This window comes from Allobosea sp. MMO-172, from assembly GCF_037147855.1.
In the GTDB taxonomy this organism is placed as follows: domain Bacteria; phylum Pseudomonadota; class Alphaproteobacteria; order Rhizobiales; family Beijerinckiaceae; genus Allobosea.
This window is the reverse complement of record NZ_JBBCUM010000002.1, coordinates 112,355-340,918: the sequence shown is the minus strand read 5'-3', so window position 1 is coordinate 340,918 and position 228,564 is coordinate 112,355. Positions and strand designations below refer to the sequence as shown.

206 protein-coding genes and 2 tRNA genes (2 of these 208 only partly in view) are annotated in these 228,564 nt (G+C 67.0%); 108 read left to right on the top strand and 100 right to left on the bottom strand.

Annotation, left to right across the window (positions count from 1 at the left end):
* The 8 genes from WFK61_RS04810 to WFK61_RS04775 all read right to left on the bottom strand — a co-directional run.
* Positions 1-279, bottom strand: the 5' portion of a protein-coding gene (locus WFK61_RS04810) for a response regulator transcription factor (RefSeq protein WP_336810388.1). 405 nt of this gene lie to the left of the window's left edge; 279 of the gene's 684 nt are visible here — the first part of the coding sequence; its start codon is at positions 277-279; its stop codon lies beyond the left edge, outside the window.
* 167 nt (positions 280-446) lie between these two features.
* Complete coding sequence (locus tag WFK61_RS04805) at positions 447-1,088, bottom strand: outer membrane protein (RefSeq protein WP_336810387.1); 642 nt, start codon at positions 1,086-1,088, stop codon at positions 447-449.
* Between the two features lie 197 nt (positions 1,089-1,285).
* Entirely contained in the window at positions 1,286-2,161 is an 876-nt protein-coding gene (locus WFK61_RS04800) for an alpha/beta hydrolase (protein ID WP_336810386.1), read from the bottom strand.
* A gap of 54 nt (positions 2,162-2,215) precedes the next feature.
* Positions 2,216-3,280, bottom strand: a complete 1,065-nt coding sequence (locus WFK61_RS04795; protein ID WP_336810385.1) for an ABC transporter ATP-binding protein — start codon at positions 3,278-3,280, stop codon at positions 2,216-2,218.
* Positions 3,277-4,269: an ABC transporter ATP-binding protein gene (locus WFK61_RS04790; RefSeq protein ID WP_336810384.1), complete on the bottom strand. Its 993-nt coding sequence runs from the start codon at positions 4,267-4,269 to the stop codon at positions 3,277-3,279. The genes WFK61_RS04795 and WFK61_RS04790 overlap by 4 nt, the downstream gene beginning before the upstream one ends.
* Positions 4,266-5,174, bottom strand: a complete 909-nt coding sequence (locus WFK61_RS04785) for an ABC transporter permease (protein WP_336810383.1) — start codon at positions 5,172-5,174, stop codon at positions 4,266-4,268. The genes WFK61_RS04790 and WFK61_RS04785 overlap by 4 nt, the downstream gene beginning before the upstream one ends.
* A complete protein-coding gene (locus WFK61_RS04780; protein ID WP_336810382.1) occupies positions 5,171-6,148 on the bottom strand; it encodes an ABC transporter permease in 978 nt (325 codons plus the stop codon). The genes WFK61_RS04785 and WFK61_RS04780 overlap by 4 nt, the downstream gene beginning before the upstream one ends.
* A gap of 83 nt (positions 6,149-6,231) precedes the next feature.
* Entirely contained in the window at positions 6,232-7,845 is a 1,614-nt protein-coding gene (locus WFK61_RS04775; RefSeq protein ID WP_336810381.1) for an ABC transporter substrate-binding protein, read from the bottom strand.
* 96 nt (positions 7,846-7,941) lie between these two features.
* On the opposite strand from WFK61_RS04775, the gene WFK61_RS04770 reads away from it, so the two are divergent.
* Complete coding sequence (locus tag WFK61_RS04770) at positions 7,942-8,814, top strand: MurR/RpiR family transcriptional regulator (RefSeq protein WP_336810380.1); 873 nt, start codon at positions 7,942-7,944, stop codon at positions 8,812-8,814.
* A gap of 13 nt (positions 8,815-8,827) precedes the next feature.
* On the opposite strand, the gene WFK61_RS04765 is transcribed toward WFK61_RS04770, so the two are convergent.
* From WFK61_RS04765 to WFK61_RS04745, 5 genes are all read right to left on the bottom strand, one after another.
* The gene (locus WFK61_RS04765) at positions 8,828-9,814 is read right to left on the bottom strand and encodes a MurR/RpiR family transcriptional regulator (RefSeq protein ID WP_336810379.1); all 987 of its coding nucleotides are present in this window, start codon (positions 9,812-9,814) and stop codon (positions 8,828-8,830) included.
* A 78-nt stretch (positions 9,815-9,892) separates the two neighbouring features.
* The gene (locus tag WFK61_RS04760; protein ID WP_336810378.1) at positions 9,893-10,738 is read right to left on the bottom strand and encodes an ABC transporter permease; all 846 of its coding nucleotides are present in this window, start codon (positions 10,736-10,738) and stop codon (positions 9,893-9,895) included.
* A 10-nt stretch (positions 10,739-10,748) separates the two neighbouring features.
* Positions 10,749-11,690 carry an ABC transporter permease gene (locus tag WFK61_RS04755; RefSeq protein WP_336810377.1) on the bottom strand — a complete coding sequence of 314 codons (942 nt, stop codon included), beginning with the start codon at positions 11,688-11,690 and terminating at the stop codon, positions 10,749-10,751.
* Positions 11,691-11,791: 101 nt separating this feature from the next.
* Positions 11,792-13,357 carry an ABC transporter substrate-binding protein gene (locus WFK61_RS04750; RefSeq protein ID WP_336810376.1) on the bottom strand — a complete coding sequence of 522 codons (1,566 nt, stop codon included), beginning with the start codon at positions 13,355-13,357 and terminating at the stop codon, positions 11,792-11,794.
* 247 nt (positions 13,358-13,604) lie between these two features.
* Positions 13,605-14,492 (bottom strand): LysR family transcriptional regulator, encoded by an 888-nt coding sequence (locus WFK61_RS04745; protein WP_336810375.1) that lies wholly within the window; start codon positions 14,490-14,492, stop codon positions 13,605-13,607.
* 94 nt (positions 14,493-14,586) lie between these two features.
* On the opposite strand from WFK61_RS04745, the gene WFK61_RS04740 reads away from it, so the two are divergent.
* The 5 genes from WFK61_RS04740 to pcaDC all read left to right on the top strand — a co-directional run bounded on the left by WFK61_RS04740 (position 14,587) and on the right by pcaDC (position 18,905).
* Complete coding sequence (locus WFK61_RS04740) at positions 14,587-15,021, top strand: PACE efflux transporter (RefSeq protein ID WP_336810496.1); 435 nt, start codon at positions 14,587-14,589, stop codon at positions 15,019-15,021.
* A gap of 182 nt (positions 15,022-15,203) precedes the next feature.
* A complete protein-coding gene (locus WFK61_RS04735) occupies positions 15,204-15,914 on the top strand; it encodes a CoA transferase subunit A (protein ID WP_336810374.1) in 711 nt (236 codons plus the stop codon).
* Positions 15,914-16,576, top strand: a complete 663-nt coding sequence (locus WFK61_RS04730; protein ID WP_336810373.1) for a 3-oxoacid CoA-transferase subunit B — start codon at positions 15,914-15,916, stop codon at positions 16,574-16,576. The genes WFK61_RS04735 and WFK61_RS04730 overlap by 1 nt, the downstream gene beginning before the upstream one ends.
* A gap of 38 nt (positions 16,577-16,614) precedes the next feature.
* Positions 16,615-17,712, top strand: a complete 1,098-nt coding sequence (locus WFK61_RS04725) for a lyase family protein (RefSeq protein WP_336810372.1) — start codon at positions 16,615-16,617, stop codon at positions 17,710-17,712.
* Positions 17,713-17,723: 11 nt separating this feature from the next.
* Positions 17,724-18,905: a bifunctional 3-oxoadipate enol-lactonase/4-carboxymuconolactone decarboxylase PcaDC gene (pcaDC, locus tag WFK61_RS04720; RefSeq protein ID WP_336810371.1), complete on the top strand. Its 1,182-nt coding sequence runs from the start codon at positions 17,724-17,726 to the stop codon at positions 18,903-18,905.
* 6 nt (positions 18,906-18,911) lie between these two features.
* Here pcaDC and WFK61_RS04715 read toward each other — a convergent pair whose 3' ends face one another.
* The gene (locus WFK61_RS04715; protein ID WP_336810370.1) at positions 18,912-19,787 is read right to left on the bottom strand and encodes a helix-turn-helix domain-containing protein; all 876 of its coding nucleotides are present in this window, start codon (positions 19,785-19,787) and stop codon (positions 18,912-18,914) included.
* 131 nt (positions 19,788-19,918) lie between these two features.
* Here WFK61_RS04715 and pobA point away from each other — a divergent pair, with 131 nt between their 5' ends.
* The 6 genes from pobA to WFK61_RS04685 all read left to right on the top strand — a co-directional run bounded on the left by pobA (position 19,919) and on the right by WFK61_RS04685 (position 25,928).
* The gene (gene pobA, locus WFK61_RS04710; protein ID WP_336810369.1) at positions 19,919-21,091 is read left to right on the top strand and encodes a 4-hydroxybenzoate 3-monooxygenase; all 1,173 of its coding nucleotides are present in this window, start codon (positions 19,919-19,921) and stop codon (positions 21,089-21,091) included.
* Between the two features lie 139 nt (positions 21,092-21,230).
* Positions 21,231-22,424, top strand: coding sequence for an ABC transporter substrate-binding protein (locus WFK61_RS04705; protein ID WP_336810368.1), 1,194 nt, complete (start codon positions 21,231-21,233; stop codon positions 22,422-22,424).
* A 173-nt stretch (positions 22,425-22,597) separates the two neighbouring features.
* Complete coding sequence (locus WFK61_RS04700; protein WP_336810495.1) at positions 22,598-23,461, top strand: branched-chain amino acid ABC transporter permease; 864 nt, start codon at positions 22,598-22,600, stop codon at positions 23,459-23,461.
* Between the two features lies 1 nt (position 23,462).
* Positions 23,463-24,470 (top strand): branched-chain amino acid ABC transporter permease, encoded by a 1,008-nt coding sequence (locus WFK61_RS04695; protein ID WP_336810367.1) that lies wholly within the window; start codon positions 23,463-23,465, stop codon positions 24,468-24,470.
* Positions 24,467-25,225 carry an ABC transporter ATP-binding protein gene (locus WFK61_RS04690; RefSeq protein ID WP_336810366.1) on the top strand — a complete coding sequence of 253 codons (759 nt, stop codon included), beginning with the start codon at positions 24,467-24,469 and terminating at the stop codon, positions 25,223-25,225. The genes WFK61_RS04695 and WFK61_RS04690 overlap by 4 nt, the downstream gene beginning before the upstream one ends.
* Positions 25,212-25,928, top strand: coding sequence for an ABC transporter ATP-binding protein (locus tag WFK61_RS04685; RefSeq protein WP_336810365.1), 717 nt, complete (start codon positions 25,212-25,214; stop codon positions 25,926-25,928). The genes WFK61_RS04690 and WFK61_RS04685 overlap by 14 nt, the downstream gene beginning before the upstream one ends.
* 154 nt (positions 25,929-26,082) lie before the next feature.
* On the opposite strand, the gene WFK61_RS04680 is transcribed toward WFK61_RS04685, so the two are convergent.
* Genes WFK61_RS04680 through WFK61_RS04630 form a run of 11 tightly spaced genes read right to left on the bottom strand, consistent with a single transcriptional unit; the run spans position 26,083 to position 37,419 of the window.
* The gene (locus WFK61_RS04680; protein ID WP_336810364.1) at positions 26,083-27,048 is read right to left on the bottom strand and encodes a 2-hydroxyacid dehydrogenase; all 966 of its coding nucleotides are present in this window, start codon (positions 27,046-27,048) and stop codon (positions 26,083-26,085) included.
* Positions 27,049-27,074: 26 nt separating this feature from the next.
* A complete protein-coding gene (locus tag WFK61_RS04675; RefSeq protein ID WP_336810363.1) occupies positions 27,075-28,751 on the bottom strand; it encodes a cephalosporin acylase I in 1,677 nt (558 codons plus the stop codon).
* Positions 28,752-28,762: 11 nt separating this feature from the next.
* Complete coding sequence (locus WFK61_RS04670; RefSeq protein WP_257735225.1) at positions 28,763-29,443, bottom strand: RraA family protein; 681 nt, start codon at positions 29,441-29,443, stop codon at positions 28,763-28,765.
* A gap of 9 nt (positions 29,444-29,452) precedes the next feature.
* A complete protein-coding gene (locus WFK61_RS04665; RefSeq protein WP_336810362.1) occupies positions 29,453-30,241 on the bottom strand; it encodes an ABC transporter permease in 789 nt (262 codons plus the stop codon).
* The gene (locus WFK61_RS04660; protein WP_336810361.1) at positions 30,238-31,080 is read right to left on the bottom strand and encodes an ABC transporter permease; all 843 of its coding nucleotides are present in this window, start codon (positions 31,078-31,080) and stop codon (positions 30,238-30,240) included. Before WFK61_RS04660 ends, WFK61_RS04665 begins: the two co-directional genes overlap by 4 nt.
* Positions 31,077-32,126 carry an ABC transporter ATP-binding protein gene (locus WFK61_RS04655; protein WP_336810360.1) on the bottom strand — a complete coding sequence of 350 codons (1,050 nt, stop codon included), beginning with the start codon at positions 32,124-32,126 and terminating at the stop codon, positions 31,077-31,079. The genes WFK61_RS04660 and WFK61_RS04655 overlap by 4 nt, the downstream gene beginning before the upstream one ends.
* Before the next feature lie 10 nt (positions 32,127-32,136).
* Entirely contained in the window at positions 32,137-33,192 is a 1,056-nt protein-coding gene (locus tag WFK61_RS04650; protein ID WP_336810359.1) for an extracellular solute-binding protein, read from the bottom strand.
* A gap of 53 nt (positions 33,193-33,245) precedes the next feature.
* Positions 33,246-34,070 (bottom strand): creatininase family protein, encoded by an 825-nt coding sequence (locus WFK61_RS04645; RefSeq protein ID WP_336810358.1) that lies wholly within the window; start codon positions 34,068-34,070, stop codon positions 33,246-33,248.
* A 31-nt stretch (positions 34,071-34,101) separates the two neighbouring features.
* Positions 34,102-34,920: an ABC transporter permease gene (locus tag WFK61_RS04640; RefSeq protein WP_336810357.1), complete on the bottom strand. Its 819-nt coding sequence runs from the start codon at positions 34,918-34,920 to the stop codon at positions 34,102-34,104.
* Positions 34,921-34,933: 13 nt separating this feature from the next.
* On the bottom strand, positions 34,934-35,890 hold the full coding sequence (locus WFK61_RS04635) for an ABC transporter permease (RefSeq protein WP_336810356.1): 957 nt from the start codon (positions 35,888-35,890) through the stop codon (positions 34,934-34,936).
* Positions 35,887-37,419 carry an ABC transporter substrate-binding protein gene (locus WFK61_RS04630; protein ID WP_336810355.1) on the bottom strand — a complete coding sequence of 511 codons (1,533 nt, stop codon included), beginning with the start codon at positions 37,417-37,419 and terminating at the stop codon, positions 35,887-35,889. The genes WFK61_RS04635 and WFK61_RS04630 overlap by 4 nt, the downstream gene beginning before the upstream one ends.
* Before the next feature lie 322 nt (positions 37,420-37,741).
* Between WFK61_RS04630 and WFK61_RS04625 the strand changes: the two genes are divergently transcribed.
* Complete coding sequence (locus WFK61_RS04625; RefSeq protein ID WP_336810354.1) at positions 37,742-38,425, top strand: GntR family transcriptional regulator; 684 nt, start codon at positions 37,742-37,744, stop codon at positions 38,423-38,425.
* 4 nt (positions 38,426-38,429) lie between these two features.
* Here WFK61_RS04625 and WFK61_RS04620 read toward each other — a convergent pair whose 3' ends face one another.
* Entirely contained in the window at positions 38,430-39,881 is a 1,452-nt protein-coding gene (locus WFK61_RS04620; RefSeq protein WP_336810353.1) for an aromatic amino acid ammonia-lyase, read from the bottom strand.
* A 235-nt stretch (positions 39,882-40,116) separates the two neighbouring features.
* Between WFK61_RS04620 and WFK61_RS04615 the strand changes: the two genes are divergently transcribed.
* From WFK61_RS04615 to WFK61_RS04595, 5 genes are all read left to right on the top strand, one after another.
* A complete protein-coding gene (locus tag WFK61_RS04615) occupies positions 40,117-40,986 on the top strand; it encodes a fumarate hydratase (RefSeq protein WP_336810352.1) in 870 nt (289 codons plus the stop codon).
* A complete protein-coding gene (locus WFK61_RS04610) occupies positions 40,983-41,624 on the top strand; it encodes a fumarate hydratase C-terminal domain-containing protein (RefSeq protein ID WP_336810351.1) in 642 nt (213 codons plus the stop codon). Before WFK61_RS04615 ends, WFK61_RS04610 begins: the two co-directional genes overlap by 4 nt.
* Positions 41,621-42,604 (top strand): NAD(P)H-quinone oxidoreductase, encoded by a 984-nt coding sequence (locus WFK61_RS04605; RefSeq protein WP_336810350.1) that lies wholly within the window; start codon positions 41,621-41,623, stop codon positions 42,602-42,604. Before WFK61_RS04610 ends, WFK61_RS04605 begins: the two co-directional genes overlap by 4 nt.
* 87 nt (positions 42,605-42,691) lie before the next feature.
* The gene (locus WFK61_RS04600; protein ID WP_336810349.1) at positions 42,692-43,495 is read left to right on the top strand and encodes a DNA-binding transcriptional regulator; all 804 of its coding nucleotides are present in this window, start codon (positions 42,692-42,694) and stop codon (positions 43,493-43,495) included.
* A gap of 114 nt (positions 43,496-43,609) precedes the next feature.
* On the top strand, positions 43,610-44,566 hold the full coding sequence (locus WFK61_RS04595) for a Bug family tripartite tricarboxylate transporter substrate binding protein (protein WP_336810348.1): 957 nt from the start codon (positions 43,610-43,612) through the stop codon (positions 44,564-44,566).
* Between the two features lie 65 nt (positions 44,567-44,631).
* Here the strand turns inward: WFK61_RS04595 and WFK61_RS04590 are convergent, their stop codons facing one another.
* The 3 genes from WFK61_RS04590 to WFK61_RS04580 are packed head-to-tail and all read right to left on the bottom strand — an operon-like array spanning position 44,632 to position 47,307.
* Positions 44,632-45,564, bottom strand: a complete 933-nt coding sequence (locus WFK61_RS04590; protein WP_336810347.1) for a DUF6282 family protein — start codon at positions 45,562-45,564, stop codon at positions 44,632-44,634.
* Between the two features lie 11 nt (positions 45,565-45,575).
* A complete protein-coding gene (locus WFK61_RS04585; RefSeq protein ID WP_336810346.1) occupies positions 45,576-46,499 on the bottom strand; it encodes a cupin domain-containing protein in 924 nt (307 codons plus the stop codon).
* 10 nt (positions 46,500-46,509) lie between these two features.
* The gene (locus WFK61_RS04580) at positions 46,510-47,307 is read right to left on the bottom strand and encodes an HpcH/HpaI aldolase family protein (RefSeq protein WP_336810345.1); all 798 of its coding nucleotides are present in this window, start codon (positions 47,305-47,307) and stop codon (positions 46,510-46,512) included.
* 184 nt (positions 47,308-47,491) lie between these two features.
* Between WFK61_RS04580 and WFK61_RS04575 the strand changes: the two genes are divergently transcribed.
* Entirely contained in the window at positions 47,492-48,502 is a 1,011-nt protein-coding gene (locus tag WFK61_RS04575) for an amino acid ABC transporter substrate-binding protein (protein ID WP_336810344.1), read from the top strand.
* A gap of 71 nt (positions 48,503-48,573) precedes the next feature.
* Positions 48,574-49,635 carry an Ldh family oxidoreductase gene (locus WFK61_RS04570; RefSeq protein WP_336810343.1) on the top strand — a complete coding sequence of 354 codons (1,062 nt, stop codon included), beginning with the start codon at positions 48,574-48,576 and terminating at the stop codon, positions 49,633-49,635.
* A 3-nt stretch (positions 49,636-49,638) separates the two neighbouring features.
* On the opposite strand, the gene WFK61_RS04565 is transcribed toward WFK61_RS04570, so the two are convergent.
* From WFK61_RS04565 to putA, 5 genes are all read right to left on the bottom strand, one after another.
* The gene (locus tag WFK61_RS04565) at positions 49,639-51,030 is read right to left on the bottom strand and encodes an amidase (protein WP_336810342.1); all 1,392 of its coding nucleotides are present in this window, start codon (positions 51,028-51,030) and stop codon (positions 49,639-49,641) included.
* A 55-nt stretch (positions 51,031-51,085) separates the two neighbouring features.
* Entirely contained in the window at positions 51,086-52,525 is a 1,440-nt protein-coding gene (locus WFK61_RS04560; protein ID WP_336810341.1) for an aldehyde dehydrogenase family protein, read from the bottom strand.
* A gap of 1 nt (position 52,526) precedes the next feature.
* Positions 52,527-53,210 (bottom strand): GntR family transcriptional regulator, encoded by a 684-nt coding sequence (locus WFK61_RS04555; protein ID WP_336810340.1) that lies wholly within the window; start codon positions 53,208-53,210, stop codon positions 52,527-52,529.
* 142 nt (positions 53,211-53,352) lie between these two features.
* Positions 53,353-54,360 (bottom strand): trans-3-hydroxy-L-proline dehydratase, encoded by a 1,008-nt coding sequence (gene lhpH, locus WFK61_RS04550; protein WP_336810339.1) that lies wholly within the window; start codon positions 54,358-54,360, stop codon positions 53,353-53,355.
* A gap of 89 nt (positions 54,361-54,449) precedes the next feature.
* A complete protein-coding gene (gene putA, locus WFK61_RS04545) occupies positions 54,450-58,151 on the bottom strand; it encodes a trifunctional transcriptional regulator/proline dehydrogenase/L-glutamate gamma-semialdehyde dehydrogenase (protein WP_336810338.1) in 3,702 nt (1,233 codons plus the stop codon).
* A 148-nt stretch (positions 58,152-58,299) separates the two neighbouring features.
* Between putA and WFK61_RS04540 the strand changes: the two genes are divergently transcribed.
* From WFK61_RS04540 to WFK61_RS04530, 3 genes are all read left to right on the top strand, one after another.
* The gene (locus WFK61_RS04540; protein WP_336810337.1) at positions 58,300-58,776 is read left to right on the top strand and encodes an Lrp/AsnC family transcriptional regulator; all 477 of its coding nucleotides are present in this window, start codon (positions 58,300-58,302) and stop codon (positions 58,774-58,776) included.
* 86 nt (positions 58,777-58,862) lie between these two features.
* Positions 58,863-59,720 (top strand): LysR family transcriptional regulator, encoded by an 858-nt coding sequence (locus tag WFK61_RS04535; protein ID WP_336810336.1) that lies wholly within the window; start codon positions 58,863-58,865, stop codon positions 59,718-59,720.
* A gap of 107 nt (positions 59,721-59,827) precedes the next feature.
* Positions 59,828-61,237, top strand: coding sequence for an amidohydrolase family protein (locus tag WFK61_RS04530; protein WP_336810335.1), 1,410 nt, complete (start codon positions 59,828-59,830; stop codon positions 61,235-61,237).
* A 262-nt stretch (positions 61,238-61,499) separates the two neighbouring features.
* Here the strand turns inward: WFK61_RS04530 and WFK61_RS04525 are convergent.
* Positions 61,500-61,575 (bottom strand) — tRNA-Ala (locus WFK61_RS04525).
* Positions 61,576-61,694: 119 nt separating this feature from the next.
* Here WFK61_RS04525 and WFK61_RS04520 point away from each other — a divergent pair.
* Entirely contained in the window at positions 61,695-61,985 is a 291-nt protein-coding gene (locus WFK61_RS04520; RefSeq protein ID WP_336810334.1) for a YggT family protein, read from the top strand.
* Between the two features lie 374 nt (positions 61,986-62,359).
* The gene (locus WFK61_RS04515; RefSeq protein ID WP_336810333.1) at positions 62,360-63,955 is read left to right on the top strand and encodes a gamma-glutamyltransferase; all 1,596 of its coding nucleotides are present in this window, start codon (positions 62,360-62,362) and stop codon (positions 63,953-63,955) included.
* A gap of 51 nt (positions 63,956-64,006) precedes the next feature.
* On the opposite strand, the gene WFK61_RS04510 is transcribed toward WFK61_RS04515, so the two are convergent.
* On the bottom strand, positions 64,007-65,590 hold the full coding sequence (locus WFK61_RS04510) for an ABC transporter substrate-binding protein (protein WP_336810332.1): 1,584 nt from the start codon (positions 65,588-65,590) through the stop codon (positions 64,007-64,009).
* Between the two features lie 44 nt (positions 65,591-65,634).
* Positions 65,635-67,128: an amidase gene (locus WFK61_RS04505; RefSeq protein WP_336810331.1), complete on the bottom strand. Its 1,494-nt coding sequence runs from the start codon at positions 67,126-67,128 to the stop codon at positions 65,635-65,637.
* 251 nt (positions 67,129-67,379) lie between these two features.
* On the opposite strand from WFK61_RS04505, the gene WFK61_RS04500 reads away from it, so the two are divergent.
* Positions 67,380-68,078 carry a carbonic anhydrase gene (locus tag WFK61_RS04500; RefSeq protein ID WP_257733626.1) on the top strand — a complete coding sequence of 233 codons (699 nt, stop codon included), beginning with the start codon at positions 67,380-67,382 and terminating at the stop codon, positions 68,076-68,078.
* A gap of 20 nt (positions 68,079-68,098) precedes the next feature.
* Here WFK61_RS04500 and WFK61_RS04495 read toward each other — a convergent pair whose 3' ends face one another.
* Positions 68,099-69,028 carry a site-specific tyrosine recombinase XerD gene (locus WFK61_RS04495; protein WP_336810330.1) on the bottom strand — a complete coding sequence of 310 codons (930 nt, stop codon included), beginning with the start codon at positions 69,026-69,028 and terminating at the stop codon, positions 68,099-68,101.
* 256 nt (positions 69,029-69,284) lie between these two features.
* Entirely contained in the window at positions 69,285-69,437 is a 153-nt protein-coding gene (locus WFK61_RS04490) for a histidine kinase (RefSeq protein ID WP_336810329.1), read from the bottom strand.
* A gap of 189 nt (positions 69,438-69,626) precedes the next feature.
* Between WFK61_RS04490 and WFK61_RS04485 the strand changes: the two genes are divergently transcribed.
* Together WFK61_RS04485 and aroB are read left to right on the top strand one after the other, a co-directional pair.
* The gene (locus WFK61_RS04485; RefSeq protein WP_336810328.1) at positions 69,627-70,226 is read left to right on the top strand and encodes a shikimate kinase; all 600 of its coding nucleotides are present in this window, start codon (positions 69,627-69,629) and stop codon (positions 70,224-70,226) included.
* Positions 70,223-71,368: a 3-dehydroquinate synthase gene (gene aroB / locus WFK61_RS04480; RefSeq protein WP_336810327.1), complete on the top strand. Its 1,146-nt coding sequence runs from the start codon at positions 70,223-70,225 to the stop codon at positions 71,366-71,368. The genes WFK61_RS04485 and aroB overlap by 4 nt, the downstream gene beginning before the upstream one ends.
* A 6-nt stretch (positions 71,369-71,374) precedes the next feature.
* Here the strand turns inward: aroB and WFK61_RS04475 are convergent, their stop codons facing one another.
* From WFK61_RS04475 to WFK61_RS04425, 11 genes are all read right to left on the bottom strand, one after another.
* Positions 71,375-71,710: a DUF1330 domain-containing protein gene (locus WFK61_RS04475; protein ID WP_336810326.1), complete on the bottom strand. Its 336-nt coding sequence runs from the start codon at positions 71,708-71,710 to the stop codon at positions 71,375-71,377.
* 101 nt (positions 71,711-71,811) lie between these two features.
* Positions 71,812-72,921, bottom strand: a complete 1,110-nt coding sequence (locus WFK61_RS04470) for a calcium:cation antiporter (protein ID WP_336810325.1) — start codon at positions 72,919-72,921, stop codon at positions 71,812-71,814.
* Positions 72,922-73,042: 121 nt separating this feature from the next.
* Positions 73,043-74,857, bottom strand: a complete 1,815-nt coding sequence (locus WFK61_RS04465) for a glucan ABC transporter ATP-binding protein/ permease (protein ID WP_336810494.1) — start codon at positions 74,855-74,857, stop codon at positions 73,043-73,045.
* A gap of 112 nt (positions 74,858-74,969) precedes the next feature.
* On the bottom strand, positions 74,970-75,257 hold the full coding sequence (locus WFK61_RS04460; RefSeq protein WP_336810324.1) for a hypothetical protein: 288 nt from the start codon (positions 75,255-75,257) through the stop codon (positions 74,970-74,972).
* 5 nt (positions 75,258-75,262) lie between these two features.
* Positions 75,263-76,273 carry a WD40 repeat domain-containing protein gene (locus tag WFK61_RS04455; RefSeq protein WP_336810323.1) on the bottom strand — a complete coding sequence of 337 codons (1,011 nt, stop codon included), beginning with the start codon at positions 76,271-76,273 and terminating at the stop codon, positions 75,263-75,265.
* A 14-nt stretch (positions 76,274-76,287) separates the two neighbouring features.
* Positions 76,288-77,250: a CobW family GTP-binding protein gene (locus WFK61_RS04450; RefSeq protein ID WP_142114002.1), complete on the bottom strand. Its 963-nt coding sequence runs from the start codon at positions 77,248-77,250 to the stop codon at positions 76,288-76,290.
* A gap of 43 nt (positions 77,251-77,293) precedes the next feature.
* The gene (locus WFK61_RS04445; RefSeq protein WP_336810322.1) at positions 77,294-78,235 is read right to left on the bottom strand and encodes a metal ABC transporter substrate-binding protein; all 942 of its coding nucleotides are present in this window, start codon (positions 78,233-78,235) and stop codon (positions 77,294-77,296) included.
* Between the two features lie 34 nt (positions 78,236-78,269).
* Complete coding sequence (locus WFK61_RS04440) at positions 78,270-79,145, bottom strand: metal ABC transporter permease (protein ID WP_336810321.1); 876 nt, start codon at positions 79,143-79,145, stop codon at positions 78,270-78,272.
* Between the two features lie 22 nt (positions 79,146-79,167).
* Complete coding sequence (aztA, locus tag WFK61_RS04435; RefSeq protein ID WP_336810320.1) at positions 79,168-79,902, bottom strand: zinc ABC transporter ATP-binding protein AztA; 735 nt, start codon at positions 79,900-79,902, stop codon at positions 79,168-79,170.
* 11 nt (positions 79,903-79,913) lie between these two features.
* Complete coding sequence (locus WFK61_RS04430; protein WP_336810319.1) at positions 79,914-80,063, bottom strand: hypothetical protein; 150 nt, start codon at positions 80,061-80,063, stop codon at positions 79,914-79,916.
* A 214-nt stretch (positions 80,064-80,277) separates the two neighbouring features.
* Positions 80,278-81,912, bottom strand: a complete 1,635-nt coding sequence (locus WFK61_RS04425) for an OpgD/OpgG family glucan biosynthesis protein (protein WP_336810318.1) — start codon at positions 81,910-81,912, stop codon at positions 80,278-80,280.
* Between the two features lie 222 nt (positions 81,913-82,134).
* Between WFK61_RS04425 and WFK61_RS04420 the strand changes: the two genes are divergently transcribed.
* The 3 genes from WFK61_RS04420 (at position 82,135) to WFK61_RS04410 (ending at position 85,877) form a co-directional block, all read left to right on the top strand.
* Positions 82,135-83,103, top strand: a complete 969-nt coding sequence (locus WFK61_RS04420; protein WP_336810317.1) for a TAXI family TRAP transporter solute-binding subunit — start codon at positions 82,135-82,137, stop codon at positions 83,101-83,103.
* A gap of 99 nt (positions 83,104-83,202) precedes the next feature.
* The gene (locus WFK61_RS04415; RefSeq protein WP_336810316.1) at positions 83,203-85,515 is read left to right on the top strand and encodes a TRAP transporter permease; all 2,313 of its coding nucleotides are present in this window, start codon (positions 83,203-83,205) and stop codon (positions 85,513-85,515) included.
* On the top strand, positions 85,512-85,877 hold the full coding sequence (locus tag WFK61_RS04410) for a DUF1850 domain-containing protein (protein ID WP_336810315.1): 366 nt from the start codon (positions 85,512-85,514) through the stop codon (positions 85,875-85,877). Before WFK61_RS04415 ends, WFK61_RS04410 begins: the two co-directional genes overlap by 4 nt.
* Before the next feature lie 18 nt (positions 85,878-85,895).
* Here WFK61_RS04410 and WFK61_RS04405 read toward each other — a convergent pair whose 3' ends face one another.
* On the bottom strand, positions 85,896-86,135 hold the full coding sequence (locus WFK61_RS04405; RefSeq protein WP_257733610.1) for a hypothetical protein: 240 nt from the start codon (positions 86,133-86,135) through the stop codon (positions 85,896-85,898).
* 399 nt (positions 86,136-86,534) lie between these two features.
* Between WFK61_RS04405 and WFK61_RS04400 the strand changes: the two genes are divergently transcribed.
* Genes WFK61_RS04400 through WFK61_RS04380 form a run of 5 tightly spaced genes read left to right on the top strand, consistent with a single transcriptional unit; the run spans position 86,535 to position 90,998 of the window.
* Complete coding sequence (locus WFK61_RS04400) at positions 86,535-88,124, top strand: gamma-glutamyltransferase family protein (RefSeq protein ID WP_336810314.1); 1,590 nt, start codon at positions 86,535-86,537, stop codon at positions 88,122-88,124.
* Between the two features lie 6 nt (positions 88,125-88,130).
* Positions 88,131-89,327 (top strand): amidase, encoded by a 1,197-nt coding sequence (locus WFK61_RS04395; protein ID WP_336810313.1) that lies wholly within the window; start codon positions 88,131-88,133, stop codon positions 89,325-89,327.
* Between the two features lie 12 nt (positions 89,328-89,339).
* Positions 89,340-89,969 (top strand): nitrile hydratase subunit alpha, encoded by a 630-nt coding sequence (gene nthA, locus WFK61_RS04390; protein WP_336810312.1) that lies wholly within the window; start codon positions 89,340-89,342, stop codon positions 89,967-89,969.
* A complete protein-coding gene (gene nthB, locus WFK61_RS04385) occupies positions 89,966-90,625 on the top strand; it encodes a nitrile hydratase subunit beta (RefSeq protein WP_336810311.1) in 660 nt (219 codons plus the stop codon). Before nthA ends, nthB begins: the two co-directional genes overlap by 4 nt.
* Positions 90,612-90,998 carry a nitrile hydratase accessory protein gene (locus WFK61_RS04380; protein ID WP_336810310.1) on the top strand — a complete coding sequence of 129 codons (387 nt, stop codon included), beginning with the start codon at positions 90,612-90,614 and terminating at the stop codon, positions 90,996-90,998. Before nthB ends, WFK61_RS04380 begins: the two co-directional genes overlap by 14 nt.
* A 3-nt stretch (positions 90,999-91,001) precedes the next feature.
* Here the strand turns inward: WFK61_RS04380 and WFK61_RS04375 are convergent, their stop codons facing one another.
* Positions 91,002-92,024, bottom strand: coding sequence for a nickel/cobalt transporter (locus WFK61_RS04375; protein ID WP_336810309.1), 1,023 nt, complete (start codon positions 92,022-92,024; stop codon positions 91,002-91,004).
* A complete protein-coding gene (locus tag WFK61_RS04370) occupies positions 92,015-92,659 on the bottom strand; it encodes a DUF1007 family protein (RefSeq protein ID WP_336810308.1) in 645 nt (214 codons plus the stop codon). Before WFK61_RS04370 ends, WFK61_RS04375 begins: the two co-directional genes overlap by 10 nt.
* Before the next feature lie 310 nt (positions 92,660-92,969).
* On the opposite strand from WFK61_RS04370, the gene WFK61_RS04365 reads away from it, so the two are divergent.
* From WFK61_RS04365 to WFK61_RS04350, 4 genes are all read left to right on the top strand, one after another.
* Positions 92,970-96,512 carry an indolepyruvate ferredoxin oxidoreductase family protein gene (locus WFK61_RS04365; RefSeq protein WP_336810307.1) on the top strand — a complete coding sequence of 1,181 codons (3,543 nt, stop codon included), beginning with the start codon at positions 92,970-92,972 and terminating at the stop codon, positions 96,510-96,512.
* Between the two features lie 246 nt (positions 96,513-96,758).
* Positions 96,759-97,433, top strand: coding sequence for a Crp/Fnr family transcriptional regulator (locus tag WFK61_RS04360; protein ID WP_336810306.1), 675 nt, complete (start codon positions 96,759-96,761; stop codon positions 97,431-97,433).
* A gap of 77 nt (positions 97,434-97,510) precedes the next feature.
* Complete coding sequence (locus tag WFK61_RS04355) at positions 97,511-97,717, top strand: hypothetical protein (RefSeq protein ID WP_336810305.1); 207 nt, start codon at positions 97,511-97,513, stop codon at positions 97,715-97,717.
* 79 nt (positions 97,718-97,796) lie between these two features.
* Positions 97,797-98,087, top strand: a complete 291-nt coding sequence (locus WFK61_RS04350) for a hypothetical protein (protein WP_336810304.1) — start codon at positions 97,797-97,799, stop codon at positions 98,085-98,087.
* Positions 98,088-98,281: 194 nt separating this feature from the next.
* On the opposite strand, the gene WFK61_RS04345 is transcribed toward WFK61_RS04350, so the two are convergent.
* On the bottom strand, positions 98,282-98,680 hold the full coding sequence (locus WFK61_RS04345; RefSeq protein WP_336810303.1) for a VOC family protein: 399 nt from the start codon (positions 98,678-98,680) through the stop codon (positions 98,282-98,284).
* Positions 98,681-98,951: 271 nt separating this feature from the next.
* Between WFK61_RS04345 and WFK61_RS04340 the strand changes: the two genes are divergently transcribed.
* From WFK61_RS04340 to WFK61_RS04310, 7 genes are all read left to right on the top strand, one after another.
* Positions 98,952-100,937, top strand: coding sequence for an AMP-dependent synthetase/ligase (locus WFK61_RS04340; RefSeq protein ID WP_442896263.1), 1,986 nt, complete (start codon positions 98,952-98,954; stop codon positions 100,935-100,937).
* Positions 100,934-101,749, top strand: coding sequence for an ABC transporter ATP-binding protein (locus WFK61_RS04335; protein WP_257733597.1), 816 nt, complete (start codon positions 100,934-100,936; stop codon positions 101,747-101,749). The genes WFK61_RS04340 and WFK61_RS04335 overlap by 4 nt, the downstream gene beginning before the upstream one ends.
* Before the next feature lie 172 nt (positions 101,750-101,921).
* A complete protein-coding gene (locus tag WFK61_RS04330; protein WP_336810493.1) occupies positions 101,922-102,836 on the top strand; it encodes a branched-chain amino acid ABC transporter permease in 915 nt (304 codons plus the stop codon).
* Positions 102,837-102,849: 13 nt separating this feature from the next.
* The gene (locus WFK61_RS04325) at positions 102,850-103,929 is read left to right on the top strand and encodes a branched-chain amino acid ABC transporter permease (RefSeq protein ID WP_336810301.1); all 1,080 of its coding nucleotides are present in this window, start codon (positions 102,850-102,852) and stop codon (positions 103,927-103,929) included.
* Positions 103,930-104,033: 104 nt separating this feature from the next.
* Positions 104,034-105,362, top strand: a complete 1,329-nt coding sequence (locus WFK61_RS04320; RefSeq protein WP_336810300.1) for an ABC transporter substrate-binding protein — start codon at positions 104,034-104,036, stop codon at positions 105,360-105,362.
* 164 nt (positions 105,363-105,526) lie between these two features.
* On the top strand, positions 105,527-106,372 hold the full coding sequence (locus WFK61_RS04315; protein WP_336810299.1) for an ABC transporter ATP-binding protein: 846 nt from the start codon (positions 105,527-105,529) through the stop codon (positions 106,370-106,372).
* Between the two features lie 44 nt (positions 106,373-106,416).
* Positions 106,417-107,649: a phenylacetate--CoA ligase family protein gene (locus WFK61_RS04310; RefSeq protein ID WP_336810298.1), complete on the top strand. Its 1,233-nt coding sequence runs from the start codon at positions 106,417-106,419 to the stop codon at positions 107,647-107,649.
* 128 nt (positions 107,650-107,777) lie between these two features.
* Here WFK61_RS04310 and ung read toward each other — a convergent pair whose 3' ends face one another.
* Entirely contained in the window at positions 107,778-108,476 is a 699-nt protein-coding gene (ung, locus tag WFK61_RS04305) for a uracil-DNA glycosylase (protein WP_336810297.1), read from the bottom strand.
* Positions 108,473-109,993, bottom strand: coding sequence for a bifunctional metallophosphatase/5'-nucleotidase (locus tag WFK61_RS04300; RefSeq protein WP_336810296.1), 1,521 nt, complete (start codon positions 109,991-109,993; stop codon positions 108,473-108,475). The genes ung and WFK61_RS04300 overlap by 4 nt, the downstream gene beginning before the upstream one ends.
* A 283-nt stretch (positions 109,994-110,276) precedes the next feature.
* On the opposite strand from WFK61_RS04300, the gene hemH reads away from it, so the two are divergent.
* Complete coding sequence (gene hemH, locus WFK61_RS04295) at positions 110,277-111,341, top strand: ferrochelatase (protein ID WP_336810295.1); 1,065 nt, start codon at positions 110,277-110,279, stop codon at positions 111,339-111,341.
* 157 nt (positions 111,342-111,498) lie between these two features.
* Here the strand turns inward: hemH and WFK61_RS04290 are convergent, their stop codons facing one another.
* Entirely contained in the window at positions 111,499-112,386 is an 888-nt protein-coding gene (locus tag WFK61_RS04290; RefSeq protein WP_336810294.1) for an alpha/beta fold hydrolase, read from the bottom strand.
* A 45-nt stretch (positions 112,387-112,431) separates the two neighbouring features.
* On the opposite strand from WFK61_RS04290, the gene WFK61_RS04285 reads away from it, so the two are divergent.
* Complete coding sequence (locus WFK61_RS04285; protein ID WP_336810293.1) at positions 112,432-112,935, top strand: MarR family winged helix-turn-helix transcriptional regulator; 504 nt, start codon at positions 112,432-112,434, stop codon at positions 112,933-112,935.
* A gap of 12 nt (positions 112,936-112,947) precedes the next feature.
* On the opposite strand, the gene WFK61_RS04280 is transcribed toward WFK61_RS04285, so the two are convergent.
* Positions 112,948-113,487 (bottom strand): TIGR00725 family protein, encoded by a 540-nt coding sequence (locus WFK61_RS04280; RefSeq protein ID WP_336810292.1) that lies wholly within the window; start codon positions 113,485-113,487, stop codon positions 112,948-112,950.
* Positions 113,488-113,586: 99 nt separating this feature from the next.
* Positions 113,587-114,300: an orotate phosphoribosyltransferase gene (locus WFK61_RS04275; RefSeq protein ID WP_257733587.1), complete on the bottom strand. Its 714-nt coding sequence runs from the start codon at positions 114,298-114,300 to the stop codon at positions 113,587-113,589.
* A gap of 378 nt (positions 114,301-114,678) precedes the next feature.
* Here WFK61_RS04275 and WFK61_RS04270 point away from each other — a divergent pair, with 378 nt between their 5' ends.
* From WFK61_RS04270 to WFK61_RS04250, 5 genes are all read left to right on the top strand, one after another.
* Entirely contained in the window at positions 114,679-115,914 is a 1,236-nt protein-coding gene (locus tag WFK61_RS04270; RefSeq protein WP_336810291.1) for an MFS transporter, read from the top strand.
* Between the two features lie 281 nt (positions 115,915-116,195).
* Entirely contained in the window at positions 116,196-116,615 is a 420-nt protein-coding gene (locus tag WFK61_RS04265) for an SxtJ family membrane protein (RefSeq protein ID WP_336810290.1), read from the top strand.
* Positions 116,616-116,632: 17 nt separating this feature from the next.
* Positions 116,633-116,782, top strand: a complete 150-nt coding sequence (locus WFK61_RS04260; RefSeq protein ID WP_176168560.1) for a DUF5989 family protein — start codon at positions 116,633-116,635, stop codon at positions 116,780-116,782.
* An 8-nt stretch (positions 116,783-116,790) separates the two neighbouring features.
* Positions 116,791-118,623: a carbamoyltransferase family protein gene (locus tag WFK61_RS04255; protein WP_336810289.1), complete on the top strand. Its 1,833-nt coding sequence runs from the start codon at positions 116,791-116,793 to the stop codon at positions 118,621-118,623.
* 5 nt (positions 118,624-118,628) lie between these two features.
* Positions 118,629-119,744: an alginate O-acetyltransferase AlgX-related protein gene (locus WFK61_RS04250; RefSeq protein ID WP_336810288.1), complete on the top strand. Its 1,116-nt coding sequence runs from the start codon at positions 118,629-118,631 to the stop codon at positions 119,742-119,744.
* Between the two features lie 345 nt (positions 119,745-120,089).
* On the opposite strand, the gene WFK61_RS04245 is transcribed toward WFK61_RS04250, so the two are convergent.
* Positions 120,090-120,164 (bottom strand) — tRNA-Gly (locus WFK61_RS04245).
* 237 nt (positions 120,165-120,401) lie between these two features.
* On the opposite strand from WFK61_RS04245, the gene WFK61_RS04240 reads away from it, so the two are divergent.
* From WFK61_RS04240 to WFK61_RS04225, 4 genes are all read left to right on the top strand, one after another.
* Entirely contained in the window at positions 120,402-120,926 is a 525-nt protein-coding gene (locus WFK61_RS04240; protein ID WP_336810287.1) for a prolyl-tRNA synthetase associated domain-containing protein, read from the top strand.
* Positions 120,927-121,007: 81 nt separating this feature from the next.
* Positions 121,008-121,907 carry a thioredoxin gene (trxA, locus tag WFK61_RS04235; protein ID WP_336810286.1) on the top strand — a complete coding sequence of 300 codons (900 nt, stop codon included), beginning with the start codon at positions 121,008-121,010 and terminating at the stop codon, positions 121,905-121,907.
* 23 nt (positions 121,908-121,930) lie between these two features.
* Positions 121,931-122,602: an LON peptidase substrate-binding domain-containing protein gene (locus WFK61_RS04230; protein ID WP_336810285.1), complete on the top strand. Its 672-nt coding sequence runs from the start codon at positions 121,931-121,933 to the stop codon at positions 122,600-122,602.
* Positions 122,599-123,993 (top strand): MFS transporter, encoded by a 1,395-nt coding sequence (locus WFK61_RS04225; RefSeq protein WP_336810284.1) that lies wholly within the window; start codon positions 122,599-122,601, stop codon positions 123,991-123,993. The genes WFK61_RS04230 and WFK61_RS04225 overlap by 4 nt, the downstream gene beginning before the upstream one ends.
* 193 nt (positions 123,994-124,186) lie before the next feature.
* Here the strand turns inward: WFK61_RS04225 and WFK61_RS04220 are convergent, their stop codons facing one another.
* The 3 genes from WFK61_RS04220 to WFK61_RS04210 form a co-directional block, all read right to left on the bottom strand.
* Entirely contained in the window at positions 124,187-125,620 is a 1,434-nt protein-coding gene (locus WFK61_RS04220; RefSeq protein WP_336810283.1) for a homospermidine synthase, read from the bottom strand.
* 150 nt (positions 125,621-125,770) lie between these two features.
* Positions 125,771-126,307 carry a GNAT family N-acetyltransferase gene (locus WFK61_RS04215; RefSeq protein WP_336810282.1) on the bottom strand — a complete coding sequence of 179 codons (537 nt, stop codon included), beginning with the start codon at positions 126,305-126,307 and terminating at the stop codon, positions 125,771-125,773.
* Positions 126,308-126,636: 329 nt separating this feature from the next.
* On the bottom strand, positions 126,637-127,782 hold the full coding sequence (locus WFK61_RS04210; protein ID WP_336810281.1) for a type III PLP-dependent enzyme: 1,146 nt from the start codon (positions 127,780-127,782) through the stop codon (positions 126,637-126,639).
* 776 nt (positions 127,783-128,558) lie between these two features.
* On the opposite strand from WFK61_RS04210, the gene WFK61_RS04205 reads away from it, so the two are divergent.
* Both WFK61_RS04205 and WFK61_RS04200 read left to right on the top strand, forming a co-directional pair.
* Entirely contained in the window at positions 128,559-130,178 is a 1,620-nt protein-coding gene (locus WFK61_RS04205) for an OpgD/OpgG family glucan biosynthesis protein (RefSeq protein ID WP_336810280.1), read from the top strand.
* A 31-nt stretch (positions 130,179-130,209) separates the two neighbouring features.
* A complete protein-coding gene (locus WFK61_RS04200) occupies positions 130,210-130,482 on the top strand; it encodes a GNAT family N-acetyltransferase (RefSeq protein ID WP_336810279.1) in 273 nt (90 codons plus the stop codon).
* A 9-nt stretch (positions 130,483-130,491) separates the two neighbouring features.
* On the opposite strand, the gene WFK61_RS04195 is transcribed toward WFK61_RS04200, so the two are convergent.
* A complete protein-coding gene (locus tag WFK61_RS04195; protein WP_336810278.1) occupies positions 130,492-130,947 on the bottom strand; it encodes a Fur family transcriptional regulator in 456 nt (151 codons plus the stop codon).
* A 136-nt stretch (positions 130,948-131,083) separates the two neighbouring features.
* Complete coding sequence (locus WFK61_RS04190; RefSeq protein WP_336810277.1) at positions 131,084-132,076, bottom strand: LLM class flavin-dependent oxidoreductase; 993 nt, start codon at positions 132,074-132,076, stop codon at positions 131,084-131,086.
* 190 nt (positions 132,077-132,266) lie between these two features.
* Here WFK61_RS04190 and WFK61_RS04185 point away from each other — a divergent pair, with 190 nt between their 5' ends.
* Positions 132,267-132,455 carry a hypothetical protein gene (locus WFK61_RS04185; protein WP_336810276.1) on the top strand — a complete coding sequence of 63 codons (189 nt, stop codon included), beginning with the start codon at positions 132,267-132,269 and terminating at the stop codon, positions 132,453-132,455.
* Positions 132,456-132,458: 3 nt separating this feature from the next.
* Here WFK61_RS04185 and serA read toward each other — a convergent pair whose 3' ends face one another.
* The 5 genes from serA to secA form a co-directional block, all read right to left on the bottom strand.
* Positions 132,459-133,718: a phosphoglycerate dehydrogenase gene (gene serA, locus WFK61_RS04180; RefSeq protein WP_336810275.1), complete on the bottom strand. Its 1,260-nt coding sequence runs from the start codon at positions 133,716-133,718 to the stop codon at positions 132,459-132,461.
* 118 nt (positions 133,719-133,836) lie between these two features.
* On the bottom strand, positions 133,837-134,283 hold the full coding sequence (locus WFK61_RS04175; protein WP_336810274.1) for an NfeD family protein: 447 nt from the start codon (positions 134,281-134,283) through the stop codon (positions 133,837-133,839).
* A 12-nt stretch (positions 134,284-134,295) separates the two neighbouring features.
* A complete protein-coding gene (locus WFK61_RS04170; RefSeq protein WP_336810273.1) occupies positions 134,296-135,279 on the bottom strand; it encodes an SPFH domain-containing protein in 984 nt (327 codons plus the stop codon).
* Between the two features lie 130 nt (positions 135,280-135,409).
* On the bottom strand, positions 135,410-135,925 hold the full coding sequence (locus WFK61_RS04165; RefSeq protein WP_336810272.1) for an invasion associated locus B family protein: 516 nt from the start codon (positions 135,923-135,925) through the stop codon (positions 135,410-135,412).
* Between the two features lie 1,475 nt (positions 135,926-137,400).
* Entirely contained in the window at positions 137,401-140,175 is a 2,775-nt protein-coding gene (gene secA, locus WFK61_RS04160) for a preprotein translocase subunit SecA (protein WP_336810271.1), read from the bottom strand.
* 362 nt (positions 140,176-140,537) lie between these two features.
* On the opposite strand from secA, the gene WFK61_RS04155 reads away from it, so the two are divergent.
* The 5 genes from WFK61_RS04155 to WFK61_RS04135 all read left to right on the top strand — a co-directional run bounded on the left by WFK61_RS04155 (position 140,538) and on the right by WFK61_RS04135 (position 144,624).
* Positions 140,538-141,377 carry a peptidylprolyl isomerase gene (locus WFK61_RS04155; protein ID WP_336810270.1) on the top strand — a complete coding sequence of 280 codons (840 nt, stop codon included), beginning with the start codon at positions 140,538-140,540 and terminating at the stop codon, positions 141,375-141,377.
* Positions 141,378-141,538: 161 nt separating this feature from the next.
* Positions 141,539-142,789, top strand: coding sequence for a bifunctional glutamate N-acetyltransferase/amino-acid acetyltransferase ArgJ (gene argJ / locus WFK61_RS04150; protein WP_336810269.1), 1,251 nt, complete (start codon positions 141,539-141,541; stop codon positions 142,787-142,789).
* The gene (locus WFK61_RS04145; RefSeq protein ID WP_336810268.1) at positions 142,770-143,699 is read left to right on the top strand and encodes a DMT family transporter; all 930 of its coding nucleotides are present in this window, start codon (positions 142,770-142,772) and stop codon (positions 143,697-143,699) included. Before argJ ends, WFK61_RS04145 begins: the two co-directional genes overlap by 20 nt.
* Positions 143,696-144,211 carry a carboxypeptidase regulatory-like domain-containing protein gene (locus WFK61_RS04140; RefSeq protein WP_336810267.1) on the top strand — a complete coding sequence of 172 codons (516 nt, stop codon included), beginning with the start codon at positions 143,696-143,698 and terminating at the stop codon, positions 144,209-144,211. Before WFK61_RS04145 ends, WFK61_RS04140 begins: the two co-directional genes overlap by 4 nt.
* The gene (locus WFK61_RS04135) at positions 144,208-144,624 is read left to right on the top strand and encodes a (deoxy)nucleoside triphosphate pyrophosphohydrolase (RefSeq protein WP_336810492.1); all 417 of its coding nucleotides are present in this window, start codon (positions 144,208-144,210) and stop codon (positions 144,622-144,624) included. Before WFK61_RS04140 ends, WFK61_RS04135 begins: the two co-directional genes overlap by 4 nt.
* Positions 144,625-144,626: 2 nt before the next feature.
* Here WFK61_RS04135 and WFK61_RS04130 read toward each other — a convergent pair whose 3' ends face one another.
* The 6 genes from WFK61_RS04130 to WFK61_RS04105 form a co-directional block, all read right to left on the bottom strand.
* Positions 144,627-145,337, bottom strand: coding sequence for a DUF930 domain-containing protein (locus tag WFK61_RS04130; protein WP_336810266.1), 711 nt, complete (start codon positions 145,335-145,337; stop codon positions 144,627-144,629).
* A gap of 99 nt (positions 145,338-145,436) precedes the next feature.
* Positions 145,437-146,639, bottom strand: a complete 1,203-nt coding sequence (locus WFK61_RS04125; RefSeq protein ID WP_336810265.1) for a winged helix-turn-helix domain-containing protein — start codon at positions 146,637-146,639, stop codon at positions 145,437-145,439.
* A gap of 112 nt (positions 146,640-146,751) precedes the next feature.
* Entirely contained in the window at positions 146,752-147,903 is a 1,152-nt protein-coding gene (locus WFK61_RS04120; RefSeq protein ID WP_336810264.1) for a hypothetical protein, read from the bottom strand.
* A 161-nt stretch (positions 147,904-148,064) separates the two neighbouring features.
* Positions 148,065-148,589 carry a CAP domain-containing protein gene (locus WFK61_RS04115; protein WP_336810263.1) on the bottom strand — a complete coding sequence of 175 codons (525 nt, stop codon included), beginning with the start codon at positions 148,587-148,589 and terminating at the stop codon, positions 148,065-148,067.
* Between the two features lie 4 nt (positions 148,590-148,593).
* Positions 148,594-151,215 carry a DUF3772 domain-containing protein gene (locus WFK61_RS04110; RefSeq protein WP_336810262.1) on the bottom strand — a complete coding sequence of 874 codons (2,622 nt, stop codon included), beginning with the start codon at positions 151,213-151,215 and terminating at the stop codon, positions 148,594-148,596.
* A 212-nt stretch (positions 151,216-151,427) separates the two neighbouring features.
* The gene (locus WFK61_RS04105) at positions 151,428-152,522 is read right to left on the bottom strand and encodes an ROK family protein (RefSeq protein WP_336810261.1); all 1,095 of its coding nucleotides are present in this window, start codon (positions 152,520-152,522) and stop codon (positions 151,428-151,430) included.
* A 156-nt stretch (positions 152,523-152,678) separates the two neighbouring features.
* Here WFK61_RS04105 and WFK61_RS04100 point away from each other — a divergent pair, with 156 nt between their 5' ends.
* On the top strand, positions 152,679-153,176 hold the full coding sequence (locus WFK61_RS04100; RefSeq protein ID WP_442896259.1) for a DUF2938 domain-containing protein: 498 nt from the start codon (positions 152,679-152,681) through the stop codon (positions 153,174-153,176).
* Positions 153,177-153,182: 6 nt separating this feature from the next.
* On the opposite strand, the gene WFK61_RS04095 is transcribed toward WFK61_RS04100, so the two are convergent.
* The 3 genes from WFK61_RS04095 to gloB are packed head-to-tail and all read right to left on the bottom strand — an operon-like array spanning position 153,183 to position 155,171.
* Positions 153,183-153,941 carry a GNAT family N-acetyltransferase gene (locus WFK61_RS04095; protein ID WP_336810259.1) on the bottom strand — a complete coding sequence of 253 codons (759 nt, stop codon included), beginning with the start codon at positions 153,939-153,941 and terminating at the stop codon, positions 153,183-153,185.
* Position 153,942: 1 nt separating this feature from the next.
* On the bottom strand, positions 153,943-154,398 hold the full coding sequence (locus tag WFK61_RS04090; protein ID WP_442896262.1) for a cupin domain-containing protein: 456 nt from the start codon (positions 154,396-154,398) through the stop codon (positions 153,943-153,945).
* Positions 154,399-154,406: 8 nt separating this feature from the next.
* The gene (gene gloB, locus WFK61_RS04085; protein ID WP_336810491.1) at positions 154,407-155,171 is read right to left on the bottom strand and encodes a hydroxyacylglutathione hydrolase; all 765 of its coding nucleotides are present in this window, start codon (positions 155,169-155,171) and stop codon (positions 154,407-154,409) included.
* Between the two features lie 139 nt (positions 155,172-155,310).
* On the opposite strand from gloB, the gene WFK61_RS04080 reads away from it, so the two are divergent.
* From WFK61_RS04080 to WFK61_RS04065, 4 genes are all read left to right on the top strand, one after another.
* Entirely contained in the window at positions 155,311-156,078 is a 768-nt protein-coding gene (locus tag WFK61_RS04080; RefSeq protein WP_336810257.1) for a class I SAM-dependent methyltransferase, read from the top strand.
* Positions 156,079-156,181: 103 nt separating this feature from the next.
* Positions 156,182-157,135 (top strand): acetyl-CoA carboxylase carboxyltransferase subunit alpha, encoded by a 954-nt coding sequence (locus WFK61_RS04075; RefSeq protein ID WP_336810256.1) that lies wholly within the window; start codon positions 156,182-156,184, stop codon positions 157,133-157,135.
* Between the two features lie 198 nt (positions 157,136-157,333).
* A complete protein-coding gene (locus tag WFK61_RS04070; RefSeq protein WP_336810255.1) occupies positions 157,334-158,764 on the top strand; it encodes a murein L,D-transpeptidase family protein in 1,431 nt (476 codons plus the stop codon).
* 213 nt (positions 158,765-158,977) lie between these two features.
* Positions 158,978-159,883, top strand: a complete 906-nt coding sequence (locus WFK61_RS04065; RefSeq protein WP_336810254.1) for a TorF family putative porin — start codon at positions 158,978-158,980, stop codon at positions 159,881-159,883.
* A 68-nt stretch (positions 159,884-159,951) separates the two neighbouring features.
* Here WFK61_RS04065 and WFK61_RS04060 read toward each other — a convergent pair whose 3' ends face one another.
* From WFK61_RS04060 to WFK61_RS04045, 4 genes are all read right to left on the bottom strand, one after another.
* Positions 159,952-160,623 carry an AroM family protein gene (locus WFK61_RS04060; RefSeq protein ID WP_336810253.1) on the bottom strand — a complete coding sequence of 224 codons (672 nt, stop codon included), beginning with the start codon at positions 160,621-160,623 and terminating at the stop codon, positions 159,952-159,954.
* A gap of 61 nt (positions 160,624-160,684) precedes the next feature.
* Positions 160,685-162,355: an OPT/YSL family transporter gene (locus tag WFK61_RS04055; RefSeq protein WP_336810252.1), complete on the bottom strand. Its 1,671-nt coding sequence runs from the start codon at positions 162,353-162,355 to the stop codon at positions 160,685-160,687.
* A 54-nt stretch (positions 162,356-162,409) separates the two neighbouring features.
* Entirely contained in the window at positions 162,410-166,258 is a 3,849-nt protein-coding gene (locus tag WFK61_RS04050; protein ID WP_336810251.1) for a hydantoinase B/oxoprolinase family protein, read from the bottom strand.
* Positions 166,255-167,040 (bottom strand): IclR family transcriptional regulator, encoded by a 786-nt coding sequence (locus WFK61_RS04045; RefSeq protein WP_336810250.1) that lies wholly within the window; start codon positions 167,038-167,040, stop codon positions 166,255-166,257. The genes WFK61_RS04050 and WFK61_RS04045 overlap by 4 nt, the downstream gene beginning before the upstream one ends.
* Before the next feature lie 205 nt (positions 167,041-167,245).
* Between WFK61_RS04045 and WFK61_RS04040 the strand changes: the two genes are divergently transcribed.
* Both WFK61_RS04040 and WFK61_RS04035 read left to right on the top strand, forming a co-directional pair.
* Positions 167,246-168,214: a hypothetical protein gene (locus WFK61_RS04040; protein ID WP_336810249.1), complete on the top strand. Its 969-nt coding sequence runs from the start codon at positions 167,246-167,248 to the stop codon at positions 168,212-168,214.
* Positions 168,215-168,300: 86 nt separating this feature from the next.
* Positions 168,301-169,338 (top strand): DmpA family aminopeptidase, encoded by a 1,038-nt coding sequence (locus WFK61_RS04035; RefSeq protein ID WP_336810248.1) that lies wholly within the window; start codon positions 168,301-168,303, stop codon positions 169,336-169,338.
* A 15-nt stretch (positions 169,339-169,353) separates the two neighbouring features.
* On the opposite strand, the gene WFK61_RS04030 is transcribed toward WFK61_RS04035, so the two are convergent.
* Both WFK61_RS04030 and WFK61_RS04025 read right to left on the bottom strand, forming a co-directional pair.
* Positions 169,354-170,604 carry an aminopeptidase gene (locus WFK61_RS04030; RefSeq protein WP_336810247.1) on the bottom strand — a complete coding sequence of 417 codons (1,251 nt, stop codon included), beginning with the start codon at positions 170,602-170,604 and terminating at the stop codon, positions 169,354-169,356.
* 108 nt (positions 170,605-170,712) lie between these two features.
* Positions 170,713-171,603: a GntR family transcriptional regulator gene (locus tag WFK61_RS04025; protein WP_336810246.1), complete on the bottom strand. Its 891-nt coding sequence runs from the start codon at positions 171,601-171,603 to the stop codon at positions 170,713-170,715.
* Positions 171,604-171,687: 84 nt separating this feature from the next.
* On the opposite strand from WFK61_RS04025, the gene WFK61_RS04020 reads away from it, so the two are divergent.
* From WFK61_RS04020 to WFK61_RS04010, 3 genes are all read left to right on the top strand, one after another.
* Positions 171,688-172,830: a C45 family peptidase gene (locus tag WFK61_RS04020; protein ID WP_336810245.1), complete on the top strand. Its 1,143-nt coding sequence runs from the start codon at positions 171,688-171,690 to the stop codon at positions 172,828-172,830.
* 45 nt (positions 172,831-172,875) lie between these two features.
* Positions 172,876-174,432 (top strand): ABC transporter substrate-binding protein, encoded by a 1,557-nt coding sequence (locus tag WFK61_RS04015; RefSeq protein WP_336810244.1) that lies wholly within the window; start codon positions 172,876-172,878, stop codon positions 174,430-174,432.
* A gap of 85 nt (positions 174,433-174,517) precedes the next feature.
* On the top strand, positions 174,518-176,059 hold the full coding sequence (locus WFK61_RS04010; protein WP_336810243.1) for an ABC transporter substrate-binding protein: 1,542 nt from the start codon (positions 174,518-174,520) through the stop codon (positions 176,057-176,059).
* A gap of 9 nt (positions 176,060-176,068) precedes the next feature.
* Here the strand turns inward: WFK61_RS04010 and WFK61_RS04005 are convergent, their stop codons facing one another.
* Complete coding sequence (locus tag WFK61_RS04005) at positions 176,069-176,734, bottom strand: GntR family transcriptional regulator (RefSeq protein ID WP_336810242.1); 666 nt, start codon at positions 176,732-176,734, stop codon at positions 176,069-176,071.
* 170 nt (positions 176,735-176,904) lie between these two features.
* Between WFK61_RS04005 and WFK61_RS04000 the strand changes: the two genes are divergently transcribed.
* The 5 genes from WFK61_RS04000 to WFK61_RS03980 are packed head-to-tail and all read left to right on the top strand — an operon-like array spanning position 176,905 to position 182,891.
* Positions 176,905-177,789, top strand: coding sequence for an alpha/beta hydrolase family protein (locus WFK61_RS04000; protein WP_336810241.1), 885 nt, complete (start codon positions 176,905-176,907; stop codon positions 177,787-177,789).
* A gap of 29 nt (positions 177,790-177,818) precedes the next feature.
* On the top strand, positions 177,819-179,360 hold the full coding sequence (locus WFK61_RS03995) for an ABC transporter substrate-binding protein (RefSeq protein ID WP_336810240.1): 1,542 nt from the start codon (positions 177,819-177,821) through the stop codon (positions 179,358-179,360).
* 59 nt (positions 179,361-179,419) lie between these two features.
* Positions 179,420-180,364: an ABC transporter permease gene (locus tag WFK61_RS03990; protein ID WP_336810239.1), complete on the top strand. Its 945-nt coding sequence runs from the start codon at positions 179,420-179,422 to the stop codon at positions 180,362-180,364.
* A gap of 50 nt (positions 180,365-180,414) precedes the next feature.
* The gene (locus WFK61_RS03985; RefSeq protein WP_336810238.1) at positions 180,415-181,233 is read left to right on the top strand and encodes an ABC transporter permease; all 819 of its coding nucleotides are present in this window, start codon (positions 180,415-180,417) and stop codon (positions 181,231-181,233) included.
* Positions 181,230-182,891, top strand: a complete 1,662-nt coding sequence (locus WFK61_RS03980; RefSeq protein ID WP_336810237.1) for an ABC transporter ATP-binding protein — start codon at positions 181,230-181,232, stop codon at positions 182,889-182,891. The genes WFK61_RS03985 and WFK61_RS03980 overlap by 4 nt, the downstream gene beginning before the upstream one ends.
* A gap of 260 nt (positions 182,892-183,151) precedes the next feature.
* On the opposite strand, the gene WFK61_RS03975 is transcribed toward WFK61_RS03980, so the two are convergent.
* From WFK61_RS03975 to WFK61_RS03965, 3 genes are read right to left on the bottom strand one after another with little or no spacing between them, the layout of a single operon-like run.
* Positions 183,152-184,345, bottom strand: a complete 1,194-nt coding sequence (locus tag WFK61_RS03975; protein WP_336810236.1) for an extracellular solute-binding protein — start codon at positions 184,343-184,345, stop codon at positions 183,152-183,154.
* 32 nt (positions 184,346-184,377) lie between these two features.
* On the bottom strand, positions 184,378-185,412 hold the full coding sequence (locus WFK61_RS03970; RefSeq protein ID WP_336810235.1) for an N-acetylglucosamine-6-phosphate deacetylase: 1,035 nt from the start codon (positions 185,410-185,412) through the stop codon (positions 184,378-184,380).
* Between the two features lie 2 nt (positions 185,413-185,414).
* Complete coding sequence (locus WFK61_RS03965; RefSeq protein WP_336810234.1) at positions 185,415-186,161, bottom strand: glucosamine-6-phosphate deaminase; 747 nt, start codon at positions 186,159-186,161, stop codon at positions 185,415-185,417.
* A 116-nt stretch (positions 186,162-186,277) separates the two neighbouring features.
* On the opposite strand from WFK61_RS03965, the gene WFK61_RS03960 reads away from it, so the two are divergent.
* From WFK61_RS03960 to WFK61_RS03915, 10 genes are all read left to right on the top strand, one after another.
* Entirely contained in the window at positions 186,278-187,462 is a 1,185-nt protein-coding gene (locus WFK61_RS03960) for an ROK family protein (protein ID WP_336810233.1), read from the top strand.
* Between the two features lie 147 nt (positions 187,463-187,609).
* Complete coding sequence (locus WFK61_RS03955) at positions 187,610-188,785, top strand: extracellular solute-binding protein (protein WP_336810232.1); 1,176 nt, start codon at positions 187,610-187,612, stop codon at positions 188,783-188,785.
* A gap of 2 nt (positions 188,786-188,787) precedes the next feature.
* A complete protein-coding gene (locus tag WFK61_RS03950) occupies positions 188,788-189,807 on the top strand; it encodes a Gfo/Idh/MocA family protein (RefSeq protein ID WP_336810231.1) in 1,020 nt (339 codons plus the stop codon).
* A gap of 154 nt (positions 189,808-189,961) precedes the next feature.
* The gene (locus WFK61_RS03945) at positions 189,962-190,972 is read left to right on the top strand and encodes a Gfo/Idh/MocA family protein (RefSeq protein ID WP_336810230.1); all 1,011 of its coding nucleotides are present in this window, start codon (positions 189,962-189,964) and stop codon (positions 190,970-190,972) included.
* A gap of 118 nt (positions 190,973-191,090) precedes the next feature.
* A complete protein-coding gene (locus WFK61_RS03940) occupies positions 191,091-192,608 on the top strand; it encodes a xylulokinase (protein ID WP_336810229.1) in 1,518 nt (505 codons plus the stop codon).
* A gap of 69 nt (positions 192,609-192,677) precedes the next feature.
* Entirely contained in the window at positions 192,678-193,634 is a 957-nt protein-coding gene (locus tag WFK61_RS03935) for an ABC transporter permease (RefSeq protein ID WP_336810228.1), read from the top strand.
* A 38-nt stretch (positions 193,635-193,672) separates the two neighbouring features.
* A complete protein-coding gene (locus WFK61_RS03930; protein ID WP_336810227.1) occupies positions 193,673-194,617 on the top strand; it encodes a sugar ABC transporter substrate-binding protein in 945 nt (314 codons plus the stop codon).
* Positions 194,614-195,381 (top strand): ATP-binding cassette domain-containing protein, encoded by a 768-nt coding sequence (locus WFK61_RS03925; protein ID WP_336810226.1) that lies wholly within the window; start codon positions 194,614-194,616, stop codon positions 195,379-195,381. The genes WFK61_RS03930 and WFK61_RS03925 overlap by 4 nt, the downstream gene beginning before the upstream one ends.
* A 1-nt stretch (position 195,382) precedes the next feature.
* Complete coding sequence (locus WFK61_RS03920; protein ID WP_336810225.1) at positions 195,383-196,312, top strand: nucleoside hydrolase; 930 nt, start codon at positions 195,383-195,385, stop codon at positions 196,310-196,312.
* An 11-nt stretch (positions 196,313-196,323) separates the two neighbouring features.
* Positions 196,324-196,845, top strand: coding sequence for a hypothetical protein (locus tag WFK61_RS03915; RefSeq protein WP_336810224.1), 522 nt, complete (start codon positions 196,324-196,326; stop codon positions 196,843-196,845).
* A gap of 165 nt (positions 196,846-197,010) precedes the next feature.
* Here WFK61_RS03915 and WFK61_RS03910 read toward each other — a convergent pair whose 3' ends face one another.
* Positions 197,011-197,367, bottom strand: coding sequence for a hypothetical protein (locus WFK61_RS03910; protein ID WP_257733518.1), 357 nt, complete (start codon positions 197,365-197,367; stop codon positions 197,011-197,013).
* On the bottom strand, positions 197,357-198,376 hold the full coding sequence (locus WFK61_RS03905) for a sugar-binding transcriptional regulator (RefSeq protein ID WP_336810223.1): 1,020 nt from the start codon (positions 198,374-198,376) through the stop codon (positions 197,357-197,359). The genes WFK61_RS03910 and WFK61_RS03905 overlap by 11 nt, the downstream gene beginning before the upstream one ends.
* 158 nt (positions 198,377-198,534) lie before the next feature.
* Between WFK61_RS03905 and WFK61_RS03900 the strand changes: the two genes are divergently transcribed.
* The 9 genes from WFK61_RS03900 (at position 198,535) to surE (ending at position 209,027) form a co-directional block, all read left to right on the top strand.
* The gene (locus WFK61_RS03900; protein ID WP_336810222.1) at positions 198,535-199,896 is read left to right on the top strand and encodes an NAD(P)H-dependent oxidoreductase; all 1,362 of its coding nucleotides are present in this window, start codon (positions 198,535-198,537) and stop codon (positions 199,894-199,896) included.
* The gene (locus WFK61_RS03895; RefSeq protein ID WP_442896258.1) at positions 199,893-200,909 is read left to right on the top strand and encodes a thiamine pyrophosphate-dependent dehydrogenase E1 component subunit alpha; all 1,017 of its coding nucleotides are present in this window, start codon (positions 199,893-199,895) and stop codon (positions 200,907-200,909) included. The genes WFK61_RS03900 and WFK61_RS03895 overlap by 4 nt, the downstream gene beginning before the upstream one ends.
* Complete coding sequence (locus tag WFK61_RS03890) at positions 200,899-201,921, top strand: alpha-ketoacid dehydrogenase subunit beta (RefSeq protein WP_336810221.1); 1,023 nt, start codon at positions 200,899-200,901, stop codon at positions 201,919-201,921. The genes WFK61_RS03895 and WFK61_RS03890 overlap by 11 nt, the downstream gene beginning before the upstream one ends.
* Positions 201,921-203,156 carry a dihydrolipoamide acetyltransferase family protein gene (locus WFK61_RS03885; RefSeq protein WP_336810220.1) on the top strand — a complete coding sequence of 412 codons (1,236 nt, stop codon included), beginning with the start codon at positions 201,921-201,923 and terminating at the stop codon, positions 203,154-203,156. The genes WFK61_RS03890 and WFK61_RS03885 overlap by 1 nt, the downstream gene beginning before the upstream one ends.
* 131 nt (positions 203,157-203,287) lie before the next feature.
* Entirely contained in the window at positions 203,288-204,295 is a 1,008-nt protein-coding gene (locus WFK61_RS03880; protein WP_442896257.1) for an ABC transporter substrate-binding protein, read from the top strand.
* 17 nt (positions 204,296-204,312) lie between these two features.
* Entirely contained in the window at positions 204,313-206,025 is a 1,713-nt protein-coding gene (locus tag WFK61_RS03875) for an ABC transporter permease (protein ID WP_336810219.1), read from the top strand.
* The gene (locus tag WFK61_RS03870; RefSeq protein ID WP_336810218.1) at positions 206,013-207,104 is read left to right on the top strand and encodes an ABC transporter ATP-binding protein; all 1,092 of its coding nucleotides are present in this window, start codon (positions 206,013-206,015) and stop codon (positions 207,102-207,104) included. Before WFK61_RS03875 ends, WFK61_RS03870 begins: the two co-directional genes overlap by 13 nt.
* 10 nt (positions 207,105-207,114) lie before the next feature.
* Positions 207,115-208,260: an MBL fold metallo-hydrolase gene (locus WFK61_RS03865; protein WP_336810217.1), complete on the top strand. Its 1,146-nt coding sequence runs from the start codon at positions 207,115-207,117 to the stop codon at positions 208,258-208,260.
* Between the two features lie 2 nt (positions 208,261-208,262).
* A complete protein-coding gene (surE, locus tag WFK61_RS03860; protein WP_336810216.1) occupies positions 208,263-209,027 on the top strand; it encodes a 5'/3'-nucleotidase SurE in 765 nt (254 codons plus the stop codon).
* A 152-nt stretch (positions 209,028-209,179) separates the two neighbouring features.
* Here surE and WFK61_RS03855 read toward each other — a convergent pair whose 3' ends face one another.
* Positions 209,180-211,000: an ABC transporter ATP-binding protein gene (locus WFK61_RS03855; RefSeq protein WP_336810215.1), complete on the bottom strand. Its 1,821-nt coding sequence runs from the start codon at positions 210,998-211,000 to the stop codon at positions 209,180-209,182.
* 120 nt (positions 211,001-211,120) lie between these two features.
* Here WFK61_RS03855 and WFK61_RS03850 point away from each other — a divergent pair, with 120 nt between their 5' ends.
* Positions 211,121-212,257, top strand: coding sequence for a DSD1 family PLP-dependent enzyme (locus WFK61_RS03850; RefSeq protein WP_336810214.1), 1,137 nt, complete (start codon positions 211,121-211,123; stop codon positions 212,255-212,257).
* 226 nt (positions 212,258-212,483) lie between these two features.
* On the opposite strand, the gene obgE is transcribed toward WFK61_RS03850, so the two are convergent.
* On the bottom strand, positions 212,484-213,527 hold the full coding sequence (gene obgE, locus WFK61_RS03845; RefSeq protein WP_336810213.1) for a GTPase ObgE: 1,044 nt from the start codon (positions 213,525-213,527) through the stop codon (positions 212,484-212,486).
* A gap of 202 nt (positions 213,528-213,729) precedes the next feature.
* Complete coding sequence (locus tag WFK61_RS03840) at positions 213,730-214,596, bottom strand: LysR family transcriptional regulator (RefSeq protein WP_336810212.1); 867 nt, start codon at positions 214,594-214,596, stop codon at positions 213,730-213,732.
* Positions 214,597-214,762: 166 nt separating this feature from the next.
* Between WFK61_RS03840 and WFK61_RS03835 the strand changes: the two genes are divergently transcribed.
* A complete protein-coding gene (locus WFK61_RS03835; protein WP_336810211.1) occupies positions 214,763-215,665 on the top strand; it encodes a DMT family transporter in 903 nt (300 codons plus the stop codon).
* Positions 215,666-215,675: 10 nt separating this feature from the next.
* Here WFK61_RS03835 and WFK61_RS03830 read toward each other — a convergent pair whose 3' ends face one another.
* Positions 215,676-216,236, bottom strand: a complete 561-nt coding sequence (locus WFK61_RS03830; protein ID WP_336810210.1) for a dihydrofolate reductase family protein — start codon at positions 216,234-216,236, stop codon at positions 215,676-215,678.
* A gap of 100 nt (positions 216,237-216,336) precedes the next feature.
* Between WFK61_RS03830 and WFK61_RS03825 the strand changes: the two genes are divergently transcribed.
* The 3 genes from WFK61_RS03825 to WFK61_RS03815 all read left to right on the top strand — a co-directional run bounded on the left by WFK61_RS03825 (position 216,337) and on the right by WFK61_RS03815 (position 218,731).
* Positions 216,337-216,840, top strand: a complete 504-nt coding sequence (locus tag WFK61_RS03825; RefSeq protein WP_336810209.1) for a winged helix-turn-helix transcriptional regulator — start codon at positions 216,337-216,339, stop codon at positions 216,838-216,840.
* A 68-nt stretch (positions 216,841-216,908) separates the two neighbouring features.
* On the top strand, positions 216,909-218,039 hold the full coding sequence (locus tag WFK61_RS03820) for a hypothetical protein (RefSeq protein WP_336810208.1): 1,131 nt from the start codon (positions 216,909-216,911) through the stop codon (positions 218,037-218,039).
* On the top strand, positions 218,036-218,731 hold the full coding sequence (locus WFK61_RS03815; RefSeq protein ID WP_336810207.1) for a hypothetical protein: 696 nt from the start codon (positions 218,036-218,038) through the stop codon (positions 218,729-218,731). Before WFK61_RS03820 ends, WFK61_RS03815 begins: the two co-directional genes overlap by 4 nt.
* Positions 218,732-218,735: 4 nt before the next feature.
* Here the strand turns inward: WFK61_RS03815 and WFK61_RS03810 are convergent, their stop codons facing one another.
* The 3 genes from WFK61_RS03810 to WFK61_RS03800 form a co-directional block, all read right to left on the bottom strand.
* Positions 218,736-221,957, bottom strand: coding sequence for an efflux RND transporter permease subunit (locus WFK61_RS03810; protein ID WP_336810206.1), 3,222 nt, complete (start codon positions 221,955-221,957; stop codon positions 218,736-218,738).
* 11 nt (positions 221,958-221,968) lie between these two features.
* Positions 221,969-223,150 (bottom strand): efflux RND transporter periplasmic adaptor subunit, encoded by a 1,182-nt coding sequence (locus WFK61_RS03805; protein ID WP_336810205.1) that lies wholly within the window; start codon positions 223,148-223,150, stop codon positions 221,969-221,971.
* 65 nt (positions 223,151-223,215) lie between these two features.
* Positions 223,216-223,815, bottom strand: a complete 600-nt coding sequence (locus WFK61_RS03800) for a TetR/AcrR family transcriptional regulator (RefSeq protein WP_336810204.1) — start codon at positions 223,813-223,815, stop codon at positions 223,216-223,218.
* A 63-nt stretch (positions 223,816-223,878) separates the two neighbouring features.
* Here WFK61_RS03800 and WFK61_RS03795 point away from each other — a divergent pair, with 63 nt between their 5' ends.
* Genes WFK61_RS03795 through WFK61_RS03785 form a run of 3 tightly spaced genes read left to right on the top strand, consistent with a single transcriptional unit; the run spans position 223,879 to position 226,144 of the window.
* Entirely contained in the window at positions 223,879-224,094 is a 216-nt protein-coding gene (locus WFK61_RS03795; protein WP_336810203.1) for a hypothetical protein, read from the top strand.
* An 8-nt stretch (positions 224,095-224,102) separates the two neighbouring features.
* Positions 224,103-224,906 carry a glutamine amidotransferase gene (locus tag WFK61_RS03790; RefSeq protein ID WP_336810202.1) on the top strand — a complete coding sequence of 268 codons (804 nt, stop codon included), beginning with the start codon at positions 224,103-224,105 and terminating at the stop codon, positions 224,904-224,906.
* Complete coding sequence (locus tag WFK61_RS03785; protein WP_336810201.1) at positions 224,903-226,144, top strand: NAD(P)/FAD-dependent oxidoreductase; 1,242 nt, start codon at positions 224,903-224,905, stop codon at positions 226,142-226,144. The genes WFK61_RS03790 and WFK61_RS03785 overlap by 4 nt, the downstream gene beginning before the upstream one ends.
* Before the next feature lie 273 nt (positions 226,145-226,417).
* Here WFK61_RS03785 and WFK61_RS03780 read toward each other — a convergent pair whose 3' ends face one another.
* Together WFK61_RS03780 and sdhA are read right to left on the bottom strand one after the other, a co-directional pair.
* Positions 226,418-227,203 carry a succinate dehydrogenase iron-sulfur subunit gene (locus WFK61_RS03780; protein WP_336810200.1) on the bottom strand — a complete coding sequence of 262 codons (786 nt, stop codon included), beginning with the start codon at positions 227,201-227,203 and terminating at the stop codon, positions 226,418-226,420.
* Between the two features lie 9 nt (positions 227,204-227,212).
* Positions 227,213-228,564, bottom strand: partial view of a succinate dehydrogenase flavoprotein subunit gene (gene sdhA / locus WFK61_RS03775; RefSeq protein ID WP_336810199.1) — the 3' portion only. Its footprint extends 481 nt past the window's final position; the window shows 1,352 of its 1,833 coding nt (coding positions 482-1,833); its start codon lies off the right edge, out of view — the gene reads right to left on this strand; its stop codon occupies positions 227,213-227,215.

Here is a 228,564-nt window from a genome sequence, read left to right as displayed (position 1 = left end):
GCCGTTCAGACCCTCGATCACGTCGGGCTTGGCGTCGCGTGCGGTCAGCATCAGAAAAGCCGGGCGGTTCTCCGCCGTGGCCATGGCCTTCACGATCGACAGGCCGTCACCATCGGGCAGGCGCCGGTCGACCACGGCGATGTCGAAGGGTGCTGTCCGCAGGGCCGCGAGCGCGGTCTCCACGCTGTCCGTGCGGTCCACGACCAGCCCCGCATTGCCGAGCAGCAGCGAGAGATAGGACATGAGCTCCGGCTCGTCCTCGACAATCAAAGCGCGCATGTCACGTCCGTGGTGATGCATGGATGGAACGTCATGTCGGAGAAGGGGCGACAAATCCAGACATGACGCTCCACCCATGACCGGTTGCGGCCGGCGCGACAGCGACGCACGCGCGATACCGCAACCCGAACCGGGCCGGCTGACGGGCCGGCCCGGACCCTTTGCAATCAGAACCGGTAGTTCAGGCCGGCCTTGACCAGATGCTCGGTGACGCCGACCCGCGTGCGGCTGTTGCCGAGCTGGAAGTTGTCCTTGCCGAGCGAGACGTAGTTGTACTCGACCTTGGCGGAGAGGTTGTCGGTGATGCCGTATTCGGCACCGGCGCCGACGACGTAGCCGGTCTTGCCGCGCGTCTTGGAGAGCAGGCCGTCGCTGGCCTTGATGCTGCCATAGGCGAGACCACCGGTTCCGTAGACGAGCAGCCGGTCGAAGGTGACGCCGGCGCGCGCCTTCAGCGTTCCGACATAGCGCATGTCGGCACTGGTGCCGCCGCCGCGCTTCGAGCCCTTGCCGAAGCCGTTCATCGACAGGTCGCTTTCGACGCCGAAGAGCATCGTGCCCATCTGAACGTTGTAGCCGACCTGTCCACCGAACAGCACTTCATTGCGGCTCTTCTTGCTGACGCCGTTGAAGCGGTCGAAAGCGCCGCCGGCATGGGCGCCGACATAGAGGCCGTTCCAGTTATAGGCGCGCGGCGCCGAATAGGTCGGCCATTCCTGGGGCCGCGGCCGTGCCCGGTCGGCCGCCTCGGCGGGCAACGCAAACAGGGCCATCAGGCCGAGGGCGGCCATCGGAAGGATACGAGACATCGATTACTCCTTGCGGCGCCTGTCGCCGCCGACACATCTGCCAGCCGATTCGGCTCCGTGGATCGGAGCGGGCCGGCATGCGCAGATTGCGGGCGAAGATTACGGCAAGGTTGCCCATTCCGGCGGCAATCGCGGCCGGGGCGGAGCGATGTCGAAAAAGGCCTCGCCCGGGGCGGGCGAGGCCTGATGGAGGCTGGTCAGAGAACCGGAGCGGCCTGCTTGCCAAGCTCCTCGGCCGGGGGAATCCGGCCGCCCTCGAACCAGTATGACGCGGCAGCGCGCGACATGGCTGCCCCGTCATGGCCGATGCCGGCCACCGTGAGCAATTGCCAGTTGCAGGGCACGCCGAGGCGCGCGGCTTCCGCCTTGCCGAAATCGAGCATGAAATGGGCGCGGCCATAGCGGTGCGGCCCCTGCGCCAGCGCCTCGGCCTGCGCCGGCAGGTTCGGGTCATCGGTCGCGATGTCGCGATCCCCCGCGAAGAGGATCATCGGATAGGCGAGCCAGCGCGTCAGCGCCGCCTTGTCGAGCCCGAGCCCGCCGAGCCCTTCTGGAAAGTTCCGCTCCGGCGTCGGCAAGGTGTACCAGCCGGGATTGGAGGCCATCGCGGCCTGGAACAGCGCGCCGCCTTCCGTCGCCAGCATGCGGTGCACGAACTGGCCGCCGGCCGAATGGCCGAAGAGACGGATGACCGGCTTATCGATCACGCCCGCAGCGCGCAGTGCATCGAGCACGCGGCCGGGCACGGCATAGAGCCACTCGGTGCGCGGCGCGATCGTGCCCTCGCCGGAGACGACAAGGCCATTATTATAGCCCTCGGCCTTCGGGAAAGGCTCGTTCGGGAAGGTCGGCGCGACGATTAGCAGGTTGTGCTGCTCGGCCGCATCGATCCAGAAATCGCGGTACTCGTCGCCATTGCGCAGCATGCCGTGCTGCACGACGATCACGGGATCGTTCGGCTGGTGCCGCGCCGGACGGTAGACATTCACCTCCAGCGGCTTGTCCGGATGGCTCGCGTCGATAAAGGGCAGCGTGCTGCGCCCGACCGGCGGATTCAGGGTCTTGGTGGTCATGCGGCCTCCGGAGCCTAGATCATCGCGCGTCCGATCGGACGCGGCAACGATGATCTATTCTATTGGAATCGCATCGGATTTTTCCGAAAAGTGGATTCCACTTTTCGGTCCGATGCTGGTGTGCAGATGGCAGGCGGCGCTGCGGCCGGGCGCGATCTCGGTGAGGACCGGCCGGACCTCGCGGCAGACCGGCATCGCCTGCTCGCAGCGCGGATGGAACGGGCAGCCCGGCGGCGGCGCCAGGGGCGAAGGCAATTCGCCCTTGAGCGGTTGGAAGGCGCGCTTGCGCCGCGCAGCCGAAGGAATCGCCGCGATCAGCGCCGCGCTATAGGGATGCGCCGGCTCGGCGAAGATCTCCGCCGCCGTGCCGACCTCGACGATGCGGCCGAGATACATGATCGCGACGCGGTCGCTGATATGGCGGACGAGGCCGAGATCGTGGCTGACGAAAAGATAGGTCAGGCCATGGCGTTCGCGCACATCCATGAACAGGTTGATGACCTGCGCCTGGATCGAGACGTCGAGCGCCGAGACCGGTTCGTCGCAGACTAGGAAATCCGGCTTGACGGCAAGCGCCCGCGCGATGCCGATGCGCTGACGCTGCCCGCCGGAGAACTGGTGCGGATAGCGCTCGCGATAGGCCAGATCGAGCCCGACCTCGCTAAGCGCCTGATCGACCGCCCCATCGATCTCGGCCTTGGGCAGGAGCTTGTGCACGCTGAGCGCCTCGCCGACGATGCGGCTGACCTTCATGCGCGGATCAAGCGAGGCGTAGGGGTCCTGGAAGATCATCTGGACCTTCAGCAGGAAATCGAGCCGCTCCTTGCCCTTCAGGCCGGCCACCGGCCGCTGCTCGTAGACCACTTCGCCGGTCGTCGGCTTCAGGATGCCGGTGACGACGCGGGCCAGCGTAGACTTGCCGCAACCGGATTCGCCGACGAGGCCCAGCACCTCGCCACGCTTGACGCTGAGATCGATGCCGTCGACGGCGCGCAGCACCGGCGGCGCCTTGCCCCGCCCGGTCGCCATCAGGATGCGCTCGGCCAAAGTCGGCTTGCGGCGGAAATGCTTGGTGATGCCCTTGAGTTCGATGATCGGGGCGCTGGTCGGGGCACTCATACGGCTTCTCCCGCCGGCACCGGATTATGGCAACGGAAGCTGCGGGCGCCTTCGCTCACGGCTTGAGGATCACGCTCGGCGCAGACCGGCTGGACACGCGGGCAGCGCGGGCGGAACGGGCAGCCGCTCGGGCGGGCATCGATGCGCGGGGCGACGCCGTCGATCTGGTTCAGGCGCTCGCCCGGCGCCACATTGGCGGCCGAGGAATTGAGCAGGCCGAGCGTGTAGGGATGGCGCGGTGCATCGAGCACCTCGTCGACCGGCCCGATCTCCACGACGCGGCCGGCATACATCACCGCCACCCGGTCGGCGAGCTCGGCGACCACCGCGAGGTCATGCGTGATCCAGAGCACGGCCGTACCGGTCTCGCGGGCGAGCTTCTGCACCTCGAACAGGATCTGGCTCTGGATGGTGACGTCGAGCGCCGTCGTCGGCTCGTCGGCGATGATCAGGTCGGGCGCATTGAGCAAGGCGGTCGCGATCGCGACGCGCTGGCGCATGCCGCCGGAGAACTCGTGCGGGAACTGCTTCAGCCGCGCTTCCGGCGAGGAGATGCCGACCCGGGCCAGCGCCTTGGCGGCCTCATTGAGCGCCTCCTCGCGACTGCAGTCGCGATGCTCCAGGATCGCCTCGCTCATCTGCTCGCCGATGCTGAGCACCGGGTTCAGCGTCATCAGCGGGTCCTGGAAGATCATAGCGATGCGGTCGCCGCGCAGGCTGCGCAGGCGCTCCTCGGTCGCAGCGCGCAGGTCTTCGCCGCCGAAACTCACGGTACCCGCGACGATCTCGCCGGGCGGATCGATCAGGCGCACCAGCGAGAAACCGGTCACCGACTTGCCGGAGCCGGATTCGCCGACGAGCCCCAGGACCTCGCCGCGCGAGACGCTGAGATCGACACCGTCGACGGCGGGCCAGGCGCCATCCAGCGCGTGGAAGACGGTCCTGAGACCACGGACCTCGAGCAAGGGGGCAGTCGCGAGATCGGTCATGAGCGCACGTTGAAGCTGCGGCGCAGCCGGTCGCCGACGAGGTTGAGCGAGCCGATCAGCAGCACCAGCGCGATGCCGGGGAAGACCGCGATCCAGTATTCGCCGGAGAGCAGGAACTCGAAGCCGTTGGCGATCAGCAGGCCGAGGGAGGGCTGCGTCACCGGCACGCCGACGCCGAGGAAGGAGAGCGTCGCCTCCAGCGTGATCGCGCCGGCAATGCTGATCGAGGCGACGACCAGCACCGAGCCGACCGAGTTCGGCAGCAGATGCGCGATCATGATGTGCCGGGTCGGCAGGCCGAAATTGAGCGCGGCCTCGATATATTCCTTGCGCCGCTCGACCAGCGCCGAAGCGCGCATCAACCGGGCATATTGCGCCCATTGCACCAGCACGATGGCGAGGATGACCTTGTCGACCCCGCGCCCGATCGAGGCGAGCAGCACGAGCGCGATCAGGATTGAGGGGAAGCCGAGCATGAAGTCGACGACGCGCATGATCACGGCATCGACCACGCCGCCGAACTGCGCCGCGACGAGCCCGGCCGAGATGCCGATGAAGAGCGCACCCAGCGTCGCGGTGAGCCCGACCATCAGGCTGGTGCGCAGGCCGTAGAGGATCGCGCTCAGCATGTCGCGGCCCTGCGAATCCGTGCCGAGCCAGTAGGTCATGCCGCTCATCGCGGTCTCGCCCGGCGGCAGGCGGTTATCCATCACGCTGAGCGAAGCGAGATCATGCGGGTTCTGCGGCGCGATGAAGGGCGCCAGCAGCGCCAGCGCGACCATGATGCCGAGCAGGATCGCCGCACCGCGCGTCGTTGGCCGGTTGCGGATGCGGCGCAGTACCTTCTCGCGGAGCGGCGTGTCGGCATAGTCAGGGATGGCCGGAGCCTTCGCTGGGGCGCTCATGCCATATCTCCCGTCAGCTTCACGCGCGGGTCGAGCGCGGCATAGAGGATATCGACGAGGAAATTCACGGTGACGAAGAGCAAGGTCGCCAGCAGCACATAGGCGACGACCACCGGCCGATCGAGCTGATAGACCGAGTCGATCAGCAGCTTGCCCATGCCCGGCCAAGCGAAGACCGTCTCGGTGATCGTCGAGAAGGCGACGAGGCTGCCGAACTCGATGCCGACGACGGTGACGACCGGGATCAGGATGTTGCGCAGCACGTGCCGGCCGACGACACGACGCGGCTTCACGCCCTTGGCACGGGCGTATTTCACGTAATCCTGCGTCATCGCCTCGGTCGTGCCGGCAGCAACGAGCCGGATCATCAATGCGATCTGGGGGATGGCGAGATTGATCGCCGGCAGGGCGAGATGGCTGAGCCCGTCCCGGGTCAGCAGGCTGGTCTGGATGCCGAGGACGGAGACCGTCTCGCCGCGCCCGGCCGTCGGCAGCCAGCCGAGCACGACCGCGAAGAGCAGGATCAGCATCATGCCCTTCCAGAAGCTCGGCAGCGAGAAGCCGAGGATGGTTGAGCCCATGATGATGCGCGAGGGGCGACTGTCCGGATCGAGCCCGGCATAGAGCCCGAGCGGCACGCCGGTGACGATGGCGAGCGTCATCGAGAGCAGAACGAGTTCGAAGGTCGCCGGCAGGCGGCCGAGGATGAGCTCGATCGCCGGCACGCCATGCACGAAGGAGCGGCCGAGGTCGCCCTTCAAGGCATTGCCCATGAAGACGAAATATTGCTGCCAGACCGGCAGGTCGAGGCCCAGCCTCCGGACCAGCGCCTCGCGCTCGGCCGCGCTGGCGGAGGGCGAGACGAGCAATTCGATGGGATCGCCGATGCCGTAGACGGCGAAGAACACCACGACCGAGACCGCGAGCAGCACGAGCACGCTCTGGATCAGTCGCTGCAGGACATAGGCGGTCATGATGCTCGACCGGCTCCGCTCAATGGTTCACGGGCCGCCTTTCGAAGGGCGGCCCGGCTTGTTTTTGGCTTGGTGCCGGCGGCTTACTTGGCTTTCGGCTTCACCGACATCGCCAGCATGAACTGGTCGGCGCGGCCCTTGACGTCGAGATCGGACTTGAAGGCCCAGATGCCGCTCTCGAAGTGCAGCGGGATGAAGGCGTAGTCGTCGATGACGATCTTGCCGGCTTCCTGCAGCAGCGACGCGCGCTTGTTGTCGTCGAGGGTGGTCACGGCCTCGCGGATGATCTTGTCGAACTGGTCGTTCTTGTAGCCGCCATAGTTCGAGCCGCCGAGGGTCTTGGCCTCATTCGGGGTCGGCGGCCACTGGCGCAGGAACGACGCAGCCTCGCCGGTGCCGGAGCCCCAGCCGCCGATCGCCACCGAGAATTCCTTCTTGGCGCGGCGCGGGAAGTAGATCGCGCGGGTCATCGCGTCGACCTCGGCCTTGATGCCGACCTGGGTCAGGTACTGCGCGACGGCCTGGGTGATCTGGCTGTCGTTGATGTAGCGGTCGTTGGTGGTCGAGAGCGTGACCTGGAAGCCCTTGGGATAACCGGCTTCGGCCAGGAGCTTCTTCGCCTGCGCCGGATCATAGGCCAGCTTCGGCGGGTTCGCCCGCGTGCCGAACATGCCGGTCGGCAGGTACTGGTAGGCCGGCTCCGCCGCACCGTCCATGAGGCGCTTGACGATGGCGTCGCGGTCGATGGCGAGCGACATCGCCTTGCGGACGCGCAGGTCCTTCAGCGGATTCTTGCCGTCCTCCGCCTTGACGAAGGGGCTCTGGTCGCGGGCGACGTCGAGCTGGAAATAGACCACGCGGGTCGAGGGCGTGATGACATGGCCGAAGCGCTTGTCGTCCTTGATGCGGCCGAGATCGCGCGCCGCCGGGTTCTCGATCACGTCATAGTCGCCGGCGAGCAGGCCGGCGAGGCGCGGACCGGCATTGGTCACGGGCAGCAGGCGAACGGTCGCCCAGGGCTCGGCCTTGCCCCAGTAGGTCGGGTTGCGCTCGAGCTCGATCGCCGAGCCGCGCACATAGGACTTGAGCTTGTAAGGACCGGTGCCGATGGCGAGCGTGCCGTCGTTGAAGCCGGTCACGGTCGGCCACGGGCCGGTGACGCCGCAGTTCTTGGCGATGTCGTAGCTGATCGGGCCGTGCTCGGCGATCGATGCCGAGAGAATGGGGAGCGACGACAGCAGGTTCGGCAGGAGCGGCTCGGGCTCCTTCGTGTTGATCACCAGCGTCTGCGCGTCCGGCATTTCGACCGAGGCGAAATTGCCGGTCACGTCGGCGAAGGAATCGGAGACCTTGGTCTCGTTCTTCAGCGTGCGGCAGAAGGTGAAGACCACATCCTCGGCCGTGAAGGGCTTGCCATTGGTGAACTTCACGCCGTCGCGCAGCTTGAAGGTCCAGCGGTTCTTGCCGTCATTCTCCCACGAGGTCGCGAGGCTGGGGTGCAGCTTCTGCTGCTCGTCCTGCCGCACCAGCGAGTCGAAGATGTGCTGGGCCAGCGCGTTGTTCGGGGTGAGGTCATGGTAATGTGGATCGACCGCCGTCGGCTCCGAAGCCAGGGCGATGCGCAAGGTCTGCGCCGAGACAGCCGTGCCGGCGAGGCAGGCGGCCGCGAAAGCCGCGAGGAATAGGGGTTTACGCATGATCAGGTCCGCTCCCGGTTGAGACCGTTTTTGACAGTTTTATTTTCGTCTAGTAGCAAACATGAAAATTTTCGAACGTCAATCGGGTAGCCGCGCATGTCACAGGGCCTGAAGCCGACGACGGATCTCTCCAATCGGATCGCCCAGATCTATCCGTCGCTGAGCAACGGCCACCGCCGCGCCGCCGACTTCGTCCTGCAGCATCCGCTCGACGTCGCGACCATGACGATCGAGGGCCTGGCCGAGGGCAGCGGCACCTCCAACGCGACGGTCACGCGCTTCGTCCGGGCGCTCGGCTATGGCAGCTATGGCGAGTTCCGCAGCGGGCTTTCCGCCGCCCTGAAATTCGCCCATGACCCGGTCGACAGCTTCGCCGGTGCTCGCTCCGCCGCCGGCTCGATCTTCGCGACCTTCACCGCCGCGCTCGCCGACCAGAACGCCAATCTCCAGGCCTCCCGCGACGGGCTCGACGAGGCCTCCGTGACGAAGGCCGTCGAATTATTGCTGAAGGCACCGCGCGTCTTCATCGCCGCCTCCGGGGCGAGCCACCATGTCGCCTCCTTCCTGGAGGACGGGCTTGCGCTCTATCTCGATGCCGATGTGATCTTCGCGTCATCGCGCACCGGCCCGGAGCGCGCCATCCGGCACATGATGTCGGCACGGCCGGATGACCTCGTCGTCGCGATCTCCGTGCCGCGCTATTCCCGCGCCACGCTGGACCTCGCGAGTTTCGCCAAGAAGCGCGGCGCCTCGCTGCTCGCCCTGACCGACAGCCCGACCTCGCCGCTCGCCCCCGTCGCCGATGTCACGCTCTTCGCCCCGGCCCGCAGCCGCTTGCTGCCGAACTCGCCGACAGCGGTCTTCGCGCTGGCGGATGCGCTCATCGCCGCCGTCGCGCGCGAACGGCCGGATGCGGTCGAGGCGCTCAAGGAGCTCAGCGAAAGCCTGCTCTGGACCTTCCACCAGTAGCCAACGAACAGGATCATTCGGCGTCGGGCGTGGCGTCCGCAGGTTCCAGCATCTGCCGCCAGCCGGCATGCAGCACGGACGGGTCCTCGCGATCGACGCCATAGGTGTTGAGGACGTGCTGGAGATCGTTCATCCGCGCGATCAGCCCCGGGCCCTGCCGCAGGCCGACGAGGATCATCAGCACCTCGATCGCGATGAGCTGCACGACATAGGCATCGGTGCCGACCAGCATGGTCGTGTCGCGCGGCACGTCGATCGGCAGCACGATATGGCCGAGCTCCGCCAGCGGCGTGCCGGTCTGCGTCAGCACGATCACGGTCGCGCCGCGCTCCCGCCCGACCTCGACGGCGCGCAAGAGCGCCGGCATCCGCCCGACGAAGGAAATTGCGACCAGCACATCGGCGGAGGTCAGCGTCGCCGCGGCGACGAGCTGGAAATGCGCGTCCGAGAAGGCATTCGCGGTCAGCCCGAGGCGGAACAGACGCGCCTGCAGGTCCTGCGCCAGGAAATGCGAGGTCGCGCCGGTGCCCAGGCAATCGATCCGGCGCGCCCGCTTGATCGCCGCCGCCGCGCGGTCGAGCTCGCCCGGGTCGAGCCGGCGCTGCCATTCGGCGATGACCGTGGTGACGCTGCCGGTAACGTTGCGCACGACATCGTTGGCGGTCTCGCCGACATGCACCGAGCGGTGCAGGAACGGCGCGCCCAGCGCCAATGCGCCGGCGAGCTTCAGCTTGAGGTCCTTGAGGCCCTCGCAGCCCGCCGCTCGGGCGAAGCGGACGATGGTCGGCGCGCTGACGCCGGCCCTAGCCGCGATATCCTCGACATTGGCCTTCACCGCCCAGTCGGGGTCGTCGAGGATCAATCGCCCGACGCGCCGCTGGCTCTCGGACATCGTCTCGAGCCCGGCCCGGATCGCGCTGAGGATGTCGGACGCGCCGACGGTATCCTCGGACCCGGCAATCCGGCCGTTGATGTCGGTGGCTTCGGATCCGCGCGTCATGCCGCAAGCCTTCGGTTGGAGACGATCAAGCAGGCCGGCCAGGGCCGACCTGCGCATGTTGTGCCGGCCGGCGGGCCATCACAGCGCCTTTCTGAGCCGCGGGTCCAGCATGTCGCGCAAGCCATCACCGACAATCTGCAAGGACAGGGCGACGAACACGATGGCCAGCCCCGGAAAGGCGACGAGCCAGAAGGCGTCATCCGCGAATTGCTGGCCCGACGCGATCATCGTGCCCCAGGTCGGCACCTCCGGCGGCACGCCCGCGCCGAGGAAGGACAGCCCGGCCTCGGCCAGCACCGCATAAGCGAAGATGAAGGTGGCCTGCACCAGCACCGGCGAGGCGATGTTGGGCAGGAGATGGATCGACAGGATGCGCGCGGTCGAGGCGCCGATCGAGCGGGCGGATTCCACGAAGGGCATCTCGCGCACCACCAGCGTCGAGGCGCGGATGACGCGGACGACGCGTGGCGTGTAGACGATCGACAGGGCCAGTACGACATTACCGGCCGAGGCGCCGAGCACCGCGACGAGGAAGATCGCCAGCAGGATGTCCGGCAGCGACATCAGCGCATCGACCAGCCGCATGATCGGGCCGTCGAGCCGCTTGAAATAGCCGGCGAGCAATCCGAGCGCCGCCCCCAGCGTGATCGAGATCACGACGACCGAGAAGCCGATACCGAGCGAGGCGCGCGCGCCCCAGACGACACGCGAGAAGATGTCGCGGCCGAGCTCGTCGGTGCCGAACCAGTTGACCTCGCTCGGCGGGCGCAGGCGCCTGACCACGCGCATCGCGCCGGGGTCGAAAGGCGAGAGCCAGGGCGCGAACACGGCGAGCACGAAGGCGATCAGGAGCACGAGCGTCGCGACGAGCACCAGCTTGCGCCGGAACAGGGCACGGCAGAAGGCGAGGACAGGTGAGTTCATCGTCGCCCCCTCAGTAACGGACGCGCGGATCGACCAGCGTGTAGATCAGGTCGATGAGGAGATTGATCAGGACATAGATCGCGGCGACCGCGAGCAGCGCGCCCTGGATCACCGGATAGTCGCGCCGCAGCACCGCCGAGACCACGAGATTGCCGACGCCCGGCAGCCCGAACACGGTCTCGGTGACGATCGCGCCGCCGATCAGCAGCGCCAGCGTCAGGCCGAGCACGGTGATAACCGGCACGAGGATGTTGCGGAAGGCATGTTCCAGCAGCACGCGCCGCTCGGACAGGCCTTTCGCCCGCGCGGTGCGCAGGAAATCGGCGCTGAGGATGTCGAGCATGCTGGCGCGGGTGAAGCGCGTGATCAGCGCCGAATTGACCACGCCGAGCACGGCCGAGGGCAGGAGCAGGTGCTGGAGCCGCTCGGCGAGGCTGGCCTCCGGCGAGCCGTATCCCGCGACCGGGAACCAGCCGAGCTTGACCGCGAAGAGCTGGATGAAGATCAGTCCGAGCCAGAAGCTCGGAATATTCGCCGCGAGCATCGCCAGCCCGCTGACCGCCTGGTCGACCGGGCGCCCGCGCCAGACCGCCGAGGCGATGCCGGCCGGCACGCCGATCGCGGCCGCAATGGCGAGCGAGAACATCGCCAGAAAGAAGGTCGGCTCGGCGCGCTCGAGCAGGGCCTGCGTCACCGGCCGTTGCAGGAAGATCGAATGGCCGAGATTGCCGCTCGCGACCTCCTTCAGCCAGAGCACGAACTGCACCACCAGCGGCTTGTCGAGCCCATAGGCGGCGCGCAGCTTGGCGATGTCCTCGGCTGTCGCCTGGTCGCCGAGCATCAGCGCCGCGGGGTCGCCGGGGGCCAGCCGCGTCAGGAAGAAGACCAGTGCGGCGACGATGAAAAGCACGAGCAGCAGGCCGGCGAACCGGCGTCCGAGATGCACGAGCATCGGATACGCTCCGTTGGCTGGAGGCAGGCGTTTCGGGATGAATAAACGGCGCGGCCATGGCCGCGCCGGGGATCAGTCAGCTCGGTCGATGACCAGCCGGATCACTTGCCCAGTTCGACGTTCCAGAAGGACGGCCACGGCATCGCCGCGAAATCCTTCATCTTGGCCGAGGCGCCGGAGAGCGCGGCGAAATTGCCGGCGCGGATATAGGGCACTTCGTCATAGACGACCTGCTGGACCTTGGCCCAGAGCGCGCCGCGCTTGGCCGGATCGGGCTCGGCGTTGAAGGCGGTGAGCGCGGCTTCCTTGGCCGGGCTCGACCACCAGCCGGGCGCACCTTCGCCGAGCTGCGGCGGGGAGAGCATCGGCTCCGGCAGGAAGGCCGAATGGGTGATGTAGATATCCCAGAGCGCGGCATCGCCGCGGCGCTGGATCAGCGTTGCCCAGTCGACGACGTCGAGCTGCACCTTGAAGCCGGCCGCCTTCATCTGCTCGGCCATGACCAGCGCCATGCGGTGATGGAAGTCGTACTGCTTGGAATTCAGGATACGGATCGGCGTGCCGTCATACTTGGCCTCGGCGAGCAGCTTCTTGGCGCCGGCGGCATCGGCCTTGCTGTACTTGTCCTTGCCGGCCTCCGAGAAGAAAGGCGAGCCCTTCGGGAAATGCTCGGGCGCCAGCGCGAAGAATTTCGGGTCGCCGAAGCCCGCCATCAGCACCTCTTCGAGGTCGAGCGCCATCTGGAAGGCCTGGCGGACCTTCACATCGGCCATCGGCCCCTGCTTGGTGTTGGTCGGGAAATAAGGGAAGCCGAAGGGCATGGTCAGCACGGCACGGGCAGCGCTGGCGCCGGACAGCTTCTTGAAGGCCTCGACCGGCAGCTGGTCGGAGAACTGGTACTGGCCGGCGATCACGCCCTCGACGCGGGTATTGGCGTTCGGCACGGGAATGAAGCGCAATTCGTCGATCTTGGCTTCGCGCTTGCCGGCATAGCCGGAGGCCGGCTCGCTGCGCGAGGCGTAGGTATCATGCTTGACGAGGACGACGAACTGGTCGGGCCTGCGCTCGCGGAACTTGTAGGGGCCGGTGCCGACGAATTCGGTGAGCGGATTGGCGATCGATTCCTTCGCCATGATCGCAGCGAAGCCGGACGGCAGGGCGAGATGCGCCAGCAGCGCCGGCTCGACCTTGCTGAGCACGATCTCGACGCTCGACGGGCCCTTGGCGGCCAGGCTGGCGACGCTCTTGGCCAGCCCCTTGCCGCGCGGCGTCATCTCCAGCCAGCGCTTCAGCGAAGCGACCACGTCCTCGGCATCGAGCTCGCGGCCGTTATGGAGTTTCACGCCCTTGCGCAGTTCGATCGCATAGGTCTTGCCGTCGGCCGAGACGGTCGGCTGGGCCGACGCCAGCATCGGCTGGATCGCCCAGTTGGCGTCGAAGGTGAACAGCGGCTCGTAGACATGCTGCATGATCGTGCCGACGAGATCGGCGGTCGAAGCCATCGGATCGAGCGACTGCGGCTCGCCGACCATGGCGAGGTTCGCGCTCGTAGCGCCCTGCGCCAGGGCACCCGCAGGCGCCAGCATCGTCGAGGCCGCGAGGCCGGCGGCAAGGCCGCCGAGGCCACGGCGCGTCAGGCCGGCACGAGACAGGACATCGTTCTGCATGATCACTCCCCGTAGAAGCCGCTATTTGCGGCGTTATGAAATTTTATTACGCATCACTTACCTCAGCGGAGGATGAAAGGCAATCGGATTTCGTCGACAAACCCTTTGCAAGCGCGGATTAATCCTGCCTCGCCCGGCAATCACTCCGGGGTATTGAGGCTGACAATGTAATTTAATTCCTGATTTTGAGCAGCTGAACGGGGAGTCACCGCACTGGGGATGGGGCTTCCCGGCCTGACCGGATCTCTCAGGCCGCTCCGATGCGCGCCGCGGCAAAGCGCTCGCGCAGCCAGCGCGCCGCCGGCCCACAGGGGCGCTGCTTGTGCCAGACCATCTCCAGCGCCACGGGCAGGTCGAAATCGTCGAACTGGAGATCGGGCGTGACGAGATCGGCGGTCACCGGCGAGTTCGCGATGACATAGCTGGAGACGAAGGCCCAGCCGATGCCCTGCTTGACCAGTTGCAGGATCACCCAGTGACTCTCGACCCACCAGACCTCGGCCGCGACGCGCAGGCGCTGCTTCTCCGGCCCGTCTCCGCGCGCCGCCACGAGGATCTGGCGATGACGCTTCAGCTCCTCCCAGTCGACGCGCGTACCGGCGAGCGGATGGCCCTTGCCGCAGACGAGCTTGATCGGCACCCAGCCAACCGTCTGGAAGCCGAGTTCTGGCGGCAGCGCCTCCTGACGCCACATCACGCCGATATCGGCCTGCCCGGCCAGGACGAGCTGGCTGACATCCTCCATCAGCGGAAACAGCAATTCCAGTTCGACATGCGGGAAATGCCGCGCGAAATCGGCGAAAAGTGCGCCCAACAGATGCTCGGGATAAAGCTCGTCGATGGCGACGACGAGCCGCGTCTCGACAAGGCTCTCGAAACTGCTGGCAACACCGATCAGATGCGCGCGACGGTCCAGGATGACCTTCGCCTCGCGCAGCAGGCGCTCGCCCGCCGCCGTCAGCACGGGATTGCGCCCGGCCCGGCTGAACAACGCGACGCCGAGATCCTCCTCCAGATTGGCGACCTGCGTGCTCACCGCCGACTGCGCCTTGCGCAGCGCCCGCCCCGCCGCCGAGAAGGAGCCATGCTCGGCCGCCGCGACGAAGGCCTCCAGTTGCTCGAAGGAGAGATTCATCTATCTGATATCCAGATATAGCCTAACTTGAGATTGCAAGAATTGGCGATAGAAGGCACCGCGTCAACGAGAACGACAGGTGTTTTAGATGTCCATGCGCTCCTTCCCCGATCGGGTTCGCCACACGATGATGTTCGAGATCATCGGGCTGGCGCTGGTGATCCCCGGCGGCGCCATGCTCTTCAATCTGCCGGCGACGCATATGGGCGTGATCGGCGTCGGCTCGGCCACCGTCGCGACGCTCTGGAACTTCGTCTACAATCTCGGCTTCGACCACGCGATGCTTCGCTTCGCCGGCCATACCCGCAAGAGCCTGCAGCTGCGCGTGCTGCATGCGCTGCTGTTCGAAGGCGGATTGCTGGTCCTGCTGCTGCCGCCGATGGCCTGGTATCTCGGCATGGGCCTGTGGGAGACATTCGTGATGGACCTCGCCATCGTGGTTTTCTACGTGGTCTACGCCTTCCTCTTCAATCTGGCCTATGACCGGGTCTTCCCCGTCCCGGTGCAGCCGCGCTTGGCCGTCGCCTGAGCCTTACGCCGGCCTGACGCGGCCGCAGCGCTTAGGCCCTCCCAGCCTGCCGGCGATCTATGCTACGGCAGCCATGGACATTCGCGGGCGATCGTATTCTGATCGCCCGGAGCCTCCGGGGCGGCCTGCCCGTCCCGGCGCGAATGCATGTCGCGGCAGGAGGCCGCGCCCTGGGAGGAACGATGACAGGCAAGATCTATGACGGCCCGGCGGCTGCGCTGGAGGGGCTGCTCTTCGACGGAATGACGATCATGTCGGGCGGCTTCGGCCTGTCGGGCAACCCGGAGAGCCTGATCCCGCAGATCCGCGATTCCGGAGTGAAGAACATCACCGTGATCTCGAACAATGCCGGCGCCGACGGCTTCGGCCTGTGGATGCTGCTGCAGAGCCGCCAGATCAGGAAGATGATCGCGTCCTATGTCGGCGAGAACAAGCTGTTCGAGCAGCAGTACCTCGCCGGCGAGCTGGAGCTGGAACTGAACCCGCAGGGCACGCTGGCCGAGCGCATCCGCGCCGGCGGCGCCGGCATCCCGGCCTTCTACACCAAGACCGGCGTCGGCACCGTCGTCGCCGAGGGCAAGCCGGTCGAGGAGTTCGAGGGACAGCTCTATGTCCGCGAGACCTGGCTGCGCGCCGATGTCGCCATCGTCAAGGCCTGGAAGGCCGATACCGCCGGCAATCTCGTCTATCGGAAGACCGCGCGGAACTTCAATCCGAACATGGCGACCGCCGGCAAGGTGACCGTCGCCGAGGTCGAGGAGATCGTCCCGGTCGGCTCGCTCGATCCGGAAGGCATCCATACGCCCGGCATCTATGTCGACCGCGTCATCAAGAGCACGATCAACGAGAAGCGCATCGAGAAGCTGACCGAGCGCAAGAGGGAGGCAGCCTGATGGCCTGGACCCGCGAAGAGGTCGCCGCGCGCGCGGCCAAGGAGCTCAAGGACGGCTTCTACGTCAATCTCGGCATCGGCATCCCGACGCTCGTGGCGAACTACATCCCCGAGGGCGTCGACGTCACCTTGCAGTCCGAGAACGGCCTGCTCGGCATCGGCCCCTTCCCTTATGAGGGCGAGGCCGATCCCGACCTGATCAATGCCGGCAAGCAGACGATCACGGTGCTGCCGAGCTCGAGCTTCTTCTCCTCAGCCGATTCCTTCGCGATGATCCGCGGCGGCCATATCGACCTGACCATCCTCGGCGCCATGGAAGTGGCGGCCAATGGCGACATCGCCAACTGGACCATCCCCGGCAAGATGGTGAAGGGCATGGGCGGCGCGATGGATCTCGTCGCCGGCGTCAAGAAGGTCATCGTCGTGATGGATCACGCCAACAAGGCCGGCGAATCCAAGGTGCTGGAGCGCTGCTCGCTGCCGCTGACCGGCGCGGGCGTGGTCGACATGATCATCACCGATCTCTGCGTGATGACCTGCGACAAGGCCAATGGCGGCGGCTTGACCCTGGTCGAGCTTGCCCCCGGCGTCAGCCTCGACGAGGTCAAGGCCAAGACAGAGGCCGCCTTCACTGTTGCGCCAAGCCTCGCAAAGGCCGCGTGAGCGGCTTCCTTCGCGCAAGGCCGGCGACGACCCCAGCCATGCTGGCCGCGTTCTCGGACGCGGCCACGTTGCGCCATGCCCTCGCCTTCGAGGCGGAGCTGGCCCGCGCCGAGGCGGCCGAGAGCCTGATCGGCACGGAAGCGGCCGAGACCATCGCCGCGCTCTGCGCTTCGATCACGATCGACCCCGCCGAACTGGCGGAGGAAGCGGCGCTCGCCGGCACGCTGGCGATCCCGCTGGTGGCGCGTCTGCGTGCCGCCCTGAGCGGTGACGCCGCAAAAGCCCTGCACAAGGGCGCCACCAGCCAGGATGTCGCCGACACCATCCTGGTCTGCCAGATCCGCGCCGCGAGCGGCCTGCTCGACGCGGACCTGACCCGCATCACGACGGCGCTCGCTGCCCTCGCCCGGCGCCATGCTGCGACACCGGCGATCGGCCGCACGCTGCTGCAAGACGCTCTCCCAATCGGGTTTGGCCTGCGCATCGCGCATTGGCAGGCCGGCATCGCGGAAGCAACAACCCGCCTGCGCCATGAAGTCGAGGCGGGAGCCGCCCTGCAATTCGGCGGCGCGGCCGGCTCCCGTGCCGGCCTCGACGGCAAGGCCGCTGCCGTCTCCGCCCGCCTTGCCGCCGCGCTTGGCCTCCCCGACGCACCGCCCTGGCATGCGCGCCGCGGCGGCATCGCCGGCATCGCGACAGCGATCGCCATCGCCATCGGCACGCTCGGCAAGATGGCGCGCGACGTCTCGCTTCTGGCCCAGAACGGCATCGCCGAGGCCCGCGAGCCCGCCATTCCCGGCCGCGGCGGTTCCTCCGCCATGGCCCATAAGCGCAACCCCACGGGCTGCCAGGTCGCGCTCTCCGCCAGCCTGCGCGCACCGGGCCTTGTCGCCGGCATCCTCGCCGGCCTTCCTGCGGAGCAGGAGCGCGGCCTCGGCGGCTGGCAGGCGGAAGGCCCGGCGCTGGCCGAGCTGTTCCTGCTTGCGGCCGGCGCGGCCGATGCCATGGCGACGGTCGCGGAAGGGCTGGAGATCGACGAGGCCGCCATCGCCCGCAATCTCGCAGCAGCCGGGCTCGGCAACGATATCGGCGAGAGCGCAGCCCTGGTTGCCGCTCTGCTCGCCCAGCACGACTGAGGAACGCAACCATGCCCTTCGCAGCGAGCAACGGCGCCCGCATCTACTGGAAGCTCGAGGGTACCGACGACAAGCCGGCGCTCGTCCTGCTCAACTCGATCGGCACCGATCTCGGCTTGTGGGACGCGGCCATGCCGGCCCTGCTCGGGGCCTTCCGCGTGCTGCGTCTCGACACGCGCGGTCACGGCGCCTCCGACGCACCGGATGGCGACTACACCCTCACCATGCTGGCAGGCGATGTCGCCGCCGTCATGGACGCGGCCGGCATCGCGCAGGCGGCCGTGGCCGGCGTCTCGCTCGGCGGCATGATCGCGATGGAACTCGCTCTCTCCCGGCCGGAGCGTGTTTCGGCGCTGGCGCTGATCTGCACCTCAGCCACCATGGACAAGGCGGCGTGGCAGGACCGGATCACAAAAGTCCGCGCCGGCGGCACGGCCGCAATCGCCGACCTTGCCATGCAGCGTTTCCTGTCGCCGGCCTTCACCGCAGGGCAACCGGCCGTGGCCGAGAGCGTCCGCCGGAGCCTCATCGCCATGGCCGGCGAGGGCTATGCCGGGGCCGGCGCCGCGATCCGCGACATGGAACTGATCGGCCGCATCCCCGCCCTCGCCTGCCCGACGCTGGTCGTCGTCGGCGAGCGCGACGCCTCGACCCCCTTCGTCGGCCATGGCGAGAACATCGTCGCTGCCATCCCCGGCGCCGCGCTGGAACGGCTCGATTGCGGCCACCTCGCCCCGCTCGAAGCCCCCGCGGCGCTGGCCGGCGCCTTGCGCTCCTTCCTCGCACCCGGCCCGGATACGCAGGACGCGGCGGAGGCCCTGTTCGAAGCCGGCCTCAAGAACCGGCGCCGCGTGCTCGGCGATGCCTGGGTCGACCGTTCGCTCGCCAATCGCACGCCGTTCAACGCCGAATTCCAGGCGATGATCACCCGCATCGCCTGGCAGGAGATCTGGAGCCGGCCCGGCCTCGACGACCGCACGCGTCGCCTGCTCGTGCTGGCGATCACCGCGAGCCTCGGCCGCTGGGAGGAGTTCCGCCTGCATGTCCGCGCCGGCCTGACCCGCGGCGGCTTCACGCAGGACGATCTCAAGGAAGTGCTGATGCAGACGGCGATCTATGCCGGCGTCCCCGCCGGCAACACCGCCTTTGCCGAAGCCGCCGCGGTGATGAAGGAGATCGAGGCAGCCGGCTAAGCCGCCTCAGGCCTTCGCCCGGTAATCCGAGGGCGACACGCCTGCCCGCTTGGCGAAGAAGCGCGAGAAATAGGCGGGATCGGCAAAACCCAGCCGGAACGATATCCGCGAGATCGACATCGACGTGTAGACGAGGTCGCGCCGCGCCTCGATCATCAATCGGTCCTGGATCACCCGCGCGGCGGAGCGGCCGAGCAGCTCCCGGCAGGAGCGTGAGAGATGCGGCACCGAGGTGCCGAGCGTGCGCGCATAATCCGTCAACGCGTCATGATGCTGGAAGCGCGTCTCGACCTGCTCGACGAAGCGGCGCACGAGTTCGGCCCGTGCATCCCGCGCCGGCTCCGCGACCGCCCGCGCCCCACGCATCGCCCGCACGAACCAGGCCGCGATCAGGTCGGCATAGGCGCCGAGCGAGAATTCCCGCGCCGGCCGGTTGGCGGCGAATTCGCTCATCGCCAGCCGAAGCGTGGCATCGAGCCCGGCATATTGCCCCCCTCCCGCCGGCACATGCAGCACCGCCGCGCTGCCGAGCAGCGCGCGCGCCTCCGGTTCGCTGGCGAAGAGGCGCTTCAAGGAGGTCGCGGCCGCGCTGGCGACGAAGCCGTCGGTATCGTCGAGGAAGGCGAATTCATGGATCGTCGAGGGCGGCAGCAGCAGCACCGAGCCCGGCGACAGGGCGTGCTCGCGCCCATCCACGCGCGTGCGCCCTCCCCCCGCCGTGACCAGGAAGAACTGGAAGAGATCGTGATGCATATGCGGCTGGATGGTCCAGCCATGCAGGGAGCTGCGCGCCACGATCGGTTCGATGTGCAGCGCGTCAGGAAAGCGCTCCGTCAGGCGTTCGCCATAGAGCCAGTAGGCGGGGACGCTGCTGCCGGGCATGTCGCGCTCACGATCGATTTGTCCAAGACAATGCGCGAATCCTCCATTCCGTCAACGGCAGCGAGCGCGTTAGCATCGACCCGCGGATCGAACGGTGCAAACCGTGGAGCCGCGGGAGGCAAAGAAGAACAATGCGGACGCAGGTCGCCATCATCGGCGCCGGGCCCGCGGGACTGCTGCTCGGGCAGCTCCTGTCGCGCGCCGGCATCGACAACGTCATCCTCGAACGGCGCAGCGCCGACTATGTGCTGTCGCGCATCCGTGCCGGTGTGCTCGAGCAGGGCATGGTCGATCTCCTGCACGAAGCCGACGTCGGCGTGCGGCTCGATCACGAGGGCCTCGTCCATGACGGCTTCTCGCTCGCTTTCGGCGGCGCGCTCCATCGCCTCGATCTGAGAGACCTGAGCGGCGGCAGGACGGTCACCGTCTACGGCCAGACCGAAGTGACGCGCGACCTGATCGAGGCTCGCCAGGCCCTCGGTCGCCCGACGATCTACGGGGCCGAGGACGTCGCGCTGCATGATTTCGACGGCGCCGCACCGCGCGTGACCTTCCGGGCGAACGGGCTGGAGCAGGAGCTGCATTGCGATTTCATCGCCGGCTGCGACGGCTATCACGGCGTCTCGCGTGCCTCCGTCCCGGCGAGATCGCTGCAGACCTTCGAGCGCGTCTACCCCTTCGGCTGGCTCGGCCTGCTGGTCGACAAGCCGCCGGCGGCCCATGAGCTGGTCTATGCCAATCACGAGCGCGGCTTCGCGCTTTGCTCGATGCGCTCGGCCGAGCGCAGCCGCTACTATGTCCAGGTCCCGCTGGAGGAAAAGGCCGGGAACTGGTCCGACGACGCCTTCTTCGACGAATTGCGCCGCCGCCTGCCGGCGGAGGTCGCCGAGGCCGTGCAGACCGGTTTTTCGCTGGAGAAGAGCATCGCGCCGCTGCGCTCCTTCGTCGCCGAGCCGATGCGCTTCGGCCGGCTCTTCCTCGCGGGCGATGCCGCCCATATCGTGCCGCCGACCGGCGCCAAAGGCTTGAACCTCGCCGCCAGCGACATCCGCTATCTCTTCGACGCCTTCCGCGAGCACTATCGCGACGGCTCGAATGCCGGGCTCGACGGCTATTCCGCCCGCGCGCTCGCCCGCGTCTGGAAGGCCGAGCGCTTCTCCTGGTGGATGACCAACCTGCTGCATCGCTTCCCGGAGCGCGACGGTTTCGACCAGCGCATCCAGCAGGCGGAGTTCGACTATCTCGTCCATTCCCGCGCGGCGGCGACCGCCGTCGCCGAGAACTATGTCGGCTTGCCCTATTGAGGGCATTGCCCTCGCGGCAGAAAATTGCGTTGGTGACAACAAGAGGCACGGCGCCATGGCGGCGACCGGCCCGAGCAGCTAGAGCTTCGACCCACGCAAGGCATTTGCGGGATCGCAGGCAGGATCGGGAGGAGATGGAATGACCAAGGGTTTCCTGAACAGGTTGCTGCCGGCCGGAGCGCTGGCGCTGGCCGGAGCGCTCGCGCTCGGTGCCTCCGCCATGGCTGACACGATCAAGATCGGCATCATCGGGCCGTTTTCCGGCCCCTTCGCCCTGCAGGGCAAGAACTTCCAGGCCGGTGCCGAAGCCTGGCTGGCCCAGAACGGCAAGACCGTCGCCGGTCACGATATCGAGCTGGTCTATCGCGACCTGCCGACGGCCAATCCGCAGCAGGCCCGCGCGCTGGCGCAGGAGCTGATCGTGCGCGACAAGGTGCAGTATCTCGGCGGCGTCTATTTCACCCCGGACGCGATGGCGATCACCCCGCTCCTGAAGCAGGGCAATGTCCCGCTGGTGATCTTCAACGCCGCGACCTCGGCGATCATGAATTCGTCGCCGCTGGTGGTGCGCACTTCCTTCACCCTGTCCCAGACCACGACGCCGCTCGGCAAGGCGGCGGTGGAGCGCGGCGTCAAGAAATTCGTCTCGATCGTCAGCGATTACGGCCCGGGCGTCGATGCCGAGGGCGCTTTCAAGAAGGCGATCGAGGCGGCCGGCGGCGAGGTCAAGGAAGCCATCCGCATTCCGCTCAACACCACCGAGTTCAGCCCGATCATGCAGCGCATCCGCGATGCCGGAGCCGAGGGCGTCTTCGCCTTCCTGCCGTCGGGCCCGCCGACGCTCGGCTTCGTCAAGGCCTTCAGCGATACCGGCCTGAAGAAGGCGGGCGTCAAGCTCTTCGCGCCAGGCGACCTGACCCAGGAATCGGACCTGCCGGCCCTGGGCGAGGCGGCCGCCGGCCTGATCACCTCGTTCCACTACGCGGTTTCGCATGATTCCGAGATCAACAAGCGCTTCATCGCCGCCGCCGAAAAGGCGATCGGCGCGCCCGATCTCGTCTCCTTCCCGGCCGTTGGCGCCTATGACGGCCTATTCGTGATCTCGAAGATGATCGCGGCCACCGCCGGCAAGCAGGACGCCGAGAAGGCCGTCGAGGCGGTGAAGGGGTTGGGTTGGGAAAGCCCGCGCGGCCCGGTCAAGATCGATCCCGAGACCCGCCACATCACGCAGACGATCTATCTGCGCGAAGTCGCGAAGGATGCGCAGGGCCGCTGGATCAACAAGGAGATCGCCAGCGTGCCGGAGCAGAAGGATTCCGGCCTGACGAAGTAACGGCATCGTTTCCCCCCGGAAACACGCCGTCATTCCGGGCTTGCCCCGGAATCCATCATAGAGCGTAACGCCCTTCGATGGATTCCGGATCGACGCGGCTTCGCCGCTTGTCCGGAATGACGGTGGTGGTTCCCTCCGCATACGACACGCCTGAGCAGCAGAAGGCCCGCAGCATGCAGACCGCGCTGAGCATCGCCATGGACGCGCTGGCTTATGGCATGGCGCTGTTCATCATCTGCATCGGCCTGTCGCTGACCATGGGCCTAATGCGGGTGGTGAACCTCGCTCATGGCGCCTTCGCCATGATCGGCGGCTACATCGCCTCCTATGCGGCGCGCGACCTCGGCCTCGGCTACGGCTTCGGCATCGTTCTGGCCATGATCGGCACGGTCCTCATTGCCGTGCCACTGGAGCGGCTGCTCTATCGCCGTATCTACGACCGCAGCGAACTCTCGCAGGTGCTGATGACGATTGGCATCACCTTCTGCGTGATCGGCATCACCAACTATTTCTTCGGCCCGACGCTGAAGACCATTCCCTTGCCGGCGGAATTGGCCCGCTCGGTCGATCTCGGCTTCCGCAGCATCGCCGGCCACCGGCTCTTCGTCATCGCGAGCGGCCTCGTCGTCGCCGGCGGCCTGTGGTTTCTGATCGAGCGCACCGGCTTCGGCATCAATCTGCGCGCCGCCGTCGAGAACGCGCCGATGGCGCGCACGCTCGGCATCCGCACCGAGATCATCTATGCCGCAAGCTTCGCGCTGGCGATCGGGCTCGCGGCCTTCGGCGGCGTGGTCGGGGCCGAGTTCCTGCCGATCGAGCCCTATTACGCGCTGCGCTACATGGTGACCTTCCTCGTCGTCGTCTCGGTCGGCGGCGCGGGCTCGATTCCAGGCGCGCTCGCCGCCTGCCTGCTGCTCGGCGCCATCGACGTCACCGGCCGCTATCTCGTGCCGGATTTCGGCAATTTCTTCTTCTACCTCGCGGTGATCCTGGTGGTCTGCGCCTTCCCGCGCGGCCTGATGGGGCGGGCTCAGTAGCATGGCGAGCGCAACGACCATGCCCGCGACCCCAGCCGCCGGCCGCACGCTCGGCCGCGATCTTCTCGGCCTCGCCCTGATCGCGCTGGTCGGCCTCGCCGGCTACTGGCTCTTTCCCGACAACCTCGCCTTCCTGACCCGCGTGATCTCGGTCGCGCTGCTCGTGCTCTCGCTCGACCTGATCGTCGGCTATTGCGGCGTCGCCTCGCTCGGCCAGGGCGCGCTTTATGGCGCGGGCGCCTATGCCGCCGGCATCGCCTGCGTCCACGGTGTCACGGACCCAGTCCTGCTGATCCTGATCGGTGCGGCAGCCGGCGCGATCATGGGGCTCCTGATGGGCGCGGTGATGCTGCGGGCCCATGGCCTGCCGCAGCTCGTGCTCTCGATCGCGATCGTCCAGCTGCTGCACGAGGGCGCCAACAAGGCGTCTTCGATCACCGGCGGCAGCGACGGCCTCTCCGGCATGAGCCCGGCCCCGCTCTTCGGCCTGTTCGCGTTCGATCTCTGGGGCCGCAGCGCCTATCTCTTCGGCCTCGGCCTACTCCTCATCGTCTTCGCCGTTCTGCGTTTCGTCACCCGTTCCCCCTTCGGCATGGTCTGCCGCGGGCTGAAGGAGGACCCGCTCAGGATCAGCGCGCTCGGCATCTACGCCTTCCCGGTCCTGCTCAAGATGTTCGTCATCTCCGGTAGCGTGGCCGGCATGGGCGGCGCGCTCGCGGCCATCGCGACGCAGGTCGTCGGACTCGACAGCGTGAGCTTCGAGATTTCGGCCAATGCGCTGGTCATGCTGGTGCTCGGCGGCATCGGCCATCTCTATGGGGCGCTGATCGGCACGGTGATCTTCATGGCGCTTGAGCACATCGTCGCCGCGATCAACCCGTTCCACTGGATGACGCTGGTCGGCGCCGTGCTGATCGCCATCGTGCTCTTCGCCCCGCGCGGCCTCTCCGGCACGCTCGACGAACTCGCCCGGCTGCTGACCCGCGATCGCTGGGGGGCCGGCCGATGAGTGCGGTCTTCGAAGTCTCGCATCTCTCAAAGGAGTTTGGCGGCCTCAAGGTCAGCCGCGACATCTCGCTTGCGATGAACGAGGGCGAGCGCCTCGCCCTGATCGGCCCGAACGGCGCCGGCAAGACCACCTTCGTCAATCTCGTCACCGGCCGCATCCCGCCCAGCGCAGGGACCGTCCATCTCGCGGGCGAGGACATCACCGCACTCGGCGCCGTCAAGCGCGTGCGCCGCGGCCTCGTCCGCACCTTCCAGGTCACGCGCCTCTTCCCGGACATGACGCCGGAAGAGCATGTCGTGATGACCATCCTGCAGCGGCTCGGCCGGGCGACGCGCATCTTCGCCCGCTTTCATGGCGACTCCGAAGCACGTGACGAAGCGGCCGAAATCCTTGCCACGCTCGGCCTGACCGAGGTCGCGCGCCGTAAGGTCGCGACCATCGCCTATGGCCAGCAGCGCCTGCTGGAAATCGCGATCGCGCTGGCGCAGCGCCCCAAGGTGCTGCTGCTCGATGAACCCGCTGCCGGCGTGCCCTCCAGCGATACGCCACGTATCGAGGAAGCCTTGGCCCGCTTGCCTGCCTCGCTGGCCGTTCTGATGATCGAGCACGACATGGACCTCGTCTTCCGCTTCGCGAAGCGGGTCGTGGTGCTGGCGGCAGGCGAGCTGATCTTCCAGGGCCTGCCGGCCGAGGTCGCCAAGGACCCCAAGGTCCGCGAAGCCTATCTCGGGAGCTATGCCCATGCCGGCAGCTGAGCTCGACGTCCGCAATCTGAGCGCCGGCTACGGCCAGACCCATGTGCTGGAGGATGTCTCCTTCGCGGTCCCGGCCGGCGGGCGCCTCTCCATCCTCGGTCGCAACGGCATGGGCAAGACCACGCTGATGGCGAGCCTGATGGGCCTGACCCGTCGCTATGCCGGCAGCATCAGTCTTGGCGGGCAGGACGTCATCGCGCTCGGCACGGCGGCCCGCGCCCATGGCGGTATCGGCCTCGTCCCGCAGACCCGCGAAATCTTCAAAGGGCTGACGGTGGAGGAGAACCTCTTCGCGGGGCTGAAAGGCCGGCCGCGCAGCGCGATCGAGGAAGCCTATGCGCTCTTTCCCCGTCTGGGCGAGCGCCGCCGCAATCTCGGCTCCCAGCTCTCCGGCGGCGAGCAGCAGATGCTGGCGACGGCTCGCACCATCCTCGGCCAACCCTCCGTGCTGCTGCTCGACGAGCCGTTGGAGGGCCTGGCACCAGTCATCTGCGACATGCTGATGGAGGCTTTCGGCCGGCTCGCCGCCAGCGGCGCGATGACCATCCTCTTCGTCGAGCAGCGATTGGAAAGCGCACTCGCCTTCGCCGACGACGTCATCATCCTCGAACGCGGCCGGATCGTCTGGTCCGGCAAGCCCGACGCGCTGCGGGCCGATGCCGCGGTGCTCGAACGCTATATCGGCGTCGGCGGACTGCACTGAATCTGCCGCACTTGGAAACGCGGGTCATCCCGGCCGGAGCGAAGCGCAGAGCCGGGATCCATGCCTGAACTCCGGCCGGAAGCGCTCCGGAATGGATCCCGGGTCAAGCCCGGGATGACGGCGTGTTTCCTTGCAAAATGACGAAGCGTAGGCCTTACACTACCAGATCGAGCGGCGGCACCGGCTCGCCGCGCGAGACGTGCTGCATGTTCGCGAACATGCGCTTCACCACCGGCGCGAAATTATCGGCCGCCATCGCGGCGAGATGCGGCGTGGTCACAAGGTTGTCGAGCGTGAGCAGCTGGCTGTCCGCCGGCAGCGGCTCGATCTCGTAGACGTCCATCGCCGCGCCCGCGATTTCCTTGGCCCGGAGCGCCGTAACGAGATCGGTCTCGTTGACCACGCCACCGCGCGCGCAATTGATCAGCACCGCCGTCTTCTTCATCTTTTTCAACGCCGCGAGGTCGATCAGGTCCTTGGTCTCAGGCGTCAGCGGGCAATGCAGCGAGACGACGTCGGCCTGGGTCAGGATCTCGTCGATCGAGGCATGCTTGACGCCGAGGTCTGCTTCCTCCGCGGCACCGAGCGGGGTGCGCTTGCTATAGAGAATGGTGCAACCGAAGCCTTTCAGCAGCTTGGCGAAATTCTTGCCGATCGCGCCGAAGCCGACGACGCCGACCGTCTTGCCGGAGAGCGTATAGGTATCGGACGGCAACTGACCGGTGCGCCAGTTGCCCTTCTTCAGTTCGGCATTGCCATAGGCAATCAGGCGCAGCGTCGAGATCGTCAGGCCGAGCGCGAATTCGGAGACGGCAACCGCGTTGGAACCGGTCGTGCGCGCGACCTTGATGCCGAGCTCCTTGGCAGTGGCGATGTCGATATTGTCGTAGCCGACGCCCCATTTGTGCAGGAGCTTCAGCTTCTTCGCCGCCCGCAGCACCTCGCCCGAGACGCCGACCTGGCCGGAGATCGCATAATCGGCCTCGGCGATGATCTCCTTCATATGCTCGTCGCCGCGGGCGGTGCCATGGGTCAGCACGAAGCCCTCCGGCAGGAATTCGCGCAGGCGGTCGGCCCGCTCGGGCGTGGTCATGTCGAGGAGGCAGATGGTCTCGGGCATGGGATGGTCCAGTCGAAAAGAACGGGTCAGATGGTGAAGCGGGCACCGGCGCGGGCGAGCCCGCCGGAGATGGCCACGGGCGTGCCGTCGGCGCGCCAGCAGGCGGCGCCGGTCAAGGTGCCGTCCGCATTGAAGGCGATGGCATTCATGCCGCCGGCGACGCGCGGCGAGCGCACGACCTTGTGGCCGCGCGCGATCAGCGCCTGCGCCACGGCCTCGGGAATCGCTTCCTCGAGCTCGAGTACGCCGCCTTCGGTCCAGACGCGCGGCGCCTCGACGGCCTCCTGCAGGCTCATGCGGTGATCGATCAGATTGACGATCGCCTGCAGGGCAGAGGGGAAGATGCGCAAGGCGCCGGGCAGACCGAGCGCGAAGGCAAGCCGCCCGTCCTTCACCGCCATCATCGGCGCCATCGAGGTGAAGACCCGCTTGCCCGGCGCGATCGAGAGCGCCCGGCCGGGATGCGGATCGAAGTTGAACATGTAGTTATTGGCGATCATCCCCGTGCCGGGGATCTGCACGCAGGCGCCGAACAGCCCGTTGATGGTCTGCGTCGCGCTGACGACATTGCCCATGGCATCCGCGACGGTGACATGGGTGGTATCGGCGGATTCGCCGCCGGAGAGCCCGGCCGTCCAGCTCTTCGCCTGCTCCATCGCGATCAGGGCGCGGCGCTCGTCGGCATAGGCCTTGTCGATCAGCCTCGCGACGGGAACCTTGACGAAGGCCGGGTCGGCTGTCGCGACGGCGCGGTCGGCGAAGGCGATCTTCAAGGCCTCGGCCAGCAGATGCACGGCATCGGTGGAGCCGAAACCGAGCGAGCCGATATCGTAGCCTTCGAGGATGTTGAGCATCTGCGTGATATGCACGCCGGATGACGAGGGCGGCGGCGGGCCGATGATCTCGTAGCCGCGATAGGAGCCCCGGATCGGCTCGCGCAATTCGATGCGGTAGTTGGCGAGATCGGCCTGATCGATCAGCCCGCCATTGGCGGCCATGTAGTCGGTCAGCGCTCGCCCGAGCTTGCCGCCATAGAGCGCTTCCGGCCCTTCCGCCGCGATCAGCTTCAGGCTCGCGGCATAGTCAGCTTGCACGAGCCGCATGCCCGGCTGGAGCGGCTGCCCACCCGGCAGCAGCATCGCCGCAAGGCCGGGATCGCGGGCGAGATCGGCGGCATTGTCGGTGATGCAGTTGGAAAGATAGGGCGTGACGACGAAGCCGCGCTCCGCCAGTCCGATCGCCGGTTGCAGCACCTCGGCCAGCGGCAACGTGCCGAAGCGGGCGAGCGCCTCACACCAGCCCTTGAGCGCGCCGGGCACCGCCACGGCCTTGGCGCCGACCACGTTCTCGCGGTCGCGCGTGTCGCGCTGCTTGCCGATCTCGTCGGAGAGGCAGTCATACATGTCGGCCGTCGCCTTGCCCGGCGCGGTCGAGAGATTGTCGATCACGACATGGCGCCCATCGGCGAGCCGGATATGGCTCAGGCCGCCACCGAGGATGCCGACCATCATCGGTTCGGCCACCGTCAGCGCGAAGAGCGAGGCAACGGCCGCATCGATGGCATTGCCGCCGGCCAGCAGCATCTGGGCGCCCGCAGCCGAGGCGAGCGGGTGGTTGGTTACGACCATGCCGCGCGAGCCGGTCGCAGGCTTCTTCTCGCAGGCGAAATCGGCAACGCGCGGGACGGATACGGGAGCGTTCATGATCGGCCTCGTCAACCCTTCGCCGCCGCGATGGCATCGAGCACCATCTTGGTCGCACCCGAGATGTCGCCGAGCTTTTCACCTGCTTTCACCCGGCCCTGGTTGCGCTCGCCGCGCTCCTGCCGGGCGATGGCGGCGTCGGCGATCGCCTCGGCCTCGGCGCGGGGCAGCACCAGCACGCCGGATTCGTCGGCGAGGATGACGTCACCAGCCTTGACCGGGACATTGCCGCAGGAAATCGGCAGGTTGAGCGTGCCGCCGAGATTGTAGAGCCGCGTGGTGATCGGCGACATGCCGCGGCACCACATCGGGAAATCGGAATCCTCGATCTCGGCAAGATCGGTACAGGGCCCGTCGACGATGCCGCCGACCGCGCCGGCCGCCTTCGCCGCGACCGTGACGCCGCCGCCCCAGCAGGCATGCTTGTCGTCGCCGAGCCGGTCGACGACGAGGATGTCGCCGGGGCGCAGCAGGCCGAGCGTGTGGTGCAGCAGGGTCGAATCCTGTCCGGGGATCGCCAGCGTCACGGCCGCCGCGGCGATGCGCTTGCCGCGCAGCAGCGGCTGGATGCCGCGATCCATGAAGCCCCAGTGCTGGGAATGGCCGATGGTCGCGGTCTCGACCTTCTGCAGCTTCTCGACCAGCGCCGCCGGCAGCTGCTCGGGCATGGCTTCGATGCGGTAATCGGGCATTTCTCTCTCCTACTTTCCGACAGCACGGGCGACGCCGACGAGGCGTTCGACCACGAGAACGACGGCAAGCGTCGCGACGATGAGCACCACGGACAGGGCCGCGATGAGCGGATCGGTTCGCCCTTCGACATAGCGCACCATCTCGACCGGCAGGGTCGAGGCGCGCGGGCCGGCGATGAACAGCGAGATCACCGTCTCGTCGAAGGAGAGCAGGAAGGACAGGCAGGCGCAGGCGATGAGGCCGGGCGTCGCCAGAGGCAGCGTCACCCGCCGCACCACCCGCCAGGGCGTGGCGCCGAGCGTGGCGGCGGCCGCCTCGATATCGTCAGGCAGGTTGGCCAACGCCGTCGCCATCATCCGGATCACGAAGGGCACGGTCACAATCATATGGCCGAGCACGAGTCCGGGCAGCGTCGCGGTGAGCCGGAGCGGCGAGAAGAACAGCAGCAGCGCGAGACCGGTAATCAGCGTGGGCAGCAGGAGCGGCGCCAGGAAGAAGCTGGTCAGTGCATCCTTGCCGGGAAAACGCCCCTTCGCCAGGGCGAGCGCCGCGGGCACGCCGATCGCGAGCGACAGCACGGTCACGACCGACGCGATCTGGACGCTGAGCCAGAGCGCCGCCAGCAGAGGGCCGTTGCCGGCAAGCTGCCTGAACCAGCGCAGTGAATAGCCCGAAGGCGGGAACAGGATGAAGTTGTCCGCCGAGAAGGACAGCATGACCACGACGACGATCGGCGCCAGGATCAGCACATAGACCAGCGCCGCGAAGCTGGAGAGAACGCGCCCCGCCCCGGTCATCGCTGCAGCCTCCTCGCCACCAGATTGGAGACGACGAGCAGGGCAAGCAGCAGCACGAGCGTGTAGATCGCCAGCACAGCCGCGACCGGCCAGTTCGTGTTGGTCGTCGCCTGCTCGAAGATTTCGGTCGCGAGGACGAAGACGCGCCCGCCGCCCAGCAGCTTGGGCGTGATATAGGCGGACATCGACAGAACGAAGCCGAGCCCCGCCGCCAGCGCGATCGCCGGCAGGCTGAGCGGCAGCGTGACGCGCCGGAAGGTGCGGAACGGCGAGGCGCCGAGCGAACGCGCCGCCTCCTCCAGCGTGCGGTCGAGCCGGCCGAAGCCGGCGAGCAGCGCCAGAATCATATAGGGCATGATGCTTTCGGCGAGGCCGATGGTGACGCCGGTCCAGTTGAAGACGAGCTTCAGCGGTGTCGAGATCAGGCCGAGCGATTGCAGCGTCGTGTTGACCAGTCCGCGATCGCCGAGAATGGCAAGCCAGCCGAAGACGCGCACCACGCCGGAGACCAGCATGGGCATGATCGCGACGACCGCGAGCAGCCCCCGGAAGCGGGAATCCGTGCGGAACAGGAAGAGCGAGACGGGATAGGCCAGGCACAAGGCGATCAGCATCGACACCGCCGAAAGCCAGAGCGAGTTCAGCGTGAGTTCGAAGGTGAAGCTGTCATGGAAGGTCGCGCGCGCGGTCTCCAGCGACCAGGCCTCGACCATCGCGCCGGTCGGCCCGACCTCGTTGAAGGCGTTGCGGAAGAGCCCGAGCGACGGCCAGACATAGACGACGATGAGGAACAGCGTCGCCGGGATCAGCAGCAGCGGCAGGCGGCGCGAGGCGGTCATGCTGCCTCGCGCGCGAAGACACGGCTTTCACCGCGCGGCCAGACGACGGCGACGTCGGTGCCTTCGGCCGGCGCCGCCGAGCCCGATGGCATCTCGACCGTGAGCTGGCCCCCGGCGCCCTCCACCAGCACCTCGACATGGTCGCCGACGAAGACGCTGCGCAGCACGCGCCCGATCAGCCGCGCCGTATCGCCGCTTGCCGGCTCGGAGAGCGGCACGATCCGCATGCGCTGCGGCCGGACGAAGAGATCGGCATCATCAGCCGCCTCGACCGGCACCGCCTGCCCCCAGACGGTCGCCCGGCCCTGCGCGTCGCGCGACAGCGGCAGCACATTCGCCCGCCCGACGAACTCCGCCACGAAGCGCGTCGCCGGTCGGTCATAGATATCCTCGGCATTGCCGATCTGGGCGATGCGGCCGCGATGCATCACCGCGATCCGGTCGCACATCGTCAGCGCCTCGACCTGATCATGCGTGACGAAAAGCGTGGTGATGCCGAGCGTGCGCTGGATCGAGCGGATCTCGTGACGCATCGCGTCGCGCAGCTTGGCGTCGAGATTGGACAGGGATTCGTCGAGCAGCAGCACGGAGGGCTGGATCACCAGCGCGCGGGCCAGGGCAACGCGCTGCTGCTGGCCGCCCGAGAGTTCCTTGGGACGGCGCTGCGCCAGACCGCTGAGCCGGACCAACGCCAACCCTTCCTCGACACGTTTCGCGATCTCGCCGCGGGAGACGCCGCGCTCCTCCAGGCCGAAGGCGATGTTGCGGCCGACCGAGAGATGCGGAAACAGCGCGTAGGACTGGAAGACATAGCCCATGTTGCGCTTATGGGCCGGCAGCTTGGTGATCTCGCTGCCGTCGAGCGTCATCGTGCCCTTGTTCGGCTCGATCAGCCCGGCGAGCATGCGCAGGGTCGTGGTCTTGCCGCAGCCGGAAGGGCCGAGCAGCGCGACGGACTCGCCCTGCTCCACCGAGAGCGAGACATCGTCGACCGCGACGGAGTTGCCGTAGCGCTTCTGCAGCCCGGCGAGTTCGAGATAGCTCATCGCCTGCCGCTCAACGTGCCGCCGAGATGACCTCGCGGCGCCAGCGGTTATTCCACTGGTCGCGCACCTTCAGGACCTCGTTCCAGTCGACCGGGATCATGCGCGCGCGGTTCTCCGGCGAGGCGGCGGTGCGCGCCAGCGCCTTGGCGTCGATCTGCGCCTTGGCATTGGTCGGCGCATAGAACATCCGCTCGGTGAACGCCTTCTGCGCGCCCTGCGACAGCGCATGCGCGACGAAGGCGGCGGCCGCGGCGCGGTTCTTCGAGCCGGCCGTCAGGTTGATGGTGTTGACCTGGAAGACCGAGCCTTCCGGCGGCAGCAGCACGTTGATCTTGCCGTTGGTCTGGTCGGAATAGAGCTGGGCGCGGGCGTTCCAGCCGGTCGCGACTTTCGCCACGCCATTCAGGATCAGCGAATAGCCGTCCGGGTTGGGGTCGAAGGTGTTCACGCCGGGCGCGAGCTCCTTCAGCCGCTTCATCGCGGCATCGATCGACTTGCGGTAGTCGCCGCCCTCCATCTTCTCGGCCATCGCCGTCAGCGCCAGGCCCTGGATGTTCGGCGGGGCGGCGAGCGCGATATGGCCCTTGAGATCAGGGCGCCAGAGATCGGCGAGCTTGGCGAGCTGGGGATTGAGCGCCGCATCCTGAACGATGACGAGATGGTCGAAGGTCACGGCCGGGCCGAACTCCCCGCCGGCCGCGCGCGCTTCCGGCAGAAGCTCATTCAGCACCGGGAACTCGGAGGGGCTGAGCTTCTCGAACAGCCCTTCGAGATTGCCGATGCTGGAGGTGGTGACGTCCATGATCACCACGTCGGTCTGCGGATCGGCCTTCTGCGCCCGGACGCTGCCGACCATCTGCGCCGAGGAGCCACCGGGCACGAAGTTCACCTTCACGCCCGGATGCGCCTGCTGGAACGGCTCGATCACCGTCTTGGTGTAGTTGTCCTGGAAGATGCCCGCATAGGACATCAGCGTGATCTGCCCCGAGAGCGTCTGTGCCCGCAGGACGGCCGGCATCGCGATGGTCGCGAGGCCGGACTGGATGGCGAGGCGGCGGGTGAGCATGACAATCTCCTGCTATGGCGCCGCCTCGGGCGGCTGATGGACGAGCTGCCGGCTCAGGCCGGGACCTTGGCCGCGAAATGCGCGATGAAGCGGGCGCAGACATCCGTCAGCTTCTCGGCCAGCTGCACGCCGGTCTCGGCCGAGCAGAGCGTCGGGTCGCCCTTGCCGACGCCGTCATGATAGACCTCGTCATACTCGTTGGGCATGCCGACTTCGGCGCCGTCGAAGCTCGCCGTGCCGAGCCCCGTGAAGGGCAGGTCGAGGACGGGGTCGCGCTTCATCGACTTGCCGGCCGGGATGAAATCCTTGCGGATCAGCTCGGGGAAAAGATGCAGGCCGAGGCTGGTCAGCGGATCGGCGCCATGGCCGGAGACTTTCGCCGACTTCTCGGCGCCGACGATGCCCGGCAGCATGCCATAGGCGATGCGCCAGAGATAAAGGCTCGGCAGCACGATGCGCTCGCGCTGGTAGAGTTCACGTGCGACCTCGGAGATCGGCCCGACATTACCGCCATGGCCGTTGATCACGATGATCCGGGTCAGGCCGTTGCGATGCAGCGAGTCGACCATCTCGGCGATGACCGCCGTCAGCGTGCCCTGCGAGATGGCGATGCCGCCGATCATCGGGCCGAACCAGTCGGCGCCGCCATAGGGCAGCACCGGCGCGACCAGCGTGCGCGTGCCGGCCTTGGTCGCTTGCAGGGCGGCAAGCTCCGCGATCTTCTCGGCCAGCAGGTAGTCGCCCATCGGCGCATGCGGGCCCTGGTCCTCATGGCTGCCCATCGGCAGCAGGATCACGGGGTTGGACTTCAGCAGCTCGCGCGCCTCCCCGCCCGTGATGGTGCCCATATGGACGAGGGGATCGGTCTTGGTAGCCATGGCGTGGTCCTTCCTTGGGATAGGCTGGTCGTCAGCGTTCGCTGGTGCGCGGGTCGAGAATGTCGCGCAAAGCGTCGCAGAGCAGGTTCATTGCGAGAATGGTCAGGGTCAGCACGGCGCAGGGCCAGAGCAGCAGCAGCGGGGCCTGCTCCATGGTCGAGCGCGCGCCGCGGATCATCAGCCCCCAGGATGGCGCGGGCGGCACGACGCCGAGCCCCAGGAAGGACAGACCGCTCTCGATCACCACGGCAGCGGCAACCGCGAGCGAGAACTGCACCAGCAATGGCCCGGCGATATTCGGCAGCACGGTGCGGAAGAGCAGATGCGACTGCGTCGCGCCGAGCGCCCGTGTCGCCTCGACATAGTCGCGCCCCTTCACCGCCAGCACCTCGGCATAGGTCACCCGCGCGAAACCGGGCAGGTAGAGCACCGAAAGGACGAGGATCAGCGTCGCCGCGCCCGGCCCGAGCAAGGTCACCACCAGAAGCGCCAATAGCACCGGCGGGAAGCACATGATGATCTCGACGCTGCGCACGGTGAGAAAGGCGCCCCAGCTCCGTGCCCAGCCGCCGATCAGCCCGAGCGTGATGCCGACGAGCCCGGCGAAGGTTGCCGAGACGAAGGCCACGGAGAGGCTGGTACGCGCACCCCAGACCAGGCGCGAGAGCACGTCGCGGCCGAACTCGTCGCGCCCCAGCCAGGAACCCGGCATCGGCCCGGCCAGGCGCCGCGCCACATCCTGCCGGATCGGATCAGGCAGCGGCAGCAGCGGCGCCGCGATCGCGACAAGCAGGATCGCCGCGACGATGCCGCCGGGCAGGATGAGCCGTTTGATGCCGCGTCGCTTCATCCGTGCTGCACCCTCATCCGTGTTGCACCCTTGGATCGATCGCCGCATGCAGCAGTTCGACGAGGAGGTTGATGAGCAGGAACAGCACCGAGATCGTCAGAATGATGCCGACCACCATCGGGTAGTCGCGCCCCTCGACCGCGCGCAGCAGCGGCGTCGACAGGCCCGGCCAGTTGAAGACGTATTCGACCAGCACGGTGCCGCCGAGCAGGGTCCCCATCTGGAGGCCCAGCACGGTGACGACCGGGTTCAGCGCGTTGCGCAGCACATGCACGACAAGAGTCCGTCGCGGCGACAGCCCCTTGGCGCGGGCGGTGCGGACATAGTCATGGGCGAGCGCGTCGAGCGTCGCGGCCCGCGTCATCCGGAACAGCACGGCCGCGAGCCCCTTGGCGATGGCGATCGCCGGCAGGGTCAAGAGCTTGAAATGCTGCGCCGGATCCTGCGTCAGGGGCACGAAGCCGCCGGCCGGCATCACCCGGAGCGTCTGCGCCAGCAGCAGCACGAGGAGCGTGCCGACGACGAAGACCGGCACGGCGAGCAGGAGCGCGGTGACCCAGGAGGCGACGCGATCGAAGGCGCCGCCGCGATGGACCGCCGCATAGACGCCAGCGGGCACGCCGATCACCACCGCGATCACGGTTCCCGCCAGGATCAATTCCAGCGTGCGCGGCAGACGAAGCGCGATTTCCTGGATGACCGGATAGTCATCGACCAGCGAGGTGCCGAGATCGCCGCGCACCAGCCCTGACAGGAACCGCCCGTACTGGACCATGAGCGGCTGGTCGAGCCCGAGCTTCTCGCGCAGTTCCTGCACCGTCGCCGGATCGGGCATGGCGCCGGAGGTCGAGAGCAGCAATTCGGCCGGGTCTCCGGGCACCATATGCAGCGCCAGGAATACGATCGTCGCCACGACCCAGGCCATCGCCAGGGTCAGGAACAGCCGCCGTCCGAGCCAGGCCGCGCTCATCCGAAATACGTCTCCTCGAGCTGGTTGCCGGAGGAGGTCGAGAGTGCACCGGGCAGGTTGGCGAAGCCCTGGATGCTCTTGTCCATGCCATAGCCCTGCTCGCGCCAGGCGAGGCCGACAAGCGGCACCTCCTCGAGCGCCGCGCGCTGCATCTCCTTGTAGATCTCGACGCGCTTGGCCTGATCGAACTCGGCCCGGCCCTTGGCGAGCGCGGCGATGGTGCGTGGCGCATCGACCTTGAAGGAGCGGCCATGTGTCGGCGACAGCGAGGTATCGAGCACCACGGTCAGCCCGTCCGGGTCGTTATTGTCCGAGGACACGCCATGGATCGCCATGTCGTACTGGCCGCGCGTGCCGCGGCTCACCCGCGTCGACCAGTCCGGCAGTTGCAGTTCGGCCTGGATGCCGATCGCCGCGAGATATTGCTGGACGATCTCGGCAGTGTCCTTGTGCATGCCGAACTGGGCGGTGGCGAGCAGCGTGGTCTGGAAACCGTTGCCGTAGCCCGCTTCCGTCAGGAGCGCCTTGGCGCGGGCCGGATCGTAGTTCCAGCCATGCGCCAGCTCCTTGTCGTACCAGGGCGTGCCCTCGACGATCGGCACGCCTTCGAGCGGCTTACCGCGCCCGAAGAAGGCGACCTTGACGATATCCTCGCGCTTCACGGCATGGGCGACGGCCCGGCGCACGCGCGGATCGTTGAACGGCGGCTTGGTGCCGTTGAAGAGCACGTCCATGAACGGCCCTTCCTGCGTGTCGAGCTTGAGGCGCGGGTCGGCCTGCACAGTCGCCATCGACTGCCACGGCACGTACTCGATCATGTCGACATCGCCGGAGATCAGCGCCGCGTTGCGCAGGTTCTCGTCGGCATAGACGATGAACTTGATGCCCTTCGCCTTGGGGATGCCCGGCTTGTAGAACTTGTCGAAGGCCGCAAGCTCCACCGAGCTGCCGCGCTCCTGCCCGACAAGGCGGAAGGGGCCGGCGCCGATCGGCTCGTTGGCGTTGGATTTCCGCCAGATGATGAAGGTGTTGTAGTTGGCAAACCAGCTCGGCAGCGTGACCTGCGGCTCCTTGGTGATGAGGCGCACGGTCTGCGGATCGGGAATCTCGACGCGCTCGATCAGCTGGAACTGCGTGCGCATATAGGCGGTCGATTTCTCGCCGGCGATCTGCTCGATCGACCATTTCACGTCATCGGCCGTGACCGGCTCGCCATTGTGGAAGACGCAGCCCTTGCGCAGCTTGAAGACCCAGGCGCCATCGGCATCGCGCGACCAGGACTCGGCCAGCTCGCCGCGCAGCTCGCCCTTCGCGTCATAGGAGACGAGGCTGCGGTTGATCAGCATCTTGACCGTGCCGGCCGACGCGCCGGTCGACACCCAGGGCTGGAGGTTGGGCGGGAAGGCCGAGAGACCGTAGCGGATGATGCCGGCGGCGCGTTGCGCGCTGGCGGGGCGGATCAGGAAGGGCGAGGCCAGCAGCGGACCGGCGAGACCGGCACCAAGGACGGAACGGCGAGAGATGGTCATCGGCTGATCCTCTGCTGCTGGGTCCGGCTGTCCGCTGGGGCTTATGCCCTGTCGCGTCCCGTCGATGGCGGGAAGGGCGGAGCCGGGCGGATGCGAGCAATAACCGCGCCAGCATGCCGACAGGCCCGGTCGTGCCCGGCCAAACGGCGCGGACTCCGGCTCTCTGTCGCGATGGTGGCGTGCACGGTCATGCGGTTCCCCGGCGCGGCTTCACTGTAGACGAACAGATGAGCCACGCTCTTGATGCGTCATGTATACGTGGCGGATTTTTTGTTGTCTACTCTCGAAAGCCCTATGGAAGAGCGAAAGGGGCGAGATGTCGATGGCGATGATCGAACAGGACGAGATGGCTGCCTTGCGCGGGAAGCCGACCCGGGAACGGGTCTATCTCTATGTGCGCGAGCAGATCCTGCGCGGCCGCTTCCTCGGCGGCTGCTTCATCGAGGAGGAGGAGATCTCCTCGGCGCTCGGCGTATCGCGAACGCCGGTCCGCGAGGCGTTCCACCGCCTGGAGGCCGAGCGTTTCATCGATCTCCTGCCGCGCCGCGGCGCGCTCGTCCGGCAGGTCACGGCGCAGGAGCTGCTCGATCTCTACGAGGCCCGGCGCATGATCGAGGGCCATGCGATCCGCCGCATCTGCCGCGAGGAATTGCCGCTCCCCGCCGACATGCATGCGATTCTCGCCGAGCTGGAACGCCTGCCGCAGGGCGACTACTTCAACCGCGTCGAGCTGAACCGCGAGTTCCATTTCGTCATGATCGCCGCAGTCGGCAATGTCGTGCTGTCCGAGCTCTACCAGTCGCTCGGCGCCCGCCAGCAGCGCGTCGCGATGACCGCGATCAACACCGACCCGAGCCGCGTCGCGCGGATCAGCAAGGAGCACCATGCTCTGGTCGCCGCCCTCTCCGAGTGGGACGAGGAAAAGGCGCTGGCGATCCTCGAGCAGCACCTGCGCCCGATCGTCGGCGTGATCTCGCGCCTGCCCGAGCAGGCCGGCGAAATCTGACGCGTCAGGCCGGCTCCACCATCGAGCGAACGGCATCCCGACGCTCGCCCAGGTGCCGCAGCAGCGGATCGAGATGCGGCACGCGGTCGCCGGCCGCCGCGAAGGGCACCGCCTCCCGCACCAGCGCGTGAAGCCGGCCGGTGACAGCGCCGAGCGGGGTGGCTTTGCGGATATCGACCGCCTGCGCCGCGACCATCAGTTCCACCGCCGCGATCGACCGGCAGAGCGACGCGACTTCCCCGGTCTTGCGGGCGGCGAGCCCGGCCATGCCGGCGCGGTCGAGATTGCCATTGGAATGGCTGGAGCTGGCGAGCTCATGCACCACCGGCGCCGTCGCGAGCCGCGCCTCCGAGGTGATCGCCTTGTGGAACTGGGCCAGCCCGTTGAAGCCGGGCAGGCCGACGCCGTCCTCCTCGATCAGCCCGACGGTGAGGCCCGACCAGAAGGAATCGACCTGCTTGGCGACGCGCTCGGCTGAACTGGTCATCACCGGCGCGAATCCGAGCCTGGCGATATCGAGCGCCATCGACAGCGAGACCGTGTCGAAATTCGCGACGGAGACCAGCGCCTGCTCCTCGATCGAGACGATCGGGTTGTTCTGGCTGGCGCTCAACTCGGCTTCGACCTGGCCATAGGCGAAGCCAAGGCTGTCGGCCGCCGTGCCATGGAGCAGCGGCAGCGAGCGGAAGCTGAGCGGGTCCTGCAAGTGACGCGGCCCGCCCTTGGCGAAGATATAGCTGCCCGCGAGATAGGCCCGGATGCGCTCGCCATGCCGCTTCAGCCCCGTGAACGGGCGCGACTGCAAGGCGGCGTTCGAGACGATCGAGGGATTGGCGGCGAAACCTTCCATGCTGAGCGCGGCGATCAGGCTCCATTGATCGAGAACCTCGCGGAGATCGGCCATGGCCAGTGCCGCCGTGCCGAGCGCGAGCGCGCTGGAATTCAGCATCGCCAGCGCCTCGCCAGCTTGCAGTTCGATATCCGAATAGAGTGCCAGCGCGAGGTCGGTGATCGGCGCCATGTCGCTCTGGCCCATCGAGCCCCAAATATGGACGTCGATCGCGCGGTCTTCGTTCAAGGCGGCAGCCAACCGCTCGGCCAGCAGCGGCCGCACGCCGAGGCGCCCGCTCGCCATGGAATTCAGCAGCACCGCCATCATCGCGCGTACAGCCTCTTCAGGCGCGAGCGGCCCATGCGCGACATTGTGGGTCAACAGCAGGCGGCGGTTGAATTCGCCGATCCGGCCGGGCGCCAGCGGCACGCCGGTCTTGGCGCCGACGCTGGTCGTGACGCCGTAGACTTTTTCGCCCCGCGCCACGGCATTATCGACAACCGCGCGGGCCGCCTTCATCCGCTCGATTGCCTCTGCCGTGAGCGAAACCGGCGCCTTCTCGCGGGCGATGCGGACGAGCCCGTCGATCGTCAGATCGAAGCCGGTTATAGCGACATGGCTCATGGCAATTCCGTCCCCAGCAAGACCGGCGGGTATTCGGAGAGCTTTCCCCGCCCGGCCCGTTCCTCAGCGCGCGTGCGCTACGCTCCTGCGCAGCTCTGACCGATTCCGTGATGGCCGGGAAGCGCCCGCATGCGGCCGGGAAAGGCTTTCGTTTCATTTGTTGAAATGGAGCATAGCCGCCCGACCGCCAGCCCCGGATCGGCTAGTTTCGCGCCGTCGAAACGGGCTTGGGCGCATGGCGATCACCTACGATCTGGTCAAGGAGGTCACCGCCAATCTCTACGATTGGTCGCTGCGCCGGATCCCTGAATCCTCCAAGGCCGAGTTCCGCAAGGCGCTGACGACCGAAACCGAACCGCAGGCGCGCCAGACGCTGGCATTCATGCTCGACAGTGCCGAGCGCGCCGAACAGACCGGCAAGTTCCTCTGCTCGGATGCCGGCGTGCCCAGCTACACCCTCAAGATCGGTTCCGGCGCCCGCATGGAAGGCGATATCCGCCAGGCGATCGTCGACGGATTCGCCGATCTCGTTCACACGATCCAGCCGCCGCTCCTGCGCTTCGTCACCAACCCGCTGACCAATGAGCGCAGCTTCCACGGCAAGGACATGCCGCTGGTCTCCTGCGAATTGATCGGTGATGTTGACTATCTCGACATCACCTGCGCGCCCAAGGCGCTCGGCGGCGGGCGCTGGGCCGCGATCGAGACCCTGGTCAGCCCGAGCCTGGAGGAGATCGAGCGCTGCATCCTCGAACTCGTCCTGCGCGCCGGCGGACAGCATTGCCCGCCGGTGGTAATCGGCGTCGGCATCGGCGGAACCTTCGACCATGCCGCCAAGCTCTCCAAGGACGCGACCTTGCGGCCCTTCGGCGAGCGCAATCCCGAAGTGATGGTCGCCGAGATGGAGGAGCGCCTGACCCGCGCGGTCAATCAGATGGGCTTCGGCCCGATGGGCGTCGGCGGCTCGACTACGACCTTCGGCGTCCATATCGAATATGCCTCGGGCCATGGCTTCACGCCCGTCGCGGTCTCGTTCAATTGCTGGATCAATCGACGTACCCGCGCCCGCATCCACAATTCCGGCGTGGTGGAGCGGATCGAATGACGATGTCCCCGCCCCGCCGCCTCACCTTGCCGCTGACCCGCGAAGACGCGCGATCGCTGAAGCTCGGCGAGGTCGTGCTGCTCGACGGCGACGCGGTCGCGACCGTCGGCATGCCCACGCAGAAGCGCATGGTCGCGGAACTCGCCGCCGGTCGCGACTTGCCCCTGCCGCTAAGCGGCGGCGCTTTCTTCCACATGGGCGTGAGCTATGAAGAAGCCGCGAACGGCCCTGGCCCGCTGCATTACGTCAACCCGACCACGTCGAGCCGCTTCGACCATCTGATGCCGACCTTGATCCGGACGCTGGGCTTGAGTGCGACCGGCGGCAAGGGCGGGCTCGGCCGTGAGAGCGTCGAGGCGATGCGGGAGACCGGTTGCGTCTATTTCTCCTTCGTCGGCGGCGCCTCGGCCATGTTGAGCGAAGGCGTGCAGGCCGTGACGGATTGCGCCTGGACCGATCTCATCATGCAGTTCCGCCTGAACCGCATCCGGCTCGACGGCTTCGGCCCCGTCATCGTCGCCATCGATGCGCACGGCAATTCGATCTACGAGCGCCTGATGGAGAAGGCGCGCGAGCGGATGCCCGAAATCCTGCAATCGCTTCACCCCTCTGCGGGCAACAACGAGACATCGCGATGAAAGTGATCGAAATCACCAAGCCGGGCGGCCCCGAGGTCCTGGCCTTCGGCGAGCGTCCGCGACCTGAACTCGGCCCGGCCGACGTGCTGATCCGCGTCCGCGCCGCCGGCGTGAACCGCCCCGATATCCAGCAGCGGCGCGGCCTCTATCCGCCTCCGCCCGGCGCGACCGATCTGCCGGGCCTCGACGTCTCCGGCGTGGTCGAGGCGGTCGGCGCCGACGTGGCATGGCCCAAGGTCGGCGACAGTGTCTGCGCGCTCGCCAATGGCGGCGGCTATGCCGAGTTCTGCGCCGTGCCGGCCTCGCAATGCCTGCCCTTGCCCGGTGGATTCTCCTTCGCGCAGGCCGCCGCACTGCCGGAAGTCTTCTTCACCGCCTGGAACAACGTGATCTGGCTCGGCCGGCTGGCCGAGGGCGAGACCCTGCTGGTCCAGGGCGGTACCAGCGGCGTCGGCATGGCCGCCATCCAGATCGCCAGGCAGCTCAGGGGCGCCCGCGTGATCGCGACCGCGGGCTCGCCCGAAAAGCGCGCCGTCAGCCTGGAGATCGGTGCCGATCATGCCGTCGATTACCGCGCCGACTGGGTCGCCGAGATCGAGGCCGCGATCGGCAAGGAGAAGGTCGATGTCGTGCTCGACGCGCAGGCCGGCCCCTATACCGAAAAGCAGCTCGGCCTGCTCGCGCCCGACGGCCGCGTCGTGCTGATCGCCAGCCATCTCGGCCAGACCGCGGAGGTCAATGTCCGCAACATCGTCCGCCGCCGGCTGACGCTGACCGGCTCGACGCTGCGCCCGCGCAACGCCGCCTATAAGGGCCGCATCGCCATGGAGCTGGCCGATCAGGTCTGGCCCTTGCTGGCCAGTGGCAGGATCCGCAGCCATATCTGCGCGACCTTCGACTGGGCCGATGTCCGCGACGCGCATGCGCTGATGGATGCCGGCGAGCAGATCGGCAAGGTCGTCCTGACCATGCCGGGCTGACGGGGCCACGCTCCGAAATACCGCGCGCAAACCCGGAGCATTCTGCACTAGTGTCGGCGTTCGTTCTCGCCATGCCGGACCTGCAGAGTGTTCTCCTTCGCGCCCGTTCAATCCGTCCTCAAGGCGCTGCGCCTGCTGACCGAGGTCAATCGCTCCAGCCCGGCCACCGTCGGCGACCTGCATCGCCGCACCGGCCTGCCCAAGCCGACCATCGTGCGCCTGCTGGAGACGCTGATCGAGGCCGGCTATGTCACGCGCGACGAGCGCATGCGCGGCTATCTCGTCACCTCGCAGGTCGCGCAGCTGAGCTCGGGCTTCCATGGCGCGCCCATGGTGATCGAGGCCGCACGGCCCTGGGCTACGGCACTGACGCGCCAGATCAAATGGCCTTGCACCGTCTGCCTGCTCGATTACGACGCCGTCATCGTCCGCTTCAGCACGATCCCCGACAGCCCGATCTCGCCCTTCCATGCCACGCTCGGCTATCGCCTGAGCCTCGGCGGGCGGGCGCTCGGACGCGCCTATCTCGCCTTCTGCCCGGACGAGGAGCGCGCCGTGCTGCTCGCCGCGATGCGCGCCTCAGCCGATGCCGAGAACAGCAGCCTGACCGACGAGGATGTCGCACGATTGATCGAGCAGGCCCGCTGGCGCGGCTATACCGAGCGGGACACCGCCGTCGAGCCGCGCAATTCCGCGACGATCGCGGTGCCGATCAAGCTCGGCGAGCGAGTGCTCGCGACCTTCGGCGTCACCTTCTTCCGCGCGGCCGTCGCCAATCCCGAGGACAAGGCGCGGATCATCCACCCCCTGAAGAAGGCCGCCGCCAGCATCGAGGCGCAGCTGGAAGCGCTCTCCCAATCCATGGGCGTCGCGTTTCAAGGTGAGAAATGACGTCCCATTTCCGCAGCCCCGCGACGGCGCGCCCCTAGTCTCCGCCCAACGCGTCCGCAGTGGCGCCGTGGGGAGGAACATTCAATGGAGCGACAGCTCTCACGCCGTGGATTCATGGCCGGAATCGCCGGGGCGAGCGCCCTGGCGGGCAACGGCCCGGCCTTCGCCGATACCTGGCCGAGCCGCGCGACCAATATCGTCGTGCCCTTCCCGGCCGGCGCCTCGACCGACGTGGTCGCAAGGCTGCTGGCGGATCGCCTGCGCGGCGAGCTTGGCCAGGGCTTCATCGTCGAGAACAAGACCGGCGCCGGCGGCAATATCGCCGCGACCAGCGTGGTTCGCGCCGCGCCCGACGGCTACACGCTGATGTTCTCGTCTTCGGGCCCGCTCGCGACCAACAAGCTGCTCTACAAGACCCTGTCCTTCGATCCCCTCGCCGATTTCACGCCGATCGCCGTGCTCGGCGACGTCCAGGGCATCGTCGCGGTGCATCCGTCCGTGCCGGCCAAGTCCTTCGCGGAGCTCGTCGCCTACGGCAAGGCCAATCCCGGCAAGCTTACCTTCGGCAGCCCCGGCTTCGGTTTGATGGGCCACATGATCGGCGAGCTGATCCAGCGCAAGGCCGGCTTCCAGATGACGCATGTGCCCTATCGCGGCTCGGCGCCATTGGCGACCGACCTGCTGGCCGGCACCGTCAATGTCGCGGTCGACTTCATCCCGGCGTATATTCCGCATGTCAAAAGCGGTGCGATCCGCGCGCTCGCGGTCTCCAGCGACCAACGCGCGCCGCAATTGCCGGAGGTGCCGACGCTGTCGGAAGCCGGCCTGCCCGACGTCAACACGACCGGCTGGTTCGGCCTCGTCGGCCCCAAGGGCCTGCCGGAGCCGGTGGTGGCGCGGCTCGCCGCGATCACCCGCGCCTATGTCGAAAGCGCGGAAGGCCGCGACAAGCTCGCCGTGATCGGCGTGCGCGCCCGCAGCGGCGATGCGGCGGCGATGCGGACGGCGCAGGCCATGGAGATCGCCCGCTGGGCCGATGTGATCAAATCCGCCGGCATCACGCTCGACTGAGCGGCAAGCGCCCTTCATCCAAAACAGAACGGCCCGGATCGCTCCGGGCCGTTTTTCGTTCCGCCTCAGGCGGCCTGATCCAACCCCAGCAGCTCCGCCGCATGCCCGCCCGTCATCCGCCTGATCTCGGATTCGGTGAACTGCAAGTCGAGCAGGTGGCCGACGATCTCGCGGTAGCCGTCGATCGGGCGCGGCGAGCCGACGAGACCGAGGTCAGAGCAGAGCACGGTGTTCTCGACACCCGCGACGTCGATCACCCGGCGCAGCTCCGGCGGGTCGAATTTCTTCGACTTGCCCTCGACGAACATGCAGATCGAATGCTCCATCACCGCGCCGAGCCCGACGAGATGGCGGATTTCCGCGTCGCTGCAGTTGTTGACCATGTAGGTCGGGTGATTGACGAGCAGCTTCTTCACGCCCCGCGCCCTGGCCTCCTCGAACACCGCGAAGAGCTCCGGCGTCGAGAGATGGCCACCGGCCAGGATGACGTCGCCCTCCGCGATCAGGTCGAGGATCTGCTTGACCGCGTCGATCAGCTTGCCGTCCGGGCCGAAGGCCGTCAGCGGGATCGGATCGAGCATCTTCTGCGCCGTCTTCGGGAAGGTCTTCACGGCGCCGGAGGCGAGCACGTCGATATGGTTCTTGGCCGCAAGCGTCGGCAGCCAGACGATCTTGCCGCCGAGCTTGATCGCATGATCGACGGCATGCGGGTTGAAGCCGCCCGAGGCGTTGTTCAGCGCGATGCCGGAGAACAGCCTGACGCCGGTATCCGGCACGAGCTTTTCCAGCAGGATCGCGTGCGCGGTGCCGAGATAGAAATGGTCCTTGTAGACGACGGCGCGGAACTTTGCGGCGGCAGCGTCCAGCATCGCGTCGTGATGATCGAGGATGCGCGGCATCGCGGCCGGGCCGCTGTGGCAATGCAGGTCGACGGCGCCGACGAGGAGATCGGCGATCTGGCGGCTGCGCGCATCGGCGCTGGTAGCGGTGGCGTTCATGTCCGTGGCCCTCACGCGGTTTCGCCGGGCATCGGATAATCCGCGGCGTTGATGACCCAGCCGGGCTTCAGCGAGAAGTCGAGGCGAGGCGGGGAGAAGATGTCGATCATCTGGTTCAGGCCCGGCAGGACCGAGCGCGAGGTGTGGATCGACGGCGGCGGGATCACGGTGAGCGAAGGCGCGGCCATCAGCTCGTGCTCGTCCTCGCGCCAGATGCGCATATCCGGCGTCCAGGGCCAGCGGATATCGTGGATATAGCCGCCGTCGATGACGAGCGAGCCCTGCTCGAAATCGTCATGGTGGTGCGGCGAGAGCGTGGTGATGTCGCGCAGGCCGAAGCGCGGATCGAGCATGTTCACCATCAGCGTCGTGCAGCGGAAGATGCTGCCGAAACGCCCCGTTCCGCCGGCATCGACGTCCAGGCTGTAGGCGCGGACCTTCCAACCCCCACGCGGCTCCGGCCAGGGCTTGAGCAGCGCGACATTGGCATGGGGCTCGGCATAGGACGCCGCATTGGAGCAGGCGGCGGCGAGATCGGGCGCGACGCTAGAGAAGATGCGGATCAGGCGCCCCTTGCCGGCAACGCGGACGCGCGAGGCACCGGGGGGAATGAAGGCGATCGAACGGCCGGGTACTTCGACCGTCTCAGCCCCGGCCGTCACCGTTGCGCCTAGCGTCTCCTCGGGCAGGATCAGGCAGTATTCGTCGGGCTGCGCCGGGCGCTCCAGAGAGGCGCCCGCCTCGACATCGGAATAGGCGACGATGAAGTTCTGCCCCCGCGCCACCCAGGTCTTGAAGCCGTCACCCGCCTGCTGCGGTGCCTCCGCATAGAAGCGTGCATAGTCGGCGCCGGCATAGGCCTTGACCGCTGGTGCCTTGGGCGCCGGCTGCGCCGCCAGTTGCGAACGGGGATCGCTGGAAGGGTAGCTGGACACGGGTGATCTCCTATCGCGCGGAAGCTTCGACCCGGCTCCGGGCGGCCTGCATCTGTGAGAGGGTGTCGCTCGCGGCCTTGCGCAGGAAACCCTGGTCCGATGAGAGGATGAAGGCGCTGGCGCCGCGCTCGGCGAAGGCGGCGGATTCCTCGCCATTGTCGGTCATCACGCAGACCGGCTTCCCGGCAGCCTTGGCGGCCCGGAGGATCGCGTCGACCGCGTCGCGCACCACCGGCGCATCGCGATTGGGCGCGCCGAACGCGACGGTCAGATCGCCGCGACCGATGAAAACGGCATCGAGCCCTTCGACGGCGAGGATGTCGTCGATCCGCTCCAGCGCGGAGGGGTCCTCGATCATGGCGATGGTGGCGACAGCCGCATCGGACGCATCGACGAGGTCCCACATCTTCGAGCCGCCATAGCGGCCGGCACGGGTGACGCCGGAGAAACCGCGCTTGCCGCCCCGGTAGCGGCAGGCTGCGACCAGCGCCTCGGCATCGGCAACCGTGGCGATATGGGGCGCGAGCACGCCCTCGGCACCGCAATCGAGCACGGAGAGAATCGCATCGGCCGAAAGCGAGGGCACCCGGACGACGCCGGCGATGCGGGCCGCACGGGCTGCCAGCAGTGCGATATCCGTCGCGTTGCGGTCGAAGGGTGCGTGCTCCTGGTCGACGACGACGAAGTCGTAGCCGCAGAAGCCGAGGATTTCGGTCGCGTGGGCGGTCGGCGTCTTGATGAAGCTCCCGGCCAGGAAGGCGCCGCTGAGCAGGCGCTGGCGGAAGCTGTTCGGTGTGGGTTCCTGCATGCTGCGACCTGCCGGTTTCGATGGTCGCGATGATGGGCATCGCCGCAGGCGCAAGCGGCCGGAATTGGTTTCGTTTCACTTGACGAAATGCACCAATGCGCAACTGCCCCTGGGTCAGAAAGCCGGCAGGATCGCGCCGGGATCAACGAAACGGCGGATCGCACCGTCTGAAAGGCCATCCGAAATGAAGAAGCGCCTCCTGCTGCTCGCCGGCTTGCTCGCCGCCTCCGCCCTGCCCGCCGCCGCCGGCACGCTCGAGAACGTCCGGGCGCGCGGCGAACTGGTCTGCGGCGTCAGCCCGGGCGTGGCCGGCTTCTCCGTGCCGGACGAGAAGGGAGCCTGGGGCGGCTTCGACGTCGACATCTGCCGCGCGGTCGCCGCTGCCGTGCTCGGCGATGCCAAGAAGGTACGCTTCACCCCGCTCAGCCCGAAGGACCGCTTCGTCGCGCTGCAGACCAGCGAGATCGACGTCCTCTCCCGGCAGGCGACCTGGACGCTGGGGCGCGACACCCAGATGGGCCTGCGCTATGTCGGCATCGCCTATTATGACGGCCAGGGCTTCATGGTCCGCAAGTCCGCGAACATCACCGCGGCCAAGGACCTGAACGGCGCCTCGGTTTGCGTGCCCACCGGCACCACGACCGAGCTCAACATCGCGGATTACTTTCGGGCGAACGGCATGAAATACGAGGGCGTCGCCTTCGAGGCCGGCGATCAGGTCGCGAAAGCCTTCGAATCCGGCCGCTGCGACGTGTTCAGCAACGACGTCTCGGCGCTCTCCGCCTATCGCCTGAAGCTGGTCAACCCGGCCGAATACGTCATCCTGCCCGAACTGATCTCGAAGGAGCCGCTCGGCCCCGTCGTGCGCCAGGGCGACGAGACCTGGACCAGCATCGTGCGCTGGGCGCTCTACAGCATGATCGTGGCCGAGGAGCTCGGCGTCACCTCCGCCAATGCCGATCAGCTCAAGGCCAGCGGCTCGCCCGAAGTCCAGCGCCTGCTCGGCGGCAACGGCAATTTCGGCGAGTCGATGGGGCTGAAGCCGGACTGGGCCCAGCAGATCGTCAAGCAGGTCGGCAATTACGGCGAGGTCTACGAGCGCAATGTCGGCACGGGCTCGAAGCTCGGCATCGGGCGCGGCCTCAACAAGCTCTGGACCCAGGGCGGCCTGCAATACGCCCCGCCGGTGCGCTGAGCGCCGCGACAACGTATGTGACGACCACGCCCGGCAACAGCGCCGGGCGTCTTTGCATCGGGGACAGGCTGATGGCGACCTCCAATCTGTATCCGGCGGAGAGCCTGAAAAGCTTTGCCGTCGCACTGCTTGAAGCGGCCGGCGCGCCGCCGGACAACGCCGCTGTCGTCGCCGAAGCCCTCATCGAAGCCGATAGCGAGGGCCTGCCCTCGCATGGCCTGCTGCATCTGCCGATGTATCTTGCCCGGATAGCGGGCGGCTCCGTCGATCCCCGTGCCACCGGCGCGGTCGTCGTCGATCAGGGCGCGCGCCTGACCATCGATGCCGGCAACGGGCTGGGGCAGGTCATTGCCGAGACCGCCTGCGGCATCGCCATCGCCCGCGCCGAAGCTCATGGCCTGGCGCTGGTCGCCGTCCGCAACGCCTTCCATTTCGGCGCCGCCGGACGCTTCGCCCGCAGGATCGCGCTCGCCGGCCAGATCGGCATCGTCATGGCGAATACCCGCCCGATGCTGCCTGCTCCAGGCGGCATGGAAGCCGTCGTCGGCAACAACCCCCTCGCGATCGCGGTCCCGACAGAGGGGGAGCCCGTCGTGCTCGATTTCGCGATGAGCGCGGGCGCGATGGGCAAGATCAGGCTCGCGGCCGGCAAGGGCGAACAGATCCCCGAAGGCTGGGCGCAGACGGCCGAGGGCCTGCCGACCCGCGATGCGCTGGAGGCGCTCAAGGGCTCGCTCCTGCCCGCTGCCGGGGCCAAGGGCTTCGGCCTTGCCTTGATGATCGATCTCATCGCCGGCGGCCTCTCCGGCGGCGGCATGGGTGAAGCCGTGCAGCCGCTCTATGGCGACATGGCCCGGCCCTATGACAGCGCGAACCTGTTCCTGGCGATCCGGATCGAGGGCTTGCGCCCACCTGCGGAATTCGCGGCAGCGACATCGGGCCTGACCGACCGCATCCGCGCCTCGCGTGTCACGGCCGGAGCGGCTCCCGTCCGCGTCCCCGGCGACCGCGCGGCTCAGGCGCGCAGCCGCTTCAGCGGCCATTGCCCTCTCGCCAGGGAGACGCTCGACGCGCTGCGCAGCCATGCCGGCCTCCTCGGCGTCGCCGTTCCCGAAGCTCTTGTCGCGACCTAGGGCTCAGCCCGCGAGCGTCGGCCACGGCCGCGGCGGCGCGCGCATCTCTTCGTAGGCGCGCGCGAGGCGGAGGACGCCGAGATCGTCGAAGGCCTGGCCGATGATCTGCAGGCCGATCGGCAGGCCGGCGCCGGAATAGCCGCAATTGATCGACACGGCCGGCTGGCCGCCCATATTGGCCGCGACCGTGAAGGCGATATGCTCGAACGGCCTCTGCGGATCGTTGAAGGGCGAGGCCCATTCCGCCGGATAGGACGGCTCCGGCGCCGTCGGCGAAATGATGAAATCGACGTCCTTGAGCGCGGCGTGGAGCGCATTGCGCATCGCCTCGATCTGGGCGAAGCCGGAATAGACGTCGCCGCCGGTGAAGTCCTTGGCGGTCACGATCCAGTTGAAGATATAGGGCAGGATCCTGGCCTGCTGTTCCGGCGGCAGGCGGGAAACGTCCTCATAACCCCGAGCCCGCCAGAAGCGGTCGAGCCCGTCGATCATGGCCCGCGTCAGGAAGGGCTTGATCGGTACGATGGTCGCGCCGGCATCGGCGAGCGCAGCCGCCGCACCCTGCACTGCCGCGCGCGTCTCGGAGCCGACCTCCTGGCCGAAGCCCGCCTCGAGCCAGAGGCCGATCTTCAGGCCTTTCACCGGCCTCGCGAGATCGAGCCAGTCGAGTTCCTGATAGGGCAGTGCCATCGTGTCGCGCCGGTCGGGCTTGGTCAGCACCGACATGTAGAGCGCGGCATCAGTGACGGTCCGCGTCATCGGCCCGGCGACGCGCCCGATGAAGGGCGGATCGATCGGCAGGCGCCCGGCCGAGGGCTTCAGGCCGACGAGCCCGCACCAGCCGGCCGGCAGGCGGATCGAACCGCCGATATCGGTGCCGATATGGAGCGGGCCGTAGCCGGCCGCCGCCGCAGCCCCCGCCCCGGCGCTCGACCCGCCGGGATTGGTCGAAATATCCCACGGATTGCGCGCGAGCTTGTGGAAGCTCGACAGGCCGGAGGAGAGCATGCCGTAATCGGGCATGGTCGTCTTGGCGAGGATCACGCCGCCCGCCTCCCGCGTGCGCGCGGCAGGAGGTGCATCCGCCGCTGCCGGCACCAAGGTCATCGCGGCCGTGCCGAGCGGGACCGGCGTCCCCTTGGTCGCGATGTTCTCCTTGATCGTGAGCGGCACGCCGTCGATCGCGCCCAGCGGCTCGCCCTTGGCCCAGCGCGCCTCGGATTGCCGCGCGCTCGCGCGCGCAGCGCCCGGGTCATAGGCCCAGAGCGCATTGAGCTGCGGCTCCCAGGCATCGATCCGCGCGATGACCGCGTCGACGACCTCGACCGGCGAAAGCCTGCGGGCGCGATAGGCTTCGACGAGCGCAACCGCGCTCAGATCGGCAAGATCGGTCATGGAGCAGCTCTCGTCCTGTCCGGCTTCCCACGGCCCGGAGGCCGCGGAAACGCCCTCAACCGTGGAAGATCGAAATGGTCTTCATGCTGGCGAAACCGTAGAGGGCCTCGAAACCCTTCTCGCGGCCATGGCCGGATTTCTTGACGCCGCCGAAGGGCAGCTCGACGCCGCCGCCGGCCCCGTAATTGTTGATGAAGACCTGGCCGGCATGCGCGGCCCGCGCCATCCGCAACTGCCGGCCGCCATCGTTCGTCCAGATGCCGCAGACCAGCCCGTAAGGCGTGCCGTTGGCGAGCGCGAGCGCCTCCGCCTCGGTATCGAAAGGCATGATCACCTGCACCGGGCCGAAGATTTCCTCCTGCGCCAGCTTGTGATCGGGCGGAACGTCGCGCAGCAGGGTCGGCGCGACATAGGCGCCGTCCGACGGCGCATCCGGGACGACAGTGCCCTGCGCCGCGACCTTGAGGCCGTCCTTGCGGGCAACGCCGAGAAAATCCTCGACGATCGCCTTCTGACGCTGCGAGACCACGGGGCCGACGGAGAGATCGGCCTCGGCCGGCCCGACCTTGAGCGCGCGGTATTTCTCGCTCATCCGCGCGATCACGTCCTCATAGACGGAGCGCTCGACGAGGATGCGCGAGGAGGCCGAGCAGGTCTGGCCGGCATTCTGGATGCCGGCATTGACGAGGAACGGCACGGCGCGGTCGAGATCGGCATCGGCGAAGACGACCTGGGCCGATTTGCCGCCGAGTTCCAGCGTCACCGGCACGGCGTTGCGGGCGGCGGCGGCCTGCACCATCTCGCCCGTCCGGGCCGAGCCGGTGAAGGAGATGTGGTTGATGTCATCATGCGCGGAAAGCGCCGCGCCCGCTTCCGCGCCGAAGCCGGTGACGATATTGAGCGCGCCGGCCGGCAGCCCGGCCTCCTGCGCGATCCGCGCGAATTCGAGGATGGTGAGGCAGGCTTCCTCGGCCGGCTTGACGACGGCGGCATTGCCCATGGCCAGCGCCGCGCCGAGGCTGCGCCCGAGGATCTGCATGGGGTAGTTCCACGGGATGATATGCCCGGTGACGCCATGCGGCTCGTAGATCGTCAGGACGGTGAAGCCGTTCTGGTAGGGAATGGTGTCGCCATGCACCTTGTCGGCCGAGGCACCGTAGAATTCGAGATAGCGCGCCAGCGCCACGACATCGGCTCGCGCCTGCGTCAGCGGCTTGCCGACATCGCGCGCCTCGGTCTCGGTCAGAAGGTCGATATTCCCCAGCACGCCGGTCGCGATCCGGGCGAGGATGCGGCCACGCTCCGTCGCCGTCAGGCGGCCCCATTCGCCGGAAAGCGCCTGGCGGGCGGCGGCGACCGCCAGATCGATATCTTCCTGCCTGCCGCGCGCGAGCTTCGCGAAGACCTGCCCGGTCGAGGGATTGCGGACGTCGATATGCTCGCCATCGACGGCGTCGCGCCATTCATTGGCGATGAAATTCCGATAGGTCTTCACGTCAGGCCTCGATGGGTTTCTGCTTTTCGGCGAGCTGCGCCTTGAGGCGGACAGCCGTCGCATGGATATGAGCCCGCGCGACGCGCTCGGCGTCGTCGGGCTGGCGCTTCTGGATGGCGTCGAGGATGTCGCCGTGCTCGGCGACCGCGGCGGCCGCCCGCTCGCAGGACAGCGCGAAAGCCGGGGCGAAAACCTGGGAGGTCAGGTGCAACAGCGGCACAAGCGGCGGCAAGGAGGCATTCCCGGCCGCATCGATGACCGCCAGATGGAAATCGATATTCGACTGCGAGTAGTCGCTCGCATTCCAGTCCGCGATCAGCTTGCGCTGGCGCTCGACCAGCTTCGCCAGCTCCCTGATCTGAGCAGCCGTTGCGCGCTCGGCGGCATGGCGCGCCGCGACACCGTCCATCGCCTCGCGCACGGCATAGGCATCGAGCAGCTTCGGCAGGTCGGCCGTCGCGACCCTGACCCCGCTTCCCGGCTTGTTCACGACGAGCCCGTCGCGCTCCAGCACACGGAAGGCCTCACGCAGCGGCGTCCGGCTGATGCCGAACTCGGCCGCGATTCGCTCCTGCCTGAGCGTTGCGCCGGGCGCGTAGACCCCGGCATAGATGCGTTCGCGCAGGGCCTGCGCCACTTCGTCGAGCAGGCGCGACTGGCTGCGCCATGCGAGCACCTGGCCCATCGACGTCTCCACAACCGCCGAAAATGGTATCCAGGATACAGAGACTGTCAATGCAAGCGCAGGGCTGGGCGCCCCCTCGCGCAGGGCATGCCCTTCAGCCGGAAAGGGGAATTCCCCCGGAGAAGCCGGGGCCCTCGGGCGCCTACCGCAACAGGAAGCCGTGCCGCAGCGGATCGTCGCGGTCGATGAACCACGACGCCTGGCCGCAGAGATGCGCGCTGCCCGAGACCTCCGGGATGATCGCCTCGATCCCGCCGAGCCTGGTCTCCTGCAGAACACGCCCCGTCATGATCGAGCCGACGATGGATTCGTTGACCAGAAGCGCACCCGGCTTCAGCAGCCCCTTGGCGTGGAGCAGCGCGGTGCGCCCGGCCGTGCCGGAGCCGGTCGGCGAGCGGTCGAGCTGCCGATCGGCGAAGATGCAGCAATTGGCCTGCGTCGCCTCGGGGTCGAGCGGGTCGCCGTCGATGATCGTGCCGTAGATATGGTTCAGCTCCGGGATCTCCGGATGCACGACCGGGAAGGCCTTGTTGGCGGCAATCTTCACCTCGGCGCCGAAGCGGATCAGCGCCTCGGCATTTTCGCGCCGGATCGCGAGGCCGAAGGGGCGGCCATCCGTGTAGAAGTAGAAGGCGCCGCCGAAGGCGATGTCGCCAGTGACCTTGCCGAAGCTCGGCGTCTCGATGCTGACGTCGCGATGAACCAGATAGGAGGGCACGTTGACGAAGCGCACGCTGGCGGCGCGCTTCCCGTCCCAGGTCACGAAGGCCTCGATGAAGCCGCAGGGCGCATCGATCCCGACGCGCGTCTCCGGCTCCGTGCGCTTGACCCAGCCGAGCTCGACGGCCGCGGTCGCGAGCGCGATGACGCCATGGCCGCAATGGTCGCTATAGCCCTCGTTATGCACGAAGATGACGCCGAAATCGGCTTGGGCCGAGACCGGCTCGGTCAGGTAGCCCGCATACATGTCGGCATGGCCGCGCGGCTCGAAGATCAGCGCCTGCCGGATCTCGTCGATGTTGTTCTTCACCCAGTCGCGCCGCTGGACGATCGTCTTGCCCGGCAATCGCGGCAATCCGCTGGTCACGATCCGGAACGGCTCGCCGCCGGTATGAACCTCGACGGTCTGGATGACGCGATCAGCCTGCATCGTTCCCCCTTGATGCCGTGTTCCGGCACAGCCTTGAGCAGGTTCAGGCGCCCTCCGCAAGGGAGGAGCCTGAACCTGCGTTCTTCGTCTCAGCCAATGGTCATCAGGCTGGCATTGCCGCCGGCCGCCGTGGTGTTGATCGAGGTCGAAACCTCTTCCAGCAGCCAGTTCAGGCAATAGGCGTCGGGATCGCGCTTCAGCTCTTCCGTGCTCGCGGCCTGGACCAGAACCAGCGGGCCGGAGAGTTGCGCGATACGGCGGTTCATCTCGCCGATCCGTTGGGTATTGCCCTCGACCAGCGCGCCCGAGAACGGGCCGTCGGCCTCCCAGTCCGAGGTCCAGCTGACGCGGGCTTCGACCGCAGCCGGCAGGCCGGTGAGAGCGCCCTTCAGGCCGGAAGCCGCGTCGATGACGAGCTGGTTGCCCGTCGCCAGCGCCGCCGCGACCTGCTGGTACAGGCCGGCCTCCGTCTGCGGTACGAGCAGGATGCGGCCGCGCGGATGCAACGCATAGAGATTGCGCTCGCCGACCGGGCCGGCCAGCTCGACATGCAGACCGAGCGCCGAATGGCCGCCGATCTCGCGCGCGGTGTTGGCTTCGACGTTCAGGCCCTTGCCCGAGAGCCAGGCAGCGTATTCGAGCAGCGCCGGATCGGTATGGATCGAGCTGTGCTGTGGCGGGATCGGCGCCTTGCGGACGAGCCGGCCGATATAGAGCGGCCCGCCCGCCTTCGGCCCCGTGCCCGAAAGCCCGCGCCCGCCGAAAGGCTGCACGCCGACCACCGCGCCGATGATGTTGCGGTTCACGTAGAGATTGCCCGCCTTGATGCGGCTGGTGACATGGGCGATCGTCTCGTCGAGCCGCGTGTGCAGACCGAAGGTCAGGCCGTAGCCGGAGCCGTTGACCTCGTCGATCAGCTTGTCGAGATCGTCGCGCTGATAGCGGATGACGTGGAGCACCGGGCCGAACACCTCGCGCTTCAGATCGCTCAGGCTCTTCAGCTCGACGATGGTCGGCGGCACGAAGGTGCCCTTCGCCGCGGCCTCCGGCAGCGGGAGCTGCTCGACCTTGCGGCCGAGGCCGCGCATGCGCGCGACATGCTCGTCGATCTCGCGCTGGGCGCCCTCGCTGATCACCGGGCCGATATCGACGTTGAGCTTGTCGGTGCGGCCGATGGTCAGCTCCTTCAGCGCGCCCTGCAGCATGTGCAGCGTGCGGTCGGCGATATCCTGCTGCAGGCAGAGCACGCGCAAGGCCGAGCAGCGCTGGCCGGCGCTGTCGAAGGCGGAGGCGATGACGTCGGCGACGACCTGCTCGGCCAGCGCCGAGGAATCGACGATCATGCCGTTCTGGCCGCCGGTCTCGGCGATCAGCGGGATCGGCTTGCCTTCCGCCGAGAGGCGCTCGGCCAACTGAGCCTGGATGCCGCGCGCGACCTCGGTCGAGCCGGTGAACATCACGCCGGCCGTCTCCGATGCCGCGATCATCGCCGCACCGAAACGTCCGCTGCCGGGCGTGAACTGCAGCGCGCCGCGCGGGACGCCGGCCTCGTGCAGGATCCTGACGCTCTCATGGGCGATGATCGGCGTGACGCCGGCAGGCTTCGCCATCACGGCATTGCCGGCGACGAGCGCCGCAGCAACCTGACCGGTGAAGATCGCCAGCGGGAAGTTCCACGGGCTGATGCAGACGATCGGCCCGAGCGGCGCATGGCCCGGGCCGAGCGTCTTGCGCGCCTGATCGGCATAGTAGCGCAGGAAGTCGATGGCCTCGCGCACCTCGCTGATCGCATTGGCGGCGGACTTGCCGGCCTCGCGCATGGCGATGCCCATCAGCGTCTCGATGCGCGCCTGCATGATGTCGGCGGCGCGATCGAGGCAGGCGGCGCGATCGGCGGGAGACACGGCGGCCCAGGCCTTGCCGCCCTCGGCGGCGAGGCGCGCGATCTTGGCGGCGTCCTCGACCGCAAGCTCGGTGACCTGCCCGACGATATCAGAATGATCGGCCGGGTTCAGGATCGGCCGCGTCGCGCCTGAAACGGAGTTGTCGGCGAGCAGCGGCACGGCATGCCAGCTCTGGCCGACCGTCGCCGCGAGATTGCCGGCGAGCGCGGCCAGCGCCGTCTCGTTGGAGAGGTCGATACCCCCAGAATTGGCGCGGTCGGCGCCGTAGAGATCGCCCGGCAGCGCGATCTGGTCGTGCAACATGCCGATGACCGGCATCGCCTCGACGACATCGACGGGATCGGCGACGAGCGAGTCGATGGTGACCTTCGGGTCCGAGATGCGGTTGACGAAGGAGGAGTTCGCACCGTTCTCGAGCAGGCGGCGCACGAGATAGGCCAGCAGCGTCTCATGCGTGCCGACCGGCGCATAGATGCGGCAAGGCCGGTCGAGATTGTCCTGGCCGACCACCTCGTCATAGAGCGGCTCGCCCATGCCGTGCAGACACTGGAACTCGTATTTGCCCACAGTGAAGTCATTGCCGGCGAGATGGTAGATCGTCGCCAGGGTCTGCGCGTTATGCGTCGCGAATTGCGGGAAGATCGCGTCGGGCGCGGCCAGGAGCTTGCGGGCGCAGGCGACATAGGCGACGTCGGTATGGACCTTGCGGGTATAGACCGGGAAATCGGCGAGCCCGTCGACCTGGGCGCGCTTGATCTCGGCATCCCAATAGGCGCCCTTGACGAGGCGCACCATCATGCGCCGGCCGGAGCGGCGGGCGAGATCGATGATCCAGTCGAGTACGAAGGGGCAGCGCTTGCCATAGGCCTGCACGACGAAGCCGAGCCCGTTCCAGCCCTGCAGCGCGTTATCGAAGCTCAGCGCCTCCAGGAGGTCGAGCGAGAGCTCCAGCCGGTCCGCCTCCTCGGCGTCGATATTGAGGCCGATGTCGTAGGACTTGGCGATCAGCGCGAGTTCGCGCACGAGCGGCAGCAGCTCCGACATCACCCGGCCGGCCTGCGCGCGGCTATAGCGCGGATGCAGCGCCGAGAGCTTGATCGAGATGCCCGGGCCTTCATAAACGCCGCGCCCGTTGGCGGCCCGGCCGATGGCGTGGATCGCGTTTTCGTAGTCGCGATAGTAGCGGGCGGCATCGGCAGCGGTCGTTGCGGCCTCGCCGAGCATGTCATAGGAATAGCGGAAGCTGCGCGCTTCCAGCGGGCGGGCGCGCTTCAGCGCTTCGTCGATGGTCTCGCCGGTGACGAACTGCTCGCCCATCATCCGCATGGCCATGTCGACGCCGCGGCGGATCACCGGCTCGCCCGCGCGGGCGATGAGGCGCGTCAGGGCAGCGGCGAGGCTGCGGTCATTGACCGTCGAGGTCAGCTTGCCGGTGACGACGAGACCCCAGGTCGCAGCATTGACGAAGAGCGACTTGCCGCCGCCGACATGGGACTTCCAGTCGCCATCGGCGATCTTGTCGCGGATCAGCGCGTCGCGCGTCGCCGTGTCCGGGATGCGCAGCAGCGCCTCGGCAAGGCACATCAGCGCCACGCCCTCCTGGCTGGAGAGCGAATATTCCTGGACCAGCCCCTCGACGCCGGTGCCCTTGTGCTTGGCCCGCAGCGCCTCGATCAGCTTGCGCCCGGTGCGGGCGATCTCCTGCTTGCTCGCTGGCGCGAGTTTCGCGGCCGCCAGCAAAGGCGGCAGGCATTCGGTCTCGGGCCGGCGATAGGCGGCGGTGATCGCCTGACGCAGCGGCGACTGTTCGCGGATCGGCGGAGCGAAGCCCTCGAAGGGCGCCGGGCTGGTGGCGGTCTTGGCAGCTGAAGCGGTGGCTTGGCTCATGGCTTTTCCCGGCGGGTTCGAACGCGACGGGTCGGGGACGACACCCCTCACCCGTTCTTGCGCGGGAGCTTATCACGAGCCCGATTCTCACGCGGTCCAATTTTCGCTACCCTGCAGTCCATACGGACTTCAGATTCGGAGATCTCAAGTGAAGAAGCCTAAGGAAATCCAGAACGAAGGCGATCTGGACGCGCTCGATCGAAAAATCCTCGACGTCCTCAGGGAGGACGGCCGGATTTCGATCGCCGAGCTCGGCGCCCGCATCGGCCTATCGAAGACGCCCTGCCAGATCCGGTTCCGCCGGCTGCTCGATGATGGCTATATCGAGGGCTTCCGGGCAACACTGAATCCGGCGAAGCTCAAGCTCGATCACATCGCCTTCGCCGAGGTGAAACTGTCCGACACCACGGAAAAGGCGCTGACGAAGTTCAACGAGGAGGTCAAGAAGATCAGGGAAGTCGAGGAGTGCCACATGATCGCGGGGCGTTTCGACTATCTCCTGAAAATCAGGACGCCCGACATCAGGCGCTACCGGGCCGTGCTGGGCGAGAAGATCTCGAACCTGCCCCATGTCGCGAACACCTCGACCAATGTCGCCATGGAGACGGTCAAGGAAACCTGGTGATCTCGCCGCCCGCGACGATCGAGACTTGAGACCGTGGGGCGCGACACGCCGGACACCGCCTCACGCCACCCCGGAGCGACGAACGCATGAATCGCTATCCGATGTTCAACCCGCAGGTGCTGATCAGCTTCGTCGCGGTCTGCGAGACGCTGAGCTTCACGCGCGGGGCCGACCGGGTCTCGCTCTCGCAATCCACCGTCAGCCTGCAGGTCAAGCGCCTCGAGGACCTGCTGGGCTGCCCGCTGCTGGAGCGCTCCTCGCATCAGGTCCAGCTCACGGAGGAGGGAGAGCGGCTGCTGAGCTATGCGCGGCGGATCATCGCCCTCAACGAAGAGGCCCATGACGCGCTGACCGGGGCCTGGCGCGACGGCGTGCTGCGGCTGGGCATGCCGGAGGATTTCGCGGTTCCGACCATCGATCTGCTCGCCGATTTCAGCCGGCAGCACCCGCATCTGCGCCTGGATGTCAGCAGCGGCCTGAGCGCCGATCTGCGCAGCGCCTATGAGCGCGAGGAGCTCGATCTCATTCTGGTGAAGCAGCGGCGCGGGCAGCCGCCGCGCGCCGCAAGGCAGGAGCCCCTACTCTGGCTCGACAGTCTGGCGCATCCGGCGATCGAGCGTGCGCCGGTCTCGCTGGCGATGTTCCCGCTCGGCGGCCTCTATCGCGACGAACTCTGCCAGGCCCTCGACGCGCTCGGCATGCGCTGGCGCATCGGCTATTGCAGCGGCAGCCTCGCCGCGCTCGCCGCCGCCTCGGCGGCCGGGCTCGGCATGACCCTGCTGCCCGCAAGCTGCCGCCTGCCCGGCCACAGGGTTCTCGGCCCCGCCGAGGGCTTTGCCGAGATCACCGATTTCGAGCTCGCCCTCTATTATCGCGACGATGCGCCGGCCTCGACCGCGATCCTGGCCGAACGACTGGCCGCCTATTGCCACCTGGAGCCGTGAAGGACGCTCGCATTGATCGCCGCAATCGCCAGCATTGCCAAATATCGCTGCCAAAACGCCGGCTACGCGCTTATGGCGTCGGCAACAATCACAAGGAGGCGGCGACCATGGAACTCTCACATCATCAGAGCAGGCGTTCATTCATCGGCCGGACGGGTGGGCTCGCCACCGCCTGCGCCGTGATGGCGGGATTGCCGGGCGCAGCCGCGCAGGCCCAGACGGCCGCAGCCAGGCCCGCTTCCACCAAGCCTGCGGCCGATGCCGGCAAGCGCATCCCGACCGAGCAGCATTATCTCCTGACGGATGTCCGGCTCGAAGACGGCTTCGTCTATGACGGCGACATCGTCACGGGCACGCGCTCGAGCCTCCATACGCTGGAGATCAAGGCCGGCAAGATCGCCGCGATCCATGCCGCCGGCGCCGCGCTGCCGGCGGGCGTGCCGAGCTATCAGGCCCATGGCGAGCTCGCCCTGCCGGCGATGCGCGACATGCATATCCATCTCGACAAGACCTTCTACGGCCGCGCTTGGCAGGCGCCGCTGCCGCGGCAGGGCAAAACGATCCTCGACATGATCGCCCGCGAGGAGAAGCTGATCCCGCAATTGCTGCCGGACTCGCAGAAGCACGCGGAGCAGCTCATCGCCCTGCTGCATTCCAAGGGCACCACGGTCGCGCGCAGCCATTGCAATATCGACCCGGTCAGCGGGCTGAAGAGCCTTGAGCACCTGAAGCGCGCACTGGAGAAGCACCGCGCCGATTTCGACTGCGAGATCGTGGCCTTCCCGCAGCACGGCCTGCTGCTCTCGAAGGTCGACAAGCTGATGCGCGAGGCGATGAGCATGGGCGTCGCCTATGTCGGCGGCCTCGACCCGACCAATGTCGACGGCGCCATGGAGAAGTCGCTCGACGCGATGTTCCAGATCGCGCTCGACACCAATACCGGCGTAGACATCCACCTGCACGAGTCGAGCCCGGCCGGCGTCGCCGCGATCCTGCACATGATCGCGACCGTCGAGAAGAACCCCGCGCTGCGCAACAAGGTCACGATCAGCCACGGCTTCGCGCTGGCCACGATGGCGCCCGGCGCCCTCGACGAGGCCGCGACCCGCATGGCCGCACAAGGCATGAGCGTCGCCTCCACGGTGCCGCTCGGCGCCTCGACGATGCCGCTGCCGCAGCTCACCGCCAAGGGCGTGTTCGTGATGACCGGCACCGACAGCGTCATCGACCACTGGTCGCCCTTCGGCCGCGCCGACATGCTCGAGAAAGCCAATCTCTATGCGCAGCTCTATCGCGGCAGCGACGAGTTCCGCCTGTCCCGCGCGCTGGCGATCGCGACCGGCGGCGTGCTGCCGCTCACCGACAAGGGCGAGCGGGCCTGGCCCAAGGCCGGCGATTCCGCCAATTTCACGCTGGTTCCCGCCAGCTGCTCGGCCGAGGCCGTCGCCCGCCTGCCGGAGCGCAGCGCGACCTTCCATCGCGGCCGCATGGTCTTCGGCGGCGTCGGCGCGGCCTGACGCGATTCCATCACAACGATCCGGCCGGCGCCCACGCCGGCCGATCTGGCGTCAGGCGGTCACCAAGGCCCCTGGCGCCAGCTTACCCATGATTGGCCGCAGAGCGCCCGTAACACGGGCGCGCCGCCATCAGGTATTGCGACAAGCTTTGCCGACGTTCGGACACCGAGCCGCTTCGGACGCGTGCCGTCGCATGCTGGCCAACGCATCAACTTGCTTCAATCAAACAATTTTCGGGAGATCGACGACTTACGCCGGGCCTTGGTGGAGCTGAGGGGATTCGAACCCCTGACCTCTGCAGTGCGATTGCAGCGCTCTCCCATCTGAGCTACAGCCCCAAGGCGCTGGCCTTCTAGGCTGTGCGTCGCGTGGATGTCAATCACTTCCGCCATGAGATTTTGGCGCGAGCAGGGGATATTCCGCGTCACCTTTCCGGACAGGCCTAAAAGGAACATCGATGCGTGCCGTTCTCGACGTGGTTCTGCTCGCCCTGCAGATCTATGTATGGCTTCTGATCGCCTCGGCGGTGCTGAGCTGGCTGATCGCCTTCAACGTCATCAACACGCGCAACCAGTTCGTCTCGACCGTCTGGGACGCGCTCTATCGCGTCACCGAGCCCGTGCTGCGGCCGATTCGCGAGCGCCTGCCCAATCTCGGCGGCCTCGACATCTCGCCGATCATCCTGCTGCTGATCATCTATTTCATCCAGAGCGTGATCGTCCGCTACATCTACCCGAACGTGTTTTAGGGCTCCGCGCCCTGCACGGCGCGCGCCCCATGATCCGCCACGACGCATTCGACGCCGTGGCGGACGGCATGCAGTATGGCCGCCTCGCCAACGCCTAGGGTCTGCCCTCACAATGGACGTTGTTTCGATCGGGCCAAAATGCCCGAGAACAAGGAGGAGCCCGCAGCCCGATACCCCAGGTATCGGGCAAGGGGCCGACACAGCTATCGGGCATTTTGGCCCGACCCCGAAGGGACGCGGGCCTTTTGGGCGGCTGGTGCGTCGCGCGGCCTTGCAAACCGGACGGTTTGCTGCGCCCACGCTCCTGCCCGCCGACCAAAATGCCCAGCGTCAAAACCACGCCCATTATGAGGGCAGACCCTAGAGGTTTCCGCATGGCCGCTGCCGCCCTTCCCTATCGCAGCCAGAACTGGGCTCTGACCAAACCCGCCGCGCGCGGCAAGCATGGCATCGTCGTCTCGCAAAGCCGCGAGGCGGCGGAAGCCGGCACCGCGATCCTCGAACAGGGCGGCAACGCCGCCGACGCGGCCGTCGCCGCCTGCTTCGCGCTCGCCGCGGTCGAGCCCTGGAACAGCGGGCTCGGCGGTATCGGCTTCGCCGTGGTGCTCAAGGCCGGCGAAGCCCGCGCGCAGGTCGTCGATTTCGGGCCGGTCGCGCCGCGCCGCGCCGATCCCGCCGATTATCCCCTGACCGGCGAGATGAAGAGGGACCTCTTCACCTGGCCGGAGGTCGTCGACGACCGCAACATCCACGGCCCGCTCTCCTTCGTCACCCCGTCCTCCGTCGCGGGCTATAGGAAGCTCAAGGAGGCCTTCGGCTCGAAGCTGCCGCTCGCCGACATCCTTGCGCCGGCCATCGCGCTCGCGAAGCGCGGCCTGCCGGCCGACTGGTACACGACGCTGAAGATCGCCTCCTCGGCCTCGGTGCTGCGCCTCTATGCGGAAAGCGCGCGCATCTACCTGCCGGGCGGCCTGCCGCCGGTGCCACCCTATCAGGGCATCCCGGGCTTCATGAAGCTCGGCAATCTCGGCGACACGATCGAGCGGCTGGCCACGGCTGGACTCGACGACTTCTACCGCGGCGACGTCGCGAGCCGGCTCGTGGCGGATGTCGCCGCGGCGGGTGGCGTCGTCGATGCCCAGGACCTCGCCGACTGCAAGGCGGAGCTCCGCGACGCCCCGACGATCGACTGGCGCGGCAGCCACCTCATCCATACGGCCGGCGGCCTCACGGCCGCGCCGACGCTGGAACGCGTCGTCGCCGGCATGGCCGATGCCCCGCTCGATGGCGCCGGCCCCTCGGCCGCCTGGTTCGCGCAGCTTTCGCGCGTGATGCGCGAAGCCTACAGGGAAAGGCTCGACGGCCTCGGCGCCGCCGTCACGGCCAAGGAGCCGGGCGATACCTGCACGACCCATCTCACGGTGGTCGATGGCGAGGGCAATCTCGTCACCGTCACCACGACGCTGCTCTCCTCGATGGGCAGCCGCGTCGTGCTGCCCTCGACCGGCGTGCTGATGAACAACGGCATGATGTGGTTCGATCCGCGCCCCGGCAGCGCCAATGCGATCGCGCCCGGCGCCCGCCCGCTCTGCAACATGTGCCCGGTCGTGGTCACCCCGAAAGATGGCAGCTGGCCGCGCCAGGCGATGGGCGCCTCCGGCGGGCGCCGCATCCTCGCCAGCGTCTACCAGACCCTGGCCTGGCAGCTCGATTTCGGCATGGGCACCGAGGCGACGGCGCACCAGCCGCGCATCGACGTCTCCGGCCCGGATTCGGCCAGCGCCGACCTGCGCCTGCCGGCCGAGACCCTCGCCGCGCTGGAAGCAGCCGGCCCGACCGCGATCGTCGAGCACAGCGTGCTGCCGATCAACTTCGCCTGCCCGAACTTCGTCCGCGTGGACAGGAACGGCGCGGAAGGATCGAGCGACGCCGCCTCGCCCTGGTCGGCCGCCGTGGCCGCGACGCGCTGAAACAAAAAAAGGGCGGCCAATGCGGCCGCCCTTCTTCATGATCCCACGCGATCAGCCGCGCTTGAGGCCCCACGGATAGGGCGCCGAGCCGGCGAGCATCCCGGTCATGTCCTTGCGATAGGCAGTGCGGCTGACGAACTGGCCGAGCGGGATGGTCGCGACCTCTTCCAGAGCCAGCCGGGCCAGCGCCTTGGCGCTTTTGCGCTGGGCCGCCTCGTCGGGGGCATAGAGCCATTCCTCGGCCAGGGCTTCGGCCGCATCGCTCTTCCACCAGCCGAACCAGCCCTTGTCGCCCTGTCCGCGCACCAGCGTCGACATGGCCGGATTGCCCCAGCTCGTCGCCGATCCCGTGGTGTGGAAGATGCTCCAGCCGCCCTTCTCCGTCGACTCGCGGCTGCCGCGGCGCTGCACGACGGTGCCCCAGTCGCTCGCCGCCATCTCGACATTCATGCCGAGCTGCTTGAGCAATTCGAAGGTCACTTCGCCGAGCGGGCCGATATCCGGGAAATCGGTCGGGTTGATGATGACGACCTTCTCGCCATTGTAGCCGGATGCCTTCAGCGCCGCCTTCGCCTTCTCCAGGCTCTGCGGCATCAGGTCTTCCTGCTCGCCGTCGTAATAAGGCGTGCCGCGCCACCACAGGCTGCGGCAGGTCTGCCAGAGCGTGGTGTCGTCGCCCTGGGCGGCGCGCATATAGTCTTCCTGCTTCACCGCCATGCGCACGGCCGCCCGCACCTTCGGGTTGTTGAAGGGCGCCTGCAGGTGGTTGAGGCGGATGATCGCGCCGCGCCCGGCCTTGTCGATGACCTCCTGCCTGATGTCCTTGTTGCTGGCCAGCATCGGCTGCAGGTCGGTGAGCGGACGCTCCCACCAGTCGACCTCGCCGCGCGTCAGCGCTGCCCCGGCTGTCGCCGGATCGGGCAGAACGTTCCATTCGATCCGCTTGAAATGCGCGACCTTGCCGCCGGCATTGCGGCTGGGCGGCTCGGCTCGCGGCTTGTAGGCCTCGAACTTCTCGTAGACGACCTTGCTGCCGGAGACGTATTCGGACGCGATGAACTTGTAGGGTCCCGAGCCGACCATCTCGGTCACCTGCGTGTTGGCGTCGGTCTTGGCCAGGCGCTCCGGCATGATGACCGGTGGCTGGTCGGATTTCGCCAGGCAGTCCAGCATCATCGGGAACGGGCGCTTGAGCTTGATCTCGACCGTGCGCTCGTCCGGCGCGCCCCATTCCTCGACGGCCCGGCCGAGCAGCTGGCCGTAGGGGTCGCGCTGCGTCCAGCGCTTCAGGCTCGCCGCGCAGTCGACCGCCTTGACCGGCGTGCCGTCATGGAAGCTCAGGCCCTCGCGCAGCTTGATGCGCCAGGTCTTGCCGTCGGCCGAAACCTCGTGCCCCTCTGCCATCTGCGGCTGCGGCTTCAGGTTCTCGTCAGCTCCGTAGAGCATGTCGAAGACATAGTAGCCGTGGTTGTTGGTGACGGTCGCCGTGGTCCAGACCGGATCGAGCGAGGACAGGTTGGCCTGCGGCACGAACTTCATCAGTGTCGTGCTGGCTTGCGCCGCGGCCAGCCGCGGCAGGGCCGGGCCGGCCAGGCCAAGCGCGGCCGTCCCCATCAGAAAATCACGACGTTTCATTTGGACTCTCCCCATTATGATTGTTCTGGAACGCAGGCCCGGCCTCAGGCGAAGCCCATGAAGTTCGGGCTCTCGCTGAGCGGCCGTGCCTTGGCGAGCCGGGCGAGGTCCGGCACCGGGCGCGCCGTCAGCGGATCGCCCGCAAGCGCCGCTTCCAGCGCTGCCGCGACCGCCAGAACCTTGGCGTCGCCGCCGCGCGGCCCGACGATCTGCAGGCCGAAGGGCATGCCGTTACGGTCGAGCCCGACCGGCAGCGAGATCGCGGGATGGCCGACGATGGTGACGGCATAGGCCGCCGCCAGCCAGTGGAAATAGGTCCGGGTCGGCTTGCCGTCGATCTCGGACGGGAAGAGCTCGGTCCAGGGCCGTGGGCTCAGCGTCACCGCCGGCGACAGGATGACGTCGTAATCTTCGAAGAAGCGCTGCCAGTTCTGGTAGATCACCGTCTGCTGCTTCATCGCGCGGGTGACGTCGAGCGCGGAATAGCCGAGTCCCTCCTCGACATTGGCGCGCACGTTCGGCCCGACCATGTCCGGCGTGTCGCGCACCTTGTCGAGATGCGCGGCGAGGAAATTGCTCGCACGCAGGATCTCGAAGACCTCGTCCGTGCCCTCGCAATCCGGCGTCGTCTCCTCGGCCACATGGAAGAGATGGCTGAAGGCCTTGGTCTTGTCGAAGAACGTGTCGCGGATCAGCCGTTCGGTCGGCGCGAAGCCGAAATCAGGCGTCAGCGCCACCTTGAGCGAGGCGAGATCGATCGCGTCGGGACGGGCGAAATCCTCCGGCCGCCGCACGGTCTTGCCATGGACCGTCGTCGCGAGCGGGTCGGAACCGGCATCGGAGACCATGGTCGAGAGCAGCAGGCAGAGGTCCGGCAGGTTGCGCGCCATCGGGCCGAGCACCGGCAGCGGCGACCAGCCGAGCTGGCGCTTCTCGCTCGGCACGAGGCCGGGCGTCGGGCGGAAGCCGACGATGCCGTTGAAGGCGGCCGGGTTGCGCAGCGAGCCGCCGGTGTCGGAGCCGGTCGCGAGCGGCACCATGTTGGTGGCCAGCACGACGCCGGAACCACCCGAGGACCCGGCCGCGCTCTTCGAGGGGTCGAACGGGTTGCCGGTCGCGCCATAGACGGCGTTGCGGGTATTGGCGCCCGCACCCCATTCCGGCGTGTTGGTCTTGCCGGCGATGATCGCGCCGGCCTTGCGCACGGAGGAGACGATCAGCTGGTCCTCCTTCGGCACGAAATCGCGATAGAGCGCGCTGCCGTAGGTGGTGCGCAGGCCGGCGGTGTTCTCGAGGTCCTTGATGCCGATCGGCAGGCCATGCAGGGGCCCGAGCGCATCGCCACGCGCCGTCGCCTCGTCGGCGGCGAGCGCATCCTGGCGCGCCTTGTCGTCATCGCGCGCGACCATCGCGTTCACGGCCGGGTCGATCGCGTCCATGCGACGGATGCAGCTGTCGAGCAGTTCGCGGGCGGAAAGCTTCTTGGCGCCGATGAGGGCGCGCGCGGCAACGGCGCTGAGGTCGCAGGGTTCGGTCAAGGCAGGTCACTCCGTTGCGCTCAGCCCCACGCAAGCGCCATGCCGCGCGGGGCAATCCTCGCAGACTAGGCGACGAGTCCGAGATGTCCATGACCCGATGGTGCATGCGGCCCCCGCCCGCTGCGCGGGTTCGTGAACGCTCTGCCCGCCCTTCTCAAAGGTGCCTGGGCGAAGGCCGGCAGACGGGCTGAGCGATACCGCACCGCAACATCGACTTGACGAAACCGTCGGATTCCTGTTCGAGAGAGGCCATGGACAAGCCTGCAGAGCCATTCCCGCAGCGCCTGACGGAAGGCTACCGCGCCTTCCTCGACGATCGTTTCATCCGAGAGCAGAGCCGTTACGAAGAGCTCGGCGAGCACGGCCAGACGCCGCAGATCATGCTGATCGGCTGCTGCGACTCGCGCGTTTCGCCCGAAGTCATCTTCGACGCGAAGCCCGGCGAAATGTTCGTCGCGCGCAACATCGCCAATCTCGTGCCGCCCTTCCAGCCGGACGACCAGCTTCACGGCACCTCGGCGGCGCTCGAATACGCCATCCAGGCGCTCAAGGTGCAGCATATCGTCGTGCTCGGCCATGGCCGGTGCGGCGGCATCCGCGCCTTCGCCGACGACAGCCAGCAGGCGCTCTCGCCGGGTGACTTCATCGGCAAATGGATCACCCTGATCGGCCCGGCGGCCGAGCGCACCGGCGGGCGCGGGCGCAACGAGAACTTCGAGGACTATCTCCAGCGTCTGGAGCTGGCCTCGATCCAGCAGTCGCTCGCCAACCTGCGCACCTTCCCTTGCGTGCAGATCCTCGAAAGCAAGGGCCGCTTACACCTGCACGGCGCCTATTTCGCCGTTGCCACCGGCGTGCTGATGATCCTCGATAACGCGACCGGCCAGTTCATCCCCGCCGTCGGCGAGATGCCCAAGCGCGTCCAGCAGATCCGCTGCTCCGAGGCTTGATCTCCGGGCGTCATCCCGCCTCACTCTCCATCCGAAAGCGGGTGGAGATCACGGACCATGCTCTTCAGGCGCTCGTCGAGGACATGGGTGTAGATCTGGGTCGTCGCGATGTCGGCATGGCCCAGAAGCTCCTGCACGACCCGGAGATCGGCGCCGTTCTGCAGCAGATGGCTGGCAAAGGCATGGCGCAGGACGTGCGGGCTCAAGGCTGCCGCCGAAAGCCCGGCCGCTCCGGCGAGCGACTTGAGATCCCTAGCGAAGACCTGCCGGGTCAGATGCCCGCTCTCGCCCTCCGACGGAAACAGCCAGCGGCCATCCGCCGCCCCGGCTTCCTTTAACGCCTCCAGCCAGTCGCGCGCCGCCTGCCTTGCGGCATCGTTCAGCGGCACCAATCGCTCCTTGTCGCCCTTGCCGCGCACGATCAGGAAGCGCTCGCGCGTCGTCGCTGCCGACAGGGGCAACGCGATCAGCTCGGACACACGCAGGCCCGTGGCATAGAGCATTTCGACGAGGCAGCGCATGCGCAGGGCCTTGAGGCGGGCGGCCTTCGATAGGCCGTCCTGTTCGCAGGCGGCCCGCGCCGCCTCCAGCAAGCGGTCGACATCCCCGACGGTGACAACCTTGGGCAGGGGCCGCCCGAGCCTCGGCCCCGAGATTGCCGCCGAGGGATCGGTGCCCGCCAGCCCTTCCGTGTAAAGGAAGCGGTGGAACTGGCGCACGGCCGAGAGTCTTCGCGCCGCCGAGGAAGCCTTGAGCCCGCGCGTCGCGAGATCGGCAAGCCAGCCGCGGATATCTTCGGCCGCAGCATCGCCCGGCGCCTTGCCGCCGAGAAACTCGAGATAATCCGCGATATCGCGCTCATAGGCGTCGAGCGTGTTGCGCGCCGCACCGCGCTCGGCCGCCAGCATGTCGAGGAAGGCGTTGAGCCGCTGGCGCCCCAGCCGGCTCATTGAGGGCCTCTAACAAAACTGGGAGAGGTCTCGACGCCGGCAATTCGTCCGCTCCGCCAGGAGCGGGGTGAAGCCGATACCGTTGGTATCGGCAAGCGCCGCGACGCCGCGGGCGGTCGAATTCCCGGCGCCGCAGGCGGGCTTTGGAGGGCCGCCTGCGGCGTCGGAACGACTGGCCGATATCTGGGGATATCGGCTGCGCGCTCCTCCTGGCATGCGGCTCCTCCAAAGCCCATCGAGACCCCTCCCAGTTTTGTTAGAGGCCCTTAGGCTGCAATTTTGAAGGGGGAACGATCTCGATCATCTCGCGCTGGACCGGCTGGACGAAGGTGACGAGCGCGATCATGCCCCCGAAGATCAGCCCGGCGATGATCGCGATGAAAGCCAGGAAACGGAACAGCGTCGGCACGTCGGGCGGACTCTCGCAATCGCTTGGGTGCGCACGATCCCGGCACCGGGCTTGACTATCTCTGATCGCAACCGGCTCGCGCAAGAGCAGGCCGGCCACAGCCCCGTGCAAAGCGGCTTCGAACGCATGACAAGGGCATGACGCAGCTGCCGGCCGGTGCTACAGCCGTGCCGAGGATTGAAAATCAACATGACCGCCGCCGCTTCCGTCGCCACGTCCGATATGACCGATCTCCGCGCCGCTCTCGGCCAGCGCGCGATCGTGCTCGTCGGCATGATGGGCTCCGGCAAGAGCTCGGTCGGCCGCCGGCTGGCCGGGCGCCTCGGCCTGCCCTTCGTCGATGCCGATACCGAGATCGAGACGGCGGCGCATATGACGATCCCCGAAATCTTCGCCCAGCGCGGCGAGGCGGAGTTTCGCGAGGGCGAGCGCCGCGTCATCAGCCGCGTCCTGACGACGCGCGCCCCGCTCGTGCTGGCGACCGGCGGCGGCGCCTTCATGAATGTCGAGACGCGCGAGCGCGTGAAGGAGCTCGGCATCTCGGTCTGGCTCAAGGCCGAGCCCGACGTGCTGATGCGCCGCGTCCGCAAGCGCTCGAACCGGCCGCTGCTCCAGACCGCCGATCCCGAAGCGACCTTGCGCCGGATGCTGTCCGAGCGCGAGCCGGTCTATGCGCTGGCCGACATCACCATCCTGTCGAGCGACGAGCCTCACGAAGTCGTGGTCGGCGAAACCATCGCCGCATTGGGCGACTATCTGCGGCTGGCAGCCGGAGCGACAGCATCATGAACGCCACCACACCCGAGAAGACAGGCGCCCGTATCGTCGTCCCCGTCGCGCTCGAAGGCCGCGGCTACGACATCCATATCGGCCGCCACCAGCTCTGCGAGGCCGCAGCCCTGATCGCCGCCTTCGCGCCGGGCGCCAAGGCGGCGCTCGTCACCGACGAGAGCGTGGCCGCCCTGCACGGCGCCGCCTTCGAAACCTGCCTGCAGCAGGAAGGCATTTCAGCCACCCGCATCACCATCCCGCCGGGCGAGGCTTCGAAGTCCTATGCCCAGTTCGTCGCGCTCTGCGATGCGCTGCTGGCGGCGAAGATCGAGCGCAACGATCTCGTCATCGCCTTTGGTGGCGGCGTCGTCGGCGATCTCACCGGCTTCGCGGCGGCAGTGCTGCGCCGCGGCGTGCGCTTCGTGCAGGTGCCGACCACCTTGCTCGCCCAGGTCGACTCCTCCGTCGGCGGCAAGACCGGCATCAACTCCCCGCATGGCAAGAACCTGATCGGCGCCTTCCATCAGCCGGCGCTGGTCATCGCCGATACCGCGCTCCTGGACACGCTGAGCGAGCGCGAGTTCAAGGCCGGCTATGCCGAAGTGGTGAAGTACGGGCTGATCGATGATCCTGATTTCTTCGACTGGTGCGAGGCGAACTGGAGCCGCGTCATCGCCGGCGGACCGGAACGCGACCATGCCGTCGCCGTTTCCTGCCGCGCCAAGGCCGCCATCGTCGCCCGTGACGAGCGCGAGGAGGGCGACCGCGCCCTGCTCAATCTCGGCCATACCTTCGCCCATGCGCTGGAGCGGCTGACGCATTACGATTCCGCCCGCCTCGTCCATGGCGAGGCCGTGGCCATCGGCCTGGCACTCGCCTTCCGCTTCTCGCAGCGCCTCGGGCTTTGTTCGGGCCAGGACGCCATCCGCGTCTCGCGCCATCTCGACCATGTCGGCCTGCCCAGCCGCTTGCGGCAGGTGCCGGGCGGTGTCAGCAGCGCCGAGGAGATCGTCAACGCCATGGCGCAGGACAAGAAGGTCAAGCGCGGCGTGCTGACCTTCATCCTCGCCCGCGGCATCGGCAAGAGCTTCATCGCGCCGGGCGTCGCGGCCGACGAGGTCCGTGCCTTCATCGAGGCGGAACTCGCCTCGAAGGACTGAAGCCGGTCAGGCGAGCCCGGCCTTCGCCAGGAAATCGGTCGCGCGGTAGCCCGGCTCCACGCCGTTGACCAGCATCGCCGTGCCCCGCGAATTCTCGGTCCTGAGCGGCAGGATCGCGCGGTATTCCTGTGAATCGTACCAGGCGCGGGCCCGGTCCATGTCCGGAAAGGCGATGAGCACGAGATCGCCCGGCCAGGGCCCCTCGACGATCTCCGGCGTCTTCCCATGGATCAGGAAGCGACCGTCAAAGGGTGCGAGCGTGGCGTCGATCCGGGCGATGTAATCGACGATTTCCGGGCCGAGCCGGACATCCTGCAGATGGGCGATGGCATAGGCGGTCATGGTTCTCTCCTGCGGGTCGCGGCCGGAAGGCCGTTCGTTGCGGAGGACCATGACGCGTGAAGCGAATGGGGTCGATTACCGCCGGGGTAATCGCATGGGCGTCACGGGCTGAAGACCAGCACGAGAAAGACGAAGAACACGGCGAGATGCACCGCGCCTTCCAGCATCGTCGTGCGCGTGCCGGTGAAGGTCAGGGTCGAGAGCAGCAGCGTCATCGCCGCAATGACCATATTGGTCGCCGACAGGCCGAGCACGACCGGCTGGCCGGTGAAAACGCCGATCAACAGGACGGCCGGCACCGTCATGCCCAGCGTCGAGGCCGCCGCGCCCAGGCAGAGATTGACGGCGCGCTGCAGCTGGTTCGAGGTGATCGCCCTGAGCGCCGCGATGCATTCCGGCGTGAACACCACCATCGCGATCAGGATGCCGCCGAGCGCGGCCGGCGCGCCGAGCTTGGCGATGCCGAAATCGAGCACGGCCGCGAGGCCCTTCGACAGGATGACGATCGGCAGGATGTTGGCGAGCAGCAGCCCCACATGCGGCAGCACCTCCCGCACCGACGATGGCGAAACCGGCTCGCCATCCGCGTCCACCGTGACGACCGGCTTGCCGTCTTCGTCCGGCTCGCGGAAGAACATGCTGTGCCGGCCGGTCTGCAGCGCGAGGAAGGCCCCGTAGAGCGCCACTGTGAAGATCGAGAAGGCGACCGCCTGGAAAGGGGTCAGCGTGCCGTCCGGCGTCGATGTCGTGAAATTCGGCAGGAAAAGCGGGATCACCGTCAGCGGGATGATCACGGCGAGATAGGACGACGCGCCCTTGAGGTTGTAGCGCTGCTGGAAATGCCTCAGGCCTCCGATCAGCAGGCCGATGCCGACGACGCCGTTGAGCACGATCATCAGCACGGCGAACATCGTGTCGCGGCCGAGCGTCGGCGCGCCCTTGGCGCCGAGCATGACGGCGCCGACCAGCGCCACCTCGATGATGACGATCGAGAGCGTCAGGATCAGCGTGCCATAGGGCTCGCCCAGTCTCTCGGCCAGATCCTCGGCCTCATGCACCACGCCGAAGGACGACCAGATGATGACGCCGAGCAGCCAGAGAAAGACGAGGAGCGACGGCAACGGCGCGCCGAGCTGACCGAGCAAGGTGTCGCCGAACAGCAGGAAGGCGGCGACCGAGGCCCAGGCACAGGCAAGGCGGAGAATCATCATCGTTCGTCGTCACTCGGGATCGCGGGCGGGAAAGGCTCCTGCCCAATAAGCGGGAAAGGCGACAACGGCGCAACGCCTGATCGCGCCTGCGACCCCGAGAACAGCCCGAAAACGTCGTTCCTCAGCCCGGAATGATCTTCTGCGCGAGCGGGCTCGGCGCATCGTCGGCCGGCGCCGCCGGCTTGTCGCTGACGAGATACTGCGCCCGCGCCAATGCCGCAAAGCGCCCGCCCTTGGCGACGAGCTCGTCGAAAGTGCCCATCTCCTCGACCTGCCCCTGCTCGAAGACGAGGATGCGGTCGGCATTGCGGATCGTCGCGAGACGGTGCGCGATGACGAAGGTGGTGCGGCCCTTCATCACCTCTTCCAGCGCCTTCTGCAGCTTGACCTCGGTCGCGGCATCGAGCGCGGAGGTGGCTTCGTCGAGGATCAGGACCGGCGGGTTCTTGAGCAGCGCGCGGGCGATCGAGAAGCGCTGGCGCTCGCCGCCGGACAGCGTGCGGCCGCGCTCGCCGACCAGCGTGTCGAGGCCGTCGGCCTGGCGCGCCATCACCTCGGAAGCCTGCGCGCGCTCCAGCGCCTGCATCATCTCGGCGTCGGTCGCATCCGGCTTGCCGACCAGCAGGTTCTCGCGGATCGAGCGGGCGAACAGCATCGGTTCCTGGAAGACGACGCCGATATTGCGCCTGAGCGAGAGCAGCGAGATCTCGCGGATATCGGTGCCGTCGACGGTGATCCGGCCCGATTGCGGGTCGAAGGCGCGATGCAGCAGGCCGAGCGTCGTCGACTTGCCCGAGCCGGTCGAGCCGACGACGGCGATGGTCTCGCCGGGCTTCACCGTGAACGAGACGTCCCGCACGGCGGCGCGCTTGCCGTCATAGGAGAAGGAGACGTCCTCGAACGCGACCGCGCCTTCGAGGCGGCCGGGGTCCTTGGCGTTGGGCAGATCGCGCACGCTCGGCAGCGTGTCGAGCACCTCGAAGAACTCCCGCATCTTCGGCGCCTGCATGAAGATGAAGTTCACGAAGCCGACGATCTGCTCGAGGCGCCCGACCAGCATGGTGGCGAAGCCCATGAAGGTGACGATCTCGCCGACCGTCGTCTGGCCGTGCATCAGCAACCAGGTGCCGACGATGAAGATCAGCAGCACGGTCAGCGTCGCTGACGCCCGCGTCGCGACATTGGCAATCGCCCACCAGGACAGAACCGGCAATTGCGCCGCCAGCACATTGGCGATGGTCGTGCGCAGGCCGCGCACCTCGGCCTCGATGCGGGTGAAGCTCTGGATCACCGGCACGTTGCCGAGCGCGTCCGAGGCCCGCTCGGCGAGGTTCGAGTGATAGGTCTCGACATTGCTCTGCAGGCGGTCGGTCTTGCGCAGCACATAGGCCGTCAGCGAGCCGAACAGCACGACGAGCGCGACCAGCAGCAGCCCGAGCTGCCAGTTCTTCCAGATCGTGAAGGGCAGGAGCACGAACAAAGCGACGGCCGAGGCGCAATGCTCGCGGAAGAAGGACAGCCACAGGCCCCACATCGCGTTGGTGCCGTCGAGCATGATCTTGAGCACGCGGCCGGAATGGGTCTGGCTGTGATAGGCAAGCGGCAGCGAGAGCGCATGCTCGAAATAGCGGGCCATCACCATCAGGCGGGCGCGGTGGGCGAGCCGGTCGGCATGCAGAGCGACGAAGACGCCCAGCGCGATATTGGTCAGGCCGAAGCCGACCCAGGCGACGATCAACAGGTTGATGCTGGCCCAGGTCAGCGCCCCGCCCGAGGCCTGAATCGTGGTGAGACGGTCGATCAGCGCGCCGAACAGCATCGGCTCGGCGAAGGCGACCGCCGCCAACACGATATTGGCCAGTGCCAGGATGACGCCAAGCCGCTTTTCGGGGCCGAGTTCGCCAAGGACGCGGGCATAGAGCGAGAGCAGAGACATCGCGACGAGCTTTAGCGAAACCGGCGCTGGCGGCAAGCGGTCATCCAGCTCGTTTGATCAGCAGGCCGCGCCATATTCGCCCCCGGCCGACTTGCCGAGCGGCTTCACGTCCCTAAGACCGCAGGGCTTCGGCCAGCGCTTCCGCCGTCACCTCAGCCATCGCCATCTGCAATTTGTAGGCGCGGGTCTTCTCGCCCGGCTTCATCACCAGAATCACCGTCTCGCTTCCCGGACAGGCGGGATCGGCGCAGATGATCTCGTTGACGGCGATCGCCGCCATCTCGGGCAGGCCGAGCAGCTCCCTGACCTGCGCCTTCAATCGTTCGGACAGGACCTTCGCCTCGGCCTTCGCATCGCCGCCCTTGCGGGTGTCAGGCTTGCCGAAGAGACCGAAGCGCATGGCGCTCAGCCCGGCAGGGCGAGCACGCCGGCCGCGCCGTCCTCGGCGCCGAAGGCGAGCCGCTTGCCGGCCTTGTCCCAGGCGAAGGCGCTGACGCCGCTGCCGCGCAGGGCCGGCCGCACCAGCAGTTCGGAGCCGTCGGTCAGGCGGACCATCAGGATGCAGCCGTCATCGTAACCGATCGCCAGCACCAGCGCGCCCGGATGGAAGGCGACACGGGTGACGCGGGCATGGCGCACGCCGCATTCGCGCGGCGCCTTGCCCTGCGGGCCGTCGCCCTGGAATGGCCAGACAATCGCGCCATCGGCTCCGCTCGACGCGAGCCAGAGCCCGTCATGCGACCAGGACAGCGAGCGCGGCTTGGCGGGATAGCCGGTCATCCGCATATGGCCGGGCTTGTCGCCAAGCTTCCAGCCATGCAGCGCGTTCTCCTGCATCGAGGAGACGACGAAACGCCCGTCCGGCGACCAGGCCACGTCGAGATGCGAACCCTTCCATTCCAGGAATTCCGGCTTGGCTTCGGTGTTCGGATACCAGAGCGAGACGCCGTTCATCTGGGCGATGGCGAGGCGATAGCCCTTCGGCGCGAAGACGAGGCCCTGTGGCGTGCTCGCCGCCTCCAGCGTGCGGATGCGCCCCTTCTCGTCACGGGCCTGCACCGACTTGCCGGTGTTCCAGGCGAGATTGCCTGATGGAGACAGCGTGATCGCATCGATCCAGCGGCGCTTCTGGTCCTTGGCCAGCTCCTCCGGCTCACCTTCGAAGCGGGTCGCGACGACACGCCCGTCATCGCCGCCGGTGATCAGGCGCTCGCCGTCGCCGGTCGCGCAGAGAATGCCGCCGGCATGAGCCTCGACGCTATCCACGAGGGCGCCGTCGCGCCAGCGCAGCACGCGCCCGTCGGCCAGCGCGAGCGCAAGCCCCTGCTTCAGCCAGTGGACCGCGACGACATGCGTCTCCGCGGCAATGGGAGTGACATGCTCGCGCAGCGAGACAGGTGGGGTCATCGTCGTCATGACGCGGCTTTAGCTCAGGCCGCGCAGGCTTCAAACCCCTTGCGCAGTTCGTTCTCGTTGAGATCGCGCCCGATGAAGACGAGGCGGCTCTCGCGCGTCTCGCCATCCTTCCAGTCGCGCTGCAGGTCGCCGTCCAGGATCATATGCACGCCCTGGAAGACGAAGCGGCGCGGCTCGTTCTTGAAAGCCAGGATGCCCTTGGAACGCAGGATGTTCGGCCCCTGGATCTGGGTGAGATCGTTGATCCACGGCATGAACTTCTCGGGATCGACATCGCCCGGCACGGTCAGCGAGATCGAGCGCACATCTTCGGCATGGTGATGGTGATGCCCGGCCTCGAGGAAATCCGGCTCGATATCGAGGATACGGTCGAGATCGAAGGCGTTGCGGTCGAGCAGGGCTGCGATATCGACATTGGCGCGCTCGGCCTTGTGCAGCTTGGCATAGGGGTTGATCGCGCGGATTGCGGCCTCGACATCGGCGAGCTCTTCCGCCGTCACGAGATCGGTCTTGTTGAGCACGATCACATCGGCGAAGGCGATCTGGTTCTTGGCTTCTGGCGCATCCTTCAGTCGGTCCTTCAGCCACTTGGCGTCGGTCACGGTCACGACGGCGTCGAGACGGGTGGCGTCGCCGACATCCTGGTCGACGAAGAAGGTCTGGGCGACCGGCGCGGGATCGGCGAGACCGGTGGTCTCGACGATGATCGCGTCGAACTTGCCCTTGCGCTTCATCAGCCCGTCGAGAATGCGGATCAGGTCGCCGCGCACGGTGCAGCAGATGCAGCCGTTGTTCATCTCGAAGATTTCCTCGTCGGCGCCGACGATGAGGTCGCCATCGATGCCGGCCTCGCCGAACTCGTTGACGATCACGGCGAATTTCTTGCCGTGGTCCTCGGTCAGGATGCGGTTGAGGAGCGTGGTCTTGCCGGCGCCCAGATAGCCGGTGAGCACCGTGACGGGGATTTTCTCGGACATGGCTTGACCTGAATGACTGCGACGCGAGGAGGACACCGCCCGGTCAGGCCGGGCCGGCGGTCAGCGCCTTTTCGATCTCGCTTATATTGTGCTTCATCATCCGGATGTAAGTCCCCGCCGGGCCGGACTCGGCCGAGAGCGCATCCGAATAGAGCCGACCGCCGACCTTCGCCCCGCTTTCCCGCGCGATCTGCTCGACGAGACGCGGATTGGTGACGTTTTCGAGGAAGACGGCGGGAATCTTCTGGGCCTTTACCTGCCGGATGATGCGGGCGACATCCCTGGCGGAAGCCTCGGCCTCGGTCGAAACGCCCTGCGGCGCTACGAAATCGATGCCGTAGGCCTTCACGAAATAGCCGAAGGCGTCATGGGTGGTGATCGCCTTGCGCCGCTCGGCGGGAATGCGCGCGATGGCGGCCTTGACCTCGCCTTCGAGCCTGTCGAGTTCGGCCAGATAGGCCGTGGCATTGGCCTCGTAGCTTGCCTTGCCCGCCGGATCGGCCGCGCTCAGCGCATCCCTGATATTCGCGACATAGATCTTCGCATTGGCGACGCTCTGCCAGGCATGCGGATCGTCGTGCCCATGGGCATGCGCATGGCCGCCCTTGCCCTTGTCGTCATGGTCGTCATCGGCTTCGAGGGGCGTGATGCCCTTTGTTGCCGTGGCCATGGTGGCCTTGGTGCCCGAGGATTTCACGAGACGCGGCAGCCAGCCCTCGAAATGCAGCCCGTTGACGAGCACGAGCTTGGCCGCGACCATAGCCTTCGCATCGGCCGGCGTCGGGGAATAGACATGCGCGTCGCCGTCAGGGCCGACCAGCGTGGTCACGCTGATGCGATCCCCGCCAATTTGCCGGGCGAAATCGCCAAGGATCGAGAAGCTCGCCACCACCGGCAGCTTCTCCTGAGCGAAGGCACCGAGCGGCGCGGCAGCCATGGCGAGCCCGAAAGCAAGGCCGGCGACGAGGGCGCGACGATTGGGCATGGACGACTCCAAGAAATGAAACGATATAACGTTTCTATCTCTGGAGATGGGCGCGAGGCAAGAGCCGACGCGCAAGCCCGTCCTGCGAGCCGAACAGGAGCGAGCCGATATAGATCGCTCCCGCAGCGAGGATGATCGACGGCCCCGCCGGCAGGCTCGACCCCGCCGCATAGGACGTGACGAGCCCGGCATAGCCGGAAACCATGCCGAACCCGGCCGCGAGCAGAAGCAGGCGGGTGATATCGGCCGTCCAGAAGCGCGCCGCCGCAGCGGGCAGCATCATCATGCCGACGGCGAGCAGCGTTCCCAACGCATGGAAACCGGCGACGAGATTGAGCACGACCAGCGCGAGGAAGGTCAGGTGAACGAACCCACCGGAGCGGCTGACCGAGCGCAGAAAGCCGGGATCGACGCATTCCAGCACCAAAGGTCGGTAGAGCGCCGCCAGCGACAGCAGCGACACCGTCGCAACGCCGGCGAGCAGGATCAGGACCTGATCGTCGAGCGCCAGAACATTGCCGAAGAGCACGTGCAGCAGGTCGATCGCCGAGCCCCTGAGCGAGACGATGGTGACGCCGAGCGCCAACGAGATCAGGTAGAAGGCAGCCAGCGAAGCGTCTTCCTTGAGGACGGTCGCTCGCGCCACCGCGCCAGCCGCAAGCGCCACGGCGAAGCCGGCCGCGAGGCCGCCGATCGTCATCGCCGGCAATGAGAAACCCGCAACGAGATAGCCCAGCGCCGCGCCGGGCAGGATCGCATGCGCCATGGCGTCGCCGGTCAGGCTCATGCGCCTGAGCATCAGGAAGACGCCGATCGGCGCACCCGAGACAGACAACGCCACCACGCCGACGAGGGCGCGGCGCATGAAATCGAATTCGGCGAAGGGGCCGATGAGGAGGTCGTAGAGCATCGGCTTGGCCTGGCTGGGCGGATCAGGCGGCGTCGCGCTGGCAGGGAGCGGCGTGGCTGTCGAAAGCCTCGACCATGCGCCGCGCCTTCAGCAGGTTCTCCGGCGTCAGCACGGTCGCGGTCTCGCCCCAGGCCACGGCCTCGCGCGCCAGCAGCAGCGTCTGCGGAAAAGCCTGCCTGACGGTCTCGATATCGTGCAGCACCGCGACGACGGTGCGGCTCTCGCCATGCCAACGCCGGACGAGTTCAAGCAGATCAGCTGTGGTGCGGGCATCGATCGCGGTGAAAGGCTCGTCGAGCAGGATCACGTCGGCATCCTGCAGCAGAAGCCGGGCAAACAGCGCCCGCTGCATCTGCCCGCCGGAGAGCGTGCCGATCGGCCGGCGCTCGAAGCCGGTGAGGCCTACGGCCGCGATGGCATGCTCGATCTTGTGAGCCGCGCCCGCGCCGATCCGGCCGAAGATGCCGGCACGGTTCCACAGGCCCATGGCGACGAGATCATAGACATGGATCGGGAAGGAACGGTCGAGATCGGCCGATTGCGGGAGATAGGCCAGCCGCTTGCCCTTGGCGAGCGAAACGCCGCCGGAGAGCGGGGCGAGCGCGCCTGCAATGCCCTTGAGCAGGGTCGACTTGCCGGCACCGTTCGGCCCGACGATGGCGGTCAGGCTCCCGGCAGCGATCTCGCCGGAGAGGTGATGCACCGCCGGATGGCGGTCATAGCCCAGCGTCAGGTCGGTCAGGCGGATGGCGGACATCGAACGCGAACTCACAGGATCACGGCCAGCGTCGCCAGCCAGAGCAGGGCGACGATGGCAGCGGCCAATCCCACGCGCGTCCCCGCCGACAGGCGCAGCAGCGACCACCCCGGAGCTTCCGAGGCGGCGCGATGCGTGTGATGGGCGTGCGCGTGAGCCATGAGAAACGATATAATGTTACGCCCACGCCGGAGCAAGCGCGATTCCGCGCCTGTCCAACACTTGAGCCCCTTTGATCCCCGAGCCCTCATCTTGAGGAGCGCCGCAGGCGCGTCTTGAAAGATGCTTCAGGAGGCTTCGGAACCATCTGGAGCATCCTTCGAGACGCCGCTTCGCGGCTCCTCAGGATGAGGGCTTGGACTGCCGAAATATCCCTCAGAACGGCAGGTACTGATAGAGCCAGGTCTCGGTCAGCACGGTATCGCCCGCCTTGAGGTAGCAGCGCATCTCGACCGGCTCGACGCCGCCCACGGTAAGGTCGAACTGGGCGCGCCAATGCCCGGGCACGTCATCCGGCACCGCTTCCGTCAGGACATAGGAGAAGCTGCCGCGCGAGGTCGACAGCACCACCTCAGGCTTCACGCCGAAGGGGATCGTTTCCAGCGCGGGTCCAAGGAACTCGACCATGAACTTGCGCACGCCACGCGGCCGCGCCGTTCCCGGCTGGCCGCCATTGCCCAGTCGCGTGGCGACGACCCGGCCCAGCTTCGTCGGGAAGGGCTCATCGGCAAGCCAGTGCAGCGTGTAGCGGAAGTTATAGGCGTTTCCGGCCTTCGCCGGTCCTTCGGGTACCCACATCGCGACAATATTGTCGTGGATCTCGTCATCGGTGGGGATCTCGACCAGCTGGACGGAGCCCCGGCCCCATTGCCCGTCGGTCTCGACCCAGAGGCTCGGCCGGCGCTCGTAATGCACCCCGTCAAGATAATGCCCGGCCTCGCGGTCGCGTTGCATCAGCCCGAAACCGCGCGGATCATTGTCGACGAAGGCCGAAGCCATGGTGTGCGGCGGATTGTTGAGGGGGCGCCAGGCGCGCTCGCCAGGTCCCGTCCAGAGCGCGAGCCCGTCGGAATCATGCACCTCCGGGCGCCAGTCGATCGCCGTCTGCTTGGCGGTCTCGGAATACCAGAACATCGAGGTCAGCGGCGTGATGCCGAACCGCGAGACGTCCTTGCGCAGATGCAGCGCGGTCTCGATCTCCATGGTGACGCCCTTGCCGCGATGCATGCGGAAGCGATAGGCGCCAGCCACGCTCGGCCCCGAGAGCAGCGCGTAGACGACGACATGCTCGGCGCCCGCCTGAGGCGTCTCCAGCCAGATATGGGTGAAGTCGGGAAACTCCTCCAGTTTGCCGGAGACGGCCGGATCGATCGCGACGCCGCGCGCCGACAGGCCGTACTGGTAGAGCTCGCCGATGGCGCGGAAATAGGAGGCGCCGAGGAAGGCGACCCAGTCATTGGTTTTCCAGTCGAGCGCCCCGCCATCGCGGCCGGGATGGCCGCTGCGGCTCTCCTGCAGGCGGAAGCCGGCGAAGCCGGCGCCGGCCGGCAGGTCGCGGGCCGGAGAACTGGCCGGCATCTCGAAATAGCTGGGATCGTAGACGATCTCGCGCGCCTTGCCGGCCTCGACGACATGCATCCTGACCGGCTTCTGGAAGAAGCGGCCGAGATGAAAGAAGGTCACCGGCCAGGACGAAGGCCCCTCCGCCCAGAGCGCCGCTTCCGGCTTGAACCTGATCTTGCCATGGGCGTCGTAGTCGATCCGCTGCATCGCCTCGGACCGCGGGCTCGGCGGGGCCTCATAGGGTTTGGCCGCCATGTCCTTCGCCCGCGCCTTCAGCGCCTCGAAGGTGAAATCCCTGGCATCGCCGAGCGTGAGCCCCTGCTGCGCCAGGGCTTCCGGCGCGAAGCCGAGCGCGGCGAGCGTCGCCGTCGCACCCGCACCTGCGAGAAGAGTTCGTCGGTCGAGGCGAGGCCCCTGGCTGCTACCCTGCTCGGCACGGTCGTGCATGTCGTTCCTGATCGCTCGTTGCTCGGATGCCCGGTCGCCGGCCTAAGGCGCGGTGACCGTTCGAAACCGGAGATAGGCAGCCAATCATGGCGAAACCAGTCCGCGCCTTCGGCTAAAGGCGGAGTTCCACCTTTCGTCGAACGCTTTCCCTTTCGGGTTCAGCATGCTCTAAAAACCCGATCAACCGGCCGTATGAGCCGGAGCGACCCTCAGGGAGACGTCATGAAAGCACTGTTCCGCAACCGCCGCCTCGCCGGCCTTGCCGCCGCAGCCCTGATCGCCGCGGCCCCCGCCACCGCACGGGCCCAGGAATTCATCAACGTCCTCACCGGCGGCACCTCAGGCGTCTATTATCCGCTCGGCGTCGCGCTCTCGAAGATCTATGGCGAGAAAATCCCGAATGTCCGCCCGACCGTGCAGGCCACCAAGGCCTCGGTCGAGAATCTCCAGCTCCTGCAGCAAGGCAAGGGCGAGATCGCCTTCACGCTGGGCGACTCGCTCGACGCCGCCTGGAAGGGCGACGAGGAGGCCGGCTTCAAGGCGCCATTGAAGAAGCTGCGCGGTGTCACCGCGATCTACCCGAACTACATCCAGATCGTCGCCTCGAAGGATAGCGGCATCAAGACGCTGGCCGATCTCAAGGGCAAGCGCCTCTCGGTCGGCGCGCCGAAATCCGGCACCGAGCTCAATGCCCGCGCCATCCTCGCCGCCGCCGGCATGTCCTACAAGGACCTCGGCAAGATCGAGTACCTGCCCTTCGCCGAGTCGGTCGAATTGATGAAGAACCGCCAGCTCGACGCCACCCTGCAATCGGCAGGCCTCGGCGTCGCCTCGCTGCGCGATCTCGCGACCTCCGTGGAGATCACCGTGGTCGAGGTGCCCGCCGCTGTTGTCGACAAAGCCGGCCCGCCCTTCGTCAAGGTTTCGATCCCCGCCAATACCTATACCGGGCAGACCGCCGCCGTGCCGGCCGCCGCCGTGGTCAACTATCTCGTGACCCATGAAGGCATGAAGGAGGAGACCGTCTACCAGATGACCAAGGCGGTCTACGACAACCTGGCCGATCTCGGCGCCGCCCATGCCGCCGCCCGCTCGATCAAGCTGGAGAACGCGCTGGAGGGCATGCCCCTGCCGCTGCATCCGGGCGCCGCGCGCTACTTCAAGGAAAAGGGCCTGAAGGTCGGTTCCTGAACCGGGCCTTCCCTCCGCAAATGACGGGCGAGGCCGGCCTGACCGGCCTCGCCCTTTTCCATGCCGGCAGCGCCGACATGAGGCCAGGGGCACAGCAGCATGAGCCGCGACGAAACCAGACCGCTTGCAGAACAGGATCTCGCGGGAGGGCCCGCGCCGGCAGCTGCACCCTATGATCCCGAGCACGGTCTCCCGGCCACCTTCGGGACCGGCTGGAAGGGCCGGCTGCTGTTCTGGCTGGCCGTCGCCTTCTCGGCTTTTCAGGTCGTCACCGCCTTCGGCATCCCGCTCGACTTCCGGCTGATCGGCTCGGTCGCCTGGCTGACGCCGATCACGCTGATCCGCGTCGCCTTCGGGCTCTGGCTCGCCTGGATCGTGCTCGGGCTCGTGCGCGGGCGTCCGATGCTCGAAGCCGCCACCGCCTTTCTCGCGCTTCTTGGCGCCTTCGAGCTGGTCTCGCTCTATACCGGCACGCTGCCCAACCAGGTGCTGCGCACCGTCCATGTCGGCTTCCTTGCGCTGATCGCCTGCGGGCTGCTCGCCAATGCCGACGAGACGGCGCCGCCGGCCCGCGCCTTCTGGTGGGCGGTCGGCCTCATCGGCTTCGCCGTCGGCCTCTACCACTGGTGGAACTACATGGAGCTGGTGAACCGCGCCGGCGAGCTCACCGACGCCGACATGGTCGTCGGCATCGCCGCGCTCGCGGTCCTGTTCCTGCTGGTCTGGCGCGCCATGGGCATCGCCCTGCCGCTCGTCGCCGGCACCTTCCTTGCCTATTGCCTGTTCGGCCGCTATCTGCCGGCGCCGTTCGATCATCGCGGCTACAGCCTCGAGCAGGTGATCGAGCAGATGACCTTCGGCACCGAGGGCCTCTACGCCACGCCGACGGCGGTCTCCGCCACCTTCATCTTCCTGTTCATCCTGTTCGGCGCCTTCATGGAGCGCGCCGGCGTCATCGATTTCTTCAACGACATCTCGATGGCGGTGTTCGGCGGCAAGCAGGGCGGGCCGGGCAAGGTCTGCGTCGCGTCCTCGGCGCTGATGGGCACGGTCTCCGGTTCCGGCGTCGCCAATGTCGTGGCCTCCGGCCAGTTCACGATTCCCCTGATGAAGCGCTCGGGCTTCAACGGCGCCTTCGCCGGCGGTGTCGAGGCGACCTCCTCGATGGGCGGCCAGATCATGCCGCCGGTCATGGGCGCCGTCGCCTTCATCATGGCCGAGACCATCGACGTGCCCTATTCCAAGATCGTCGAGGCCGCGATCATCCCCGCCTTCCTCTATTTCGCCGCCTGCTATTGGGCGGTGCATCTGGAGGCCGGCAAGCTCGGCCTCACCGGCCTGCCGAAATCGGAACTGCCGAGCGCCCGCGCCGAACTGCGCAAGAGCTGGTACCTGATCGCGCCGCTTCTGGTGCTGGTCTATCTCCTGTTCGCGGGCTTCACGCCGCTCTTCGCCGGCGCGATCGGCCTTGCCCTCACCGTCGCCCTCATCCTCGCGCTGGCGATTTCCGCCGGCCTCGCGACGCCGGCGCTGCGGATCGCCTTCTGGGTCGGCTTCGCGCTGATCTCGGCCGCGTCGATGGCGATCAGCGTCGCGACCGTGCTCGGCGTCGTCCTGCTGCTCGTCATCTGGAACGTGCTGCGCGGCCGCTCCGGGCGCGAGGTCCTGAACGCCTGCATCGAGGCTCTCGCCGACGGCGCGCGCCAGGCGCTGCCGGTCGGCCTCGCCTGCGCGCTGGTCGGCATCGTCATCGGCACCATGACGCTGACCGGGATCGGCACGATCTTCGGGTCCTGGCTGATCGGCATCGGCAAGGAGAGCATGTTCCTGGCGCTCGTCCTGACGATGATCTTCAGCCTGATCCTCGGCATGGGCATCCCGACCATCCCGAACTACATCATCACCTCCTCGCTCGCCGCGCCGATCCTGCTGCAGCTCGACGTGCCGCTGATCGTCAGCCACATGTTCGTCTTCTATTTCGGCATCATGGCCGACCTGACGCCGCCGGTGGCGCTGGCCGCCTTCGCGGCGGCGCCAATGGCCAAGGTCTCCGGCATGAAGATCGGCGTGCAGGCGGTGAAGATCGCGCTGCCCGGTTTCGTCGTGCCCTACATGGCGGTCTACGATCCCACGCTGATGCTGCAGCCGGTCGCGGGCCTGACCGGCCCCGGCTACTGGCTCGCCGTCGTCTACATCGTCGTCAAGGCAACGCTCGCCATGCTGCTCTGGGGCATGGCCTTCGTCGGCCAGTTCATGCGTCCCTTGTCGATGTGGGAGCGGATTCTGGCGGCGGCCGGTGCCGGCTTCCTGGTCGCAGCGGTGCCGCTGACCGACGAGATCGGCTTTGCCATCGCAGCCGTGATGATCGGCCAGCATCTCTGGCGCATCCGCACGGCGAAGATCGCCGCATGAGTCTCTGCCTCGCGGCCGGCGCGCTCGTCGTGGCGCTAGGCCAGGGCGAGATCACGCTGGGCTGGCGCCATTCGGTGCAGAAGACGCTGTGGGAAGAGGTCTGGCGGGAGGCGCCCGCCGGGCTCGAAATCGTCGAGGCGCGGATCGAGGGCTCGGGCGCCGGCATGGACCCGCCTGATGGCGCGAAGCTCGTCGACGGCTTCTGGCGCTGGCATCCGGCCTTGCCGCCGCTCAAGGAAGTGGTGATGCGCCGCTCGGGCGCTACCGCGGACTGGCGCATCTGCACGGCATCGGGCTGCCGCGCGATGGGAGATCATCTCCCGGCCGATGCCGATCCGGTCACATTGAAGATATGCGACTGAGGAGGAGGCCGAAGGGCCTCAATCGACCTCGGTCAGGTGCTCGATCTTGAGCATGCGGCGCATCAGGTTGATCAGACCATAGCCGGCGAAGACCGAGAACACCGCCATCAGGATGTATTCGAAGATGGTGCCGAGTTCGAACAGGCCGGCCAGTGCCCAGCCGGCCGCCAGCGCCACGCCGAAAAGCTCGACGGCGATCAGGATCCCGAACGAGGAGACCATGATCAGGTTGCGCCAGTTCATATGCCGTCCGGCCATGCTGTCCTTCCTTCACGCGCGGGCTGCCTTGCGCAGCCATGCGCCCCACGCACCTAGCGGAGCTTGCCGCCCCATGCAACAAATTCGCGCCCCAAAGAGGCTGTCATGAACCATGGAAGGGAATTTGATGAGGTCAAAACGCTGGAGATGGGAGGAGCATCGCGCCGCCGATACGTCGGTATCGGCAAGCGGTGCGACGCTGCAGCTCCAGTGTTTTCACCTCACCCGCAGGGCGCGGCGCTTTTGCGCGACTGCTGTGTCGTTCTTCGTAGCAAGCCGGAAGGCTTGCGTCCTCGAACTCCGCGGCATTTGCGCAAAATCGCCTGCGTCAAATCCCCTTCCATGGTTCATGACAGCCTCTGCCCAGATGGGCATGATCTCCGCGCTTGAAAAGTCCTGATGCTCGACACGCCCGTCTTCGCTTCCGCCGCCGTCGCGGCCCCTCACCGCCTCGCCTCCGAGGCGGGCCGCGCCATCCTTGCCGAAGGCGGCAACGCCATCGAGGCGATGGTCGCGATGGCCGCGACGATCGCTGTGGTCTATCCGCATATGAACGGCATCGGCGGCGACGGCTTCTGGCTGGTGCATGAGCCCGGCGGGAAGATGCACGGCATCGAGGCCTGCGGTCCGGCAGGCTCTCTCGCGACGATCGAGCGCTACCGCGGCAAAGGCTATGACGTGCTTCCCGCGCGCGGGCCGGAAGCGGCGCTCACCGTCGCCGGCGCCGTCGGCGGCTGGCAACTCGCCCTCGATCTCTCGCGCGCGCTCGGCGGGCGCATGCCGCTCGGCGAATTGCTGCTGGATGCGATCAGCCATTGCCGCGAGGGCTATGCGGTCTCGGATTCCGAGCTCGGTAACAAGCCGAACGAGCTGGAGGCGCTGAAGGCCGCGCCCGGCTTCGTCTCCAGCTTCTGGATCGACGGCGCACCGCCCAAGCCCGGCGCCCGCCGCAGGCCGGAGGCGCTCGGTGCCGCCCTGCAGCAGCTCGCCGATGCCGGGCTCGACGATTTCTACCGCGGCGATGTCGGCCGCGAGATCGCCGCCGATCTCGAACGCATCGGCGCGCCCGTCACCCGCACGGACCTCGAGCGCTATTACGCGCGATCCGTCGCACCGCTCACGCTGAAGCTCCCCGGCCTCACCGTCGCCAACCTGCCGCCGCCGACGCAGGGGCTGGCCTCGCTGCTGATCCTCGGCATCTTCGAGCGACTGGGCGAGGCCAGGCTCGACTCGTTCGAGCACCATCACGGGCTGATCGAGGCGACGAAGCGCGCCTTCGCCATCCGCGACCGCTACGTCACCGACCCCGCCGAACTCGACCACCCGCCCGCCGATTTCCTGACCGACGCCGCCCTGATGCGCGAGGCGGCGGCCGTGGACATGAAGCGGGCGGCGAAGCTGCCGCTGCGCCATGGCGACGGCGACACGATCTGGATGGGCGCGATCGACGGCAAGGGCCTCGCCGTCTCCTATATCCAGTCGATCTACTGGGAATACGGCTCCGGCTGCGTGCTCCCCGCCACCGGCATCCACTGGCAGAATCGCGGCGTTTCCTTCTCGCTCGATAAGAATGCCGCCAACCCGCTCAGGCCCGGCCGCAAGCCCTTCCATACGCTGAACCCGGCGCTTGCACGCTTCGACGACGGGCGCGTCCTGCCCTACGGCTCGATGGGCGGTGACGGCCAGCCGCAGTTCCAGGCGCAGATCCTGACGCGCTACCGCGCCGGCCAGAGCCTCGCCACGGCGGTCGATGCGCCGCGCTGGCTCTTCGGCAAAACCTGGGGCGCAGGCTCGACCAGCCTCAAGTTCGAAAGCCGCTTCGACCCGTCGCTGCTGGAGCGGCTCGATGCTGCCGGCCATCCGGTCGAGGAAAGCGGCCTCGCCTACTCCGAGGGCTTCGGCCATGCCGGCATGCTGGTGAAGCACGCCAAGGGCCATGTCGAGGCGGTGCATGACCCGCGTTCCGACGGCGATTCCAGGGGGATCTGACGCCAGATGACTTTCGACGATCCGTTCCGCTGCTTCGTTCCCTATCCCGACGCGCCCGTGAAACATGCCGTCGCCGGCCCGCTCGCCGGTTTGACGCTGGCGGTGAAGGACCTCTTCGACATCAAGGGTTATCCGACCGGGGCGGGCTCGCCGCTGGTACTGGCGCAATCCGGCATCAAGACCAAGACCGCGCCGATCGTGAAGGAGTTGCTCCAGGCCGGCGCCCGCTTCGTCGGCAAGACCCATACCGACGAGCTCGCCTTCTCGCTCAACGGCCAGAACGCGCATTTCGGCGCGCCGATCAATCCGGCCGCGCCCGAGCGCATCACCGGCGGCTCCTCCTGCGGCTCGATGGCCGCGGTGGCCGGGCGCCTCGCCGATATCGCTGTGGGATCGGACACCGGCGGCTCGGTGCGCGCGCCGGCAAGCTATGGCGGCCTCTTCGGCATCCGCCCGAGCCATGGCCGTCTCTCGCTGAAGCGCGCCTGGCCGCTGGCCGAAAGCCTGGACACGCCCGGCTGGTTCGCCCGCGACGGCGACATCTTCGCCCGCGTCGCGAATGTCCTGCTCGGCCCGGACAAGACCGAATTGCCGGAGGCGCCGCACCTCCTGATGGCCGACGACATGTTCGCCCAGGCCGTGCCCGAGGCGGAGACGATCCTGCGCAATGTCGTGCAGCGCACGGTCACGACCCTCGGCCAGCCCGAGGGCGTCAAGCTCGTCCGCGATCTCGACGCGCTTTACTGGGCCTTCCGCTGGATTCAGGGCCGTGAAGCCTGGTTGTCCGACGGCCCGATGATCGAGCGCTTCAACCCGCCGCTCGGCCCGGGCGTGAAGGAGCGCTTCGCCTTCTCGAAAGCGGTGACCGACGCCGAATACGCCAAGGGCGAGGCGACCCGGAAATCCTTCCGCACCAAGCTGTCGCGCCTGCTCGGCCAGAATGGCGTGCTGATCCTGCCGACCATGCCCGATGTCGCCCCGCTGATCGCGGCGAAGGAATCCGAGCTGGAGGATTTCCGCAACCGGGCACTGCGCCTGCTCTGCCTTGCGGGCTTGTCCGGCTTCCCGCAGGTCACGATTCCCGTGGCGCAGCGCGAGGGCGCCCCGCTCGGCCTGTCGCTGATCGGCCCGAAGGGCTCCGACCGCTCGCTCGTCGCCTTCGCGGTGCGCTACGAGCGCGCCGCCCGCATCCGGATCGCCTGAGAGGAGACCGCCATGAGCGGACATCACCACCACGATCACGACCATCACCACGACAACCATTTCACCGCGATCGAAGCGCGGGTGAAGGCGCTGGAAACGCTGATGGTTCAGAAGGGCTATGTCGACCCGGCCGCGCTCGACGCGATCATCGACACCTACGAGACGAAGATCGGTCCGCGCGACGGCGCCCGCATCGTCGCCAAGGCCTGGACCGATCCGGCCTTCGCCGAGCGATTGAAGGCGGATGGCACGGCGGCGACGGCCGAACTCGGCTATGGCGGACGCGGCGGCGAGCATATCGTCGCCTGCTTCAACACGCCCGAGCAGCACAACCTCATCGTCTGCACGCTCTGCTCCTGCTATCCGTGGCCGGTGCTCGGGCTGCCGCCGGTCTGGTACAAATCCCCGCCCTATCGCGCCAAGGCGGTGATCGATCCGCGCGGCACCATCGCCGATTTTGGCGTGACGCTGCCGGAGAGCCAGCGCGTCCGCGTCTGGGATTCGACCGCCGAGACCCGCTTCATCGTCATCCCGATGCGGCCCGCCGGCACCGAGGGCTGGAGCGAGGAGAAGCTCGCCAGCATCGTCTCGCGCGATTCGATGATCGGCACCGGCCTTCCTCGCGTGGAGGACGCCGCATGAACAGCGCCCATGATCTCGGCGGCCAGATGGCCTTCGGCCCGGTCGTCCCCGAGCCGAACGAACCGGTCTTCCACGGCGACTGGGAGAAGCGCGTGCTCGCGATCAATGTCGCGGCCGGTGCCATGGGTGCCTGGACCATCGACGAGATCCGCCATGCCCGCGAAAGCCTGCCGCCGGCGCAATACCTATCCTCGACCTATTACGAGATCTGGCTCGCCGCGCTCGACAAGGTGCTGGTCAAGCACGGCTTCCTGAGCACCGACGAACTCGCCAACGGCAAGCCGGCGCCCGAACGCCGCGAGCCGAAGCGCGTGCTCAAGGGCGAGGAGGTCGCGGGCGTCCTGCGCCGCGGCTTCCCCTATGAGCGCGAGGCCAAGGCGCCGGCCCGCTTCGCCATCGGCGACAAGGTCCGCACCATCGTGATGCACCCGCAGCACCACACGCGCCTGCCGCGCTATGCCCGCGGCAAGACCGGCGTGGTCGAGCGCATCGTCGGCTGCCATGTCTTCCCCGATACCGGTGCGCAGGGTCAGCCCGAGACGGCGCAATGGCTCTACACGGTCGTCTTCGACGGCCGCGAACTCTGGGGCCGCGACGCCGACCCGACCTCCACCGTCAGCATCGAGGCCTGGGAGAGCTATCTTGAGCCGGCCTGAGACCGATCTGGCGGCAGCATTGGCCGCCGATACGCCGATCCCGCGCGATGCCGAGGGTCCGATCTTCGCCGAACCCTGGCAGGCCCAGGCCTTCGCGCTGGTCGTCGAACTCCAGAACAAGGGCGTGTTCACCGCCGATGAGTGGGCGCAGGCGCTCGGCGCCGAAATCCGCGAAGCGCTCGCCGCCGGTGGCTGCCGCGACGGCTCGGATTATTACGAGCGCTGGTGCGAGGCGCTGGAACATCTCCTGATCGAAAAGGGGCTTGCCTCGCATGACGGCGTCGACGCGCTCGCCGCCTCATGGGCCCGCGCCGCCGAAGCGACCCCGCATGGCAAGCCGATCCTGCTGGAGAACGATCCGCTGCGGGGCTGAACCTTAGCTCCCCGCTCCGCCGATCCAGAGGCCGGTGAACAGCGCCGCGCCGAGCACGGCGACGAAGGCGGCGGCGAGCAGTTCGAGCCCGGCAATCAATCGCGCCGAGCGCAGGCTGCCACCGCCAGCAAGTTTCAGCGCCGCAAACTTGAAGAACACGGCGAAGGCGGCGAGCGCACCGGTCGTGATTGCCGTGCCCAACGCCATCGCGAAGGTCGCCGCGATGCCGGCCCAGAACAGCCCCTGCGCATTGGCGAAGACGAGGATGATCAGCGCGCCCGCGCAGGGCCGCGCGCCGGCAGCGACGACGACGCCGGCCATGTCGCGCCAGCCGGCCAGCCGCGAGACCTGCTCGGCATCAGGCATATGGACATGGTCGCAAGCCGCCGGGTCATGCGCCCCGCCCGCTTCGAGCCGGACCAGCGCCCCCGCCTTGCGCCAGAGCATCAAGAGCCCCACCAGCGCGACCAACAGGAAGCTGCCCTGCTCGATCACGGTCGTCGCGGCATTCATCTGCATCGCGGTGACCCGCAGCAGCAGCGTCGCCACCGTCACGATCGCGATCGCGACCAAGGCCTGCAGGAGTGCCGCGGCGAAGCTCAGGCCCAAGCCCCGCTTCAGGCTGCGATTATCGGCGACGATATAGCCGGAGATCACTGCCTTGCCGTGTCCCGGCCCGGCCGCATGGAAGACGCCGTAGCCGAAGGAAAGTCCGAGCAAACCCCAGAGCGCGCCTGGCGCGGTCGCGATCGCCTTCAGCGTCGCGGTCAGTTCGCGATAGAAGCTCGATTGCCAGGCAAGCAGGACCGCGCCGAAGCCGGTCGTGGATGGCAGTGCCTCGCGTGGCAGCGCGGTGCCGAAGGGATTGCGCGGCGGCGGCGGAGGCGGTGGGCTGACGCTCGCAATCAGGAATGCGAGCAGGGCAACCACGCCCCCGACCAGCAACAGCGCCAGCGTGCAGGCGATCAGGCGTCGCGACAGCGCCACGCCGGCCGGACGCGCTGTCTCGGCGGATGTCACGGACATGCCACCAGCGCCCGCGTCACGATCTCGAGCCCGCTGACATCGGGCGTCGCAGTGATGTCGGCTTCGGCGAGGCGCTTCTGCGTGGCGTCGTCGAGCTTGGGCGGACGGTTGACCCGCACGACGCAGCCCTGCGGCGCGCCCTTGGTCACCACGGCATCGGGCTCGTCGACGATGGAGAAGGCGACGAAATAGGTGGGGTCGCCGATCTCGATGCCGAAGGAACGCGCCTTGGCCGGGGTCTTCAATGGCAGCGTGAAGACCAGCGTCAGCACCTTGTTGTCGAAGGTCATGACCTGCTCACCCGGCGTGCCGAATTCCTGCTTGCGGCCGTTGAGCTTGGCGGCGGTGAAGAACTCGACATCGGGCAGCGATTCGACATTGATCTTGGCGAGTTCTGCGAGCTCGTCCGAAGAGAGCTTGCCGTCGCCGTTCTTGTCGAGCCCCTGCGTGATATAGGCCGAATAGGCCTCATCGAAGCTCCAGCGGTTGCGGATCGCCTGCACCGAGCCATCAGCCGCGAAGACGATCTCGGCCTTGGCCGTGACGAAGACATGCGGATGCGCAGCCGCCGGCCCAGCCGCGATGGCCGCCAGCAGGAGCCCCGACAGGGCCGTGAGATGCGCGCGTCGCGTCAAAGGCGAACCCTCCGTGATCCCGCTTGCGTGGATCATGGTTAAGCGATCGTCAACGGGCGCTTCGTCACGCCTGATCGCTGCGACAGCCATCCCTGCCAAACGGGGCCAAATCGCGGCGCTCCTCCCGTGGCGCACACCGGCCGTTCCCGCAAATCTCTGGACCCGGCCCCGAAAACTGGAATGATACCAGATCAATTGACCGCCTCCGGTCGATATGTCAGCCTCACTGACATATTCGCCGCGAAGACGGCGAAACATGAGGCCGGGATCACCGGCCCGTCGGCGGGAACGATGATCCGGGAGGCCGAGCATGGCCGAGTCACCACGGAAATCCGGCACCGAGGCGGGAGCGCTACGCAGCGTCGCGCTCGACGACAAATACGATCTCGGCAAGAACGAGGTTTTTCTTACAGGCACGCAGGCCGTCGCCCGCATGCTGCTGATGCAGCGCGAGCGCGACCGGCAGGCCGGGCTCGACACGGCCGGCTTCGTCTCCGGCTATCGCGGCTCCCCGCTCGGCGGGCTCGACCAGCAGCTCATGCGGGCGTCCAAGCCTCTCAAGGCTGCGAACATCGTCTTCCAGCCGGGCCTCAATGAGGACCTCGCCGCGACCGCGATCTGGGGCACGCAGCAGGCGGGACTCAGCGGCGAAGGCAAGCACGACGGCGTCTTCGCGCTCTGGTACGGCAAGGGGCCGGGTGTCGACCGTTCCGGCGACGTCTTCCGCCACGGCAACATGGCCGGCACCGATCCGAAGGGCGGCGTGATCTGCCTGATGGGTGACGACCACACGGCGGAATCCTCGACCAACGCCCACCAGACCGAATTCGTGCTGGTCGACCGGATGATGCCGATCCTCAACCCGGCCGGCGTGCAGGAGATCATCGATTACGGCCTGCACGGCATCGCGCTCTCGCGCTTCGCCTCGGTCTGGGTCGGCATCAAATGCGTCAAGGACAACATCGAATCGACGGCCTCTGTCGATGGCTCGCTCGACCGCGTCAGCATCGTCACACCAACCGACTACACCCCGCCGCCCGGCGGCCTCGCCATCCGCCGCGAGCTCGATTTCGTCGAGCAGGAGCGCCGGATGCATCTCTACAAGCGCGATGCGATGCTGGCCTATCTGCGCGCCAACGGGCTCAACCGCATCGTCACCCAGGGCGGGAAGAAGCCGCGCATCGGCATCGCCACCGTCGGCAAGTCCTATCTCGACGTCCAGCAGGCCCTGGTCGATCTCGGCATCGACGAGGTCCGCGCCAATGACCTCGGCATCCGCCTGTTCAAGCTCGCCTGCCCCTGGCCGATCGACCCGGCTGAACTGAAGGCCTTCGCCAAGGGGCTCGACCTGATCATGGTGGTCGAGGAGAAGCGCTCGCTGATCGAGGTCCAGGTCCGCGAGGAGCTTTACGGCGCCAAACACCAGCCGATGGTCATCGGCAAGAAGGACGAGAACGGCGACTGGCTCTTCCCCGTCCATGGCGCGCTCGATCCCAACGATATCGCCATCGCGCTGGGCGGCCGCATCCTGCAATATCGCGACGACCCGACCCTGCGCACGCGCCTGGAGGAGATCGCCGCGGCGCAAGGCCGTCTCGCCGAAGCGCAGGAAATCGCCAGGCGCACGCCCTATTTCTGCTCGGGCTGCCCGCATAATTCCTCGACCGTGGTGCCCGAGGGTTCGCGCGCCTATGCCGGCATCGGCTGCCATTACATGGTGCAGTGGATGGACCGCGACACCGCCGGCTTCACCCAGATGGGCGGCGAAGGCGCGAACTGGGTCGGCGAGGCGCCATTCTCGAAGCGCGGCCATGTCTTCCAGAATCTCGGCGACGGCACCTATACCCATTCCGGCTCGCTCGCGATCCGCTGGGCCGTCGCGAGCGGCGTCACCATCACCTACAAGCTGCTCTACAACGACGCTGTCGCCATGACCGGCGGCCAGCAGGCCGAGGGCCATCTCTCGCCCGACCAGATGGCGCGGCAGGTCGCGGCCGAAGGCGTCGCCCGCATCGCGGTCGTCAGCGACGATCCCGGCAAATATCCGCCGGGTACGCAATGGCCCGCCGGCACGACGCTGCACCATCGCGACGAGCTCGACGCCATCCAGCGCGAACTGGCCGGAACCTCCGGCGTCTCGCTGCTGCTTTACGACCAGACCTGTGCCACCGAGAAGCGCCGCCGGCGCAAGCGCGGCGCCTATCCCGATCCCGACAAGCGCGTCATCGTCAACGAACTGGTCTGCGAGGGCTGCGGCGATTGCGGCGTGCAGTCGAACTGCGTCTCGGTGCAGCCGCTGGAAACCGAATTCGGCCGCAAACGGCAGATCGACCAGTCAAACTGCAACAAGGACTTTTCCTGCGTGAAGGGCTTCTGCCCGTCCTTCGTCACCGTGCACGGCGCGAAGCCGAAGAAGGCCGATCCGCTCCGGCTCGATGCCTCGGCGCTCGGCAAAGGCGAATTGCCCGAGCCGATCGTGCCGGCGCTCGACCGCAGCTTCGCGGTCATCGTCACCGGCGTCGGCGGCACGGGCGTCGTCACCATCGGCGCGATCCTTGGCATGGCCGCGCATCTGGAAGGCAAGGGCTGCGGCATGATCGACATGGCCGGGCTCGCCCAGAAGGGCGGCGCGGTCTTCAGCCATGTGAAGCTCGCGCCGCATCCGGACGACATCCATGCCATCCGCGTCACCGCCGGGCAGGCCGATCTCGTGCTGGGCTGTGACCTCACCGTCACCGGCTCGAAGAAGGTGCTCGGCGCGATCCGGCCCGAACGCGGCACCGTCATCGTCAACACGGCCGAGAGCCTGCCGGGCGACTTCACCCGCAATGCCGATTTCTCGCTGCCCACCGAGCGCCTGAAGCGCGCGATCCTCTCGGCCGCCGGCCGCGAGCAGACGCATTTCATCGATGCGACCGCCGCAGCGGTTGCCTTTCTCGGCAATGCCATCGCCGCCAATATGTTCATGCTCGGCCATGCCTGGCAGCTCGGTGCCGTGCCGCTGTCGCGCGAGGCCTTGATCAAGGCGATCGAGCTCAACGGCGAGGCCGTCGCCATGAACAAGCAGGCCTTCGATCTCGGCCGCCGCGCCGCGCATGATCCCGAAGCGCTGGCCGGTCTCTTGTCGCAGAGCAAGGCGGCGACGCCCGCACGCCAGCTCTCGCAGACGCTGGAAGAGATCATCGAGCGCCGCGTCGCCTTCCTCACCGCCTATCAGAACGCGGCCTATGCGGCGCGCTATCGCCATCTCGTCGCCCGCGTGCAGACGCGGGAGGCTGCGGCCATGCCCGGCCAGAACGCGCTCGGCGAAGCCGTCGCCCGCAACCTCTTCAAGCTGATGGCCTACAAGGACGAGTACGAGGTCGCCCGGCTCTACAGCGACGGCGCCTTCCGCAGGCAGGTCGGGGCGACCTTCGAGGCCGAGGGCAGCGAAGGCAAACCGCTGCGCTACGAGTTCCACCTCGCTCCGCCCTTGCTGGCGCGGCGCGATCCCCATACCGGCCTGCCGCGCAAGATCAGCTTCGGCCCGTGGATGATGGGCGCCTTCTCCGTGCTGGCGAAGTTGAAGGGCCTGCGTGGCACCACCTTCGACCTCTTCGGCTACACCGAAGAGCGCCGCACGGAACGCCGGCTGATCGGCGATTACGAGACCCTGCTGAACGAGCTGCTGACCCGTCTCACGCCGGAGAACCACGCGCTCTGCGTGGCGCTGGCCGCGATGCCCGAGAAGATCCGCGGCTTCGGGCATGTGAAGGAACGGCATCTCAAGGCGGCGCAGGCGGAGGAAGCCGCGCTGCTGACGCAGTTGCGCGCAGGACCGCTTTCGACCGCACTGCCGCAGGCTGCAGAATGAGGCGCGGGGAACCCCTCTCCTGTAAGGAGAGGGGCAGGGGTGAGGTGTAGGCCCCTGGACCAGTTGAGCGCCAACCTCGCGGCTGCGCAGCGACCACCTCACCGCAAACCACACGGGGCCGACCTCTCACCCTGCCCTCTCCCTATGGGAGAGGGTTCCCCGCGCCTCTTTGGTTCAGCTTGAGTCCGGCTGCCCTCGCAGCCCATACTGTCGCGAACCGCCTCTGTTGCCCGGATAACCGCCGCTTTGATCACCCCCGAGGAACTGCGCGCCATTGCCTCCTGGTCCCGCGACCTGTCAGAGGCCGAGTTCGAGGAGGCGCGGCGCGGCATCTCCTTCAAGAGCTACGGCAAGGGCGCCTCGATCTGCCATGTCGGCGACCGCCTGGAATCCTGGACCGGCGTCGCCGACGGGCTGGTCAAGATGGCGACGACCTCGAAGACCGGCAAATCCGCGACGCTCGCCGGCATGCGCTCCGGTGCCTGGTTCGGCGAGGGCACGGTGATCAAGGCCGAGCCGCGGCGCTATGAGCTGGTGGCTTTGCGCGAGACGCGACTCGCGCTGATGCGACGCTCGACCTTCCTCTGGCTGTTCGAGCATTCGGCGGCCTTCAACCGTTTCCTCGTCCACCAGTTCAACGAACGCCTCGCCCAGTTCATCTCGCTGGCCGAAACCGAGCGCACGCTCGATTCCACCGGGCGCCTCGCCCGCAATCTCGCCTGGCTGTTCAACCCGATCCTCTACCCCGATCTCGGCCGCACGCTGGCGATCTCGCAGGAGGAACTCGGCATGCTCGCCGGCATCTCCCGCCAGATGGCAAACCAGGGCCTGGCGAAGCTCGCCGATCTCGGCCTGATCGAGCTCGGCCATGGCAGCGTCACCATCCGCGACCTCGACAAGCTCGCCCGCTACGAAGGTTGAAAATTGCTGCAGGCACCAAATCGCGTTTCGCGCGTTCCTTCTCCCGAACAGCCAAGGCTGAGAAAGGAACCGCCGCCATGTTTGGCCTCCTCGACCTCTTCACGAAACGGGTCAACGACCAGATCGTCGAATATGCCGCCGCCCAGTCCGAGATCGCGCGCCGTCTCTGGGGCAGCTGGCTGGATCCGTTCCACGCCCGCCAGCCGGTGAAGGTTCCCGTTTCCCGCCAAAGCCTTGGCGACACGGCATCCCGCATGCACATGCAGCGGCTTACCCGATCCTGAATGTTCGCTAACGCAGCCGTTCACGTTGCGTTGAGTCGGAGCGTGTTCCGATGAGGCACGTCGAAAGAAGGAGACGACCATGCGTGGAATTCTGATGGCCGCCGGCCTTGCCCTGGCTGCAATCGCCGCCACCCCGGCGGCGGCCGCCCCCGTGACGCTTCCGCAGGCCGAAGCGCTCGACCGACTGCCTGCCGAGTACACCCGCCACACCCGCGAGCACCGCCACTGGGAAATCCAGCGCAATCTCGAGCGGGAACAGCGCCACCGCCGCGGCTACGATCGCGGTTACGGCTATGGCCGCCGCCATGGCGGCCCGCCGCCCTGGGCGCCGGCTCATGGTTATCGGCGCAACCACTACGGGCGCTTCTGACAGCAGCCCTCTCGGTTCAGCGGCCCGCCATCTCAGGGATGGCGGGCCGCTTGCGTTTGTCCCGCGGAGATTTCGTTCACGTACGAGGCCGCTATTGCATCGGACCGAAAAGTGGAATCCACTTTTCGGATAAATCCGATGCACCGCCAATGAGATAGATCATCGTTATCGCGTCCGAGAGGACGCGCGATGATCTAGACCGGCGCGTTGAACACCGCCTCGATCGCGTGGCCGTCGGGATCGATCACGAAGGCGGCGTAGTAATGCGGCCCGTAATGCGCGCGCAGTCCCGGCGCACCATTGTCGCGCCCGCCATGGCGAAGCGCCGCTTCATGGAAGCGGTCGACTGCCGTCCGATCCGGCGCGGCGAAGGCGAGATGGAAGCCCGGCCCCGGCGACCTCGGCCCGTCCGGCCTGTGCTTCAGCGCGAGCTTGTCGCCCCCGCCGGACACACCGTAGCCGACCGCCTGCCCTGTTTCGCCCGGCCGCAGATCCTGCCAGACCCTGACATAGCCGAGCGGCGCCAGCACCGCGTCGTAGAAGGCACAGGCACGCTCGATATCGGCAACGCCGAAAGACAGATGATGAAGCATGAGTCGGTCCGCCACCGCCGCAGGCGCGGTTCCACCTGCCGATTCGATCGGCCGAATTCGTGAGGAAAATCAGAGCCGAAGCACAAAAGACGCGCAACACAACTGCGTGAAAAGCAGACCTCGGCGGGACAATAGTCACCAAAAGGCGAATTGTCTGTCAAGCGGGTCCTTGCAAGGATGATAGCCGCCTGCAAGTCTTGCATGAGAACGAGGCCGGAAACCGGCCCGCGGAAGTCGCCACGACGCATGGCGGCTCGACAGGGAGAACGCAATCGTGGCAAGCGGCACCGCCAGCCAGGCGGATACCTTTCCGAAATTGCTGTTGCGCAATGCACGGGAGCGCGCCTCGCGCGTCGCCTTCCGCCACAAGGATCTCGGCATCTGGCAATCCTGGAACTGGGCCGAGGTGGCGGAGCACGTCCGCAATTTCGCCAAGGGCTTGGCAGACCTCGGCCTGAAGCGCGGCGAGAAGGTCGCGATCATCGGCCAGAACCGGCCGCGGCTCTATTGGTCGATGTGCGCCGCGCAATGGATCGGCGCGATTCCCGTCCCGGTCTATGCCGACGGCGTGGCCGAGGAGATGGCCTATGTCCTCGACCATGCCGAGTCGGTCTTCGCCGTGGTGCAGGACCAGGAGCAGGTCGACAAGCTGCTCTCGATCGCCGATCGCCTGCCGCATCTCCGGCACATGCTCTATGACGAGCCGCGCGGCTTGCGCGACTATGACCACAGCAAGCTCCACGCCATCGAGACCGTGATCGCTGACGGCGCCAGGGCGCTGAAGGACCCCCAAGCCGAGGCCGCGCTTGCACGCGAGATGGAGCAGGGCCAGGGCTCCGATCTCGGCATCATCCTCTACACCTCCGGCACCACCGGGCGGCCCAAGGGCGTGATGCTCAGCCATTACAACGTGCTGATCGCCGCCGAGATCGGCTGCGGCTTCGACGGGCTCAACGAAACCGACGAGGTCATCGCCTATCTGCCGATCGCCTGGGTCGGCGACCACGTCTTCTCCTATGCGCAGGCGATGCTGGCCGGCTTCTGCGTCAATTGCCCGGAAAGCCCGGACACGGTCATCGACGATCGCCGCGAGGTCGGCACGACCTACGCCTTCGCCCCGCCGCGCGTCTTCGAGAACATGCTGACCGTGACCATGGTGCGCATGGAAGATGCCGGCGCGTTGAAGCGGAAGATGTTCCACTACTTCCTCGACGTCGCGAAGCGCCATGGCGAGCAGATCCTGAACGGCGAGAGCGTGCCGCTGAAGGGCCGCCTGCTCTACAAGCTCGGCGACTGGCTGGTCTACGGCCCGCTGCGGAACCGCTTCGGCCTGACCAATATCAAGGTCGGCTATACCGCAGGCGAGGCGATCGGCCCCGAGCTTTTCCGCTTCTACCGCTCGATCGGCGTCAACCTGAAGCAGCTCTACGGCCAGACCGAGGCCGGGGTCTACATCACCATGCAGCCGAACGGCGAGATCAAGGCCGACACGGTCGGCAAGCCCGCGCCGATGGTCGAGATCCGCATCGACGACAATGGCGAGGTGCTCTACCGCTCGCCCTCGATCTTCGGCGGCTACTACAAGGACCCGGACAAGACCGCGGAAACGATGACCGCCGACGGCTATGTCCGCTCCGGCGATGCCGGCTTCTTCGACGAAGGCGGCCATCTCAAGATCATCGACCGCGCCAAGGATGTCGGCAAGCTCGCGAATGGCGAGCTGTTCCCGCCGAAATACATCGAGAACAAGCTCAAGTTCTATCCGAACATCAAGGAGGCCGTCGCCTTCGGCCAGGGCCGCGACCACGCGACCGTGGCGCTGAACATCGACCTCATCGCCGTCGGCAACTGGGCCGAGCGCAACAATGTGGTCTATGCCTCCTATCAGGAGCTCGCCGGCCACGACCTCGTCTATGACATGATCGCCAAGCATGTCGACGAGGTGAACCGCTCGCTCGCTTCCGAGCCGATGATGGGCGGCGCGCAGATCAAGCGCTTCCTGATCCTGCACAAGGAGCTCGACGCCGACGACGGCGAGTTGACCCGCACCCAGAAGGTCCGGCGCGGCTTCATCGCCGAACGGTATGCCCCGCTGGTCACCGCGCTCTATGACGGCTCGGACGCTGCCGATATCTCGACCGAAGTCACCTTTGAGGATGGCCGCAAGGGCGTGATCGCGGCCCGCGTCAAGGTGCGCGACGCCAAGCTCTATCCCGTCGCCGGGCAGGAGGCGCCGTCATCGGCGAAGGCGGCATGAACGCGGAACCGATCAACGTGACCGGCACACCCATTCGCGCCAAGGGCGAAGTCCTGCTCTCGGTCGAGAACATCTCGCTGCGCTTCGGCGGCGTGAAGGCGATCACCGATGTCTCCTTCGACATCCGCAAGGGCGAGATCCGCGCCATCATCGGGCCGAACGGCGCCGGCAAGACCTCGATGCTGAACTGCATCAACGGCTTCTACCAGCCGCAGGAAGGCCAGATCGTCTTCAAGGGTGAGCGCCGCGCCAAGATGCGCCCGCACCGCGCGGCTGCCGGCGGCATCGCCCGCACCTTCCAGAACGTCGCCCTGTTCAAGGGCATGTCGACGCTCGACAACATCATGACCGGCCGCACGCTCAAGATGAAGAAGGGCTTCTTCTGGCAGGCCTTGCGCCATGGCCCGGCGATGCAGGAGGAGATCGCGCATCGCCGCGTCGTCGAGGACATCATCGACTTCCTGCAGATCGAGCACATCCGCAAATTGCCGGTCGGCAAGCTGCCCTATGGCCTGCAGAAGCGCGTCGAGCTCGGCCGCGCGCTCGCGATGGAGCCGGAGCTGCTCCTGCTCGACGAGCCGATGGCCGGCATGAACCTCGAGGAGAAGGAGGACATGTGCCGCTTCATCCTCGACGTGAACAACCAGTTCGGCACCACGATTGCGCTGATCGAGCACGATATGGGCGTGGTGATGGACCTGTCCGACCGCGTCGTCGTGCTCGAATACGGCCGCAAGATCGCCGACGGCACGCCGGAAGAGGTCAAGGCCGACCAGCGCGTCATCGATGCCTATCTCGGCGTGGCGCATTGAGGAGCGTGGAGACATGAGCGACATCGCCACCCGCCCCGCCCCGAACCTCCTCGCCAATCCGCTGGTCAAGGCCGGCCTGATCGTCGCCGCCGTCATCGCGGCGCTCGCGATCGGCGTCCGGCTCGATTCCAGCAACACGCTCTATGCGATCTTCGTCGACCCGTTCCAGCAGATGGTCCAGGCGCCCGACCTGCTGGTGCAGACGGTCTGGGAAGGGCTCGTCTCCGGCGTGCTCTACGCCCTGATCGCGCTCGGCTTCGTGCTGATCTTCAAGGCCTCCGGCGTGTTCAACTTCGCCCAGGGCATCATGGTGGTGTTCGCGGCGCTGACCCTGGTCGGCCTCTACGAAAAGGGCGTACCCGCCTTCCTCGCGGTCATACTGACGCTCGGCGTGATGTTCGCGCTCGCCGTCACCATCGAGCGCGTGGTGCTGCGCCCGCTGGTCAACCAGCCCGACATCATCCTGTTCATGGCCACCTTCGGCATCACCTATTTCCTGATCGGCTTCGGCGAGTCGCTCTTCGGCGGCAATCCCAAGCAGATGATCGCCGAGCAGCTCTACCTGCCCAAGGGCGCGGTCGACCTGCAGATCCTCGGCGGGCTGGTCTCGCTGCAGAAGATCGACATCGCCGCCGCCCTCATCGCCTCGCTGATGATCGCCGCGCTCGCTGCCTTCTTCCAGTACACCCGCATCGGACGGGCTCTGCGAGCGGTGGCCGACAGCCACAAGGCGGCGCTCTCCGTCGGCATCTCACTCAACCAGATCTGGGTCATCGTCTGGTTCACCGCCGGCATCGTCGCGCTGATCACCGGCATCATGTGGGGCGCCCGCTCGGACGTGTCCTTCGCGCTGGAGATCGTGGCGCTCAAGGCCCTGCCGGTGCTGATCCTCGGCGGTTTCACCTCGATCCCCGGCGCCATCGTCGGCGGCCTGATCATCGGCATCGGCGAGAAGCTCGGCGAGTTCTACTGGGGCCCGCTGATCGGCGGCGGCATCGAGAGCTGGCTCGCCTATTTCATCGCCCTGGGCTTCCTGCTGTTCCGGCCGCAGGGCCTGTTCGGCGACAAGATCATCGAACGTATCTGAGGAGCCGGACGACATGCTCTACCGCGAGGCCGGCCAATACAAATCCAGCTACGCTGCCGACATGGCGGTCTTCCCCCTCAAGGAAGACCGGATCGGCATCGCCGTCATCCTGGCGATCGCGCTGGTCGCGATCCCCTTCTTCGGCAGCGACTTCTTCATCGCTTCGGTGATGATCCCCTTCCTCGTCTTCTCTCTTGCCGCGATCGGGCTCAACATCCTCACCGGCTATACCGGGCTGATCTCGCTCGGCACCGCCGCCTTCATGGGGGTCGGCGCCTATAGCTGCTACAAGCTCACCACTTTCTTCCCCGGCGTGAACATCATCGTCCTGATCCTCGTCTCGGGGCTGTTCTCGGCCGGCATCGGCGTGCTCTTCGGTCTGCCCTCTTTGCGCATCAAGGGCTTCTATCTCGCGGTCGCGACGCTCGCCGCGCAGTTCTTCCTGCAATGGGCCTTCGTGCGCGTGCCCTGGCTGTTCAACTACAACGCCTCGGGCGCGATCGAGGTGCCGCAGCGCACGCTGTTCAACATCCCGCTGACGGGCGCGGCCGCGACGCCGGAGACGCGCTATTTCGTCTGCCTCGGCCTCGTCGTGGTGCTGACCTGGTTCGCCTCCAACATCGTCCACGGCAAGCTCGGCCGCTCCTGGATGGCGGTGCGCGACATGGACATCGCCGCCGAGTTGATGGGCATCAAGCTGCTCAACGCCAAGCTCGCCGCCTTCGCCGTCTCTTCCTATTTCTGCGGCGTCGCCGGCGCGATGATGATCTTCCTCTGGTACGGCGGCGGCGAGGCGGCGGACGTGTTCTCGATCCGCCTCTCCTTCAACATCCTGTTCATGGTCATCATCGGCGGCCTCGGCTCCCTGATCGGCTCTTTCTTCGGCGCGGCCTTCCTCTCGATCCTGCCGACGGCGCTGAAATTCGGCCTGCCGGCGCTCGGCGTCCCGATCGCGGGCGCTGCCGCCGAGCATGTCACCTTCATGCTGGTCGGTGCGCTGATCATCACCTTCCTGATCGTCGAGCCGCACGGCCTCGCCAGGCTCTGGCAGATCGGGAAGCAGAAATTGCGGACGTGGCCTTTCCCTTACTGAGGCTGAAGGGAAGACCCAAGAAACGACCGGCGACAGTGAAGCGCCGGCGGATAAAGACCGATCCGACAGCAGTCTGGTCGGGAGGAAACGAACGGAGGAAGTCCATGAAGACCAGCAATCTGTTGAAGGGTGCCGCGCTCGGAGCCCTGTTCGCCGCCGGCGCGCTTGCCCCCGCCATGGCGCAGGACAGCGTCTACTTTGCCAACAACGCCTACCGCACCGGTCCGTTCTCGGGCTCAGGGATTCCGATCGGCGACGGCATGCGCGACTACATCGCGATGATCAACGAGCGCGACGGCGGCGTGAACGGCGTCAAGGTCATCTACGAGGAATGCGAGACCGGCTACGACACCAAGAAATCGATCGAGTGCTACGAGCAGGCCAAGTCGAAGAACACCATCGTCTACTCGCCCTGGTCGACCGGCGCGACGCTGGCCGCGATCCCGCGCGCCCATGTCGACAAGATCCCGATCCTGTCGATGGCCTACGGCCTGTCCTCCTCGGCTGACGGCACGAACTTCCCCTGGGTCTTCATCCCGCCCTTCACCTACTGGGACGGCGCCTCCGTCATGGTGAAGCACATGGCGGCCGAGCTCGGCGGCATGGACAAGCTCAAGGGCAAGAAGCTCGGCCTGATCCATCTCGACGCGCCCTTCGGCAAGGAGCCGATCCCGGTTCTCGAGAACCTCGCCAAGAAATACGGCTTCGAGCTGAAGCTCTATCCGGTGGCCGCCGCCGACATGCAGAACCAGGGCTCGCTCTGGCTCTCGATCCGTCGCGACCGGCCGGACTATCTCTACAACCAGGGCTGGGGCGCGATGAACCCCACCGCGGTCAAGGAAGCCGCCAAGAACAACTTCCCGATGAACAAGCTGGTCGGCGTCTGGTGGGCCGGCGGCGATGACGACGCCCGCGCCGGCGGCGAGCAGGCCAAGGGCTACAAGTCGCTGAGCTGGACCCTTGCCGGCACCGAGGCGCCCGCGATGCAGGACATCCTCAAGCACGTCGTCGACAAGGGCAAGAGCACCACGCCGAAGGAGAAAGTCGGCGAGGCCCTCTACAATCGCGGTGTCTACAACGCGATGCTCGTCGTCGAGGGTATCCGCAACGCGCAGAAGCTCACCGGCAAGAAGGTGATCAATTCCGAGGACATGCGCCGTGGCCTCGAATCGCTCAACCTGACCGAGGCCCGTCTCAAGGAAATCGGGCTGGGCGGCTTCGTCACCCCGACCACGATCTCCTGCACCGACCATTCCGGCCACAGCAAGATGTTCGTCTCCGAATGGGACGGCACCAAGTGGACCAAGAAGGGCGACTGGGTCGAGCCTCTGAAGGACGAGGTCCGGCCGCTGATCGAGTCCAACGCCAAGGACTACATCGAGAAGGCCGGCAATTGGCCCAAGCGCACCGAGTCCTGCGAGAAGTCGTCCTGATCTGACGAGCGCTCGCTTCCTTCTCCCCTCGGGGGAGAAGGTGGCAGCGCGAAGCGCTGACGGATGAGGGAAGTCTGGCACTCTCCTCATCCGTCCTTCCCTCATCCGACCCGGCTGACGCCGGGCCACCTTCTCCCCCCAAGGGGAGAAGGATTGGAGGTTCAATGTCGACCGCCACCCTCGAAAAGCCAGCTGTCACGACCGCCAGCGACACCATCCTGTCGCTCAACAATATCGAGGTCATCTACGACCATGTCGTGCTGGTGCTGAAGGGCGTCTCGCTCACCGTGCCGCGCGCGGGCATCGTCGCGATACTCGGCGCCAACGGCGCCGGCAAGACCACGACGCTGAAGGCGATCTCCAACCTGCTCAAGGCCGAGCGCGGCGAGGTCACCAAGGGCTCGATCGTCTTCGACGGCGAGCGCGTCGACAAGATGTCCCCGAACGAGCTGGTCCGGCGCGGCTGCATCCAGGTCATGGAGGGCCGGCACTGCTTCGGCCATCTCTCGATCGAGGAGAACCTGCTCACCGGCGCCTTCACCCGCCGCGACGGCAATGCCGCGATCAAGCGCGATCTCGAGAAGATCTACACCCTGTTTCCGCGGCTGAAGCAGCGCCGTTCCTCGCAGGCCGGCTACACCTCCGGCGGCGAGCAGCAGATGTGCGCCATCGGCCGGGCGATGATGTCGAACCCCAAGATGATCCTGCTCGACGAGCCCTCGATGGGGCTTGCCCCGCAGATCGTCGAGGAGATCTTCGAGATCGTGCGCCAACTCAATGCCGACGAGGGCGTCTCCTTCCTCGTCGCCGAGCAGAACACCAACATGGCGCTGCGCTACGCCACCTACGGCTACATCATGGAGACCGGCCGCGTCGTCATGGACGGCGAGGCGAAGATGCTGCGCGAGAACGAGGACGTGAAGGAATTCTATCTCGGCGTCGCCGAGGGCAACAAGAAGTCCTTCCGCGAGGTGAAGAGCTACAAGCGCCGCAAGCGCTGGCTGTCGTGACCCCAAGCGATCCGGCACCGCACCCCGACAGACGAGACCCCGCCATGACAGAGCACCACGACGCGCTCGAAACCCGCTCGCCTGCCGCGCGCGAGGCCGATCTCTTCGCCCGCCTGCCGGCAGTGCTGGCAGCGGCCATGAAGGCGCCGGCTTATGCCGAGCGGCTCGCCGGCATCGACCCCGCCACGGTCACCGACCGCAAGGCGCTGGCCAGCCTGCCGATCCTGCGTAAGGCGGAACTGCCCGCGTTGCAGAAGGCGGCCCTGCCCTTCGGCGGCTTCGTCGCGGAGCAGCCCGGCTCCTTCGGCCGGCTCTTCACCTCTCCCGGCCCGATCTTCGAGCCCGAGGGTACGGCGAGTGACGCCTGGGGCGCCGCGCGGGGCCTCTACGCTGCCGGCTTCCGCCCGGGCGATATCGTGCTGAACACGCTGAGCTATCACCTGACGCCGGGCGGCTTCATCATGGATTCGGCCGCCCGCGCACTCGGCTGCGCCGTGATCCCGGCCGGACCGGGCAATACCGAGCAGCAGATGGAGGTAATCTCCGCCTATCGGCCGAGCGCCTATGCCGGCACGCCCGATTTCCTGAAGATCCTGATCGAGGCGGCCGAGACGCGCGGCGTCGACATCTCCTCGATCAAACGCGCGGTCGTCTCCGGCGCCGCCTTCCCGCCCTCGCTGCAGGCCTGGGTCAGGGAGCGCGGCATCGACGCCTATCAGCTCTATGCCACGGCCGATGTCGGCGTCATCGCCTATGAGACCTCGGCCCGCGAGGGCATGGTGCTGAACGAGAACCTGATCGTCGAGATCGTCCGCCCGGGCACGGGCGACCCTGTCCCCGAGGGCGAGGTCGGCGAGGTCGTGATCACCAATCTCGATCCACATCACCCTCAGATCAGGCTCGCCGTCGGCGATCTCACTGCCGTGCTGCCGGGCGTCAGCGCCTGCGGGCGCAGCAACACCCGGATCAAGGGCTGGATGGGCCGCGCCGACCAGACCGCCAAGATCAAGGGCATGTTCGTGCGGCCGGAGCAGGTGGCCGAGATCGCCAAGCGCCATGCCGAGATCGCGAAGCTGCGCCTGGTCGTCGGCCGCGCCAACGAGACCGACACGATGACGCTGAAAGCCGAGATCTATGCCGAACCGGCCGGCCTGATCGATGCGATGTCCTCGACCTTGCAGCAGGTGACGAAGCTCAAAGGCGCCGTGGAAATCCTGCCGCTCGGTGCGTTGCCGAACGACGGCAAGGTCATCGCGGACGAGCGGCCGGTGGGATAAAATCCCGTCCCGCAGCGAACAGGACCGTCATGCTCGCCCTTGTGGCGAGCATCCACGTCTTGAACACAGCATTGCATCAGTGAAGACGTGGATGGCCGGGACAAGCCCGACCATGACGGTGGTATCCGTCACCACGCGATCGGCTTCTCGCCCTGCCCTTCCAGCCAGGCATTCGCCCGGCTGAACGGCTTCGAGCCGAAGAAACCCCGCCGCGCCGACAGGGGCGAAGGATGTGCACTGGCGATGACCAGATGCCGGCTCTCGTCGATCAGCGGCCGCTTCGTCTGCGCCGGCGCGCCCCAGAGCAGGAAGGCGACATGCGGCCGCTCGCGCGAAACCGCCGCGATCACCGCATCCGTCACGGCACCCCAGCCGAGCGAAAGATGCGAACCGGCCTTGCTCGCGCCTTCGCGCACCGTCAGCGCCGTGTTGAGCAGGAGCACGCCCTGCCTGGCCCAACGCGTCAGATCGCCGTCGGTCGGAGCGGCTTCACCGAGATCGGTAGCCCGCTCCTTGTAGATATTCACCAGCGAGCGCGGCAGCGGCGGCGGCCCGACATAGGAAAAGGCGAGCCCATTGGCATGGCCCGGCGTCGGGTACGGATCCTGCCCAAGGATGACCGCGCGGACCGTGTTGAGCGGGGTCAGTGCCAGCGCGGCGAAGACGCGCTCCGGGGCCGGCGCCACGACATGCCCGGCCGCACGCTCGGCATCGGCTGCGGCACAGGCGCGCTCGGCGGCCCCGCCTGCGGCGAAGGCCGGCAACTCCCGCCAGCCCTCCGAAGCCGCACTCGCCAGGAAGGCTGCAAGCGCCTCGCTGCAACTCACTTCAGGACCGCCCGGCCCTCGACCTTGGCATCGACGGTGCCGAGCTTACGGACATAGACCATCACCTCGTTCGCCATCAGCTTGCCGTCGGTGAGCCCGATCAGCGTCTTGCCACGGCCGAGCGCCGTATAGCCGTCGCCGCCCTCCAGCATGAAGTTGTTCGAGGCCACGGTATACTTCGCCGCAGGATCGATCGGCTTGCCGTCGACCGTGACCGACGTCACGCGCGAGCCCTGCGGCTGCTTGAGGTCGGCCTCGAACTTCAGCCCGGACACCACCGGGAAGCGGCCGGCGCCCTGCGGCGCGTCACGCAAGCCGTTCTCGATCGCGTCCTTCACGTCCTTGCCGGTGATCTCGACCATCACGGTCGCGTTGCCGAAAGGCAATTCGCTCAGCACGTCGCGGCGCGTCAGCTTCTGCCCGGCGGCATATTGCTTGTTGGCGCGGATGCCGCCGGCATTGGTGATGGCGAGCTGGGCGCCGGTCGCGGAGCGGATCGCGTCGGCGATCAGATTGCCGATCGCGGTTTCCTGCGTGCGGATGACGCCGGTGCGGGAATCGAGCGGGGCGGCCAGCGTCGCGATATCGACATCGAGCTCCTTCGAGAGTTCCGCCTCGTAGCCCTTCACGATGGCGGCGACCTCCGGATCCGGCGTCGCCGCGCGGGAATCGTTGACGCGGAAGGTCGGCGTCCACGACACCACGCGCGCCGCGCCCTCGCCGCGAACGCTGGCGGCGATGTCGATCGCGGTGACGTAATTGCCCTCCTCGTTCGACTCGACCATCACCACCTTGCCGTCATAGGCGATGGCGAGGTCATGGTCGTGGCCGGTGAGCAGGATATCGACCACGCGCGAGCGCACGATCTCGTAATCCATGGCCCGGTCGGCATGGACGACCGCGACGAGGATATCGGCGCCCTGCCCCTTCAGGGCCTTGGCCTCGCGGCGCAGCGCTTCCATCGTCGAGGAGAATTTCAGGTCGCCGGGATTCGAGAGCTGCGGCGTGGGATCATAGGTCGTGCCGATGACACCGACCTTGATGCCGCCGAACTCGAAGATCTGCGAATCCTTGTGGCCGGGCAGGGCGTTTCCGGCGGCGTCGCGCAGGTTCGCGGCAAAGGTCGGGTAGCTCTGCGCGGCCGTCAGCTTGAGATAGTTCTCCTTGCCGAAGTCGAACTCGTGATTGCCGGGCACGAAGACGTCGATGCCCATCTTGTTCTGCATCGCGACGATATGCGCGCCCTGGTCGAAGCCCGACATCAGCGAGGGCGAGTAGCAATCGCCGGCATGGCAGAACAGCACCGGCACGCCCTTGGCACGCTCGGCCTTGGCGATGCCGGATGCCCGCGCGAAGCCGCCGCGGCCCTTGTCGTCGCTCATCTTGTAGATGTCGTTGAGCAAAAGCAGCGTGAAGCTCGGCGCCGGCTGCTGCGCCATCGCCACGGGGGCGGTCGCGGCAAGCGTGGCAGGCGCCGCCAGGACGCCGAGAGCCTTGCGGCGGGTGAGCTTCGTCATGGCGGGCGCCTTATGTCTTGAGAACCGCTCCAGACTAGCAAGAGTGCGCCCGGGCTGGCCAGAGGCAGCTGCGATGAACGAAGCCGGAGGCGGCAGTGTCGCACCTCGACTTTCGAAGGGTTTCGAGGCTGGACGAAAGCGCGAACTCGTCTAAATCACGAGGTCAGGGCATCGGACCGAAAAATGGATTCCGGTTTTCGGAGAAACCCGATGCTCGCGAAAGAGATAGATCGCCATCTCGTGCCCGGTAGGGCGCGCGGCGATCTAAGGAGAGCACGCGCTCATGACTGCTGACATTGCCACGGCGCCCGGCCGCGAAGCCGCTTCCCTGCCGCCGGATCATCCCAAGGTGCAATACGGACGCATCGGCGTGCTCCTGATGAATCTCGGCACGCCCGAGGGCACCGGCTATTGGCCGATGCGCGCCTATCTCAAGGAGTTCCTCTCCGACCGCCGCGTGATCGAGGAGCCCCGCTGGAAATGGTGGCCGATCCTCAACCTGATCATCCTCTCGACCCGGCCCGGCCGAAAAGGCAAGGACTACGCCTCGATCTGGAACAACGAGCGCAACGAGGGCCCGCTCAAGACGATCACCCGCTCGCAGACCGAACAGCTCACCGAGCGCCTGAAGCCGCTCGCCGGCGAGCGCGTCGTCTTCGACTGGGCGATGCGCTACGGCTTTCCCGACGTGAAGAGCCGCCTGAAGGCCCTGCTCGACCAGGGCTGCGACCGCATCCTGCTGGTGCCGCTCTATCCGCAATATGCCGCGCCGACCTCGGCGACCGCCTGTGACCAGGCTTTCCGCGCGCTGATGCAGATGCGCTGGCAGCCTTCTGTGCGCGTCGCCCCGCCCTATCACGACGATCCCGTCTATATCGGCGCGCTCGCCCGCTCGATGCGCGCCTCGCTCGCCAAGCTCGATTTCGCGCCCGAGGTCATCCTCTGCTCCTTCCACGGCATGCCGAAGGAATACCTGCTGAAGGGCGACCCCTATTACTGCCAGTGCGTGAAGACCTGGCGCCTGCTGCGGGCCGAGCTCGACCTCTCCGAGGAGCAGTTCCCGCTGACCTTCCAGTCGCGTTTCGGGCCGGACGAGTGGCTCCAGCCCTATACCGACGAGACGGTGAAGGCGCTGGCCCAGGCCGGGAAGAAATCGATGGCGATCGTCGCGCCCGGCTTCTCGGCCGATTGCCTGGAGACGCTGGAGGAGCTTGACGGCGAGAACCGCGAGATCTTCCTGCATAATGGCGGCGAGACATTCGCCTATCTGCCCTGCCTCAACGACTCCCGCGAAGGCATCGACGTCATCGCCGAGGTCGTCCAGCGCGAACTGATGGGCTGGCTCTGAGCTAGCTCCCTGGTGAATTCTGACGGAACTGCGCCGTCATCCCGGACAAGCCGCGTAGCCGCGCCGATCCGGGATCCATCGTAAAGCGCGGAGCCCTCCGATGGATCCCGGGGCAAGCCCGGGATGACGAGGTGGTTCCGAGCAAATTTGGTGCGCTCTAACGCTCGCCTACGATGAAGCGGGCCACGCTCTCGGCCACGGGCCGCGCCTTCAGGATGCGACGGTGGCCCAGCCCTTCCGTCACCTCCAGCTGGACGCGCGGGCCGGCTTCGGCCAGCGCTTGCGCATGCTGGAAGCCGAGCTCGCGATCCTGCCGGTCATGGATCACCAGCGTCGGCAGCCCGATCGCCTTGAGCTGGAGCGACCCTTCGAAGGCTTCGACCGGGTTGCCGGCGACGACATGGATGCGTCGTTCCAGCGCCGCCTGCCCGCGCCGGCCGAGCCCGATGGCATTGCCGAACTGCCGGGTGATCCCTGTGACCGAGGACGGCGCGGCGATCAGCACGAGCCTGTCCGCGCTGACCACGGGCTGCCCCCTGACCGAGCCCGCCAGCGCCGCGAGCGTGATCGCACCGCCGAAGGAATGCGTGACGATCGCGTGGAACGGCCCGAACACCCGCGCCACCGCCGCAAGACTCGCGACACCCAGCGGAATATTGAGTTCGCGCCCGGTCGAGGCGCCATGACCGGGCAGGTCGAAAGCGACGATCCGGAAGCCCGCTGCCAATAGCGGCTCGACGAAACCGGTCATCGAGGCGGCATCCCCGGTCCAGCCATGGACCAGCAGCACCGTCCGCATTGCCGGCCCTTCCGGCTCGAAGACATAGGCCTGCACGCTCCCGCAGGGGAAGGGAATCGCGCGCGGGCTGGCCTGCCGCAGCTTTGCCGGCAGCGCCTGCTCTCCGGCGCCGCCGTTTCCGTTTCGCTTTGCCGGCCGCGGCGGGGTACAGAAGAGGCGGAAGGCCAGCCGGCCAGCCGTGCGCGGAGCGACAAAGCTCGCAGCCCGGACCAGCGGGCGCATGTAACGGAGGGCGGAAGCGCTCATGGCGAAGATCCGATTTTGTTCAACGCTGAACTATTATGTTCAGCCATGAACAAAAAGCAAGAGCTTTCCGAAACGCAGACCCTGCCCTGGGACCTGCCGCGCTTCCGCAACTGGGTCTCGATCGCCCGCGCCCATAACATGTGGGAGAAGGTGCTCACAGAGTCGCTGGCGCCGCTCGGCATCCAGCTCGCGCATTACGACGTGCTCGCCAACATCTTCCATGCCCCCGGCCTCTCGCAGCAGGCCCTGGCCGAGAAGCTCCTGGTCGGGCGCAGCGCCATGAGCATGCTGCTGCCGGTGCTGGAAAAGCGCGGCCTGATCGAACGGCGCAACGACGAGGCTGACCGGCGCCTGCGTCGCCTCTGGCTCACGTCCACCGGCGAAGCGATCACCCGCAAGGCGATGGCGATCCATGTCGCCGAGATCGAGGCGATGATGCAGGTCCTCACCGACGAGGAATGCAACGCCGCGGGCGAGGCGATGCGCCGCGTCGGCAAGGCGCTAGAGGCACGCAGCAGCGCTGCCGCAGGCCGCACCGACAAAGCCTGAAGTCCAGCGCCGTCAGAGCGCCAGGATCGCCCGCGCCACCCGGTCGAGCGCGGCATCCGGATCAGGGCAGGCCTGCGCGCCATCCACCGCAGGCGCACCTTCGAGCAGGAAGACGGGGCGCTTGAACTGGAGCGCGAAGGCGATCTCGGACAAGGTGCCGTAGCCCCCGCCGATCGCAACGAGGCAGCTGGCCGCCCGGGCGATCAGGGCATTGCGGGCGACGCCGATGCCGGTCGCAAGCGGCACGGTGACATAAGGGTTGGCCGCTTCCGGCTCATCGTCCGGCAGGAGCCCGATCGACAGTCCGCCGGCCTCCGCCACGCCGCGGCACACCTCTTCCATCACTCCGGAACGACCGCCGCACAGCACGGTGACACGATGTTCGGCGAGCAAGCGCCCCATGGCGAACGCAGCATCGATCTGAGGCGTGGTCGGCGTGCGCGTCCCGATCACGGCGACGGGCGCGCGCAACGGCGTCCCACTGTCGCGCTGGAGCCAGAGCAGGGCACGCGTGGGCGAGACAGGCTCTCCCCACGACGCCACTGCCGTCATTTTCCAGCGCCGCGCCGCCGGATCGAAAATCCGGCCGCGCCCGTCATGCAACCGCCCGTTCTTGGTATCGAGTCGCAGTTGCAACTCTGGCGCCACGGCTCAGGCCGGCTTCTTTTCCTCGCCGAAGGCTGAGATGCCGCCATGCTTGGCCGACCAGGTCGCGGGGTCGTTCAGGAAGCTCTCGACCTCGGCCAGGATCTTCGGCTCGAAATGGCCGCTCTCCTTGGCCACGGCCAGCACGTCCCACCAGGTGGTGAGGTAGTGCAGGTTGATGCCGATCTCGGTCATCAGCTCGCGGCTCTTCGGGAAGATGTCGTAATAGAACAGCACGAAGCAGTGCTGCACATCGGCGCCGGCCGTGCGCAGCGCCTCGGCGAAATTGACCTTGCTGCGCCCGTCGGTGGCGAGATCCTCGACCAGAAGCGTGCGCGCGCCCTCGACGACCGAGCCCTCGATCTGGGCATTGCGGCCAAAGCCCTTCGGCTTCTTGCGGACATACTGCATCGGCAGCGAGAGGCGATCCGAGATCCAGGCGGCGAAGGGAATGCCCGCCGTCTCGCCGCCAGCGATAATGTCGAGCGACTCGTAGCCGATGTCGCGCACGATCGTCGTCGCCGCGAAATCGATCAGGGTCGAGCGCAGACGCGGATAGGAGATGATCTTGCGGCAGTCGATATAGACCGGGCTCGCCCAGCCCGAGGTGAAGAAGAAGGGCTTGTCGCTGTAGAAATGCACGGCCTTGATTTCGAGCAGCATCTTGGCCGCTTCGCGCGCGATCTCGGCCCTGTCGGTGGGGGTGAACAGGTTGGACATGGCGCGGTGTCTCCGGGCTGAGCGACGCCGCTCGCCGGGGACGGCAAGGGCTCTGGGGCGGGTCGAATTGGCAAACGGCCCCTTCTGATCGCCCTTGCCCGGCAGGTCAATCCCTCCGCATGGCGATTTTCGCGATGGCCGGCAGCCCTGTTCTGCCGGATGCGGGTCTCCAGCCACCGGCCCCGCGGCAAGATGGCCAGGCGTTGCCGAAAAACGACCGTCATGGCGATTCCCACGGCATCCACAGGCTCCCTCGCCAACGATCGTTGCGCCGGCTCATATCGCATGAGATGGCAAAATCATCCGATTTTGGGCGGTGCCGGGCCGGCATCGTCGCTCCGCAGCGCTTGGCCGGAGCAGCAGCAAGGGGCTTGAATCATGAGTGAACTGCAAATGGCGGCCGCGCCATCGGCGCCGACGGAGGTCGACAGCAAGGCGCGCAAGGCTCTGTGGGGCGCTGCGATCGGCTATGCCATGGACGGGTTCGACCTGCTGATCCTCGGCTTCATGCTGCGCGCGATCTCGGCCGATCTCCAGCTCAGCCAGGCGCAGGCCGCCTCGCTGGTCACGGCGACGCTCGTCGGCGCCGTGCTCGGTGGCATCGGCTTCGGCATGCTCTCGGACCGCCTCGGCCGCGTCCGCGTCCTGACCTGGACCATCGTCCTCTTCGCCGTCTTCACCGGCCTGTGCGCGCTGGCGCAGGGCTACTGGGACCTGCTGTTCTACCGCACCATCGCCGGCCTCGGCCTCGGCGGCGAGTTCGGCATCGGCATGGCGCTGGTCGCCGAGGCCTGGCCGGCCTCGAAGCGGGCGCGCGCCTCCTCCTATGTCGGGCTGGGCTGGCAGGTCGGCGTGCTCGCGGCGGCGCTCGCCACCCCGCTCCTGCTGCCCTCGATCGGCTGGCGCGGCATGTTCGCCATCGGCATCCTGCCGGCCATCGCCGCCTATTTCATCCGCCACTCCCTGCACGAGCCCGATGTCTTCGTCGCCCGCTCCAAGGATCGGCCGAAGGAATCGGCGCTGCGCCTGCTGGTCAAGGACCGCGAGACCGCGAAGCTCAGCCTCGGCATGGTCATCCTCTGCTCGGTCCAGAACTTCGGCTATTACGGCGTGATGATCTGGCTGCCGAACTACCTCGCCACGCGGTTCGGCTTCCAGCTCACCCAGTCGGCCTTGTGGACGGCCGTCACCATCGCCGGCATGGCGCTCGGCATCTTCGCCTTCGGCCATATCGCCGACCGGATCGGCCGCCGCCCGGCCTTCTTCGGCTACATGATCGGCGCCGCCGTGATGGTGATGGTCTATTCGCGCCTGACCGATCCCATGCAGTTGCTGGTTGGCGGCGCGGTCATGGGCTTCTTCGTCAACGGCATGCTCGGCGGCTACGGCGCGCTGATCAGCGAGCTCTTCCCGACGGCGGCGCGCGCCACCGCGCAGAACGTGCTGTTCAATATCGGCCGCGGCGTCGGCGGCTTCGGCCCCGTGGTCGTCGGTGCGATCGCCGCGACCCACGGCTTCCAAACCGCCATCGCGCTGCTCGCCGCGCTCTACGTCCTCGACCTGATCGCGATGTGGCTCCTCATCCCCGAGAAGCGCGGCGCCGAGCTGACCTGAGGCGGACGGAAAGCTTCGGATACGAATACAGAGGGCGCCGATCGGCGCCCTCCTGCGTTTGAGGATAGGTGCCTTCCAAAAACGGGGACCGTCTTCCTCCCCGCATGCGGGATCACCATGCCTCCGTCGGAGGCAAAACGGCGATCCGGCCATTCTCCGGTACCGGCCCGCCAGAGAATCGGGATTCCACTTTTCCCCCCGATACTCTAAGGAGCCCCCGCTGCCCTCATCGATGCGGCACCGGCCGAACGAAGTCCGAAGGGTCACGAGCGGAGTGGGCGATGTCCGATTTTCAACGGCGCGGAACGGAAGAGACCGTCAACAAGTCCAGCGAACGGCAGTTCGGACTGGTCATGGCCGGTTTCTTCGCGATCCTCGCGCTGCTCGCGCTCTGGCGCGGCCATAGCGGCTTCGTCCTCGGCTGGGGCAGCGCCTCGGCGGTGTTCGCCGGCGCGGCGCTGCTGGTTCCGGCGGTGCTGAAACCGCTGAACGCACTCTGGTTCCGCTTCGGCCTTCTGCTGCACAAGATCATGACGCCGCTGATCATGGGCGCCATGTTCTTCCTTGTCTTCACGCCGATCGGGCTGATCATGCGCCTGCTCGGCAAGCGCCCGATTCCGACGAACTTCGACCATGGCGCAAAAAGCTACTGGATCGCGCGCGATCCCGCCGGGCCCGGCCCGATGACCAAGCAGTATTGAGAACAGGAGCCGCGCCCTTGTCCTTCCTCCGCGAAATCACCGAGTTCCTGCTCGCCCGCAAGAAATACTGGCTCATCCCTATCGTGGTGATGATGGTGGTCATGGGCGGGCTCGTCGTGCTCACCAAGGGCTCGGCCGTCGCTCCCTTCATCTACACGCTGTTCTGACGGACGCGATGCGCATCCTCGGCATTTCCGCGTATTATCACGACTCCGCAGCGGCGCTGGTCATCGACGGCGTGCCGGTCGCGGCCGCGCAGGAGGAGCGCTTCACGCGCATCAAGCATGACTCGGGTTTTCCCGTGCAGGCGATCGGCTCTTGCCTGGCGCAAGCCGGCCTGAAGCTGTCGCAGCTCGATGCGGTGGTCTTCTACGAGAAGCCCTTCGTCAAATTCGAGCGGCTGCTCGAGACCTATCTCTCGGTGGCGCCGCGCGGGTTCCGGCAATTCCTCACGGCGATGCCGCTCTGGCTGCGCGAGAAGCTGTTCCAGAAGAGCCTGCTGAGCGACGAGCTGAAGGCGCTCGATGCCGAGTTCGATCCGGCGAAGCTCCTGTTCAGCGAGCACCATCTCAGCCACGCCGCCAGCGCCTTCTATCCCTCCCCCTTCGAGCGAGCCCTGGTGCTGACGCTCGACGGCGTCGGCGAATGGCCGACCACCTCGGTCGCCCTTGGCAACGGAGCCGCGCTCGACATCGTCAAGGAGCTGCACTTCCCGCATTCGCTCGGGCTGCTCTATTCGGCCTTCACCCATTATGCCGGCTTCAAGGTCAATTCCGGCGAGTACAAGCTGATGGGGCTTGCCCCGTACGGCCGGCCCGTACATGCGCAGACCATCCTCGACCATCTCGTGGACCTCAAGCCGGACGGCAGCTTCCGGCTCGACCAGCGCTATTTCGATTACATGGGCGGGTTCACCATGACCAATGCCCGGTTCGAGGCGCTGTTCGGCGAGCCCGCGCGAGCGGGCGAGGCGCAATTGACGCCGTTCCACATGGACATCGCCGCCTCGATCCAGGCCGTCACCGAGGAGATCGTCCTGCGCATGACGCGCTCGCTCGCGGCCGAGACAGGGGAGCGCAATCTCTGCCTGGCCGGCGGCGTCGCGCTGAACTGCGTCGCCAACGGCAAGATCCTGCGCGACGGCAGCTTCGCCAATATCTGGGTGCAGCCCGCTTCGGGCGATGCCGGCGGCGCGCTCGGGGCGGCGCTCGCCGCCCATCATAGGCAGTTCGCGCAGCCGCGAACCGTCACCGCGGGCCTCGATGGCATGGCGGGCTCCTATCTGGGGCCGGCTTTCGCGCCGGAGGAGATCGCCGGGCGCCTGCGCGCCGTCGGCGCCGTCTTCGAGGAGCACGACGAGGCCGGCATGCTGGCGCAGACGGTCGAGGGACTCGTCGCCGGCAAGGCTATCGGCTGGTTCCAGGGCCGGATGGAGTTCGGCCCGCGCGCCCTGGGCGGCCGCTCGATCCTCGGCGATCCGCGCAGCCCGAGCATGCAGAAGACCCTCAATCTGCGTGTGAAGTTCCGCGAATCCTTCCGCCCCTTCGCGCCGGCCGTGCTGGCGGAGGATGTCGGTGACTGGTTCGAGCATGAGGGCGTCTCGCCCTATATGCTGATGGTCGCGGAGGTCCGCCGCGAGCGCCGCCGCGCCATGACCGCCGCGGAGGAGACGCTGTTCGGCATCGACAAGCTCAATGTGGCCCGCTCCGAGATTCCGGCCGTGACCCATGTCGACTATTCGGCACGGCTCCAGACCGTGCATGCCGAGACCAATCCACGCTTCCACGCATTGCTGGGCGGCTTCAAGGCGGCGACGGGTTGCCCGGTGCTGGTCAATACCAGCTTCAACGTTCGCGGCGAGCCGATCGTCTGCACGCCCGAGGATGCCTTCCGCTGCTTCATGGGCTCGGATATCGAGATGCTGGTGGTCGGCACCTGCGTCCTGCGCAAGGAACGGCAGGACCCGGCGCTGGCGCTCGATTACACCTCACGCTTCGAGCTGGATTGACGCCGATGGCCGCCCGTACCCGCTCACGCCTGCGCGGCCTGCTCGTCAATCTCGCGGTGATGGCGGGAACCGTCGTCATCTTCCTCGCTTTCTGCGAATTCGTGGTCTTCCGCTTCGTGCTGCCGGGCTCGGACGTGCCACGCAACGCCTTCGTCAATGAGCTGGTGCGCTACGCTCCCGGCCAGAGCGGACACTGGCGGGTGCGCGACGACGTCGATGCGCCGTTCTCGATCAATGGAGAGGGCTGGAACTCGCCGCTGCCGACCTATCCGCGCGAGCGCCGGCCGGGCGTGCGGCGCATTGCCTTCGTCGGCGACAGTTTCGTCGAGGCGCTGCAGGTCCCCTTCGATCGCAGTCTCGCCGAAGCCGCAGGCGAAGCGCTTGCCTTCACCGGCCCGGTCGAGACCTATCGCTATGGCATCGCCGGCGCGCCGATGAGCCAGTATGTCCAGATGGTCCAGCAGGAAGTCGTGCAGGCGCGGCCGGATACGATCGTGGTCTTGTTGGTCCACAATGATTTCGACGAGAGCTTCGTCTTCAGGCCGGGCCGCTATACGTCGAGCTTCCGCAAGCTCGACGTCCAGAACGGCAAGGTTGTCGGCGAGCTGCCGCCGACGCCCTGGCGCCCGGGGCCGGTCGAGTTTCTGAGGCGGACGGCGACGAGCGGCTTCTTCCTCTATCGCTGGCAGGTGCGTCCGCAGGCGATCGTCGACGCCATCCTCGGGCCGGCCCGCGCTGCGGAAGGCGGCTATGCAGCCAATGTCGAGATCGGCGCGGTGCTGGTTCGGGAGGCTGATGTGAAGGCGGCGACCGACCACGTCGTTGGCCGCCTCAAGGCGCTGGCACAAGCCGCCGGCGCCCGCCTGCAACTGGTGATGGACGGCGACCGCGCCGCGATCGAAGCCGGCCGCGACGATAGTCCCGCGCTCAAGCTGAATGCCATCGCCGCCGCGGCTGCCGCCAGGCATGGCGTGCCTTTCCTCGACCTGCACCCGGTCTTCGCGGCTGAATGGGCGGCCAAGCACAAGCCCTTCGCCTTCGCCTCGGACGCCCACTGGAACGCCTATGGCCATGCCGTAGCCGGCCGGGCGGTCGCTGCGGCGTTGGCGGCGCAGCCCTGAGGTTTCGAAAGCCCGCTCGGACAGCGGAACGCGTCCGCGACTTGAGGACGTAAGGGCTCTGCAAAGGGAGCAGGCCGGTCCAGCGCTCTGGCTCGACCATGCGGATTGGCCGAATACGACCGCCGCTGCGAGCCCGCGATCGCCTGCATTCGCATTTCCGGTGATGGGGCAGGAAGAGTTGCTTCGATACGAACGGGATGCCCCACGACCGGAGCAAACGCGAAACCCTCAAATAACCAGAGGCTTTCGTAGCGTCTCGCAAAGAGCGCCGGCTCCCCCGAGCCCAAAAAGCAAAAAGCGCCGGAAGATCCGACGCTTGCATGCTTCTCAAGTCCTGAGATTGTCTGGAGCGGGCGAAGGGATTCGAACCCTCGACCCCAACCTTGGCAAGGTTGTGCTCTACCCCTGAGCTACACCCGCATCCGAGACAGTCGCGCCGTGTTGGCGGCGCGGTCGGGTTATTGCCCCAAAGCACCGCGAAGCGCAAGCACCCCAGTGAAAGTTTTTTGCCGCCTTCCACAAAAGCCCGGATTCGCCGGCTCTCTCTTGCTGCCGGCGTCGCACGGGGCTAGGCATTTTCCGGCCCGTTCTGCCGTTCCGGCAGAGATTTTCAGTGTTCTCCCGAATCCCGCCCCGTCCCCTGCCGATCGCCTCGCCATGACCGCGCCCGTCACGCCCGACCAGCTCTGCGCCTATCTCTCCGAGAAGGGCATCGCCTTTCACCGCACCGACCACCCGGCCGTGTTCACCGTTGCCGAGACGGCGCCGCATCGCGACGAGATGGTCGGCCACCACACCAAGAACCTGTTCCTCAAGGACAAGAAGGGACGGATCTTCCTGGTCTCGGCCGAGGCGCACGCGCGAATCGACCTGAAGCGCCTGCACGAGCGCATCGGCGCCAGCGGCCGGCTCTCCTTTGGCTCGGCCGAATTGCTGCTGGAGAAGCTCGGCGTCACGCCGGGCTCGGTCACCGCCTTCGCCGTGATCAACGACCGCGCCGGCGACGTCACCATGGTGCTGGATTCGACGCTCGCGACCGGCGAGGACGTCAATTTCCACCCCCTGATCAACACCGCGACCTTGCGGGTCAGCCGCGACGATCTGCTCGCCTTCTTCCGGAGCACGGGGCACGAGCCGCTGATCGTCGATTTGCCCGTCCCGCCCGATGGACAGAACGGCTGAAGCACCCCATCTATGGCGCAACTGCGCAGGCGGCCGTAAGGGCACGCCTTCGCCTCCAGGACTGATCACGAAGGACGACCCATGCTGGTCAATGGCGACGCGACCGAACAATCCGGCCTGATCAAGGACACCACGACCCAGGGCTTCCGCGAGGACGTCATCGCCGAATCGATGAAGCAGCCTGTGCTGATCGATTTCTGGGCGCCCTGGTGCGGCCCCTGCAAGCAACTCACCCCCGTCATCGAGAAGGTGGTCAAGGCCGCCGGCGGCAAGGTCAAGCTCGTCAAGATGAACATCGACGAGCATCCGCAGATCCCCGGCCAGCTCGGCATCCAGTCGATCCCCGCCGTCATCGCCTTCAAGCAGGGTCAGCCGATCGACGGCTTCATGGGCGCGCAGCCCGAGGGCCAGATCAAGGCCTTCATCGAGCGCCTGGTCGGCCCGATGGGCCCGGGCGAGACCGCCGAGCTGATCGAGGCTGCCGCGGCCGCCATCGCGGCCGGCGACCCGGCAGGTGCGAGCGAGCTCTATGCCGGCGTGCTCGAGATCGAGCCCGACAATCTCGCCGCCATCGCGGGCTTGGCGCGGCTGCATCTCGACACTGGCGATATCGAGGGCGCCAAGGGCATTCTCGGCATGGCCCCGCAGGACAAGGCCAACGACCCGGCGATCACGGCCATCCGCGCCGCGATCGAGCTTGCCGAACAGGCTGCCTCGCTCGGCGACACCGCCGAGCTGGAAGCCAAGGTCGCAGCCGATCCGAAGGACCATCAGGCCCGCTTCGATCTGGCGCTGGCGCTCAACGCCCGCGACAGGCGCGAGGAAGCGGTCGATCATCTCGTCGCCATCATCAAGGCCGATAGGACGTGGAACGACGACGGCGCGCGCAAGCAGCTCCTGCAGTTCTTCGAGGCCTGGGGCCCGATGGACGAGGCGAGCGTCGCCGGGCGTCGCAAGCTTTCGACCCTGCTGTTCTCCTGACCGGCGACAAGGACGAGGCGCGCATGGGCATGAACGCCGTCTACGAGGGGGCCAAGGATTGCCCGGCGGCGATCCCGCTCTTTCCCTTGGGCGGCGCCCTGCTCCTGCCGCGCGGCCAGATGCCGCTCAACATCTTCGAGCCGCGCTATCTCGCCATGATCGATGACGCTCTCAAAGGCGAGCGCGTCATCGGCATCATCCAGCCCGAGCCGGAAACCGGCCGCCAGCCCGAGATCCCGCCGCTGCTCAAGGTCGGCTGCCTCGGCCGCATCACCCAGTTCTCCGAGACCGGCGACGGCCGCTACATCATCACCCTGACCGGGATCAGCCGCTTCCGGCTGCTGGACGAGTTGTCGGTGACGACGGCCTATCGCCAGGGCCGCGTCAGCTATGACAACTTCGCCGCCGATTTCATCGCCCGCACCGGCGAGGAGGAGGTCGACCGCAAGGGCCTGCTCAAGGCGCTCAGGGACTTCGCCAAGGCCAACGACCTCAAGATCGACTGGAAGGGCGTCAACGAAGCCCCGAACGAGGCGCTCGTCAATGCGCTCTCGATGATGTGCCCGTTCGGGCCGCGCGAGAAACAGGCGCTGCTGGAAGCACCGACGCTGAAGGATCGCGCCGAGGTCCTGGTCGCGATCACCGAGATCGAGCTGGCCCGCGGCGGCGGCGACCCGGAGACGACCCTGCAGTGACGCCAGCGCCGCCGCCTGCCGAAGCGCCACCCACCGTCTGGCCGCCGCGCCGCGCGGTCACCGCCTGGCTGTTCTTCGACTGGTCGGCCCAGCCCTTCTTCACGCTGATCACCACCTTCGTCTTCGCGCCCTTCTTTGCTTCCGCGCTGGCGAAGGACGCCGCCGACGGCCAGGCGCTCTGGGGCTATGCCACAGGTTTCGCCGGCCTCTGCATCGCGCTGCTCTCCCCGCTGCTTGGCGGCATTGCCGACCGGACCGGGCCGCGCAAGCCCTGGATCGCCGCCTTCGGCGCGCTCCTCGTCATCGGCTCCGCCATGCTCTGGTTCGCCGTACCGGGTTCTTCGTCGGCAGTCCCAATCGCGCTCGCCGGCTTCGTCATCGCGACTGTCGGAGCCGAGTTCGCCACCACCTTCAACAATGCGATGATGACACGGCTGGTGCCGCCGGAGCGGCTCGGCTGGCTCTCCGGCACCGGCTGGGCGATCGGCTATCTCGGCGGGCTGCTCTCCCTCGCGATCACGCTCGGTTTGCTCGCGGCCGATCCGCAGACCGGCAAGACGCTGATCGGCATCGCGCCGATCCTCGGGCTCGATGCCGCCGCGCGCGAGGGCGACCGCTTTTCCGGCCCGCTGACGGCGCTCTGGTTCATCGTCTTTGTCACGCCGATGTTCCTGCTCACTCCGGATTCCGGCCGGACCGGCCTGAGCCTTGCCGAGGCGGCGAGAGGTGGCGTCGGGCGTCTGAAGGACACGCTGGCCGAACTGCCGAAGCTGCCCGCGCTCGGCCGCTTCTTGCTCGCCAACATGATCTATCAGGATGCGCTGGTCGCGCTCTTCGCCTTCGGCGGCATTTATGCGGCCGGCGTGTTCGGCTGGCAGACGATCGAACTCGGCATCTTCGGCATCCTGCTCACCGTCACCGGCACGCTGGGGGCCTGGCTCGGCGGCAAGCTCGACGACCGGATCGGCGGCAAGCCTGTGGTGCTGGGCTCCATCGCCTGCCTGCTCTTCGCCTGTATCGGCATCCTCTCGCTGGACGCCAACCGTATCCTGTTCGTGGTCACGGCAGCTCCGCCCGTGGCCGGAGACGGGCTCTTCGCCTCGCTGCCGGAGCGGGTCTATCTGGGCCTCGGCCTGCTGATCGGCCTCGTCGCCGGCCCGATGCAGGCGGCCTCGCGCAGCCTGATGGCGCGACTGGCGCCGGAGGGACGCATCGGCGAGTTCTTCGGGCTCTTCGCGCTGTCGGGGAAGGTCACGTCCTTCCTGGGGCCGACGCTAGTCGCGCTGGCGACGACGATCTTCGCCAGCCAGCGGGCGGGCTTGGCTGTACTGATCGTGTTCTTTCTTGCCGGCGCCGCGCTGCTGGCGGGCGTGAAGGTTCGTCGATCGTAGAGTGTCATCCCGCACGCGCTGCGGCACGCAGTGCTGCTGCGCAGATGCGGGACCGCGCGACGAGAAGGAGCCCTGCAAGCAAAAGGGCGCCCCCTGCATCAGAGAGCGCCCTTTCCTGAGAACGATCCCGCATCTGCGCAGCAGCACTGACGTGCCGCAGCGCGTGCGGGATGACACCCTTCAATGGCGGCTTTTACCGAACCAGAATGTTCCGGAACTGCCAGGGGTCGCTGGTGTCGATATCCTCCGGGAACAGGCCCGGGCGGCCATCGAGCGGAGTCCAGTCGGTGTAGTAGCCCTTCACCGGGCCGAGATAGGGCATCTGGATCGCGAGGCAGCGGTCCAGATCCATTTCCTCGACCTCGACGATGCCGGCTTTCGGATTCTCCAGCGCCCAGACCATGCCGGCGAGCACGGCCGAAGTGACCTGCAGGCCGGTCGCGGTCTGGTAGGGCGCGAGCTTGCGCGCCTCCTCGGTCGAGAGCTGCGAGCCGAACCAGTAGGCGCCCTTGTCATGGCCGTAGAGCAGCACGCCGAGTTCGTCGATGCCGTCGACGACCTCGTTCTCCTCGAGGATGTGGTGCTCCTCCTGCGGGCGGCCGCTGCCGAACATCTCGTGCAGCGAGAGCACCGCATCATTCGCCGGGTGATAGGCGTAATGGCAGGTCGGCCGGTAGATCGCCTTGCCACTCTCGTCGCGCACGGTGAAATAATCCGCGAGCGAGATCGACTCGTTATGCGTCACCAGGAAGCCGTATTGCGGGCCAGGCGTCGGGCACCAGCTGCGCACCTTGGTCTCGGCACCGGCCTGCATCAGGTAGATCGCCGCCTGCGAGCCGGTCTCGTGGGTGCGAGCGTTCTCCGGCATCCACTTCTCATGGGTGCCCCAGCCCAGCTCAGCCGGCTGCACGCCCTCGGAGATGAAGCCCTCGACCGACCAGGTGTTGACGAAGACGCCCGGCGGCTTGGGGTTCTTCGAACGCTGCGTGTCGCGCTCGGCGATATGGATGCCCTTGACGCCGACCTGCTTCATCAGACCGGCCCATTCCTCGCGGGTCTTCGGTTGCGGCACGTTGAGGCGCATGTCGGCGGCGACGTTCAACAGGGCCTTCTTGGCAAGCCAGGAAGCCATGCCGGGATTGGCGCCGCAGCAGGAGACGGCCGTCGTCGAGCCCGGCTTGCGGGCGCGCTTGGCGGCCAGCGTCATCTCGCGCAGCGCATAGTTCGAGCGCTCGCCCGGCCCCTTGCTCTCGTCGAAATAGAAACCGAGCCAAGGCTCGTTGACCGTGTCGATATAGAGCGCGCCGAGGCTGGAGCAGAGCTCCATGATATCGCGCGAGCCGGTATCGCAGGAGAGGTTGACGCAGAAGCCCTGCCCGCCGCCGGCGGTCAGCAGCGGCTCCAGCATCGTCTTGTAGTTCTCGATGGTGACGGCTTCCTGGATGAAGCGGATGCCGCGCTCGTCGAGCAGGTGACGGTTGGAATCATCGGGAGCAATGACGACGAAGCGGCTCTTGTCGAACTTGAAGTGCCGTTCGAGCAGCGGCAGCGTACCGCGGCCGATCGAGCCGAAGCCGATCATCACGATCGGGCCGGTGATCTCGCCGTAGACGGGCCAATTCGTCATTCTCTGTAACTCCTGGGTTCTAGGGGTAAAAAGGTCGAAAGGGTCGTATGAGCGCAAAATGGCGCCGTCAATCGCGAGGACGCCTTCCACGCGGGTGAGCGCATGGAAAGCGCCGGGCGATGACGGCGCGATGACGATGGGTCGGATGCGTCAGGCGGCCTGCGCCACCTCGTCTGCTGCGAAGGCTGCGGGAATGGCAGCGCCGCTGGCGACCAGCACGCCGCGCGCACCATCGAGCGCGCCGTCGCGCAGTTCGATCGCGAGGAAGCGCTCGCGCTCGACCGGGCCGGGCATCGCGAGATCGCGGGTCAGCGACGGATCGAAGCCGAACCGGGCGTAATAGGGCGCATCGCCGACAAGGATGACGGCGCCATGGCCACGGCAGGCGGCGCGCCAGAGCGCCTCGCGCATCATCGCCTTGCCGAGCCCCTCGCCCTGCAGCTCCGGCTTCACCGCGAGCGGGCCGAGCAGCAGCGCCGGCACGCCATTGGCTTCCACATGCCAGAGGCGCACGGTCGCGAGCACTTCGCCATCGCGCTCGGCGGTGAGCGCCAGACCCTCGGCCGGCAGCCGACCTTCGCGCAGGCGCTCGCTCGACTTGGCGGTGCGGCGCTCGCCCAGGCAACGGTCGAGCAGCGCCTCGCGGGCGGGAATGTCGTTGGCGATCTCGTCGCGGATCGTGATCATGACGCACCTCCTGCCGGAGCGCCTGCACTCACGCAGACCTTCCCGGCGCCGCGCGGACGCGGCCACCGCATCGGACCGAAAAGTGGAACCCACTTTTCGGAATAATCCGAGGCGATACCAATAGGTTAGATCATCTTTACCGCGCCCGTTAGGACGCGGGATGATCTAGCGGATGGATTGTGTGGAAGGGGGTCCGGCGGGAGCCACGCCCGCATCTCCGTTCTGGAGATACGAACGCTCCGCCCGACTTGCGTCAGACAGCCTGCCATACGGCAGGGCGCTTCGCCGGACCCGATGGGATCAGGAGGGAACTCGCGCTCCCTCCGACGTCAGATGACGTACTGCTTCAGCGGCGGGAAGCCATTGAAGGCGACGGCCGAATAGGTCGTCGTATAGGCGCCCGTGCCCTCGATCAGCACCTTGTCGCCGATCTCCAGCGAGAAGGGCAGCATGTACGGGGTCTTCTCGTACATGACGTCGACCGAGTCGCAGGTCGGGCCGGCGAGCACGCAGGGAACCGTCGCATCGCCATCGCGCACGGTGCGGATGGGGTAGCGGATCGCCTCGTCCATGGTCTCGGCGAGACCGTTGAACTTGCCGATATCGAGATAGACCCAGCGGACCTCGTCCGTTTCGGCCTTCTTCGAGATCAGCACGACCTCGGCCTCGATCAGGCCGGCTTCGCCGACCATGCCGCGGCCTGGCTCGATGATCGTCTCGGGCAGCTGGTTGCCGAAATGCTTCGACAGCGCCCGGAAGATCGCGTCGCCATAGGACGGCACGCCCGGAATCGGCTTCAGGTAGCGCGCCGGGAAACCGCCGCCGAGGTTGACCATCGACAGCGAGATGCCGCGGGTGGCGCATTCCTTGAAGATCGCCGAGGCCGAGGCCAGGGCCGAATCCCAGGCGTTCACGTTCGCCTGCTGCGAGCCGACATGGAACGAGATGCCATAGGCCAGCAGGCCCGTGCGATGGCCGTGCTCGAGCACGTCCGCGGCCATTTCGGGCACGCAGCCGAACTTGCGCGAGAGCGGCCAGTCGGCGCCGGCACCGTCGCATAGGATGCGGCAGAAGATGCGCGCATCGATCGTGCCGGTCTTCTCGGCGGAACGGGCGACCTTCTCGACCTCGGCCGTGCAGTCGACGGCGAATAGGCGCACGCCGAGCTCCATGGCGCGGACGACGTCGCGCTCCTTCTTGATGGTGTTGCCGAAGGAGATGCGATCAGCCGTGGCGCCGGCCGCGAGCGCGAGCTCGATCTCGACGACCGAGGCGCAATCGAAGCAGGAACCGAGCTTGGCGAGCAGGGCGAGCACTTCCGCCGCCGGGTTAGCCTTCACCGCGTAGAAGACGCGAGTGTCGGGCAACGCACGGGCGAAGGCATGATAGTTGGCGCGCACGACTTCGGTGTCGATGACGACGCAGGGCCCGTCCTCGCGGCGGGTACGAAGAAACTCACGGATGCGGTCGGTCATGAGACGCGACTCCCCTACGACGCAAGCGGCGTCGATGCGATGTATCGCCGGAGTGAATCGTCGCTGCCGCGCGGCGCTGTGGAGACGCCTGCTACAACGGACGAGCCGTCCGGACCCGAAACACCGTTCGATTGGGGAAGACCCCGCACGGCCGGCAATGAAGGACAAGCCTCTTCGGTGCCGGCCTGTGGAAAGCCGGCGAGACCAAAAAAGCCCGCTCCGTCGTTGCTTTAAGCTGCGTCCCCCGTGGAGATTCGGGGTTCGCCGGTTTTGCCTCCGGCTGCCGGTCTGTGTCGGGGAACGGCGTCCTTGCGGAAACCGGGAGGCGTGATTTGAGGGATGTCCATCCCCTCCATCCGTCCTCCAACCCCTGGCGGCTGTCCGGCCTCTTGTCCGGATGCCCACCGACCAGCACGCGGCCACAGGCACGTGCGAATTGGGTGAACGCGATATACGGACGCTCGCCCCCGACCACAAGTGTTTTATGCACCCGAAGCCGCATTTTTTTGCAGGGCCGATCCGCGTCCGTTCGGGAACGGGCTGATCGCGGAAAGCGCTTTGCCGGCTACGACTTAGCCACGCATCACGCGGGAGCGGCGGAAGGTTGCGACATGTTCATCTGCCGTCAATGCCGGATGCCCTAGACCGGCCCCATTCGATGGCCTTAACTCTCGCTCGATCATCGCGCGTCCGGGAGGACGCGATAACGATGATCTGTCGAATTGTTATCGCCGCCTATCTTGAAGAGCCCGGGCAACGGGGAAGACGGAACACGCATGACCACGACAGACCGCCGCCGCGTCCTGGGCGGACTTTCAGCCGCGCTCTGCCTCTCGGCGGCGCCTTCCGTCCTGCTCGCGCAGCAGCCGCGCCCGCAGCCTCAGCCGCAGGGCCAGCCGCAGACGCCACCGCCCCAGAACGCCGCGCCGCAGCCCCGTTTCGGCTTCGAGGACGTGCAGCGCCGCGCCCGCGAGATCGCAGCCGTTCCCTATGAGCCGATCGCGCCGCTGCCGGAGGCTTTGGCCAAGCTCGACTACGATTCCTGGCGCGACATCCGCTTCCGCCCAGACCGAGCCCTGCTGCAGCAGAACGGTTCGCCCTTCCGCATGCAGATGTTCCATCCGGGCTTCCTCTTCACCCGCCCGGTCACGGTGAACGTGGTGCGCGACGGCGTGCCCATGCCGGTGCCCTATGCCGCGAACCTGTTCGACTACGGCAAGGTGAAGTTCGACAAGCCGCTGCCGGTCAATCTCGGCTTCGCCGGCTTCCGCCTGCACTACCCGCTCAACGACCCCCGCGTTTACGACGAGCTGATCTCCTTCATCGGCGCGAGCTATTTCCGCGTGCTCGGCCGCGGCCAGCGCTACGGCCTCTCGGCCCGCGGCCTGTCCATCGGCGCCGGCACGACCGCCGAGGAATTCCCCGTCTTCCGCGAGTTCTGGATCGAACAGCCGGCAGCCAATGCCGAGCGCGTCGTCATCCATACCCTGCTCGATTCGCCGGCCGTGACCGGCGCCTACCGCTTCACCATCTATCCCGACCTCGACACGGTGGTGGAGGTCGCGGCGACGCTCTATCCGCGCACGACCATCGAGAAGCTCGGCCTCGCGCCGCTGACCTCGATGTTCTTCACCGGCGAGAACGACCGCCGCTTCTTCGATGATTTCCGCAGCGAGTTGCACGATTCGGACGGGCTGATGATCCATTCCGGCAGCGGCGAATGGATCTGGCGCCCGCTGCGCAATCCCAAGCAGCAGGCCGTCTCCTCCTTCGTCGAGCGCAGCATCCGCGGCTTCGGCCTGATGCAGCGCGACCGCACCTTCGAGCACTATCAGGACCTCGACCTGAACTACGAGCTGCGGCCCTCCTACTGGATCGAGCCGCAGGGCGACTGGGGCGAGGGCGTCGTCGAATTGATCGAGATGCCGACGACCGACGAGACCAACGACAACATCGTCGCGCTCTGGGCACCGAAGACGCCGCTGGAGCCGGGCAAGGAATTCTCCTTCGGCTACAAGCTGATCTCGATGCTCGATTCCGGCGACCTTCACCCGGGCGGGCGCGTGGTCAACACCTACCAGGCCAAGCCGAAGGCGCTGGGCTCGGGCGAGCCCGTCACCGAGGGCTCGCGCCGCTTCATCATCGATTTCGCCGGCGGCGATCTCGACTACTATCTGAAGCAGCCGGAGAAGGTCGAGATCGTGCCCTCGATCGCCTATGGCCGGATCGACCGCGCCTTCATCGTGCCGAACCGCAAGACCGAAGGCTTCCGCGCCTTCATCGACGTCGTGGTCGAACCCGGCCAGCTCGCCGAGATGCGCGCCTTCCTGCGCAGCGGCGGCAAGACGCTGACCGAGACCTGGAGCTATCCCTGGCGCGCGGAGGCGCAAGGGTAACTGAACGCGGCTAACCTAAGGAGCCCGCATCATGGACGTCGTCGAGAACCCCGGGCAGAACCGCTTCGAACTCACACTCGACGGCGGCACCGCGCTCGTCGCCTATCGCCACGACGGCGAGCGGCTGGTGCTGGTCCATACCGAAGTGCCCTCCCAGTTCGCTGGGCAGGGCGTCGGCTCAAAACTGGCGAAGGGCGTCTTCGAATTGCTGCGCGCAAGCGGGCGCAAGGCCGTGGTCCGCTGCGAGTTCCTCAAAGGCTGGATCGCGAAGCATCCGGACTACAACGACGTCGTCGACGGCTGAGCGAGCCACTTAGGGCGCCTTGCGGCCGCCCCGGCGCGCCGGCTGCTTCTTGCGGCCGTAGAGTTCGAGGCGGTGACGGACGAGCTCATAGCCCAACTCCGCCGCGATCCGCCGCTGCAACTCCTCGATCGCATCCGAGGAGAACTCGATCACCTCGCCCGAATCCACGTCGATCAGGTGGTCGTGATGCTCCTGATCGGCATGCTCGTAGCGCGAGATGCCGTCCTCGAAGGCGTGGCGCTCGATCGCGCCCTGCGATTCCAGCACCTTCATCGTCCGGTAGACGGTCGAGAGCGACAGCGTCGGATCATGGGCGAAGGCGCGGGTGAAAATCCCCTTCGCGTCGGGGTGATCGTCGGCTTCGGCCAGCACGCGCAGGATCAACCGCCGCTGCTGCGTCATGCGCAGCCCGGCCCCCTTCAGCTGGCTCTCGAAAACGGCAATGCGCCGGTCGGTCTCGGTCATGCCTTGCCATAGCAATGCCGGCTGCCAATTGCAAAAAGGCCTAACAGAAAATCATTATCATTTGCAATATAAATGCAGATGACACGCAATAGCATCAATCACCACGGCGGCAGCCAGCTTCGTCGGAGCGAAAACCTTATCGCCCGAGCTCGCTCGCGATCCCGGCCACGAGTTCGAACGAGCGCTTGCGCTTGTCATGGTCGAAGATCGGCGCGGTGATCATGATCTCGTCCGCTCCGGTCTCGCGCACGAAGGCGCCGAGCGTGCGCTTCAGCGTCTCCGGCGAGCCGATGAAGGCGTAGCGCAGCATGCCCGAGACATGCGCCTTCTCGGCCGGTGACCAGTACTGTTCGATATCGTCGATCGGCGGCTGGAGCTTGCCGCGCGCGCCCCGGACCATGCCGACGAAGCGCTGCTGCAGCGAGGTCGCGAGATAGCGTGCCTCCTCGTCCGTATCGGCCGCGACGACATTGATGCCCGGCATCGCATGCGGCGTCGCCAGTTGCTCTGACGGCTTGAAGCGCTCGCGATAGACGGCGAGCGCCTGCATCAATGCATCCGGCGCGAAATGCGAGGCGAAGCTGTAGGGCAGGCCGAGCTCGGCCGCGAGCTGCGCCCCGAACAGGCTCGACCCGAGAATCCACAGGGGCACGTTCAGCCCCTCGCCCGGCACGGCGCGGATCGCCTGGTTCGGCCCGGCCGGCGCGAACAGCGCCTGCAATTCGAGCACATCCTGCGGGAAGCTGTCCGATGACATCGGGCTGCGGCGCAGCGCCCGGAGCGTGAGCTGGTCGGTCCCCGGCGCACGGCCGAGACCGAGATCGATACGCCCCGGAAACAGCGCTTCCAGCGTGCCGAACTGCTCGGCGATGACGAGCGGCGCATGGTTCGGCAGCATGATGCCGCCGGCGCCCACCCGGATCGTGCTGGTCGCCGCAGCGAGCTGCCCGATCACCACCGAGGTGGCTGCGCTGGCGATGCCAACCATGTTGTGGTGCTCAGCCACCCAGTAGCGGGTATAGCCGAGCCGCTCGGCATGGCGGATCAGGTCGGTGGATTTCAGCAGCGCCTCGCGCGGCCCCTCCCCTTCGACGACGGGAACGAGATCGAGGACGGAGATCGCGACCATGACGGCCCCTGCTGGCTGGCGCCGGAAGGTCTCCGGCGGGACGACGTAGCTTCACCAGATGGGAAGGCTGCATCGTCCGGTCCAGAGGCAGGCCCGCTTCGTCATGGCGCGCCTGCGCTGGCGTTCTGACGGAACGGGCTCGGTCCAGCCGCGTTCCCTGTCCGAGACAGCCACACCGAAGGGAGCGACCATGACCGCCACCGCCAATCCCGCCAAGGAAAGCCTGCGTCAGGAACAGAAGGAGCAACGCAAGGCCGCGCGCGAGCACGGCAAGGATGCCGAGCTCAACCGGGCCCTGAAGGACACTTTCCCCGCGAGCGACCCGGTCGCAACGCAGACGCCGATCAAGCCCGGCGCCAAGGCCAAGAAACCGGCCTGAGGATCAGTCGCGCTGGTAGAGCAGGCGGGCGCGGATCGTGCCGTCGAGGACGCGGATCTCGCGCAGGATGTCGCGCGCCTCGTTGCTCGACACGCCATCCGCTTCCATCACGACGTAACCGACCTCGCCATCGGTCTGGTAGTTCTGCGCGGCGATATTGACCTGCCGGTTGGCGAAGACGTCGTTCAGGCGCCGCAGCATGCCCGGCACATTGCGCTGGACATGGATGAAGCGCGTGCCGATCGGGCGCGCCGGCAATTGCACCTGCGGGAAATTGACCGCGCCGACCGTCGAGCCGACATCGGAATAATCGACGAGCTTGCGCGCCACCTCGGCGCCGATGCGCTCCTGCGCCTCCTCGGTCGAGCCGCCGATATGCGGCGTCAGGATCACGTTGGAGAGGCCCTGCAGCGGCGTGACGAAGCGCTCGGCATTGGAGGCCGGCTCGACCGGGAAGACGTCGACCGCCGCGCCTGCCAGATGGCCGCTCTTCAGCGCCGCAGCGACGGCGTCGAGATCGACGACGGTGCCGCGCGAATTATTGATGAGATAGGCGCCCTTCTTCATCGCTGCGATCTGCGCCGCGCCGATCATGCCCGCCGTCTGTGCCGTCTCCGGCACATGCAGCGAGACGATGTCGGCCGCGCCGAGCAGGGCGTTGAGGCTGATGGTCGGCTCGGTATTGCCGTGGCGCAGGCGGTCGGTGTGATCGTAGTAGATCACCCGCATGCCCATCGCCTCGGCCAGCGTCGAGAGCTGGCTGCCGATATTGCCGTAGCCGACGATGCCGAGCGTCTTGCCGCGCACCTCGAAGGAGCCGTTGGCCGACTTGTCCCAGCCGCCCTGATGCGCATCGCGCGAACGGTCCGGAATGCGCCGGAGCAGCATGACGATCTCGCCGATGGTGAGTTCGGCGACGCTGCGCGTGTTCGAGAACGGCGCGTTGAAGACGGGCACACCGCGCAGGCGCGCCGCCTCCAGATCGACCTGATTGGTGCCGACCGAGAAGCAGCCGACGGCGAAGAGCCGGTCGGCCCCGGCGAAGACCTCCGGCGTCAGCTGGGTGCGCGAGCGGATGCCGAGCACATGCACGCCCTGGATCGCCTTGAGCAGCGCCTCGCGGTCGAGCGCCTTCGGCAGTCTTTCGAGATTGCTGTAGCCGGCCTGCTCCAGCAGTTCGACGGCGGAATCGTTGATACCTTCCAGCAGCAGGACCTTGATGCGGTCCTTCGGAAGGGAAAGGCGTTCGCTGGGGCTGGTCATGACGGTGCGCTCGTGAAGGAGCGGTTGCTATAGTCCCCGCAACGCGGGAGGCCAACGCCCTGAACGCAACGCTGCTACGAAAAACCGCGCAGCGGATGCAAAAAGCTCATGACGGCTTTCAGGCCTTCTCGACGATGAGCGTCGAGCCTTCGACCCTGACGACCTTGACCTCGGCTCCCGCCAGCAATTCCGGGCCGACGATGCGCCAGGACGAATCGCCGACGCGCACGCGCCCCTCGCCGCCCGCCATCGTCGTCTCCAGCCGGAAGACCCTGCCGATGAGCTGACGGCCGCGATCGTTGAGCCCCGTCGCCGCGTCCGGCTCCTCGGCCCTGCGGCGGGTCAGCATGCGGCCGGCGGCGACGCAGGCGATGGCGAAGATCGCGAAGACGAGGCAGGCCGCCTGCCAGCCGAGCCCGAAAAGACCGACGACCGCGCCCGTGACGAGCGCCGCCAATCCGAGCCAGATCAGGAAGACGCCGGGCGCCAGCATCTCGCCGCCGATCAGCACGAGCCCGAGAATGGCCCAGCTCCAGCCGCCCAGATTCGCGAACCAGTCGAACACGACAGCCTCCGCTCAGACGCCCGGACGGCCGGAGGTCGGCACCGAGCCGACCCCGCCGTGGCGCTGCGCCGCCCCGTCCTCGCCGAACACCGCCTTGGTAAGCTGGGCGATGCCGCCGACCGTGCCGGCAAGCGAGGCGGCCTCGATCGGCACGATCACGACCTTGCTGTTATGGCTCGACGCGATCGATTTCAGCGCGTCTGTGTAACGCTCGGCGATCAGGAAGTTCGCGGCCTGGATGTCGCCGCGGCTGATCGCCTCCGAGACCATCGCCGTGGCATTCGCCTCGGCCTGCGCCAGGCGCTCGCGCGCCTCGGCATCGCGCAACGCCGCTTCCTTGCGGCCCTCGGCGGCGAGAATCTGCGACTGCTTCTGGCCTTCGGCCTTCAGGATTTCCGCCTGCCGCAAACCTTCGGCTTCGAGAACGGCGGCGCGCTTCTCGCGCTCGGCCTTCATCTGCCGGTTCATCGCGCCGGCGATATCGGCGGGCGGCAGGATATCGCGGATCTCGATACGCGTGACCTTGACGCCCCAGGGCGAGGCCGCCGCATCCATCACGCGCAGCAGGCGCTCATTGATCTCGTCGCGGTGCGACAGCAGTTGGTCGAGGTCCATCGAGCCGACCACGGTACGGATATTGGTCATGGTCAGGACCATCAGCGCATCGTTGAGCGAAGCGACCTCGTAGCAGGCCTTGGCGGCGTCGAGCACCTGGAAGAAGGCGGCGGCATCGATACGCACGCCGGCATTGTCCTTGGTGATCGCCTCCTGCGAGGGAATGTCGAGCACCTGCTCCATGACATTCACCTTGTGGCCGATGCGGTCGATCCAGGGCCAGATCAGGCCGAGGCCGGCACCCAGCGTGCGCGAATAGCGGCCGAAACGCTCGACGGTGTAATTATAGCCCTGCGGGACGGTGCGGACGCCGAGGCCGATCGCCATGACGATCACCACGACGATGACGATCACGGAGATATTGAAGCCCGACAAGTCCATCGCGTCCCCCAGCGGCGCAGCGCGCCGTCCTGCTCATGCAGTCCTCAAACTGGCGTCTGCGGGGGCCGTATGCAAGCGCAGGTGATGCAGGGCGAGCCAGCCACAACGGCGGCCCGCCCCGAAACCGGCGTCAGCTCTGCGTCGCGTTGGTATCGCAGCGGGCCAGCATGCGCGACGCCGCAGTCACGCCCGCGAGCGAGAACTGATAGGTGGTGACGTTGCCGCGCAGCGAGCGCGCCTCGAGCGTCATGGTGCTGCCAGCGCGCATCGCCGCCAGCAGCGCCGGCTCCCGCTCCAGCCGTTCGAGCCAGGCATTGCTGCCCTCGGTCAGCATGCGGAAGCTATCATCGCCGATCGTCACGGTGACGACCGAGTCCCGGGCGAAGTCATACCCCGTCTGGAAGCTCGATTCCGTATTTGAAGCCTTATCGCCGGTCTGAACGAAGAAAAAGACTTCGCCGTGACGCAAATTCGACGGCTCCTCCGACGAGGGCTTGCTCATGATGAAGCAACGCGCCAGATCACCCTTTGCGTAAGTGGCAGCATTCCAGTTGCCGAACTGCCCCAATGACTGGGGACTCGCCGCCTGTACGCCCGTGCCCGCCAGGATGGTGAGGCAGGCGGCCGAAAGCGCTGTCTTGAACATGGTCTCATCTCCTTTCATCGCGGCCAACTTGGAAAGGAGAGTGTTACCGAGGCGTAAATAGGGCCCGGATAATTCATGCGTCGATCCGGCGCAGGAACTCCCTTGATGGCTAATCATGGGACGCAACGTTCCTGAAACGACGATGCCCAGCCTCGTACCAGGCATTGGATGATGGATGAAAAATTCGGTATTTAAACTCAAGAGAGAATCTTCTGAAAAATAACTGCAAGCCCTCCAATGAGAGCAGCTATAGCGGCTATAGGTCCCTTTTCATGATCAATAACGTAACTTAACGAATTAAGTGCCATGTCTCTTATAAAGTAATACTTGCTACAAACAATTATGAAAGCTATAGTGATAATATAAATTAAGCTATAAATTATACTAAAAGAGAAAAGATAATTATAAATTGATTGATTATAAGTTATTGATAAAAAATCAAGTCTAAATACAGATAGCATGGATACGATATAGAGTTTTAGCTGCGTAGAAATAATTAAATAAAATACTTTTACAACGCTTGACAACAGCGAAAGAGAAGATGGGTCGTTTAAAACCCTCTCTATTAAGATTTTTCCCCATAAGCTTAAATGATCAAATGGGAAAAAGTTTAGGATCATAGAATATTTTAATACAAAAAGGAAAGTAAAAGCATATTGATTGTCAGAAAATCTTTCAAAATCAAACCGCGTTGGGGATATAAACCCGATTAAAACAGTAAAAACTACGGATGTAACTATCACAGGTATCAGAAATGCTAAAATAACATCTAAGGAAACGAAAAAATACAACCTTCTAGCAGAGGAATTAATTGACTTAAGCAAATAATCTGTAACAATCAAAGAAATATATAATGATAACAGAGACATTATCGTCATAATAAAAATTATGACGAGATCCGAAAGGATATATATACGCAAGCTCGTTGGATTCATGAGGCTTATTCGAAGTTAATATAGATAGTATTCTAATCTTATTGTGAAAATCCTTCGAAATATCAAGTCCTTTTGAGGTTTCAACTGGATTACATTTACCGAGATGGTCCTTCCAAATAATGACGACCAATTACCGGGCTGCCCGCGCGTAGAAATCGAATTCAATGTTACCTTCAGGTCAGTATCGCCGAATTTAGAAAGAGTATTATGAACATCTTTATCCATAACTGGATTAAAAATCTGCGATACAAAATAGATTGTCGCGACAATTAATGACGAAATCAGAAACGCCTTGATCACAAGCCCATGAAGTCTCTTCAATTTCAACCGAAATTTGGCGATAAAATTTAAAGAGAAATCCGAAATACTAAGATAATCAATGTTTATCTAGGCTGTTTCCAAATAAGATCTAAACGACAAAAGGGCTCGCCTTGGAATAATAACATCCAAGACGATGAGGGCAGCCGCAGTAATAACAATAAAATTTACAACCGCGGTTCCCATAAAGCCCGTTCTCAATAGTCACAGCCGCCCGTCAGCTCAGGCGAACTGGCCGTGGCAGTGCTTGAACTTCTTGCCGGAGCCGCAGGGGCAGGGCTCGTTGCGGCCGACCTTGCCCCAGCTCTCGGGGTCTTCCGGGTTGCGGTCGAGCACGGCGGTATCGGCATCGGTCGCGGCGTACTGAACGCCGGTCGCACCATAGTCGCCGAAGCCGGAGCCTCCGCCATCCTGCGCCGGTGCCTGCGCCTGATCCTCGGGCTGGTCGAAGCGCACCTCGATGCGCGAGAGATGGCCGGTGACCTGCTGGCGCAGATGGCCGATCAGTCCGTCGAACAGCTCGAAGGCCTCCTGCTTGTACTCCTGCAGCGGGTCGCGCTGGGCGAGGCCGCGCCAGCCGATGACCTGACGCAGATGGTCGAGCGTGACCAGATGCTCGCGCCAGAGATGGTCGAGCGACTGCAGCAGCACCTGCTTCTCGACATAGGTCATGACTTCTTCGGTGTTGCGCTCGATGCGGCCGGCATAATCCTCGTCGGCGAGCTTGCGGATGCGCTCGCGGATTTCGGTATCGGCGATGCCCTCTTCCTTGGCCCAGTCCTCGATCGGCAGATCGAGGTTGAGATGCTGGATCACCTCCTGCTTGAGGCCGGCGCTGTCCCACTGCTCGGGATAGGCCTCCTCGGGAATGTGACGGGCGACGACATCCTCGACCACGCCATGGCGCATATCGTCGATGGTCTCGCGCACGCTCGCCTGGCGCATGAAGTCGCGGCGCTGCTCGAACACGACCTTGCGCTGGTCGTTCATGACGTCGTCGTATTTCAGGATGTTCTTGCGGATGTCGAAGTTGCGCGCCTCGACCTTCCCTTGAGCCTTCTCGACCGCCTTGTTGATCCAGGGATGGACGATCGCCTCGTCCTCCTTGAGGCCGAGCTTGGTCAGCATGCCGTCCATCCGGTCGGAACCGAAGATGCGCATCAGGTCGTCCTGCAGCGACAGGAAGAACTTGGAGCGGCCAGGGTCGCCCTGGCGGCCGGCGCGGCCGCGCAGCTGGTTGTCGATGCGCCGGCTCTCGTGGCGCTCGGTGCCGACGATGTAGAGGCCGCCGGACTTGAGCACGCGCTGCTTGAACTCGGCCACCTCGGCGCGGATGGCAGCGGCCTTGGCGTCGCGCTCCGGACCTTCCTCCATGCCGGTGAGGTCGTGGTTGATCCGCATCTCGGCATTGCCGCCAAGCTGGATGTCGGTGCCGCGGCCGGCCATGTTGGTCGCGATGGTGATCGCGCCGGGCACGCCGGCCTGCGCGACGATATAGGCTTCCTGCTCGTGGAAGCGCGCATTCAGCACGGCGAAGGCCTTGATGGCCTTGCCCTGCCGGGCAGCCTCGTAGATCGGCTCCAGCGCCTTGGGATCGGTGAAGTCGAGCAGCTTGTAGCCCGCCTTCTCCAGCATCTCGGCGATCAGCTCCGAGCGCTCGATCGAGGTGGTGCCGACCAGGACCGGCTGGCCGTTCTCCTGCGCGGCTTGAATCTCGCGGATGACGCCGCGCACCTTCTCCTCGAAGGTACGGTAGACCTCGTCATCCTCGTCCTTGCGGGCGACGGGAACGTTGGTCGGGATCTCGACGACTTCGAGCTTGTAGATCTGGAAGAACTCGTCGGCCTCGGTCGCCGCCGTGCCGGTCATGCCGGCGAGCTTCGAATAGAGACGGAAATAGTTCTGGAAGGTGATCGAGGCCAGCGTCGCGTTCTCGGGCTGGACGGTGACGTGCTCCTTGGCTTCCAGCGCCTGGTGCAGGCCTTCCGAATAGCGCCGGCCCGGCATCATGCGGCCGGTGAACTCGTCGATGATCACGACCTCGTCGCCGCGGACGATATAGTCCTTGTCGCGGGTGAACAGCGAATGCGCGCGCAGCGCCTGGTTGACGTGGTGGACCAGCGTGACGTTGTGGGCGTCATAGAGGTCGCCCTCTTTCAACAACCCGGCCTCGCGCAGCAAGTCCTCGATATGGTCGTTGCCGGCCTCGGTCAGCGCGACCGTGCGCTGCTTCTCGTCAACCTCGTAATCGGCCGGGACGAGCCCCGGCAGCACCTTGTCGATCGAGACATAGAGCTCCGACTTGTCGTCGAGCGGGCCGGAGATGATCAGCGGTGTGCGGGCTTCGTCGACCAGGATCGAGTCGACCTCGTCGACGATCGCGAAATGGTGGCCGCGCTGGCTCATCTGCGCGACGTCGTATTTCATGTTGTCGCGGAGATAGTCGAAGCCGAACTCGTTGTTCGTGCCGTAGGTGATGTCGCAGGCATAGGCGCGCTGGCGCTCCTCGTCGTCGAGGCCGTGCACGATGATGCCGACGGTCAGGCCGAGGAAATTGTAGAGCTTCGCCATCCACTCGGCGTCGCGCCGGGCGAGGTAGTCGTTGACGGTGACGACATGGACGCCCTTGCCTTCAAGCGCGTTGAGATAGGTCGGCAGGGTCGCGACCAGCGTCTTGCCTTCGCCGGTCTTCATCTCGGCGATGGCGCCCTCGTGCAGCACCATGCCGCCGATGAGCTGGACATCGTAGGGCCGCTGGCCGAGCACGCGCTTGGCCGCCTCGCGCACCGTGGCGAAGGCCGGCACGAGCAGGTCGTCGAGCTTCTTGCCCTCAGCGATCTGCTTCTTGAATTCCTCGGTGCGCGCTTTCAGGGCCTCGTCGCTCAGCGCGGCGATCTCTTTCTCCAGCGCGTTGATCGCGGCGACGCGGGGCTGGTAGCCCTTGACGCGGCGGTCATTCGACGAGCCGAAGAGTTTCTTTGCGAGCGCGCCAAGCATGTTGGGCCTTTCAGGTGATGCATTGAGCCCCCGGCCGGCGCGTATCGCTGATGTCGCGCGCGAACCGGAGGTTCGGTATTCTTGAAATTGCGACCGCGTGTTTAGACGCGAGCGCGGGCAGGGTCCAGCGTGCGTTTCGACCAATAGGCAGCGAAACGGCAAGTGAATTCGGCTCCCGATGTGGGGTTTTTCCGCCCCGCTTCCAAGAGCCCCGGCCAAGATCGTCGGACGCTGCGGCATCCGGGCCAGTGCAAAGCGGCGTGATCGCCGGCCGCAATCGCCTGAACCGCCTTGCCTTTGCCGCGTTCATCGGGCAGTGCAGCCGTCAAACCGCCTCGGTTTTTCGCGAAAGGCCGTCATCCATGAACTCAGCCCGTTTCATCGCCGTCCTCGGCTTCGCGCTGCTGGCGGGTCCGGCCTTCGCGCAAGCCGACAAGGTCGTCGCCAAGGTCGACGGCATCGCCATCACCGAGAAGGACATCCAGCTCGCGAGCGAGGATCTCGGCGAGCGGCTGGCCCAGCTCCCCGAGGAGCGCAAGCGCGACGAAGTCATCAACTATCTCGTCGACCTCAAGCTCGGCGCCAAGGCTGCGGCCGAGGCCAAGATCGGCGACAGCCCGGATTTCGCCGCCCGCCTCGCCTATTACCGCGAGAAGGTGCTGCTCGACGAATACCTGACGCGCGAAGGCAAGAAGGCCGTCACGCCCGAGGCCGCCAAGAAGCTCTTCGACGACACCACCAAGGCGATGACGCCCGAGGAAGAGGCCCATGCCCGCCACATCCTCGTCGAGGACGAGGCGCAGGCCAAGGCTGCTGTCGAGCGCCTGAAGAAGGGCGAGGATTTCGCCAAGGTCGCGGCCGAGCTGTCCAAGGACCCGGGCTCCGGCAAGGAGGGCGGCGATCTCGGCTGGTTCACCAAGGACCGCATGGTGCCGGAATTCGCCGAAGCCGCCTTCAAGCTGAAGAAGGGCGAGATCTCCGAGCCGGTGAAGAGCCAGTTCGGCTGGCATATCATCAAGCTCGAGGACAAGCGCTCGAAGCCGCTGCCGGATTTCGCCGCCGTGAAGCCGCAGATCGACCAGTATCTCGAGCGCAAGGCCCAGCAGGACCTCGTCCTCGCCATGCGCGAGAAGGCCAAGGTCGAGCGTCTCGACAAGCCGGCGGCGGACGCCGCCAAGCCGGCCGAGCCGAAGAAGAACTGAGCGTTTCGCTCCCTATCAGACGAATTTAGCGGGCGGCCCTTGCGGCCGCCCTTCTTGTTTTCGTCATCGGCCTGCGGCAGAGGGGCTTTCGAACGAGACGCGCTGTCCGGCGGACGAACGATTCGCCGGCCCTCCAGCAGCGCTCCGCAGGAGGAAGCCCGATGGCCGGCAAGGATGTCCCCGTTTCCCCGCTCGCGCCGAAGCGCCAGCCCAAGGTTCCGCCGATCCCGGGCGTGCGCTTCGCCACCGCCGAGGCCGGCATCCGCTACAAGGGCCGCCAGGACGTCTGGTTCGCGTTGCTCGACGAGGGCACGCAGGTCGCCGGCGTCTTCACCCGCTCGAAATGCCCGTCCGCCCCGGTCGACTGGTGCCGCGAGAACCTGAAGCAGGGTTCGGCCCGCGCCGTCGTCGTCAATTCCGGCAATGCTAACGCCTTCACCGGCCTGAAGGGCCGTGACGCGGTCAAGCTCACCGCCGAGATCGCCGCCAAGGCCGCCGGCTGCAAGCCGCAGGAAGTCTTCATCGCCTCGACCGGCGTGATCGGCGAGCCGCTCGACGCGACCAAGTTCAAGGGCGTGCTCGACGAATGCGCCAAGCGCGCCGCCGACGGCCCCTGGATCGACGCCGCCCGCGCGATCATGACCACCGACACCTTCCCGAAGGCGCTGACCCGCAAGGCCAAGATCGACGGCAAGGAGGTCGTGATCGCCGGCATCGCCAAGGGCGCCGGCATGATCGCGCCGGACATGGCGACGATGCTCTCCTTCGTCTTCACCGACGCTCCGATCACCGCCCCCGTGCTGCAGGCCCTGCTCTCCAAGGGCGTGAAGGGCTCGTTCAACGCGGTCACCGTCGACAGCGACACCTCGACCTCGGACACGCTGATGCTCTTCGCCACCGGCAAGGCCGCGGCGCGCGGTGTGCCGGCGATCACCGAGGTCAATGATGCGCGCCTTTCCGGCTTCAAGCGCGCGCTGAACTCGATCTTGCTCGAGCTCTCCCATCTCGTCTGCAAGGACGGCGAAGGCGCCCGCAAGTTCGTCGAGGTGCGCGTCACCGGCGCGGCCTCCGCCCGCTCGGCCAAGCGCGTCGCGCTCTCCATCGCCAATTCGCCGCTGGTCAAGACCGCCATCGCCGGCGAGGATGCCAACTGGGGCCGCGTCGTCATGGCCGTCGGCAAGGCCGGCGAGCCGGCCGATCGCGACAGGCTCGACATCGGCTTCGGCGACATCGTCGTGGCGAAGCAGGGCGCGCGCGCGCCGTCCTACGATGAGGTCGCGGTGTCCGACTACATGAAGGGCGACAACATCGTCATCACCGCCGATCTCGGGCTGGGACGCGGCAAGGCCACGGTCTGGACCTGCGATCTGACCAAGGCCTATGTCGAGATCAATGGCGACTACCGCTCCTGAGGCTTCGGCCGCGCCCGAGCCGAGCCGCGGCTTCATCGCCAGCCATCTGCTCGTCACGGCCTTCTTCTGGGGCTCCAGCTTCCTGTTCATCAAGCTGATGGCCGGACAGGTCTCGCCTTTCGCCATCGCGGCGGGGCGCGGCCTGCTCGGCGCGGTCTCGCTTTCGCTCTGGCTGCTTTGGCTCGGCCAGAGCCCGTTGCCGCGCCGCCACGAGATCCACCACTGGCTGATCCTGGGCGCGACCAATGGCTGGATCCCCAATATCCTGATCGCCTATGCCCTGATCCAACTCGCCAGTGGCCCGGCCGCGATGATCCAGGCGGCGGGGCCGCTGATCACCGCCATCGTCGCGCATCTGATCTTCGCCGAGGAGCGGCTGAGCGGACGCCGCCTCGTCGGCATCCTGATCGGCCTTGCCGGCGTCGCTCTGCTGATCGGCCCGCGCCTGTTCGAAGGCGGCGGCACCGCGCTCAGCGTGCTCGCCATGGTCGCAACCATGCTGAGCTACGCGACCGGCAATATCTATGTCCGCGCGGTGCCCGCCCCGGCCGGCGACCCGATGCGCCTCGCGCTCGGCCAGCAGGTCGTCTCCGGCTTCAGCGCCTCCCTGCTCGCCCTGGCCTTCGCCGGGCCGGCGGCCTTCCTGCCCCTGCGCGACCATTGGCTCGCGCTGCTGGCGCTCGGCATCTTCTGCACGGCCATCCCGATGACGGTTTTCATGCGCCTGATCCGGGCGGCCGGCCCGACGCGCGCGGCGATGACCGGCTATCTCGTGCCGACCGTCGCCGCGACTATGGGCGTGCTCGTTCTCGGCGAAACGCTGGAGTTGCGGCAGATCGCCGCCGGTTGCATCATCCTGGTCGGCGTCTTCCTGGTGACGATGGCGCCGCGTCGGGTGGGGGTTGCATGAGGATCGGGGTTGTCGCGGCAGCCGTATTGGCCGCCGGCATCATGACGGGCTGCGTCGAGCGCAAGCCTGCGACCGTCGCCTTCTCCACGGAAGAGGCGGCCTTCATCAAGAAGACCGGCACGGGTGTCATCACTGGCCACGCCTTCCGGACCAAGCCGAGCGGCGTGGTCGTCAACGCGGCCGGGCAGGTCGTGCGCCTCGTTCCCGATACCGCGTTCGCGCGCGAGCGCTTCGCCAATTTCTACGGCAAGGCCAAGTACGTGCCCCACAGCGCCTATCCACGCGACGACAGCGTCGACCCCGCCTATTCCGAATACACCCGCACGACGAAGGCCGAGGCGAACGGCCGCTTCGCCTTCGACAAGGTCGCGCCCGGCAGCTATTTCCTGACCACGCAGGTGATCTGGGGCGAGGAAACCGCCTTCACGCGCGAGGGCGGCTCGGTCTATGACAGCGTCACGCTGACCGGCCGGGAAACCGAGCCCGTGCAGGTCATCCTCTCCGGCAACTGAGTTCCCCTGTGAAGCTGCTCCTCGTCGTCGCCTGCGCCCTGATCGATGCCGATAATCGCGTCCTCGTCACCCAGCGCCCGGAAGGCAAGGCGCTGGCAGGCCTGTGGGAATTCCCGGGCGGCAAGCTGGAGCCCGGCGAACGACCGGAGCCCGCGCTGATCCGCGAGCTTTCCGAGGAACTCGGCATCACCGTGAAGGAGGACTGCCTCGCGCCGCTGACCTTCGCGAGCTACGCCTATCCCGAATTCCATCTGCTGATGCCGCTCTATATCTGCCGGCGCTGGCAGGGCACGGCCATGTCCCGCGAGAGCCAGGCGCTGAAATGGGTCCGTCCCGGCAAATTGCGCGATCTCGCCATGCCGCCCGCCGACGAGCCGCTGATCCCGCCGCTGATCGATCTGCTCGGCGCCTGAATTCAGTGGACGGCCGGCAGGCCGAGCGCCTCCCAGCGCTCCCTTGGGATCGGTTCGCCGACATGGAAGGCGAAGGCCGTGACGCGCTTCAGGTCGGGCGAGACGGTGCAGGCGAAGCGCAACCCATACCAGCGCCGCCGGCTGCGAAAGGCGGCGCCCTCGGCCGTCAGGACCCGGCCTGAGAGCTTCGTGCCGGCCAGCGCATAGGCCGTGACGCGATCCGGCTCGAAATCGCGCTGCCAGTCATGGATCTGGCCCATCGCCTCAAGACCGCAGAGCTGCTCGACACGCTCTTCCGGCGCGAGCCTCGGCAGCATGGCAAGCGTCCCCCGGCTGCGCGGATCGGCCAGCACGCGCTGCGACAGCATGCGCGGCGGATGGATCATGCCGTCCGCTTCGACAGGGGCCGGTTGAGGTGGCAGCACTGAAGGCTGCTGTGAGGGTGCAGGCTCATCCGGCTTCGGAAGAGCCTCGGGCAAGGCCGGTGCCGCAGGTACGGGGGCGACAAGCGGCGGCGGCTTCGGCCGGGTCAACGCCTCGAATTCCGCGGGCGTCTGCAATTCGACCTCGACGCTCTGCTCGGTGATGGGAGCCGCCTCGAAAGTCTGGATCGCGACCGAAGCCAGCCAGGCGAGCAGCGCGGCATGCAGGATCGCGGCGATCGGCAGGCCCGGAGCGGGCATCGAGAACCGTGCCGGGATCGCCATAGCCATGGCTCAGGCTGCAATCCTGCCGCAGGCACCGGGCGCCAGTCGCGCTATCCTCGTCATCCGCTTGCCCGCCCCTGCTCCCTTGCCGGGCAACAGCGCCGATCAAGCCGGCATTTTTGTGATCTCGGGCAATGGCTCCACCGCCGCCTCGTCGAGCGCGAGCTGGAAACGCTCGAAGCGCTCCAGCTCCTCCTCGATCGCCAGCTTCAGCGCCGGCGTCTCGCAGCCGTCGAGCCAGGTCCATTGCTGCATCAGGAGCTTGCCGGCCGCCCGGTCGGTCTTGAGGTCGAGCACCGCGACGACGCGCTCGCCGGCCAGAACCGGCAGGCCGAAATAGCCGTAGACCCGCTTCTCTTTCGGCAGATAGGCCTCGAAGACATGGGCATAGTCGAGGAAGAGCTTGGCCCGCTTGCGCTGGATCATCAGCGGATCGAAGGGCGAGAGGATATGGATCAGCATCTCGTCCGGTGCCGAGACGGGTTCCAGCACGGCGGGTGAAGCCCAGTGCTGCGTCTTGCCGGCGCCCTCCACCGCGACGGGAACCAGCTCTTTGCGCTTGACGCGGGCGGCGATCAGCTCGGACACCGCCTTCTTCGAGGGCGCGTCGAGATGGCAGATCGAATCGAGGCTTACGAGCCCCTGCGCCGTCAGCGCCCGCTCGAGCAGATAGGCCGTGATCTGCCGCTCGCTCGCCGGTGTCGGCTTCTTCTCCCACTGGAAATGCCGGTCGAACAGTTCGTAGGTTTTGACCATGCCGGCGCGCGCCGAGATCGCGAGCTCGCCATCGTAGAAGGCCCGTTCCAGCAGGCCCTTGGACGGCTTCTTGCTGGCCCAGAGATGCGCCTTCTCGATCAGCTCCTCCTCGATGTCGCGGATCGACAGCGCGCCGTCCTTGCGGATGCGCCGCAACAGCTTGCGCGTCTCCTCGCGGGCGCCGACCGCCGACCAGCGCTTCGGCTCCTCGCGATGCGCCTTCATGGCCGGCAGGAAATAGCGGATGTCGCGGGACGGGACATAGGCCAGCGCATGCGTCCAGTATTCGAAGACGCTCTTCCCGACCGATTGCAGATGGGCGAGATCGGCCCGGCGATAGGCGGGGATGCGGGCATAGAGGATATGGTGGTGGCAGCGCTCGATCACGTTGATCGTATCGATCTGGATATAGCCGAGATGCTCGACCGCGGCCCGCGCCGCTTCAGGCCCCGGGCCGAAAGGATCGCGCCGGTCCAGCCGCTGGGCCTGGAGCCAGATGCGGCGGGCCTGTTCGGCGGTGGCGGAGATCGGCTTGCGTGGGCGCGGAGGCATGAGCGCAAGCTAGCCGCGCCGAGGGCTTGGGTTAAGAGCCCGGCAGCACCGCCGCTGACAGGATCTGGCGGGAGCCTTGCGGGTGTCAGCGCAGGGTCGCGAGCGCACCCCTTCAGAATTCGCCGCTCACCCCGAAGCGGGCGCCGCCGAAACTGTTGCTGGCCAGACTGACGCCGGCATTGATCGCGACGGGAAAGGCGACGTCGAGTCGATGCGCCACCGCGAAACCCGCTGCCCATTCGCCCTTGTAGGTCGCGGTATTGCCGCTCCAGCTCGTCTTGCCTGGCTGGGATGGCATTGCCGCCCCCGTCATGGCCATCGCCGCCGCGATGCCTTGCCTGGCCTCGCGTCGCCCTTCCCGCGCATAGGCCGCGACATCGTCGATGCGCTGGTCGAGGGCCGTCAACGCCGCCCCGACATTCGTGTAGATGCCGCTGCGCAAGGCATAGCGCGGCCCGGTGAAGTTGCCGTTGGCATCGAAGCCCGCCCCGCCTCCCAGAGCCGAGGCCGAATTATTGGCGACCGATCGCAATTGGCGCAGGTTGACCGCGTCGGTGTCCTGCGTGCCGCCCGCAACATGGGTGATCTGGCGCTCGTTGCCGGCAGAGCCGATCGAGAGCGCGCCTTGCGTTGAGCTCACCGCCGTTCCGCTGAAGGCCTCCGTCGCACCGGCCAGCCCGCCTCGCAGCGCAACCGAACCGGCCCCCAATGCGATGCCGCCAGTGGCCGAGACCACCGTGTCGCGCCCGATTGCGACACCATCCGCCGCCGTCACGGCACCGCGCAGGCCGATCGCGATCGCCCCCGTCGCCGCGCCGGATGTCATGGCGCCATGGCCGAAGGCGATGGCGTTCGGGTCTGCGGCGCTTGCCTTGGGGCTCGCCGTGCTGCCGAGCCCGCTGATTTCGCCGCCGCCGATGGCGATGCCGCCCGGCCCCTCGACCGTGACGCTGTCCGCCTTGAGCTTGCAGTTTCCCGGCAAGGTGACGAGGTTGCCGTTCTGGTCGCGGATGCTGAGGCCAATATTCCGGCCGCTCAACGTGTCCCGCAGGTTGAGGTTCACCTCGCCGATGAGGCCGTTCAGCACGGGATCGAGCAGGCCGCCGAGCAGCCCGGAGGCTGCGTTGGTGACCGGCTGGAGCACCGGGAGATCGACGCCGAGCCCGGTGCAGACATCGATCAGGCCTCCCGACTGGGCTCCGGCCGTGCCGGGAGACAAGGCGGCAGCGGCCAAAAGGGCAAGCGCAAGCGGACGGCGTGACATCGGCACCCCTCCAGGACAATCCCGTTGCGGGAATTATCGGACAGGCACAAGAATAAGTTGCATATGGTTGCGAAGCCGTAAAGACACAACCAATGGTTGCTTAAACGAGCTGGCAAAGCCAATCTTCAACGGTGCTGGCGAACGCGATGCCGCCCGCCCGATCAGGGCGCGACGATCAGCGCCCAGTAAACCTGATATTTCGAACCGGGCGCATAGGCGGTGGCGATGCCCATGCGCTTCGCCTTCGGGTCCTTCATGACGCGATCGTGCTGCGGCGAATCCCGCCAGCCCGAAAAGGCTTCGGCGAGGCGGCGATAACCGGCCGAGAGATTGGCTTCCGCCCCCGGCTGGCCGTCACGCGCGAGGCGCGCCTTGACCGCGTCGGCCTGGGCGGGCTTGTCGGAGCCGGCCATGGCCGCGGCTTCGCGCCTGGCCGCCTCGACCAGCACGGGGTCGAGCACGAGCGGCCCGAGCCCGGCATTGAGCCGATAGGCCGAGATCATCGCCCGCGCCTGCTCCGTATCGACCTGCGCCGAGGCCGAGCCGAGATCGCGATAGAAGGCCGGCTGGCCCTGCCGCTGCGGCTCGGCGCAGCCGGCGACGCCGAGGATCGCAAGGGCGCCGGCAAGCGCGACCGGGCAGGTCATCGCGCGCGAGGCCGCGGCACGGCGGAAAAGGCTGGGCATCCGATCATTCCTTGCTGTCGTCCTTGGCCGGCTCGGGCGCCGGGGCGGGAGCGGGCTTGCTGGCCTCCGCGTCCTCCTCCTCGGGCTCCTCCGCCGCAACCGGCTTGCGCGAGCGGCGTGCCGGAACGGCGGCCGCAGGTTTCGGCGCTTCGCGCTTCACGCGGCTGCGCGCGCCCTCTCGCTGTCCAACGGCCTCTGCGATGCTGCCGAGCGAGTGCTCGACGCCCTCCAGCCCGCGCACCATCAGTTCGGGCACCGCGGCGGTCGGCTCCATCTCGGCGAGGCGCTTGTGGATCGCGAAATTCAGGTCGCTGTTGACCCGGCCGGTGATCTCGACATCGCCGACCACGCAGACGAGCTCGAAATCCATCGTCGTCGTGCCGAGTTTCTTGAACATCACGGCCGGCGGTGGCTTCTGCATGACGTCGCCATGGTTCGCGGCGACCTCGGACAGCATCGCGCGCACCTGACCGGCATCGAGGGTGCGTGGCACGGTGAGTGCGATCAGCACGCGCCCGGTCCGGTCGTTGCGGACGCGGTTGCGCACCACGCCGGAGATCAGGTTCGAGTTGGGCACGATCACCGTCGCCCGGTCGAAGGTCGCGATCTCCGTCGAGCGCACGTTGATGCGCTTGACGATGCCCTCGATGTCGCCGACCAGCACCTGATCGCCGACCCGGATCGGCCGCTCCCAGAGCAGGATCAGGCCCGAGACGAAGTTCGACACCACCGATTGCAGGCCGAAACCGATACCGACCGAGAGGGCCGAGGCGACCAGCGTCAGGCGCTCCAGACTGAGCCCCACCGCCGAAACCGTGATCGCCGCTGCCGCGATATAGCCGACATAGCCGGCCGCCGTGGTGATCGAGTTGCGCAGGCCGGGATCGAGCGTCGTCGTCGGCAGGAACTGGTTCTCGAGCCAGCGCTGCATCGCCCGGGTTGCGCCGATGCCCATCGCGAAGACGATCGCGCCGACGACGATCGTCGAGAGCGAAATCGTGACGCCACCGACCTGGAAGCCGAAGAAGGCGGCCCGAAGCGAGACGAGGAAATCACTCGATTCCAGCCCCCAGGGCGCCAGCACGAGCAGCACCGTCACCGCGATCAGCAGGAGCTTCAGCACGCCAACGCCGATGACCGAGATCTTGTCGAGCGTGGCCGCGCGCAGGCCCATGCCCGCCTTCAGCGTCAGCGCGAAGCGCCCCTTGCCGCCGAAGAGCCGGGGAATGCCGAGATCGATGAACTGGAAGACCAGCAGGAACAGGCAGGCGACGATGCCGACCCAGAGCGCCTGCTCGGCCAGGAAGGCGGCGAAGACGACATAGCCGAAGAGCGTCGACGCGATGATGCCGAAGCCGATGATCCAGCCGAGGATGCGCACCGGCCCGAGGCTCGCGCCATCGACCGGAACATAGGGGCCGAGGCAGGCCTCCTGCTCGACCTCGTCGTCGTCGCGGATCTGGTAGAGCCCCGCGATCAGGGCGAGCGCGAACAGGATGGCGAAGAACGCCTTCACGATGATCGAGATGGCGAGGCCGGCGGCGATCGCTTGCAGCCAGGCCTCGAAGACCTTGCCGACCGACATCACCGCCGCAAGCGAGCTCGCGATCCAGACGACGCTGCGCGCCGTCGTATCCATCACCTTGACGAGACGGCGCTGCGGGCTCGACGGCGCGAACAGCGCATCGGCCAGCGCCTGCACGAAGGCGAAGAAGGCGAGCCCGACGACGACGGCCCAGATCACCGGCTGGATGCGCGGCGGCAGCAGGCCCGTCGTGTTCAGGGCCTTGTAGATCAGCCAGCTCGCCAGCACCGGCGGCGCTGCGCCGGCGACGATATGGGCGAGCGCGATATAAAGGCAGTGCAGGTTGCCGGTATCCTGCGTGTTGCTGAAACGCGCCTTGAAGCGCGGCAGATAGCGCGCCCGCGCCCAATAGAGCAGAATTGCGCCCATGAAGGCGAAGGCGACGACCGTGCCGCGCGTGCCGGAGAAGGCGTCCCTGACGCCCTCCAGCCAGCCGCCGAAGACATAGCCGGACGCGCGCAGGTCTTCGGGGGCGGTCGCGACCGCGTTGCTCCAGACCTCCGGGTTCGCCACGGAGGGGCCGGCCGCGAACAGCTGCTTGGCGAAGATGTCCCGGCGCTTGTCGCCGATGCTGCTCTGCAATTGCTCGGCCTGGAGCAGCGAGGCCTTGGCGAGCTTCAGCGTCTCGTCGGCCTCGGCGAAGGCCTTGGCCCGCGCCTCGCGGTCGCGAACGATCTCGGCGCTCTCGGCCGGAGCGCTGGCCTCGGGCTTGGGGCCGAGCTGGTCGAGCCTGAGCTTGGCCTGATCGACGCGCGGGGTCTGCTCGTCGATGATCAGGCGCAGCTGGTCGAGCGAGGGCTGCAGGCGCAGGCGCTGCCGCTGCAATTCGGCGTCGGTCGGGTTGGGCGAGGCCAGCGTCGTCTCGATCTGGGCGAGATCGGCGCGGACGCTGTCCAGCCGGGCGCGCAGGCTGCCCGGCTCGGCTGCCGCCTGGGCAAAGGCCGGCGCCGCGGCGGCCAAAGCCATGACGACGAGGAGCAGGCAAGCCGCCAGGAAGCCTTGCAGGCTTGAAAACGACGCTCGCGTCCTGCGCGCTGCCATGGCGATGCGGCCCTGCCCGTCCAGATGATTCGGCTCCGGCTCGACCCTCGGCACAGCCCTGCGCGCAAGGCAAGATGAAGAGCGGAATTCGACCGGCACGAAGGGCTCCCGGGCTTGTGGATCGGAACAGGGCGGGGAGACGGGCCCCGCCGCCTCATCCCTGCAAAACACGACCTGAAGATGGCAGAGGAGCCTTTTCGGCCTCTTGCTGCTCAATCCCGCGCCTTGCCCTTCGCCCTGGCGCGGTTGCGATAGCTCGCATTGCCGAGGCCGGTGCCGATCGTCAGCACCGCCCAGTTCTCGACATCCTGCATCGCCGGCATTTCGCTCAGGCCCTGGATCACGGCATCGTTGTGCATCACCACCTCGGTCTCGTGCTCTCCGATCTCCGGTACAAGCGCACGGATGCTCTCGACGAGATTGAAGCGGCTGCTTTCCCAGTTGCCGGGCAGGTTCTGTGCCCCGCGATCGATCGCGCCGTCGGGCTCGATCAATCCTGGGCAGCCGACGCCGATGAAGGGCGCGACCCGCAAGCCCTCCTTCTCGGCATTCGCAATCTGCTCGCGCAGCATCTTGCCCAGCCGCTTGATCGCCTCGTCCCGGCTCGGCTCCTCGTCGGCATGGCGCCAGAGCTCGGATTGCCAGACCCGCGCCCGGCTCAGGTCCGGCGCTTTCTTCTGGCGGAGTTCGACAATGCCGGCACGGATATTCGAGCCGCCGATATCAACGGCGACGAGGCTGTCATAGGCTTCGAATATCCATTTCGGCGCGAGATGGGCGCTGCCGACGAGCCCGGCCTCGTCGGGATGGTGGCTGACCGGAACGAGATCGAGATCGCGCCCATCGGTTCGCAGGATGATGGCGGCGCGCGCGATGGCGAGTTCGCCGACCCGGCTCTCGCGGAAGCCGCCACCGACCACGATGCGCTCGATCTCGGCCCAGCTCTTCAGCCGGGTGAAGCGACGGATGACGAAGGCAAGCGACTGCGCGAAGCCTTCGATGGCGCTCAGCACCAGCGCGGCCTCCCGCGCATCGCCATCCTTGAGCAACGCGTCGAGTTCCTTCTTGCCGATTTCGGCGGTCTTGCCCGTCAATGGATCGTCGCCATTGCGCTTGAGATGGCTGCGCAAGGCGTCGAGATGCTCGATGAAGGCGCCGCGGCTCGCCTTGTCGCCGACGAAACCGTCATCGTCGCGAACTTCCAGATTGTAGCTGGTGACCACGACCGAAGGCAGCTCGGCAGAGCCATGCGGCCCGGTCGCAGCCTTGGCCGCGCTGCGTGACGTCTCGGCGGTCGCCGTGGCCATGTCTTCCCCCTTGCTCGCGGATGGATCAGCAGGGGCAACCCGCCGGCTGCCGTCACGGTTCCCCGAACGGGGCGATGCGCCACATGCAGCCCGCTCGCGCATTGCCGCAGTTGACCGCTGCCGCGATCGCCGCTCCAACAGGCACGAGCCGCATCGATGCGGCCGGGGGGATGGAACGTGTCGGATCTGATCTTGCGGATGGTGATCATCGGCGTCGGCGCGACCGCGCTCACCGATATCTGGGCTCAGTTCCTGCGGCTCTTCGGCTTCCCCAAGCCGAACTGGGCGATGCCGGGGCGCTGGTTCGCCCATCTGCCGCGTGGCCGCGTCTGGCATGAGGACATCGCGAAATCGGAGCCCGTCCCCGGCGAGCTCGCGATCGGCTGGATCTGCCATTACCTCGTCGGCATCGCCTTCGCTGGTATCGTGCTGGCGATCGCCGGCGCGGGCTGGGCCCGGAACCCGACCGTCCTGCCGGCGCTCATCGTCGGCTGGGCGACGATCGGCTGCGGCTGGTTCCTCCTGCAGCCCGGCATGGGCATGGGCATCGCCGCCTCGAAGAAGCCGAACGCGAACCAGATCCGCCTGCTGAACGTCGTCAGCCACACCCTCTTCGCCATCGGCCTCTACGGCACGGCGCTGCTGACGCGCTGAGACGCCTCAATCGAGAATCCGCGTCTCGTAGGCATAGAGCTGCCGGAAACCGAGGCTGCCATAGAGGTTGATCGCCACGGCATTGCTCTGCTCGACCTGCAGATAGGCGTTGTCGCAGCCCATCGCCGCGGCCCAGCCCATCAGGCCCCTCACGATCTTGCGGCCATAGCCATGGCCGCGATGGTCGGGATCGACGCAGATCAGGCCGATCTCGGCCATGCCGCGCTCGGCGACGCTCATGCCGAAGGCCACCGCCTCGCCCTCGACCAGCCAGGTCGCGAAGGCGGCGGGCAGCCGGACCTTCTCGATGATGCCGGCGAGATTGCCGACATGAGTCTTGTTGCCGCTCTGCAGGGCGGCGACGCCGGCGGTCCATTCCTGGCTCGGCCGCGCCTCGATCTGCAATTCCGCGTCCTCGGACGCCGCGAAGCCGGCCAGCGGCGCGATCTGGCCGAAGGACTTGTCCTTGACCCGGTAGCCGCGCTCCAGCACCGCCGCGCGCGTCGCCTCCGCCACCAGCGGCGTCAGGCGGATCGCCGGCACCAGCCCGTCGGCACGATAGAGTTCCTCGATCAGATCGAGCATCGTGGCGTCGAGCTCGGCCCCATAGCTCAGCGGCGTCGCCGAATTGGCCCGGCCCGAATAGCCATTGGCGAAGCGCAGCACCCAGTCGCCGACGATGAGCGTCGACAGGGCCGGCCAGGCATTGATGATGCGCCGCTCGCAGCCGAGCACCAGCGCGCTGTCGTCCGTCTTCGTCAGCATCCTATCCCCCTGAGGGCTTGCGCGGTGTCGGCCGCCAGCCCGGCGGCGCCATCTCGAAGCCCTTGAACTCGAAACCCGGCGCCACCGTGCAGCCGACCAGCGTCCAGGCGCCGAGCGAGGTCGCGCTCTGCCACCAGCCGGCCGGCACCACGAATTGCGGCCGCTGACCGGAGGCAAGCTCGGTGCCGAGATGATGGGCCGAGGCATCGTGCCCGTTCGGCGAGACCGTGATCACCAGCGGCGCCCCGGCATAGTGATGCCAGATCTCGGCGGCATCGACGCGATGCCATTCCGAGGTTTCCCCGGTATCGAGCAGATAATAGATCGCGGTCGAGAAGCCCCGCCCCTCGGGCCCGGCCGGGTCGCGGAAGGTCTCGCGATAATGGCCGCCCTCGGGATGGGGCTTGAGATCGAGCAGGCGGATGACCTCCGCCGCCGTCAGCCCGTCCAACCGCATCGTCATGCTCAGAACCGGTTCTTGGCTTCGCGCAGCGCCGCAAAGACCTCTCCCGGCGCCGCTCCGGGCAGGCCAACCGCCTTCGCCAGCGCGGGCTCGGCTGCACGGAAGAACGGATTGGTCGCCTTTTCCTCGGCGACCGTCGTCAGCGCCCAGAACCGGCCCTCGGCCTTGGCTTTCTCGGCCTCGGCGAAGCGCGCCTTGAGCGCCTCGTTGGCGGAATCGACCGAGCGGGCGAAGCGGGCATTGGAGAGCGTGTAGTCATGGCCGCCCAGCAGGCGGACATCGCCCGGCAGCGCCATCAGGCGCGAAAGCGAGGTCCACATCCGCTCCATCTGGCCGGGCTGGACCCGCCCGCAGCCCATGACGAAGACGACGTCGCCGACCAGCGCGAGCCTGGCGCCACGCCCGACGAAGCTGAGATGCCCGTCGGAATGGCCGGGCGTATGCCAGATCTCGAAGCTCTCGCCGCCGAAGCCGACCGTATCGCCCTCGCCGAGAACCCGGTCGAGCGGCGCGCTGGTGCGCGCATCGGCCGGGCCGACGACATTCGCGCCGGTCGCCTGCTTCACCTCGGCCACGCCTTGCGTGTGGTCGTGATGGGCATGGGTGATGAAGATGTCGCTGATCGTCCAGCCCTTCGCCCTGGCGGCGGCAAGCGTCTCGCCGGCATCGGGCACGTCGATGGCGGCGCAGGCCCCGCTGGCGGGATCATGGAGCAGCGCGCCCGCATTGTCGTTGAGCGTACGGAAGACGTGAAGGTCGAGCGGCATGGCTTCCTCCGGCAGGGTCGGCCCGGCGGAACGGCGGGCGGTCAGATCCCCTGCATGGGCCATGCCCGGCCGCCGATCAACCCGGCATCATCTCGGGGCACCCTTGCGTTCGGGCCGCGCGCGATCCATCTCAGGCGCCATGCCTCTCGACGTCGTCGATCTGCGCGCCTTCTATGCGAGCCCGCTCGGCCATGTGGCCCGGCGCTTCATCGGCCGGGCGATGCTGCGCTTCTGGCCGGATTGCGCGCGCCAGCGCCTGCTCGGCCTGGGCTATGCGACGCCTTATCTCTCCGTGCTCGGCATGCAGGCCGAGCGGACCATCGCCTTCATGCCGGCCGCGCAAGGCGTGGTGAACTGGCCCTCGCCCGGACTCTCCGCCTCGGCACTGGTCGAACCGACGCTCCTGCCGCTCCCGACAGCCTCGATCGACCGGGTCGTGCTCGTCCATGCGCTGGAAGAGACGGAAAGCCCGGACGATCTGCTGGAAGAGGTCTCGCGCGTGCTCAATCCCGGCGGGCGGATGATCCTCGTCGTGCCGAACCGGCGCGGACTCTGGGCCCGGATGGATGGCACGCCCTTCGGCCAGGGCCGCCCCTTCAGCCGCCGCCAGCTCTCCGCCCTGATGCGCGGCGCCGAATTCTCGCCCGAGCACTGGACCGAGGCGCTCTACGTCCCGCCCCTGCAAAGGCGCCTGCTGATGCGCTCGGCCCTGGCCTGGGAGCAAATCGGCGCGGGGCTCTCCCTGCCCTTCGCCGGCGTCCATATCATCGATGCCACCAAGCAGTTTTACAGGCGCGCGCCCTTGCGCGCGACGCGGCGCAGCTTCGCGCTGAGACCCGTCCTGCTGCCGCAACCCTCGCCCACGCCCCGTGCGGCAAACCCACCCGCAGAGGCAGGAACGGGTTGACAATTTCGCCGGGTCGCGGCCAAGGTCCGCCGCTTTTCAAGCCCGGTTTCACTGCAAACCGCCGCTCCGCCCGCTTCTGGTGCGGAATCTGAACTGGATCACGATGCGTAGCTATCTGGATTTCGAGAAACCGGTCGCCGAGCTGGAGGCGAAGGCGGATGAGCTGCGGGCCCTGGAGGCACGCGGCGACGGCATCTCCCTGTCTGAGGAGATCGGCAAGCTCGACGCCCGCGCCAGCCAGGCGCTGAAGGAACTCTATGCCGCGCTGACGCCCTGGCAGAAGACGCTGGTGGCGCGCCATCCGCAGCGCCCGCATTTCAAGGATTACTGCGCCGGGCTGATCACCGAGTTCACCCCGCTCGCCGGCGACCGTGCCTTCGGCGAGGACGAGGCCATCGTCGGCGGCTTCGGCCGCTTCCGCGGCGAACCCGTCTGCGTCATCGGCCAGGAGAAGGGCGACTCGACCGAGACCCGCATCCGGCACAATTTCGGCATGCCCAAGCCCGAGGGCTACCGCAAGGCCGTGCGCCTGACCGAGCTCGCCGACCGCTTCGGCCTGCCGGTGCTGAGCTTCGTCGACACAGCCGGCGCCTATCCGGGCATCGAGGCGGAGGAGCGCGGCCAGGCCGAGGCCATCGCCCGTTCGACCGAAGCCTGGCTCGGCCTGCGCAGCCCCAGCGTCGCCCTGGTCATCGGCGAAGGCGGCTCGGGCGGGGCGATCGCGATCGCCGCCGCCAGCCGCGTCATGATGATGGAGCACGCGATCTATTCGGTGATCTCGCCGGAGGGCGCGGCCTCGATTCTCTGGCGCGACACCGCCCGCGCGCAGGACGCCGCGACCGGCATGAAGATCACGGCGCAGGACCTTTTGAAGTTCGGCATCATCGACAAGATCGTGCAGGAGCCGACCGGCGGCGCCCATCGCGACGGACAGGCCGCGATCAATCGCGCGGGCGACGCCATCTCCGCCGCGCTCGCCGATATGGCCGGCCTGAGCGCCGATGACATCGTCAATAAGCGCGCGGACAAGTTCCTCGCGATCGGCCGCAATCTCTGAGCAATGCGGCTGCGGCATATCTCGCAGCCGCGAAGGCAAGGTTCCTTTACCCGGCGTTGACCATGTGGCCAGACTCGGGAAGCCTATGGTAAGGAACCCTCAAGGCTAACGCATCTACAACGAGTCGACGGGCACAATTTGGCCGTCTTGCGAAGTCACAGGTCGCGCCTCGGCCTGCCGTTCGATGGGATTGACGACGTGGCAATCAAGCAACTCGCGCTCGTGGCTTTTGTTGCATTGACGCTGGCTGCCTGCGAGGAAGACCGTTATCGCGGCTCCGCGCGCCACAACATTCCGATTCCGAGCGCGACCTATGCCCTCATGTCCGAAAAGGGCATGAGCAAGGACCAGCCGATCATCATCCGCTCCTTCAAGAAGGAGTCGGAGCTCGAGGTCTGGAAGCGCAAGGCCGACGGTCAGTACGCGCTGCTGAAGACCTATCCGATGTGCCGCTGGTCCGGCCAGCTCGGCCCGAAGATCCGCGAGGGCGATCGCATGGCGCCGGAGGGCTTCTATGCCATCGCGCCGCAGCAGATGAACCCGAACTCGTCCTATTACGTCTCGTTCAACATGGGCTATCCCAACGCCTATGACCGCTCCTATGGCCGCACCGGCGCACACCTGATGGTGCACGGCGCCTGCTCCTCGGCTGGCTGCTATTCGATGACGGACGACCAGATCGGCGAGATCTACGCCCTGGTGCGCGAGGCCCAGAACGCCGGCCAGCGCGCCGTGCAGATGCAGGCCTATCCCTTCCGGATGACCGCGCAGAACCTCGCCAAGCACCGGCTCGACCCGAACATCGCCTTCTGGAAGAACCTGAAGGAAGGCTCCGACTATTTCGAGGTCGTGAAGGACGAGCCGGCTGTGTCCGTCGCCGGCGGCCGCTACGTCTTCAATGGTGGCCAGGCGCCTGCCGCCGTCGCGGAGAAGCGCCGCGAGGACGAGGTCCAGGTCGCATCGCTCGTCGCCAAGGGCACGCCCGCGATCAAGCTGATCTATGACGACGGCGACCAGCACGCCTCGTTCAAGCGCGCGCTCGCGTCCAACGGCTCCGAAGCCCTCAACCGCTCGGCCTCCTGGGCCTCGCGCGATGTCGGCATCAGCCGCGAGGACGCGCTCGCCTCCGGCCCGCGCGTCGTGGTGCTCGACAATGCCGGCAAGACCAGGACGACGGTCCGCGCCGCCTCCGCCGATAACGATGCCGTTCTCGCCGCCGTCGCCTCTGCGCCGGTCGAGGAGCCCGCCAAGCCGGTCGAAGCCAAGCCCGCCGTGGCGCCGCGCCCGGCTGAGGCGCCCGCCGCCACGCAGCTCGCCAAGGTCACGCCGGGCAATGCCCAGCAGGCGCCGGTGCTGGCAAGCGCCTCCTCCACCCCGGTCGTTCCGGCGGCTCCCGCCGCCCCGTCCGAGGACAAGCCGTTCCTGCAGCGCGCGCTCAGCTTCATGCCGACCTTCGGCGGCACGGCCGACCAGGGCATGACCACCGCTTCGGCCCCCGTCGTCTCGGTCGTTCCGGCTCAGCCGACCAGCACCAGCGCTCCGCTGCCGCCGCGTCGCGCCACCGGCCTCAGGACCTCCAGCCTCGACCAGTCGACGGCGGTCTATGCCAGCCAGCCGGTCCAGCGCTGAAGCATCCGAATGACGCCGGTTCGGCCGTGACAAAATTGTCGCAAGCGGCCAGATAATCCGGACTGCCTTTTTTGCAGGCGCGAAGGCCCCCGTTTCGGGGGCCTTTGCTTTTTGCGTGTGCGATCAGCCCAAAAGCTCGCCTTGCGGGAAATCCGGCCCCACCCGCTTGATGGCGTGACAGCGCGATCACTGCGCGGCGAGGGGTTTTTGCAGATGCCTGATCTCTTCCGTTCCTCGATTCTGGGCCTAACCTTGGCGGCCAGCATCAGCGGCGCCCAGGCCGCCGACCTGCCGAGCAAGAAGGGCGCGCCACCCGCCCCCGTCGTTCCGGCAATCACCTGGTTCGACATCGCCCTCAATGTGAAGGCCCAGACCGACTATAATTTCCGCGGCATCTCGCAGACCGACCGCAAGCCCGGCATCGGCGGCGGCGCCGAGCTGCAAATCTACAACAACCTGTTCTATCTCGGCGTCTACGGCGCCAGCGTCGATCTCGCGACGCGTCCCGATGCCGAGATCGACTTCTACGGCGGCATCCGCCCGAAATTCGGCGACCTCGCCTTCGACCTCGGCGTGATGCAGTACTATTACCCGAGCGAGAAGCAGTTCATCGACACCGCCGGCGTGTTCTGGACGCCGAAGAACACGGATTACACCGAGGTCTACGGCAAGGTCTCCTACACCTTTGCGGAAACCCTGACGCTCGGTGCCAATGTCTACTACGCCTGGGACTGGCTCGGCACGGGCGCGAGCGGCACTTACGCCTCGGTGACCGCCAAGTACAATCTACCCTTCCTGGAAGGTCTCTCGGTCTCCGGCGAGCTCGGCCATTACTGGCTCGGCACCACCAATCTCGCGATCTGGTCAACCGTGCCGCCGACGAACCTGCCCGACTACACCTACTGGAATGCCGGCGTGTCCTATAACTGGAAGAACATCACGGCCGACGTGCGCTATCACGACACCACGTTGTCGAAGACCGAGTGCTTCGCGCTGACGGCCGATCCGCGCGGCATCACGACCGCCAGCGGCCGTTCGAAATGGTGCGGCGCGGCCGTCGTCGCCACGCTCTCCTTCGACATCACGGCGAGCAGCGTCGGCGTCTTCGCGCCGAAGTGAGACCTGCTCCTTTGCAGACGCGAAAGGCCGCCCTCGGGCGGCCTTTTCTTTTGCGTCGGCGTCTGTGGTCAGGTGATCTCGGAGATCAGCTTGGCGATCAGGCTGTTGGAGAGGATGACCGGCAGCCCGGCTTCCCTCGCCTCGCGGCGATGCCGCTCGACGAAGCCCATGCAATCCATCAGCAGGATCTGCGCCCCGCGCCGGGCGAGATCGCGCGCCGCCTCCGATACGGAAGCCCCGCCACCATTATAGGGCGAGGCGGCGGCATAGAGCGGCGCGCGCCCGAGCGGTGCCCATTTCCCGGCTTCGGACGCAATCTGCTCGGCCAGCGGCACGATGATGCCGAGCTGGGCGCCCTGCACCAGCGCCGCCACGGTCGGCGGCAGGATGCGGTCCGGCTCGATCAATCGCGCTGTCTGCGTCCTCAGGCTCTCGAAATGCCCGGTACAGAGCATCAGGATGGTGGTGCAGCCCTCGGCCTCCAGCATGGCGAGCTTGCTCTGCGCCGCCCTCTCGGTACGGGCGCGGTCGATGATCACCGCGCTGCCGTCGAGCAGTTTGGTGATCAGCACTGGCTTTCCGGCCTCGGCCGCGAAACCGCGCTCGATCTCGGCACGGCTCAAGCCGTCCAGCACGCCGGCATGGCGGCGCGGCAGGCGCGCATCTAGCACGTCGTCGAGGATCGGCGTGATGTCGGCGCGCGGCGCCTGGCCGATGGTCAGCGTACCCAGCTTGCTCATGGCGCCCCACCCCTTTCGCAATGAAAAGGCCTCGGGACGGTCGCCCCGAGGCCTGTCTCGTTCAACGCTTCCAGAAATTCTTCGAGACGGAGTCGAAGAAGGAGAAGATCGCGTCGCCCGCGATGACGCCCGCGGCAAAGACCTCCATGTCGCCCTCGCCGCTCGCGCCGCGCAGCTTCTCCCAGACGATCCGGCAAAGGATGCCCGCCAGCACCGCCCAGCCCGCCATCGGGAAGTTGATCAAGAGGCCGGTGGCGAAGAGCACGCCGATCTGCCGCTTCGGCCCACCGATGAACTGCAGGATCGCGCCGGGGATCGCCCAGATGAAGAGCTGCCAGGCGACGCCATCAGCCACGCCGGCCTTGATCGTCGCGGCATAGACCTTGTTCACGGGAGCGACGAGGTTCTGGTCGAAGAAGGACTGGTAGGAGACCAGAACCACCGCGCCCGCCACGACGAAGGCGAACATCGCGGCGAAGAGCTGCTGGCGGCGGCCCTCCAGCTCGAAAGCAGGGTTGGCACCGTTACCGCGCAGCAGATAGCCGGCCTTCAGGTCGTAGCCCATATCGGCGAAGGCCGGGCCGGTCGCGGCCGAGAAGCCGACGAGCAGCGCGAGCGCCGGCATCGGGAAGCCCAAGAGCATGCCGATGATCAGCGTGATCAGCGCCACCGCGAAGGCCGGGAACCAGCCGGAATGCATCGCGGCGAGGCCGACGATCAATTCATGCACATAGGCCGCGAAGGCGGCGTAGAGCACGAACAGGATCAGCATGCCCACCGACATGTCGCTCATCAGCCCGCCGACCACGGCGATGAACACGGCGATCGCGAGATAGCCGACGGTTCCGAGCCCAAGCGCCCGCTTCACCTCGGCATCGCTGACGCCGGCCCTGGCCTCATCGGCCTTGCCCTCGCCGCGACGGAACAGCAGCAGCGCGACCTGCAAGAGCGCCACCAAGCCGGCGCCGATCATGAAGCCATGCGGAATATAGGCGGCCATCAGGTCGCCCTTGGGAATGAGGTTCGCGAAGGTCGGACCGCTGAAGAGCTGGCCGGAATAGCCGCGCAGCAAGAGGCCGATGCCGAACATCAGCAGCGCCCAGATATTGCCGATGAAGGCGACGCCGAAGGCCGACATCGGGATGCCGGAGACGGCGGTCGAGCCGGCGAAGCCGATCCAGGCCAGCGGAATCTTGACGAAGGAGGCGGCGATGCCGGTACCAAAGCCAATGCCCATCAGCACCGCCTTGCGCCCACCCTCGTCGCCGGCCTTGATCGCCTCGGCGGCGGCGACGCCCGGAGGCCAGGCGCCCGTCGCCGGGAAGACGCGGGAATCGAACATCCGATAGAGCAGATAGGCATCGAGCAGCATGGCGAAGAAGGCGCCCGCCAGCATCGGCAGGACGAGGTCCGGCCGGCCGAGCAGCCAGGGAATGCCGACCGGCAGAAGCAGGCTGTTCGCGGCGCCGAACGTCGCCGAGGAGATCGCGCTCTGGGCTAGGTTCTGCACATGGATCGAGCGGTAGCGGGCGAAGATCGCGAGCGGCACGCGCGCCAGCGCCATGGCGGCGAGCGCCCCGATCAGCGAGGTGTTGGCGGTGATGCCGAGCGACACCAGAAGCTGCATGCCGATGATCGCGCCGAAGACGCAGAGCACGGCGATGAGCAAGAGCGTCGCCGGCTCGAACAGGCTGGGGTGCTTCTGAGGCACCCCCTCAGTTGGATTGGTCATGCCTCTGTCCCCTTATTGGCCCCTGTCGGGCGTGTGCGTTGTGATCCCTGCGGCTCAGGCGACCAGGATGCCGGCCTTGGCCTCACCGACATCCTGCGTGGCATGCGCGCCCTGCACGCCGTAATCGCGCTTGGCGGCGTCCGGCGAGACCAGCCCGAGCGCGATGTCGCGGGCGATCGCCTCCCGCGAGCGCTCGGCAGCCGGGCCGTAGCCAGCGCCACCGGCGAGCACGAGCTCGACGATCTCCTGCGGCTGCCGCACCTGGACGAGATCGCCGGTGCCGACGTCCTTCAGCACCTGACCCTGCTCGTCGATCACCCGGCCGGACGCGCCGCCGCCGGCCTTGCCGCCGAACAGGCCCGGGATCGGGTTGTTGACCCCTTCCGGATAGAGCGAGACCAGCGTCGGCAGGCCATCATCGGAGAGCTTGCGCAGGCGCACGCGCTGTCCGAGGCCGCCGCGATGCTGGCCGGCGCCGCCGGAGTCGGTGAGATAGGTCTTCTCGACCACCAGCACCGGAACGCGCGATTCGAAGGTCTCGATCGAGGTGTTCGCGGCGGAAGTCGGGTAGAGCAGACCGGACTTGCCGTCGCCCTGGGCCGAACCACCCTGGCCGCCCCCGACGAAGAGCATGTCGGAATAGGTCTCGCCAGCGGCGTCGCGACCATAGACGCTCGCCGCGACGGGCAGGCCGGTGAAGGCCTGGACCTGCTTCGGCGCCGCCTTGGAGAGCGCGCGGAAGATATTCGGCGCCAGATACCAGCCGGTGCGCGTGCGCAGGTTCACCGCCAGCGGCTTGTCGCAGTTCAGGATCGAGCCCTTCGGCGCATCGATCGAGAAGGCGCGGTAGCAGCCGGCATTGCCGCGCACCGACGGCGTCAGCATGCATTTCAACGGATAGGTCGCATGCGCCATCGTGTAGTTGAGCGTGCAGTTCAGCCCGCCCTGCGCCAGCTGCGGCGGAGCACCGGCGAAATCGAGATGGATCGTGTCGTCCTTCACCGTCAGCGCCAGCGGATAGGTCATCGGCGTGCCCAGCGGGTTGTTCGAGACCGTGCCGTGATAGACGCCGTCCGGCAGCGCGCGGATCGCCTCGCGCATCGCCTTCTCCGACCGGCTTTGCACGACATGGGCGAGCGCCCGGAGGTCCTGCATGCCGTAATCGGTCAGGAAGGATTGCAGGCGCTCGGCGCCGATCGCGTTGGCCGCGACGAAGGAATGCAGGTCGCCGAGCACCTGCTCGGAATTGCGCACGTTCTCACCGAGCAGGCGCACCAGCGTCTCGTTGATCCGGCCGGCCTCGTAGAGCTTCATCGGCGGGATCTGGAAGCCTTCCTCGTAGATCTCGCGGGCCCGGAGCGAATCCTTGGTGCCGCCGATATCCGAGACATGGCCGACCGTACCCATCAGGCCGACGACGCGGTTGCCAAGGAAGACCGGCGTCACCACCGCGATATCGAAGAGATGGCCGGCGCAGAGCCAGGGGTCGTTGGTGATGAGCACGTCGCCGGGCTTCAGCGTCTCGGCCGGGTAGCGCTCCAGCAGCGCCTTGACCGCGCGCGGCAGCGTCAGGTTGAACACCGGCATGGCGCGGGGCGAATGCGCCAGCGTCTCGCCTTCGGGGTCGAGCAATTCGCAGGCGAAGTCCTGCGCTTCCGAGATCACCAGCGAGAAGGCGGTGCGGCAGACGGTCAGCCACATCTCCTCGACGACGTTGATCATCCGGCTCCACATGATCTCCAGCGAGATCGGATCGGCCTCGATCCGGCGCGCGGCCTCGGCCAGCGGCATGTCGGCGGTGATCGTCGTCTCGGCCGCGTTCGGCTGGGCGACATGGACGATCAGGTTCAGGACGTCGTCGATGCTGACGCTGTCGCCGGGCGGCACGATCGTGGTCGACTCGCGCTCCTCGATGATCGCCGGCCCCTTGACGGTGTCGCCGGAGCGCAGGGCGTAGCGGTCATAGACCGAAGCCTCGCTCCAGCCGCCCTCGAACCAGGCCTTGCGGGTGCCCTTGATCTTGTTGGTGGCGTCGCCGCCGCCGGCCGCGCCGGAAAGCGAGAGCATCGGCACCGGGCCGGCGCAGCGGACGCGGAAGTTGATCGCCTCCAGCCGGGCGCCTTCATAGACCGAGGTGTAGCGGGCGGAATAGGCCTTGCTGAAGGCCGCGCGGATGGCCTCCAGGCTCGACGCATCGATCGTCCCGGCCGGCAGCGGCACGGAGATGTCGTGCATCTGGCCGACGAGGCGCATATCGGCCGTGCGCTCGACCGTGACGTCGGCGGGCTTCACCCCGGCCTCGGTCAGGTGCTTGCGGCCCTCGACCTCGAGATCGCTGAGCACGGCATTGACGGCGGCCGCATCGAAGCCCTCGGAGAACTCGACCGGCAGCGAACGCACCATGTCGAAGGAGAGCGGCGCGGCGAGGAAGCCGAGCGCGGAAGCCGCGCCGGAAGCGGGCGGGATGATGACCTGCCTGACGCCAAGCACGCGGGCGACGTCGACGGCATGGGCCGGGCCGGCGCCGCCGAAGCCGACCATGGCGTAATGGCGAGGGTCCTTGCCCTTCTCGACGAGATGGACGCGGGCGGCGGCGCCCATGCTCTCGACCACGACCTTGTGGATGCCCCAGGCGGCTTCCTCGATCGAGAGGCCGAGCGGCGCGGCAACGGTCGAGACGGCCTTGCGCGCGGCTTCAAGGTCGAGCGCCATGCGCCCGCCCAGGAAGAAGGTGGGGTCGTAATAGCCGAGCACGAGATTGGCGTCGGTCACGGTCGGCTTCACGCCGCCCATGCCGTAGCAGGCCGGGCCGGGGTCGGAGCCGGCCGAATGCGGGCCGACCTTGAGCAGGCCGACCTCGTCGATCGCCGCGATCGAGCCGCCGCCGGCGCCGATCTCGATCATGTCGATGACGGGCGCCTTGATCGGCAGGCCGGACCCCTTGGCGAAGCGGTTGACGCGGCCGGCTTCGAGCATCGGCGCGATCTCGGCGCGGCCGTCCTCGATCATGCAGGCCTTGGCGGTGGTGCCGCCCATGTCGAAGGAGATCACGTCCTTATGGCCGGCAAGCTCGCCGAACAGGGCCGTAGCGAGGCCGCCGCCGGCCGGGCCGCTCTCCAGCAGGCGGATCGGGAAGGTGCGCGCCGTCTCGGGCGAGACGAGACCGCCGGCCGAATGCATCAGCCGGAGTGAACCGGTGAAGGCGCGCGCCGCAAGCTCGCGCTCCAGCCGGTGAAGGTAGCGGCGCATCAGCGGCTGGACATAAGCGTTCGCAGCGGTGGTGACGAAGCGCTGGTATTCCCAGATCTCGGCCACGACCTCGCTCGACAGCGAGACGGTCAGCTCCGGGCAGGTCTCGCGGACGATGCGGCCGGCCCCCTGCTCATGCGCGGGATTGCGGTAGCTGTTGAGGAAGCAGACCGCGATCGCCTCGCAACCGGCGGCTTCAAGCTCACGGGCGGCCTTGCGCACGGCGTCCGCATCGAGCGCGGTGACCACATTGCCATCGCGGTCGATGCGCTCGGCCACTTCGAGGCGGTGCTCGCGCGAGACCAGCGGATCGGGGAAGGTCAGGAACAGGTCGTAGATGTCGTAGCGCTGCTCCGTGCCCATTTCGAGGATGTCGCGGAAGCCTCTGGTGGTGATCAGGCCGAGCTTCGAGCCCTTGCGCTCGATCACGGCATTGGTGACGAGCGTCGTGCCGTGGACGATGTCGCCGACATCGGCCAGCGTGATTCCGGCCATCTCGGTGAGTTCGCCGAGGCCGATCAGCGCCGCTTCGGAAGGGTCATGCGGCGTGGTCAGGCGCTTGTGCAGCCGGACCGAACGCTCCTGCGAATCGTAGAGGATGAAGTCGGTGAAGGTGCCGCCGATGTCGAAGCCGATACGCCAACGATTGCTCATGGAGCGGTCTCCGCGATTGAGAGGTTCAAGGGGTAGAAGCGGTTGTCATGGGTCAGGGCCGCGATCTCGGCGGCGCCCTCCCCGAGCGAGCGGATGATGGCGACGCGCTCGGCCGGCTCGACCGTCGCGGCCGGGAACGACAGGCAGAGCGCGACCTCGTCGCCGGTCGCGGGATCGCCGACCGCGACCGAAAGCGCGCGCACGCCGCGCACCGCCTCGTCGCGGGATTCGGCGAAGCCCTCGCCGCGGATGCGGGCGAGACGGCCCAGCAGGTCGTCCATGTCGCGCGGCGCAGTCTCGGATGGGGAGGTGAAACCGGCCGGATAGAGCGCGCGGATCTGGTCGTCAGGCAGGCGCGCCAGCAGGGCTCGGCCGGTGCTGGACGCGAAGGCGGGGATGCGATCGCCGATCGAGGTGACGACCCGGAGCGCATGGCGGCCGGGATGGGCGGTCACCGCGACGATCTCGGTGCCGCGGCGGACGCTGACATAGCCGGTATGGCCGATCCGGTCGGAGATTCCGCCGACCACGGCATCCGCGCGGTCGATCAGCGATGCGGCGAAACGATAGAGATGACCGACCTGATTGAGCAGGAGCGAGGGCCGGTAGCGCTTGCTCTCGCCGACCGTCTCCAGCAGCCCCTCGTCGCGCATCGCCCGGAGCAGGCGCGAGGCATTGCTCTTCGGCATGCCCAGCAGCGTGACCAGATCCGTAACCGTCACATCATGGCGTGTGCTGGAGAAGCAGCGCAGCACATCCACGGCCGACGACAGGATCGACATCGCGATCAACCTTGTTAGTTCCAAAAAATGGAACTTGAGTTGCAATAAGAGGGAAAATACGCCAGTTAAGAAAGATGTCAATCCTGTGACTGCGTTTTCCTTCCGTAACGTGAGCGACGGCGCGCGCCTCGACGCCGCTCCGGCCACGCTGTATCCCGGCTTCCATGCCGCTTCGGGTCTTGGCCCGCGTCATGGAGAGCCCCGGATGAGCGACAGCCTGCTGTATCTTTCGCGCGACGACGTGCGGGCGCTGGCGATCTCGCCGGACGAGGCGCGCGAGGCTGTTCTGCAAGGCTTTCGCGACCATGCCGCCGGGCTGGACCGGAGCATCCCGAAGACGGCGCTGATGCTTGGGCCGGGACACGGCTTCCAGGCGATGACGGCCGCCTCCTCCGCCCGGCAGATCGCCACGGTGAAATGGGTCGCGATGGCGCCGGTCGCGGCAGGCTCGGCGCTGCCCGCCGTCAGCGCGCTAATCTGCCTGAACGACTATGCGACGGGCATGCCGCGCGCGATCCTCGACGGCGACGAGATCACGCTGATCCGCACCGCCGCGATCACCGCCGCTGCCGCCTCGCGCCTCGCGCCGGCCGCGCCCCGCACCATCGGCTTCGTCGGCTGCGGCTTGCAGGCCCATGCCCATCTCGCCGCTTTCCGCGCGCTTTATCCCGACCTGACGACAGCGCTCGCGATGAGCCGCAGCCGCGCCTCGGCCGAACGGCTCGCGGAGACGGCGCGCGGGGCCGGCCTCACGGCGCAGGTGCTTGATGATGCCGACGCCCTGCTGGCGCAGAGCGATATCGTGATCTCGATGGTGCCGGGCGGCCCGGGCATGACGCCGTTTCTCGATGCGCGACGCCTGAAACCCATCGCCTTCGCCGCCGCCGTCGATACCGGCCGGAGCTGGCTGCCGGAGACGCTGCCGGCCTTCGATATCCTCGCCACCGACAGTCTGGAGCAGTCGCGCGCGCCCTATGACGCCGCCGGCAACCCGGTCACGACCGTCAGCTTTGGCCATGACATGGCGGAACTGGCCGCCGCGCCGCACCCGACAGCACCGACAAGCCGTTCCTTCTTCTGCTTCCGCGGCGTCGCGCTGGCCGATCTCGCGCTCGCCCATCTCGTCGTCGAGAAAGCCCGCAAGCAGGGGCTCGGCACGAGCCTGCCACGCTGATCCGAACTTTTTGATTTGGCATCGGCTTTCCCCGAAAACCGCGCACCACTTTTCGGGCCGATGCCACAGCCTTACCGGACCACGCCATGACCCAGCGCCTTCGCGATTTCGGCCTCACCTGCGGCATCCAGCAGCCCGGCCCGCTCAACGCGATCACCGACGTGCCCGGCGTCAAGCTCGGGCATACCACCCTGAACGAGGGCGACCTGCGAACCGGCTTCACGGCCCTGTTGCCACATGACGGCAACCTCTTCCGCCGGAAGGTGCGCGCCGCGGTCGATGTCATCAACGGCTTCGGCAAGAGCGCCGGGCTGATGCAGCTCGCCGAGCTCGGCCAGATCGAGACGCCGCTCCTGCTCGGCAACACGCTTGCCGTCGGTACCGGCTTCGACGCGCTGGTGACGCGCGCGCTCGCCGCCAATCCGGACATCGGCCGGCAGACCGGCACGGTCAATCCGGTCGTGCTCGAATGCAATGACGGCTATCTCTCCGACATCCGCGCCCGCGCGCTGACCGGGGCCCACGCCTTCGGCGCGCTCGATGCCGCCACGTCCGGCCCTGTCACGGAAGGCGCCGTCGGCGCCGGCACCGGCATGAGCGCCTTCGGCTTCAAGGGCGGCATCGGCACGGCCTCGCGCCGCTTCGCTCTTGACGGTGTGGAGCATACGCTCGGCCTGCTGGCGCTCGCCAATTTCGGCAATGCCGGCGATCTCGTCCTGCCCGATGGCCGCCGCCCGGTTCCGCCGGAGGCGAAACCGCAGAACGAGCGCGGCTCGGTCATCCTGGTCATCGCCACCGACGTGCCGCTGGAATCGCGGCAGCTCCACCGCGTCGCGCGGCGTGGCGGCGCCGGCCTCGCCCGGCTCGGTGCCTTCTGGGGCAATGGCAGCGGCGACATCGCCGTCGCCTTCACCACGGCCTGTCCCGTCGATCACGATCAGCCTGATGACCTCGTGCCATTGCGCGCGCTCAACGAGAACCGCATCGACACGCTCTTCCGCGCCGCCACTGAAGCGACGCAGGAAGCCGTGCTCAACGCGATGGTCGCAGCCCCCGCCACGACCGGGCGTGACGGGCATCACCGCCCATCGCTGGGAGACTGGCTCCGGGCGAACGCGGGCTGACGCGGCCCGAGCCGCTCAGGCCCACTCGCCCTTGCGGAACACCGGCACGCGGCGACCATCCGCGTGGACGCCGTCGATATCGACCTCGCCGGAGCCGATCATCCAGTCGATATGAATCAGGCTCTTGTTGCCGCCTTGCGCCGCGATCTGCTCCGGCGTCAGGTTCGCGCCGTCGACGAAGCATTTCGAATAGCACTGCCCGAGCGCGATATGGCAGGACGCGTTCTCGTCGAAGAGCGTGTTGTAGAACAGGATACCGCTTTTCGAGATCGGCGAGGAATGCGGCACCAGCGCGACTTCGCCGAGCCGGCGCGCGCCCTCGTCAGTGTCGAGCACCTTGTTCAGCACCGCCTCGCCGCGCGAGGCCTTGGCCTCGACGATCCGCCCGCCCTCGAAGCGCACCTGAATCTCGTCGATCAGCGAACCCTGATAGGAGAGCGGCTTGGTGCTGGAGACATGGCCCTCGACCCGGCGCGCATGCGGCGTGGTGAAGACCTCTTCGGTCGGGATATTCGGGTTGCAGACGATGCCGTTCTTGGCCGGCGAGGCGCCGCCCTGCCAGTCATGACCATCGGCAAGTCCCACCGTGAGATCGGTGCCGGGCCCGGTGAAATGCAGCGCGGCGAAGCGCTGGCCGTTCAGCCAGTCGCGCCGCGCCCGCAGCGCCGCGTTATGCGCGGCCCAGGCCGCGACCGGATCGGCCTGATCGATGCGCGAAGCCGAGAAGATCGCCTCCGCCAGCTTGCCGACCGCGACCTCCTCGGCATCATCGGGAAACACCTGCCGGGCCCAGGCCGCGCTCGGAAAGGCCAGGATGTTCCAGTTGATGTCGAAGCCGGCGATCTTCTCCAGCGCCGGCTGATAGGCCAGCGAATTCGCCTTGCTGGCACGCCCGACCTTGGCCGGGTCCTCGTTCGCCAGCAGCATCGGATTGTCGCCGACGATCGCGAGCCGCGCGGTATTGGCGGAAAAGGCCTCGGCGACGCCCTTGTAGAGCCAGGCCGGCGCCTTGTCGAAGCTCGCATCCGGCGCAAAGCGGTAGCGCGCCAGCGTCACCTCCTCGTCGGCCAGCATCGGCGTGACGATGCCGGCGCCCGCCTTGTAGGCGTGCTCGGCGATGCGTCGCACCAGCGGCAGCGCCGCGACGGGTGCGGTCAGGAACAGGTCCTGCCCCGGCTGGAGATTGAGGCCGACGCGGATGGCCACTTCGGCCAGCTTGTCGAGCTTGGCGGGATCGATGGCTTGCGGAGGCTGATGGATCGTCATGGCACGCGACCTGTCGGATTCGGGATATCGGCCATTGCTGGCCCAAATCGCCGCGAGGTCAACCACCGCGACGGCAAGGCCGCCATCCGATGAACGGGCGACGCTGCGTCAGCCCTCCGCGCCGTCCACCTTGCTCATCCGCCTGAGCTTGCTCGCGCGCAGCAGATGGCTGCGCATCAGCGCCGAGGCGACCTCGTTCTCGCCGGCCTCCAGATGGTCGAGCATGGCCATATGCTCGGTGCAGTTCACCCGCACGCGCTCCATGCCCTGGTCCCAGTCATAATTCGACAGGCGCCGGAGCTGGTTCTGGCGCCGCATCGCCGAATGGAAGAAGCGGTTGCCGGTGGCCGCCGCCAGCCCCTCGTGGAAATCGGCGTTCATCTCGTAGAAGGCGATGCTCGACGCTTCCCGCCAGGGCCGCTTGAGCGCCTCGACATGCCGCGCCCGCATCTCGGCGATCCAGCCGGGATCGAGCTGGAAGCCAGGCTCCAGCATGACCATCGGCTCGATCAGCAGACGGAAACGATAACTCTCGTCGCGCAGGCGCTGGTCGCGCGGCTCATGCAGGAAACGCCAGCCATAGCCCGGCTTGCGCTCGACCATGTCGAGATCGGCCAGCCGCGCGAGCAGCTTCTGGGCCTCGGGCCGGCCGAGCTCGTAGCGCCGCATCACCTCCAGCTCCGAAACCTCGTCCGGCAGCAGGCCGTTCTCGCGCTCGCGCGCCAGCCTCACCATCGCGAGGTCCAGGGTCTCCGGCGGGCGGGCGCTCTCGTTCGCCACCGGCAGCTGGATCAGTTCGATGCCCTTGTTGAGGTGCCGGCGCACCACGCCCTGCTCGGCGAGATGATCCAGCGCGGCACGCACCGGCGTGCGCGAGACGCCGAGCCGCTTCGCCGTCGCGTTCTCGTTGAGCCAGGCACCGGCCGCCAGCGCATCGTCGCGCACGAGCTGCAGGATGCGTTCGGCGATCTCCTGTTGCAGCCGGGTCGGCGCCGCCATCGGGAAAGGCCCTTGATTGTTTTAGTTGATGATGAAATACACTATAGCACGATCTCCTGTCAGCATACCGGAAAGATATGCGCCATGGTCCAGCCCTGCCCCTTCGTCGATGTATCCGGCACCCCTTATAAGCGCGGCCGCCAGCACGGCGCGGCCGTTCCGGGCCGTGTGAAGCGCTCGATCGAGCTCTATGGCGGCCAGCTCGGCGAGCTCGGTTACGACGCCAAGGCCAAGTCGGCGCTGATCGCCGAGTTCGCCAAGGAGATCGAGGCCTTCGGCGCGCATTACATCGAGGAGATGCGCGGCATCGCCGATGGCGCCGGCGTCGCGCTCGAAGACATCGTCATGGTCAATGCGCGCACCGAGGTCATCGCCAAGGCCCGCCTCGTCAAGAACAAGCCGGTCGAGGCCCAGGAAGAGCTCGACGACGGCTGCACCGGCGCGATCATCCTGCCGGAGCGCAGCGCCTCGGGTGAGCTGATCCACGGCCAGAACTGGGACTGGAAGGCCGAATGCGCGGAAACGGCGATCGTGCTGCGCGTGCGCCGCGACGACGGCCCGGATTTCCTGACCTTCGTCGAGGCCGGCGGCCTCGCCCGCTGCGGCATGAACGCGGCCGGCATCTCGATCACCGCCAACTATCTCGAATCCGAGCGTGACTTTACCCAGGCCGGCGTGCCGCTCGCCCTGATCCGCCGCAAGGTGCTGGAGCAGGAGCATCTCGCCTTCGCGATCAAGGCCGTCGCGACCACGCCCAAGGCCTGCTCGAACAACATGATGCTCTCGACCGTGAAGGGCTTCGGCATCGATTTCGAATGCGCCCCGGACGAAGCCTTCCCGCTCTATCCGCAGGACGGCATGATCGTTCACGCCAACCACTGGGTCGGGCAGATCGCGCTGACCAAGATCAAGGACACCGGCATCCCGCGCGTGCCGGAGAGCTTCTATCGCGACTGGCGCGTCCGCAAGCTGCTCGACGAGGCCGGCCGCAAGCTGACCGTCGACGATCTCAAGCAGGCCTTCTTCGACGATTTCCTCTCGCCCTATTCGGTCTGCCGCCCGGCCCGCCCGAACGAGCAGGGCAACCTCTCGGCCACGGTCGCCATGGTGATCATGCAGCCGGCCAAGGGGATCATGGAGGTCGCGCCGCTGCCGGCCCAGAACCGCGTCTTCACCCGCTACAGCCTGACCGAGGATCCCGTGCTGCTCGCCGAAGCAGCGGAATAATCCCGCACCGACATCGCGTCACAACCGAAAAAACAACAGGGGAACATGATGCGCCGAACAACCACCACCGCCCTTGCCGCCGCGCTCCTGTGCGGCGGCCTCGTCCAGGCCGCCGGGGCGAGCGCGCTCAAGATCCAGCTGCGCGCCGACATCCGCTCGATCAATCCGGGCGTCAACCGCGACGCCAATACCGACGGCGTGGTCGTGCAGATGGTCGAGGGCCTCGTCGCCTATGGCGAGGATGCGCTGCCGAAGCCGCTGCTGGCCGAGAAGATCGACATCTCCCCGGACGGCAAGAGCTATACCTTCACGCTCCGCCAGGGCGTGAAGTTCCATAACGGCGCCCCGCTGACCGCGGCCGACGTGCTCTGGAGCTGGAACCGCTACATGGACCCGAAGACCGACTGGCGCTGCCTTTCGGAATTCGACGGCCGCGGCCAGGTCAAGGTCGAGAAGATCTCGGCGCCGAACGACAAGACCGTCGTCTTCGAGCTGGACAAGCCGAGCGCGCTCTTCCTCTCGGCGTTGGCCCGCACCGACTGCGCGATGACCGGCATCCTGCACAAGGATTCGATCAAGGCCGACGGCGCCTTCGACAAGCCGGTCGGCACCGGCCCGTTCAAGTTCGCGGAATGGAAGCGCGGCGAGTACATCAAGCTGGAGCGCTTCGCCGACTATGCCTCGCTGCCCGGCAAGATCGACGGCCTGACCGGCGCCAAGAAGCCGCTGGTCGACGAGGTCCGCTTCCTCGTCATCCCCGACAACTCGACCGCCAAGGCCGCCCTGCTGAAGGGCGATATCGACGTCGTCCCGGATATCGCCAATACCGACATCGCCGAGCTCAAGAAGAACGACAAGGTCAAGACCTCGGTCGTCACCAGCATGGGCCTCGTCGGCCTGATCATCCAGACGCGCGACCCGCTGCTGCAGAACGTCAAGCTGCGCCAGGCGATCGCCGCCGCGATCGATTCCAAGGAGCTGGTCGGCGCCGTGACCGACGGCATCGGCTCGCCCAACAACTCGATCGTGCCGGCGCTCTCCGCCTATTACGGCCCGGTCCAGAAGCAGGGCTGGAAATACGATCCCGCCACCGCCAAGAAGCTCCTCGCGGAGGCCGGCTACAAGGGCGAGAAGATCGTGATGCTTGCCAACAAGCGCTATCCCGAGAGCTTCGACGCCGCCGTCGTCGCCCAGCAGATGCTCCAGGCGATCGGCCTCAATGTCGAGATCGAGGTGCTGGAATGGGCGACGCAGCTCGACCGCTACAGCAAGGGCAACTACCAGATGCAGGCCTTCCCCTATTCGGGCCGCATGGACCCCGCGCTGAGCTACGAGTCGATGACCGGCCCGAAGGACAAGCAGCCGCGCAAACTCTGGGACAATCCCGAGGTGCAGGCCCTGCTCGACAAGTCCATGGTCGTGAACGACAAGGCCGAGCGTCAGAAGATCTTCGACGAATTGCACAAGCGCTTCATCGCCGAAGTGCCGATGGTGATGCTCTATAACGGCATCGTCGGCGGCGCGATGGGCGCCAAGACCCAGGGCTATGTCTCGACGCTGAGCTCGCTGCCCCGCGCCTGGGAAGTCAGCACCGGCCAGTAAGGCCGCCACCTCGCCTTCGCGATATCCGACAGCGCGGCATGCCCCATGGGGCATGCCCGGACGACACGATAACGAGGGAACGGGAATGATCCGCTTTTCGGCCTCTGCCCTGGCGCTCGCGCTCTTCTGTGGCGCGGCGCAGGCTCAGACCATCAATGTCGCGCTGAATGCCGACATCCGCTCGACCAATCCGGGCGTCAATCGCGACGACAACACCGATGCCGTGGTGCTGCACATGGTCGAGGGCCTTGTCGGCTATCGCGAGAACGGTGCCGTCGCACCCCTCCTCGCCGAGACCATCGACGTCTCGCCGGACGGGCTGACCTACACCTTCCGCCTCAGGAAGGGCGTGAAGTTCCATAACGGCGCCGAGATGACCTCGGCCGACGTGCTGTGGAGCTGGAACCGCTACATGGACGCGAAGACCGACTGGCGCTGCAAGCCGGAATTCGACGGCCGCATCGGCCTCAAGGTCACGGAAGCGACCGCGCCCGATGCCGCGACCTTCGTGATGAAGCTGGAGAAGCCGAGCGCGCTCTTCCTGGACACCATGGCCCGCACCGACTGCGCCATGGTCGCGATCCTGCACAAGGATTCGCTGAAAGCCGATGGCAGCTGGGACAAGCCGGTCGGCACCGGCCCGTTCCAGCTCGCCGACTGGCGTCGCGGCGAATTCGTCCTGCTCAAGCGCTTCGATGCCTATCTGTCTCCAGCAGGCGACAGGCGCGACGGCTATGTCGGCTCCAAGCGCCCGCTCGCGGCCGAGGTCAAGTTCCTCGCCATCGCGGACGGCGCGACGGTCAAGGCCGGCCTGATGTCGGGCGCGCTCGACGTTGCCGACGTGCCGGACGAGGACGTGCCGGAGATGAAGAAGAGCGGCCTGCAGGTGCTGACGGCGCCGAGCGCCACCAAGCACGGCATCCTGCTCCAGAGCCGCGACCCGCTGCTCAGCGACGTCCGCATGCGCCAGGCCATCGTTGCGGCCTTCGACCAGGACGAGATCGTCGGCGCCGTCTCGAACGGGCTCGGCAAGGTCAACAACTCGGCGGTCTATGTCACCTCGCCCTATTACGACGAGGTCCAGAAGAAGCGCTACACGCACGATCCCACACGCGTGAAGAAGCTCTTGGCGGAGGCCGGCTACAAGGGCGAGACGATCAGGCTGATCGCCAACAAGCGCTCGACCGTGCCGAGCTATCCGATCGCGATCATGGCGCAGGCGATGCTGCAGGCCGCCGGCATCAAGGCCGATATCGAGATCCTGGAATGGGCGACCCAGCTCGACCGCTTCTCGAAGGGCAACTACCAGATGATGTCCTTCAGCTATTCTGCCCGCATCGACCCGGCCCAGAGCTACAACCAGTTCTCCGGCCCGAAGGACAAACTGCCCTCCAAGGTCTGGGACAATCGCGAGGCGGATGCGCTGATCGAGAAGGCGACGCTGGTCAGTGACGAGGCCGAGCGCCGCAAGATCTTCGACCAGCTCCACGTGATGATGCTGGCCGATGCGCCGCTGATCTTCCTCTACAATCAGGTCGACACGGCCGTCGTCTCGAAGCGCCTGCAGGGCTTCGCGCCGTGGGTCGCCTCGAAGCCGCGCCTCTGGGAGGTCTCCGTCGCCAGATGACGGCGGCGCTTAGGCCGGCTCGACCGGGGCCGGACCGACGGGCGCGCCCTTGATGATATGGGTCGCGATCAGGGTCGCCAGCCGCCCCGCATCGCGCGCCTTCAGGGCCGCCATCATCTCGTAATGCTCGCGGTCGCTCTTCTGGAGCAGTTCATGCGAGCTCCACACCGTGATCTGCGAGCCGCGCCCGCGGTCCCGCAGGCCCCAGATCATCTCCTCCAACACGGCATTGCCGCAGAAGGAGTACATGAATTGATGGAAGGCGCGGTTGATCTCGCTCTGCTCGGTCCGGCTCCCGGTCGTGACCGCGGCGGAGAACTGCGCCGCCAGCGCGTCCAGCCGCGCGATCGCGGCGTCGTCGATCTGCGCGACGATGCCTTCGGCCGTGGCCCGCTCCAGAATGATCCGCGTCGCGAGGATCTCCTCATAGGTCTTCAGGTCGACCTCGGCGACGCGGTAGCCCCGGTTCGGGACGTGCTCGATCGTCTTGCGCACGGCGAGTTCGTCGAGCGCGCTGCGCACGTCGAAACGCGTCGCCTGGAAGCGCTCCTCGAGGTCGATCTGGCGCAGCCATTCGCCCGGCCTGAACGCGCGCAGGCGGATCGCCTGCGCGATCTCGTTGGCGAGCATGGCGCGCCGCGTGCTGGTGTTCTTGCGTTTCCGCTCGGACGTCATGGCAGGCTCTCTAAAGCATTTTCGAGCGAGGTGAATACCGGTTCGCGTGAGGAAAATGCAGCGAAACAAGGCTCTAGCAGGATTCGCGCAGGCTGGAAGAAGTTGGTTGCGAAGCCAACCATATCATGCGACATAATTGGCGCCAATAATTTCGCCATAGGAGAAAGCCCGTGAACGCCGTGGCCGAACAGACCGCCAAGCCCGACACCGAGGCGGCCGCCCGCGCCAAGGCGCTCTACGAGTACGGGCCGACCTCGATCTATTCGTCGAAGCACGATCCGCGCTTCCCCTATTGCCTCTATGTCCCGCCGAGCCTGGGCGAAGGCGGCGAGAAGCCGGAGCTGATCGTCGCGATGCACGGCACCGGCCGCGGCTTCACCGGCTATCGCGACGCCTTCTCGGCCTTCGCCCGCTGGAACAACTGCATCATCCTGGCGCCACTCTTCCCGATCGGCGTGATGGGCGACGGCTATCGCGATGGCTTCAAGTACATGCGCGAGGGCAATCTCCGTTACGACCAAGTCCTGCTCGCCATCGTCGAGGAGGTCTCCGAGCGCTATGGCATCGCCTTCGATCGCTTCGGCCTGTTCGGCTATTCCGGCGGCGGCCATTTCGCCCATCGCTTCCTGATGCTCCAGCCCAACAGGCTCTGGGGCGTCTCGATCGGCGCGCCAGGCTCGGTCACGTTGCTCGACCCCAGCCGCGACTGGTGGGTCGGCACGCGCAACTTCGCCGAGCTCTTCGGGCAGCAGCTCGATATCCCCGCGATGAAGCAGGTCGCGGTGCAGATGGTGGTCGGCGCCGCCGATCTCGAGACCTGGGAAATCACCCACAAGCCGGGCGGCCGCAACTGGATGCCGGACGCCAACCATGCCGGCACCAACCGGCCGGAACGGCTGGCGAGCCTGCGCGACAATTTCGCCGCGCATGGCATCGCGGCCCGCTTCGACCTCGTGCCGAACACGCCGCATGACGGCGTCAAGGTCGTGCCGGTCGTCGAGGATTTCTTCGCCGGCGAACTCGCCCGCATCCGCGCCGCCCACAAAGCCGCCTGAACGACCATAACGACAACAGGGGAACCATCATGAAGCGCCTCCTTGTCTCCGCCGCCGCGCTCGCCCTCTCGGCCGGCGCTCTCCAGGCCCAGACGCTGACGGCCGTGCTGAACGCCGATATCCGCTCGACCAATCCGGGCGTGAATCGCGATGGCAACACCGATTCCGTCGTGCTGCACATGGTCGAGGGCCTCGTCGGCTATGCCGAGGACGGCTCGGTCGGCCCGCTGCTGGCTGAGAAGGTCGAGATCTCGCCCGACGGCAAGACCTACACCTTCCGCCTGCGCAAGGGCGTGAAGTTCCACAATGGCGCGACCATGACCTCGGCCGACGTGCTGTGGAGCTGGAACCGCTACATGGATCCGAAGACCGACTGGCGCTGCCTCTCCGATTTCGACGGACGCAACGGCCTCAAGGTCGAGAAGACCTCGGCCCCGGATGCCGACACCGTCGTGATGGAGATCAACGAGCCGAACGGCCTCTTCCTCGACTCGCTCGCCCGCGCCGATTGCGGCGGCACCGCCGTGATCCACAAGGACTCGGTCAAGGCCGATGGCAGCTGGGACAAGCCGATCGGCACCGGCCCCTTCATGCTCGGCGAGTGGAAGCGCGCCCAGTCGGTCCAACTCCTCGCCTTCGACCAGTATGTCTCGCCCAAGGGCGACAAGCGCGACGGCTATATCGGCTCGAAGCGCCCGCTGGTGAAGGAAGCCCGCTTCATGGTCATTCCCGATGCGGCGACCGTGAAGGCCGGCCTGCTCGCGGGCTCGCTCGACATGGCGCTGATGCCGGAATCGGATGTGCCCGACCTCAAGAACGCTCCGAACCTGACGCTGGCCATCGCGCCGAACCCGGTGCGCCACAGCCTGATCATCCAGACGCGCGATCCCGTCATGAAGAACCAGGCCCTGCGCCAGGCGATCGCCGCCGCGATCGATTTCCCCGAGCTCGTCGCCAACGTCACCAACGGCCTCGGCAAGCCCAACAACTCGCCGGTCTACCTGACTTCGAAATATTTCGGCGACGTCCAGAAGCAGGGCTTCAAATACGATCCGGCCGCGGCCAAGGCCCTGCTCCAGAAGGCCGGCTACAAGGGCGAGAAGATCACGATCCTCGCCAACAAGCGCTCCTCGGTGCCGAGCTTCAACACCGCCGTCATCGCCCAGGCGATGATGCAGGCGGCCGGCATCAATGCCGAGATCGAGGTGCTTGAATGGGCGACGCAGCTGGATCGCTACAACAAGGGCAATTACCAGATGCAGTCCTTCTCCTATTCGAGCCGCTTCGACCCCGCGCTCGGGTTCGAGCAGATCGCCGGCCCGAAGGACAAGCAGCCGCGCAAGATCTGGGAGGAGCCGGAAGCGCTCGCCCTGATCCAGAAGTCGATGGTGGTGACCGATACCGCCGAGCGCCAGAAGATCTTCGACGAGCTGCACAAGCGCTTCATCAACGAGGTCCCGACCATCTTCACCCATAACGACCTCGACATCGTCGCCCATTCCAAGAAGGTCAGCGGCGTGACGCCCTGGGCGTCGCAGCTGCGCCTCTGGGAAGTCAGCGTCGCGAAGTGAGGCGATTGCCGGCTTCGTCGTGAGACGGGGCCGGTTTCCAAGGCTTGGGAGGGCCTTCGATGTTTCGATTTGCGCTGACGCGGATCGCCATGGCTTTACCGACGCTTTTGATTGTTGCGGTGTCGGTGTTTGTTTTGATCCGTTTGATTCCGGGTGACCCGGCGCAGTTGATGCTGGGGGACCTGGCGACGCCGGCGAGCCTGGCGGATCTGCGGGCCCGGCTCGGGCTCGACCAGTCTCTGCCGGCGCAGTTCGGCATCTGGATCGGCAATGTGCTCTCCGGCGATTTCGGCCAGTCGATCTCGTCGCAGCAGGCGGTTCTGCCGCTGATCCTGCAGCGCTTCTGGGTCTCCGCCCAGATCGTGCTGGTCGCGGTCTTGCTGGCGAGCTGCGTCGCGGTGCCGGCCGGCGTCATCGCCGCCTGGAAGCAGGACTCCGCGCTCGATCTCGGCCTCGTCGCCACCGCGACCTTGCTGCTCTCGATCCCGACCTTCTGGCTGGGCCTCCTGCTGCTCCTGTTCTTCGGCCTCAAGCTCGAATGGCTGCCGGTCGTCGGCTATGTCTCGATCGCGGAGAACCCCTGGGCCGGCATCCTCTACCTGGTCATGCCGATCCTGACGCTGTTCCTGCACGAGATCGGCGTGATCCTGCGCATGGCGCGCGCCTCGACGCTGGAGGTGCTCCGGCTCGACTACATCACCCATGCCCGCGCCAAGGGCCTGTCGGAGGGCGCCGTGCTCTGGCGCCATGCCTTCAAGAACGCCTTCGGCCCGACCTGGACGCTGATCGGCCTCGTGCTCGGCAACCTGCTCGGCGGCATCGCGGTGGTCGAGACCGTCTTCACCATCCCCGGCCTGGGCCGCCTGCTCGTCGATGCGATCTTCGCCCGCGACTATCCGGTGATCCAGGGCTGCATGCTCTTCGTCGCCTTCACCTATGTGCTGGTGAACCTCGTCATCGACCTCTGCTACCCGGTCTTCGATCCAAGGGTGACCGCGCAATGAGCAGCGACAGCACCGTCAGCGGCAGCAATCCAACGAGGAGCCGGCGCCGCATGAAACTCCCCGCCCCCAACGCGATCGTCGGCGGCACACTGATCGGCATCCTGCTCGCGGTCGCCGGCACCGGCGCGCTCTGGACGCCCTATGATCCGCTGAAGCTCTCCTTCCGCGAGAAGCTCGCCGCTCCCAGCGCGCTGCACTGGCTCGGCACCGACGAGTTCGGCCGCGACGTGCTCTCCCGCCTGATGGCGGGTGCGGCGACCTCGGTCTGGATCTCGATCCTGACCGTGACGCTCGCCGTCGTCATGGGCACGCTGATCGGCCTGTTCTCCGGCTATATGCGCGGCTGGACCGACCGCATCATCATGGCCTTCAACGATGCGCTGCTCGCCTTCCCCGGCATATTGCTGGCGCTCGGCCTGCTCGCGGTCGTCGGCGCCAACAAATACGGCATCATCGTCGCACTCGGCATCGCCTATACGCCGTCGGTCGCCCGCGTCGTGCGCGGCACCGTCTTGTCGCTGCGCGAGCGCGAGTTCATCGCGGCCTCGCGCGTGATGGGCAACTCCGAGGGCTTCACCATGGCCCGCCATATCCTGCCGAACTGCATCGCGCCGCTCACCGTGCTGGCGACCTCGATGTTCGGCTATGTCCTGCTGGCCGAGAGCGCGCTCTCCTTCCTTGGCCTCGGCGTGCCGCCGCCGGCCCCGACCTGGGGCAACATGCTGGCGGGGTCCCGGCCCTATATCGGCCAGGCCGTCTGGCTCGGCATCTTCCCGGGCCTCGCCATCTCGCTGACCCTGCTCGGCATCAACCTGCTCGGCGACGCCGTGCGCGACCGGCTCGACCCGCGGATGAGGGGCTCGCGATGACCAAAACAGCACCTCTGCTCGACGTCGCGAACCTCACCTTGAAGATCGGCGGCTCCGGCCGGACCGTCGTCAACGACGTCTCTTTCCAGGTCTTCCCCGGCGAGATCGTCGGCATCGTCGGCGAATCCGGCTCAGGCAAGACGCTCGCGGCGCGGGCCGTGATGGGCTTCATCCCGCCGGCGGTCCGGCTCGAGGGCGGCACGATCCGCTTCGACGGCCAGGACGTCATGGCGATGAGCCCGAAGGACCTGCGCACCATGCGCGGCGCCAAGGTCGGCATGGTCTTCCAGGAGCCGATGACCTCGCTCAACCCCTCGATGCTGATCGGGCGCCAGCTCGACGAGGGGCTGGCGCTGCACCGCAAGCTCGATGCAAGCCAGCGCCGGGCGCTGATCCTCGACATGCTCAGAAGCGTCGGCCTGCGCGATCCGGAAGGGGCGCTCACCGCCTATCCGCACCAGTTCTCCGGCGGCATGCGCCAGCGCATCATGCTGGCCTCGGTGATGCTCTTGAAGCCGGCTTTGCTGCTGGCGGACGAGCCGACCACCGCGCTCGACGCCGTCGTCCAGCGCGACGTGATGGAGCTGATGGTCGAGCTGACGAAGGCCAACGACACCGCCGTGCTGCTGATCTCGCATGATCTCGGCATGGTCGCGCGCTATTGCAGCCGCATCGTCGTGATGTGCCAGGGCGACGTGGTCGAGCAGGGCGCAAGCGAGGACATCCTCGCCCGGCCGCAACACCCCTATACCCGCAAGCTGCTCTCGGCGATGCCGCATCGCCTGCCGGCCCGCCTGCTGCCGGAGGTGAAGACGCCGATCGTCGCGGTGCGCGACCTCATCGTCGAATATCCCGGCCGGCAGGGCTTGTTCCGCAAGGGTGAGGCCAAGCGCGCGCTGCACGGCATCAGCATCGACGTCAAGCCGGGCGAGGTCGTCGCGGTGGTCGGCGGCTCGGGCTCGGGCAAGACCACGCTCGGCCAGTCGATCGCGGGGCTGGTCAAGCCGGCCGGCGGCGAGATCCGCTTCAACGGCAAGCCGATCGAAAAGAGCGAGACGGCCTACTGGGACTACCGGCTGAACTGCCAGATGGTCTTCCAGGACCCCTATTCCTCGCTCGATCCGCGCATGACCATCCGGCAGCTCGTGGCGGAACCCTTGCGCCTCGTGCCCGACATGAGCCCGGCCGACCGCAAGGCGCGCGTCGCCGAGGTGCTGGCCGAGGTGGGCCTGGGCGACGGCTTCGCCGAGCGCTATCCGCACGAGCTCTCGGGCGGCCAGCGCCAGCGCATCGCGATTGCCCGCGCGATCGTGCGCCGGCCGAGCTTCGTCATCGCCGACGAGCCGGTCTCGGCGCTCGACGTCACCGTCCGCGCCCAGGTGCTCGAGCTCTTCGACGAGCTCCAGAAGAAGCACGGCTTCTCCTGCCTGTTCATCAGCCACGATCTCGGCGTGGTCGAGCAGGTCGCCGACCGCGTCATCGTCATGCAGGACGGCCGCATCGTCGAGGAAGGCCCCCGCGACGACATCTTCGACAACCCCAAACACCCCTACACCCAGAAGCTCCTCGCAGCCGTCCCAGGCTTGGAGAGCACCTCCGAGGGAGGCGTCAGGCTCTTCTGGAGAAGAACCGATAACGACAAGAAAATCACAGGCTGAGCCAGCCGATCCGGCACGGAACCACCGCGTCATCCCGGACAAGCCGCGAAGCGGCGCCGATCCGGGATCCATCGTAGAGTTCTGCGCCCTTCGATGGATCCCGGGTCAAGCCCGGGATGACGGCGCGTTTCGCTATAGGATTGGGATACGCTGAGGTTCGAACAAATCGGCCCGGAACCCATCTTCGGTGGCGGCACCGTCGATGGTTTCCGGGCCTTTCTCTCGCTCCACGGCGGCGGAGCGAAGGAAGCGAGGCGCTATCAGCGCTTGCGCTTGGCGCCGACCAGCTCGTCCCATTTGCGGAAGGCGACGACCATCTTGTCGGGCTTCAGCGGCAGTTCGATCGGGTTCTTGGCGATGAGATCGGCATATTCGGGCCGGCCGAACTCCGCGATCACCTCCTGGCTGCGCTTCGGCGCCAGCGACAGCGGCACGTCCTTCACCGCCGGGCCCGGATAGAGATAGCCCTCGTCATAGGAATAGGCCTGCATCTTCGGCGTCAGCACATGCGCCATAATGTCGAGCACGACGGCGAGGCGATCGTTCGGAATGCCCTTCGGCACGCACATGAAGAAGGCGTCCGAGACCCAGTGGAAGCCCTTCAGCGTCTGGATCTTGGCTTCCTTCGGCACGATGCCGAGCGCGCGCGGATTGATGTCCCAGCCCGTGGTCGAGATGATGATGTCGCGCGAGCCGTCGCCGAATTCCTTCATCGTCGCGCCGGTGCCGGCCGGATAGTACTCGATATACTCGCCGATCGCCTGCAGATAGGCCCAGGTCTTGTCCCAGCCATTGACGGGGTCCTGCGGGTCCTTGTCGCCGAGGATATAGGGCAGGCCCATCATGAAGGTGCGCCCCGGCCCGGAATTGGTCGGGCGCGCATACATGAACTTGTTGGGATTGGCCTTGGCCCAGGCGAGCAATTCCTCGGCCGTGGTCGGCACCTGCTTGACGCGGTCGGGCATGTATTCGAGCAGCGGCCCGGACGGATAGTAGTTCACCACCGCGCCGAAGCCCGCGCCCTGCACCTTGTGCAGGTTGAGCGCCGCCGGCTCGTAATTCTGCTCGATATTCGGGAACTTCTCGGCGAAATCCGGGAAGATCTTGAGCCAGAGATTCTGCTCGAGACCCGCCGCAAGGCCGTCCGAGCCGGTGAGAACGAGATCGAGATCGGCGCGGCCGGCATCCTGCTGCGCCTTGATCTTGCTCGCCAGCTCCGGCGCCGGCGCCTTCACATAGGTGATGCGCGAGACGAGCTTGGGATTGTTGGTGCGGTAGTCGTCGAAGGCCTGCTGCATCAGCGCGAGCGCACCGCCGACATCGATGATGTTGATTCCGACCGGCGCCGAGGGCAGCGCCGGAACGGCCGCCCGCGCTCCGGTGCCGCCGAGTGTCAGCGCGCCGAGCCCACCGAGGACGGTGCGGCGATCCACGCCCTTTGAAAATTCGCTCATGCTTCTCCCCTTTTCGTTGGTTGATGACGTCTTCAGGCAGCCGCCTCGGCGGCGAAGTCGCGGCGCTCGTCGCCGACGCGCACGCTGCGAACCCGGAGATCCGCTGACCAGTCGATGGCGCTCTCCGGCAAGGTGATTCCGGCGACGGCCAGCGCATCGGCGATGCAGGCCAGCGCATGGGTTGAGGCCATCGCGACCGCCTCGGCCGGCGTCGCAATGCCCCAGGCGACGACATTGCGGACGGCATCGTCGAGCTTGAGGGCCGAGCCCGCCAGCGAGCTGCCATTGACCTGATAGACCGACCCGTCGGCCCGCAGTTCGACCGGCATGCCGGCGAAGCTGTAGCGGCCGGGCGTCGCGCCGGCCGCGACCACGGCATCGGTGACGAGGATCGAGCGCTCGAAACCCTTGGCCCGGATGAGGCTCTTCAGCGCCTTCGGCGGCAGATGGATGCCGTCGGCGATGAAGCCCGCCATCATGCGGTCCTCGCCGAGCTGGGCGAAGAGCGCGTTCGACAGCTTGGGCAGGTCCTGCGGCAGGCCGTTGCCGAGATGGGTCGAGAGTGTCACCCCCACATCGGCGGCGGCCGCGACGATGTCGAAATCGGCAGCGGAATGGCCGATCGCGACGACCTTGCCCATGCGGGCGAGCTTGCCGGCGAGCGCGATGCCGCCCTCGATCTCCGGCGCCAGCGTCACCATCAGGATCGGCCGCGACAAAAGCCCTTCGAGATTGGCGATCAGGTCCGGGCTCGCCGCCGTCATCGCTTCCGGCGGATGGCAGCCGCAATAGCCGGCAGACGGGTTCAGGAACGGGCCTTCGAGATGATAGGCCGGGCACATCAATGGCCCGAGCCGGCTGCCCGTCACCGCCGCATCGAGCGCGCGGAAGCGCTCCTCCAGCTCATGCGGATGGGCGGTGATGATGGTCGGCAGGCAGGTGGTGACGCCCGTCGCCAGCATCGCCTCCAACGCCCGGTCGAGCTCGGCTGGGGTCACCGTGCCGGAATTGAAATCCAACCCGGCAAAGCCGTTCACCTGCAGATCGACGAGACCGGGCGTATGCATGGTCAGCCCTTCCGGCTCAGCAGGGAGGCGGCCGGCGGATCGATGAACAGCACCGTCCGCTTATGCGTCTGCAGGATCGAGGCCGGGCTGAGATTGCTGACCGGCCCTTCCAGCGCCGCCTTCGTCGCCGCGGCCTTGCGCGTGTCGGAGACGGACAGCACGATCAATTCGCTCTTCAGGATCTGGCGGATGCTCATCGAGATCGCCTGCTGCGGAACGTCCTCGAAGCTCGGGAACCAGCCCTCGCCGAATTGCTGCTGCCGGCAGGCATCGTCGAGATTGACGACGAGATAGGGTTCCTCGGTGTCAAAATCGGCCGGCGGGTCGTTGAAGGCGAGGTGGCAGTTCTCGCCGAACCCGGCAAAGCAGACCGCAATGCGCTTGCCCGCGATCTGCCGGTTCAGCTGCTTCACCGCCGCCGCGGGATCGCCCTCGCCGTCGACCGGAATGAAGGTCGGCGCATTCTTCAGCGGCGCCATGAAGCGCTCGCGCAGATAACGCCGGAAGCTCGCCGGGTGACTCTCGGGCAGGCCGACATATTCGTCGAGATGGAAGGCCGTGACCTTCGACCAGTCGATGCCCCCGGCCACAACCAGATGGTTCAGCATCTCGAACTGGCTGGCGCCCGTCGCCACGATGATCGTCGCCGCGCCATGGCGGGCGAGCTCGTCGCGGATCGCCTGCGCGCCCAGCGCCGCCGCCTGCCGGCCGAGCTCGTCCTTATCGGAGGCGAGATGCATCTCGATCATCGAATTTTGAACCTTTTATGCCAGTAATTTTCCGATATTCTGAGAACGAGCTTATGAAGCTTCGTCCGAAACGCAACGATTAATTTTGAACGCAACCGTTCCGAATAGAGCCTGCCTTGTCCCTGCTGACGCTCGACGAAACCCGCCTCGCGCTTGCCCATGACCGGGACTGCGCCCGGATCTACCGGCTGATCCTCAATGGCGAGGCCCATTCCCGCGCCGATATCGGCCGCATCCTGCAATTGCGCTCGACCAGCGTTTCGCGCGTCGTCGGCGATCTCATCGCGCGTCGCCTCGTCATCGAGGCCGTCGGCGAGGCGAGCGGGCGCGGACGGCCTCCGGCGATCCTCGTCGCTCATACGCGCCGCATCGGCGCTTCCGTGATCTATGTCTCCAGTCAGTCGCTTTCCGGCGCGCTGGTCGATCTCAACGGCCATCTCGTCGCCGAGCGCCGCCGCCCGATCGCGGGCGATGCCGACAATGCCGCAATCGCCACCGTGATGGCGGAGCTGGCCCGCGATCTCCTCGACGCGATGCCGCCGGGCATGAGCCATGCCGGCACCGCCGTCTCGCTCTCCGGCCTGATCGACCTGAAGCAGGGGCAATGGTTGCTGGCCTCGCGCTGGCCGCGCATGCGCGGGCTCGACATCGCCTCCGTGCTCGCGCCCGTGGCCGGGCCGGTCACGATCTGCCGCAATCTCGATGCGGAATTGCGCGCCCGTGCCGCCCGCGAGCCCGAGAATTTCGCGGGCGGCACGATCCTGCTGCACTGGGGCTGGGGCGTCGGCCTCGCCTATGCGGTCGATGGCGAGCCCTTCGCCCCGACCGGCTCCTTCGGCGAGATCGGCCATTGGCGCCTCGCCGCGCTGAACGGGCGGCGCTGCGGCTGCGGCAATACCGCCTGCCTGGAAACCGGGGCCGCGCTCTGGTCGCTGCTTCCCGCCCTGCGCCAGCACTGGCCCGATCTCGACCAGGACGAGATCCGGCTTGCCCGGCAGCTCGCCGGCCTCGATCTCCTGTCATTGCCCGAGATGGAAACGGCGGTGGAACTGGTGGCCCGTGCGCTCGCCAATGCCTGCCGCATGCTGTTCCCGGCGCGGATCGCGGTCAGCGGCCCCTTTTCCGCCAATCCGCAGCTCTGGGCCCGGTTCAACACGCTGTTCCGGGCGGAAGGCACCATGGACGGCTTCGCCGTGCCCGATCTTGCCGGCGCGCCCGCCAGCCATCTCTATGAGATTCACGGCGCCGCCGCGCCGCTGCTCAGCCGCGCGACCGAAGCTCTCCTGCTCGAACAGGCCTGATCCACGCCGCTCGCCATGTCCCGGTACGGTATCCGCCATGCCGCCGAATCTGGTGGCGCGCCGAAAAGTGGTGCACTAGTATCCCAGTCAAATGCTCCGGATGCCGCTCTCGGCATCGCAAAAGAGAGCTCAACCCAGGGAGAGATCATGACCCATCCGACACGTCGCACCGTCATGGCCGGAGCGGCCGGCCTCGCTGCATTGAAGGCCGGCGGAGCGCTGGCCCAAAGCGCGCCCGTCGCCCTCAACATCATCGATGTCGCCGGCAACCTGCAGCTGACGCAGACGGCAATCGAGAAATTCGCCAAGGACAATCCGAAGCTGATCTCGCGCCTGAATTTCTCGCGCGCGCCCTCGCCGGAACTGCCGGCCAAGCTCAAGGCGCAGCAGCAGGCCAATCGCGTCGATATCGACCTCGTGCTGACCGGCCCCGGCGCCATGTCGGACGGCATCCAGCAGGGGCTCTGGGTCGATGTCTGGAAGTCCCATGCCAAGGACCTGCCGAAGCCGGAGGACGTCTATCACGAGCAGGCGCTGATGATGCAGCGCAATTTCGGCCAGAACGAAGGCGTCGCGGTGGTCTATTCGCCCTCGGGCCCGCTCTTCGAATATGCGCCCGAGCGGCTCAAGACCGCGCCGAAGACAGCCGCGGACCTGCTCGCCTATGTCAAGCAGAACCCGAAGCGCTTCACCTATGCGCGGCCCGTCAATTCCGGCCCCGGCTGGACCTGGCTGCAGGGCCTGCCCTACATCCTCGGCGATGCCGACCCGACCGATCCGATGAAGGGCTGGGACAAGACCTGGGCCTATCTCAAGGAGCTCGGCACCGGCGTCGACTACTATCCAGGCGGCACCGCCGCGACGATGAAGGAGCTCGGCGAAGGCACCCGCGACGTCATCGTCTCGACGCTCGGCTGGGACATCAACCCGCGCGTGCTCGGCATCGTGCCGAAGGAGGCCAAGGTCTTCGTCCTCGCCAACACGCACTGGATCCCCGACACCCAGTTCATGTGCATCCCCAAGGGCGTCCCCGCCGACAAGATGCCGGCGCTGGTCGCGCTGATGGCCCATATGCTGAAGCCGGAAGCCCAGGCCGTGACCTATGACAAGGGCTATTTCTATCCGGGCCCAGCGATCAAGGGCGTCACGCTCGCCATGGCGCCGCAGGAGAGCCGCGACATCCTCGCCGAATACGGCCGGCCAGAATATGACGGGCTGATCACCAGCCTGCCGACCCGCCCGCCGCTGACGCCCGAGCGTCTCGTCGCCGCCTTCCGGCGCTGGGACCAGGAAATCGGCGTCGGCCACAACGCACCGCAATAACCATGCGCTTTGCCGCCATCGGCCTCGACCACCGCCATATCTACCATATGGTCGGTGGTCTCCTCGAAGCCGGCGCGACCTGCGTCGGCTTCGATCCCGCGACCGGCGACGAGCGCGTCCTCTCGGGCTTCCGCGAGCGTTTCCCCGATCTGCCGGAGAGCACGGCCGAGCGGCTGATCGACGATCCCGCGATCGACCTGATCGTCTGCGCCGCGATTCCGGCGGAGCGGGCCACGATCGCCATCCGCGCCATGCGGGCCGGCAAGGACGTCATGGTCGACAAGCCCGGCGTCACCGATTTCGACCAGCTCGCCGCCGTCGAGCAGGTGGTCGCGGAGACCGGTCGCATCTTCTCGATCTGCTTCTCCGAGCGCTTCACCGTGCCGGCAACGATTATAGCCGGCAAATTGATTGCGGACGGCACGATCGGCCGCGTCGTCCAGACACTCGGCATGGGCCCGCATCGGCTGAACCGCGCAATCCGGCCGGGCTGGTTCTTCGACAAGCGCAACTATGGCGGCATCCTCACCGATATCGCCTCGCACCAGATCGACCAGTTCCTGCACTTCACCGGCTCCCACGATGCGCAGGTCGTCGCCTCCGGCGTCGGGCATTTCGGCGTGCCCGACTTGCCTGGTTTCGAGGATTTCGGCGAAGTCCTGCTGCGCAGCGACAGGGCCAGCGGCTATATCCGCGTCGACTGGTTCACGGCCGATGGCTTGCCGACCTGGGGCGACGGGCGCCTCACCATCCTCGGCACCGAAGGCACGATCGAACTGCGCAAATATGTCGACATCGCCAGCCGCTCCGGCACCGACCATGTCTTCCTCGTCGACAAGGCCGGTACCCGCCATATCGATGCTGCCGGTGAGCCACTGACCTATTTCCGCAATCTGGTCGCCGATATCGCCAACCGCAGCGAAACCGCGATGAGCCAGCGCCACGCCTTCACCGTCTGCCGGCTCGCGCTGGAGGCGCAGGCCAAGGCCGCCTGGCTGCCGGCACGCTCACGAGTAACCTGAACGCTGTCATCCCGGGCGACCGAAGGGAGACCCGGGATCCATGCCTGAACCTTCGCCGGGAACGCTCCGGCATGGATCCCGGATCGCCGCCGCTCCGCGGCTTGTCCGGGATGACCACGGTGGAATGATCGAATGAGAATGGGGACCACCTGACATGACACGCAAGCTCGGCATCGCCGTGATCGGGCTCGGCCCCGCTTCCCTGCCGCATTCGAAAAGCCTGCTCGACCTCGCCGATCGCGCCGAGACGCGCTGGGCCGTGAGCCGCACGCCGGACCGCGCCAAGGCCTATGCCGGACAATTCCCCTTCCCGACCACGACCGATCTCGATGCCGTTCTGGCCGATCCGGCAGTCGATGCCTGCATCGTACTGACGCCGCCATCGAGCCATCTCGATGTATCCGCTTTGTGCCTCGAAGCCGGCAAACATGTTCTGGTCGAGAAGCCATTGGAGCTGACCAGCGAGCGCGGCCAGCGCCTCGTCGATACCGCGCGCCGGACCGCCAAGACCTTCGGCGTGACCCTGCAGCACCGCTTCCGCCCGGCGAGCCTGCGCCTGAAGGCGGCCCTGCAATCCGGCGAGCTCGGCACGATCGAAGCCGCCTTCCTCTCCGTGCCCTGGTGGCGCCCGCAAAGCTATTACGACGAGCCGGGCCGCGGTACGCTCGCCCGCGATGGCGGCGGCGTGCTGCTGACGCAGGCGATCCATTCGCTCGACCTGTTCCGCTCGCTCGTCGGCGTCTCCCGCGTTGTGGCGGCACAGGCCCGCACCACCGCGCTCCACCGCATGGAGACCGAGGACTATGTCTCCGCACTGCTTGAAACCGGCAACGGCGCTCCTGCCACGCTGGTCACGACCACCGCTGCCTATCCCGGCTACCCCGAGCGCATCGAGATCACCGGCACCAAGGGCTTCGCCGCGCTGATCGGCGGGCGTTTGCGCCTCGCCTTCCTCGACGGGCGCGAGGAAATCGTCGAGGCTGAGGGCTCGACCGGCAGCGGCGCCAACATCATGGACTTCCCGCATGACGCCCACCGCGCCGTCATCGCCGATTTCCTCGATGCGATCGAGCAGGGCCGCGACCCCGTCGTCACCGGCGAGGAAGCGCTGGCCTCGCAAAGGCTGGTCGACGACATCCTGAAGGCTGCAAAGCGCGCTGCCTGAACGAGGCATCCTTGACTTGCAGGCGATTTATGACGCTCCAAGGGTCGATGCCTGAAGGTCGCTTCGTGAAACCTGCTGTCCCCTCCTCTCGCCGTCTCGTCTTGGCCGGGGCCGGACGATGAACGTCGTCCTCGCCTGCGATCTCGGCGGCAGCAGCTTCCGCGCCGCGCTGATCGACGATCGCGGAACGACACAGGCCGAGCATGCCGTGCCCGGCCCGGCGCTGAACGATCGTCTCGACCGCTCGGAAGTCGCCGCGCAGGCCTGGTGGGCACAGTTGCTCGAAGCCGCCGGCAAGCTCGCCGAGCAGGCGCCGGAGCTGTTCGCGAGCGTCCGTGGCATCGCGATCTGCGGCGTGACCCGGACGCAGGTCTTCCTCGATCGCGACGGCAAAGAGCTGCGCCCCGCCATGACCTGGAAGGACGCGCGCTCGGACGGCATCGCCGCCCGCCTGCGGGAGGCGCTGACCGATCATCCCGAGGCCGTCCGCATCAACGCCTTCCACCCGCTCGCGCGCCTCGCCTGGTTGGCCGAGAACGAACCGGAGAACGCCCGTGCGCTGGTCAGCGTGCTGGAGCCCAAGGACTACCTGAATTTCTGCCTGACGGGCCGGCGCGCGAGCGATCCGGTCTCGCTCGCGCGCTTGATCGCCTGCGCTGATAGCGTCGATGGCCGCTCGGGGTTTGATGCCGTCGGGCTGCCGCCGGGCGTGATCCCCACGATCCTCGAGCCCATCGAGATCGTCGCCTTCGTTCAAGCCGGTCTGCCCGCCCCCTTCGACAGGCTCGCCGGCATCCCCGTCTTCTGCGGCTGCAACGATACCTGGGCGGCTGTCGCAGGGCTTGGCGCGCTACGGCCGGGCTATGCCTACAACATCTCCGGCACCACCGAGGTTCTCGGTGTGCTCGGGCCTGATCAGGCGGAAGCCGAAGGGCTGATCTCCGTCGACTGGCGCGGCCTCTGGCATCTCGGCGGCCCCAGCCAGAACGGCGCCGACACCGCCGCCTGGCTCGCCGGTCTGCTCGGCGGCGCAAGCCATGTCGGCGAGACGATCGACGGGCTCCTTGCCGGCCGGCGCCACCCGCAGCCGCTGCTCTTCCTGCCTTATCTGCAGGGTGAGCGCGTGCCCTATTGGGACCCGAACCTGCGCGGCGCCTTCATCGGACTCGGCCGCCGGCACGGGCCGACCGATCTCGCCTATGCCGTGCTCGAAGGCGTTGCCTGCCAGAACCGGCTCGTGCTGGAGCGGGCGGAGGGAGCGCTCGGCAATCGCGTCGACGAAATCCGCTTCGGCGGCGGCGCCGCGGCCAATCCGGTCTGGGCGCAGGTCAAGGCCGATATCTGCGGCCGTCCGATCGCGGTCGGTGCGGCCAGGGAACCCGGCCTGCTCGGCGCGGCGATCATCGCCTGGACGGGGCTTGGCCGCTTCGCCTCGCTGGAGGCAGCACAGGATGCACTCGTCACGATCAGCAGGCGCTACGAGCCCGACCCCGCCCGCCGCCCGGCCTATAACGCGCTCTACGCCCTCTATCGGCAGAGCGAAGCGGCACTCGCTCCGATCTCTGCCGATCTCGTCGCGCTGGCGCAGGACACGGCCGCGTTGCCCGGCCTCGCCAACCCCGCAAGCCCGACGTAAAGGACTGACCATGCCGGCGATTCGAGGACCGGCGCCGGCGCGCAGGGTCGCGAAGAAGGGAAGCTGAGCTTGGGCCGCATCGACCCGCGCGAACTGATCGGACGCTACGGCACGGCGCTCGCCGGCCTCGCGCTGATCCTGTTCTTCCTGATCTTCGCGCCGAATTTCGCCAGCACGATGAACATCATCAACGTGCTGAAGGATACGAGCTTCCTCGCCATCCTCGCGCTCGGCTTCGCGCTGGCCTTCACGGTGGCCGAACTCGACCTTTCCGTCGCGGAAATGGCGAGCCTCGCGGCGGTCGTCTGCGGCTGGCTGGTCCATGCGCAATATCCGCCCGCCGTCGCGGTATCGGCGGCCCTCGGCGTCGGCATCGTGCTCGGCACCCTGAACGGCTACGGCGTCACCGTGCTGCGCATCCCCTCGCTCATCATGACGCTCGGCACCGCGGCGATCGCCAAGGGCTTCGCCTTCATGATCACGCAGGGCGTCGCCTTCGTCGGGCGCTGGCCGGTCGGCTTCACCGGGCTCGCCCGCGGCTACTCCTTCGGCATCCCCAATCTCGTGCTCTGGATGACGGGCGCGACGCTCTTCGCCTGGGGCCTCGTCAAATGGACGCGGACCGGCGCGCATATGGTCGCGACCGGCGAGGCGGACGAGGCAGCGCGGCTCGCCGGCATCGCCACGGCCCGGATGAAGCGCATCGGCCTTTTGCTCTCGGGCGTCTTCGCCGGCCTCATGGCGATGCTGCTCGCCGCCAACCTGTCCTCGGCCGCGCCGAACATGGCAGGCGACTACCTGCTCTATGCCATCGCCGCCGTGCTGCTCGGCATGACCATGTTCGAGCCCGGCAAGCCCAATATCCCCGGCACGGTCTTTGCGGCGCTGGTGCTCAAGGTGCTTGGCAACGGCTTGGTTCTGATGGGCGCGCCCTATTACATCCAGGACATCGTGCTCGGCGCGATCATCATCGGCTCCGTCGCCTTCTCGGCCAGCGCGATGAAGAAGGCAGCGTTCAAGGTCTGATTTCGACGACAACAAGCAGAACGAGGGGAGTTGGTTTCATGTTCGGTTTCAGGAAAATGCTGGTGGCCGCCGCCGCGCTCGTCGCGCTCGGCCAGTCCGCGAGCGCCTTCGAGCTCGGCATCATCGGCTTCCAGTTCACCTCCGAGACGCATGCCCGCGTCGCCAATGCCGCTGCCGCCGCGGCCAAGGCCAAGGGCTGGAACGTCACGCTATTGAACTCGGAAGGCGCGCTGCCCAAGCATGCCGAGCAGTTCGACGCGCTGATCGCCAAGAAGGTCGACGCCATCATCATCGCCATGGGCAAGCCGGTCGAGGCCGACGCCCAGTTCAAGGCGGCGAAGGACGCCAAGATCCCCGTGATCACAGTGCAGTCAGGCTCCAGCCCGCATGCGCTCTTCGACATCCAGACCAACGAGTACAAGGTCGGCGCCGATGCCGCGCTCTATCTGCTCGGCCAGCTCGGCTATCAGGGCAACATCGTCTCGGCCCGCTTCGACCTCAACGTCGCCTCGCGCATCCGTGGCCGCCTGCTCGACGCCGTCCTCGCCGAGAACCAGGCGGTGAAGGAACTCGGCAAGTTCTCGATGGCCCGCACCCAAAGCTGGCGCGACGATGTCCGCGCCGGCATGCAGGCGCTGCTCCTGCAGAACCAGGGCAAGATCAACGGCATCTGGGCCTCCTTCGACGGTCAGGCCTATATCATCGACGATCTCCTGCAGGCGCAGGGCGTGAAGAAGGGCCAGATCCCGCTGGTCTCGGTCGATGGCGGCAAGGAGAGCTACGAGCGCATCGCCGATCCGAACTCGACCTTCATGGCGACGGTGGCCGTGCCCTTCGACGAGATGGGCAAACAGGCTGTCGATGCGATCCAGGCGATCGTCGTCGACAAGAAGCCGAAGGAGAGCATCACGTCGGGCCCGTATCTCTTCACGGAAGCCGTGCTGGTCGACAAGAACAACGTCCAGCAGTTCCTGAAGAAGTGAGCGCTCTTCCTTCTCCCCTCCTCTCGCTGCGCGGCATCGGCAAGGCCTACGGCCCGGTCGTCGCCGTCCGCGATGTCGATCTCGACATCTTCAAGGGCGAGGTCGTGGCGCTCTGCGGCGACAACGGTGCCGGCAAATCGAGCCTGATCAAGGTGATCTCCGGCGCCGAGGAGGCGACGAGCGGCACGATCAGCCTGCACGGCAGGCCGGTCACCTTCGCCTCGCCGCATGACGCGCTGGAGAACGGCGTCGCGACGATCTACCAGGATCTCGCGCTGGCGCCGCGCCTCTCCATCGCCCAGAACGTCTTCATGGGCTCGGAACTGACCAAGCCCGTGCTGCTGCCCTTCCTGCGCATCCTCGACAAGAAGAAGATGATCGCGGAATCGCAGCGCTATCTCTCCCAGCTCTCCGCCGCCGTCACCGACATGAGCCGGCCGGTCGAGCGGCTCTCGGGTGGCCAGCGACAGGCGGTCGCGATCTCCCGCGCACTGCGCTGGAATGCCGAGATCATCATCATGGACGAACCCACCGCCGCGCTCGGCGTCAAGGAAAGCGCGCTCGTCCTCGACCTGATCCGCAAGCTCAAGGCGGACGGCCGCACCGTCATCCTGATCAGCCACAACATGCGCGACGTGGTGGCGCTGGCCGACCGCGTCGTGATCATGGGCGCCGGCCGCAAATATGTGGATCGGCCGCTCGGCGATCTCACTGCCGACGACATCGCCCATATGATCATGGCCGGCAACGCCAGGGCGGCCTGAGATGCGCGAACCTATCGTCATCGACACCGATCCCGGTCAGGACGATGCCGTCGCCCTGCTGCTCGCCTTCGCCAGTGCCGAGCGGATCAATCTCAGGGCGATCACCACGGTCGCCGGCAATGTCCCGGTCGCGCAGACGACAGCGAATGCCCTGCGCATCCGCGATCTCGCCGGTTGCGACGACATCCCCGTTCATCGCGGCGCCGAGGGGCCGCTGGTCTTCCTCCTCGAAACGGCCGAGTTCGTCTGCGGCCCCGATGGGCTCGCCGGCGCCGATCTGCCCGCGCCGAAGAGCGAGGCCGCCCCCGGCCATGCGGTGCAGGCGATCATCGATCTCTGCCGCGCTGCGCCTGCGGACGGCATCACCCTCTCCCCGCTCGGACCGCTGACCAATCTCGCCCTCGCTTTCCGGCTGGCCCCCGATATCCTGCCGAAGGTCAGGCGCATCGTACTGATGGGCGGAGCCATCGGGCTGGGCAACATCACGCCTGCCGCCGAGTTCAACACCTATGTCGACCCGCATGCAGCGGCGGTCGTGTTCGGCTGCGGCCGGCCGATCGTAATGTTCGGCCTCGGCGTCACGCTCCAGGCCATTGCGAGCCATGATCAGGTCGCCCGCATCGGCGCGCTCGGCAACGCAGCAGGCAAGGCGGTTCACGGCATGCTGACGCGCCCGCGTCCCGGCGGGCTCGGCTCGAACGGCCACCCGATGCACGACCCTTGCGTCATCGCCTTCCTGCTCTGGCCGGAATTGTTCGACGGGCGCGATTGCTTCGTCGAAATCGAGACCGGTGACGGCCCCTTGCGCGGGCGCACTACGATCGACTGGAACGGCCGTCTCAGGCGCGAGCCCAATGCCCATGTCGTTTCGGCCGTAAAGGCCCATGACCTGTTCGAGCGGATGATCGACCGCCTCGCCACGCTGCCTTGAAAGACCCGGACATGCCGCATTTCGTCGAAGCGCTGCAGCAGGAAGCGGCGGAAGCCATCGCGCAGATGCAGGAGGCGGCCCTGCGCGCCCGCCATGCCCATGCCCGCGCCGAGCTGATGCGCCACATGCTGACCACCGCCCGCAAGGTCAAGGACAGCCCGAAGACCGAGGCCGTCGAGATGGTCGTGCGCGAATGGATGGACGCCTGGAATCTCGGACGCAGCGACTGGCCGCATATCGCCCGCGAGATGGAGAGCTTCACCGAAGCCTTCCACGACTACGCCAATGCTCCGAGCGATGCCCATGACACACGTTTGCGCGAAACCTGCGCCGCGCTCGACGCCGTGCTGGAGCAGGAGGGCACCTCGATCTCCGACCAGATGGCCTTCCGCTCGCAATGCGCCCATGGCTGGTGGGAGCAGGTCAAACCCGTTCCCGCCGACCTGCCCGGCCGCAAGCCGCGCCCGTCCGTGCCGGCACTTGAATCCGGCAAAGCATTCTGGGAAGCCGGCTGCGCCGATTTCTGCTGCTGAGCAGTTTGCGAAGGAAACGCGCCGTCATCCCGGACAAGTCGCGAAGCGGCGCCGATCCGGGATCCATTCCGGAGCGCTTCCGGTGAAGGTTCGGGAATGGATCCCGGGTCTCCGCTGCGCTCCGCCCGGGATGACCAGCGATAACCCCGCGCCGTTCGAAGAGCGTTACGGCAACTGCTGGTTCTCGAAGAACCCATCCAGCGGAATCTGGGTCGTCTTTTCGAAATCGTCCATCGCGTCGAGCAGGCGCTGGCGGTAGTTCAAGAGCGCCAGCAGCAATTGCGCCGCATCGCGCGACAATCCGTAGCGCGCCCAGCTCTCGGAAGTCCGGCGCTCGAGCCCGATCTGATCGCCGAAAGCCTCGACCGTCGCGAAGCCGAGACCCTGCACGACTTCCAGCAATTCCTCGGCCGTCATGCGCGGCTTCACGACATGGGAATGCACCCGCTCCAGCATGAGGCGGATGTCGGACGGCCGGAACTGCAGGGAGTTGCGCGCGAACTGCTCGAAATTATTGGCCATGGCGTGTTTCCCGTTCGGCTCCCTCTGCCGCCTGTTTCGCGCTGCCGGCCAGCAAGGCCTCCGCAGCGCCTTCATCCGTGATCAGCACTTTCGCCGCGCTCGCCCGCAAGGCGGCCCGGATCGCATGTTCCTTATGGGCACCGCCCGCCGCGATCGCGACGAGGCCGATGCCCCTGAGATCGGCCGGACTCACCGCCATGATACGCCGGTTGACCGGATGGTCCACAAGCTCGCCCTCGGCATCGATGAAATGGCAGACGAGGTCGCCGACCGCGCCGGCCTTCTTCAGGCCGGCGAGATCCGATTGCGGCAGGAGCCCCTCGCGGAACAGTGTCGAATCCGGAACGAGATCGCCGACGCTGACCAGCGCGACATCGGCCGCCCGTGCCCGGTCGAGCAAATCCCGCAGGGTCGGCTCGCGCCAGAGCGCGTCGCGGATCTCGGCATTCGAGACGAAGACCGGCGCCGTCAACTGGAAGCAATCGGCCCCGAACATGTCGGCGACGCGGCGCGCCACCGCCGAGGGATTGATGCTGCGCGAATGTGTCAGGCCGCCGAGCAGAGAGACGACGGACATCGCCTCGACCTGGCGCGGCTGCATGCCCCTGAGCGCAAGGTGCAAAGTCTGCCCCCAGCCCACCGCCAGCGACATGTTGTCGGTCAGCTTGTCGGAGAGCCAAAGGCCGGCGGCATAGCCGACCAGCGCAGAGACGCTCGCCGCATCGCGCGCCGCCGGCACCACCACGGCCTCCTTCAGGCCGAAAGCGGTGACCAGCCCGCGCTCAAGCCCCGCCTGCCGGGCCGAGCGCGCATCGATCCTGATCTTGACCAGCCCTTCGGAACGCGCCGCCGCCAGCATGCGGATCACCTTGATCCGGCTTAAGCCCAGCGCCTCGGCGATCTGCTCCTGCGTCAGGCCCTCGACATAATAGAGCCAGGCGGCGCGGACCTTCGCCTCCGCCACCGGCATCTCGCCCTGAACCTGTCCTGCTCCGAACGCGTCTTCCACCACCACTCCCAGTCGGATCGCCTCGCGGCGTCGGGCCCAGCATCACCGCATCGCGCCGTCCAAGGCAACCCGTTTGAACATCTGTGCGCTTGACAGGACGAATGACATGTTCTTTTGTTCCTAGATAAGAACATATGTCCTAGGGAGAGAGAGTGCCGATGGCCGCGATCCAGCCGCAGCCGCCTTTGGGCGCGCCCGTCGCCGGCCTGTCCCTGGCCGAAGCCCTTGAATTGCGTGCCAGGGCCGGCAAGCCGGTCCGCGTCGGCCTGATCGGCGCCGGCCAGATGGGCACCGACATCGTCGTCCAGATCTCCCAGATGACCGGCATCGAGATCGCGGCGATCGCCGATATCGCGCCGGATCGCGTTTCGGAGGCCGCCGCGCTCGCCGGGCGCAAGGGCGATGTCGACACCGTCGCCGACGAGGCCGGGCTTGATGGCGCCCGCCGCAAGGGCCGCATCGCCGCCACGACCTCGCTCGATCTGATCTGCCGCTCTCCCCATGTCGACGTCATCATCGACGCCACCGGCAATCCCGAGGCCGGCTCGCGCGTCGCGCTGACTGCGATCGCCGCGCGCAAGCATATCGTGATGATGAATGTCGAGGCCGACATCACCATCGGCTCCTATCTCGCGGTCGAGGCGGCGAAGGCCGGCGTGGTCTATACGCTCGGCGCCGGCGACGAGCCCGCCGCCGCGATGGAGTTGATCAATTTCGTCCGCGCCATGGGCTATCCGGTGGTCGCAGCCGGCAAGGGCAAGAACAACCCGTTCCGCATCGACGCCGTGCCGGCCGATTATGTCGAGGAAGCCACCCGTCGGAACATGAACCCGCGCATGCTCGTGGAGTTCGTCGACGGCTCGAAGACGATGGTCGAGATGGTCGCCATCGCCAATGCCTGCGGCTTCGTGCCGGATATCCCCGGCATGCACGGCCCGGCCGCACCGAAGGACGAGCTGCAGAACTATTTCTGCCCGAAGGAAGAGGGCGGCCTGCTCTCGCAGAAGGGCGTCGTCGACTTTTCCGTTGCCAAGGGCGTCGCGCCCGGCGTCTTCGCCGTGGCCGAGATGCGCCATCCCCGCGTCCGCGAGCGGATGAACGACCTGCATCTCGGCCCCGGCCCGTACTACTCCTTCTTCCGGCCCTACCATCTGACGAGCCTGGAAGTGCCGCTCTCGGCCGCCGCCGCCGTCATCTTCAACCAGAGCCATATGCGCCCGCTGCCAGTGCCGACCTCCGAGGTCGGCTGTGTCGCCAAGCGCGATCTCGCGGTTGGCGAGACGCTCGATGCCATCGGCGAATACGGCTATCGCGGCTTCGCCCTCTCCCGCGCCGATGCGCAGGCGCGCAAGGCGCTCCCGATCGGCCTCGCCCAGGGCGCGAAAATGACGCGGCCCGTCCGCAAGGGCGAACTCATCACGCTGGCCGATGCCACGCCCGACGAACGGCTGAAGATCGTCGAGGTGCGCCGCGCCCAGGACGCGATGATCGCCGCGCTGACCTCCGGAGCCCAAGAATGAGCGCTGAACCCATGAGCGCTGACCAGAAGCCGAACCAGCGGCCGGAACTCGCCGCGCTCGACGACGCGACGGTGGCGCAGGCACTGACCCGCATGCACCTGATCCGCAAATTCGAGGAAGCGGCCGAGGCGAGCTATATGCGCGGCCTGATCCACGGCACGATGCATCTCTCGATCGGGCAGGAAGCCAGCGCCGTCGGCACGACGCTGCCGCTCGAAGCGCACGACTACATTCTCTCGACCCATCGCGGCCATGGTCACTGCATCGCCCGCGGCGCCGAGCCGAAGCTGATGTTCGCCGAGTTCTTCGGCAAGGAGACCGGCTACTGCAAGGGTCGCGGCGGCTCGATGCATATTGCCGATGTCGAGGGCGGCAATCTCGGCGCCAATGGCATCGTCGGTGGCGGCCTGCCGATCGCGGTCGGCGTCGGCATGAGCATCAAGGCGCAGAAGAACGGCCGGGTCTGCATGGTCTTCTTCGGCGACGGCGCCTCGAACGAAGGCGCCTTCCACGAAGCGCTCAACATGGCCTCGATCTGGAAGCTGCCGGTCGTCTTCGTCTGCGAGAACAACAAATACGGCATGTCGATGGATATCGGCCGCGCCATGGCGGTGGCGAACGTCGCCGATCGCGCGGCAGCCTATGGCATGCCCGGCCATTGCCTCGACGGCAACGACCTCGCCGGCGTCGCGGCCGTCGCGAAACTGGCGATCGCGCGCGCCCGTTCCGGCGAAGGCCCCTCGCTGATCGAGTGCAAGACCTATCGCTGGCGCGGCCATTCCAAGAGCGACCGCAATCTCTACCGCTCCAAGGAAGAGATCGAGGAATGGCGCAACCAGGACCCGATCCGGCGGCTTGAGGACGAGCTCAAGGCGCATGACCGCTTCGATGCGGCCACGCTGATGAAGCTCGAAGAGGACGCCCAGCGCGACATCGACGCCGCCGTGGAATTCGCCCGCGCCTGCCCGGACCCCGATCCGAAAGACCTGACCCGTGACGTCTATGCCCTCTGACACGCTCGAAGCCGTGAGCGAGATCCGCGAGCTCTCCTATGCCGAGGCCGTGCGCGAGGCGCTTGCGCAGGCGATGGAGGCCGACGAGCGCGTCTTCCTGTTCGGCGAGGATGTCGGCGTCTATGGTGGCGCCTTCGGCGTCTCCGGTGATCTCGTCCACCGCTTCGGCAAGGACCGCGTGATCGACACCCCGATCAGCGAGCTCGGCATCGCCGGCGCGGCAGTCGGCGCGGCGATCACCGGCATGCGCCCGGTGCTCGAAATCCAGTTCTCGGATTTCGTCACGCTCGCGATGGAGCAGCTCGTCAACCAGGCGGCCAAGATCCGCTTCATGTTCGGCGGCAAGGCGAGCGTGCCGATGGTCGTGCGCCTGCCCGGCGGCTCGGGCACGGGCGCCGCCGCCCAGCACAGCCAGAGCCTCGAAGCCTGGTTCGCCCATGTGCCGGGTCTCAAGGCCCTGCAGCCGAGCACGCCGCATGACGCCAAGGGCATGCTGCTCGCGGCCATCGACGACCCCAACCCCGTCCTGATCTTCGAGCACAAGCTGCTCTACAAGACCAAGGGCCATGTCCCGGCGGAAGCCTATCGCGTCCCGATCGGCAAGGCCGCGATCCGCCGCGAGGGCACGGATGTGACCATCGTCGGCTCCTCGATCATGGCCCGCAAGGCGGAAGCCGCGGCCGAGCGTCTGGCCGGCGACGGCATCTCGGCGGAGGTGATCGACCTGCGCTCGATCCGCCCGATCGACTTCACCACCATCGCCGAGAGCGTGCGCAAGACGCATCGCCTGCTGGTCGTCTACGAGGGCGTGAAGACCATGGGCATCGGCGCCGAGATTTCGGCGATGATCGCCGAGAGCGAGGCCTTCGACTTCCTCGATGCGCCGATCATCCGGCTCGGGGGCGCGGATTCGCCGATCCCCTACAACCCGGTTTTGGAGAAGGCGGCCGTCCCGCAGGAGGACGACATCGTCACCGCCGCCGCCAATCTCGTCCGCCGCGGGGAAGCCTGATGCCCGTCGAGGTCATCCTTCCCAAGGTCGACATGGACATGGAGACGGGCACGATCGAGGCCTGGCATGTCAAGGAAGGCGACCTTGTCCGCCAGGGCGACACCATCTTCGAGATCGGCACCAACAAGGCCGTGATGGAGGTCGAGGCCCCCGCCACCGGCGCGATCCGGAACATCAGGGCCGAGACCGGCGTGCCGATCTCGGTCGGAACACCTGTTGCGTGGATCTACCTCGACGGTGAGGCCGCCACCACACCGTCCGAGCCGGCAGCCGCTGCGGCTACCGTGGCGGCTGCCACATCCGTTTCGAAGACCGAGGTGCCGGCCACGCCGGCGATTGCGGTCGCACAGACCTCGTCCGGCCTGCGCGCGACCCCGCTTGCCCGGCGTATCGCCCGCCAGAACGGCCTCGACCTCAAGACCGTGGCCGGCACCGGCCCGCGCGGACGCATCAGTGAAGCCGATGTGAAGCGCCATCTCGAACAGCGTCCGCGCTGCGCCCCGGCGCAGGAGACGCGCCCCGCGCCGGCCCCCTCGGCGAACGCTTCCGAAGGCCGGCTGCGGCCCTTCTCCGCCATCCGCCGCATCGTCGCGAACCGCCTCTCCGAAAGCGTGCGCACCGCCCCGCATTTCTATCTGACCTCCGAGATCGAGATGAGCGCCGCGCGAGACCTGCTCGGTCGCCTCGCCAAGCGCCACGAACGCATCGGCGCGCCCAAGCCCAGCCTGACCGTGCTGATCGCCCGCGTCGCCGCCCGCATCCTGCGCGACCACCCGGTGATCAACGCCTCAACGGAGGGCGAGGCGACCCGCTTCCACGAGCGCATCGATATCGGCATCGCCATGGAGCGTGACGGCGACCTCGTCGTGCCCGTGCTGCGCGATGCCGGCGCCATGGACATGCCCGCCATGACCCGCGAATTCGCGAGGCTGCGCGAGGGCATGGCGAAGCGGACCCTGACCCCGGCCGAGCTCGGCGGCGGCACTTTCACCATCTCCAATCTCGGCATGTACGGCGTCGACTCGTTCACCGCGATCATCAACCCGCCGCAGGGCGCGATCCTCGCGATCGGCCGCACAGTCGACAAGCCGGTCGGGCGGAACGGGGAGATCGTGCTCAGGCCGATGGCGAGTTTCACGCTGTCCTCGGATCACCGCATCGTCGACGGCGTCGCGGCGGCCCGTTTCATGGCCGATCTGCGCGAGGCCCTTGAAAACCCCGAGCTGCTTCTGTGAAGGAAGATGGTAGCCGGTCGCCAGATCGCGGATGACCGGCACGAGACGACCTGACATGACGATCTGACACGAAGATCGACCGGCGCATCTGGCGTAAAGGTCGGCATCGCGACAACGGAGGAGATGAGATCATGACCCTGACACGACGCCGCTTCACGCGACACGGCCTGATGATGACCGCTGCCGCCGCCCTGCTTGCTGCCGCGCCCGCCTTCGCGCAGGCCCCGTCGGGCAAGCTCGTGCTTTACACCTCGCAGCCGGAGAAGGACGCGACCCAGACCGTCGCCGCCTTCAAGAAGGCCTATCCCAGCGTCGAAGTCGACATCTTCCGCTCCGGCACGACCGAGGTGATGGGCAAGCTCGCCGCCGAGATCTCGGCCGGCCAGCCCGGCGCCGACGTCCTCCTGATCGCGGATGCCGCGAGCATGGAGATCCTGAAGGCCCAGAAGCAGCTCCTCGCCTATCCCGGCGCCAAGACCGACGGCTTCCAGGCTGGCTCCTTCGACGCCGACAAGACCTATTTCGGCTCGAAGCTGATCACCACCGGCATCGCCTACAACACCGCCGCCAAGGAGAAGCCGACCTCCTGGACCGATCTCGACAAGCCCGCCTACAAGAGCCAGATCTCGATGCCGAGCCCGCTCTATTCGGGCGCGGCCGCGATCATGCTCTCGACCATGACGGCCCGCCCCGATCTCGGCTGGAAGCTGTTCGAAGGGCTGAAGGCCAACGAGGCCGTTGCCGTGCGCGGCAACGGCGCGGTGCTGAAATCCGTCGCCAGCGGCGAGAAATCCTACGGCGTCCTCGTCGACTTCATGGCCTATAACGCCAAGAAGCAGGGCTCGCCGATCGACTTCGTCTTCCCGAAGGAAGGCGCGCCGGCCGTGACCGAACCCGTCGCCATCATCAAGTCGACCAAGAACGAGGCCGCCGCGAAGGCCTTCGTCGACTTCATCCTTTCCGATGCCGGGCAGAAGCTGGCGCTCTGGATGGGCTATATCCCGGCCAAGCCCAGCATCGGCTCGCCGTCCTGGCTGCCGGAAGGCACCAAGATCAACGTCATGGCCTCCGACATCGCGGCCGTGGTCAAGGCGACCGAGGCCGACAAGGCCCGCTTCGCCACCATGTTCGGCAACTGAGCCCGGACGCGGTGCGCATGTCCCTCGCCGATCCCGCGACGCTGCGCACGCGCGTCGAGGAGACGGGCCTCCTCTGGGGGCTCGTCGGCCTCGTCGCGCTCCTGTCGCTATTGCCGATCGGGCGCCTGGTCGTCGAGGGCCTCGCCCCCGGCGGCCAGCTCTCGGCGACGGCGCTCGGCAAGGTGATGGCGAGCCCGGCGACCTGGACGGCGACCTGGAACAGCCTGACCACCGCCATTGCCGGCACGATCCTCGCCACGCTGATCGGCGGCACCGTCGCGCTTCTGGCGACGCTGACCGATATCCGCGCCCGCAACGCCTTCACCTTCTGCTTCGTGCTGCCGCTGATGATCGCGCCGCAGGTCACGGCGCTGGCCTGGCTCCAGCTCTTCGGCCCGTCGAGCACGCTGCTCAAGCTCATCGGCATGGCCCCGCCGCTCGGCAGCCGCAACCCGCTCTATTCGCGTGAAGGCATCATCCTGCTGCTCGGCCTGCAATATGCGCCCCTGGTCTTCCTGACCCTGCGCGCGGGCCTGCGCGCCCTGCCCAAGGAGCTGATCGAGGCCGGCCTCGCCGCCGGCGCAAGCCCGCTGACCGTTCTGCGCACCGTCGTCCTGCCGCTGATGACGCCGCCGCTCGTCGCCGGCATTGCGCTCTGCTTCGTCTCCAGCCTCGGCAATTTCGGCATCCCCGCCTTCCTCGGCATTCCCGGCAATTTCCTCGTTCTGCCGACGCTGATCTACCAGCGCTTGGCCGGCCTCGGGCCCGGCGTGCTCTCCGAGGTCGCAATCCTCTCCCTGCTGATCGGGATCATCGCGATGGCCGGCATCCTCCTGCAGGACCTGATGCTGCGCCGGCGCGATTTCCGGATCACCACGACCTCGAGCGCGGCGCGCCCGTTCGAGCTCGGCCGCTGGCGCCGCCCGGTCGAGATCGGGCTATGGGCCTTCGCGATCTTGGTGCTCGCCATGCCCTTCCTCGGCCTGCTCTCGACCTCGCTGATCCCCGCCTTCGGCGTGCCGCTCAATGCGAAGACCGCGACGCTCGCCAACTACGCCTATGTCCTGTTCGAGCATGCCGCCTCGAAGCGTGCCTTCATCAATTCCTTCCTGATGTCGGCGGGCGCGGCGACCCTGATCGTGCTGATCTGCGTGCCGCTCGGCTATTTCATCGTCTGGAAGAAGTCCCGCGCCCTGCGTCTGCTCAATCTCGCGGCCGAACTGCCCTACGCCATGCCCGGCGTCGTGCTCGCCATCGCCGCGATCCTGCTCTTCCTCAAGCCGCTGCCGGTGCTGAACGTCTCGCTCTACAACACGATCTGGATCATCGTCTTCGCCTATCTCGCCCGCTTCCTAGTGCTGGGCCTGAGGCCTGTCATCAGCGGCTATCTCCAGATCGACCGCACGCTGGAGGAGGCCGCCCAGATCGCGGGCGCCGGCCTGCCGCGCCGCCTCGTCACCATCATCTTCCCGCTGGTCGCGCCGGCCGCTGTCGCGGGTGCGCTCCTGGTCTTCCTCACCGCCTTCAACGAGCTCACCGTCTCGGCCCTGCTCTGGTCCTCGGGCGCGGAGACGCTCGGCGTCGTCGTCTTCTCCTTCGAGCAGGGCGGCGATTCCACCTATGCCTCGGCGCTGGCGGCGATCACCGTCGTCGTCACCGTCGGCCTGATGGCCTCGACCACCCTCTTCGCCCAGAAATTGCCCCAGGGAGTCCTGCCGTGGCGCGACTGACCATCGACCGCGCGCAGAAGCGCTTCGGCTCCTATCTCGCGCTCGACGACGTCTCGATCGCGGTCGAGGACGGTGAGTTCCTGGCGGTGCTCGGCCCTTCCGGCTGCGGCAAGACCACGCTGCTGCGCCAGATCGCCGGCTTCGACAAGCTCGACGGCGGCCGGATCAGCATCGGCGACCGGCTCGTCTCTTCGGCGCAGAGCCATATCCCGCCGGAGCATCGCAAGCTCGGCATCGTCTTCCAGTCCTATGCGCTCTGGCCGCATATGACCGTGGCCGAAAACGTCGCCTACGGGCTCACCGTCGCCGGCGTGCGCGATCCCGAGCGTTCGAAGCGCGTCGCCGCCGCGCTCGATCTCGTCGGGCTGAACGGCTTTGCGGAGCGCCGGCCGGGCCTGCTCTCCGGCGGACAGCGCCAGCGCGTCGCGCTCGCCCGCTGCCTCGTCACCGAGCCCTCGCTCGTACTGCTCGACGAACCGCTCGCCAATCTCGACGTCCATCTGCGCGCCTCGATGGAAGAGGAATTCTCCCGCTTCCACGAGCGCACCGGCACGACGATGGTCTACATCACCCATGACCAGGCCGAGGCCATGGCGCTGGCAGATCGCATCGCCGTGATGGATCGCGGCCGCCTGCTCCAGCTCGCGACGCCCTCGCTGCTCTATCGCGAACCCGCCAATGTGACTGTCGCCGGCTTCATCGGCGAAGGCATGGTGCTGCCGGCGACGATCCTGTCCGCGCCACAGGCCGGCCGCTGCAAGGTCAGCGTGCTCGGCGTCGAGGCCGTCGTGCGCTGCCGGCCCGATCAAGCCGTCACCGGGCAGGCAAAACTCTGCCTGCGCGCCCGTGATATCGGCATCGCCGGAGCCGGGCAGGACGGCCTCCCGGCCACGGTCGAGCGCCTGTCCTATCAGGGTGGCTTCTTCCGCATGGAAGCACGCCCCGCCAGCAATCAGGACATCGTCCTGCATCTCGACGCGGCCGAGCCCGCCCCGGCCCAGGCCGGCGAAGCCATCCGCATCGCCATCAGCGACGGCTGGATCATTCCGGAGAGCGTCTCCCTGGACAAGGCGGCGTGAGACCGGCGGCATGAAACTGAGGATCCATGGCGGGGTCGGCGAGAAGGGCCGGACCTGCATCGGCGTCGAGCATGGCGGAACCCGGCTCCTGCTCGATGTCGGCGTCGATACCAGCGCAAAAGGGGCCGCCTATCATCCGGCGATCACGCGCGCCGAGCTCGAACGCATCGACGCGATCATCGTCACCCACGCCCATGAGGACCATGTCGCGGCGCTGGGCTGGTGCCTCGCCAACGGCTTTGCCGGCCGCATCCTGATGAGCACCGAATCGGCGAGCGAAACCGACGCGACGCTCGCCGCCTATGCCACGCCGGAAGAGCGGGAGCTCGCCAGGCAGGCCCCCGTCGAGATCATCGCTCCCGGCGCGGATTTCGCCATCGGCCCGATCGCGATCCGCGCCGGCCGCAGCGGCCATGTCGTCGGCGGCATCTGGTGCCATCTGAGCGCCGACCGCCGCAGTCTCGGCTATTGCGGCGATGTCGTGCCGGCGAGCCCCGTTTTCGCCATGGACGCGCTGCCACCTTGCGACCTGCTGCTGGTCGATGCCTCCTATGGTGCGGATCGCATCCCTGCCGCCGAGCGCGGCTCCGCCATCAGGCGCTGGCTCTCGGCGCATCCGCAGGGCGCGGTGCTGCCGACGCCGCTTTCCGGCCGCTCCGTCGAGCTGATCGGGTTGATCGAGACGCCCATCGCCATCCATCCCACGATGCGCGAGGCTCTCGCCCAGCAGACCGCGGCCTCGACATGGCTGAAACCCCGTGCTGCCGACATTCTCTCGGCGCGCTTCGCCGAGGCCTTGCTCTGGGAAGAGGGACAGCCGCTCCCCGCCGCAGCCCTGCTCGTCGATGACGGCATGGGGCTCGCCGGGCCGTCCAAGGCCGCGCTCGCCCAGGCCCGCCGCGAGCGCCATCCGGTCCTTCTGACCGGCGGCATCCCCAAGGGGAGCCCCGCCGACCTGATGCTGGCTGCGGGCGAGGCCGAATGGCTGCGCTTCCCGACCCATCCGACATTGCCGGAGAACATCGCGATCGCAGCGGCAAGCGGCGCCGCCCGCATCCTCGCCCATTCCTGCGATGCCGCGACCGCCGCCACGCTGGCTGCCGACATCCCCAAGCTCGTCACGGGTCTCAGGCCGGGCGATACCATCGAGATCTGATCATGCGCATCCTCATCGCCAATGACGACGGCATCGACGCTCCCGGGATCACCCTGCTGCGCAAGGCTGCCGCGCGCGTCGCTACCGACATCTGGGTCGTCGCGCCCGAGCGGAAATGGACGGCGGCCAGCCACCACCTCTCCTTCGACAAGGACCTGACGCTCAGCCGGCGCGAAAGCCAGGTCTATGCGCTGAACGGCACCCCGGCCGATTGCGTCGTCGCGGCCATGACCGTGCTCTTCCGCGACGGCGGCCCCCCCGATCTCGTGCTCTCCGGTGTCAATGACGGGCGCAATGCCGCCGAGGACGCCGCCTATTCCGGCACGCTCTCGATCGCCCGCGAGGCAAGCTTCTGGAACCTCCCCGCCATCGGCTTCTCCCGCACCAAGGGCGGCACCTCCGAGGAGCGCGATGTGACGGCACTTGCCGCCCTGATCGCGAGTCTCTGGCGGGCACGCGCGCAATGGACCCGCGAAGGCACGTTCCTGAGCGTCAACCTGCCAAAGGAACTGCCGGCCGAGATCGGCATCGCCAGCATCGGCCGCGACAAGATCGCCGGCGCGGCGGATATCGTCTCTGAAGAAGGCGAGAAGATCGTCTGGCGCATCCGGCGCGGTCGCCCGCATACCAGCCGGCCGGGCGACGAGAACAGCCTGATCGATTCGGGCCGCATCGCCATCGTCCGCCATTGCTGGAGCGATGGCGCACCGCTGGATGCCGGTTTCGCCGTCGAGCTCAACGCGGCACAGAAGCAGTCTGCGGGTTAAGCTCACCCTGGTTCACAGAAACGCGGGTCATCCCGGACGCAGCGGAGCGGAGATCCGGGATCCATGCCTGAACCTTCAGTCGGCAGCGCTCCGGAATGGATCCCGGGTCAAGCCCGGGATGACGGCGTGGTTCCAAGCCAGGACAATCCTGCTCAGCCTTCCAGAAACTGCATCCGGTGCAGCCGCGCATAGGCGCCGTCGCGGGCCAGCAATTCGTCATGGCTGCCGGTCTCGACGACCTTGCCCTCGTCCATCACGACGATCAGGTCGGCCTCGCGGATGGTCGAAAGCCGGTGCGCGATGACGATGGTCGTGCGCCCCTTCATCAGTGACGCCAGTGCCTGCTGGACCAATCGTTCGGATTCCGTGTCGAGCGCGCTCGTTGCCTCGTCGAGCAGCAGGATCGGCGCGTTCTTCAGGATGGCGCGCGCGATCGCGATGCGCTGGCGCTCGCCGCCCGAGAGCTTGTGTCCGCGCTCGCCGACGGGCGCATCGTAGCCGCCCGGCATCGCCATGATGAATTCATGCGCGGCGGCGGCCTTCGCCGCGGCGACGATCTCCTCCTCCGAGGCTTCCGGCCGTCCGAAGGCGATATTGGCCCGCACGCTGTCGTCGAACAGCACGACATCCTGACTGACGACGCCAACCTGCCGGCGCAGGCTCCTCAGCGTGACGTTGCGCAGGTCCTGGCCGTCGATCTCGATGCGGCCCTCGGTCGGGTCGTAGAGGCGCGGCACCAGCGCCAGCAAGGTCGATTTGCCCGAACCCGAACGCCCGACCAGCGCCATCGTCCTGCCGCCCTGCGCGACGAGATCGATGCCCTCCAGCGCGCGTTGGTCCTCGCGGTAGCGGAATCGCAGATGGCGGAAGGCGACCTCGCCGGCCCCGACCGCGAGCGGCTTCGCATCCGGCCGGTCGAGCACCCGCGGCTTCTCGTCCATCAGCGCGTAATAGCGCTTCAACGACGCCCCGGCCTCCTGGACGATGGCGTTGAGATTGCCGAGCGAGCGCATCGGCTGGGCCGCGAGCAGGAGCGCCGAGACATAGCCGGTGAAATCGCCGACCGTGGAGTTACCGGAGGTGATGCGCACGCCGATGGCGGCGAGCACGCCGGCAACGGCCAGGCCGCCGCCGACCTCGAGCAGCGGATCGAGCCGTCCGCGCGCATTGGCCGCTTTCATCTTGAGCGCCCGGATCGCCTCGAAGGCATTGGCGGCCCGCGTCTTCAGATAGGGTTCGAGCCGGTCGGTCTTGGCGACGCGTGCGCCCTGCAGGCTCTCGGTGACGAGATTGGCCATCAGGCCGGTCTGTTCCTGCTGGGAATTGGCCATCCGCCGGAGCTTGCGGCCGATCTTACCGATCGGATGGGCGATCACCGGCGCGATCAGGAGCACGACCAGCGTCATCTGCCAGTCGATCCAGATCAGCGCGCCCACCAGCGCGATCGCGGTGACCACGTCGCGGATCGCGATATTGACGATGCGCGTCAGCGCTTCCTTGACGAAGGTGAAATCGGTGGTGAAGCGCTGTGTGAGCGAGGCCGGATTCTCGCGCTGCAACTGCGCGAGATCGGCATCGATCAGATGGCCGTAGAGCGCCGTCTGCATGTTCGCCTCGATCCGGCTGACGACATTGTTGGTCATCACCGTCTGGGCGAGCAGGGAGAAGCCCTTGATCGCGGTCACGATCACCACGACGGTCGCGACCGCGTTGATGACGCCGATATCGTAGCCGATCGACTTCGAGACCAGCCGTTCCATGCGCCGGACGAAGCCGGTCGATTCGGCGGTCAGCGGGTCGGCAAAGGCGTCGAACGCCGCCTTGATCAACAGCGGATAGAAACTCGTCGTCACGGCGATGACCACGACGAGGCCGAGAATCATCAGCATCTGCGGGAGATAGGAACTGATCTGCTCGCGCCAGACACGGGCAAAGAGCGCGAGGGTATCGTCGGTGACGCGGCCGATCTTCATGCCGGGGGCCTATCATGGCCGCCCCGCAAGCGCCACTGGCGCATGCCCGGGCCCGACAGGGGGGCCTTGCTACGGACACGAAGCTGTCTTCCCATGGCCACAACCGACTCAGGAGACTTCATGCCGCTTTCCCCGCCGGCCCAGCCCGGCCAGAGCTTCGCCGAGATCGAAACCCCCGCCCTCGTGCTCGATCTCGACGCGTTCGAGCGCAATCTCGTCGCCATGGCGGCTTTCACACAGGCTCATGGCATCCGGCTCCGGCCCCATGCCAAGTCGCACAAGAGCCCGGAGATCGCGCTGCGCCAGATCGCCCATGGCGCGGTCGGGCAGTGCTGCCAGAAGGTCGGCGAAGCGGAGGTTCTGGTTGCTGGCGGCGTCGGCGACGTGCTGGTCACCAACGAGATCGTCGGCGCGGCCAAGCTGGATCGTCTCGCCCGCCTTGCCCGCTCGGCGAAGATCGGCCTTTGCGTCGATCATCCCGACGGCGTGCGCGAGGCGGCGGAAGCGGCGGCCCGCCATGACGTAACGCTCGATGTCTATGTCGAGATCGATGTCGGCGGCCGACGCTGCGGCGCCGCTCCCGGCGAGGCCGCCGTCCGGCTGGCGGAAGCGATCACGCGCTCCAATACCCTGCGTTTCGCCGGCATCCACGCCTATCACGGCTCCGCCCAGCACATGCGCTCGATCGACGAGCGGCGCGAGGCGATCGAGCGCGCAGGACTTGCCGCCCGCAACACGATCGAGCGGCTCAAGCATCACGGCCTGCCCTGCGAAATCGTCACCGGTGCCGGCACCGGCACCCATGAACTGGAGACGCAGTCGGGCATCTGGAACGAGATCCAGCCCGGCTCTTACATCTTCATGGACGCCGACTATGCCCGCAACCGCCAGGCCGACGGCACGCCCTTCCGCAGCTTCGAGCACGCGCTCTTCGTCCTCGCCGGCGTGATGAGCAAGCCGGTGCCGGACCGCGCCGTCGTCGATGCCGGCCACAAGGCCGCGGCAGTCGATTCCGGCATGCCCGTGCCCTTCCGCCGCGAGGGCGTGATCTACACGAAACCCTCCGACGAGCACGGCGTGTTGACCGGCGATCCCGTAGCAGTGCCGCATCGCGGCGACCGCCTGCTGCTGATCCCCGGCCATTGCGACCCGACGGTCAACCTGCACGACTGGTATGTCTGCGTCCGCGGCCTGCACGGGCCGGACGCCCATGTCGAGGCGCTCTGGCCGGTCGCGGCGCGCGGTGCCCTGACCTGAGTGGGCAGTGCTCGCCGAGCTGGGCCTTTGACCGGTTGGATTGCCGTTGAGGCGACATTGCCTCAGGCATCTCGGAAATAAGCTGAGAAACGCGCGGTCATCCCGGGCGTAGCGAAGCGCAGACCCGGGATCCATTCCGGAACGGTTCAAGCATGGATCCCGGATCGGCGCCGCTCACGCGGCTTGTCCGGGATGACCAAGAGGTTCCGTACAAAAGCCCCAAGCGTCAGGGCCGCCAGCCGGTCTCCTGAACCGGAGCGTTCTCGCGCTCTTCGTCGCGGCGGGCTTCCTCGACGATGGCGAAGAGCGCGCGCAGCGACGCGTCGACGCCCTCGCCCGAAGCCGCCGAGAGAATGATCGGCATGCGCTTGGCCGCCCGCTTCAGCCGTGCGACCTGCTCCTTGAGCACCTCCGGTGTCAGCGCATCGACCTTGGAGAGCGCGACGATCTCCGGCTTCTCGGCCAGCCCCTCGCCATAAGCCTCCAGCTCCTCGCGCACGGTCTTGTAGGCCTTGCCGGCATGCTCGCTGGTGCCTTCGACCAGATGCAGCAGCACGCGGCAGCGCTCGATATGGCCGAGGAAGCGGTCGCCGAGGCCATGGCCTTCATGCGCGCCCTCGATCAGGCCGGGAATATCGGCCAGCACCATCTCGCGCCCGTCGACGCGCACAACGCCGAGGCCGGGATGCAGCGTCGTGAAGGGATAATCGGCGATCTTGGGCTTCGCCGCCGTGACGGTGGCAAGGAAGGTCGACTTGCCGGCATTGGGCAAACCAACGAGCCCGGCATCGGCGATCAGCTTCAGCCGCAGCCAGACCCAGCGCTCCTCGCCCGGCAGGCCGGGATTGGCATGGCGCGGCGCCTGGTTGGTCGCCGTCTTGAAATAGGCGTTGCCGAAGCCGCCATTGCCGCCCTTGCACAAAACGAAGCGCTGGCCGGGCTCGGTCAGGTCGGCGACCTTGGTCTCGCCGTCCTCGTCGAGGATCTCGGTGCCCGGCGGCACCTTGAGCACGATCGCCGGCGAATTCGCGCCATGGCGATCCTTGCCCATGCCGTGCTCGCCGGTCTTGGCTTTGAAATGCTGCTGGAAGCGGAAGTCGATCAGCGTGTTCAGGCCCTGCACGCATTCGACGACGATATCGCCGCCGCGCCCGCCGTCGCCGCCATTGGGCCCGCCGAACTCGATGAATTTTTCGCGGCGGAACGAGACGCAGCCGGCGCCGCCGTCACCCGCCTTCACATAGATCTTGGCCTGGTCGAGAAATTTCATGAGATCGGATCGTTTCTGAAACCGGAAACTGAAACACGCCGTCATCCCGGACAAGCCGCGTGAGCGGCGCCAATCCGGGATCCATGCCTGAACCGTTCCGGCATGGATCCCGGGCCTGCGCTTCGCTACGCCCGGGATGACGCCTGAGGGAAATGATTATCTTGGCTTTAAGCCCGCCAAAGCCTGAGGGCAATGGACCGGATCACGCCGCCTGCCGGAAAGCGCTCATCTCCTCGCGGAGCGCATCGGCGAAGCGCTGCGCCGCCAGCCCCGGGCGCGGCGCCATGATCAGCCCGACGGTCAGTTCGAACAGCGGCGGCAGCCCCTCGGCCGCGCCGAGCCGGCGCAGCGAGGGCGGCACGGCGCTTTCGGTGATCGCGGTGACGCAGAAGCCGCCTTCCACCGCCGAGAGCACGCCGGAGGTGTGCGAACAGGAGAACACGAGCCGATGCGCTTTGCCTGCGCTGTTCAGCGCCCCGAGGATGCGCGAGCGCGCCCGGCAACCCTCGGAGAACAGGGCGAGCGGCAGCGTCTCCTGCAGTTCCGGCCGGTGGCCGCGTGCCGCGACCCAGATCATCGGCTCGCGGCGGAGCACCTCGCCCATAGGCCGGCTCGGATCCTGCGAGACCACCGCGAGGTCGAGCTCGCCGGCCTTGAGCGCCGGTTCGATCCGCTTGGAGAGATCGCAATGGACTTCGAGCTCGACCTTGGGATGCTCGACCGCGAAGCGCGCGATCAGCGGCCGGAGATAGGCGTCCATGTAATCGTCGGGCACGCCGATGCGCAGGCGCCCCGTCGGCGTCTCGCCGGCGAGATCGGCCAGCGCCTCGCGCTCGACCGCCAGCAGCCGCCGCGCATGGGCGATCAGGCGCTCGCCTGCATCGGTCGGCGTCACGCCACGGCGCGAGCGCTCCAGCAGCTTGTGGCCGAGCTGGTTCTCGAGATCCTGAATACGCACCGAGATCGCCGATTGCGTCCGGCCGAGCCGGGCGCTCGCGGCGGTGAAGCCGCCGGTCTCCGCCACGGCCACCAGCATGCCGAGCGCGGCGAGGTCGAAATGAGCGGTCATGACGTGCCTCCTTGGAACGCGCGCGATCGATCGATTTTAAGAATGGTTAAATCAGAATAATCCGTTTTTCCGATTGAAGGAAGCGGCCTATATCATCGGGCGAACGAAGCTGGGCAGAGCGCGCCGTCGCGGCCGAAGCTGGCTTCCCCAATCGTCAGAAACGATCATGTCCGCCCCTGCCATTCCCGTCCGGCCCGCATCGCCCGCGCTGGCGATGTTCATCGCGCTGCTCACCGGCGCCACCTGCATCGGCTTTTCCGGCATCTTCGTGCGCTTGGCCGATGTCGGCCCGGCCGCAGCCGGCTTCTGGCGCATGCTCTTCGCCGTGCCGGTGCTGATCGCCTGGACCGCGCTGGAACAGCGCAACCCCACAGCCGGCAAGATCGGCAACGGCGCCTTCATCGCGGTGGCACTCGCCGGCCTGACCTTCGGCATCGACGTCACGCTCTACAATGCCGCGCTCGGCCATACGACGATCGCGAACGCCTCGCTGCTCGGCAATCTCTCGCCGGTCGGCGTCGTGCTCGGCGGCTGGCTCTTGCTCGGCGACAAGCCCTCGCGGCGCATCCTCGGCGCACTGACGCTGGCGGTTGCCGGTGCCATCCTGCTGGTGCTGCCGAAATTCACCGGTGGCGGGCAGGTGACCGGCAATCTCTTCGGCGACGGGCTCGCGGTCGGTGCGGCCCTGTCCTACGCCGCCTATATCCTCGCGGTGCGCCGCGCCCGCGACAAGGCCGGCGCCGGCTATGTCAGCCTCGTCTCCAGCATCATCTGCGCCGTGTTCTGCCTTGCCGCCGCGCTGATGCTGGGCGAGCAAGTCGTCCCGGCGAACCTGCAGGGCTGGCTTGCCGTCGCTGCGCTCGGCCTCGTCTCGCATGCACTGGGCCAGGGCCTGATCACGCTCTCGCTCGGCAGCTATGGCGCCGGCGCCGCCTCGCTCGTCATGGTCTGGCCGGCGCTGGTCAGCGTGCTCGCCGCCTGGGCGCTGTTCGGCGAGCAGCCGACACCGGTCCAGGCCTTCGGCGGCGTCGCCATTCTCGCCGCCGTGCTGATGGTCCGGCGCGGCTGAGCCCGCGCCGTCAGGCCGCGGCCTTGACGCCGTAATGCAGGATCACGGTGCCGTTCTTCAGAGGACGGGCCGCGATCAGCGCATAGTGGCGCTTCTGCGCGTTCGGCTTGAACAGGGGCGTTCCCTGCCCGATCGTGACCGGCGCGACCGCGATCATGACCTCGTCGACGAGCCCCGCCGCGAGCAGAGACTCCGTCAGCTCGGCGCTGCCGAAGACATAGATGTCCTTGCCGGCCTCGGCTTTCCGGCGCGTGATCTCACCCGTGATACCCGCCGTCACCGTGGTGTTGTTCCAGTCGGAGCTTGTCAGGCTGCGTGAAGCCACGAGCTTCGGCAGGGCGTTCATGAAAGCCTTGGTCTCGCCCTCCTCCTCGGCCGAGGTCCAATAGGCCTTCATGCCCTCATAGGTGACGCGGCCGAAGACGAGCAGCCCGGCCTTGTGGCCGAAATCGCTGCTGAGTTCGGACAATTCGTCGCCCCAGGCATCGGCGTGAAAGCCGAGATCCCACTTCTCCTTGCCCTCGAAGAACCCTTCCAGCGTCATCAGATTCCAGACGATCACCTTGGCCATCGCGTCCTCCTGCCGTGTCCGGTTAAAACCAGTTTCGATTTGCAACTGGTTGATGGATAGCGAAACCGATCCTATATTGCAAGCGGTTTTGGAGACGAGCATGCGCGAGACCGGCCGTTCGGGCTGTCCGATCAATCTGACGCTGGAAATCCTGGGCGATCGCTGGAGCCTGATCGTGCTCCGCGACATCATGTTCGGAAACCGCCGGCATTTCCGCGAGATGCTGGCTAAATCCGACGAAGGCATCGCCTCGAACATCCTCGCCGACCGCCTGAAGCGCCTCGTCGAGAAGGGCCTGCTCTCGCGCCGCGACGACGCCAGCCACAAGCAGAAGGCGATCTACAGCCTGACCGAGATGGGCATAGCCCTTGTCCCGGTCTTCGCCGCGATGGGCGAATGGGGCCGGAACTTCCTGCCGGTGACCGAGGAACTCTCGATCCGCGCCGAACTCCTTAGCGAAGGCGGCCCGGCGCTCTGGGAGCGCTTCATGCAGGAGCTGAGGCATCTCCATCTCGACGCTCCCAAGCCGGAGCAATCCGTACTCGACGAGCTGACCCAGGCCTATCGGGACGCGCTGGCGCGCCGGCAGGCCCTGGCGGACTGAGGTCCACCCCAACTTATTCCCGCATGCCGTAGCGGCATCACACTGGGGCTCCCGTCCAGGAGCCCCTCATGCCGATCCTCCATCGCCCCAATGCCGATCGCGAGCTTCGCGTCGCCCGGCTTCGCCTGCTGCGGCTGCGCGACGAGCTCTGCCTGATCCGGCGCGATCATTGGCACCGCAAGTACAACCCGGACCAGCCGCGCGTGCCCTCCGGCAATGCCGGCGGCGGGCAATGGACCAGCGGCGCGGGCGGCGGTGGTGGCTCCGGCGGAGGAGATCCGCTTTCTCCCGATGGCAGCTCGCTGGGTGCCGATACCGGTTGGTCCTCGCTCGGCGAAAGCTGGAACGAGGACGGCTCGATCTTCGAGCAGAGCATCACGGACGGCGAGGGCACGACGATCCAGTCGGAATATGCCGCCTCGCGCGCCGCCGGTTTCGACGAACGCCAGACCGTCACCTTCGCCGATGGCAACGCGGTCAGTTTCGAAACGACCGGCAACGTCCAGTCGATCTATGACGGCGGCCCCGATGGCGATCTCGTCGCCCGCACGATCTGGACTCCGTCCGGGCCGGAGGTCGATGCGACGGTGCAGCCGGCTTACGCGGACAAAACGTTGCCAATGATCATTGGCGGCGGAGCCGCCCTATTCAACTGGCAGTCGCAATTAAACAGCAGCGATGGCCAGCACGCCGTCATGGGCTTCAATGCCCGGGATTATCGGCCCGGCTTCAGTACCAGCGGAGCGCTTGAGCTGCTTTATGCCGGATGTGTGTCGCAGGAAGAGGCGCAACTGGCTTGCCGGCGTTTACCCGACGTCCAGGCGCTTGCCGACCGCGCCGCCAATGCCGCTGGCTCTCCAGAGCTCTACCCGTCGCGAGCCGTTTACGGAACGAGCGTTCACACAGGCTTCGCAAGATTCGTCAAAGATCTACGTGACAGCAACTTCGAAGCCGAACGATCATACATCAAGGAGCGTGTTGAGGGAGCAGGCGGCGGAGAAGTGCCTTATGGTTATCCTGGATCGATCCGCGTAGATGCTTATGAATATCGCCGAGATGGCACACTTTGCGTTTACGATCTGAAGACCGGCCGCGCCAATTTGCCAGACCGACGGGCTGAAATTATAGCAAATGCGGCGGCGATGGGATTCAAGCCGATCCTCCGCGTAATCGTCATAGCGGTGAGGCCAAAAGGTTGACGACGAAGAAGCAGATCAAGACGCTTTTCGCTCGCTTAACGGCTCGCAACGACGATCTTGTCGTGAAAGATCATTACATCTTCAAGGTGCCCTACCTCGTGCTGAGACCGATGCAGCATGTCTCTCGCTCTATCTCGATCGACCGCACGTCACGTGCCGATGATCCGGATTTTTCTTGGCATGTCGGGCATTGCTTCGGACCTTTCCGCTCGGTGGGAGGTTTCTCCGCCGAATCCTTCTGGCTGCCCCGTGGTAAGCCGAGCCGGTGGTCGGAAGCTGGTTTCATGGAAACGGCAGTCGAGGAAATCGAGACGAACATTCTGCCGATGCTGCGCCGTGTGCAGGCGATCGAGGACATGTTTCGAATCGAGGGAGTGCCACGGTCTCATGAATATGACGGCTGGCTCAATCATTACCCACCCTATCGCCTCGCCATCGCGGCAGCCTTGGGGCGCTGGGAGGAATCCCTCGCGGTCTACGAGGACATCAAGGACACGCATCTCCGCATGACTTCATGGCCGCGCGCCGATTACGAGAAAGCTTCGGAACTTGGCGCGTTGATCGCCGATGGAGACCGTGCCGGAGTCGCCTCCCTCCTCCACGGATGGGAAGACGGCTTCGTCGCCCGCAACGGCCTCGAAGACATCTACGAGCGCACGCCCTTCCCGCTCGAACTCCAGCAGCAGCCCTGATGCCTCACTCCGCCGCCATGCGCGGCGCGGCCGGCTTCGACATCGCTTCCGCCGTCGCGATCGCGGCGGCCGCGTGCTCGTCGATCGGCTCCCAGCTGCTTTCGTCCTCGGCCTTGCCGAGGAAACGGCCGAAGAGCCAGCCCGTCGCCCGCGAGAGATCGTCCATCACCATGTAGAAGGACGGCACGAAGACCAGCGAGAGCACGGTCGAGACGATCAGGCCGCCGATCACCGCGATCGCCATCGGCGCGCGGAACTCGCCGCCGTCGCCGACGCCATAGGCCGAGGGCAGCATGCCCGCCGCCATCGCGATCGTGGTCATCAGGATCGGCCTTGCCCGCTTGCGGCCGGCCTCGATCAGCGCCGTGAAGCGGTCCTTGCCGCGTCCGACCTCCTCGACCGCGAAATCGACCAGCATGATCGCGTTCTTGGTGACGATGCCCATCAGCATGAGCAGGCCGATATAGACCGGCATCGAGACGGCATTGTTGGTCGCGAGCAGCGCGATCACCACGCCGCCGAAGGAGAGCGGCAGCGAGAGCAGGATCGTGATCGGCTGGAAGACCGAGCCGAACAGCAGGATCAGCACCGCCAGCACCAGCATCAGGCCGGTCGTCATCGCGGTGATGAAGCCCTGCACGACCTCGCCCTGGATTTCGGCATCGCCCGTCGCGGCGATCCAGACTCCATCCGGCAGGCCGACCTCCCTAACGATCTCCTGGAACTTGTCTTGCGCCGTGCCGAGCTCGAAGCCGCGCTTCAGGTCGGCGCCGATCTGGGCACGGCGGACGCGATCGTAGCGATCGATCGAGCTCGGGCCCTCGCCGAAGCCGATCTCGGCCACCGCCGTCAGCGGGATCGAGACGCCATTCGCATTGGTCACGCGCAGCGCCGCGATGTTGCGCATGTCGGTGCGCGCGGCCTCGTCGAGCTGGACGCGGATCGGCACCAGCCGGTCGCCCGCGTTGAACTTGGCAAGATTCGGCCCGACATCGCCGATCGTGGCGACGCGCACCGCTTCCGAGATCGCCTCCGGCGTGACGCCGAGATTGGCGGCCTCCTCCAGCTTCGGCGTGACGCGCAGTTCCGGCCGGCTCAGCGAGCCCGCCGTGGCAACGTTGAGATAGCCGTCGACCTGGCGCATCCGCGCCTCGATCTTGGCCACCGCCGCATCCAGCGCCTCGCCGTCCTTGGACAGGATCGAGAAGGCCATCTCGCGCTCGCCGCGCTCGTTGACGTACCAGGCGCGCACATCCGGCACGCTGGCGAGCTTCTCGGCGATCGTGACCTTCAGCTCCTTCTGGGCGATGTCGCGCTCGGCCTTGGGCTTGAGCAGGATGAACACCGCGGCGCGGCGCACCTCGCGCTGGCCGGTCGGCGAGGCCCCGCCGAGCACGAAGACATCGCGCACCTCGGGGATCGTCTTCAGGACGTCGACGAGCTTGTCGGTGGTGACGCGGGTATCCTCCAGCGTCGAGCCCGGCGGCAGTTCGACGCTGGCCACGACGCGCGAGGTATCCTCGTCCGGGATGAAGCCGGTCGGCAGCATCTGCGTCGCCTGGATCGAGCCGACCAGGAACATGAAGCCGACGACGAGCGTCGCATAGGCCGTGTTGAACGGCATCGTCCGCCAGCGCCCGGTGCCGTCGAAGCGCGGGAAGAAGGGGATGCGCCGCTTCTTCAGCGTGTTCTTGAGCAGGCCGACATAGGCGCCCATGATCCAGCCGTCCTTCGGATCGGCATGGTCGACCGGCCGCATCAGATAGGCCGCCATCATCGGCGTGATCAGGCGTGCCACAAGCAGCGAGAACAGCACGGCGACCGCGACGGTGAGGCCGAACTGGCGGAAATACTGGCCGGCGACGCCGCCCATGAAGGAGACCGGCGCAAAGATCGCGACGATGGTCAGCGTGATCGCGATGACCGCGAGACCGATCTCGTCGGCCGCCTCCATAGCCGCGCGATAGGGCGATTTGCCCATCTTCATGTGCCGGACGATGTTCTCGATCTCGACGATGGCGTCGTCGACGAGGATACCGGTCACCAGTGTGATGCCGAGCAGGCTGACGAGATTGAGCGAGAAGCCCATCAGCTCCATCGCCCAGAAGGTCGGGATCGCCGAGAGCGGCAGCGCCACCGCCGTGATCAGCGTCGCCCGCCAGTTGCGCAGGAACAGGAAGACGACGATGACGGCGAGCGCCGCACCCTCCAGCAGCGTCTCCATCGCCGCCTTGTAGTTGCCGTAGGTATAGGCGACGGCGTCGTCGATCGGCGTGATCTGGATATCGGGGAAGCGCTTGTTCAGCTCCGCCACGCGCTGCGCCACGACATCCTTGACCGAGAGCTCGCTCGATCCCTTCGAGCGGAACACCGCGAAGGTGACGACCGGGCTCTTGTTCAGGCGGCCGAAGGCGCGCGGCTCGGAATTGGAATCCTCGACGCGGCCGAGCTCCTTCAGGCGCACCTCGCGCCCGCCCGAGAGCGTGATCTTGGTCTCGGCCAGCTCGGCGACGGTGCGCGCGCCGGCGAGCGTACGGATCGCCTGCTCCTGGCCACCGACCTCGCCGCGCCCGCCGGCGAGATCGACATTGGTGGCGCGGATCTGGCGGTTGACCTCGCCGGCGGTGATGCCGAGCGCCAGCAGGCGGTCGGGATCGAGCGAGATGCGGATCTCGCGATCGACGCCGCCATAGCGCTCGACCCGGCCGACGCCCTTCAGACCCTGCAATTCGCGCGCGACGACATCGTCGACATGCCAGGAGAGCTGCTCCAGCGTCATGCCGGCCGAGGCCGCGCCATAGGTCAGGATCGACTGGCCCTCGACATCGATGCGCTGGATGATCGGCTCGTCGATGGTGCGCGGCAGGTCGGCGCGGATCTTGGCGATGGCGTCCTTGACGTCGTTGACGGCCCGGTCGGTATTGGTCTCCAGCCGGAACTCGATCAGCGTCAGCGACTGGCCGTCGGTCAGCGTCGAGGTGACGTGCTTCACGCCGGTGATATTGGCGACGGTGTCCTCGACGCGCTTGCTGACCTGGCTTTCGAGCTCGGCCGGCGCCGCGCCGGACTGCGTCACGGTGACCGAGACCAGCGGCACGTCGATATTCGGGAAGCGCGTGACCGGCAGCTTCGAGAAGGCGAGCAGCCCGAGCACGCAGAGCACGACGAAGAGCAGGATCGCCGGAACCGGCTTGCGGATCGACCAGGCGGAGAAATTGACGTTCATCGGTGCGTCCGTCAGTTCGTCGCGACCGGCGTGACGGTGTCGCCGTCGCGCACGAAGGTGCCCGCGCGCGCCACGACCGTCTCGCCCTCTGAAATGCCGGTCACGATCTCGGCGCGGCCATGGCCGACAAGCCCGAGCGTCACCGGCTTGGTCGTGACCTTGCCGTCCTTCACGGACTGCACGGTCGCGCCGGCGCGGTTATAGGTGATGGCCGAAAGCGGCAGGGTCACGGCGCGCTTGCGGCCGGTTTCGATGATCCCGCGCGCGAAGGAGCCGATCGCGACCGGCGGGTTGCCGTCGAGCGCGACGAGCACGCGGCCGAGCCGCGAGGCCTTGTCGACCTCCGGCATGATCAGGCGGATCGTGCCCGCCAGCGCATCATTGGCGCCGGCCGGGGTCACGGCGACGCCCTGCCCGAGCTTGAGCTTGGGCAGCTCGACCTCGGCGACCTGCGCCTCCAGCTCGACGGCGCCATCGGCGATGATCCGGAACAGCGGGTCGGTCTGCGGCAGCATGCTCGCCATCGCGCCGAGCCGTGCCGTGCGCCGGCTGACGATGCCGGCCCGCGGCGCCTTGATCTCGGTGCGCGCGAGCTTCACCGCGATGTCCTTGCCCTGCGCCTGCGCCAGGGCGAGATCGGCGCTGGCGATCGCCAGGGCCTGACGGGCCGAGTTGGCCCGGGCCTCGCCGGAACGCGCGGCGGCGGCGCGCTGGTCGAACATCTCGATGCTGGCATTGCCGCTCTCGCGCAGCGACTTGGTGCGGTCGAAGGCATTGTTGGCCTGGACGAGATTGGCGTCCGCCTCGGCGATCTGGGCCTTGGCCTGGGCGACCAGAGCCTCGGCGCGTGCAATCTGGGCGTCGTTCTGCACCTTCTGCACATCGAGCGTCACGCGGCTCAGGCGGGCCAGGACCTGTCCGCGCGCGACCTTGTCGCCCTCTTCCGCCAGCAATTCGACGATCGCCAGGCCATCGACCTCGGGCGCGACCAGGATCTCGTCGCGTGCGACGATCGAGCCGGACACGACCACGCTCTGGACGATCTCGGTCGTCTGCGCCTGCGTCACCGTGACGGAAGGCCCGGCAGCCGCGGGCGCGGCCGGGGCAGCCGTCTGCGCCTGCAGCGGCAGCGGCGCGGCGAGCAGCGCGAGGGCGATCATCGCGTTCAGCGGAACGATCGAACGAAGGGACATCGAAGAACATCCTGTTGCGGCCATCCGGCCGAGCGGAAATGGAAAGCGCCCGAAGGAAGCAGAGATCACGATTGCACCGCCGTTTCGGGCAGGAGCATCGTCTGGGAGAGCTGGCGCATGCCGTCGAAGAGCGTGTCGGCAGCAGCAGCGATGTCGAAATTCGGGTCCATCGCCCGCCGGCAGAAGAAACCGTCCGCCATCATCGAGAGCGCCATCAGGAAGCGCCCCTCGTCGAGCTGCGGCGGCAATTCGCCATTGACTTTGGCCTCGCGGATCGCGGCTGCCAGACCCTCGATCACCGTGCTTTCGATATCCGCGCACATCCGCGCCATGCCGGGATTGCGCGCGGCCTCGGCCCAGATCTGCACGGCGATCACCGCCTTCTCACGCGGCTGCTCCACGAGATGCTTGCGGCCGAGCGCTTCAAGCTGATCGAGCAGCGCGCCGTTATTCGGACAGAGCTTGCCGAAATCCTCCGCGATCAGGCTGCGGTCGCGCTCGGTCATGCCCTCGATGATCGCGTCCTTCGACGCGAAGTAGCGATAGAGATTGCCTGGGCTCATGCCGGCCTCGGCCGCGACATCCTGCATCGTCGCGGCATGGAAACCGGCGCGCGCGAAGACGCGCTCCGCCGCGTCGAGAATGCGGATATGCCGCTCCGACAAGACGGACTCGGGCGACGAGGCGGGAACCACGGGTGGCATTGGAACTCGAAACAATGAGAATGAATGTTCATTCTCATCTCAGATATGGCCACCGACGTCAAGCTGAACGCCCTGCGCGACCCTTACGGCGGCGATAAGCAGGCCGAAGATTGCCGGACGATTGCCGCATTCCGGCGCATAAATTGCTTGCTTCGTTCCGTCTGGAACCGCATGCTCGGGAGCGATCTGGCATGGCTTCGCGCGCCGTCCCTCCCAAACGTACCGCGCGAGCGACCTTGAAGTCCGTGATGAACGACCACGCCTTCCCTCTGCGTCCGGCCCGCCGCACCCGCTCTCCCCTCACCGCCCGCAAGCCGAGGCCCGCGCCCAAGCCGGTGCTGGTCGTGCTGCATCAGGAGCATTCGACGCCCGGCCGCGTCGGGCGCCTGCTGCAGGCCCGCGGCCATGCGCTCGACATCCGCAAGCCGCGCTTCGGCGATCCGTTGCCGCAGACCATGCGCGAGCATGCCGGCGCCGTGATCTTCGGCGGCCCGATGGGCGCCAATGACCCGGAAGACTTCGTCAAGACCGAGATCGACTGGATCGGCACCTGCCTGAAGGAGGATGCCGCCTTCCTCGGCATCTGCCTGGGCGCGCAGATGCTGGCGAAACATATGGGCGCACGCGTCTATACCCATGGCGAGGGCCGCGCCGAGGTCGGCTATTACCCGCTCGACGTCACCGATGCCGGCCATTCCCATGCTGCGACGGCCGGCTTCGCCTGGCCCGGCACGGTCTATCAATGGCATCGCGACGGCTTCGACTGCCCGAGCGGTGCCGAATGCCTTGCGACCGGCGGCGATTTCCCGGTGCAGGCGATCCGCACCGGCTCGAAGACCTATGGCATCCAGTTCCACCCCGAGGTGACGCCGGCGATGATGTATCGCTGGTCGGTGCGCGGCTATGAGCGCACGCTGATGCCGGGCGCCCAGCTCGGCCACACCCATATCCCCGGCTGGTTCCAGCACGATCCGGCGATCCGGCTCTGGCTCGATGCCTTCCTCGACCATTGGCTGAAGGAGCCGGCTGAGGCCGGAGCGACATCGCCTTGACCCGTACAGCTCTCGTCCTTGGCGCCGGCATGGTCGGCGTCTCCTGCGCGCTCGCGCTCCAGAAGCGCGGCATCGCGGTCACTCTGATCGACCGCAAGGCGCCGGGCCGCGAAACCTCCTATGGCAATGCCGGCGTGCTCGCGGCTTCCTCGATCGTGCCGCTCAACAACCCCTCGCTCTACGCCAAGATCACCGGCTATCTCGGCAACCGCCATCCGGCGCTCAACCTGAGCTGGGCCCGCGCCTTCAGCCGGCCAGGCTGGCTGCTGCGCTTCCTCTGGGAAGCCCGTCCGTCGCAGGCGAAGGCCCGTATCGCAGCCTTGCAGGCGCTGACGGCGAGCACGGTCGAGCGTCACCGCGTCCTGATGGCCGAGGCGGGCGTATCGCATCGCCTGCGCGAGACCGGAACGCTCAAGCTCTGGCGTAGCGAGGCCGGCCATGAGGCCGCCCGGGCCGAGCATGATTTCCTAGAGAGACACGGCATCGAGTCGCAGGTTCTCGACCGGCAGGGCATTTCCGGTGTCGAGCCCGGCCTGAACCCGATCTTCCCGGCCGGGCTCCTGATCCCCTGCGTCGGCTCGGTCGATTCCCCCGGCGCCGTCACCGAAGCCTATGCGGCGCTCTTCGCCCAGCGCGGCGGTCGGATCGAGCAGGCTGCGATCACCGGCCTCGCCCGCAATGGCAAGGGCTGGCGCGCCAGCACCGCTGCGGGCGCGTTCGAAGCCGATCTCGTAGTCGTCGCACTCGGGCCCTGGAGCGGCGACCTGCTGAAGCCGCTCGGGCTCGATCCGAAGCTCGATGTCGAACGCGGCTACCACCGCCATCTCAAGCCGGACGCCGGCACCGGCCTGTCGCGGCCGATCTACGATGTCGACGGCGCCTATTACATGGCGCCGATGGAGCAGGGCTTTCGCGTCACCAGCGGCGTCGACCTCTCCTTCCGCGACGCAGCCGACGAACACCGCCAGATCGACGGCGCGACCGCCGCGGCCCGCGAGGCTTTCCCGCTCGGCGAGGTCGTCGGCGAGACCTGGCGCGGCGCCCGGCCGACTCTGCCGGATTCCCTGCCGATGATCGGCGAGGCGCCCCGCAACCCCGGTCTCTGGCTCGCCTTCGGCAACCAGCATATCGGCTTCTCGACTGGCCCGATCACCGGCGAGATCATCGCCGCGATGGTGTGCAACGAGAAGCCCCCGATCGACCCGACGCCGTTCCGACCGGAGCGCTATATCGGCTGAGATTCGTACAGAGGCCTATCGAAACAGCCGCGGGGAACCCCTCTCCCGGATGGGAGAGGGGCAGGGGTGAGGGACCGCCGCTCATCCAGCTGGCGCGGATAGAGGGGCAGCTGCCGCGGCGCAGGTCATCCGATTAGGGCAGGCCCTCATCCCCGCCCTTCTCCCACACGGGAGAAGGGTTCCCCGCGCCCTTCATCGACATCTCGCCGATAGCTAAGAACAAAAACGCCAGCCCAAGGGCTGGCGTCGATGTCGATACCGGAAAGTGCGTCATCAAACTTGACGGGCGACCATCATCTTCTTCACTTCCGCGATCGCCTTGGCCGGGTTCAGGCCCTTCGGGCAGGCATTCGCGCAGTTCATGATGGTGTGGCAGCGATAGAGCCGGAACGGGTCTTCCAGATTGTCGAGCCGCTCACCCGTCGCCTCGTCGCGGCTATCGATCAGCCAGCGATAGGCCTGCAGCAGCGCGGCCGGGCCGAGATAGCGGTCGCCGTTCCACCAGTAGCTCGGGCAGGAGGTCGAGCAGCAGGCGCAGAGGATGCACTCGTAGAGACCGTCGAGCTTCTCGCGGTCGTCCTTGGCCTGGCGCCATTCCTTCTCGGGGGCCGGCGTCGTGGTCTGCAGCCAGGGCTCGATCGAGGCGTGCTGGGCGTAGAAGCGCGTCAGATCGGGCACGAGGTCCTTGACCACGGGCATATGCGGCAGCGGGTAGATCGCGACCTTGCCCTTGGCGCCGCACTCGTCGATGCCGGTGGTGCAGGCTAGGCCGTTCTTGCCATCCATGTTCATGGCGCAGGAACCGCAGATGCCCTCGCGGCAGGAGCGGCGGAAGGTCAGCGTCGGGTCGACCTTGTTCTTGATCCAGATCAGCGCGTCGAGAACCATCGGCCCGCAATCGTCGCGATCGACATAATAGGTGTCGGTGCGCGGATTCTCGGTGTCGTCCGGGCTCCAGCGATAGACCTTGAACTCGGTCAGCTTCTTGGCGCCAGCCGGCTTCGGCCAGGCCTTGCCCTCGACGAGGCGGGAGTTCTTCGGGAGATTGAATTCAGCCATCGGAGTCCCTCAGTACACCCGTGCCTTGGGCTTGATGTACTCGATGTCGTTGGACATCGTGTAAGTGTGCACCGGCCGGTCATCGAGCGTGATCGTGCGCTTCTCGTCGTCGATCCAGGCGAGCGTGTGCTTCATCCAGTCCTTGTCGTCGCGGTTCGGATAGTCCTCGCGGGCATGCGCGCCGCGGCTTTCCGGACGGTTCAGCGCCGAGTCCATCGTCACGACCGCCTGGGTGATCAGGTTGTCGAATTCCAGGGTCTCGATCAGGTCGGAGTTCCAGATCAGCGAGCGATCCTTGGTGCCGACATCGGTGATGCCGTTCCAGACCTCGTGGATGAGCTTGTGGCCCTCTTCCAGCGTGTCGCCCTCGCGATAGACGGCGCAGTTGTTCTGCATCGTCCGCTGCATGCGGTCGCGCAGCACCGCGGTCGGCGTGCCGCCCGAGGCGTTGCGATACTTGTCGAGGCGGGTGAGCGCGAGGTCCGACGAGTTCTTCGGCAGCTCGGGCTGCTTCTCGCCCGCCGTCACCGTGTCGGCGCAGCGCAAGCCGGCCGCGCGGCCGAACACCACGAGATCGATCAGCGAGTTGGAGCCAAGACGGTTGGCGCCGTGGACGGAAACGCAGGCCGCCTCGCCGATCGCCATCAGGCCGGGCACCACCGTGTCCGGATCGCCGCCGACCTTGGTCAGCACCTCGCCGTGATAGTTCGTGGGGATGCCGCCCATGTTGTAGTGCACGGTCGGCAGCACGGGAATCGGCTCGCGGGTCACGTCGACGCCGGCGAATATCTTGGCGCTCTCCGAGATGCCGGGCAGGCGCTCGTGCAGGATCTTCGGATCGAGATGGTCGAGATGCAGGTAGATGTGGTCCTTGTCCTTGCCGACACCGCGGCCGGCCCGGATCTCCATCGTCATCGAACGCGAGACGACGTCGCGCGAGGCGAGGTCCTTGGCCGAGGGGGCGTAGCGCTCCATGAAGCGCTCGCCCTCGGAATTGGTGAGATAGCCGCCCTCGCCGCGCGCGCCTTCCGTGATCAGGCAGCCCGAGCCGTAGATGCCGGTCGGGTGGAACTGCACGAACTCCATATCCTGCATCGGCAGGCCGGCGCGCAGCACCATGCCGCCGCCGTCGCCGGTGCAGGTATGGGCCGAGGTCGCGGAGAAATACGCGCGGCCATAGCCGCCGGTCGCCAGGATGGTCTGCTGGGCGCGGAAGCGATGCAGCGTGCCGTCATCGAGCTTGAGCGCGATCACGCCACGGCAATGGCCGTCCTCGTCCATGATCAGGTCGATGGCGAAATACTCGATGAAGAACTCGGTATTGTAGCGCAGCGCCTGGCCATAGAGCGTGTGCAGCATGG

Coding starts and splice junctions, on each gene's coding strand:
- WFK61_RS04805 (WP_336810387.1), bottom strand. CDS start 1,088: ATGTCTCGTATCCTTCCGATGGCCGCCCTCGGCCTGATGGCCCTGTTT.
- WFK61_RS04800 (WP_336810386.1), bottom strand. CDS start 2,161: ATGACCACCAAGACCCTGAATCCGCCGGTCGGGCGCAGCACGCTGCCC.
- WFK61_RS04795 (WP_336810385.1), bottom strand. CDS start 3,280: ATGAGTGCCCCGACCAGCGCCCCGATCATCGAACTCAAGGGCATCACC.
- WFK61_RS04790 (WP_336810384.1), bottom strand. CDS start 4,269: ATGACCGATCTCGCGACTGCCCCCTTGCTCGAGGTCCGTGGTCTCAGG.
- WFK61_RS04785 (WP_336810383.1), bottom strand. CDS start 5,174: ATGAGCGCCCCAGCGAAGGCTCCGGCCATCCCTGACTATGCCGACACG.
- WFK61_RS04780 (WP_336810382.1), bottom strand. CDS start 6,148: ATGACCGCCTATGTCCTGCAGCGACTGATCCAGAGCGTGCTCGTGCTG.
- WFK61_RS04775 (WP_336810381.1), bottom strand. CDS start 7,845: ATGCGTAAACCCCTATTCCTCGCGGCTTTCGCGGCCGCCTGCCTCGCC.
- WFK61_RS04770 (WP_336810380.1), top strand. CDS start 7,942: ATGTCACAGGGCCTGAAGCCGACGACGGATCTCTCCAATCGGATCGCC.
- WFK61_RS04765 (WP_336810379.1), bottom strand. CDS start 9,814: ATGACGCGCGGATCCGAAGCCACCGACATCAACGGCCGGATTGCCGGG.
- WFK61_RS04760 (WP_336810378.1), bottom strand. CDS start 10,738: ATGAACTCACCTGTCCTCGCCTTCTGCCGTGCCCTGTTCCGGCGCAAG.
- WFK61_RS04755 (WP_336810377.1), bottom strand. CDS start 11,690: ATGCTCGTGCATCTCGGACGCCGGTTCGCCGGCCTGCTGCTCGTGCTT.
- WFK61_RS04750 (WP_336810376.1), bottom strand. CDS start 13,357: ATGCAGAACGATGTCCTGTCTCGTGCCGGCCTGACGCGCCGTGGCCTC.
- WFK61_RS04745 (WP_336810375.1), bottom strand. CDS start 14,492: ATGAATCTCTCCTTCGAGCAACTGGAGGCCTTCGTCGCGGCGGCCGAG.
- WFK61_RS04740 (WP_336810496.1), top strand. CDS start 14,587: ATGCGCTCCTTCCCCGATCGGGTTCGCCACACGATGATGTTCGAGATC.
- WFK61_RS04735 (WP_336810374.1), top strand. CDS start 15,204: ATGACAGGCAAGATCTATGACGGCCCGGCGGCTGCGCTGGAGGGGCTG.
- WFK61_RS04730 (WP_336810373.1), top strand. CDS start 15,914: ATGGCCTGGACCCGCGAAGAGGTCGCCGCGCGCGCGGCCAAGGAGCTC.
- WFK61_RS04725 (WP_336810372.1), top strand. CDS start 16,615: ATGCTGGCCGCGTTCTCGGACGCGGCCACGTTGCGCCATGCCCTCGCC.
- pcaDC (WP_336810371.1), top strand. CDS start 17,724: ATGCCCTTCGCAGCGAGCAACGGCGCCCGCATCTACTGGAAGCTCGAG.
- WFK61_RS04715 (WP_336810370.1), bottom strand. CDS start 19,787: ATGCCCGGCAGCAGCGTCCCCGCCTACTGGCTCTATGGCGAACGCCTG.
- pobA (WP_336810369.1), top strand. CDS start 19,919: ATGCGGACGCAGGTCGCCATCATCGGCGCCGGGCCCGCGGGACTGCTG.
- WFK61_RS04705 (WP_336810368.1), top strand. CDS start 21,231: ATGACCAAGGGTTTCCTGAACAGGTTGCTGCCGGCCGGAGCGCTGGCG.
- WFK61_RS04700 (WP_336810495.1), top strand. CDS start 22,598: ATGCAGACCGCGCTGAGCATCGCCATGGACGCGCTGGCTTATGGCATG.
- WFK61_RS04695 (WP_336810367.1), top strand. CDS start 23,463: ATGGCGAGCGCAACGACCATGCCCGCGACCCCAGCCGCCGGCCGCACG.
- WFK61_RS04690 (WP_336810366.1), top strand. CDS start 24,467: ATGAGTGCGGTCTTCGAAGTCTCGCATCTCTCAAAGGAGTTTGGCGGC.
- WFK61_RS04685 (WP_336810365.1), top strand. CDS start 25,212: ATGCCGGCAGCTGAGCTCGACGTCCGCAATCTGAGCGCCGGCTACGGC.
- WFK61_RS04680 (WP_336810364.1), bottom strand. CDS start 27,048: ATGCCCGAGACCATCTGCCTCCTCGACATGACCACGCCCGAGCGGGCC.
- WFK61_RS04675 (WP_336810363.1), bottom strand. CDS start 28,751: ATGAACGCTCCCGTATCCGTCCCGCGCGTTGCCGATTTCGCCTGCGAG.
- WFK61_RS04670 (WP_257735225.1), bottom strand. CDS start 29,443: ATGCCCGATTACCGCATCGAAGCCATGCCCGAGCAGCTGCCGGCGGCG.
- WFK61_RS04665 (WP_336810362.1), bottom strand. CDS start 30,241: ATGACCGGGGCGGGGCGCGTTCTCTCCAGCTTCGCGGCGCTGGTCTAT.
- WFK61_RS04660 (WP_336810361.1), bottom strand. CDS start 31,080: ATGACCGCCTCGCGCCGCCTGCCGCTGCTGCTGATCCCGGCGACGCTG.
- WFK61_RS04655 (WP_336810360.1), bottom strand. CDS start 32,126: ATGAGCTATCTCGAACTCGCCGGGCTGCAGAAGCGCTACGGCAACTCC.
- WFK61_RS04650 (WP_336810359.1), bottom strand. CDS start 33,192: ATGCTCACCCGCCGCCTCGCCATCCAGTCCGGCCTCGCGACCATCGCG.
- WFK61_RS04645 (WP_336810358.1), bottom strand. CDS start 34,070: ATGGCTACCAAGACCGATCCCCTCGTCCATATGGGCACCATCACGGGC.
- WFK61_RS04640 (WP_336810357.1), bottom strand. CDS start 34,920: ATGAAGCGACGCGGCATCAAACGGCTCATCCTGCCCGGCGGCATCGTC.
- WFK61_RS04635 (WP_336810356.1), bottom strand. CDS start 35,890: ATGAGCGCGGCCTGGCTCGGACGGCGGCTGTTCCTGACCCTGGCGATG.
- WFK61_RS04630 (WP_336810355.1), bottom strand. CDS start 37,419: ATGACCATCTCTCGCCGTTCCGTCCTTGGTGCCGGTCTCGCCGGTCCG.
- WFK61_RS04625 (WP_336810354.1), top strand. CDS start 37,742: ATGGCGATGATCGAACAGGACGAGATGGCTGCCTTGCGCGGGAAGCCG.
- WFK61_RS04620 (WP_336810353.1), bottom strand. CDS start 39,881: ATGAGCCATGTCGCTATAACCGGCTTCGATCTGACGATCGACGGGCTC.
- WFK61_RS04615 (WP_336810352.1), top strand. CDS start 40,117: ATGGCGATCACCTACGATCTGGTCAAGGAGGTCACCGCCAATCTCTAC.
- WFK61_RS04610 (WP_336810351.1), top strand. CDS start 40,983: ATGACGATGTCCCCGCCCCGCCGCCTCACCTTGCCGCTGACCCGCGAA.
- WFK61_RS04605 (WP_336810350.1), top strand. CDS start 41,621: ATGAAAGTGATCGAAATCACCAAGCCGGGCGGCCCCGAGGTCCTGGCC.
- WFK61_RS04595 (WP_336810348.1), top strand. CDS start 43,610: ATGGCCGGAATCGCCGGGGCGAGCGCCCTGGCGGGCAACGGCCCGGCC.
- WFK61_RS04590 (WP_336810347.1), bottom strand. CDS start 45,564: ATGAACGCCACCGCTACCAGCGCCGATGCGCGCAGCCGCCAGATCGCC.
- WFK61_RS04580 (WP_336810345.1), bottom strand. CDS start 47,307: ATGCAGGAACCCACACCGAACAGCTTCCGCCAGCGCCTGCTCAGCGGC.
- WFK61_RS04575 (WP_336810344.1), top strand. CDS start 47,492: ATGAAGAAGCGCCTCCTGCTGCTCGCCGGCTTGCTCGCCGCCTCCGCC.
- WFK61_RS04570 (WP_336810343.1), top strand. CDS start 48,574: ATGGCGACCTCCAATCTGTATCCGGCGGAGAGCCTGAAAAGCTTTGCC.
- WFK61_RS04565 (WP_336810342.1), bottom strand. CDS start 51,030: ATGACCGATCTTGCCGATCTGAGCGCGGTTGCGCTCGTCGAAGCCTAT.
- WFK61_RS04555 (WP_336810340.1), bottom strand. CDS start 53,210: ATGGGCCAGGTGCTCGCATGGCGCAGCCAGTCGCGCCTGCTCGACGAA.
- lhpH (WP_336810339.1), bottom strand. CDS start 54,360: ATGCAGGCTGATCGCGTCATCCAGACCGTCGAGGTTCATACCGGCGGC.
- putA (WP_336810338.1), bottom strand. CDS start 58,151: ATGAGCCAAGCCACCGCTTCAGCTGCCAAGACCGCCACCAGCCCGGCG.
- WFK61_RS04535 (WP_336810336.1), top strand. CDS start 58,863: ATGAATCGCTATCCGATGTTCAACCCGCAGGTGCTGATCAGCTTCGTC.
- WFK61_RS04530 (WP_336810335.1), top strand. CDS start 59,828: ATGGAACTCTCACATCATCAGAGCAGGCGTTCATTCATCGGCCGGACG.
- WFK61_RS04520 (WP_336810334.1), top strand. CDS start 61,695: ATGCGTGCCGTTCTCGACGTGGTTCTGCTCGCCCTGCAGATCTATGTA.
- WFK61_RS04515 (WP_336810333.1), top strand. CDS start 62,360: ATGGCCGCTGCCGCCCTTCCCTATCGCAGCCAGAACTGGGCTCTGACC.
- WFK61_RS04510 (WP_336810332.1), bottom strand. CDS start 65,590: ATGAAACGTCGTGATTTTCTGATGGGGACGGCCGCGCTTGGCCTGGCC.
- WFK61_RS04500 (WP_257733626.1), top strand. CDS start 67,380: ATGGACAAGCCTGCAGAGCCATTCCCGCAGCGCCTGACGGAAGGCTAC.
- WFK61_RS04495 (WP_336810330.1), bottom strand. CDS start 69,028: ATGAGCCGGCTGGGGCGCCAGCGGCTCAACGCCTTCCTCGACATGCTG.
- WFK61_RS04485 (WP_336810328.1), top strand. CDS start 69,627: ATGACCGCCGCCGCTTCCGTCGCCACGTCCGATATGACCGATCTCCGC.
- aroB (WP_336810327.1), top strand. CDS start 70,223: ATGAACGCCACCACACCCGAGAAGACAGGCGCCCGTATCGTCGTCCCC.
- WFK61_RS04475 (WP_336810326.1), bottom strand. CDS start 71,710: ATGACCGCCTATGCCATCGCCCATCTGCAGGATGTCCGGCTCGGCCCG.
- WFK61_RS04470 (WP_336810325.1), bottom strand. CDS start 72,921: ATGATGATTCTCCGCCTTGCCTGTGCCTGGGCCTCGGTCGCCGCCTTC.
- WFK61_RS04465 (WP_336810494.1), bottom strand. CDS start 74,857: ATGTCTCTGCTCTCGCTCTATGCCCGCGTCCTTGGCGAACTCGGCCCC.
- WFK61_RS04460 (WP_336810324.1), bottom strand. CDS start 75,257: ATGCGCTTCGGTCTCTTCGGCAAGCCTGACACCCGCAAGGGCGGCGAT.
- WFK61_RS04455 (WP_336810323.1), bottom strand. CDS start 76,273: ATGACGACGATGACCCCACCTGTCTCGCTGCGCGAGCATGTCACTCCC.
- WFK61_RS04450 (WP_142114002.1), bottom strand. CDS start 77,250: ATGTCCGAGAAAATCCCCGTCACGGTGCTCACCGGCTATCTGGGCGCC.
- WFK61_RS04445 (WP_336810322.1), bottom strand. CDS start 78,235: ATGCCCAATCGTCGCGCCCTCGTCGCCGGCCTTGCTTTCGGGCTCGCC.
- WFK61_RS04440 (WP_336810321.1), bottom strand. CDS start 79,145: ATGCTCTACGACCTCCTCATCGGCCCCTTCGCCGAATTCGATTTCATG.
- aztA (WP_336810320.1), bottom strand. CDS start 79,902: ATGTCCGCCATCCGCCTGACCGACCTGACGCTGGGCTATGACCGCCAT.
- WFK61_RS04430 (WP_336810319.1), bottom strand. CDS start 80,063: ATGGCTCACGCGCACGCCCATCACACGCATCGCGCCGCCTCGGAAGCT.
- WFK61_RS04425 (WP_336810318.1), bottom strand. CDS start 81,912: ATGCACGACCGTGCCGAGCAGGGTAGCAGCCAGGGGCCTCGCCTCGAC.
- WFK61_RS04420 (WP_336810317.1), top strand. CDS start 82,135: ATGAAAGCACTGTTCCGCAACCGCCGCCTCGCCGGCCTTGCCGCCGCA.
- WFK61_RS04415 (WP_336810316.1), top strand. CDS start 83,203: ATGAGCCGCGACGAAACCAGACCGCTTGCAGAACAGGATCTCGCGGGA.
- WFK61_RS04410 (WP_336810315.1), top strand. CDS start 85,512: ATGAGTCTCTGCCTCGCGGCCGGCGCGCTCGTCGTGGCGCTAGGCCAG.
- WFK61_RS04405 (WP_257733610.1), bottom strand. CDS start 86,135: ATGGCCGGACGGCATATGAACTGGCGCAACCTGATCATGGTCTCCTCG.
- WFK61_RS04400 (WP_336810314.1), top strand. CDS start 86,535: ATGCTCGACACGCCCGTCTTCGCTTCCGCCGCCGTCGCGGCCCCTCAC.
- WFK61_RS04395 (WP_336810313.1), top strand. CDS start 88,131: ATGACTTTCGACGATCCGTTCCGCTGCTTCGTTCCCTATCCCGACGCG.
- nthA (WP_336810312.1), top strand. CDS start 89,340: ATGAGCGGACATCACCACCACGATCACGACCATCACCACGACAACCAT.
- nthB (WP_336810311.1), top strand. CDS start 89,966: ATGAACAGCGCCCATGATCTCGGCGGCCAGATGGCCTTCGGCCCGGTC.
- WFK61_RS04375 (WP_336810309.1), bottom strand. CDS start 92,024: ATGTCCGTGACATCCGCCGAGACAGCGCGTCCGGCCGGCGTGGCGCTG.
- WFK61_RS04365 (WP_336810307.1), top strand. CDS start 92,970: ATGGCCGAGTCACCACGGAAATCCGGCACCGAGGCGGGAGCGCTACGC.
- WFK61_RS04355 (WP_336810305.1), top strand. CDS start 97,511: ATGTTTGGCCTCCTCGACCTCTTCACGAAACGGGTCAACGACCAGATC.
- WFK61_RS04350 (WP_336810304.1), top strand. CDS start 97,797: ATGCGTGGAATTCTGATGGCCGCCGGCCTTGCCCTGGCTGCAATCGCC.
- WFK61_RS04345 (WP_336810303.1), bottom strand. CDS start 98,680: ATGCTTCATCATCTGTCTTTCGGCGTTGCCGATATCGAGCGTGCCTGT.
- WFK61_RS04335 (WP_257733597.1), top strand. CDS start 100,934: ATGAACGCGGAACCGATCAACGTGACCGGCACACCCATTCGCGCCAAG.
- WFK61_RS04330 (WP_336810493.1), top strand. CDS start 101,922: ATGGTCCAGGCGCCCGACCTGCTGGTGCAGACGGTCTGGGAAGGGCTC.
- WFK61_RS04325 (WP_336810301.1), top strand. CDS start 102,850: ATGCTCTACCGCGAGGCCGGCCAATACAAATCCAGCTACGCTGCCGAC.
- WFK61_RS04320 (WP_336810300.1), top strand. CDS start 104,034: ATGAAGACCAGCAATCTGTTGAAGGGTGCCGCGCTCGGAGCCCTGTTC.
- WFK61_RS04315 (WP_336810299.1), top strand. CDS start 105,527: ATGTCGACCGCCACCCTCGAAAAGCCAGCTGTCACGACCGCCAGCGAC.
- WFK61_RS04310 (WP_336810298.1), top strand. CDS start 106,417: ATGACAGAGCACCACGACGCGCTCGAAACCCGCTCGCCTGCCGCGCGC.
- WFK61_RS04300 (WP_336810296.1), bottom strand. CDS start 109,993: ATGACGAAGCTCACCCGCCGCAAGGCTCTCGGCGTCCTGGCGGCGCCT.
- hemH (WP_336810295.1), top strand. CDS start 110,277: ATGACTGCTGACATTGCCACGGCGCCCGGCCGCGAAGCCGCTTCCCTG.
- WFK61_RS04290 (WP_336810294.1), bottom strand. CDS start 112,386: ATGAGCGCTTCCGCCCTCCGTTACATGCGCCCGCTGGTCCGGGCTGCG.
- WFK61_RS04285 (WP_336810293.1), top strand. CDS start 112,432: ATGAACAAAAAGCAAGAGCTTTCCGAAACGCAGACCCTGCCCTGGGAC.
- WFK61_RS04280 (WP_336810292.1), bottom strand. CDS start 113,487: ATGACGGCAGTGGCGTCGTGGGGAGAGCCTGTCTCGCCCACGCGTGCC.
- WFK61_RS04275 (WP_257733587.1), bottom strand. CDS start 114,300: ATGTCCAACCTGTTCACCCCCACCGACAGGGCCGAGATCGCGCGCGAA.
- WFK61_RS04270 (WP_336810291.1), top strand. CDS start 114,679: ATGAGTGAACTGCAAATGGCGGCCGCGCCATCGGCGCCGACGGAGGTC.
- WFK61_RS04265 (WP_336810290.1), top strand. CDS start 116,196: ATGTCCGATTTTCAACGGCGCGGAACGGAAGAGACCGTCAACAAGTCC.
- WFK61_RS04255 (WP_336810289.1), top strand. CDS start 116,791: ATGCGCATCCTCGGCATTTCCGCGTATTATCACGACTCCGCAGCGGCG.
- WFK61_RS04250 (WP_336810288.1), top strand. CDS start 118,629: ATGGCCGCCCGTACCCGCTCACGCCTGCGCGGCCTGCTCGTCAATCTC.
- WFK61_RS04240 (WP_336810287.1), top strand. CDS start 120,402: ATGACCGCGCCCGTCACGCCCGACCAGCTCTGCGCCTATCTCTCCGAG.
- trxA (WP_336810286.1), top strand. CDS start 121,008: ATGCTGGTCAATGGCGACGCGACCGAACAATCCGGCCTGATCAAGGAC.
- WFK61_RS04230 (WP_336810285.1), top strand. CDS start 121,931: ATGGGCATGAACGCCGTCTACGAGGGGGCCAAGGATTGCCCGGCGGCG.
- WFK61_RS04220 (WP_336810283.1), bottom strand. CDS start 125,620: ATGACGAATTGGCCCGTCTACGGCGAGATCACCGGCCCGATCGTGATG.
- WFK61_RS04215 (WP_336810282.1), bottom strand. CDS start 126,307: ATGATCACGATCCGCGACGAGATCGCCAACGACATTCCCGCCCGCGAG.
- WFK61_RS04210 (WP_336810281.1), bottom strand. CDS start 127,782: ATGACCGACCGCATCCGTGAGTTTCTTCGTACCCGCCGCGAGGACGGG.
- WFK61_RS04205 (WP_336810280.1), top strand. CDS start 128,559: ATGACCACGACAGACCGCCGCCGCGTCCTGGGCGGACTTTCAGCCGCG.
- WFK61_RS04200 (WP_336810279.1), top strand. CDS start 130,210: ATGGACGTCGTCGAGAACCCCGGGCAGAACCGCTTCGAACTCACACTC.
- WFK61_RS04195 (WP_336810278.1), bottom strand. CDS start 130,947: ATGACCGAGACCGACCGGCGCATTGCCGTTTTCGAGAGCCAGCTGAAG.
- WFK61_RS04190 (WP_336810277.1), bottom strand. CDS start 132,076: ATGGTCGCGATCTCCGTCCTCGATCTCGTTCCCGTCGTCGAAGGGGAG.
- WFK61_RS04185 (WP_336810276.1), top strand. CDS start 132,267: ATGACCGCCACCGCCAATCCCGCCAAGGAAAGCCTGCGTCAGGAACAG.
- serA (WP_336810275.1), bottom strand. CDS start 133,718: ATGACCAGCCCCAGCGAACGCCTTTCCCTTCCGAAGGACCGCATCAAG.
- WFK61_RS04170 (WP_336810273.1), bottom strand. CDS start 135,279: ATGGACTTGTCGGGCTTCAATATCTCCGTGATCGTCATCGTCGTGGTG.
- WFK61_RS04165 (WP_336810272.1), bottom strand. CDS start 135,925: ATGTTCAAGACAGCGCTTTCGGCCGCCTGCCTCACCATCCTGGCGGGC.
- secA (WP_336810271.1), bottom strand. CDS start 140,175: ATGCTTGGCGCGCTCGCAAAGAAACTCTTCGGCTCGTCGAATGACCGC.
- WFK61_RS04155 (WP_336810270.1), top strand. CDS start 140,538: ATGAACTCAGCCCGTTTCATCGCCGTCCTCGGCTTCGCGCTGCTGGCG.
- argJ (WP_336810269.1), top strand. CDS start 141,539: ATGGCCGGCAAGGATGTCCCCGTTTCCCCGCTCGCGCCGAAGCGCCAG.
- WFK61_RS04145 (WP_336810268.1), top strand. CDS start 142,770: ATGGCGACTACCGCTCCTGAGGCTTCGGCCGCGCCCGAGCCGAGCCGC.
- WFK61_RS04140 (WP_336810267.1), top strand. CDS start 143,696: ATGAGGATCGGGGTTGTCGCGGCAGCCGTATTGGCCGCCGGCATCATG.
- WFK61_RS04130 (WP_336810266.1), bottom strand. CDS start 145,337: ATGGCTATGGCGATCCCGGCACGGTTCTCGATGCCCGCTCCGGGCCTG.
- WFK61_RS04125 (WP_336810265.1), bottom strand. CDS start 146,639: ATGCCTCCGCGCCCACGCAAGCCGATCTCCGCCACCGCCGAACAGGCC.
- WFK61_RS04120 (WP_336810264.1), bottom strand. CDS start 147,903: ATGTCACGCCGTCCGCTTGCGCTTGCCCTTTTGGCCGCTGCCGCCTTG.
- WFK61_RS04115 (WP_336810263.1), bottom strand. CDS start 148,589: ATGCCCAGCCTTTTCCGCCGTGCCGCGGCCTCGCGCGCGATGACCTGC.
- WFK61_RS04110 (WP_336810262.1), bottom strand. CDS start 151,215: ATGGCAGCGCGCAGGACGCGAGCGTCGTTTTCAAGCCTGCAAGGCTTC.
- WFK61_RS04105 (WP_336810261.1), bottom strand. CDS start 152,522: ATGGCCACGGCGACCGCCGAGACGTCACGCAGCGCGGCCAAGGCTGCG.
- WFK61_RS04100 (WP_442896259.1), top strand. CDS start 152,679: ATGCGGCCGGGGGGATGGAACGTGTCGGATCTGATCTTGCGGATGGTG.
- WFK61_RS04095 (WP_336810259.1), bottom strand. CDS start 153,941: ATGCTGACGAAGACGGACGACAGCGCGCTGGTGCTCGGCTGCGAGCGG.
- WFK61_RS04090 (WP_442896262.1), bottom strand. CDS start 154,398: ATGCGGTTGGACGGGCTGACGGCGGCGGAGGTCATCCGCCTGCTCGAT.
- gloB (WP_336810491.1), bottom strand. CDS start 155,171: ATGCCGCTCGACCTTCACGTCTTCCGTACGCTCAACGACAATGCGGGC.
- WFK61_RS04080 (WP_336810257.1), top strand. CDS start 155,311: ATGCCTCTCGACGTCGTCGATCTGCGCGCCTTCTATGCGAGCCCGCTC.
- WFK61_RS04075 (WP_336810256.1), top strand. CDS start 156,182: ATGCGTAGCTATCTGGATTTCGAGAAACCGGTCGCCGAGCTGGAGGCG.
- WFK61_RS04065 (WP_336810254.1), top strand. CDS start 158,978: ATGCCTGATCTCTTCCGTTCCTCGATTCTGGGCCTAACCTTGGCGGCC.
- WFK61_RS04060 (WP_336810253.1), bottom strand. CDS start 160,623: ATGAGCAAGCTGGGTACGCTGACCATCGGCCAGGCGCCGCGCGCCGAC.
- WFK61_RS04055 (WP_336810252.1), bottom strand. CDS start 162,355: ATGACCAATCCAACTGAGGGGGTGCCTCAGAAGCACCCCAGCCTGTTC.
- WFK61_RS04050 (WP_336810251.1), bottom strand. CDS start 166,258: ATGAGCAATCGTTGGCGTATCGGCTTCGACATCGGCGGCACCTTCACC.
- WFK61_RS04045 (WP_336810250.1), bottom strand. CDS start 167,040: ATGTCGATCCTGTCGTCGGCCGTGGATGTGCTGCGCTGCTTCTCCAGC.
- WFK61_RS04040 (WP_336810249.1), top strand. CDS start 167,246: ATGAGCGACAGCCTGCTGTATCTTTCGCGCGACGACGTGCGGGCGCTG.
- WFK61_RS04035 (WP_336810248.1), top strand. CDS start 168,301: ATGACCCAGCGCCTTCGCGATTTCGGCCTCACCTGCGGCATCCAGCAG.
- WFK61_RS04030 (WP_336810247.1), bottom strand. CDS start 170,604: ATGACGATCCATCAGCCTCCGCAAGCCATCGATCCCGCCAAGCTCGAC.
- WFK61_RS04025 (WP_336810246.1), bottom strand. CDS start 171,603: ATGGCGGCGCCGACCCGGCTGCAACAGGAGATCGCCGAACGCATCCTG.
- WFK61_RS04020 (WP_336810245.1), top strand. CDS start 171,688: ATGGTCCAGCCCTGCCCCTTCGTCGATGTATCCGGCACCCCTTATAAG.
- WFK61_RS04015 (WP_336810244.1), top strand. CDS start 172,876: ATGATGCGCCGAACAACCACCACCGCCCTTGCCGCCGCGCTCCTGTGC.
- WFK61_RS04010 (WP_336810243.1), top strand. CDS start 174,518: ATGATCCGCTTTTCGGCCTCTGCCCTGGCGCTCGCGCTCTTCTGTGGC.
- WFK61_RS04005 (WP_336810242.1), bottom strand. CDS start 176,734: ATGACGTCCGAGCGGAAACGCAAGAACACCAGCACGCGGCGCGCCATG.
- WFK61_RS03995 (WP_336810240.1), top strand. CDS start 177,819: ATGAAGCGCCTCCTTGTCTCCGCCGCCGCGCTCGCCCTCTCGGCCGGC.
- WFK61_RS03990 (WP_336810239.1), top strand. CDS start 179,420: ATGTTTCGATTTGCGCTGACGCGGATCGCCATGGCTTTACCGACGCTT.
- WFK61_RS03985 (WP_336810238.1), top strand. CDS start 180,415: ATGAAACTCCCCGCCCCCAACGCGATCGTCGGCGGCACACTGATCGGC.
- WFK61_RS03980 (WP_336810237.1), top strand. CDS start 181,230: ATGACCAAAACAGCACCTCTGCTCGACGTCGCGAACCTCACCTTGAAG.
- WFK61_RS03975 (WP_336810236.1), bottom strand. CDS start 184,345: ATGAGCGAATTTTCAAAGGGCGTGGATCGCCGCACCGTCCTCGGTGGG.
- WFK61_RS03970 (WP_336810235.1), bottom strand. CDS start 185,412: ATGCATACGCCCGGTCTCGTCGATCTGCAGGTGAACGGCTTTGCCGGG.
- WFK61_RS03965 (WP_336810234.1), bottom strand. CDS start 186,161: ATGATCGAGATGCATCTCGCCTCCGATAAGGACGAGCTCGGCCGGCAG.
- WFK61_RS03955 (WP_336810232.1), top strand. CDS start 187,610: ATGACCCATCCGACACGTCGCACCGTCATGGCCGGAGCGGCCGGCCTC.
- WFK61_RS03950 (WP_336810231.1), top strand. CDS start 188,788: ATGCGCTTTGCCGCCATCGGCCTCGACCACCGCCATATCTACCATATG.
- WFK61_RS03945 (WP_336810230.1), top strand. CDS start 189,962: ATGACACGCAAGCTCGGCATCGCCGTGATCGGGCTCGGCCCCGCTTCC.
- WFK61_RS03940 (WP_336810229.1), top strand. CDS start 191,091: ATGAACGTCGTCCTCGCCTGCGATCTCGGCGGCAGCAGCTTCCGCGCC.
- WFK61_RS03930 (WP_336810227.1), top strand. CDS start 193,673: ATGTTCGGTTTCAGGAAAATGCTGGTGGCCGCCGCCGCGCTCGTCGCG.
- WFK61_RS03920 (WP_336810225.1), top strand. CDS start 195,383: ATGCGCGAACCTATCGTCATCGACACCGATCCCGGTCAGGACGATGCC.
- WFK61_RS03915 (WP_336810224.1), top strand. CDS start 196,324: ATGCCGCATTTCGTCGAAGCGCTGCAGCAGGAAGCGGCGGAAGCCATC.
- WFK61_RS03910 (WP_257733518.1), bottom strand. CDS start 197,367: ATGGCCAATAATTTCGAGCAGTTCGCGCGCAACTCCCTGCAGTTCCGG.
- WFK61_RS03900 (WP_336810222.1), top strand. CDS start 198,535: ATGGCCGCGATCCAGCCGCAGCCGCCTTTGGGCGCGCCCGTCGCCGGC.
- WFK61_RS03895 (WP_442896258.1), top strand. CDS start 199,893: ATGAGCGCTGAACCCATGAGCGCTGACCAGAAGCCGAACCAGCGGCCG.
- WFK61_RS03890 (WP_336810221.1), top strand. CDS start 200,899: ATGCCCTCTGACACGCTCGAAGCCGTGAGCGAGATCCGCGAGCTCTCC.
- WFK61_RS03885 (WP_336810220.1), top strand. CDS start 201,921: ATGCCCGTCGAGGTCATCCTTCCCAAGGTCGACATGGACATGGAGACG.
- WFK61_RS03880 (WP_442896257.1), top strand. CDS start 203,288: ATGACCCTGACACGACGCCGCTTCACGCGACACGGCCTGATGATGACC.
- WFK61_RS03875 (WP_336810219.1), top strand. CDS start 204,313: ATGTCCCTCGCCGATCCCGCGACGCTGCGCACGCGCGTCGAGGAGACG.
- WFK61_RS03865 (WP_336810217.1), top strand. CDS start 207,115: ATGAAACTGAGGATCCATGGCGGGGTCGGCGAGAAGGGCCGGACCTGC.
- surE (WP_336810216.1), top strand. CDS start 208,263: ATGCGCATCCTCATCGCCAATGACGACGGCATCGACGCTCCCGGGATC.
- WFK61_RS03855 (WP_336810215.1), bottom strand. CDS start 211,000: ATGAAGATCGGCCGCGTCACCGACGATACCCTCGCGCTCTTTGCCCGT.
- WFK61_RS03850 (WP_336810214.1), top strand. CDS start 211,121: ATGCCGCTTTCCCCGCCGGCCCAGCCCGGCCAGAGCTTCGCCGAGATC.
- obgE (WP_336810213.1), bottom strand. CDS start 213,527: ATGAAATTTCTCGACCAGGCCAAGATCTATGTGAAGGCGGGTGACGGC.
- WFK61_RS03840 (WP_336810212.1), bottom strand. CDS start 214,596: ATGACCGCTCATTTCGACCTCGCCGCGCTCGGCATGCTGGTGGCCGTG.
- WFK61_RS03835 (WP_336810211.1), top strand. CDS start 214,763: ATGTCCGCCCCTGCCATTCCCGTCCGGCCCGCATCGCCCGCGCTGGCG.
- WFK61_RS03830 (WP_336810210.1), bottom strand. CDS start 216,236: ATGGCCAAGGTGATCGTCTGGAATCTGATGACGCTGGAAGGGTTCTTC.
- WFK61_RS03825 (WP_336810209.1), top strand. CDS start 216,337: ATGCGCGAGACCGGCCGTTCGGGCTGTCCGATCAATCTGACGCTGGAA.
- WFK61_RS03820 (WP_336810208.1), top strand. CDS start 216,909: ATGCCGATCCTCCATCGCCCCAATGCCGATCGCGAGCTTCGCGTCGCC.
- WFK61_RS03810 (WP_336810206.1), bottom strand. CDS start 221,957: ATGAACGTCAATTTCTCCGCCTGGTCGATCCGCAAGCCGGTTCCGGCG.
- WFK61_RS03805 (WP_336810205.1), bottom strand. CDS start 223,150: ATGTCCCTTCGTTCGATCGTTCCGCTGAACGCGATGATCGCCCTCGCG.
- WFK61_RS03795 (WP_336810203.1), top strand. CDS start 223,879: ATGTTCATTCTCATCTCAGATATGGCCACCGACGTCAAGCTGAACGCC.
- WFK61_RS03790 (WP_336810202.1), top strand. CDS start 224,103: ATGAACGACCACGCCTTCCCTCTGCGTCCGGCCCGCCGCACCCGCTCT.
- WFK61_RS03780 (WP_336810200.1), bottom strand. CDS start 227,203: ATGGCTGAATTCAATCTCCCGAAGAACTCCCGCCTCGTCGAGGGCAAG.